Annotated in this window: 219 protein-coding genes, 5 tRNA genes, 1 other RNA gene and 1 pseudogene (2 of these 226 only partly in view); 119 read left to right on the top strand and 107 right to left on the bottom strand. The window is 58.3% G+C overall.

Annotation, left to right across the window (positions count from 1 at the left end; translation table 11 throughout):
* The 3 genes from surE to ACR0JF_RS01955 form a co-directional block, all read left to right on the top strand.
* Positions 1-572 carry the 3' portion of a 5'/3'-nucleotidase SurE gene (gene surE, locus ACR0JF_RS01965; protein ID WP_170659709.1) on the top strand. 211 nt of this gene lie to the left of the window's left edge, so 572 of the gene's 783 nt are visible here — the last part of the coding sequence; the start codon falls outside the window, past its left edge; the stop codon is at positions 570-572.
* Positions 569-1219, top strand: a complete 651-nt coding sequence (locus tag ACR0JF_RS01960; protein WP_170373891.1) for a protein-L-isoaspartate(D-aspartate) O-methyltransferase — start codon at positions 569-571, stop codon at positions 1217-1219. The genes surE and ACR0JF_RS01960 overlap by 4 nt, the downstream gene beginning before the upstream one ends.
* A gap of 65 nt (positions 1220-1284) precedes the next feature.
* The gene (locus tag ACR0JF_RS01955) at positions 1285-2466 is read left to right on the top strand and encodes a peptidoglycan DD-metalloendopeptidase family protein (protein ID WP_170659708.1); all 1182 of its coding nucleotides are present in this window, start codon (positions 1285-1287) and stop codon (positions 2464-2466) included.
* Between the two features lie 63 nt (positions 2467-2529).
* On the opposite strand, the gene ACR0JF_RS01950 is transcribed toward ACR0JF_RS01955, so the two are convergent.
* On the bottom strand, positions 2530-3201 hold the full coding sequence (locus ACR0JF_RS01950; protein WP_170458590.1) for a helix-turn-helix transcriptional regulator: 672 nt from the start codon (positions 3199-3201) through the stop codon (positions 2530-2532).
* A 21-nt stretch (positions 3202-3222) separates the two neighbouring features.
* A complete protein-coding gene (locus ACR0JF_RS01945) occupies positions 3223-3525 on the bottom strand; it encodes a hypothetical protein (protein WP_170659707.1) in 303 nt (100 codons plus the stop codon).
* Positions 3526-3743: 218 nt separating this feature from the next.
* On the opposite strand from ACR0JF_RS01945, the gene ACR0JF_RS01940 reads away from it, so the two are divergent.
* The 4 genes from ACR0JF_RS01940 to ACR0JF_RS01925 all read left to right on the top strand — a co-directional run bounded on the left by ACR0JF_RS01940 (position 3744) and on the right by ACR0JF_RS01925 (position 6361).
* Positions 3744-3959 (top strand): twin-arginine translocase TatA/TatE family subunit, encoded by a 216-nt coding sequence (locus tag ACR0JF_RS01940; RefSeq protein WP_170373887.1) that lies wholly within the window; start codon positions 3744-3746, stop codon positions 3957-3959.
* Positions 3960-3965: 6 nt separating this feature from the next.
* Positions 3966-4424 carry a Sec-independent protein translocase protein TatB gene (gene tatB / locus ACR0JF_RS01935; RefSeq protein ID WP_170659706.1) on the top strand — a complete coding sequence of 153 codons (459 nt, stop codon included), beginning with the start codon at positions 3966-3968 and terminating at the stop codon, positions 4422-4424.
* On the top strand, positions 4421-5296 hold the full coding sequence (gene tatC, locus ACR0JF_RS01930) for a twin-arginine translocase subunit TatC (RefSeq protein ID WP_170373885.1): 876 nt from the start codon (positions 4421-4423) through the stop codon (positions 5294-5296). Before tatB ends, tatC begins: the two co-directional genes overlap by 4 nt.
* Positions 5297-5518: 222 nt before the next feature.
* Entirely contained in the window at positions 5519-6361 is an 843-nt protein-coding gene (locus ACR0JF_RS01925; protein ID WP_170659704.1) for an ATP-binding protein, read from the top strand.
* A 59-nt stretch (positions 6362-6420) separates the two neighbouring features.
* On the opposite strand, the gene ACR0JF_RS01920 is transcribed toward ACR0JF_RS01925, so the two are convergent.
* The 3 genes from ACR0JF_RS01920 to purF all read right to left on the bottom strand — a co-directional run bounded on the left by ACR0JF_RS01920 (position 6421) and on the right by purF (position 9101).
* Complete coding sequence (locus ACR0JF_RS01920) at positions 6421-7065, bottom strand: SDR family NAD(P)-dependent oxidoreductase (protein WP_170659703.1); 645 nt, start codon at positions 7063-7065, stop codon at positions 6421-6423.
* Positions 7066-7107: 42 nt separating this feature from the next.
* Positions 7108-7356, bottom strand: a complete 249-nt coding sequence (locus tag ACR0JF_RS01915) for a hypothetical protein (protein ID WP_170373882.1) — start codon at positions 7354-7356, stop codon at positions 7108-7110.
* Positions 7357-7577: 221 nt separating this feature from the next.
* Positions 7578-9101, bottom strand: a complete 1524-nt coding sequence (purF, locus tag ACR0JF_RS01910) for an amidophosphoribosyltransferase (protein WP_170659702.1) — start codon at positions 9099-9101, stop codon at positions 7578-7580.
* Between the two features lie 358 nt (positions 9102-9459).
* Here purF and ACR0JF_RS01905 point away from each other — a divergent pair, with 358 nt between their 5' ends.
* A complete protein-coding gene (locus tag ACR0JF_RS01905; RefSeq protein ID WP_170659701.1) occupies positions 9460-9606 on the top strand; it encodes a hypothetical protein in 147 nt (48 codons plus the stop codon).
* Between the two features lie 94 nt (positions 9607-9700).
* Here the strand turns inward: ACR0JF_RS01905 and ACR0JF_RS01900 are convergent, their stop codons facing one another.
* The 4 genes from ACR0JF_RS01900 to ACR0JF_RS01885 form a co-directional block, all read right to left on the bottom strand.
* Positions 9701-10291, bottom strand: coding sequence for a CvpA family protein (locus tag ACR0JF_RS01900; RefSeq protein ID WP_170641868.1), 591 nt, complete (start codon positions 10289-10291; stop codon positions 9701-9703).
* Between the two features lie 40 nt (positions 10292-10331).
* A complete protein-coding gene (gene radA, locus ACR0JF_RS01895; protein WP_170659700.1) occupies positions 10332-11696 on the bottom strand; it encodes a DNA repair protein RadA in 1365 nt (454 codons plus the stop codon).
* A gap of 120 nt (positions 11697-11816) precedes the next feature.
* A complete protein-coding gene (locus tag ACR0JF_RS01890) occupies positions 11817-12611 on the bottom strand; it encodes a kinetochore Spc7 family protein (protein ID WP_170659699.1) in 795 nt (264 codons plus the stop codon).
* Positions 12612-12767: 156 nt separating this feature from the next.
* On the bottom strand, positions 12768-13214 hold the full coding sequence (locus ACR0JF_RS01885) for a paraquat-inducible protein A (RefSeq protein ID WP_170659698.1): 447 nt from the start codon (positions 13212-13214) through the stop codon (positions 12768-12770).
* A 103-nt stretch (positions 13215-13317) separates the two neighbouring features.
* Between ACR0JF_RS01885 and ACR0JF_RS01880 the strand changes: the two genes are divergently transcribed.
* Entirely contained in the window at positions 13318-13746 is a 429-nt protein-coding gene (locus ACR0JF_RS01880) for a thioesterase family protein (RefSeq protein ID WP_170659697.1), read from the top strand.
* Here the strand turns inward: ACR0JF_RS01880 and ACR0JF_RS01875 are convergent.
* The 10 genes from ACR0JF_RS01875 to ACR0JF_RS01830 all read right to left on the bottom strand — a co-directional run bounded on the left by ACR0JF_RS01875 (position 13743) and on the right by ACR0JF_RS01830 (position 23722).
* Positions 13743-14489, bottom strand: a complete 747-nt coding sequence (locus ACR0JF_RS01875) for an ATP-binding cassette domain-containing protein (RefSeq protein ID WP_170659696.1) — start codon at positions 14487-14489, stop codon at positions 13743-13745. The two genes, ACR0JF_RS01880 and ACR0JF_RS01875, sit on opposite strands and share 4 nt — an antisense overlap.
* The gene (locus ACR0JF_RS01870) at positions 14486-15268 is read right to left on the bottom strand and encodes an MlaE family ABC transporter permease (protein WP_170458563.1); all 783 of its coding nucleotides are present in this window, start codon (positions 15266-15268) and stop codon (positions 14486-14488) included. The genes ACR0JF_RS01875 and ACR0JF_RS01870 overlap by 4 nt, the downstream gene beginning before the upstream one ends.
* Positions 15265-16299 carry an alanine racemase gene (gene alr / locus ACR0JF_RS01865; RefSeq protein WP_170659695.1) on the bottom strand — a complete coding sequence of 345 codons (1035 nt, stop codon included), beginning with the start codon at positions 16297-16299 and terminating at the stop codon, positions 15265-15267. Before alr ends, ACR0JF_RS01870 begins: the two co-directional genes overlap by 4 nt.
* Before the next feature lie 226 nt (positions 16300-16525).
* The gene (locus ACR0JF_RS01860; RefSeq protein ID WP_480668865.1) at positions 16526-17569 is read right to left on the bottom strand and encodes a Hint domain-containing protein; all 1044 of its coding nucleotides are present in this window, start codon (positions 17567-17569) and stop codon (positions 16526-16528) included.
* Positions 17570-17675: 106 nt separating this feature from the next.
* Positions 17676-19166 (bottom strand): replicative DNA helicase, encoded by a 1491-nt coding sequence (locus tag ACR0JF_RS01855; RefSeq protein WP_170659694.1) that lies wholly within the window; start codon positions 19164-19166, stop codon positions 17676-17678.
* A 259-nt stretch (positions 19167-19425) separates the two neighbouring features.
* Complete coding sequence (locus ACR0JF_RS01850; protein ID WP_170659693.1) at positions 19426-20103, bottom strand: orotate phosphoribosyltransferase; 678 nt, start codon at positions 20101-20103, stop codon at positions 19426-19428.
* A 141-nt stretch (positions 20104-20244) separates the two neighbouring features.
* Positions 20245-21426 (bottom strand): ammonium transporter, encoded by a 1182-nt coding sequence (locus ACR0JF_RS01845; RefSeq protein ID WP_170659692.1) that lies wholly within the window; start codon positions 21424-21426, stop codon positions 20245-20247.
* A gap of 198 nt (positions 21427-21624) precedes the next feature.
* The gene (locus ACR0JF_RS01840; protein WP_170659691.1) at positions 21625-22101 is read right to left on the bottom strand and encodes a CinA family protein; all 477 of its coding nucleotides are present in this window, start codon (positions 22099-22101) and stop codon (positions 21625-21627) included.
* On the bottom strand, positions 22098-22595 hold the full coding sequence (locus tag ACR0JF_RS01835; RefSeq protein WP_170659690.1) for a phosphatidylglycerophosphatase A family protein: 498 nt from the start codon (positions 22593-22595) through the stop codon (positions 22098-22100). Before ACR0JF_RS01835 ends, ACR0JF_RS01840 begins: the two co-directional genes overlap by 4 nt.
* Positions 22592-23722 (bottom strand): bifunctional 2-C-methyl-D-erythritol 4-phosphate cytidylyltransferase/2-C-methyl-D-erythritol 2,4-cyclodiphosphate synthase, encoded by a 1131-nt coding sequence (locus tag ACR0JF_RS01830; protein ID WP_170659689.1) that lies wholly within the window; start codon positions 23720-23722, stop codon positions 22592-22594. The genes ACR0JF_RS01835 and ACR0JF_RS01830 overlap by 4 nt, the downstream gene beginning before the upstream one ends.
* 182 nt (positions 23723-23904) lie before the next feature.
* Here ACR0JF_RS01830 and dusB point away from each other — a divergent pair, with 182 nt between their 5' ends.
* From dusB to ACR0JF_RS01795, 7 genes are all read left to right on the top strand, one after another.
* Positions 23905-24888 carry a tRNA dihydrouridine synthase DusB gene (dusB, locus tag ACR0JF_RS01825; protein WP_480668864.1) on the top strand — a complete coding sequence of 328 codons (984 nt, stop codon included), beginning with the start codon at positions 23905-23907 and terminating at the stop codon, positions 24886-24888.
* Positions 24885-25973, top strand: coding sequence for a two-component system sensor histidine kinase NtrB (locus ACR0JF_RS01820; RefSeq protein ID WP_170659687.1), 1089 nt, complete (start codon positions 24885-24887; stop codon positions 25971-25973). The genes dusB and ACR0JF_RS01820 overlap by 4 nt, the downstream gene beginning before the upstream one ends.
* Positions 25973-27340, top strand: a complete 1368-nt coding sequence (locus tag ACR0JF_RS01815) for a response regulator (RefSeq protein WP_170373863.1) — start codon at positions 25973-25975, stop codon at positions 27338-27340. The genes ACR0JF_RS01820 and ACR0JF_RS01815 overlap by 1 nt, the downstream gene beginning before the upstream one ends.
* A gap of 99 nt (positions 27341-27439) precedes the next feature.
* A complete protein-coding gene (locus ACR0JF_RS01810; RefSeq protein ID WP_170659686.1) occupies positions 27440-29728 on the top strand; it encodes a sensor histidine kinase in 2289 nt (762 codons plus the stop codon).
* The gene (gene ntrX / locus ACR0JF_RS01805) at positions 29725-31134 is read left to right on the top strand and encodes a nitrogen assimilation response regulator NtrX (RefSeq protein WP_170458540.1); all 1410 of its coding nucleotides are present in this window, start codon (positions 29725-29727) and stop codon (positions 31132-31134) included. Before ACR0JF_RS01810 ends, ntrX begins: the two co-directional genes overlap by 4 nt.
* A gap of 18 nt (positions 31135-31152) precedes the next feature.
* Entirely contained in the window at positions 31153-31743 is a 591-nt protein-coding gene (locus tag ACR0JF_RS01800) for a helix-turn-helix domain-containing protein (protein WP_170659685.1), read from the top strand.
* Positions 31744-31786: 43 nt separating this feature from the next.
* Positions 31787-32947, top strand: a complete 1161-nt coding sequence (locus ACR0JF_RS01795; RefSeq protein WP_170659684.1) for an MFS transporter — start codon at positions 31787-31789, stop codon at positions 32945-32947.
* Here the strand turns inward: ACR0JF_RS01795 and ACR0JF_RS01790 are convergent.
* Entirely contained in the window at positions 32935-33414 is a 480-nt protein-coding gene (locus tag ACR0JF_RS01790; RefSeq protein ID WP_170659683.1) for a hypothetical protein, read from the bottom strand. The genes ACR0JF_RS01795 and ACR0JF_RS01790 overlap by 13 nt on opposite strands.
* Positions 33415-33510: 96 nt before the next feature.
* On the opposite strand from ACR0JF_RS01790, the gene trkA reads away from it, so the two are divergent.
* The 4 genes from trkA to hflX all read left to right on the top strand — a co-directional run bounded on the left by trkA (position 33511) and on the right by hflX (position 38066).
* On the top strand, positions 33511-34887 hold the full coding sequence (gene trkA, locus ACR0JF_RS01785; protein WP_170466662.1) for a Trk system potassium transporter TrkA: 1377 nt from the start codon (positions 33511-33513) through the stop codon (positions 34885-34887).
* Positions 34887-36425, top strand: a complete 1539-nt coding sequence (locus ACR0JF_RS01780) for a TrkH family potassium uptake protein (protein ID WP_170659682.1) — start codon at positions 34887-34889, stop codon at positions 36423-36425. Before trkA ends, ACR0JF_RS01780 begins: the two co-directional genes overlap by 1 nt.
* Positions 36426-36555: 130 nt before the next feature.
* Positions 36556-36795, top strand: a complete 240-nt coding sequence (gene hfq, locus ACR0JF_RS01775) for an RNA chaperone Hfq (RefSeq protein WP_005982826.1) — start codon at positions 36556-36558, stop codon at positions 36793-36795.
* Entirely contained in the window at positions 36795-38066 is a 1272-nt protein-coding gene (gene hflX / locus ACR0JF_RS01770) for a GTPase HflX (RefSeq protein ID WP_170659681.1), read from the top strand. The genes hfq and hflX overlap by 1 nt, the downstream gene beginning before the upstream one ends.
* Before the next feature lie 3 nt (positions 38067-38069).
* Here hflX and ACR0JF_RS01765 read toward each other — a convergent pair whose 3' ends face one another.
* The 4 genes from ACR0JF_RS01765 to hemB all read right to left on the bottom strand — a co-directional run bounded on the left by ACR0JF_RS01765 (position 38070) and on the right by hemB (position 42913).
* Positions 38070-38465 carry a nuclear transport factor 2 family protein gene (locus tag ACR0JF_RS01765; protein WP_170659680.1) on the bottom strand — a complete coding sequence of 132 codons (396 nt, stop codon included), beginning with the start codon at positions 38463-38465 and terminating at the stop codon, positions 38070-38072.
* Between the two features lie 109 nt (positions 38466-38574).
* A complete protein-coding gene (locus ACR0JF_RS01760; RefSeq protein ID WP_170659679.1) occupies positions 38575-41037 on the bottom strand; it encodes a penicillin acylase family protein in 2463 nt (820 codons plus the stop codon).
* Positions 41038-41199: 162 nt separating this feature from the next.
* Positions 41200-41772: a lipid-binding SYLF domain-containing protein gene (locus tag ACR0JF_RS01755; protein WP_170373852.1), complete on the bottom strand. Its 573-nt coding sequence runs from the start codon at positions 41770-41772 to the stop codon at positions 41200-41202.
* A 142-nt stretch (positions 41773-41914) separates the two neighbouring features.
* Entirely contained in the window at positions 41915-42913 is a 999-nt protein-coding gene (hemB, locus tag ACR0JF_RS01750; protein WP_170659678.1) for a porphobilinogen synthase, read from the bottom strand.
* Between the two features lie 119 nt (positions 42914-43032).
* Here hemB and ACR0JF_RS01745 point away from each other — a divergent pair, with 119 nt between their 5' ends.
* The 8 genes from ACR0JF_RS01745 (at position 43033) to ACR0JF_RS01710 (ending at position 54564) form a co-directional block, all read left to right on the top strand.
* On the top strand, positions 43033-43557 hold the full coding sequence (locus ACR0JF_RS01745) for a component of SufBCD complex (protein WP_170466675.1): 525 nt from the start codon (positions 43033-43035) through the stop codon (positions 43555-43557).
* A 21-nt stretch (positions 43558-43578) separates the two neighbouring features.
* The gene (gene mfd, locus ACR0JF_RS01740) at positions 43579-47040 is read left to right on the top strand and encodes a transcription-repair coupling factor (RefSeq protein WP_170659677.1); all 3462 of its coding nucleotides are present in this window, start codon (positions 43579-43581) and stop codon (positions 47038-47040) included.
* 336 nt (positions 47041-47376) lie between these two features.
* Entirely contained in the window at positions 47377-48669 is a 1293-nt protein-coding gene (locus ACR0JF_RS01735) for an amidohydrolase family protein (protein WP_170659676.1), read from the top strand.
* 48 nt (positions 48670-48717) lie between these two features.
* Positions 48718-49701, top strand: coding sequence for a BMP family protein (locus ACR0JF_RS01730; protein WP_170659675.1), 984 nt, complete (start codon positions 48718-48720; stop codon positions 49699-49701).
* Positions 49682-51076 carry an amidase gene (locus ACR0JF_RS01725; protein ID WP_170659674.1) on the top strand — a complete coding sequence of 465 codons (1395 nt, stop codon included), beginning with the start codon at positions 49682-49684 and terminating at the stop codon, positions 51074-51076. Before ACR0JF_RS01730 ends, ACR0JF_RS01725 begins: the two co-directional genes overlap by 20 nt.
* Positions 51073-52593 carry an ABC transporter ATP-binding protein gene (locus ACR0JF_RS01720; RefSeq protein ID WP_170659673.1) on the top strand — a complete coding sequence of 507 codons (1521 nt, stop codon included), beginning with the start codon at positions 51073-51075 and terminating at the stop codon, positions 52591-52593. Before ACR0JF_RS01725 ends, ACR0JF_RS01720 begins: the two co-directional genes overlap by 4 nt.
* A complete protein-coding gene (locus tag ACR0JF_RS01715) occupies positions 52583-53626 on the top strand; it encodes an ABC transporter permease (protein WP_170659672.1) in 1044 nt (347 codons plus the stop codon). The genes ACR0JF_RS01720 and ACR0JF_RS01715 overlap by 11 nt, the downstream gene beginning before the upstream one ends.
* Positions 53623-54564: an ABC transporter permease gene (locus ACR0JF_RS01710; RefSeq protein WP_170659671.1), complete on the top strand. Its 942-nt coding sequence runs from the start codon at positions 53623-53625 to the stop codon at positions 54562-54564. Before ACR0JF_RS01715 ends, ACR0JF_RS01710 begins: the two co-directional genes overlap by 4 nt.
* 562 nt (positions 54565-55126) lie before the next feature.
* Here the strand turns inward: ACR0JF_RS01710 and ACR0JF_RS01705 are convergent.
* From ACR0JF_RS01705 to ACR0JF_RS01690, 4 genes are all read right to left on the bottom strand, one after another.
* Positions 55127-56785, bottom strand: coding sequence for a tetratricopeptide repeat protein (locus ACR0JF_RS01705; protein WP_170659670.1), 1659 nt, complete (start codon positions 56783-56785; stop codon positions 55127-55129).
* 61 nt (positions 56786-56846) lie between these two features.
* On the bottom strand, positions 56847-58055 hold the full coding sequence (locus tag ACR0JF_RS01700; RefSeq protein WP_480668863.1) for a multidrug effflux MFS transporter: 1209 nt from the start codon (positions 58053-58055) through the stop codon (positions 56847-56849).
* An 87-nt stretch (positions 58056-58142) separates the two neighbouring features.
* Complete coding sequence (locus ACR0JF_RS01695) at positions 58143-58790, bottom strand: DsbA family oxidoreductase (protein ID WP_170659668.1); 648 nt, start codon at positions 58788-58790, stop codon at positions 58143-58145.
* A complete protein-coding gene (locus ACR0JF_RS01690; RefSeq protein ID WP_170659667.1) occupies positions 58787-60304 on the bottom strand; it encodes a class I adenylate-forming enzyme family protein in 1518 nt (505 codons plus the stop codon). Before ACR0JF_RS01690 ends, ACR0JF_RS01695 begins: the two co-directional genes overlap by 4 nt.
* A 65-nt stretch (positions 60305-60369) precedes the next feature.
* On the opposite strand from ACR0JF_RS01690, the gene ACR0JF_RS01685 reads away from it, so the two are divergent.
* Positions 60370-60993 carry an XRE family transcriptional regulator gene (locus ACR0JF_RS01685; RefSeq protein ID WP_170659666.1) on the top strand — a complete coding sequence of 208 codons (624 nt, stop codon included), beginning with the start codon at positions 60370-60372 and terminating at the stop codon, positions 60991-60993.
* A 2-nt stretch (positions 60994-60995) separates the two neighbouring features.
* Here the strand turns inward: ACR0JF_RS01685 and ACR0JF_RS01680 are convergent, their stop codons facing one another.
* Positions 60996-61217 (bottom strand): hypothetical protein, encoded by a 222-nt coding sequence (locus ACR0JF_RS01680; protein WP_170458509.1) that lies wholly within the window; start codon positions 61215-61217, stop codon positions 60996-60998.
* Between the two features lie 296 nt (positions 61218-61513).
* The gene (locus tag ACR0JF_RS01675; RefSeq protein ID WP_170659665.1) at positions 61514-63328 is read right to left on the bottom strand and encodes an extracellular solute-binding protein; all 1815 of its coding nucleotides are present in this window, start codon (positions 63326-63328) and stop codon (positions 61514-61516) included.
* Between the two features lie 286 nt (positions 63329-63614).
* Between ACR0JF_RS01675 and ACR0JF_RS01670 the strand changes: the two genes are divergently transcribed.
* Together ACR0JF_RS01670 and ACR0JF_RS01665 are read left to right on the top strand one after the other, a co-directional pair.
* The gene (locus tag ACR0JF_RS01670; RefSeq protein ID WP_170659664.1) at positions 63615-64388 is read left to right on the top strand and encodes a 3-hydroxybutyrate dehydrogenase; all 774 of its coding nucleotides are present in this window, start codon (positions 63615-63617) and stop codon (positions 64386-64388) included.
* A 65-nt stretch (positions 64389-64453) separates the two neighbouring features.
* A complete protein-coding gene (locus ACR0JF_RS01665) occupies positions 64454-65479 on the top strand; it encodes a patatin-like phospholipase family protein (RefSeq protein ID WP_170659663.1) in 1026 nt (341 codons plus the stop codon).
* Here the strand turns inward: ACR0JF_RS01665 and ACR0JF_RS01660 are convergent, their stop codons facing one another.
* From ACR0JF_RS01660 to ACR0JF_RS01650, 3 genes are all read right to left on the bottom strand, one after another.
* Positions 65480-66157 carry a DUF502 domain-containing protein gene (locus ACR0JF_RS01660; protein ID WP_170548419.1) on the bottom strand — a complete coding sequence of 226 codons (678 nt, stop codon included), beginning with the start codon at positions 66155-66157 and terminating at the stop codon, positions 65480-65482.
* Between the two features lie 64 nt (positions 66158-66221).
* Positions 66222-67133 (bottom strand): pseudouridine-5'-phosphate glycosidase, encoded by a 912-nt coding sequence (locus tag ACR0JF_RS01655; protein ID WP_170659662.1) that lies wholly within the window; start codon positions 67131-67133, stop codon positions 66222-66224.
* On the bottom strand, positions 67130-68023 hold the full coding sequence (locus ACR0JF_RS01650) for a PfkB family carbohydrate kinase (RefSeq protein WP_170659661.1): 894 nt from the start codon (positions 68021-68023) through the stop codon (positions 67130-67132). The genes ACR0JF_RS01655 and ACR0JF_RS01650 overlap by 4 nt, the downstream gene beginning before the upstream one ends.
* Before the next feature lie 165 nt (positions 68024-68188).
* Here ACR0JF_RS01650 and ACR0JF_RS01645 point away from each other — a divergent pair, with 165 nt between their 5' ends.
* Entirely contained in the window at positions 68189-69301 is a 1113-nt protein-coding gene (locus ACR0JF_RS01645) for a HupE/UreJ family protein (RefSeq protein ID WP_170659660.1), read from the top strand.
* Here the strand turns inward: ACR0JF_RS01645 and ACR0JF_RS01640 are convergent.
* On the bottom strand, positions 69294-69917 hold the full coding sequence (locus ACR0JF_RS01640) for a thiamine phosphate synthase (RefSeq protein WP_170659783.1): 624 nt from the start codon (positions 69915-69917) through the stop codon (positions 69294-69296). The genes ACR0JF_RS01645 and ACR0JF_RS01640 overlap by 8 nt on opposite strands.
* 161 nt (positions 69918-70078) lie before the next feature.
* Here ACR0JF_RS01640 and ACR0JF_RS01635 point away from each other — a divergent pair, with 161 nt between their 5' ends.
* From ACR0JF_RS01635 to ACR0JF_RS01620, 4 genes are all read left to right on the top strand, one after another.
* Positions 70079-70822: an RNA methyltransferase gene (locus tag ACR0JF_RS01635; RefSeq protein WP_170373836.1), complete on the top strand. Its 744-nt coding sequence runs from the start codon at positions 70079-70081 to the stop codon at positions 70820-70822.
* 81 nt (positions 70823-70903) lie between these two features.
* On the top strand, positions 70904-72049 hold the full coding sequence (gene ctaA / locus ACR0JF_RS01630; RefSeq protein ID WP_170659659.1) for a heme A synthase: 1146 nt from the start codon (positions 70904-70906) through the stop codon (positions 72047-72049).
* 4 nt (positions 72050-72053) lie between these two features.
* Positions 72054-73523, top strand: coding sequence for a carboxypeptidase M32 (locus ACR0JF_RS01625; RefSeq protein ID WP_170659658.1), 1470 nt, complete (start codon positions 72054-72056; stop codon positions 73521-73523).
* 87 nt (positions 73524-73610) lie between these two features.
* Entirely contained in the window at positions 73611-74876 is a 1266-nt protein-coding gene (locus ACR0JF_RS01620; RefSeq protein WP_480668862.1) for a DsbA family protein, read from the top strand.
* A gap of 29 nt (positions 74877-74905) precedes the next feature.
* On the opposite strand, the gene gyrA is transcribed toward ACR0JF_RS01620, so the two are convergent.
* Positions 74906-77644, bottom strand: coding sequence for a DNA gyrase subunit A (gene gyrA, locus ACR0JF_RS01615; RefSeq protein ID WP_170659657.1), 2739 nt, complete (start codon positions 77642-77644; stop codon positions 74906-74908).
* A 193-nt stretch (positions 77645-77837) separates the two neighbouring features.
* On the opposite strand from gyrA, the gene ACR0JF_RS01610 reads away from it, so the two are divergent.
* Complete coding sequence (locus ACR0JF_RS01610) at positions 77838-78107, top strand: usg protein (protein ID WP_170373832.1); 270 nt, start codon at positions 77838-77840, stop codon at positions 78105-78107.
* Positions 78108-78111: 4 nt separating this feature from the next.
* Here ACR0JF_RS01610 and ACR0JF_RS01605 read toward each other — a convergent pair whose 3' ends face one another.
* Positions 78112-79680 (bottom strand): caspase family protein, encoded by a 1569-nt coding sequence (locus ACR0JF_RS01605; RefSeq protein ID WP_170659656.1) that lies wholly within the window; start codon positions 79678-79680, stop codon positions 78112-78114.
* 199 nt (positions 79681-79879) lie between these two features.
* On the opposite strand from ACR0JF_RS01605, the gene zwf reads away from it, so the two are divergent.
* The 4 genes from zwf (at position 79880) to ACR0JF_RS01585 (ending at position 85418) form a co-directional block, all read left to right on the top strand.
* Entirely contained in the window at positions 79880-81334 is a 1455-nt protein-coding gene (gene zwf, locus ACR0JF_RS01600; protein ID WP_170659655.1) for a glucose-6-phosphate dehydrogenase, read from the top strand.
* The gene (gene pgl / locus ACR0JF_RS01595; RefSeq protein WP_170659654.1) at positions 81331-82002 is read left to right on the top strand and encodes a 6-phosphogluconolactonase; all 672 of its coding nucleotides are present in this window, start codon (positions 81331-81333) and stop codon (positions 82000-82002) included. The genes zwf and pgl overlap by 4 nt, the downstream gene beginning before the upstream one ends.
* 3 nt (positions 82003-82005) lie before the next feature.
* Positions 82006-83613 (top strand): glucose-6-phosphate isomerase, encoded by a 1608-nt coding sequence (pgi, locus tag ACR0JF_RS01590; protein ID WP_170659653.1) that lies wholly within the window; start codon positions 82006-82008, stop codon positions 83611-83613.
* Between the two features lie 185 nt (positions 83614-83798).
* Positions 83799-85418 carry a long-chain-fatty-acid--CoA ligase gene (locus tag ACR0JF_RS01585; protein WP_170659652.1) on the top strand — a complete coding sequence of 540 codons (1620 nt, stop codon included), beginning with the start codon at positions 83799-83801 and terminating at the stop codon, positions 85416-85418.
* Positions 85419-85429: 11 nt separating this feature from the next.
* Here the strand turns inward: ACR0JF_RS01585 and ACR0JF_RS01580 are convergent.
* Positions 85430-85504, bottom strand: a tRNA-Asn gene (locus ACR0JF_RS01580).
* Positions 85505-86027: 523 nt separating this feature from the next.
* On the opposite strand from ACR0JF_RS01580, the gene ACR0JF_RS01575 reads away from it, so the two are divergent.
* Positions 86028-86627, top strand: coding sequence for a hypothetical protein (locus tag ACR0JF_RS01575; protein ID WP_480668861.1), 600 nt, complete (start codon positions 86028-86030; stop codon positions 86625-86627).
* 208 nt (positions 86628-86835) lie between these two features.
* Here ACR0JF_RS01575 and ACR0JF_RS01570 read toward each other — a convergent pair.
* A tRNA-Asn gene (locus ACR0JF_RS01570) sits at positions 86836-86910 on the bottom strand.
* Positions 86911-86985: 75 nt separating this feature from the next.
* Complete coding sequence (locus ACR0JF_RS01565; protein ID WP_170659650.1) at positions 86986-87900, bottom strand: MBL fold metallo-hydrolase; 915 nt, start codon at positions 87898-87900, stop codon at positions 86986-86988.
* A 44-nt stretch (positions 87901-87944) separates the two neighbouring features.
* Here ACR0JF_RS01565 and ACR0JF_RS01560 point away from each other — a divergent pair, with 44 nt between their 5' ends.
* Positions 87945-89264 carry an ATP-binding protein gene (locus tag ACR0JF_RS01560; RefSeq protein WP_170747530.1) on the top strand — a complete coding sequence of 440 codons (1320 nt, stop codon included), beginning with the start codon at positions 87945-87947 and terminating at the stop codon, positions 89262-89264.
* Between the two features lie 33 nt (positions 89265-89297).
* On the opposite strand, the gene ACR0JF_RS01555 is transcribed toward ACR0JF_RS01560, so the two are convergent.
* A tRNA-Ile gene (locus tag ACR0JF_RS01555) sits at positions 89298-89374 on the bottom strand.
* Positions 89375-89481: 107 nt separating this feature from the next.
* On the opposite strand from ACR0JF_RS01555, the gene purM reads away from it, so the two are divergent.
* From purM to rnd, 3 genes are all read left to right on the top strand, one after another.
* Positions 89482-90528 (top strand): phosphoribosylformylglycinamidine cyclo-ligase, encoded by a 1047-nt coding sequence (gene purM, locus ACR0JF_RS01550; protein ID WP_170659648.1) that lies wholly within the window; start codon positions 89482-89484, stop codon positions 90526-90528.
* Positions 90525-91121, top strand: a complete 597-nt coding sequence (gene purN, locus ACR0JF_RS01545) for a phosphoribosylglycinamide formyltransferase (protein WP_170659647.1) — start codon at positions 90525-90527, stop codon at positions 91119-91121. The genes purM and purN overlap by 4 nt, the downstream gene beginning before the upstream one ends.
* 109 nt (positions 91122-91230) lie before the next feature.
* On the top strand, positions 91231-92388 hold the full coding sequence (rnd, locus tag ACR0JF_RS01540; RefSeq protein WP_170659646.1) for a ribonuclease D: 1158 nt from the start codon (positions 91231-91233) through the stop codon (positions 92386-92388).
* Between the two features lie 4 nt (positions 92389-92392).
* On the opposite strand, the gene ACR0JF_RS01535 is transcribed toward rnd, so the two are convergent.
* Complete coding sequence (locus ACR0JF_RS01535; protein ID WP_170466753.1) at positions 92393-92920, bottom strand: hypothetical protein; 528 nt, start codon at positions 92918-92920, stop codon at positions 92393-92395.
* 138 nt (positions 92921-93058) lie between these two features.
* Here ACR0JF_RS01535 and ACR0JF_RS01530 point away from each other — a divergent pair, with 138 nt between their 5' ends.
* Entirely contained in the window at positions 93059-93469 is a 411-nt protein-coding gene (locus ACR0JF_RS01530) for a SufE family protein (protein WP_170659781.1), read from the top strand.
* Positions 93470-93471: 2 nt separating this feature from the next.
* On the opposite strand, the gene ACR0JF_RS01525 is transcribed toward ACR0JF_RS01530, so the two are convergent.
* Positions 93472-94131, bottom strand: coding sequence for a DUF1638 domain-containing protein (locus ACR0JF_RS01525; RefSeq protein ID WP_170659645.1), 660 nt, complete (start codon positions 94129-94131; stop codon positions 93472-93474).
* Positions 94132-94239: 108 nt separating this feature from the next.
* Positions 94240-94938, bottom strand: a complete 699-nt coding sequence (locus ACR0JF_RS01520; protein ID WP_170659644.1) for a cobalamin B12-binding domain-containing protein — start codon at positions 94936-94938, stop codon at positions 94240-94242.
* A 255-nt stretch (positions 94939-95193) separates the two neighbouring features.
* Between ACR0JF_RS01520 and ACR0JF_RS01515 the strand changes: the two genes are divergently transcribed.
* On the top strand, positions 95194-96261 hold the full coding sequence (locus ACR0JF_RS01515; RefSeq protein ID WP_170659643.1) for a PA0069 family radical SAM protein: 1068 nt from the start codon (positions 95194-95196) through the stop codon (positions 96259-96261).
* A gap of 8 nt (positions 96262-96269) precedes the next feature.
* On the opposite strand, the gene ACR0JF_RS01510 is transcribed toward ACR0JF_RS01515, so the two are convergent.
* The 3 genes from ACR0JF_RS01510 to gltX all read right to left on the bottom strand — a co-directional run bounded on the left by ACR0JF_RS01510 (position 96270) and on the right by gltX (position 100213).
* Positions 96270-97202, bottom strand: a complete 933-nt coding sequence (locus ACR0JF_RS01510) for an autotransporter domain-containing protein (protein WP_170659642.1) — start codon at positions 97200-97202, stop codon at positions 96270-96272.
* A 190-nt stretch (positions 97203-97392) separates the two neighbouring features.
* Positions 97393-98688, bottom strand: coding sequence for a citrate synthase (gene gltA, locus ACR0JF_RS01505; protein WP_170373816.1), 1296 nt, complete (start codon positions 98686-98688; stop codon positions 97393-97395).
* Positions 98689-98812: 124 nt separating this feature from the next.
* Positions 98813-100213 (bottom strand): glutamate--tRNA ligase, encoded by a 1401-nt coding sequence (gene gltX, locus ACR0JF_RS01500; protein ID WP_170659641.1) that lies wholly within the window; start codon positions 100211-100213, stop codon positions 98813-98815.
* A gap of 78 nt (positions 100214-100291) precedes the next feature.
* Here gltX and ACR0JF_RS01495 point away from each other — a divergent pair, with 78 nt between their 5' ends.
* Positions 100292-102343 (top strand): ComEC/Rec2 family competence protein, encoded by a 2052-nt coding sequence (locus ACR0JF_RS01495; protein WP_170659640.1) that lies wholly within the window; start codon positions 100292-100294, stop codon positions 102341-102343.
* Here the strand turns inward: ACR0JF_RS01495 and lexA are convergent.
* The 6 genes from lexA to ACR0JF_RS01465 form a co-directional block, all read right to left on the bottom strand.
* The gene (gene lexA / locus ACR0JF_RS01490) at positions 102337-103035 is read right to left on the bottom strand and encodes a transcriptional repressor LexA (protein ID WP_170659639.1); all 699 of its coding nucleotides are present in this window, start codon (positions 103033-103035) and stop codon (positions 102337-102339) included. The genes ACR0JF_RS01495 and lexA overlap by 7 nt on opposite strands.
* A gap of 78 nt (positions 103036-103113) precedes the next feature.
* Entirely contained in the window at positions 103114-104286 is a 1173-nt protein-coding gene (locus ACR0JF_RS01485) for a molybdopterin molybdotransferase MoeA (RefSeq protein WP_170659638.1), read from the bottom strand.
* Positions 104283-104756 carry a cyclic pyranopterin monophosphate synthase MoaC gene (moaC, locus tag ACR0JF_RS01480; protein WP_170659637.1) on the bottom strand — a complete coding sequence of 158 codons (474 nt, stop codon included), beginning with the start codon at positions 104754-104756 and terminating at the stop codon, positions 104283-104285. The genes ACR0JF_RS01485 and moaC overlap by 4 nt, the downstream gene beginning before the upstream one ends.
* Positions 104756-105568: an indole-3-glycerol phosphate synthase TrpC gene (gene trpC / locus ACR0JF_RS01475; RefSeq protein WP_170659636.1), complete on the bottom strand. Its 813-nt coding sequence runs from the start codon at positions 105566-105568 to the stop codon at positions 104756-104758. The genes moaC and trpC overlap by 1 nt, the downstream gene beginning before the upstream one ends.
* A complete protein-coding gene (trpD, locus tag ACR0JF_RS01470) occupies positions 105565-106584 on the bottom strand; it encodes an anthranilate phosphoribosyltransferase (RefSeq protein ID WP_170659635.1) in 1020 nt (339 codons plus the stop codon). Before trpD ends, trpC begins: the two co-directional genes overlap by 4 nt.
* Complete coding sequence (locus tag ACR0JF_RS01465) at positions 106581-107162, bottom strand: aminodeoxychorismate/anthranilate synthase component II (protein ID WP_170659780.1); 582 nt, start codon at positions 107160-107162, stop codon at positions 106581-106583. Before ACR0JF_RS01465 ends, trpD begins: the two co-directional genes overlap by 4 nt.
* A 196-nt stretch (positions 107163-107358) precedes the next feature.
* On the opposite strand from ACR0JF_RS01465, the gene ACR0JF_RS01460 reads away from it, so the two are divergent.
* Positions 107359-108765, top strand: coding sequence for a divergent polysaccharide deacteylase family protein (locus ACR0JF_RS01460; RefSeq protein ID WP_170659634.1), 1407 nt, complete (start codon positions 107359-107361; stop codon positions 108763-108765).
* Positions 108766-108818: 53 nt separating this feature from the next.
* On the opposite strand, the gene trpE is transcribed toward ACR0JF_RS01460, so the two are convergent.
* The 5 genes from trpE to fabI form a co-directional block, all read right to left on the bottom strand.
* Positions 108819-110330 (bottom strand): anthranilate synthase component I, encoded by a 1512-nt coding sequence (gene trpE, locus ACR0JF_RS01455; RefSeq protein ID WP_170747531.1) that lies wholly within the window; start codon positions 110328-110330, stop codon positions 108819-108821.
* 11 nt (positions 110331-110341) lie between these two features.
* Positions 110342-112183 carry a SurA N-terminal domain-containing protein gene (locus tag ACR0JF_RS01450; protein WP_170659632.1) on the bottom strand — a complete coding sequence of 614 codons (1842 nt, stop codon included), beginning with the start codon at positions 112181-112183 and terminating at the stop codon, positions 110342-110344.
* 68 nt (positions 112184-112251) lie between these two features.
* On the bottom strand, positions 112252-113427 hold the full coding sequence (locus tag ACR0JF_RS01445; RefSeq protein ID WP_170659631.1) for an aminotransferase: 1176 nt from the start codon (positions 113425-113427) through the stop codon (positions 112252-112254).
* Between the two features lie 56 nt (positions 113428-113483).
* On the bottom strand, positions 113484-113993 hold the full coding sequence (gene gpt, locus ACR0JF_RS01440) for a xanthine phosphoribosyltransferase (RefSeq protein WP_170373804.1): 510 nt from the start codon (positions 113991-113993) through the stop codon (positions 113484-113486).
* Between the two features lie 6 nt (positions 113994-113999).
* Positions 114000-114806, bottom strand: a complete 807-nt coding sequence (fabI, locus tag ACR0JF_RS01435) for an enoyl-ACP reductase FabI (RefSeq protein ID WP_170659630.1) — start codon at positions 114804-114806, stop codon at positions 114000-114002.
* A gap of 136 nt (positions 114807-114942) precedes the next feature.
* Between fabI and pdxH the strand changes: the two genes are divergently transcribed.
* From pdxH to ACR0JF_RS01415, 4 genes are all read left to right on the top strand, one after another.
* The gene (gene pdxH / locus ACR0JF_RS01430; protein ID WP_170659629.1) at positions 114943-115548 is read left to right on the top strand and encodes a pyridoxamine 5'-phosphate oxidase; all 606 of its coding nucleotides are present in this window, start codon (positions 114943-114945) and stop codon (positions 115546-115548) included.
* A gap of 121 nt (positions 115549-115669) precedes the next feature.
* Entirely contained in the window at positions 115670-116197 is a 528-nt protein-coding gene (locus tag ACR0JF_RS01425; protein ID WP_170659628.1) for a cold shock domain-containing protein, read from the top strand.
* 4 nt (positions 116198-116201) lie between these two features.
* Positions 116202-116669: a DUF192 domain-containing protein gene (locus ACR0JF_RS01420; RefSeq protein ID WP_170659627.1), complete on the top strand. Its 468-nt coding sequence runs from the start codon at positions 116202-116204 to the stop codon at positions 116667-116669.
* Positions 116670-116713: 44 nt separating this feature from the next.
* A tRNA-Pro gene (locus tag ACR0JF_RS01415) sits at positions 116714-116790 on the top strand.
* A 551-nt stretch (positions 116791-117341) separates the two neighbouring features.
* Here ACR0JF_RS01415 and ACR0JF_RS01410 read toward each other — a convergent pair.
* Positions 117342-117923 (bottom strand): TetR/AcrR family transcriptional regulator, encoded by a 582-nt coding sequence (locus tag ACR0JF_RS01410; RefSeq protein ID WP_170659626.1) that lies wholly within the window; start codon positions 117921-117923, stop codon positions 117342-117344.
* A gap of 124 nt (positions 117924-118047) precedes the next feature.
* Here ACR0JF_RS01410 and ACR0JF_RS01405 point away from each other — a divergent pair, with 124 nt between their 5' ends.
* Both ACR0JF_RS01405 and ACR0JF_RS01400 read left to right on the top strand, forming a co-directional pair.
* Positions 118048-118638 (top strand): YceI family protein, encoded by a 591-nt coding sequence (locus ACR0JF_RS01405; RefSeq protein WP_170659625.1) that lies wholly within the window; start codon positions 118048-118050, stop codon positions 118636-118638.
* 53 nt (positions 118639-118691) lie between these two features.
* On the top strand, positions 118692-119243 hold the full coding sequence (locus ACR0JF_RS01400; protein WP_170659624.1) for a luciferase domain-containing protein: 552 nt from the start codon (positions 118692-118694) through the stop codon (positions 119241-119243).
* 312 nt (positions 119244-119555) lie between these two features.
* Here the strand turns inward: ACR0JF_RS01400 and ACR0JF_RS01395 are convergent, their stop codons facing one another.
* Positions 119556-121433, bottom strand: a complete 1878-nt coding sequence (locus ACR0JF_RS01395) for an adenylate/guanylate cyclase domain-containing protein (RefSeq protein WP_170659623.1) — start codon at positions 121431-121433, stop codon at positions 119556-119558.
* Positions 121434-121803: 370 nt separating this feature from the next.
* On the opposite strand from ACR0JF_RS01395, the gene ACR0JF_RS01390 reads away from it, so the two are divergent.
* Together ACR0JF_RS01390 and ACR0JF_RS01385 are read left to right on the top strand one after the other, a co-directional pair.
* Entirely contained in the window at positions 121804-123570 is a 1767-nt protein-coding gene (locus ACR0JF_RS01390; protein WP_480668860.1) for an adenylate/guanylate cyclase domain-containing protein, read from the top strand.
* A gap of 232 nt (positions 123571-123802) precedes the next feature.
* Entirely contained in the window at positions 123803-124222 is a 420-nt protein-coding gene (locus ACR0JF_RS01385; RefSeq protein WP_170659621.1) for an ester cyclase, read from the top strand.
* An 81-nt stretch (positions 124223-124303) separates the two neighbouring features.
* Here the strand turns inward: ACR0JF_RS01385 and ACR0JF_RS01380 are convergent, their stop codons facing one another.
* Together ACR0JF_RS01380 and ACR0JF_RS01375 are read right to left on the bottom strand one after the other, a co-directional pair.
* The gene (locus ACR0JF_RS01380; RefSeq protein ID WP_170659620.1) at positions 124304-124735 is read right to left on the bottom strand and encodes a hypothetical protein; all 432 of its coding nucleotides are present in this window, start codon (positions 124733-124735) and stop codon (positions 124304-124306) included.
* Positions 124736-124935: 200 nt separating this feature from the next.
* Positions 124936-125250 (bottom strand): hypothetical protein, encoded by a 315-nt coding sequence (locus ACR0JF_RS01375; RefSeq protein WP_480668859.1) that lies wholly within the window; start codon positions 125248-125250, stop codon positions 124936-124938.
* Between the two features lie 470 nt (positions 125251-125720).
* On the opposite strand from ACR0JF_RS01375, the gene ACR0JF_RS01370 reads away from it, so the two are divergent.
* The 4 genes from ACR0JF_RS01370 (at position 125721) to ACR0JF_RS01355 (ending at position 128478) form a co-directional block, all read left to right on the top strand.
* Positions 125721-126269 carry an amino acid synthesis family protein gene (locus ACR0JF_RS01370; protein ID WP_170659779.1) on the top strand — a complete coding sequence of 183 codons (549 nt, stop codon included), beginning with the start codon at positions 125721-125723 and terminating at the stop codon, positions 126267-126269.
* 97 nt (positions 126270-126366) lie between these two features.
* Entirely contained in the window at positions 126367-126816 is a 450-nt protein-coding gene (locus ACR0JF_RS01365; protein ID WP_480668858.1) for an ester cyclase, read from the top strand.
* Between the two features lie 189 nt (positions 126817-127005).
* Entirely contained in the window at positions 127006-127515 is a 510-nt protein-coding gene (locus ACR0JF_RS01360) for a GNAT family N-acetyltransferase (protein WP_170659617.1), read from the top strand.
* Between the two features lie 216 nt (positions 127516-127731).
* A complete protein-coding gene (locus ACR0JF_RS01355; protein ID WP_480668857.1) occupies positions 127732-128478 on the top strand; it encodes a hypothetical protein in 747 nt (248 codons plus the stop codon).
* Positions 128479-128516: 38 nt separating this feature from the next.
* On the opposite strand, the gene ACR0JF_RS01350 is transcribed toward ACR0JF_RS01355, so the two are convergent.
* The 3 genes from ACR0JF_RS01350 to ACR0JF_RS01340 all read right to left on the bottom strand — a co-directional run bounded on the left by ACR0JF_RS01350 (position 128517) and on the right by ACR0JF_RS01340 (position 130871).
* Positions 128517-128966, bottom strand: a complete 450-nt coding sequence (locus tag ACR0JF_RS01350; RefSeq protein WP_480668856.1) for a MarR family winged helix-turn-helix transcriptional regulator — start codon at positions 128964-128966, stop codon at positions 128517-128519.
* The gene (locus ACR0JF_RS01345; RefSeq protein ID WP_170659615.1) at positions 128956-130056 is read right to left on the bottom strand and encodes an Acg family FMN-binding oxidoreductase; all 1101 of its coding nucleotides are present in this window, start codon (positions 130054-130056) and stop codon (positions 128956-128958) included. The genes ACR0JF_RS01350 and ACR0JF_RS01345 overlap by 11 nt, the downstream gene beginning before the upstream one ends.
* 380 nt (positions 130057-130436) lie before the next feature.
* Positions 130437-130871 (bottom strand): hypothetical protein, encoded by a 435-nt coding sequence (locus ACR0JF_RS01340; RefSeq protein ID WP_170548518.1) that lies wholly within the window; start codon positions 130869-130871, stop codon positions 130437-130439.
* A 507-nt stretch (positions 130872-131378) separates the two neighbouring features.
* Between ACR0JF_RS01340 and ACR0JF_RS01335 the strand changes: the two genes are divergently transcribed.
* The gene (locus ACR0JF_RS01335; RefSeq protein WP_480668855.1) at positions 131379-134993 is read left to right on the top strand and encodes a vitamin B12-dependent ribonucleotide reductase; all 3615 of its coding nucleotides are present in this window, start codon (positions 131379-131381) and stop codon (positions 134991-134993) included.
* Between the two features lie 537 nt (positions 134994-135530).
* A complete protein-coding gene (locus ACR0JF_RS01330; RefSeq protein WP_170638644.1) occupies positions 135531-135776 on the top strand; it encodes an EF-hand domain-containing protein in 246 nt (81 codons plus the stop codon).
* Between the two features lie 51 nt (positions 135777-135827).
* On the opposite strand, the gene ACR0JF_RS01325 is transcribed toward ACR0JF_RS01330, so the two are convergent.
* Positions 135828-137372, bottom strand: a complete 1545-nt coding sequence (locus ACR0JF_RS01325; protein WP_170659613.1) for a trimethylamine methyltransferase family protein — start codon at positions 137370-137372, stop codon at positions 135828-135830.
* Positions 137373-138017: 645 nt separating this feature from the next.
* Here ACR0JF_RS01325 and ACR0JF_RS01320 point away from each other — a divergent pair.
* A complete protein-coding gene (locus ACR0JF_RS01320) occupies positions 138018-140849 on the top strand; it encodes a ribonuclease E/G (RefSeq protein ID WP_170659612.1) in 2832 nt (943 codons plus the stop codon).
* 49 nt (positions 140850-140898) lie between these two features.
* Here the strand turns inward: ACR0JF_RS01320 and ACR0JF_RS01315 are convergent, their stop codons facing one another.
* Positions 140899-141132, bottom strand: coding sequence for a sulfurtransferase TusA family protein (locus ACR0JF_RS01315; protein WP_170659611.1), 234 nt, complete (start codon positions 141130-141132; stop codon positions 140899-140901).
* A gap of 105 nt (positions 141133-141237) precedes the next feature.
* Between ACR0JF_RS01315 and ACR0JF_RS01310 the strand changes: the two genes are divergently transcribed.
* The 4 genes from ACR0JF_RS01310 (at position 141238) to ACR0JF_RS01295 (ending at position 145543) form a co-directional block, all read left to right on the top strand.
* A complete protein-coding gene (locus tag ACR0JF_RS01310; RefSeq protein WP_170458345.1) occupies positions 141238-141990 on the top strand; it encodes a cytochrome c biogenesis protein CcdA in 753 nt (250 codons plus the stop codon).
* A 55-nt stretch (positions 141991-142045) separates the two neighbouring features.
* Complete coding sequence (locus ACR0JF_RS01305) at positions 142046-143242, top strand: hypothetical protein (RefSeq protein ID WP_170659610.1); 1197 nt, start codon at positions 142046-142048, stop codon at positions 143240-143242.
* Positions 143239-144588, top strand: a complete 1350-nt coding sequence (locus ACR0JF_RS01300; protein ID WP_170659609.1) for a cytochrome P450 — start codon at positions 143239-143241, stop codon at positions 144586-144588. The genes ACR0JF_RS01305 and ACR0JF_RS01300 overlap by 4 nt, the downstream gene beginning before the upstream one ends.
* Positions 144589-144661: 73 nt before the next feature.
* Positions 144662-145543: a fructose bisphosphate aldolase gene (locus ACR0JF_RS01295; RefSeq protein ID WP_170659608.1), complete on the top strand. Its 882-nt coding sequence runs from the start codon at positions 144662-144664 to the stop codon at positions 145541-145543.
* A gap of 3 nt (positions 145544-145546) precedes the next feature.
* On the opposite strand, the gene ACR0JF_RS01290 is transcribed toward ACR0JF_RS01295, so the two are convergent.
* Genes ACR0JF_RS01290 through fumC form a run of 4 tightly spaced genes read right to left on the bottom strand, consistent with a single transcriptional unit; the run spans position 145547 to position 147996 of the window.
* The gene (locus ACR0JF_RS01290; protein WP_170747533.1) at positions 145547-146149 is read right to left on the bottom strand and encodes a DNA-3-methyladenine glycosylase I; all 603 of its coding nucleotides are present in this window, start codon (positions 146147-146149) and stop codon (positions 145547-145549) included.
* Between the two features lie 58 nt (positions 146150-146207).
* A complete protein-coding gene (locus tag ACR0JF_RS01285) occupies positions 146208-146429 on the bottom strand; it encodes a ribbon-helix-helix domain-containing protein (protein ID WP_170659606.1) in 222 nt (73 codons plus the stop codon).
* The gene (locus ACR0JF_RS01280) at positions 146426-146602 is read right to left on the bottom strand and encodes a DUF4169 family protein (protein ID WP_170659605.1); all 177 of its coding nucleotides are present in this window, start codon (positions 146600-146602) and stop codon (positions 146426-146428) included. Before ACR0JF_RS01280 ends, ACR0JF_RS01285 begins: the two co-directional genes overlap by 4 nt.
* Complete coding sequence (fumC, locus tag ACR0JF_RS01275) at positions 146602-147996, bottom strand: class II fumarate hydratase (RefSeq protein ID WP_170548552.1); 1395 nt, start codon at positions 147994-147996, stop codon at positions 146602-146604. Before fumC ends, ACR0JF_RS01280 begins: the two co-directional genes overlap by 1 nt.
* A gap of 205 nt (positions 147997-148201) precedes the next feature.
* On the opposite strand from fumC, the gene ACR0JF_RS01270 reads away from it, so the two are divergent.
* Positions 148202-148753: a hypothetical protein gene (locus tag ACR0JF_RS01270; protein ID WP_480668854.1), complete on the top strand. Its 552-nt coding sequence runs from the start codon at positions 148202-148204 to the stop codon at positions 148751-148753.
* Between the two features lie 29 nt (positions 148754-148782).
* Here the strand turns inward: ACR0JF_RS01270 and ACR0JF_RS01265 are convergent, their stop codons facing one another.
* The 9 genes from ACR0JF_RS01265 to ACR0JF_RS01225 form a co-directional block, all read right to left on the bottom strand.
* Positions 148783-149241, bottom strand: coding sequence for an SspB family protein (locus ACR0JF_RS01265; protein WP_170466831.1), 459 nt, complete (start codon positions 149239-149241; stop codon positions 148783-148785).
* 76 nt (positions 149242-149317) lie between these two features.
* A complete protein-coding gene (gene chrA, locus ACR0JF_RS01260; protein ID WP_170659604.1) occupies positions 149318-150571 on the bottom strand; it encodes a chromate efflux transporter in 1254 nt (417 codons plus the stop codon).
* Positions 150572-150732: 161 nt separating this feature from the next.
* Entirely contained in the window at positions 150733-151164 is a 432-nt protein-coding gene (locus ACR0JF_RS01255; RefSeq protein WP_170659603.1) for a nuclear transport factor 2 family protein, read from the bottom strand.
* Positions 151165-151258: 94 nt separating this feature from the next.
* Positions 151259-151606, bottom strand: a transfer-messenger RNA (tmRNA) gene (gene ssrA / locus ACR0JF_RS01250).
* 25 nt (positions 151607-151631) lie between these two features.
* On the bottom strand, positions 151632-151994 hold the full coding sequence (locus ACR0JF_RS01245; RefSeq protein WP_170458314.1) for a DUF4345 family protein: 363 nt from the start codon (positions 151992-151994) through the stop codon (positions 151632-151634).
* Positions 151995-152012: 18 nt separating this feature from the next.
* Entirely contained in the window at positions 152013-152663 is a 651-nt protein-coding gene (locus ACR0JF_RS01240) for a TenA family protein (protein WP_480668853.1), read from the bottom strand.
* Positions 152664-152738: 75 nt separating this feature from the next.
* Positions 152739-153389: a hypothetical protein gene (locus ACR0JF_RS01235; RefSeq protein ID WP_170373782.1), complete on the bottom strand. Its 651-nt coding sequence runs from the start codon at positions 153387-153389 to the stop codon at positions 152739-152741.
* 13 nt (positions 153390-153402) lie between these two features.
* A complete protein-coding gene (locus ACR0JF_RS01230; protein WP_170659602.1) occupies positions 153403-154803 on the bottom strand; it encodes a selenium-binding protein SBP56-related protein in 1401 nt (466 codons plus the stop codon).
* Positions 154804-154930: 127 nt separating this feature from the next.
* Positions 154931-155662: a GntR family transcriptional regulator gene (locus tag ACR0JF_RS01225; protein ID WP_170487018.1), complete on the bottom strand. Its 732-nt coding sequence runs from the start codon at positions 155660-155662 to the stop codon at positions 154931-154933.
* An 83-nt stretch (positions 155663-155745) separates the two neighbouring features.
* Between ACR0JF_RS01225 and ACR0JF_RS01220 the strand changes: the two genes are divergently transcribed.
* From ACR0JF_RS01220 to ACR0JF_RS01130, 19 genes are all read left to right on the top strand, one after another.
* Positions 155746-156537: a DUF2182 domain-containing protein gene (locus tag ACR0JF_RS01220; RefSeq protein WP_170659601.1), complete on the top strand. Its 792-nt coding sequence runs from the start codon at positions 155746-155748 to the stop codon at positions 156535-156537.
* A gap of 4 nt (positions 156538-156541) precedes the next feature.
* Positions 156542-157246: a DUF1326 domain-containing protein gene (locus ACR0JF_RS01215; RefSeq protein ID WP_170458301.1), complete on the top strand. Its 705-nt coding sequence runs from the start codon at positions 156542-156544 to the stop codon at positions 157244-157246.
* A complete protein-coding gene (locus tag ACR0JF_RS01210; RefSeq protein ID WP_170659600.1) occupies positions 157246-157773 on the top strand; it encodes a DinB family protein in 528 nt (175 codons plus the stop codon). The genes ACR0JF_RS01215 and ACR0JF_RS01210 overlap by 1 nt, the downstream gene beginning before the upstream one ends.
* Positions 157774-158877, top strand: coding sequence for a dimethylsulfoniopropionate demethylase (locus ACR0JF_RS01205; protein ID WP_170659599.1), 1104 nt, complete (start codon positions 157774-157776; stop codon positions 158875-158877).
* Positions 158878-158978: 101 nt separating this feature from the next.
* A complete protein-coding gene (acuI, locus tag ACR0JF_RS01200; RefSeq protein WP_170659598.1) occupies positions 158979-159974 on the top strand; it encodes an acryloyl-CoA reductase in 996 nt (331 codons plus the stop codon).
* 168 nt (positions 159975-160142) lie between these two features.
* A complete protein-coding gene (gene frr, locus ACR0JF_RS01195) occupies positions 160143-160706 on the top strand; it encodes a ribosome recycling factor (protein ID WP_170659597.1) in 564 nt (187 codons plus the stop codon).
* Positions 160707-160716: 10 nt separating this feature from the next.
* Complete coding sequence (locus tag ACR0JF_RS01190) at positions 160717-161448, top strand: isoprenyl transferase (protein ID WP_170659596.1); 732 nt, start codon at positions 160717-160719, stop codon at positions 161446-161448.
* Positions 161445-162227, top strand: a complete 783-nt coding sequence (locus ACR0JF_RS01185; RefSeq protein WP_170659595.1) for a phosphatidate cytidylyltransferase — start codon at positions 161445-161447, stop codon at positions 162225-162227. The genes ACR0JF_RS01190 and ACR0JF_RS01185 overlap by 4 nt, the downstream gene beginning before the upstream one ends.
* Entirely contained in the window at positions 162227-163399 is a 1173-nt protein-coding gene (gene dxr, locus ACR0JF_RS01180; RefSeq protein WP_170659594.1) for a 1-deoxy-D-xylulose-5-phosphate reductoisomerase, read from the top strand. The genes ACR0JF_RS01185 and dxr overlap by 1 nt, the downstream gene beginning before the upstream one ends.
* 4 nt (positions 163400-163403) lie before the next feature.
* Positions 163404-164756: an RIP metalloprotease RseP gene (gene rseP / locus ACR0JF_RS01175; protein ID WP_170659593.1), complete on the top strand. Its 1353-nt coding sequence runs from the start codon at positions 163404-163406 to the stop codon at positions 164754-164756.
* Positions 164753-164965: a hypothetical protein gene (locus ACR0JF_RS01170; protein ID WP_170659441.1), complete on the top strand. Its 213-nt coding sequence runs from the start codon at positions 164753-164755 to the stop codon at positions 164963-164965. The genes rseP and ACR0JF_RS01170 overlap by 4 nt, the downstream gene beginning before the upstream one ends.
* A gap of 168 nt (positions 164966-165133) precedes the next feature.
* Positions 165134-167452 (top strand): outer membrane protein assembly factor BamA, encoded by a 2319-nt coding sequence (gene bamA / locus ACR0JF_RS01165; protein WP_480668852.1) that lies wholly within the window; start codon positions 165134-165136, stop codon positions 167450-167452.
* A 108-nt stretch (positions 167453-167560) separates the two neighbouring features.
* Positions 167561-168043 carry an OmpH/Skp family outer membrane protein gene (locus tag ACR0JF_RS01160; RefSeq protein WP_480523598.1) on the top strand — a complete coding sequence of 161 codons (483 nt, stop codon included), beginning with the start codon at positions 167561-167563 and terminating at the stop codon, positions 168041-168043.
* 75 nt (positions 168044-168118) lie between these two features.
* Positions 168119-168592, top strand: a complete 474-nt coding sequence (fabZ, locus tag ACR0JF_RS01155) for a 3-hydroxyacyl-ACP dehydratase FabZ (protein WP_170373767.1) — start codon at positions 168119-168121, stop codon at positions 168590-168592.
* A complete protein-coding gene (gene lpxA / locus ACR0JF_RS01150; RefSeq protein WP_170659591.1) occupies positions 168589-169374 on the top strand; it encodes an acyl-ACP--UDP-N-acetylglucosamine O-acyltransferase in 786 nt (261 codons plus the stop codon). Before fabZ ends, lpxA begins: the two co-directional genes overlap by 4 nt.
* Before the next feature lie 4 nt (positions 169375-169378).
* Positions 169379-170173, top strand: coding sequence for a UDP-2,3-diacylglucosamine diphosphatase LpxI domain-containing protein (locus ACR0JF_RS01145; protein WP_170659590.1), 795 nt, complete (start codon positions 169379-169381; stop codon positions 170171-170173).
* Positions 170173-171339, top strand: coding sequence for a lipid-A-disaccharide synthase (gene lpxB / locus ACR0JF_RS01140; protein ID WP_170659589.1), 1167 nt, complete (start codon positions 170173-170175; stop codon positions 171337-171339). The genes ACR0JF_RS01145 and lpxB overlap by 1 nt, the downstream gene beginning before the upstream one ends.
* Positions 171332-171907 (top strand): hypothetical protein, encoded by a 576-nt coding sequence (locus ACR0JF_RS01135; protein WP_170659588.1) that lies wholly within the window; start codon positions 171332-171334, stop codon positions 171905-171907. The genes lpxB and ACR0JF_RS01135 overlap by 8 nt, the downstream gene beginning before the upstream one ends.
* 80 nt (positions 171908-171987) lie before the next feature.
* A complete protein-coding gene (locus ACR0JF_RS01130) occupies positions 171988-172533 on the top strand; it encodes a carboxymuconolactone decarboxylase family protein (RefSeq protein ID WP_170659587.1) in 546 nt (181 codons plus the stop codon).
* Here ACR0JF_RS01130 and mnmA read toward each other — a convergent pair.
* Positions 172530-173675, bottom strand: a complete 1146-nt coding sequence (gene mnmA / locus ACR0JF_RS01125) for a tRNA 2-thiouridine(34) synthase MnmA (RefSeq protein WP_170747534.1) — start codon at positions 173673-173675, stop codon at positions 172530-172532. The two genes, ACR0JF_RS01130 and mnmA, sit on opposite strands and share 4 nt — an antisense overlap.
* Before the next feature lie 128 nt (positions 173676-173803).
* On the opposite strand from mnmA, the gene sciP reads away from it, so the two are divergent.
* The 5 genes from sciP (at position 173804) to ACR0JF_RS01100 (ending at position 179599) form a co-directional block, all read left to right on the top strand.
* Positions 173804-174097 carry a CtrA inhibitor SciP gene (gene sciP / locus ACR0JF_RS01120; RefSeq protein ID WP_170659585.1) on the top strand — a complete coding sequence of 98 codons (294 nt, stop codon included), beginning with the start codon at positions 173804-173806 and terminating at the stop codon, positions 174095-174097.
* A gap of 84 nt (positions 174098-174181) precedes the next feature.
* On the top strand, positions 174182-174898 hold the full coding sequence (gene ctrA / locus ACR0JF_RS01115; protein ID WP_170373759.1) for a response regulator transcription factor CtrA: 717 nt from the start codon (positions 174182-174184) through the stop codon (positions 174896-174898).
* Positions 174899-175023: 125 nt separating this feature from the next.
* Entirely contained in the window at positions 175024-177276 is a 2253-nt protein-coding gene (gene ligA, locus ACR0JF_RS01110) for an NAD-dependent DNA ligase LigA (protein WP_170659584.1), read from the top strand.
* On the top strand, positions 177273-179363 hold the full coding sequence (recG, locus tag ACR0JF_RS01105; protein WP_170659583.1) for an ATP-dependent DNA helicase RecG: 2091 nt from the start codon (positions 177273-177275) through the stop codon (positions 179361-179363). The genes ligA and recG overlap by 4 nt, the downstream gene beginning before the upstream one ends.
* 113 nt (positions 179364-179476) lie before the next feature.
* The gene (locus ACR0JF_RS01100) at positions 179477-179599 is read left to right on the top strand and encodes a hypothetical protein (RefSeq protein ID WP_480668851.1); all 123 of its coding nucleotides are present in this window, start codon (positions 179477-179479) and stop codon (positions 179597-179599) included.
* 186 nt (positions 179600-179785) lie between these two features.
* Here ACR0JF_RS01100 and ACR0JF_RS01095 read toward each other — a convergent pair whose 3' ends face one another.
* On the bottom strand, positions 179786-180424 hold the full coding sequence (locus ACR0JF_RS01095) for a MarC family protein (protein WP_170659582.1): 639 nt from the start codon (positions 180422-180424) through the stop codon (positions 179786-179788).
* Between the two features lie 58 nt (positions 180425-180482).
* A complete protein-coding gene (locus ACR0JF_RS01090; RefSeq protein WP_170466876.1) occupies positions 180483-180935 on the bottom strand; it encodes an iron-sulfur cluster assembly scaffold protein in 453 nt (150 codons plus the stop codon).
* A 48-nt stretch (positions 180936-180983) separates the two neighbouring features.
* Between ACR0JF_RS01090 and hisI the strand changes: the two genes are divergently transcribed.
* Positions 180984-181373: a phosphoribosyl-AMP cyclohydrolase gene (gene hisI / locus ACR0JF_RS01085; protein ID WP_170659581.1), complete on the top strand. Its 390-nt coding sequence runs from the start codon at positions 180984-180986 to the stop codon at positions 181371-181373.
* Positions 181374-181428: 55 nt separating this feature from the next.
* Here hisI and gluQRS read toward each other — a convergent pair whose 3' ends face one another.
* The 4 genes and pseudogenes from gluQRS to ACR0JF_RS01065 all read right to left on the bottom strand — a co-directional run.
* Positions 181429-182301, bottom strand: a complete 873-nt coding sequence (gluQRS, locus tag ACR0JF_RS01080) for a tRNA glutamyl-Q(34) synthetase GluQRS (RefSeq protein ID WP_170659580.1) — start codon at positions 182299-182301, stop codon at positions 181429-181431.
* Positions 182298-182912 (bottom strand): class I SAM-dependent methyltransferase, encoded by a 615-nt coding sequence (locus tag ACR0JF_RS01075; RefSeq protein ID WP_170659579.1) that lies wholly within the window; start codon positions 182910-182912, stop codon positions 182298-182300. Before ACR0JF_RS01075 ends, gluQRS begins: the two co-directional genes overlap by 4 nt.
* Before the next feature lie 37 nt (positions 182913-182949).
* The gene (trmFO, locus tag ACR0JF_RS01070; protein WP_170659578.1) at positions 182950-184290 is read right to left on the bottom strand and encodes a methylenetetrahydrofolate--tRNA-(uracil(54)-C(5))-methyltransferase (FADH(2)-oxidizing) TrmFO; all 1341 of its coding nucleotides are present in this window, start codon (positions 184288-184290) and stop codon (positions 182950-182952) included.
* Positions 184291-184546: 256 nt separating this feature from the next.
* Positions 184547-185341, bottom strand: a pseudogene (locus ACR0JF_RS01065) (enoyl-CoA hydratase); the annotation flags it as partial.
* 49 nt (positions 185342-185390) lie between these two features.
* Between ACR0JF_RS01065 and ACR0JF_RS01060 the strand changes: the two are divergent.
* Positions 185391-185834 carry a PaaI family thioesterase gene (locus ACR0JF_RS01060; RefSeq protein ID WP_170458244.1) on the top strand — a complete coding sequence of 148 codons (444 nt, stop codon included), beginning with the start codon at positions 185391-185393 and terminating at the stop codon, positions 185832-185834.
* 63 nt (positions 185835-185897) lie between these two features.
* On the opposite strand, the gene ACR0JF_RS01055 is transcribed toward ACR0JF_RS01060, so the two are convergent.
* Positions 185898-186125, bottom strand: coding sequence for a DUF1127 domain-containing protein (locus ACR0JF_RS01055; protein ID WP_170659576.1), 228 nt, complete (start codon positions 186123-186125; stop codon positions 185898-185900).
* A 99-nt stretch (positions 186126-186224) separates the two neighbouring features.
* On the opposite strand from ACR0JF_RS01055, the gene ACR0JF_RS01050 reads away from it, so the two are divergent.
* From ACR0JF_RS01050 to rpsI, 3 genes are all read left to right on the top strand, one after another.
* Positions 186225-187628 carry an aminotransferase-like domain-containing protein gene (locus ACR0JF_RS01050; protein WP_170659575.1) on the top strand — a complete coding sequence of 468 codons (1404 nt, stop codon included), beginning with the start codon at positions 186225-186227 and terminating at the stop codon, positions 187626-187628.
* A gap of 162 nt (positions 187629-187790) precedes the next feature.
* Positions 187791-188249, top strand: coding sequence for a 50S ribosomal protein L13 (rplM, locus tag ACR0JF_RS01045; protein ID WP_170373746.1), 459 nt, complete (start codon positions 187791-187793; stop codon positions 188247-188249).
* 6 nt (positions 188250-188255) lie between these two features.
* On the top strand, positions 188256-188741 hold the full coding sequence (rpsI, locus tag ACR0JF_RS01040) for a 30S ribosomal protein S9 (protein WP_010440030.1): 486 nt from the start codon (positions 188256-188258) through the stop codon (positions 188739-188741).
* A gap of 68 nt (positions 188742-188809) precedes the next feature.
* Here rpsI and ACR0JF_RS01035 read toward each other — a convergent pair whose 3' ends face one another.
* The 3 genes from ACR0JF_RS01035 to ACR0JF_RS01025 form a co-directional block, all read right to left on the bottom strand.
* Entirely contained in the window at positions 188810-189838 is a 1029-nt protein-coding gene (locus tag ACR0JF_RS01035) for an alcohol dehydrogenase catalytic domain-containing protein (RefSeq protein ID WP_170659574.1), read from the bottom strand.
* A 173-nt stretch (positions 189839-190011) separates the two neighbouring features.
* Positions 190012-190566, bottom strand: coding sequence for a hypothetical protein (locus tag ACR0JF_RS01030; RefSeq protein ID WP_170659573.1), 555 nt, complete (start codon positions 190564-190566; stop codon positions 190012-190014).
* Positions 190567-191137: 571 nt separating this feature from the next.
* Positions 191138-191227: transfer RNA gene (locus ACR0JF_RS01025), tRNA-Ser, on the bottom strand.
* 123 nt (positions 191228-191350) lie between these two features.
* Here ACR0JF_RS01025 and ACR0JF_RS01020 point away from each other — a divergent pair.
* The 9 genes from ACR0JF_RS01020 to ACR0JF_RS00980 all read left to right on the top strand — a co-directional run bounded on the left by ACR0JF_RS01020 (position 191351) and on the right by ACR0JF_RS00980 (position 198783).
* Positions 191351-192193: a DUF2059 domain-containing protein gene (locus ACR0JF_RS01020; RefSeq protein ID WP_170659572.1), complete on the top strand. Its 843-nt coding sequence runs from the start codon at positions 191351-191353 to the stop codon at positions 192191-192193.
* Positions 192193-192993: a DUF2059 domain-containing protein gene (locus ACR0JF_RS01015; RefSeq protein ID WP_170659571.1), complete on the top strand. Its 801-nt coding sequence runs from the start codon at positions 192193-192195 to the stop codon at positions 192991-192993. The genes ACR0JF_RS01020 and ACR0JF_RS01015 overlap by 1 nt, the downstream gene beginning before the upstream one ends.
* Positions 192994-193202: 209 nt before the next feature.
* Positions 193203-193814 (top strand): 50S ribosomal protein L21, encoded by a 612-nt coding sequence (locus tag ACR0JF_RS01010; RefSeq protein WP_170659570.1) that lies wholly within the window; start codon positions 193203-193205, stop codon positions 193812-193814.
* An 11-nt stretch (positions 193815-193825) separates the two neighbouring features.
* Complete coding sequence (gene rpmA, locus ACR0JF_RS01005; RefSeq protein WP_010440093.1) at positions 193826-194095, top strand: 50S ribosomal protein L27; 270 nt, start codon at positions 193826-193828, stop codon at positions 194093-194095.
* 96 nt (positions 194096-194191) lie between these two features.
* Complete coding sequence (locus ACR0JF_RS01000; protein WP_170659569.1) at positions 194192-194800, top strand: LysE family translocator; 609 nt, start codon at positions 194192-194194, stop codon at positions 194798-194800.
* Positions 194797-195333 (top strand): GNAT family N-acetyltransferase, encoded by a 537-nt coding sequence (locus ACR0JF_RS00995; RefSeq protein WP_170659568.1) that lies wholly within the window; start codon positions 194797-194799, stop codon positions 195331-195333. Before ACR0JF_RS01000 ends, ACR0JF_RS00995 begins: the two co-directional genes overlap by 4 nt.
* A gap of 37 nt (positions 195334-195370) precedes the next feature.
* Complete coding sequence (obgE, locus tag ACR0JF_RS00990) at positions 195371-196405, top strand: GTPase ObgE (protein ID WP_170659567.1); 1035 nt, start codon at positions 195371-195373, stop codon at positions 196403-196405.
* Entirely contained in the window at positions 196393-197499 is a 1107-nt protein-coding gene (proB, locus tag ACR0JF_RS00985; protein ID WP_170466919.1) for a glutamate 5-kinase, read from the top strand. The genes obgE and proB overlap by 13 nt, the downstream gene beginning before the upstream one ends.
* Before the next feature lie 21 nt (positions 197500-197520).
* Complete coding sequence (locus ACR0JF_RS00980) at positions 197521-198783, top strand: glutamate-5-semialdehyde dehydrogenase (protein ID WP_170659566.1); 1263 nt, start codon at positions 197521-197523, stop codon at positions 198781-198783.
* Here ACR0JF_RS00980 and ACR0JF_RS00975 read toward each other — a convergent pair.
* Positions 198780-199376 (bottom strand): histidine phosphotransferase family protein, encoded by a 597-nt coding sequence (locus tag ACR0JF_RS00975; RefSeq protein ID WP_170659565.1) that lies wholly within the window; start codon positions 199374-199376, stop codon positions 198780-198782. The genes ACR0JF_RS00980 and ACR0JF_RS00975 overlap by 4 nt on opposite strands.
* A gap of 40 nt (positions 199377-199416) precedes the next feature.
* Between ACR0JF_RS00975 and ACR0JF_RS00970 the strand changes: the two genes are divergently transcribed.
* From ACR0JF_RS00970 to tsf, 5 genes are all read left to right on the top strand, one after another.
* Positions 199417-199599 carry a DUF3553 domain-containing protein gene (locus ACR0JF_RS00970; protein ID WP_170373734.1) on the top strand — a complete coding sequence of 61 codons (183 nt, stop codon included), beginning with the start codon at positions 199417-199419 and terminating at the stop codon, positions 199597-199599.
* Positions 199600-199699: 100 nt separating this feature from the next.
* A complete protein-coding gene (olsB, locus tag ACR0JF_RS00965; RefSeq protein ID WP_170659564.1) occupies positions 199700-200455 on the top strand; it encodes an L-ornithine N(alpha)-acyltransferase in 756 nt (251 codons plus the stop codon).
* Complete coding sequence (olsA, locus tag ACR0JF_RS00960) at positions 200442-201296, top strand: lyso-ornithine lipid O-acyltransferase (RefSeq protein ID WP_170659563.1); 855 nt, start codon at positions 200442-200444, stop codon at positions 201294-201296. Before olsB ends, olsA begins: the two co-directional genes overlap by 14 nt.
* Before the next feature lie 166 nt (positions 201297-201462).
* On the top strand, positions 201463-202245 hold the full coding sequence (rpsB, locus tag ACR0JF_RS00955; RefSeq protein WP_170466928.1) for a 30S ribosomal protein S2: 783 nt from the start codon (positions 201463-201465) through the stop codon (positions 202243-202245).
* Between the two features lie 77 nt (positions 202246-202322).
* Entirely contained in the window at positions 202323-203198 is an 876-nt protein-coding gene (gene tsf, locus ACR0JF_RS00950; RefSeq protein WP_170373730.1) for a translation elongation factor Ts, read from the top strand.
* A 362-nt stretch (positions 203199-203560) separates the two neighbouring features.
* Here the strand turns inward: tsf and ACR0JF_RS00945 are convergent, their stop codons facing one another.
* The 3 genes from ACR0JF_RS00945 to ACR0JF_RS00935 form a co-directional block, all read right to left on the bottom strand.
* On the bottom strand, positions 203561-204316 hold the full coding sequence (locus ACR0JF_RS00945; protein ID WP_170659562.1) for a LuxR family transcriptional regulator: 756 nt from the start codon (positions 204314-204316) through the stop codon (positions 203561-203563).
* Positions 204313-204762, bottom strand: a complete 450-nt coding sequence (gene aroQ, locus ACR0JF_RS00940) for a type II 3-dehydroquinate dehydratase (RefSeq protein ID WP_170659561.1) — start codon at positions 204760-204762, stop codon at positions 204313-204315. The genes ACR0JF_RS00945 and aroQ overlap by 4 nt, the downstream gene beginning before the upstream one ends.
* 115 nt (positions 204763-204877) lie before the next feature.
* On the bottom strand, positions 204878-205879 hold the full coding sequence (locus tag ACR0JF_RS00935; RefSeq protein ID WP_170659560.1) for an NADPH:quinone oxidoreductase family protein: 1002 nt from the start codon (positions 205877-205879) through the stop codon (positions 204878-204880).
* A 105-nt stretch (positions 205880-205984) separates the two neighbouring features.
* On the opposite strand from ACR0JF_RS00935, the gene ACR0JF_RS00930 reads away from it, so the two are divergent.
* The 4 genes from ACR0JF_RS00930 to ACR0JF_RS00915 are packed head-to-tail and all read left to right on the top strand — an operon-like array spanning position 205985 to position 209994.
* Positions 205985-206803, top strand: coding sequence for an SDR family NAD(P)-dependent oxidoreductase (locus tag ACR0JF_RS00930; protein WP_170659559.1), 819 nt, complete (start codon positions 205985-205987; stop codon positions 206801-206803).
* A 2-nt stretch (positions 206804-206805) separates the two neighbouring features.
* Positions 206806-207831: a phosphotransferase family protein gene (locus tag ACR0JF_RS00925; RefSeq protein WP_170659558.1), complete on the top strand. Its 1026-nt coding sequence runs from the start codon at positions 206806-206808 to the stop codon at positions 207829-207831.
* Between the two features lie 18 nt (positions 207832-207849).
* Complete coding sequence (locus tag ACR0JF_RS00920) at positions 207850-209073, top strand: serine hydrolase domain-containing protein (RefSeq protein WP_480668850.1); 1224 nt, start codon at positions 207850-207852, stop codon at positions 209071-209073.
* Between the two features lie 51 nt (positions 209074-209124).
* Positions 209125-209994, top strand: a complete 870-nt coding sequence (locus tag ACR0JF_RS00915) for an acyl-CoA thioesterase (RefSeq protein WP_170638831.1) — start codon at positions 209125-209127, stop codon at positions 209992-209994.
* Here ACR0JF_RS00915 and ACR0JF_RS00910 read toward each other — a convergent pair.
* The 12 genes from ACR0JF_RS00910 to ACR0JF_RS00855 all read right to left on the bottom strand — a co-directional run bounded on the left by ACR0JF_RS00910 (position 209991) and on the right by ACR0JF_RS00855 (position 221721).
* Positions 209991-210758, bottom strand: a complete 768-nt coding sequence (locus tag ACR0JF_RS00910) for an SDR family oxidoreductase (protein ID WP_170659557.1) — start codon at positions 210756-210758, stop codon at positions 209991-209993. The genes ACR0JF_RS00915 and ACR0JF_RS00910 overlap by 4 nt on opposite strands.
* A 120-nt stretch (positions 210759-210878) precedes the next feature.
* Positions 210879-212108: an acyl-CoA dehydrogenase gene (locus ACR0JF_RS00905; protein WP_170659556.1), complete on the bottom strand. Its 1230-nt coding sequence runs from the start codon at positions 212106-212108 to the stop codon at positions 210879-210881.
* 126 nt (positions 212109-212234) lie between these two features.
* Complete coding sequence (phoB, locus tag ACR0JF_RS00900; RefSeq protein WP_170458202.1) at positions 212235-212924, bottom strand: phosphate regulon transcriptional regulator PhoB; 690 nt, start codon at positions 212922-212924, stop codon at positions 212235-212237.
* A gap of 12 nt (positions 212925-212936) precedes the next feature.
* Entirely contained in the window at positions 212937-213644 is a 708-nt protein-coding gene (gene phoU / locus ACR0JF_RS00895; protein ID WP_170373720.1) for a phosphate signaling complex protein PhoU, read from the bottom strand.
* Between the two features lie 16 nt (positions 213645-213660).
* A complete protein-coding gene (gene pstB, locus ACR0JF_RS00890; RefSeq protein ID WP_170373719.1) occupies positions 213661-214458 on the bottom strand; it encodes a phosphate ABC transporter ATP-binding protein PstB in 798 nt (265 codons plus the stop codon).
* A 13-nt stretch (positions 214459-214471) separates the two neighbouring features.
* A complete protein-coding gene (pstA, locus tag ACR0JF_RS00885; protein WP_170638702.1) occupies positions 214472-215803 on the bottom strand; it encodes a phosphate ABC transporter permease PstA in 1332 nt (443 codons plus the stop codon).
* Complete coding sequence (pstC, locus tag ACR0JF_RS00880) at positions 215800-217272, bottom strand: phosphate ABC transporter permease subunit PstC (RefSeq protein ID WP_170659555.1); 1473 nt, start codon at positions 217270-217272, stop codon at positions 215800-215802. Before pstC ends, pstA begins: the two co-directional genes overlap by 4 nt.
* A gap of 85 nt (positions 217273-217357) precedes the next feature.
* Positions 217358-218398 carry a substrate-binding domain-containing protein gene (locus ACR0JF_RS00875; RefSeq protein ID WP_170548721.1) on the bottom strand — a complete coding sequence of 347 codons (1041 nt, stop codon included), beginning with the start codon at positions 218396-218398 and terminating at the stop codon, positions 217358-217360.
* A 184-nt stretch (positions 218399-218582) separates the two neighbouring features.
* Positions 218583-219629, bottom strand: a complete 1047-nt coding sequence (locus tag ACR0JF_RS00870) for an ATP-binding protein (protein ID WP_170641601.1) — start codon at positions 219627-219629, stop codon at positions 218583-218585.
* A gap of 21 nt (positions 219630-219650) precedes the next feature.
* The gene (locus ACR0JF_RS00865) at positions 219651-220175 is read right to left on the bottom strand and encodes a gamma carbonic anhydrase family protein (protein WP_170659554.1); all 525 of its coding nucleotides are present in this window, start codon (positions 220173-220175) and stop codon (positions 219651-219653) included.
* On the bottom strand, positions 220172-220813 hold the full coding sequence (gmk, locus tag ACR0JF_RS00860) for a guanylate kinase (RefSeq protein WP_170659553.1): 642 nt from the start codon (positions 220811-220813) through the stop codon (positions 220172-220174). The genes ACR0JF_RS00865 and gmk overlap by 4 nt, the downstream gene beginning before the upstream one ends.
* A 17-nt stretch (positions 220814-220830) precedes the next feature.
* Positions 220831-221721, bottom strand: coding sequence for a YicC/YloC family endoribonuclease (locus ACR0JF_RS00855; RefSeq protein WP_170659552.1), 891 nt, complete (start codon positions 221719-221721; stop codon positions 220831-220833).
* A 242-nt stretch (positions 221722-221963) separates the two neighbouring features.
* Between ACR0JF_RS00855 and ACR0JF_RS00850 the strand changes: the two genes are divergently transcribed.
* Positions 221964-222638: a PAS domain-containing protein gene (locus ACR0JF_RS00850; RefSeq protein ID WP_170659551.1), complete on the top strand. Its 675-nt coding sequence runs from the start codon at positions 221964-221966 to the stop codon at positions 222636-222638.
* A 54-nt stretch (positions 222639-222692) separates the two neighbouring features.
* On the opposite strand, the gene ACR0JF_RS00845 is transcribed toward ACR0JF_RS00850, so the two are convergent.
* The gene (locus ACR0JF_RS00845; protein WP_170659550.1) at positions 222693-224063 is read right to left on the bottom strand and encodes a class II 3-deoxy-7-phosphoheptulonate synthase; all 1371 of its coding nucleotides are present in this window, start codon (positions 224061-224063) and stop codon (positions 222693-222695) included.
* Positions 224064-224231: 168 nt separating this feature from the next.
* On the opposite strand from ACR0JF_RS00845, the gene ACR0JF_RS00840 reads away from it, so the two are divergent.
* Positions 224232-224287: the start of a GlxA family transcriptional regulator gene (locus tag ACR0JF_RS00840; protein WP_170548735.1), read on the top strand. 949 nt of this gene lie beyond the right edge of the window; only the first 56 of its 1005 coding nucleotides appear in the window; the start codon lies at positions 224232-224234; its stop codon lies off the right edge, out of view.

The following is a 224287-nucleotide window of genomic DNA, read 5'->3' as shown; positions in this document are numbered from 1 at the left end:
CGGCGGATTGTGTTTTGGCGGGCCTGCATGACGTGATGAAGGATTGCCCGCCCGATCTGGTGTTATCTGGCGTGAACCGGGGAAACAACTCGGCTGAAAATACGCTTTATTCCGGGACCATTGGTGGCGCGATGGAGGCTGCTTTGCAGGGCGTGCCGGCCATTGCCTTGTCGCAGTATTTCGGCCCACGCAATCTGGGGCTCGAGGATCCGTTTGAAGCCGCCAGTCGCTTTGGCGCCGATTTGGTGCGCCGTATTTTGGACGCGACGCCCACGGAACAGGGCGACTACCGCCTGTTCTACAATGTGAATTTCCCGCCCGTTCCCGCCGATGAGGTTCTGGGCACGCGCGTTGCCCCGCAAGGGTTCCGCCGCGATACGCATTTTTCGGTCGAGCCACACAGCTCGCCCTCGGGGCGGCGGTTTCTGTGGATCAAGGGCGGGTATCAGCACAACCCGACCGCGCCCGGCACGGATGCGGCGGTCAATCTGGAAGGGTATATCTCGGTCACGCCGATGCGCGCGGATCTGACCGCGCATGACACGCTAGAGGCATTGAAGTCGATCGAATGAGTGGACTGGACCCAGAAACCGTCATGCAGTTCCTGTTCGCCCTGCGAAAGCGAGGCGTGACCGATGCACGTGTTCTGGCCGCGATGGAGGCGGTCGACCGGGGGCGCTTTGTCACCGGCCTGTTCGCCGACCGCGCTTATGAGGATATGCCGCTGCCCATCGCCTGCGGTCAGACGATCAGCCAGCCGTCCGTTGTGGGGTTGATGACACAGGCACTGGATGTGCGTCCGCGTGACACTGTTCTCGAGATCGGGACCGGGTCGGGGTATCAGGCGGCGATTTTGGCGAAACTGGCGCGGCGCGTTTACACGGTTGAACGGCACAGGCGGCTGGTCAGCGAGACCGGCAAGCTGTTTGCCGAACTGGGGCTTACCAATGTCACGTCGATGCTGTCGGATGGTTCGTTCGGTTTGCCGGAGCAGGCCCCCTTTGATCGGATCATCGTGACCGCAGCAGCCGAGGACCCGCCAGGCCCGCTCTTGGCGCAGCTGAAAATCGGGGGTATCATGGTGTTACCCGTCGGGCAGTCGGATGCGGTGCAGCAGTTGATCAAGGTGACGCGCACCGAGACCGGTTTGGACTATGATGAATTGACGTCGGTTCGGTTCGTGCCGCTGCTCGAAGGGCTTGGCAAGGACGAGACGTAACAGGTTTTTTTGGAATGGATCGCCGGAACCCCGGATAACAGGGGCAGGTGTTGAGGACAAAAGTCATGAGAGCAGTTACCAAATCAACGATGCGCCGTTGTGCGACCGGAGTTGCGGCTCTGGCCATTCTGGCCGGGTGCGAAGGGCCGTTGGACTACGACCTGCGCGGACAACTCGGCGGGTTTTCCACCACGGATGCGGCGCAATCCGCAACCACCAGCCGCCCTGCGCCCGATGCGCGCGGGGTGATCACTTATCCGAATTATCAGGTAGCCGTGGCGCGCCGGGGCGATACAGTGCGCGATGTGGCGGCTCGGGTCGGCCTGCCGGAAGGTGAGCTGTCGCGGTTCAACGGCTTGCAGACAACCGACACGCTGCGCGAGGGTGAAGTTCTGGCCTTGCCGCGATCCGTAGGGGCATCAAGCGGTGTGGATATTGCCTCAATCGCTGGAAACGCGATTGATCAGGCCCCGGATACGGGCGGGGTGCAGACAACGGTGCTGAAGCCGGTCGAACCGGCGCTAACGCCTGCGCCGGTCGCTTCCGGTCCAGAGCCGGTGCGCCACAAGGTGAAGCGGGGCGAGACGGCCTTTACCATCTCGCGCCTCTATCAGGTGCCGGTTGAAGCTCTGGGAGAGTGGAACGGCTTGGGACCGGATTTCGCCATTCGTGAGGGGCAGTATCTGCTGATTCCGGTCAAGAACCAGGCCGCGCCGCGTCAGGCGGCGGCAGCGGCTCCGGTCGCTGCGACCGAGGTGACGCAGCCGGGGCAGGGTTCTCCGACACCGACACCGCCGAGTGCCACCCAGCCGCTACCGGATGAACAGGTCGCGCCACTGGCTGAGGCGCCCGAGGCGCCGGATGTCACAGCCGAAGCGCCCACCAGAAGTTCGGGCAATTCAGCGCTGTCCTTGCCAGTCGCGGGCAACATTATCCGGACCTATGACAAGGGTAAGAACGAAGGCATCGATATCGCGGCCGCTCCGGGCACGTCGGTCACTGCAGCCGAGGCAGGCACAGTGGCGGCGATTACCGCTGATGCCGATCAGGTGCCGATCATTGTTGTTAAGCATAACAATGACTTGCTGACAGTTTATGCCAATGTCGAGGATATCACCGTCAAGAAAGGTGATCGCGTGCGGCGGGGGCAGAAACTGGCGGAACTGCGCGGCGGAGACAATGCTTATGTGCATTTCGAGGTCCGCAAAGGGTTCGAGTCGGTTGATCCTGAGCCTTATCTCAGGTGACCAGAATGGCCCGTTCCGGGCCATGCCTCCGGCGGGGATATTTTTAGCCAGATGAAGGGCGGATCACCCGTGTGGATCGAAGTCGCTTAGGCGTTTTCCTGGCTCGTCTGTGAAAAGCTCGGGCAGGGGGGTGACGGTTTCGATCAGGTCAATGCGGAAAACGCGAAAGCCGTTGCGCAGCTCGCACCATGCGGTGAGGGTCCAGACGCGGCCCCAGTATTCCATATGGAGGGGGCGGATAGTGCGCTCGGTCAGGGTGCCGTCGATACGGCGATAGGACAGCTGTAGTTTCTGGCGAGTTTTGATGGCGGCGCGCAGCGGGGCCATATGCGCCAACCCACGCGCAGCGTCGGCGAAGGGGTAGACCGCAAATTTCCAAGTATCGGCCTCGGCCACGACCTGCGTGGGTAGGACGGCGTCGATCTTTTCTGCCAGAGACTCGGCTGCGGCTTTCAGGTCGGGATCGGCAGCTTCGGCGACGATGGCCATCCCGAGGTTCAGCGCCTCAAGCTCGGCCGTGGTCAGGTTGAGTGGGGGCAGGGTGATCTGCTCACGCACCATGTAACCCACGCCGCGTTCTCCTTCGACGGGAACGCCCGAGGCGACCAGCGTGTCCATGTCACGATAGATCGTGCGGACCGACACCTCGAGCCGGTCCGCGATGTCTTGCGCGCGGTGTAGTTTACCGTCGCGCAGGATTTGAATGATGTCGAACAGGCGATCAGTCCGGCGCATGATACGCCGTTCTGACCTGTGTCAGGTCATGTTCCATAGTATTGCCTCATGCCGCATCTGCAGGCTTTCGGGGTTGATGGCTGCCATCAGGGCCGGTGCAAACTCCTGTTGCGGGAATTCTGCAGCCGCCGTCTGAGCAGCGTTCATATCTTGCCAAACAACATAGTCCGTCCAGCGGCCGTCTTCCCCTTGGCTAAGGTGGCGATGGGCAAAGCCGGGTGCTGCGCGAACGAAACTTTCGGTCGATTGGCTGAGTTTGACGAAGGCCTCGGGTGAGGTGCCCTCGGCCAGGGTGAAGGTGACGATTTCGGCGACATGGGTCATGTGTTTCTCCGTTGACCAGGTTGCGATACCGCTGTCCTAGCCTATAGTAACTGACATAAACCTGTCAGTTGAGAAAAGCGAGAGCTATGAATCCGCAAGATCACATCAAATTTGCCGCCCGAATTGGAGCAGGTGTCTTTTGAGAACGCGGCTGGCCGCGTAAACACGGGGTCAGAAAAGGGTTCAGGCGCAGTGCGCCTTTGAAAAGGAGAATAAACATGCTCAACAATATCGGACTTCCCGGCCTGCTGCTGATCGCTGTTGTGGTGCTGGTGCTGTTTGGCCGCGGCAAGATCAGCTCTCTGATGGGTGAGGTCGGCAAAGGCATCACCTCGTTCAAGAAAGGCGTCAAGGAAGGCGCGGATGAGCTGGAGCAGGATGCAGCCGAAGTGGCCAAGGACGTCACGCCCGAAACCGAGAAAGACAAGGTCTAAACCCGGATGTTTGATCTGGGCTGGACCGAGCTTTTGGTCATCGGCATCGTTGCCCTGATTGTGGTGGGGCCGAAAGACCTGCCCGTGCTGTTTCGCAATGTCGGTCGGTTTGTCGGCAAGGCCCGCGGGATGGCGCGCGAATTCACCAGCGCCATGAACGAGGCTGCTGATCAGGCAGGTGTGAACGAGATCAAGAAGGGTCTGAACGCGGCCACGAATCCCGTGAACAGCGCGATGGACGGTGTGAAAAAGGCCGCTCAGGATCTGAGCAGCAGTATCGACCCCACTAAGTTCGATCCTGAAAGCGAAACGGGCAAGCTGGCGGCTGAGCGGGCTAAACAGGCCAAGAAGATTCAAGCCACAACCGCCCGCGCTGCTGCCGAGCGAAAGGCCAAAGAAGCCTCTGACGCGCTGGCCAAGGCCGAAGAGGCTGAAGCCGCGCTGAACACTGAGAACAAGACATGAGCAAGACCGACGAAATCGAAGACAGCTCGGCGCCGCTGATCGAGCATCTGGCCGAATTGCGGACACGACTGATTCACTGCGTCGTGGCGTTTCTGATCGGTATGATCATCTGTTTCACGGTTGCGACCCCTCTTTTCAACTTTCTTACGCATCCTTTGTGTGAGGTGTTGAATGAGCGTGGGCAGGATTGCGGGCTGATCTTCATCTCGCCGCAGGAAGGCTTCTTTGTTGCGATCAAGGTGTCGCTGTTGGGGGGCTTCATTCTGGCGTTCCCCTATATCGGGATGCAGATGTGGCGCTTTGTTGCTCCGGGGCTTTATAGATCCGAGAAGAACGCGTTCCTGCCGTTCATGTTGGCCTCGCCCTTCATGTTCCTGTTGGGGGCAAGCTTCGCCTTCTATGTCGTGACGCCGTTGGCCTATGACTTTTTCCTCGGGTTCCAGCAGTTTGGCGCTGAAGGTGAGGCCGTCGTGGATGGCGCCACGGCTGCACCGCTGAGCGTCGTGTTCCAAGGCTCCGCTCAAGAATACCTGAACCTGACAATCAAGTTTATCGTGGCCTTCGGGCTGTGTTTCCAACTGCCCGTGTTGCTTACGCTGATGGGCAAGGCGGGGCTGGTCACGGCTGAGGGGCTTGGTAGTGTACGCAAATACGCGGTGGTCGCCATTCTGGTGCTTGCTGCGCTCGTGACGCCTCCGGACGTGATCACACAGATCATTCTGTTCGTAGTGGTCTACGGCCTTTATGAGGTGTCGATTTTCCTTGTGGCGCGGGTTGAGAAGAAACGCGAAGAACAACTCCGCGCGGATGGCTACTATGATGACGAGGCCGAAGCGGATGAGGACCTGATGCAGGAAGAAGACGGGAAATAATCTCTTGCTGTTCCCAAGACAGGCGCGCCATGACAGGCGCGCCTTTTTCGTTGGAACCCCTTGTTGCCAAAAGCCGAACGTGGTTTGACACCGTTGGATTAAAGCATTTCGGGTTTTACCTGAATCGCCAAGTGACACGAATGTCCCGAGAACGCTGAAGGCGTGACAGGGTATTCGTGTCACAGGTTTAACCCGAAACACTATAAGACCCCGGAGGCCGCCATGGATACCCAAGCCCTGAACCGTATCGCCGAAGCGCTAGAGCGGATGGCTCCGGCCCCTCTGGCGACTCCGGACTTCAATGCCACGCCGGCCTTCGTCTGGCAAGTTGAGCCAGACCGGCTTGAGCCTGTCCCTCAGGTCAACCGCGTTGATCTGGACCTGCTGGTCGGCATTAACCGTTCACGCGATACCTTACTGGACAACACAAGGCGCTTTGCGGCGGGGTACAAGGCCAACAATGCGCTGCTTTGGGGCGCGCGGGGGATGGGCAAATCCAGTCTCGTAAAGGCCGTCCACGGCACGCTGCAAACCGAGTACCGCGGTCTGAAACTGGTCGAGCTCCAACGCGAAGACATGAGTTCGGTCGCGCGGCTGTTGAACCACCTGCGCGCAGCGCCGCACCGGTTCATCCTTTTCTGCGATGACCTGTCGTTCAGCCACGATGACCAGCACTATAAGTCGCTCAAGGCTGTGCTGGATGGCGGCATTGAAGGCCGGCCAGAAAACGTCGTCTTTTACGCGACCTCGAACCGTCGCCATCTTATGCCACGGGACATGATCGAGAACGAACGCTCCAGCGCTATCAACCCGTCGGAAGCGGTCGAAGAAAAGGTCTCACTGTCCGACCGTTTCGGGCTTTGGCTCGGCTTCCACCCCTGTGATCAGGATGAATATCTGGCCATGATCGACCGTTACTGCGCCGCCTACAAGGTGTCGGTCGACCCTGACACTCTCCGCGCGGAAGCCATCGAATGGCAGGCGACGCGCGGGTCACGCTCGGGTCGCGTTGCGTGGCAATTCTTCGTCGATCTCGCCGGACGCAACGGCGTCCATATCGCGTGATCCCAGCTTCATCTGGCTAAAAATACCTCCGCCGGAGGCATGGCCCAACGGGCCATTCCTTACAACAACGCCAGAATCCGAGCTGCCTCATCCGCTGTGCTGGTCAGCACATCGCGATCCTCACCGGGATGAAACCGCGCGCGCACGGCGGTCGGCATCGGGGCGGGCTCGACAATCGACACCTTAGGCCCAGTTCGTTCAGTCTCAACCTGCCAACTGCGCGCAAGTGCAATCTGGGCGGCCTTGGTGGCGCCATAGATGCCATAGAACTTCTCGCCCGCTTTGGGGTCATCAAAGAACACGGCATGCCCGGCCTCACCCAGCAAAGGTGTCACATAAGGGATCAGAACCGAAGTGGCATTAGCGTTGGTGTTCATTGCCTTTGCCCACTCTTTGGGATCAACGAAATGGGCCGGTGTGAGGGCCGAGGTATGAACGGCCGTATGCAGCCACAAATCCACTTTGCCCCATCGGTCATGAAGACCGCGGCATAGGGTGGCCATCGCGTTTGGATCGGTAACGTCCATGGGCGCAAGGGTGGCCGAGCCGCCCTTGGCCTTGATCCGGTCGTCCAGCTCTTCCAGCCCGCCAGTGGTGCGGGCGACGGCGACGATGTGATGTTCGGGGGCCAGCGCTTCGGCCAGGGCCGCGCCCAACCCGCGAGAGGCCCCAGTGACGAGGGCAATTTTGGTCTGATCGGTCATTGCAGCGGTTTGAACGCCCGCGCGCGGGTCGTCAAGAGGGCGCTAGCCCCCTGGAATTCCAATCCGGCGGGTCTGGCCGCTTTGTCGCAGCATGATCCCGTGTTCATCAATGGCGACAACGGTGCCTGAGGCCACGCGGCTGCCCGGCTTGACCTCTTTCACACGCCCCGAAGACAGGCGCATCAACGCGCGCAGGTCGGCTTTCGGGCCAAAGACACCCAGAACCGAGACCGAATTTCTTTTCAACGCGCCCCGCTGCGTGGCCGCGCTTTTGACATTGGCATTTGGCATTTTCTGCGGTTCGAACCCGGTTCGAACCCCTTGAGTGAGTGGTGGTGAATCGCTGCCTACCAAACCGCAAAGTAAATCAAAAGATCACCCCGCTCGCATCAGATCACGGCGAGGTGAGGGGGCCGGAAGCCTTTGCAATCAGGTCATTCCTATCGGCAAAATCCAGCCAAAGCCGTGGCGATGCCCACGGCCTGCGTTGTTTTCTGATTCGCGTTGTCTCTTTAGCCCGACGCCAGTTTCGCCGCGTTCCACGACCCACCAACAACTTGCATGTCTTCGCGCTTTTTGCTGACGCGGGTGCTGTTTTCGAGACTGTCGAGATAGTCACCGCTGACGCTGCCGGTGATGTAGTTGCCGTCAAAGCAGGAACAGTCGAACGCCTCGATCTCTGGGTTGCCTTCTTTGGCGGCCCAGATCAGATCGTCGAGGTTCTGATAGAACAGAGCATCCGCGCCCAGTTCTTCGCGAATCTCTTCGATCTCTTTGCCATTGGCGATCAACTCGTGCTTGGTGGGCATGTCGATACCATAGACATTGGGGTATTTCACCGGCGGTGAAGCGCTGGCGATGTAGACCTTCTTGGCCCCGGCCTCACGGCACATCTGCACGATCTTCTTGATCGTATTTCCGCGCACGATCGAGTCGTCGATCAGCAGGACATTGTGATCCTTGAACTCCAGCGGAATGGCGTTCAGCTTGCGGCGGACGGATTTCTGACGCTCTGCCTGACCGGGCATGATGAATGTTCGACCGACATAGCGGTTCTTTACCAGACCTTCGCGATAGGGGATGCCGGTGATCTTGGCGGCCTCAAGCGCCACGGGGCGGGCGCTGTCGGGAACCGGGATGATCCGGTCGATCTGAAGACCCGAGTCCTGAATCTGTTTGGCCAGCGTTTGCCCCATACGCATCTGGGTTTTGTAGACCGAGACGCCGTCCAGCAGGGAATCCGGACGGGCGAGGTAGACATATTCGAAGATACAGGGCGTTAACTTGCCTTCGACGGCCTGAAACTCGTGCATGTTGCCGTCCAGATCAATCAGGATGGCCTCGCCCGGGTTCAGGTCACGGATCTTGGTAAAGCCGTTGATGCCAAAGGCCACATCCTCAGAGGCGAAGGCGTAGTCATTGCCATCGCCCCCGGTCTCGCGGATTGCAACCGAAAGGGGACGAATGCCGTGCGGGTCGCGGAAGGCCAGCATGCCAACACCGGCGACAAGGCAGATGACCGAGTAAGCGCCTTGCACACGCTCCATCGTCATCTTAACTCCGGCAAAGATGTTGCGGATGGGCTCGGCGTTTCCGTTCACTTTGATCGCGTCGGCCACTTTGTCGGCCAGAACGTTCAGCAGGATCTCGGAATCTGACGTGGTGCGCAGGTGACGGCTGTACTTGCCGGTGACCTTTTCGCGTTGCTCGGCGGTGTTGGTGATGTTGCCGTTATGGACCAAATAGATCCCGTAGGGCGCGTTGACAAAAAATGGCTGCGCCTCGGACGCGCTGAGCGACCCTGCGGTGGGATAGCGCACATGGCCCATGCCGACCTTGCCCAGAAGCGTTTCGGCATCCGTCGCGTTGAACACGTCCTTGACCAGACCGTTTGCTTTTTTCTCGCGAAAGAACTCACCGTTGTATGTGACGATCCCCGAGGCGTCCTGCCCCCGGTGCTGCAGCATCAACAGCCCGTCATAGATTTCCGCAAACACATCATGTGTCCGGCTTGCGATCCCCAAAATCCCACACATTTACGGGCTCCAATTACTATGACGTTTTGACCAGAGGGTTGAGTGACGGCCGGATAGGGAGGGGTCGTACCGTTCGTATCTTGCAGGCCAGACGGTGCATTATCACCGCATTGCAGGCAGATGAACATTGAAAGGACAAACCCGACAGCTCCGATTCCGTGGCAGTTTGGCCTCCACATACTGCCTTAGAACGCGGCTGTCATCAAAGGATCACATTTCTATAGGCCGCAGTTCCGATTTCTTCAGTTGCGGCGTGGTGACATATGAATTCATTTGTGCTGACATATGCATAATTTCATCGCGGATCTTATCGGGGAGGGGGCCAGAATGTGGCAGGAACGCTCACCAAACAAGAAAGATGAGCCGCCAAAAAGGCGCTGCCATCGGTGCCGTGGTATGGGGCGTGCGCCGTGCCCGATCTGCAATGGGGCAGGTGAAGTGGTCAAAAGCCGAGATATTCTGGGCAAACCGATTTCCAGCCGGTGTGATGGCTGTTTCGGCTTGAAAACCACCCGCTGCACGGTCTGCGGGGGTGAGGGGTTTGTTCAATGAAAAAGCCCGGCGCGAGGCCGGGCTTTTCGAAGAACATTATGTACAAATTAGCTGTCGGTGGTTTCCGCAGCAGGGGCCGAGTCGCCTGCGGTGCAGCTGGCCACCAGTTCTTCGTATTGTGCAGTGACCCAACCCAGCGCGGCCTCGGGGTTTTGTTCTTCGATCTGGGTGCTGAACTGTTCGAACACCTTGGCCGAGCGGCTTTCGTCTACAAGCGTGTAGGACTGGCCGGTCATCACGGTGTCGTAGACAAAGAACGCGATAGCGACCAGCAGGATGCCCCGCGCGATGCCGAAGAAGAAGCCAAGCGCCTGATCCAGACCGCCCAGTGCCGACCGTTGCACCAGCGATGAAAATAGCGGCGTAAAGATGCTGACGATGATCAGGGCAATTGCAAACACGGCCGCAAAGCCGGTGATTACCGATAACTCGCAGCTGTCGCGCAGGAAGTCTCCGACCACCGGGATTTCTTTGACCAGCGGCACGGCCTGCGGTGCGAAGATGAATGCGAGGACAGCTGCTGCCACCCAACCCGCGATGGCAAGAACCTCGCGCATGAAACCGCGCGAATAGGCCAGAATGCCTGACAGCACGATGATCAGGGCCACAACCCCGTCAATAATTGTAAAACCTTCCATGGCCCTCGCCTGTTCTTTTTCTGCCCCTCAGGGCCGGACTTTAACCTGCTCCGAAGGTTTCGCCAACAAACCCAACCAAATCAGAGGGTCGGGTGAGTGTCAGACCTGCCACAGTGCCGGTTTTGCCACCCGCCGGAGCGATTGCCGATGTGAAACCAAGTTTTTGTGCTTCTTTCAACCTGTTTTCGGTCTGAGGGGCCGGTCTAAGTGCCCCGGACAGCGAGATTTCTCCGAAAACGACCGTATCAGCGGGCAGGGCGCTGTCTTCGCGTGCACTTAATAACGCTGCGGCAACAGCCAGATCGGCGGCGGGTTCACTGACCTTCAGCCCTCCAGCCACGTTCAGATAGACGTCGAGACCCGCGAAGGGGATGCCGCACCGGGCCTCGAGCACGGCGAGGATCATCGCTAAACGCCCGCTGTCCCAACCGACGACGGTACGGCGGGGTTGCGAATGCGGTGACGGGGCGACCAAGGCTTGCAATTCCACCAAGACGGGGCGGGTGCCCTCGATCCCGGCAAAAACGGCCGAGCCGGGGCTGGGCGTGCCGCGTTCGGACAGGAACAGGGCCGAGGGATTGGTGACCTGCGCCAGCCCTTTGCCCGTCATCTCGAACACGCCGATCTCATCTGCGGGGCCAAAACGGTTCTTGACCGCGCGAAGGATGCGGAACTGGTGGCCGCGTTCGCCCTCGAAATAGAGAACGGTGTCGACCATATGTTCGACGACGCGCGGGCCTGCGATCTGGCCTTCTTTGGTGACATGGCCGACCATGACGATCGACACGCCATGTCGTTTCGCAAACGTGGTCAATTCATGAGCTGCGGCGCGGACTTGTGACACCGAGCCGGGCGCGCTGTCCACATTGTCGGCCCACATGGTCTGAATCGAGTCGATGATGGCGAGGCCGGGTTTTTCAGCCTCAAGCGTCGTCAGGATATTGCGCAGATTGGTTTCTGCCGCCAGTTGGACCGGCGCGTCCTCGAGCCCCAGACGGCGAGCACGCATACGGACCTGCGCGCTGGCTTCTTCCCCCGAGAAATAAATTGTTTTGACGCCCGCGCGCGCAAACCGAGCAGCGGCTTGCAGCAGAAGAGTGGATTTGCCGATGCCGGGGTCTCCGCCCACCAGCAGGGCCGAGGCGGGGACGAGGCCGCCTCCCAGAACGCGGTCAAGCTCATCCACCCCGCTGAGTGTACGGGGTGGCGGGGTCTCCTCGGTCGACAAGTCCGTGAGTGCAATGGACTGGCCCCGCTTGCCGCCGAGGGATTTCTTGGCTGGACCCGCCGATAGGGGCACGTCCTGAGTGATCGTGTTCCATTCGCCGCAGGCGTCGCATCGCCCGGACCATCTTGTATGTGTCGCACCGCAGGCCGAACAGGAGAAAGAAGCCGTCTTTGCCATGAGGCCTTTGGTGCCCGAGGATGGGCGGCTCTTCAAGCCCTTGTGGGCTTTCATCTCCGCCGGTGGCGCGCCGCGTCCTCAGGCCCTGCGGGCCTTCGGGTGCGCGCGGCGCTGACGCGCCTATTCCGCAGCGCGAGGGGGCGACATGGCGACCACGCTGGAAGCGCTGGGGTCGCTGCCGTCAGGTGGTGTCTGCAGTGGTGTCTGCAATTGCGCTGAAAGCTCGGGGAGGAGGTCGAACAGTTCATCCCGCAGGCGTGACAGTTGGGATTTGGCGATGGATTCCTCGATCTCGATATCGCGGGTCCATTGGCTGAGTTCGTGTAGGATGGTCTGGGCGTCCTCGATCCGTTGCTGGAAAAGTTCGACCTCTTCCTGCCGTTGTTTCAGGAATGTGCGGGCGCGTTCCACCCTCTCGTTGCCATAGGTTTCGGCCAGTTCGTGGCTGATTTGGCTCATCTGAGCGGCCGTTTCCAGGATTTCAGGTTCCAAAGCCTGAAGGTCGGGATGGTCGCGCAGGAACGCCATACGCTCTTTGACCGCATCGAACTCCGAGGCCAGAGCGAAAACGCCGCAGCGGTCGGCAGCATGGGCGACTTGGTACGCTTCGACGATGTCTTGCATATTCAGCGAAAACTTCCTGTGCGCGTTCTCAAGCGCCATCATCCGGGCGCTGGAGGGCAGGTAAAAGCCGAGCATGAGAATCAGACAGGTCAGGCCGATCTGAACAAAAATCCCAGCGTCGATCACGCCGGTCTGGCCGAATCCGGCCTGAAGGGACAGCCAGGGCAAAACCCCCAGCGCCGAGAGTGAGGTTGCAAACACCGCGCCGAGGGCTGCGATGCAGATCATGAAAAAAGTCAGTCTTAAAAAGGCATTCTGAAATTGCAATGTAATGTTGTTGAGGGCGGGCATGGTCGTCCATCTCCTTCTCAAACCGATACAAATCGGGCCGAAGCTGAGGACATATCAAACACGCAAGGTGATCCTCTGCGGACCCGTACACGACTAGAACTTTGCTGCTCGAAATATAAAGATGATACTTAGAAATGTGTTTTCAATCAACACGGTCTAAGGTTTTCGTGATGTGGATGTCATCTCGGTAACATATCCCAGCGCGATCGAGGCCAGAATGCAGCCGGTAAACAAGTAGAGGCCCCAGGCCGTCTCGATGGTCGCGTAAGAGATCCCCTTGGCCAGCGTGATGTAGAGCGCGATGAGGAAGATATCCGCCATGGCGAGCTTGCCCAGGATGTTCAGCGCGGGTTGGACGCGGGCATCCAGCAGGTCCCATTGGATCAAGGCGGTGCCGATGGTTTTGATGTAGGGCGCAAAGAGGGCGAAGACGGTGACGACCAGCGCGAGGAAGATGTCGGATTTCCACAGGGATTGGAGGCCGGTGATGACGCTGATTTCGGAAAGTCCGAAGATCGGTAGCAGGCCCGCGCGCATCAGTGGGGCGAACCACGCGATGGGGTAGAGGATCAGGAGGGAGAGGGTGGCGAGGCGGAGGGTCATTGGCTGTGCGTCTCGGCGAGATTTCAGATTTTGCGGCGATGTTTTGTTATGGTTAACTTAAATCGGTACTCGCCACTGAGTTATTTTTAGACGGGGAGGAACGATGTCGGGTTTTGTGGCCTACAAGTCAATTGTCGATCCATCGGACTGTGATTTTCTGGGGCATATGAATGTGTCCAAGTATTTTGCTGCATGCTCGGATTCCGTTTTTGCGTTGCAGGCAGAGCTGGGGCTTACGGCCGAAGACATGCGATCGGGACGAAAGCTATCCTTTGCGGTGGTCCATGCAGACAGCAATTTTCTTGCAGAATTGAGTGCCGGCGAAGCGATACAGATGGAAATCGAAATCCTGGAGGTAGGAACGAAATCCATGACCTTCAGCAACAAACTAATTCGAGTTACGGACAGTGAAACGACATTTTCCACTGTTTCCAAATGTGTCTTGCTCAACCTGCAGACAAGGCGCGCAGAAGCTATTCCGCAGGACGTTATCGAACGTTCGACTAAGTGGATGGCAAAGAGCGAAAATTAACGCACCGCCTCAATCGGCCCCTCTGCGCTTCCGCTGATGAACTGCTCCAGATACGGATCGCCCGAGGCATCCATCTGACCCACAGGCCCAGTCCACTGGATCACCCCGTCATGCAGCATCGCCACGTTGTCGGCAATTGCGCGGACGGAGGTCATATCGTGGGTGATGGTCATAGCGGTCGCGCCCATCTCGGTCACAATCTCGCGGATCAGATCGTTGATTACGCCGGACATGATCGGGTCCAGCCCCGTCGTGGGCTCGTCGAAAAAGATGATCTCGGGCTCGGCGGCGATGGCGCGGGCAAGGCCAACGCGTTTTTGCATCCCGCCCGACAGCTCGGAGGGGTAAAGGTCGGCCACCTTGGCGCGCATGCCGACGCGGCGCAGTTTTTCGATGGCGATCTCGCGCGCCTCATCCGTGGGGCGTTTCAGCGAGCCTCGTAGCAGGCGGAAGGCAACGTTCTGCCAGACGGGCAGCGAGTCGAACAGCGCCGCACCCTGGAACAACATGCCAAAGCGCGCCAGAAACGCGTCGCGGTCGCCCTTGCTGGCGTCCTTGCCATCGACATAGATCATGCCGCTGTCGGGCTTGATCAGGCCGAGGATACATTTCAGCGCGACCGATTTGCCGGTGCCGGACCCACCGATAATCACCATCGAGGTGCCTTTGGGGATCTCAAGGTTCATGCCCTGCAGCACGTGATTGTCATCAAAGGACTTTTTGACGTTCTCCATCCAGATCATAGCGAGAAGAACACTCCTGTCAGAACGAAGTTGGCGGCGAGGATCAGCACGGCTGCTGCCTCGACCGAGCCTTTGGTGGCGCGGCCCACACCCTGTGCGCCCCGGCCCGAGTTCATGCCGTAGTAGCAGCCCATGATGGCCGCGATCAGGCCGAAAGCGGCCCCTTTGACCAGGGATGAGACGATGTCGCGGGCCTCAAGGAAGTTGACCGTGTTTTGCAGGTAGGCGGCCGGATTGAACCCGAGGTTCTGTGTCGCCACCGTATAGCCGCCCATGATGCCGATGATGTCCCCGATACCGACAAGGATCGGCACCGTGATCAGCGCCGCCAGCACGCGCGGAGCGGTCAGGTATTTCATCGGATGGGTCGACAGGGTGACCAGCGCGTCAATCTGCTCGGTCACTTTCATCGTGGCGATTTCGGCGGCGATAGAGGAGGTCACGCGGGCGGCGATCATCAGGCCGACCAGCACCGGGCCAAGCTCTCGCACCATGCCGATGGCAACGATCTGAGGGACCACGGCCTCGGCATTGAACCGCGCGCCGCCTGCGTAGATCTGCAGGGCCAGTGCGCCGCCGGTGAAGATAGCGGTCAGGCCGACCACGGGCAGCGACAGCCAGCCGATATTCAGCAGCGCCATTGCGATCTCGCGCGGATAGTAAGGCGGGCGCAGGATATGCGACAGCGAGTCCAGAGCGAACAGGGTCACGCGCCCGAACGCGGCCAGCAGGGTCAGAACTGTGCGGCCCAGCCCACCCAGCAGAGACAGCGGGTTCATTCCACGTACCCTCGTGAATAACGGCGGCCCATTGAGGTCAGGATTTCATAACCGATCGTGCCGGCGGCCTCGGCCAGATCATCGACGGTCTGATGTCCGTTAAGGATGCGCAGTTTCTCTGGCTCAAAGCCCAGATCGGTGACATCGATGGTGATCAGATCCATCGAGATGCGGCCGACGACCGGGCAGGGTTGGTTTCCTGCGAAGGCGTCAATGCCGCCGCCGATAGCGCGGTGTAGGCCGTCGGCGTATCCAGCTGTGACGGTTGCGATCTTCGACGGGCGGCGTGCCGTCCAGCTGTTGCCATAGCCCACGGTTTCTCCGACCGCGACGTCGCGCACTTGCACGACTGGCAGATCGACGGTGACGACGGGCTTGGCTTCGGCAAAAGGCATCCCGCCATATAGGCCGATGCCCGGGCGGCAGAAGTCAAAGTGGAATTCAGGCCCCAGTAAGGTGCCTCCGGTGGCTGCCAGAGACCGGGGGGCTGTCATACCGTCGGTCATCCCGCGAAACGCGGACAGCTGCTGCTGGTTCATTGGGTGGTCCGGCTCATCCGCGCAGGCCAGATGAGACATCACAACCGCCGGGTTCAACGCCTCGGCCTTGGGGCGCAACTCGGCCCAGTCGGCGGGCTCCAGCCCCAGACGGTTCATGCCGGTGTCAAGCTGGATGCCGAACCCATGTTCAGGCAGAGCCTGTTGGTGGCGTTGGAATTGCTCGCCCGAGTTGATCAGGGGTGTTAGGTCGTGATCGCGCAGCAGCTCGGTATCCCCGTCCATATGACCTGAGAATACAGCGATCATCGGGCCGGGCCCGACCGCCTCGCGAACGTCTGCGCCTTCTTCGGCGACGGCAACAAAGAACTTGCGGACACCTTCCTCGGCCAAGGACCAGGCGACAGGTTCGGCCCCAAGACCATAGGCGTCGGCCTTAACTACGGCGCCGGTTTCGACATCCGTTTTTGCATCGAGCGCCCGCCAGTTGCTGGCGAGCGCCTGAAGATTGATCGTCAAACGTGCGGTACTCATGGAGTTGTTCATGACACTGGAACGCGGCAGGTCAAGAGGGGATCGTACACAACCTGTCAGGAAAATCCGCAAGATAGGCGGCATACGGCCATCTGACGCAGGAATTTGGGCAGGATTGAGGGGCTTTTGACTGGCAGTGATGCGCGCGTTGGGATTGTGCAGCGATACAAGTCAAAGGTCTTTTGAACGGCGGATCGTTCAGAGTGACCCACGCGGGTGACCCGTCTTATCGCCGCTCGTCAAGCAGGGGCTTGTTGTTGTTAAGGTGCCGGGTCACCAATTTGCGTTGGCGTTTATTGCTTGGAATGTAGCGAGCAGGCTGTGGGGCGGCAAAGATGGCAAGCTGCGGGAACAGCAGCATCAACTCCTCGCGTGAAGCTTGGTCCATGGATTGCAGCGCCTGCAGCCCGGTAAACAGGCTTTCGCTGGGCGCGTCTTCGGCAAACAGCACCACGTGGCGGTCGAACACAAGGTGGTGATAGGTCACCTGCGAGACACTGGTGTCGACGAAAACGCCGGGCATAGGGATCAACTGAATGGCCGAGACTAAAACGGATTCGGTCCCGAACATGCGCTGCGCAATCGGAGATCGGATCAGCATCCGATGCTGGCGCGAGACCATAAGATCACGTTTCGGCAGCGACTGCCCAAGCGCGCCAGCGACGATGCGAACCGGAAACAGTTGCGGGGTCTTTATCAACTCGGCCCGGTTGAGGCTGCGGGACAGGGTCATACGCAGGGTCTCCGGCGGGCCATCTTCGAGTAGAACCTGATCTCCGGCGCGGAGTGCCTCAACAGGAACCTTGCCACGCGGCGTGCCGATCAGAGTGCCGGCTGTGAAGCATGGCGCGCCGGGGCTTGGGTTGGGGTTCTCGACGAAATTCAACCCGTCGGTCGAGGTCAGGGACGAGGTGTCATCTGTTCCGTTGCTGCCGATCTGGGTAGAGGTCTGCCCGCTGGCGGCGCCTTGTGTTGCGGTGACCTCATTGTCGAAGGACACAAAGCTCAGCACCGTGCCATTGTCGTCAAGCGACACAGCGCCCAGCCGGTTGATACGTGCCGAGACCACATAATAGTCGAAACCGTTGACCGTGTTCACCGGCGCTGTATCGACATCTGTGGAGCTACGTACTGTTCCGTTGGCATTGTAAACTTGAACCCTCAGGTCCGAGACATCCGTACCGGTCGGAACGCGGATTTCGATGAAATCGCCGTCTGGCGCAAAATTTGGCCCGTTTCTGTATCGTATTTCCGAAATGATCGCGGGCAATGACGTAGGCCTTGCTAAAATCCGGCAGTACGTGCCGTCATTCAGTACACACTAACACACCACGATTGGCATTCAAAATCGGCTGTTTGAATGTTTGAGGGGGCTTTTAGTACCCTTCGATCTCGCCGCCCTGTTGCCAGGGCTTGACCAGATTGCCAAAGCGGGTGAACTGCGCCTCGAACGACAACTCGACCGTGCCGATGGGGCCGTGGCGCTGCTTGCCGACAATCACCTCGGCCTTGCCATGCAGGCGCTCCATGGCCTGTTTCCACTCTTCCATCTTTTCCAGCTCATGATCGCCTGGCTTTTCGCGTTCCTTGTAATATTCCTCACGGAATACAAACATCACCACGTCCGCATCCTGTTCGATCGAGCCCGATTCCCGCAGATCGCTTAGCTGCGGGCGTTTGTCGTCGCGGCTTTCTACCTGACGGCTCAGCTGGGACAAGGCGATGACGGGGATGTTCAGTTCCTTGGCAATCGCTTTCATGCCCATCGAAATCTCGGCGATTTCGTTGACGCGGTTGTCGGACATGCCCCGGCACAGCTGCAGATAGTCGATGACCAGCAGGTCCAGTCCATGCGTCCGCTTCAACCGCCGCGCACGCGCTGCCAACTGCGAAATCGGCAGGGCAGGCGTGTCGTCAATGAACAGGGGGCAGGCTTCCAATTCCTTCGCCGCGTCGACGAACCGGCGGAACTCGGCCTCGGTCATGTCACCTTGACGGATCTTGTGGCTGGAGATTTCCGAGGCTTCGGCCAGAACACGACCTGCCAGCTGTTCGGCGCTCATCTCGAGCGAGAAGAAACCCACGACACCGCCATCAATCGCGCCTTCGCTGCCATCGGGTTTCTGCCCGCGCTTATAGGCCTTGGCCACGTTGAACGCCACGTTGGTCGCAAGAGAGGTTTTACCCATCGACGGACGACCGGCAAGGATGATCAGGTCGGACGGGTGCAATCCGCCCAATTGTTTGTCCAAGTCGGCCAGACCGGTGGAAATCCCCGCCATGCCGCCACCACGCTGGTAGGCTTCGTTGGTGACGTTGACGGCTTCTGTGACCGCCTTGAGGAAGGATTGGAAACCTTGTTCGGTCTGGCCCTGCTCAGAAAGCTGATAGAGCTGTTGCTCGGCCTCGACGATTTGTTCTTTGGGCTCGCTGGACACATCGACCCGCGCCGCCTTGTCCGAGATGTCCCGGCCCAGCCGGATCAATTCGCGCCGGATCGCCAGATCATAGATCATCTGGGCATAGTCATGCACCGCAAAGGCACTGATCGACGCCCCGGCGAGTTTGACCAGATAGGCGGGTCCGCCCAGTTCTTTCAGGCCCTCATCCTCGGCCATGAAGGATTTCAGCGTCACGGGCGAGGCCAGGGCGTTCTTGGCGATACGGGTCGAGGCGACCTCGTAGATGCGGGCATGGACCGGGTCGTAGAAATGCTCGGCCCCGATGATCGAAGCAACCCGGTCATAGAGGTCGTTGTTGGTCAGGATCGCGCCCAGAAGCTGCTGCTCGGCCTCAATGGAATGCGGCATGGTCTCGGCGTTTTGAATCTGCGCCGCTGCCTGCTCGATACTGCTGATCTCGTTCATCTTGTCCCCGCTGCCCGTTCCGAGGTTCTACACGCCAAGCCCCGGTTCAAGCTATCTGCAAATGAATGGGGGTAAGTTGGGATAACCGCCCCCGGCTTCGGGATAACTGCCCATCTGAATGGGGATAACTTCCGCCCAGTTTTGCACGGGACGAAAGCTATCGCAACATTTGGTGTGATGGGCGCGCAATTCGACTAGATAGGCGTGCTTTGGATCGATTCGAAAACCAAATATCCCCAGCTTACCCACAGGCCGAATTTTACGATTTATTCGCGTCCTGCCACCCGCGCGGGTCGTTCAGGAACGCTTCGACACCGCTAAGGGTCTCTTCGTCAAAGGCCTTTTGCGCTTTGGCTTCGGCCAGAACGTTCCACCAAGTGCACAGCGAATGCAGCTTCACGCCGTGATCGCCCAGCGTCTTTTCGGTCTCGGGGAAGATGCCGTAGTAGAAGATCACTGCGGTATGGTGGCAGGTTGCGCCCGTTTCACGGATCGCATCGACGAAGGACAGTTTCGAGCCGCCATCGGTGGTCAGATCCTCGACCAGCAGCACGCGTTCCCCTTCGCTCATCGCGCCTTCGATGCGGGCGTTGCGGCCGTAGCCTTTGGGCTTCTTGCGCACATAGGTCATGGGCAGGGCCATCCGCTCTGCGACCATGGCGGCAAAGGGGATGCCTGCGGTTTCACCGCCCGCGATATTGTCAAACGCCTCGAACCCGGCTTCGCGCATCACGGTGACGGTCAGGAAGTCCATCAGGGTCGAGCGAATGCGCGGGTATGAGATCAGCTTGCGGCAATCGATATAGGTGGGGCTGGGCAGGCCCGAGGCCAGCGTGAACGGCTCACGCGAGTTGAAGTGAACGGCCTTGATCTCCAGCAGCATCCGCGCGGTCAGGCGGGCGATTTCAGAGCTGTCGGGAAATGAACTGGGGATCATGGCGCAAACCTCGGGGCTGAAAGAGTGTTGCGGGCTGATAGCCTGTCCATCGGCCCGGAGTCGAGAGGGCCGAACAAAGAAAAAGCGGACCCGCGACAGGTCCGCTTTTGCCCTTACGGGCAATGGGCAACCAAGGTGGGCTTAGCTGCTCATGTCATAGGCACGCTCGCCGTGGACCGACAGGTCGAGGCCGTTTGTCTCGGTCTCGGCGTCTACGCGAAGCGGGGTGATGGCTGCAACCACCTTAATCAACACAAAGGTGACAACTGCCGTAAAGGCACCCACAATCACGAGGCCTCCAAGCTGCGCTGTCCATGTGCCCAGACCGAAGAGCGCAATCATCAGGGTTCCAAAGATGCCCCCGACACCGTGCACGGCAAAGACGTCCAGCGTGTCGTCGATGTTCAACTTGTTGCGGATGACAAAGACGGCCTCCTGACACAGAACACCTGCAACGGCGCCAATAATCAGAGCCTGTACCGGACCCACAAAGCCCGAGGCCGGAGTGATTGAGGCCAGACCCGCGATGGTGCCGGTGACAAGACCCACCATAGACGCTTTGCCAAAACGGATCTTCTCCCACAGTGCCCAGGTCAGGGATGCAGTTGCGGCGGACAGATGTGTGACGGTCATGGCCATCGCGGCGCCTCCGTCAGCGGCCAGTTGCGAACCGCCGTTGAAACCGAACCAGCCTACCCACAACATCGCGGCGCCGATCATGACAAAGCCCGGATTGTGCGGAGGCGTCGTGCGGTTGCGGCGTGGGCCGAGGATTACGGCGATGATCAGCGCGGCCAGACCCGCGGTCTCGTGAACAACGATGCCACCGGCAAAGTCGCGTACGCCGATCTCACCCAGAATGCCGCCATCGGACAGCATCCCACCGCCCCAGATCCAGTGGACCACAGGCGCGTAGCACAGCAGCATCCACAGGCCCGAGAAGGTGAGGACAAAGCCAAAGCCGACCCGCTCGACATAGGCGCCGACGATTAGGGCGGGGGTGATGATCGCGAAGGTCATCTGGAAGGCAAAGAATAGGATTTCGGGTAGGGTGCCCGCCAGGCTTTCGGCATCGACCCCGTTCAGGAACGCTTTGCCCAATCCACCCCAGAACCCGCTTTCACCGGGCCCGAAGGCGATGGAATAACCCGCGACCAGCCAAAGGATGCTCATTAAACAGGCAATCGAGAAGCAGTGCATAAACACGCTGAGGACATTTCGGGCACGCACAAGCCCGCCATAGAACAGGGCAAGGCCCGGCAATGTCATGAACAGGACCAGTGCGGTTGCCACAATGATCCAGGCTGTATCGGCTCCGTTCATGGGCCGGTCTCCTTTTTTGCCGTTTGGGCGTCGGCCGGGCAAACCGCCACGGCCGACACCTCGTGAGTGGTGTGCGGCGGGTTGAAGCTGAGCTGGAACGGGGAAAAAAGAGGCAGAGGTGCAAAAAGACGCCTATTTTGACGGCTTTTTGTCAACTGACGCATAATTTTGCGTCATGGTGACGACTTTGCTGTAAATTTAATCGGTTTGCGAAAGGCCGGAATAAAGCATTTTCAGTGCATGATCCCGCGCGGCCTGACGAACCCTTTCGCGCCCCAGAGCGCCGAACTCGACAGTTTCGGTGCGCGTGGGTTGCCCTGCGGCAGCAAGGCCAAAGCACACCCGACCTTCGGGTTTGAATTCTGACCCTCCGGGGCCTGCGATGCCAGTGATCGACACGGCCAGTTGCGCGCGCGACTGCCTCAGTGCGCCATCGGCCATTTCTTGTGCGACCTGCTCTGAGACCGCACCATAGGCGTTCAGTGTCTCTCCGCGCACACCAAGCATCTGCTGTTTGGCGTCGTTGGTGTAGGTGACGAACCCCCGGTCCACCACGGCCGAGCTGCCGGGGATGTCGGTCAAGGCAGTAGCCACCATGCCGCCCGTGCAGCTTTCTGCGGTCGCGATCATGATGCCTTGCTCTACGGCACGGTCCAACAGCTCAGATACGGTCATAGGCCCAACACTCCATGTGCGATCCCGGCCAGAACCATCACACCGATGGCGGCAAAAACACCGGCGATCACATCATCCAGCATCACGCCCATCGCGTCTCCTTTGCGATCGGCCCAGCCGACCGGGCCGGGCTTGGTGATGTCGAACAGCCGGAACAGCAGGAAACCCGCGACCCAACCGGGCCAGAGCGCGGTGATCTCGATCCCGTGTGCCCAGCTTGGGTAGGAAATGGCCCAGAGCGCGATGAATTGGCCCGCGACCTCATCGACGACGATCTCGGATGGATCGTGATCCTCTTGCCCGGCGGTCATCACCTTTGTGGCCCAAAGGCCCGCGATGAACACCACGAGCGTCGAGAGGACGAGTAGGGGGAAGCCGCCCAAAACGTGCAGGACCCAGACCAGGGGCACGGCCGCAAGTGATCCCCATGTGCCGGGGGCAGGGCGCAGATATCCGACGCCGCAAACGGTTCCGATCAGACGCGCGATGTTCATGCTTTCACCAGGCAGGCAGTGGCGAGCGACGCGATCCCTTCGCTACGGCCGGTAAAGCCCAGACGCTCGGACGTGGTTGCCTTGATCGAGACCTGATCGGCGCGCAATCCCATGATTTTAGACATTTCTTCTTTCATTTTTAGGGCATGAGGACCGATCTTGGGGTGTTCGCAGACCAGCGTACAATCGACATTCGAGATGCGGTAGCCCATCGCCTCGGCCAGCTCGACCGCATGGCGCAGGAAGATCTCGCTGGCTGCGCCTTTCCATTGCGGGTCCGAAGGCGGGAAGTGCTGGCCGATATCCCCTTGTGCTAGCGCGCCGTAAATCGCGTCGGTGACCGCGTGCATCCCGACATCCGCGTCGGAATGCCCTTGTAACCCGCGCTCATGCGGGACTTTCACACCGCAGAGGATCACGTGATCGCCATCGCCAAAACGATGCACGTCATAGCCGTTGCCCAGCCTCACATCCATTTTCGTTCCCATTATCCGTTCCGCCCGTGCGAAATCCTCAGGGCGGGTGATTTTCAGATTGTCCGCATCGCCCGGCACAATGCGAACTTCAAGACCTGCGTCCCGTGCGACCTCAACATCATCCGCGGCTCCGCCGGGACGCGCGGCATGCGCTTTGACGATGGAATCGTAGTCAAACCCCTGAGGGGTCTGCGCTGCAAACAGGTTGCTACGGTCCTGCGTGCCAGAAACCGAGCCATCATGCCCGATCCAAAGCGCATCCGTAACGGGTAAACCAGGGGCGGCGGCCTGATGGGTATCCAGCGCGCTCAGGACGTTCTGAATGAGATGTGCCGAGACACAGGGCCGCGCCACGTCATGGATCAGCACACGACTCACCTGGTGATTTTCCAATGCCTGCAATCCGTTACGAACTGAACCTGACCGATCTGCGCCACCAGCCGCAAGTATCAGGTCGGTTTCGCGAAACTCCTCCCAGGCCGTGGTGTCATCTTCCGACAGGACCAAAACAATGTGGTCAGCGAGGCCGCGAAACCGGTCGATCGTCCAATCCGCCACGCGTCGACCACCCAGCGCGCGCCATTGCTTGGGCGTGCCGCCTCCGGCGCGCAATCCGCGCCCTGCGGCAACGATTATGGCGGCTGTGGTCATGGTCGGGTTTCTCCGGAATGCTGCGCTTTGTTTAGGGGGCGGTGAATGCAGAGGCAATCACCCATGGTAATGTGATTAAAAAATAGGCAAGTGATGATTTAGCAGGCTTGATGGCCGTCGTTTTGTTGTTCATATGCTTCGAATTCGATATCAAACCCGCAATTGCCCAAGGATTAAGCACGTTGACGCTGCATCTCGCCGACAAAACCGTATCTCCGCCTGTCTTGCTGGCCCCGATGGCTGGAATCACAGATCGCCCGTTCCGCGATCTGGTGATGCGTTTTGGTGCGGGCATGGTGGTCAGTGAAATGGTCGCCAGTCAGGAAATGGTGCAGGCCAAACCGGGCGTGCGCGAACGAGCTGAGTTGTCGGCCGACGTGGAGAACACAGCCGTTCAGCTGGCCGGGCGCGAGGCGCATTGGATGGCCGAGGCTGCCCGTCAGGTGGCAGATCGCGGCGCGCGGGTGATCGACATCAACATGGGTTGCCCTGCCAAAAAGGTGACCAACGGATATTCCGGTTCGGCCTTGCTGAAGACACCAGATCACGCCCTGAGTTTGATCGAGGCCGTGGTTGAGGCTGTCGATGTCCCCGTGACGCTGAAAACGCGGCTTGGATGGGACGACACGCTGCTGAACGCGCCTGACGTGGCACGCCGGGCCGAGGGGGCAGGGATCCAGATGGTCACGATCCACGGACGGACACGGTGCCAATTCTACAAAGGCCGTGCCGATTGGCAGGCGATCCGAGCGGTTAAGGAGGCTGTCTCGATCCCCGTCATCGCCAATGGGGACATTGTGGATACACATGCGGCCCGCACTGCGCTGAAGCAATCGGGCGCGGATGGCGTCATGGTTGGCCGAGGGGCGCAGGGCAAGCCATGGCTACTGGCGCAGATTTGCCATGAGGTCTGTGGCACCGACGCGCCGGAGATCCCCGAAAGCGCGGATCTGATCGACATGGTGCGCGCGCATTATCAGGCGATGCTGAACTTTTATGGTACCGACCTTGGCCTCCGCGTCGCCCGCAAACATCTGGGCTGGTACATGGATGAGGCCGGAACGCCCGCACTTCTGCGTCGCGCGGTTCTGACCTCTCGCGATACGGATGAGGTGCTGCGCCTGTTGGGTGATGCGCTGGAGTGTCAGCAGGGAGTGGCAGCATGACTTCAGATCAGAGCATCTGGAACTCGCTACCCGTTCCAGCCTTCATTATCGACCAAGACGACCGGATTGCGGATGTGAATTCCTCGGGCGAGGGGTTCCTGAACGCCTCACGCAAGTCGGTAATTGGCCACCCCGTTTGGGATCAGATTGCCGTCGATGCTCCGCTTGAGGAAGCTTTCGACCGTGCGCGCGCTCAGGGAACGCCTTTGTTCGTCAACGATGTGGATGCGGGATCTGGCAATCGCGCACCGCTGCAATGCGCCTTGCAGATTGCACCACTTGTTGGGCATCCCGGGTCGATGATCATGATCATATCCCCGCGCGAATTGGCGGGGCGCATGACGCGGGGCAATACGGTCAAATCCGCCGCGCAATCCGCCATCGGAATGGCCGAAATGCTGGCGCATGAGATCAAGAACCCACTGGCGGGGATCACGGGCGCCGCACAATTGCTGAGCATGAATATCGCGCCGCAAGACCTTGAACTCACTGATCTTATCGTTGCGGAAAGTCGTCGGATCGTGAAGCTATTGGAGCAGGTCGAGCAGTTCGGAAACCTGCAGCAACCGGATTTCAAGCCGGTGAATATCCACGATGTTCTCGACCGCGCCCGCCGTTCTGCCTTGTTGGGCTTTGGCGCGGATATGGCCATTGTCGAGGATTATGACCCATCGCTGCCGCTGGCCTTTGGCGACCCGGATCAACTTCTGCAAGTTGTTCTGAACCTGTTGAAAAACGCCTCGGAGGCGGCGGGTCCGCAGGGTGGTACAATCCGCCTGCGCACCTATTTCGAACATTCCTTCCGCCTGCGCCGTAGCGATGGATCGGGGCACTCGCTGCCGCTGCAGATCGAGATCATCGACGACGGGCCGGGCCTGCCGGAGAAAATCCGCAGTGACATCTTTGACCCCTTTGTCTCGGGCAAGGAAAACGGGACAGGGCTGGGGCTGGCCTTGGTCAGCAAGATCATCTCGGACCATGACGGCTGGATTTCCGTTGATTCCGTTCCGGGGCGGACCGTTTTCAAATTGTCGCTGCGCCGTGCGCCTGCTGAAAATAAAAAACCGAAAGAGGAGAGTATCTGATGGATGGCACCGTTCTGGTCGCGGATGACGACCGCACGATCCGCACCGTTCTGACACAGGCTCTGACGCGCGCCGGATGTAAGGTGCATGCCACATCCTCGCTGACCACGCTGATGCGTTGGGTTGGCGAAGGCAAAGGGGACGTGGTGATCTCGGACGTGGTCATGCCGGACGGCAACGGTTTGGAAATGCTGCCAAAGATCGCCGAGGACCGTCCTGGCTTGCCGGTGATCGTGATCTCGGCTCAGAACACGATTATGACCGCGATCCAAGCGGCCGAGGCGGATGCTTACGATTACCTGCCCAAGCCGTTTGACCTGCCAGACCTGATGAAGCGGACCGCGCGCGCCTTGGAACAGAAGCAGCGTTTACAGTCCGACCCCGAACCCCAAGAGAATGAGCGCCCGGATGAGTTGCCTCTGGTCGGGCGCACGCCGGTGATGCAGTCGCTTTATCGTCTGGTGGCGCGGGTGATGAACACCGATCTCTCGGTCATGATTTCTGGTGAAAGTGGGACCGGTAAGTCTTTGATTGCGCGGGCTATTCACGACTTCTCGGATCGTCGGACCTTGCCGTTTGTGACGGCGACTGCGGCTGATCTGCGTGACCTCGAAGGCCCCGCACGCGTTATGGCGCGGGTGCGTGGCGGGACGCTGTTGATTGATGAGATCGCCGATATCGACGACGAGATTCAGGCGCGGATCGTGCGGATGATGGACACGCCGGGCGACCACGTGCCGCGCTTCATGGCCACCAGCCAATCGGATCTGACCGCCGGGATGGAGGGCGGGCGTATCCGTCAGGACCTCTACTACCGCCTCTGCGGCGCAACCATCCATGTCCCGGCCCTGCGCGAGCGGGTGGATGATATCACCTTGTTGGCCGAGCATTTTTTGGCCCGTGAGGAAAAGGACCTTGGGTCCAAACGCTGGCTCAGCGCTGATGCGGTAGAGTTGGTCCGGCGCTATTCCTGGCCGGGCAATGTGCGGCAGTTGGAGAACGCGATCCGCAGGCTCAGCCTGACCAGCCGGTCCGATGAGATTTCGAAAGCCGAGGTCGAGATGGTTCTGGGCAGCCAGCCCGAAGCCGAGCCCGTTCTGGGCGGAGGAGAACGCGAAAAACTGGCAACCTCGGTTGAGCGCCATCTGCGTCGCTATTTCGATCTGCACGGCAATATGCTGCCACCTCCGGGCCTGTATCAGCGCATTTTGCGCGAAGTTGAGGCGCCGTTGATCGAAATCGCATTGGAAGCCACCGGCGGAAACCAGGCAAAATGCGCCGATTTACTTGGGATTAACCGAAATACGTTGCGGAAAAAGATCACGGACCTCGATATTCAGGTGACACGCCGTCGCAAACTGATGTAATATCGCCACACAAAGCGTGGCATTCGGGTATCGCCCGGCAATAGACCACGAAATATGGCGGTTCGCTGCGAAAGCAGCACATCAGGATGAGGGCAGACGGTGGCAACCCGGGCACAGAGCGGGATTCTCCCATCGGTTAACCGGTGGCGCAGATCCCGGAAACTGCGCAATTACAGCACCTTCGGGCTGGTTCTTCTGGGGCCGGTCTTGGCGCTTGCGACTTACCTTGTCATTGGTCCGTTCGATCTGGGCGCAACTGCACCAACGTTGCGCCTGATTCTACTGGCTGACCTTGTTTACGTGCTGGTCGTTGCGGCTCTGGTGATGAGCCAGTTGGGCAGTCTGATCGCGGCGCGGCGGGCGAAATCGGCTGGCTCGCGCCTCCATTTGCGTTTGATCGGCGCGTTTACACTGCTGGCTTTGGTGCCGACGGTGACGGTCGCGATCTTTGCTGGTCTGACGGTGAATATCGGCCTTGAGGGCTGGTTCTCGGACCGGGTTCGGCAGGTTGTGGGGTCGTCCCTCACCGCAGCCGAGGCGTATGAGCTTGAGCACCGGCAGGGCCTGACACAAGACGCCGCCGTTCTGGCGCTTTTCCTCGACAATGCACGTGCGCGGGATTTCTACATCTCGGATGCGGAACTGCGTGAGGTTCTGGCGCAGGGGCAGGCTCAGATCCAACGTGGCTTGCGCGAGGCTTATGTGATTGACGGCGATGGTGAGATCCGGTCGCGCGGCGATCGCTCTTACCTGTTCAACTACGAAGCGCCGACCCCTGAGCAAATGGCCGCAGCCACCGAAAGCGGACTTCTGATCATCGCGGATTGGCAAAACAACGAATTCCGCGCGCTGGTGCCCTTGCAGGCTTATCTGGACCGTTACCTCTATGTCAGTCGTGAGGTCGACGGCCAGTTGTTGACGCTGCTGGATGACACCAAGGAAACCGCGCAATTCTATCAGCAGCTTGAAAGCGAACGTGGGCGGGTACTTTTCGAGTTCGGACTTCTTTATCTGGGTTTTGCGCTAATCCTGATCCTTGCGGCGATGTCGCTGGGGATGTGGTTCGCGGAACGCCTCTCGCGGCCCGTGGGGCGCCTGACCACAGCGGCGCAGAGGGTCGGGGCGGGCGACCTGAGCGTGCAGGTGATCGAAGAGGCCAGCGATGACGAAATTGCCATGCTGGGTCGCTACTTCAACCAGATGACACGGCAGCTGAAGGGCCAGCGGGACACGCTGCTCGAAAACACTCGCCAAATCGAAAGCCGCCGACGCCTGTTCGACTCGGTGCTGAGTTCGGTGACCTCGGGCGTGGTGGGGGTTGACCCGGAAGGGTGCGTGACCTTCGTCAACCGCTCAGCCGAGCGGCTGCTGGATTGGTCACGGGGCGAGGAGCATCTGGCCATCGGCATCGCGGTGCCCGAATTCCTGCCTTTGTTCGAAAGCCTGAAAGACAGCGGGCAAGAGGCCGTGCAAGGTGAGATCAAGGTCACCCGCAAAGGCCAGTTGGAGAACCTTCTGGTGCGAATGGCCACGCGGCGGGGAGAAGACGGCGGGCTAGAGGGCTATGTTGTGGCCTTTGATGACGTCACCGATCTGGTCAGCGCGCAGCGTATGGCGGCGTGGGGCGATGTGGCCCGGCGCATTGCACATGAGATCAAGAACCCTCTGACCCCGATTCAGCTGAGTGCGGAACGGATCAAGCGGAAGTTCTCGCGCAAGCTGGATGAAGAGGATTGCGATATCCTCGTCTCCATGACCGACGTGATCGTGCGTCAAACCAATGATTTGCGGCGGATCGTGGATGAGTTCTCGAAATTCGCGCGCATGCCCGAACCTGAACGGAGCGAAGAAGATGTTGTTGCGCTGGTGCGCGAGGCGGTGCTGCTGCAACAGGCTGGTCAACCCGAGGTGCAGATTGATGCGGATCTTCCGGACCAACCAATCCCGGTGGATGTGGACGCGACCATGCTGAACCAGGCCTTCACAAATCTGATCAAGAATGCTGGGGAAGCTATTGAAACCTTGAAGGAAAAGGGCGCTCCTGAAAACCTGAAGCCGCAGATCAAGGTGGCGGTCTCCAGCGACGATGCTGGGACGATCATCACCATTGCGGATAACGGGATCGGGCTGCCGGAAGACCGTGCGCGGTTGTTCGAGCCCTACGTAACCACACGCGACGAAGGGACCGGGCTGGGCCTGCCTATCGTCAAGAAAATAATCGAAGAACACGGCGGAGCGCTGACGCTAGAAGACGCGCCCACCTTTGACGGACAGGACCATTTCGGCGCAATGGCCGTGATCCGTTTACCGGGGGCGAACCTCCCATCCAATTCAGCGCCACAGAAGCAGGCGATTAAAACCAACATAATGAAAGCAGGCCAAAGATGAGCGACATTCTGATCGTAGATGACGAACGCGATATTCGCGAACTGGTGTCCGACATTCTGGAGGACGAAGGCTATTCAACCCGGCTGGCGGCGAACTCGGATGAGTGCATGTCGTCGATCAATGCTGAGCCGCCGGGCTTGTTAATCCTGGATATCTGGCTGAAAGACAGCCGTATGGACGGGATTGATATTCTGAAGGCGGTGAAGCGTGACAACCCGGATGTGCCGGTGGTGATCATTTCTGGCCACGGCAATATCGAAATCGCTGTCGCCGCCATCAAACAGGGCGCGTATGACTTCATCGAAAAGCCCTTCAATATCGACCAGTTGATGGTCGTGATCCGCCGCGCGATGGAGACTTCGCGTCTGCGTCGCGAAAATGCCTCGCTGAAACGCAAAGAGGTGAGCTGCTCGGACATGATCGGCAAATCGGCCTCGTTCCGGGCGATGCAGGGCCAGCTGGACAAGGTCACCAAGTCGAATGGCCGCGTCATGCTGAGCGGACCGGCCGGGTCGGGCAAGGAAATCGCGGCGCGCTATATCCACGCGCATTCCAACCGAGCCAACGCGCCCTTCGTGACGGTCAATTGCGCCGGGATCGAGCCGGAGCGGGTTGAAGAGGTTCTGTTCGGACGCGAAAGCAGCGAGCGCGGTGTGGAGCCGGGCCTGCTGGAAGAAGCGCATGGCGGCGTGATCTATTTTGACGAAGTTGCTGATATGCCCTTGGGTACTCAATCCAAGATCCTGCGGGTTCTGGTTGATCAGCAATTCCAACGTGTTGGCGGCTCGGATAAAGTGCGGGTCGATCTGCGCGTGATTTCCTCGACCAATAAGAACCTCGATGATGAGATCGTGGCCGAGCGGTTCCGGGAGGAACTCTATCACCGCCTGAACGTTGTCCCGATTGACGTACCGTCGTTGGAGGATCGTCGTGAGGATATTCCGGTTCTGGCGCAGCACTTCATCGAAATGTGCAATGAAACGCAGGGTTTGCCGGTTCGGGAGCTGTCCGAGGAAGCGGTTGCTCTGCTGCAGACCATGACCTGGCCCGGCAACGTCCGTCAGCTAAAGAACCTGATCGAGCGAGTCCTTATCCTCGGCGATGGTACAGGGCCGATAGAAGCGCGCGAACTGCCGAGCGATGAGGACAAGGCCGAGGATTCGGGTCGTGTGGTCCTGTCCGGTGCGCTGGCCACACTGCCCTTGCGTGAGGCGCGTGAGGCCTTTGAGCGGGAGTATCTGCTGACCCAGATCAACCGGTTCGGTGGCAATATCAGCCGCACGGCCAGCTTTGTCGGGATGGAGCGCAGCGCGCTGCACCGCAAGCTGAAATCGCTGGGCGTTGTGACCTCGAACAAATCGGGCGCGCGCGTTGCCCAAATTGATGAACCGGAACCGGCGGAGTAATCTGCCGGGAAGATCACGATGGGTATTGGCGCACCAACCTCGGGCAAGCAGTTAGAGACTCGGGGCTATCCGGGCTTCGGCAAACGCCTGAAACGGTTGCGCCGATCCGTCGGGTACAAACAGGCCTATCTGGCCGAGCTGCTTGAGGTGGATCAGGCCACTATCTCGCGTTGGGAGAGAGGCGGGCAGACGCCGCCGCCGGACACGCAACAAGCGGTCTTTGCCGCGCTTGGTCCAAAGCGATCCGATGACAGTGCGTTGCGGCGCTTGGTGATGAATTCCTCCGATTGCCTTCATTTGGTGGAAGAGGCGAGCCACAAATGCCTTGCCTATTCTGCCAGCCGGGCAAGGGACTGGAAAACCAGCCAGAACGCGCTTTTGGGCGTGTCGCTCTGGCAGTTTGCGACCGAAGAAATCCAGAAGGCCGAAGCCGAGTTGGAAGCCGAAGGGTGGTGGGATATGCACACGCCCGCGCCCAAGGCTTTCCAGACCTCCGAGGCGATTCACGACCGTATTCGGATAAGTGCCGGAGAAATCTTCTGGGAACGTCTCTACCTGTCTGACGGCACGCCGGTTCGTCTGGTCAGCGGGACGAGAGCGGGTGCATAATTTATGCGTTCCGTGGGCTGAGCAGGCGCTGTAGAAGCGCTCCATGATACAAGCATCTCAGGTTCTTCTTCTCTGGTTGGCCGGTCTGGGCGCGGCCACGCAATTTGCCAAGATTGCCGTGCCGTTTCCCGAGCTTGTGTTGCTTTATGCCAGCCATGCCGAGAGCATGGGGTGGCTGTTGTCGATCATCAGCCTGTTGGGCGCGGTTCTGGGTGCTGTGTCCGGTGCCGTCGTCGGGCGCGTCGGGGCGTTGAAACTGCTTATAGGCGGGTTGTGTCTGGGCGGCGCGCTGTCGATCTTTCAGGCGAGCCTTCCCGGGTTTTACACCATGCTGGCCACCCGGTTTGTTGAGGGGGTCTCACATCTCGCCATCGTTGTCGCAGCACCCACGTTGATCGCTCAGATCACCAGCGGCAAGGCGCGCAATATCTCGATGGTGTTGTGGAGCACATTCTTCGGTGTGGCCTTTGCGCTGAACGCCTGGATCGGCCTGCCGGTCGTTGAGCATTTCGGGCTGCCCTTTTTCTTCGCTCTGCACGGTGGTCTGATGATCACCATCGCGGGTCTGATCCTGCTTTGTGGACTAAACGTTCAACCATCTCAGGGTGCTGCCCCTTGGCGTTGGGTCGAACTCTTTGACGTGCATCTGCGCACCTACCAGTCGCCCTTTGTGTCGGCCCCGGCCATAGGCTGGTTCTTCTACACTTTAACCTTCGTCTCTTTGCTGGCCATCCTGCCGGGTCGGCTGCCCGAGGAGCATGCCGCGACGGTTGCGGGCCTCATGCCTTTGGCGGGCATTGTTCTGAGCTGGCTCGCGGTCCCGATCCTCTTATCCAGCATGTCCTGCGTCGCGGTCGTCAATCTGGGATTTGCGCTCGGAATGTTGGCTATCGTCGGCGTTTTTCTCGGCGTGCCGCTCGAACTTGTTTGTATATGTTTGTTTGCGGTGCTGGGCCTGGTGCAAGGGGGTAGCTTTGCCGCCGTGCCGATCCTGAACCAAACGCCCGAGACGCAGGCCCTCAGCTACGGCGCAATGGCGCAGATGGGCAATGCGGGGAACCTGTTGGGTACGCCCGTCCTATTGGCCGTCCTTGGGCGGACGGGTGAGGCTGGCATGTTGATCACAGTGATCGGGATCTACGCGGCTGCGATCCTTGCGCATGCCGCATTGGCGCGAAAACGAGCGCTCCGTCAGCCGGCCTGACCGGGCGTGATGATCTGAAACGATCCGTCATCGAATTTGACGAAGCAGGACTCAGTATTCAGCGGAGGGAGGGTCGTTGTGCGGGTTGCCGGAACACGGGTTTTCACGCCGGATTTGCAGGGTGGCAGGCTGACAGGGCGAAACCCTTTCTGCGCCATGCACTGTGCCTCAACCGTGTTGCGAAGGGGTTGGTTGACGTCGACCGTGTATATGCGACCCGGCTCCCACCAACCGCCCGACCGATAGCACCGTCCGCTTCCGTCGCAATAGGTGCGGCCCGGCCAATAGGTCGGCGGCCCCTGACGGACCTGGTTGGCAACCGGTGCTTGTTCAAGTGCCTGAACCTTACACTGAGTGGTTTGTTCCTGCATCTTCGACACGCTTTCCCCCTCGCGATAGTATATGGAAAGCGGGCCGCAGGCGGTCAGCAGCATCACTGGAACAAGCAGGGGAACGAGTGTTTTCATATGCTTATTCTGCCCGAAAAGGTCGGGTATGACAATTCAATTGACCCTCTCAGGACCATCTGTCATTCAAAGATTTCAGGCAGAAGGGCCAGAAACATGAAGGTCATCATTTGCGGTGCGGGTCAGGTTGGCTGGCAGATCGCACGGCATCTATCGGGCGAGCTGAACGACGTCACGGTGGTGGACAACAACCCTGATCTTGTGCGCCGGGCGACGGAAACGCTGGACGTGCAGGGGATCGCGGGCTTTGCCAGCTATCCGGATGTGTTGGAGCGGGCAGGGGCGCGCGACGCCGACATGATCATCGCCGCAACCCATTCGGACGAGGTGAATATGGTCACCTGCCAGATGGCCCATTCGGTTTTCGCCATCCAGCGCAAGATCGCGCGTTTGCGGTCGCAATCCTACCTTCAGGCGATCCACTCGGACCTCTATCGCCGCGATCACTTGCCAATTGATGTGGTGATCAGCCCCGAGCGAGAGGTCGCCGCCGCCGCTATGCGCCGCTTGTCGGCCCCGTCCGCTTTTGACACCGAGATGTTTATGAACGGCAAGGCTCAGCTGTTGGGTATTCGGATTGACGAGGATTGCCCGATCGTGAACACGCCTTTGCGGCAATTGACCGATTTGTTCTCGACCCTCAGCTCCATCGTGGTCGGGGTCCGGCGCGAGGGCAGCCTGTTTGCGCCTGAATCCGAAGATCAGCTGTTTGTGGGTGATGAATGTTATGTTTTCACCAGCGTGAAGGATGTCGACCGCACGATGGAGGTGTTCGGCAAAGCGCAAAAGCGGCAGGACCGTGTGGTTATCGTCGGCGGCGGCAATGTCGGGCTCGAAGTCGCGCGAACGCTGGAAGAACGCGAAAGCCGCGTGCGGGCCAAGATAATTGAACGAGACCGGGAATGCGCCGAAAAAGCCGCCGAAGCGCTTGAGCGGACCATCGTCCTGCATGGCGACGGGCTGGATTCGGCTTTGCTGAACGAGGCAGGTATCGACCGTGCCGACGCGATGCTGGCCGTCACAGATGATGACCGCACCAACATGCTGGCAGCCGTGCGCGCCAAGGCCGAAGGCTGTGCGCTGGCGATTGCGCTGATCAACGATCCCAGCATGGTGGCGTTGATGGGGCCTCTGGGGATCGATGCTTATATCAACCCCCGAGCGACCACCGTCAGCTCGATCCTGCGCCATATCCGGCATGGGCGGGTGCGGCAGGTTTACTCCATCGGCGACGCCGAAGCCGAAGTGATTGAGGCTGAGGTGCTTTCGACCTCGCCCATGGCCGGACAGAAACTGCGCGACATCGACTTCCCCGAGGGTGTTCTGGTTGGCGCGGTTCTCAAAGGCGATGAACTGTTGCGCCCAACAGGCAGTCTACGGATTGACGAAAAGGACGTGCTGTCGATCTTTGCTATGGCCAAGGACGTCCCTGAGGTCGAACGACTGCTGCAGGTTTCGATTGATTTCTTCTGATGGCGCGCGTGGTCACAGCTCGGATCGGGGTATTGCGGCGTTTGCCGCTGTTTCTGCTGATTTGGGGGATTTCGGCGCTATCGATGTGGGTGCCGGCGGGTTATGCGCTGGCGCTGGATGATCACGATACCTCGCGGTCTTTTCTCTATTCCGGTCTGTTGGGGCTGTTTCTTGTGTCCGCGATTGCGCTGGCGGCCTCGAACCGGGTGCCGCGGAGGGGGACGCTGGGGCAGTTGGCGGTGCTACTGGGCTGTTTCACCATTCTGCCGATCTTTCTGGCCATCCCGTTCCATGACGCGCTTGGCAATACCACCTTTCTGAACGCCTATTTCGACATGGTCAGTGCCCTCACCACGACCGGAGCAGATTTGTTTCCCGACCCTGGTCGCCTCACCGCGCCGTTGCATCTGTGGCGCGCGCTGGTGGGTTGGATGGGCGGTTTGCTGATGTGGATCGCCGCCGCCGCGATCTTGGCGCCGCTGTCCTTGGGCGGGTTCGAGGTCACGGCGCGGGGCCAGCCTGGTCGGCCGGTATCGGGCGTGGCACAAAGCGAGCAGGTCGATCCGCGTGGCCGCTTGCTGCGCGTGACCAGCACCCTGACGCCGATCTATGCGGGACTGACCGCTGTGGTCTGTATCCTGCTGCTTATCGCCGGAGAGCAGGGCCTGACTGCGATTTGCCATGCAATGTCGGTGATGGCGACCTCGGGTATCTCTCCTGTTGGCGGGCTGGAGGGCGCGCATGCGGGCATCACGGGGGAAATGATCCTGTTTCTGTTTTTGCTTTTCGCCCTGTCGCGCCTGACCTTTTCAACCGACACGGCCGCCAGCGGCTTTGCCCGGCTGGACAAAGACCCCGAGTTCCGGATCGGGCTGTTCATCGTGTTGGCGGTCGCTGTACTGCTGTTCTTCCGCGTTTGGGCAGGGGTCAATGAAATCGGAGGCCAGCTGAAGCCCTTGCAAGCCCTGCATGTCATTTGGGGCATGCTGTTCACGGGCCTTGCGTTCCTTACCACAGCTGGGTTCGAGAGTGCCAATTGGAACGATGCCCAGCAGCTTTCGGGTTTGGGGACTCCTGGGTTGGTTCTGATGGGGCTGGCGCTGGTTGGTGGCGGTGTCGCGACGACGGCAGGTGGGGTCAAATTGCTGCGGGTCTTTGCGCTTTACCTTAACGGCGCGCGCGAGATTGACCGGCTGATCCACCCATCCTCGGTCAGTGGTACCGGCGGCGGCAACCGCCGCATTCAAAGCGACGGAGCTTTCATCGCGTGGATATTCCTGATGATGTTCGCGCTGACCCTTGCCCTGTTTAACCTTCTACTGGCCCTGATGGGGTCGGGGTTTGAGCAGGCCATGGTGCTGAGTGTCGCTGCTCTCAGCACAACCGGACCGTTGATCGAGCTTGCGACGGATGTCCCGATCCGCCTGGTTGACCTGTCGGGCGGGGCCAAACTGACACTCTGTGCGGCGATGGTGATCGGTCGGCTTGAGACGCTGGCGATCATCGCGCTGATCACGCCGACCCTGTGGCGGGATTGAACCACTGCGCGTGCCCGGCGTTACTGCCTGATTTTTCGTCTGGAATATCTGTGCGCGTCACTCCATACTCTGCCAGAGGGAGCGCGTTGGTCCGCAGCGCGTAGCAAGAACAATGGCGAGTTAATAAAATATGGCTTCGGACAGACAGAATCTGCAGGACGCGTTCCTGAACAATGTACGGAAAGCAAAAGTCCCGGTCACGATTTTCCTGATCAATGGCGTGAAATTGCAGGGTGTGATCACTTGGTTCGACAATTTCTGCGTATTGTTGCGCCGCGACGGACAGTCGCAGTTGGTCTACAAACACGCGATTTCAACCATCATGCCATCGCAGCCGATCAACCTGTATGAGGGCGAAGACGCCTCTTGATGGAACATGAAAGGAAGCGCACCCGGGCCTGGGTGCTGCATCCTGAAATCAAATCAGATGAACAGCGCCGCGTCCCCGGACCCGCGCTGGAAGAGGCGGTGGCACTGGCTGCCGCATTGCCCGATCTGGATGTGATCGGGTCTGAGATTGTGCGCCTGCCGCGCGCCCAGCCGGGTCTTCTTTTCGGCAGCGGCAAGATCGACGAACTTGCCGAACGGCTGCATGATAGCGAGGTCGAACTGGTTCTGATCGACGGCCCCGTGACGCCGGTTCAGCAACGCAATCTTGAGAAAGCGTGGAAGGTCAAGATCCTCGACCGGACGGGTTTGATCCTTGAAATTTTCAGCGACCGCGCCCGCACCCGCGAAGGTGTTTTGCAGGTCGAGATGGCCGCGCTCAGCTATCAGCGCACGCGGCTTGTCCGGGCCTGGACCCACCTTGAGCGTCAACGGGGCGGGTTGGGCTTTGTTGGCGGCCCGGGTGAGACTCAGATCGAGGCTGACCGCCGCGCCATTGATGAGCAACTGGTGCGTTTGCGTCGGCAGCTGCAAAAGGTGGTCAAGACGCGAACGTTGCATCGGGCCGCGCGGGCCAAGGTGCCGTATCCGATCGTGGCGCTTGTGGGCTATACCAACGCAGGTAAATCCACCCTGTTCAACCGCCTGACCGGGGCCGAGGTCATGGCCAAGGACATGCTGTTCGCCACGCTAGACCCGACCATGCGCCGGGTTGTTCTACCAGACGGCCCCGAGGTGATCCTGTCGGACACGGTGGGTTTCATCTCGAACCTGCCGACCGAACTAGTCGCGGCTTTCCGGGCAACGCTTGAGGAAGTGCTGGGCGCGGACCTGATCGTGCATGTGCGCGACATCAGCCATGACGAGTCACAAGCGCAGGCCGATGACGTTCAGGCCATTCTCACCTCACTGGGTGTCGATGATGCGCGGCCGATGCTGGAGGTTTGGAACAAGACCGATCTGCTGGACACGGATGAGCGCGAGGCGGTTTTGGCGCGCGCTGACCGCGATCCGTTGATCTTTGCGATCTCGGCCGTGACCGGGGATGGGATCGCGCCTCTGCTGGCTGATATCGCGACAAAACTGCAGGGGGTCCGGCGTGAAACCACTCTCTCGCTGAGCTTCGCCGAAGGGAACAAGCGCGCGTGGCTGTTCCGTCAAGACGTCGTTCGATCCGAGGAGCAAACGGAAGACGGGTTTGAGATTACGGTACTTTGGACCGACAAACAGGCAGCGCAGTTTGCCGGGCTTTAAAGGCTAGCTACCGGCGATCTGCCCGTGAAAATCCTCCATATCGAACCAGCCCATTGAAGATTGAACCTTGTGCTCGGGCGTTAGGTCCCATTCTTCCCATCCACGAACCACCACCTGATTACCGGTTTCGTAATGATGCCCTTCCATCGTTTTCACGAAGATCGCGTGTGATCCGGCCCAGCGAAACATATCACATCGCACTTCGAGGTTGGAAAACTCTTCGTGGAAGCCACGCACCATTTCTACGATGGCGTCCCGGCCTATGTGCGGGTCGCCTCGGTTTATGATGATCTGCGCATCAGGCGCAAAAAAACGTGCGACGTCCTCTGCGTCACCGGAGCTCCAGGCAATGGCGTAATCGCGCGCCAGATTGTTCAGGATGTCCCGAATGCTTGCCATGATCGTCCCCCACGGATCCCACATCACCTGGTCGGTGATCCTAAGTCAAAATGGGAAGGCTTGCCACGACACCTCGGAAATCGGGGCGAGGAGTCGCCGAATGGGCGGATTATTGCGGGGTGAGGGTGGTGACACCCACCGCGGCGGCCCGCGCCAGATCAATGTCGAGGGACATCGGGATATACTCTCCGCGCCGCCACAGCTGCGCCTGATCGTCATAGTAGCGAGACAGGAAATGCCCGGACTGCCCGGTTGCGGTGATAAAGACCGAACTGTCGGGATCGGCGAAATCATAGACGCCACGATAACCTGCGCCATGCACGTTCAGGAAGGGATCGGGGCCTTCGCCCGAGGTCCGCCCGCGCAGCAACGTGTTGTCGCCTCCGCTGGTCGATTGGCGAATGTTGACGAAATAGCGCAGGACCGGAACGTTCCCGAGAACCGGATGATCATGGGTGGCCTGATGGGCATCGCCCCAGCGCAGGGATTCCAGCGTGGTGCCGTAGGTCTCGGCGATCCAGATCAGCGCGTCGTCCAACGCCAGCTCTGCCATGTCCGAGCAGGTCTCGACCGGGGCGCTTTGGCGCACGTCACACCAGACCGACGCGCCATCAATGTCGCGGTAAACCCGTTCGATGAAGAGAGGTTCTACATGTTTGAACTCACTGGCCAGCGGACCGAGTTCATCTCCGATCAGGCGGATCTGCAAGGCACGCAGCCACGCGGCATAGATCAATGGTTCTGGCAGATGCTCGTTCATCTCACCGTTCCAGTCGGCTAGCAGGGAAAGGGCGATCTGGCGCTGGCGCTCGGGCGTGCCTTCGGGGGCCGAGGCACCGGTGAACCACAAATCAGCTCCGATCAGCGGTAGTAGCGAGCGAGCGGTGAAACTGACAGTATCCAGTTGTGCTTCGATAAAGCTGTCGCGGGTATGGACTTCGCGTGATTGCATCAGCCGTTCCCAGCGGTGAACGCGCTGCGTGTCACCCCACTCGAACGAGACATGGTTGGGAAACGGACGGTCGATGATCTTGTTGTTGGTGTTGCCCAGCAGACCACCGGCGGGTGAGGTGAACTCGGGGTTGGTGGCGTAGGGCATCCGGCCTTGCCACCGGTTTTCCGCAATCCAGCCGGGCGTTGGAATGCGCCCTTTGCTTTGGTTGAGGCGGTCGCGCTTAGGGACTGCTCCGATCAGTTTCAGGCCAATCGTTTCGGTGTCGACCAGAGACAGGTTCTGTGACGGCGCAATGAATTTCTCTGCGACTTCAATGGCTTCGCGTACGGTGTCGGCGTTCATCAGCGCCATGGAGGCGCTTATCGACGTGTCATTCGGGCTGAGCGCGGTCCAGGACAGTGACGCGACATGTCCGGGTGGCGTGATCGTCTCCAGATCATAGTGGCTGCCGGGCAGAACCGGGCCGTTTTCCGTCCAGCGCAGGGTCAGGGTGATGGGGGCTTCGTCCTTGATCTCGATGATCGAAGGGCGGCTTTGGAATTCCTTGAACCCGTCGGGGGTCAGGTATTCCTCGGGATTGACAGGGTTGAGCTGCTCGATATGCAGGTCCTGATCGTCCAGATAGGAGGAGGTAAGGCCCCAGCCCAGACGGTCGCTGCGGCCGCTCATCACGGCGGGAATACCAGGGATCGTTGCACCGATCACGCCGCCCTTTGCAAGGTCCAGATGCGCGAGGTACCAAACTCCGGGCGCGGTGAAACCCAGATGCGGATCGTTGGCCAGCAGAGTTCCGCCACTGGCCGAGCGGGACGGCGCGGCAACCCATGCGTTTGACGCGCCAGCAAGACCGCGTTTTGGGAACGGCGACAGCGGCGTATCCGGCATCGGCGTCCCAGCGGCATAGCGCGGCAGGCCGGGAAACAGCTGGGCATATTCGGGCAGGGCGGCGATACCGGCACCGGGCACATCCGGCAGAATGTCGACCAGCCGCGCGGGATCGTCCAACATCAGCGAGGTGCGGGCGCGCAGGACCTCATCCTTCAGGTGGCCTGACAGCTGTAACCCCATAAGCTTGATCACGGCGAGGCTGTCACCGGGCTGCCAGGGTGAGACCGGGGCGTTGAACAGAAACATCTCAGGCGCGCCGCGGCCCAAAGCTTCTTCGTTAATCTGTGTGAGGCGGGCGTTGACACCTGCGGAATATGCGCGAAGCGCAGCCTTGGTGTAGTCGTCCTGCGCCTCGACCGAGCGATGCGCCAGGCCATAGAGGTCAAGCCGACGCAGCAGCTTGTCGATGGTAACGGTGCGCGCGCCAAAAACCTCGGATAGACGGCCCTGTGCGGTGCGGCGCATGACTGTCATCTGCCACAAACGATCCTGCGCATGTGCGTAGCCCAAGCCAAAAAACACATCTGGATCTGTTTCGCCAAGAATATGGGGCACGTTCGCCGTGTCACGAATAATCTCGACCGGGGCAGTGACGCCCTGTACCTCGAGGCTTTGATTGTATTCGGGCAGCGATTGGCTGGCCAGAAAATAGACCAGTCCGATGGCAGCAAGAACCAGCAGGACAAGACCCGTGGTGATGCGTATCAACCAGCGAAAGACAAGAGCCATGGACGTCCCACTTGTATTCGTTCTTCACGTGGCGAGAGGTTACTTCAAGGCCGCCCCGACCGAAAGAGGAACACTGCGGAAACCTGCTTTGACGTGGCAATGAAAAAGACCCCGCCCCAAGAGGGGACGAGGTCTTTCAGAGAGGGGCGTGGTAGTGCAAAATCAGGGGATGATGCGGGTGTATTTGATGCCTTCGACGGTCGCGCCGATCTGCAGGCCCGCCTGGCCGAAGATGGCCGCCAAGACCGGGCTGAGCAGGGTGGTCGTATCGGTCGACAACTGGTCACCCTGATCGCTGACCACATAGCCGATATCGGCACCAGCCGTCCAACCGCTGGAACGGCGGAAATCGTTCAGCGCGTCCTCGGTCATGAAGAACAGCACGTGGGCGTATTGCTGGGCGCCGATCTGCAGACCAGCTGTGCCTTTAACGGCCGAGTAATAGTCAACCGTGGCTCCATTGATGCGCAGCGCGCCTTGACCATAGCCGCCGCCGAATACGAACCCGGCCTCGGTGATAAGGGGCATGACGAGCATGCCGTTGGCTTTTTCTGCGATCTCGACCGTGTTGGGGTAGCGGGCAAACATCTCGGTCAGTGTTGCGTCGACGCGGGCATCAAGGGTGGCCGCGTTCGAGTTTCCGACGCCGTTGCCGCAGGCTGCGGTCAAGGTCAGACCTGCCATGCCCAAAGCAAAGCCGCGACGGTTCAGTCGGGGAAGAGTGGAACTGCTCATGGTTTTTATCTCTGTAACTGTGCCTGATATGTCGGGTGTTCCCGATCTTGTGTGCAAGAATACGCCGATTGGCCCTGCATGTCACGACAAAGCTGCCACGGCCCGCGAAACAATCGGCGAAAAATCGCGAGGTGTCGGGGTTTTAGCCTTGAAGAACCCGTGCGACCTGCGGCGCGAAATAGGTCAGGATTCCGTCGCAACCTGCGCGTTTGAACGCCAGTAGACTCTCCAACATCACCTTGTCGCCGTCGACCCACCCGTTCTGCGCGGCCGCTTGAATCATCGCGTATTCGCCCGAGACTTGATAGGCGTAGGTGGGCGCACCAAACGTGTCTTTCACGCGGCGGCAGATATCCAGATAGGGCATGCCCGGCTTGATCATCACCATATCGGCCCCTTCAGTCAGGTCGCGCTCGATCAGGCGCAGGGCCTCGTTCGAATTTCCAGGGTCCATCTGATAGGTTTTCTTGTCGCCGGTCAGGGCGCCAGAGGCACCAACCGCATCGCGGAACGGGCCGTAGAAGGCGCTGGCATATTTCGCAGCATAGCTGAGGATCATCACGTTGTGATGATCCGCCGCCTCAAGCGCCGAGCGCATCGCGCCGATCCGGCCATCCATCATGTCTGACGGACCAATGATATCGGCCCCGGCCTCGGCCTGAGCGAGTGTCATCTTGACCAGCGCCTCAACGGTCTGGTCATTCACGATCTCGCCATCCACCACATAGCCGTCATGGCCGTTGATATTGTACGGATCGAGCGCCACGTCGGTCATGATCGCGATATCCGGCGCCGCCGCCTTGATTGCGCGGATCGCGCGGTTCGAAAGGTTGTCGGGGTTCCAGGCCTCGGCGCAATCCCCGGTCTTGAGCGGCGCATCGGTATAGGGAAAGATGCAGATCGCGGGGATTCCAAGGGCTTGCGCCTCGACCGCTGCTTTGGCAATCAGGTCGACCGACCGCCGCATCACGCCGGGCATCGACGGCACCGGCTCTTCAATACCTTCGCCGTCGCGCACGAAAACCGGCCAGATTAGATCATCGGTGGTCAGCGTATGCTCGCGTACCAGCCCGCGGATCGCATCGGACTGACGCGCCCGGCGAAAACGGGTCTGAGGGTAAGGGGCGATGGTCGGTTTCATGGCGCGTCCTCCTTGAACATTGCTGCATTGGGTGGCATGAATCCGCCAAGGGCTCAAGGGCATCAATGGACGCGCCATCGCGACAGAACCCCCTGAGGATTGTGAATAAAGGGCTGCGTTTGGACTGGTACTCTAAGATTTTCGAACTCATCGACATGCGCAGCTTTTCGAATCTGTGGTTCTGGATTGTGCTGGCGGTGATCTGGTCTTCGGCCAGTCACTGGTCAATGGGGGTACCCTACGACATGGTAGTCCGCGCCCGCCGCGTCGGCGGCCAGCTTGAGGTCGACCTGCTGGACATCGTGCGCATCAACACAAACCGCATGCTCTACTATGTTGAGGTGTCGGGTATGGTGATGTTGGCAATGGCCTGTTTCGTCTTTACCGCACTGGCGACGCTCGGCTTTTATTATTGGGTCGAGTTTGCACAGGCCGTGTTCCTGCTGTTGTTTCCTCTGGTAATCGTGACCTTTATCAACATCTTCCACGCACGCCGTTTGCGGCGGCACGAGCTGACTTTGGAGCGCGTCTCAAAGACGTTGTCACGATGCCGCCTCTATACGCAGATCATCGGCATGATCTCGATACTGGTCACTTCGATGTGGGGCATGTATCAGAATCTTTCGATCGGCGTTCTGGGATAGCGAAATCTGAAAGGGTCAGGGATGAAGGCTCCGAACCACGTGACAGTCGGCGGCGCCCCCGAAGGGTATGACGCACAGCTTGTCCTGAACGAGATCGCGCGTTCGGGCGGGCCGGTTTGCCATGTGGCGCGCGATGACAAGCGGTTGGAGGGGATGCGGGCAGCACTTGCGTTCTTTGCCCCCGACATGTCGGTTTTCGTTTTCCCCGGTTGGGATTGTTTGCCCTATGACCGGGTCTCGCCCAACGCGGATATTGCCGCGGCGCGGGTGGCGACGCTTGCAGCGCTGGTCCACCAGATGCCCGAACGTTTCGTGCTGTTGACCACACTGAATGCCGCGACCCAACGCGTCCCCGCGCGCGAGGTTCTGCGCGAGGCCGCCTTTACCGCTCGCGTCAACCAACGCGTGGACGAAGACGCCCTACGCAAGTTCCTGGTACGGATGGGGTTCACCCAAAGCCCCACCGTAATGGAGCCCGGAGACTACGCGATCCGGGGCGGGATCATCGACATCTTCCCTCCGGGCGAATCCGGCCCCGTCCGGTTGGACCTGTTCGGAGACGTTCTGGACGGCGCGCGCCGCTTTGATCCGGTCTCGCAACGCACCACCGAAAAGCTTGACGTGGTCGAGCTTGCCCCCGTTTCCGAGGTCATTCTGGACGAGGCGGCCATCACCCGGTTCCGCCAGAACTATCGCATCGAATTCGGCGCGGCGGGCACGGATGATCCGCTCTATGAGGCCGTCAGTGCGGGCCGCAAACATCAGGGCATCGAACATTGGCTGCCCTTTTTCCACGAAAAGCTGGAAACCCTGTTCGACTATCTGCCGGAGGCGACGATTTCTCTGGACGATCAGGTCTCACCCGCGCGTCTGGCGCGGTGGGATACGATTGCCGACCAGTATGAGACACGGCGGTTGGCGCTGGAAAACCGCTCGCGCATGGATACGGTCTATAAACCTACGCCGCCCGGTTTGCTCTATCTCGATGACGCGGCGTGGGATCAGGCGGTTGGCGATCGGCGCGTGCTGCAATTCAGCCCTCTGCCGCAGGCCAGCGGACCCGGTGTGATCGACGCGGGTGGGCGGATCGGGCGAAATTTTGCGCCCGAACGCCAACAGGAAAGCATCAGCCTGTTCGGTGCTTTGGCGGACCACATCAAGGGCAAGCTGGACAAGGGTCCGGTGCTGATCGCGTCCTATTCCGAAGGCGCGCGCGAACGTCTGACCGGCTTGATCGAGGATGAAGGTCTGGCCGAGGCCATTCCCGTCACCGACGGCACGCGCATCGGCAAAAGGGGCCTCCATCTCGCTGTCTGGGCCTTGGAACATGGGTTTGAGACGGCTGACCTGACTGTGATTGCGGAGCAAGACGTCTTGGGCGATCGCCTGATCCGCCAGCCCAAGAAGCGCCGCAAGGCCGAGAACTTCCTGACCGAGACCCAATCCCTCAGCCCCGGCGATCTGGTGGTGCATGTGGACCACGGTATCGGCCGCTACATGGGCATGGAGGTCGTCACCGCCGCTGGTGCGGCCCACGAATGCCTGCTGCTGGAATATGCCGAAGCGGCCAAGCTGTACCTGCCGGTCGAAAATATCGAGCTGCTGTCGAAATACGGCCACGACGAAGGTCTGCTGGACCGACTGGGCGGCGGCGCATGGCAGGCGAAAAAGGCCAAGTTGAAAGAGCGCATCCGCGAGATGGCGGACAAGCTGATCCGCATCGCCGCTGAACGCGCCCTGCGCAAAGCGCCCGTTATGGACCCACCGCCCCACGCATGGGAGGAGTTCAGCGCGCGCTTCCCCTATCAGGAAACGGACGATCAGTTGCGGGCGATCTCGGAAGTCATGGAGGACATGCATTCCGGCGCGCCAATGGATCGTCTGATCTGTGGGGATGTCGGCTTTGGCAAGACCGAGGTCGCCATGCGCGCGGCCTTTGTCGCCGCCATGTCAGGCGTGCAGGTAGCCGTCGTTGCGCCGACCACTCTGCTGGCTCGTCAACACGCAGCCTCGTTCAAGGAACGCTTCCGAGGTTTCCCTCTGGAGGTCCGGCAGCTATCGCGTTTTGTTTCGGCGAAAGAGGCGCAACAGACTCGAGACGGGCTGGCGCGCGGTACGGTCGATATTGTGATCGGCACCCATGCTCTGCTGGCGAAAGGTGTCCGTTTCAACAATCTCGGCCTTCTGATCATCGACGAGGAACAGCATTTCGGCGTTGGCCACAAAGAGCGCCTGAAACAGCTGCGCTCGGACATCCACGTTCTGACCCTTACCGCAACGCCGATCCCTCGGACGCTGCAACTGTCACTCACCGGAGTGCGCGACCTGTCAATCATCGGTACGCCGCCCATCGACCGTCTGGCCATCCGCACCTATGTCAGCGAGTTCGACGCGGTGACGATCCGCGAGGCCCTGCTGCGCGAACACTATCGCGGCGGGCAGAGCTTCTACGTAGTGCCGCGCATCTCGGACCTGCCCGAGATCGAAGAGTTCCTGAAAGAACAACTGCCAGAGCTGACCCATGTGGTTGCCCACGGTCAGATGGCGGCGGGTGAACTCGACGACCGCATGAACGCGTTCTACGACGGCAAGTATGACGTGCTTCTGGCGACGACGATTGTCGAGAGCGGTCTGGATATCCCTACCGCGAACACAATGGTCGTGCATCGGGCCGATATGTTCGGCCTCGCGCAACTCTATCAGATCCGAGGCCGGGTCGGGCGCTCAAAAACCCGCGCCTATGCCTACCTCACAACCAAGCCGCGCCAGAAGCTGACCGCCACCGCCGAAAAGCGCCTGCGCGTTCTGGGCTCGCTCGACACGCTGGGGGCCGGGTTCACTCTGGCCAGTCAGGACCTCGACATTCGCGGGGCCGGAAATCTGTTGGGCGAAGAGCAATCAGGCCAGATGCGCGATGTGGGGTATGAACTTTATCAGTCGATGCTTGAAGAGGCGATTGCCAAGATCAAGTCCGGTGAGATGGAAGTGCTGTCGGACGCCGACGACCAATGGGCGCCTCAGATCAATCTGGGCGTACCGGTTTTGATCCCCGAGGATTATGTGCCCGACCTCGATGTCCGCCTAGGCCTCTACCGCCGCCTGTCGTCGCTCTCGACCAAGGTTGAACTTGAGGGCTTTGCCGTGGAACTGATAGACCGCTTCGGCACATTGCCGAAAGAGGTGAACACCCTGATGCTGGTCGTCCGTATCAAGGCCATGTGCAAGCGCGCGGGTATCGCGAAACTGGATGGCGGGCCGAAAGGGGCCACGATTCAATTTCACAATGACAAATTCGCCTCACCGCAAGGGTTGGTCGAGTTCATCCAGAACCAGCGCGGCATGGCGAAAGTCAAAGACAACAAAATCGTTGTGCGCCGCGACTGGAAGAAAGACAGCGACAAGATCAAAGGCGCTTTTGCGATTGCCCGTGACCTTGCTGAAAAAGTCTTGGCTGAAAGAAAGAAGGCCAAGTCAAACGTGTAGCAGGCAAGGGGGCGCTGCCAAGCCGTCGAATGCACTTCTAATTGGTACTCCCTCAAACTTGCCAATTGTGGCTAAACGCCTTAGCGCTCCTGCGCCTAGCTGAGTGCTAAGGCGAAAACCGCGCTATCAAGTTAATGTGTTCAGGACAATTGGATGGCGTGGATGGCTCCGTAGCCGCCATCCATAGATACGACGAATTGCTGCGTTCGCATTCCGCCTTGCAGGCATCCGAATTGCGTCAGACTATCCGAAGCGCTGGTTCCTGAAACACAGCAAAAAAAATGTAGCATTTTATCAGAATACTTTTACCTTGTGGTCAAATTTGGGGGAAGATGAATGCTCGACATCATCATTAGACAAGCCCAACTGCCGGATGGCCGAGGGCCGGTGGATATTGCGATCAAGGGCGACCGCGTCGCAAAGGTTGCCCCCAAGATCGAGGCTGAAGCAGGCGAAGACATTGACGCGGCTGGGCGCTTGGTTTCGCCCCCGTTTACCGACCCGCACTTCCATATGGACGCGACCCTGAGCCTTGGAACGCCTCGCATGAATGTCTCGGGTACACTATTGGAAGGCATCGCGCTTTGGGGCGAATTGAAGCCCCTGCTGACACCAGAAGCAGTAATTGAACGCGCCATGCGATATTGCGACCTTGCCGTATCGCAGGGATTGCTGGCCATCCGATCGCATGTGGATGTTTCATCCACACCTTTGGTTGGCGTTGAAGCGCTGTTGGAGGTCCGCAAGCGGGTCGCTCCCTATATTGATCTGCAACTGGTGGCATTCCCGCAAGATGGCCTTTACCGCGCAGAGAATGCAGAAAAAAACTTGATCCAAGCCCTTGATATGGGTGTCGACGTCGTGGGCGGCATCCCGCATTTTGAGCGTACGATGTCGGAAGGTGCCCGGTCGGTCAGAAGACTGGCCGAGATAGCGGCGGACCGAGGCCTGATGCTGGATTTGCATTGCGATGAAAGCGACGATCCAATGTCGCGCCACGTGGAAACCTTAGCCTATGAGACCACCCGCCTTGGGCTTGGTGGGCGGGTAACGGCAAGTCATGTCACCGCTATGCACTCGTATGACAACTACTATGCATCGAAGCTCATACCGCTAATCGCAGAAAGTGGCATGAACGTAGTGCCCAACCCGCTCATCAATATCACGCTGCAAGGCCGTTCGGATACCTATCCGCGTCGTCGGGGGCTGACCCGAGTGCCAGAGCTGCGCGCAGCAGGTGTGAATGTCGCCTTCGGACAGGATTGCACGATGGACCCATGGTACTCGCTTGGCTCCGCCGACATGTTGGAAGTGGCTCATATGGGCGTGCATGCCGTGCCGATGACATCCCGCGAGGCGATGGAGTGGGCGTTTACGTCCGTGACTCAGAATGGTGCCAAAGTAATGGGCTTGCCCGACCCGACGATCCGCGAAGGCGGCCCTGCCAATATGGTTGTGCTGCAAGCGCAGGACCCGATTGAAGCAGTTCGCATGAAAGCCACCCGGCTTGCCGTTATCAAAAACGGAAAGGTGCTGGCCCACACAGAACCACGAATGGCCGCGCTTTCTTTGCCTGGCCGTCCCACGACCCTGGATCCCGCAGATTACGCGCCCAGGCCAAATACTTAGGAAGCTCAATAACAAGAAGAATTGCCACCAACAGAAGAGGACTTACCAATGAAGCTCACCACAACCCGCCGTCAATTGATGGTCGGCGCTGCGGCCACGCTGGCCCTGCCGGCTTATATTCGACGCGTGAATGCGCAATCTGCGATCCGTGTCGCCGGCGTGCACATGTCTCCGGTTGAAAATGCGTGGAACAGTCGCATTCACCTGGCGATGCAGGAAGCTGCTGACGCTGGCCTGATAGAGTATGAGTTTTCAGAAGGTGTAGCGCCGACCGACTATCCTCGCGCGATGCGCGAATATGCCGAGGGAGGTGCGCAAATCATCTGGGGTGAATCTTACGCTGTGGAGCGTGAAGCGCGCGAAGTGGCGGGCGACTACCCCGACACTGCGTTTCTGATGGGGTCTTCCGGTGGGCCAGAAGGTGACAATTTCGGTGTCTTTGGCACACGCAACCACGAGGCAGCCTATCTGGCCGGTATGCTCGCGGGTCAAATGTCCGAAAGCAATGTCTATGGCTCGGTTGGTGGTTATCCGATCCCCGAGGTGAACCTGTTGATCAATGCTTTCCGCATGGGCGTAAGCGAAGTGAACCCAGACGCCACCTTCGTCAACGGCTTTATCGGTGCATGGTTCGATCCGGCCCGCGCGCAGGAAGCTGCAATCGCCCAAATCGATGCGGGCGCAGACATACTGTTTGGTGAGCGCATTGGCACTGCGGATGCGGCCCAAGCGCGAGGTGTAAAGGCCATCGGTTCGCTCATCGACTATACTCCACGCTACCCGGGCACCGTCTTTGCCAATGCGATCTGGAATTACGGTCCCACAATCGAGGCCATCGTGGCGGATGTTCAGGCCGGCAATCCAACAGGTCGTAACTACACGGAATATTCTTTTATGGCCCATGGCGGCAATGAACTGATCTATGTCGCCGATGAAGTGCCGGCCTACGCCATCCCGGGGATGGAGGCCAAACAGGCCGCGATTCAATCCGGTGAATGGGACGTTCCGATTGATGAAAGCGAGCCCTCCTGATCCAGAGGGTCTCGAGGTGACCGATGCCACGGCTCTTGCAGCTGCCATCACGGCAGGGCAGATTTCTGCCTGCGAACTGATTGAATCCAGCCTTGCCGCCTGCCACGCACGGGCGGATTTGGGGGCCGTGGTATATCTGGACGAAGAAATGGCCCGCGATGGGGCAAAGGTGGCAGACGCCTTGCCACCAGACCAGCGCGGGCCATTTCATGGGGTTCCGTTCTTGGTGAAAGACCTAGGGGGTTTCGCAAAAGGGCTTCCTGCGGCGGCAGGATCTGCAGCAATCGGTGCGCGATGTCGTAGACCCGAAAGCGACAGCCACCTGCTACACCGTCTTCGCCGAACCGGCCTGATCCCTTTTGGCTTGACCGCAACACCGCCGTTTGGCCTTTCACTGACATGCGAACCCGATGGCGCGGCTGTGACCCGTAATCCATGGAACCCTGCACTGTCACCCGGTGGTTCATCCGGCGGCGCCGCAGCTGCGGTTGCAGCTGGGATTGTTGCAATTGCTCATGCCACGGATGCAGCCGGGTCCATCAGGGTTCCGGCTGCGTGCTGCGGCTTGACCGGACTCAAGCCTTCTCGCGGCGCAGTGCCCGGAGGCCCTGATTTTGCCAATCACCTGATGGGCATAGCGTCTGAGTTGGTTCTTGCGCGGTCGGTCCGCGATGTGAAGACAGCCTTTGACGCGGTAGTCCAGCCCATGGCCCCGGTATATCTGCCAGAACGCCCCCGTGTCGCATTGGCCTTGCCGGAGCGGTGCGGTGTCGACCAGTGCAAGGCCGCGAAAAGTGCTGCCGACGCGCTACGCGATGCAGGTTGTGAGGTGCGCGATATTCGTGCCCCTGACCAATTGGGGGATGAGGCTCACTCAATCGCCCGAACCATACTAGGTGTTTCCTTGGCCGAGTGGCTGACTGCGCTCAAGATCACTGATGATGAGATTCCACCACTTGCCGCAGCCATGGCCGCCGAGGGCCGTGCGACGTCCGCCACGGCGCTTTTTGCGGCCTTGCGACAACTCGCACGTCTGACAAATCGATCTCGCAAGCTTTTTAAGTCTGCCGATGCTGTCCTGATGCCGATCCTCTCGTCTGCGCCGCCCGTTGTTGGCGCTTTGGATCTGTCCGGCTCCTCCCCAGACGATCACATGGCGCGGCTCGAGGCTTTTGCCCCGAACGCAGCACTTGCAAATGTAGCGGGCTTATCAGCTTTGGCGCTGCCTTTTGGCATGGCAAATGGTCTTCCAATCGGCGTTCAGCTGATTGGTCCCCACGGCTCGGATTTAGCGCTGCTGAAACTTGGCGCACTTATCGAAGCGCGCGCGCCCGCAATCCCTTTTCCACACGCAATCGCAGGCCTGACCACATGAACAAGGTTCTGGAACTAAACGGCATAACCAAGCATTTCGGAACACTCACCGCCAATGATGATGTGACCCTCACACTAGAAAAAGGTGAAATTCTTGCTCTTCTGGGCGAAAATGGTGCGGGTAAGACCACGCTAATGAATATCCTGTTCGGCCATTACGCAGCCGACGAAGGCTCGGTCAGGGTGTTTGGCAAAGAGCTGCCCCCGGGTCAACCACGCGCAGCGATCGAGGTGGGTGTGGGAATGGTACACCAACACTTCACGCTTGCGGGCAATCTCACGGTTCTTGAAAACGTAATGCTGGGTTCCGAACCGCTGACGCGCACGCGTTCCGCTCGTGGTGAGGCACGCAAGAAACTGTTGCAGATTTCAGAGCGGTTCGGCCTGCCTGTAAACCCAGAGGCCAAGGTTCGTTCGCTATCTGTTGGTGAACGACAAAGAGTCGAGATTCTGAAAGCACTCTATCGCGACGCGCGTATTTTGATTTTGGATGAACCTACTGCGGTGCTGGCCCGGCCCGAGGCGATGCGCCTGTTCGAGACGCTGCGCGATATGACGAAAGAAGGTCTCTCACTTATCTTCATCAGCCACAAGCTGCATGAGGTCATGGCAGCCTCTGACCGTGTGGCGGTGCTTCGTGGCGGCAGGATGGTCGCGGAACGGAATACACCCGAAACCACACCAGAAGAGTTGGCGGAACTGATGGTTGGCCGCAAGGTGGAGCGTCCCGTACGTCAAGACCATGTGATTGGAGCGCCAGTCCTGATCGCAAAGGATGTGAGCGTGGAAGAAGACGGTGAGTTGCGGCTGGATGATGTGTCGTTCGCTGTCTATGCCGGTGAAATCCTTGGTATCGTTGGCGTTTCAGGCAATGGTCAGTCCTCCCTCGGAGCGCTGCTGTCAGGATTGGCACACCCGAGTGCGGGTCAGTTAACACTTTTGGACGAAGATATCGGCCATCTGGGTCCGCGCGGCATGATCCGCGCGGGGGCAGGCAGGGTGCCTGAAGACCGGCATGCAGAAGGCGTTGTGGGCGAATTGAGTTTATGGGAAAACGCGGTGCTTGAGCGCTTGCGTACACCGGAATTTTCGCACCGCGGCTTTGTTCGACAACGCGCCGCCCGGGACTACACTGCGGGGCTGATCGAACGTTTTGATATCCGCGGTGCCAGCCCCGACACGCGAACAAGGCTGCTGTCCGGCGGCAATATACAAAAGCTGATCCTTGGCCGGGTTCTGACCAATGGGCCGCGCTTTGTGCTCGCAAACCAGCCGACGCGTGGTCTTGATGAAGGTGCAATTGCTTCAGTTCATGCCGAGCTTTTGGCAGCGCGGGCGGAAGGTGCCGCAATCCTGCTCATCTCAGAAGAATTGGAAGAAGCTGTGGCCCTGTCAGACCGAATACAGGCCATCGTAAAAGGTCGCTTGTCAGAACCGATATCGGCGAATGAAGCCGACCCACAACGCCTTGGCCTGATGATGGCAGGTGTCTGGAAGGAAAATGATGATGCGGCTTGAACGACGCTCACATGTGCCGCTGCACCTCGCGATCATTGCACCACTGGCCGCGAACCTTGCTGCATTGCTTTTGGCCGCAGGTCTCATCGCTGCTGCTGACGTAAATCCGCTAGCAGCGTATGGTGAAATGGTGAATGGCGCATTCGGCTCGCGCCTTTCCATCGCTGAGATGCTGACCCGCGCCACTCCTCTTATATTTACGGGGCTTGCCGCAGCTGTCGCCTTCCGAGCGCGGCTTTGGAACATCGGGGGCGAGGGACAGTTCTTTGTTGGGGCGCTAGTCACCGCTTGGATCGGTCATTCACTCGGCGTTCCAGGGTGGATAGGTATTCCGATCTTGATGTTGGCAGGCATGGCGGCGGGCGCTGCCCTGTTGGCAGGGCCTGCCTTTCTACGCTTGCGTTTCGGCGTAGATGAGGTGGTGACAACCCTGCTGCTCAATTTCATCGTGATCCTTTTCGTTGGCCTAATGATTGAGGGTCCTATGCGCGATCCGCTGGCCTTTGGGTGGCCCTCTTCGGTGCCCGTAGACGGTGAATACCGCCTTCCGGATCTGATCCCCCGCACACGTCTCCATATCGGGCTGCTTGTTGCTATCGCTGCGGCAGGTGCTGTTTGGCTGATCCTTGCGCGCACTGTATTTGGTACTGAAACACGCGCTGCAGGTTTGAATGCCAGCGCTACTGCTTTTGCCGGAATTTCCCTGCCCCGAACGATCATGGGTGTGGCCCTGCTTTCGGGCGCGCTGGCTGGGCTTGCCGGGTCTGTCGAAGTCATGGGGGTCACTGCGGGGGTTACCACCACCATGAGCCCCGGATTTGGTTATGCAGGCATTGTCGTCGCCATGCTCGCCGCTTTGCATCCGGCCGGAGTGGTCGCTGCCGCTGTTTTCGTCGCCACCGTCTTTGTCGGGGCCGACGCCATGAGCCGTGCGACGGGTGTTCCCAGTTTCATTGCCGATGTGATTGTGGCGCTTTGCCTGCTCACCATGATCGTGGCCCTTCTTTTCACAACCTACCGGGTGCGCCGATGAGTGATGCAATTGATCTTCTGCTGAATACCAGTCTTTGGGCTTCCGTGCTGCGTATTGCGACACCGCTCATATTTGGTGTTCTTGGAGCGTTGCTTTGCGAACGTTCGGGCGTGCTCAATCTGGGAATCGAGGGGATCATGACCATGGGGGCGATGAGCGGTTGGCTTGTCGTCTACATGGGCGCACCATTGCTTGCAGGCCTCATTTTTGCAGCGTTTTGCGGCGCGGTGATGGGATTGCTTCATGCCATGCTGACAGTTCCACTTGGGCTTTCGCAACACGTCTCAGGGCTGGGCATAACGCTTTTTGCATCCGCTTTAGCCTATTACCTTTACAGGTTGCTTGTTGAGGTGGGAGATTTGCCCCCTACGATCGAGGCTTTTAAGCCGCTCGATATTCCGATCCTGTCAGATCTTCCCGTTTTGGGACCGATCCTTTTTAATCAAGCTTTGCCGACCTATCTGGCGCTCGCTGCGGTGGCTGTGATGGCCTATGTTCTTGCCCGCACGCCCTTGGGGTTGGCTATTCGTATGACCGGAGAGAACCCTCATGCGGTTGAGGCGCAGGGGCTGAACCCGATCCGTATCCGTATCGGCGCAGTTGTTGTCGGGTCGGCTTTGATGGCGGTGGGCGGGGCCTTCCTGACCACAACGGCGTTCAACAGCTTTTTCCCGGGCATGGTGCAGGGGCGCGGTTGGATCTGCATTGCATTGGTAGTCTTCGCTGGCTGGCGACCCGGTAAGGCTTTGATTGGCGCGATGTTGTTCGCTTTCTTCGATGCCTATCAACTACGATTGCAGACAACGGTTGAAGGTGTGCCATATCAGTTGTTCCTTATGGCGCCGTATGTACTTTCGATCGTCGCGCTCGTCCTTGTTGCCCGCAGAGCCGAAGTCCCCGCGGCTTTGATGGCACCCTACCGACGCGGCGAACGTTAGTGGCATATGTTCGAACGTTTTGGCCAGGAAACGATAGACTCATCAAATAACCAGCTACTCGACCAGACAACGAAGTGCTAGGTACAAGACCTAGATCACAATCCGGAATTCTCTGCAGAATACCTGTTTTTTCACTCTCCGGCATCATTCAGTCGCGCAGATTGAATTCCGGTCCAAAGATCAATTGAATGCCTGCCTCCGACTGTTCTACCTGACAAGCTCGCGCACGCGGCGAATGGCCGCTTTCCACCCTTTTCGATGAATGCTGCGCTGATCGCATTGGTCGCTTTTGGACTCGAACCAGACCTTCGACACGGCTGACGCAAAGGGCCGCTTTTCGCCAATTTTGACGTTCGCGTTTGGGCCCTTACCCAGAGATCACAATCAGGGGTGATGACTTCTCGACCACAATTTAAAGTGCAACTATCGAACGGGCTAAGGTCTTTGCCCCAGATGCGGCATACCGAGATTCCCCAGGGATACTTCCAGACAGATGAAGCAGGCGATCCGGACTTCATGCGGCTAAAAACACCTCCGCCGGAGGCATCGCGCGCAGCGCGGTTCAGGTCTGCATGGCGGACTGGGCGCAGAAACAGGATGCAGCGACTGCGCGGTCGGCCCTGGCCAGCGCCAAATCCAGCCTCTGTTTGATCTGAGGTAGCTCAATCGTGTCGCCGCGTGCTTTCAGGCAATCGTGCAGGCCCTTCAAGCTCCAGATATTGTCCGGATGGATCGAAGCGCGGCTGAGGGTTCCGCCAAGGCCCAGATCTTCTCGGTATACGGCTTCCGCCTCGGTCAAATGGCCCTGTTCGAAGAGCAGCGCGCCCAACGCGTGGCGGGTGGGTTGCATCCATCCCCAAGGCTCGTCGTAAGGCAACGTGTCGTCCAATTCGACAGATCGGCGCAGGCGAGCGAATGCGAGATCGAAGTTTTCCTTTCGGTATTCGATCTCACCGCGCAGCATTTCGGTCGCGATTTCCAGCAGGTCGATGACGCGGTTGTTGTGCAACCGTCGAGCCTCGGGCACACGAGCCTTGGCTTTGAGGAACAGTTGTTCTTCGAGCTCGGCGTTGGGCACATCCCCAGTCGCGGCATGAGCCAGCGCGCGGGCGTAGTGGGTGGTTGCCGTCAGCGTGCGGTACAGGTCAGGGTCGTCGGGTAGCGCCAGCGCTTTTGCCTCCTCCCATCGGCCAAAGCGGATCAGGATGTGAGGCTCCATGGACATGTAGCTTTCAAAGAAATCCGCCATGGGTGGGCTCTCGATGCGCAACATCTCTTCGGGGGTCGTGTCCCAAATACCTTGGTTGGCCCGCAAGGCCGGTTCGATCTGACCCAGAAACATCGCGCCATAGATGGTGAAATGATAGTCGTGCTGGCGGTAGCCGGTGTAGATGTTGAACGCCCCTTCACGCTCATAATATTTCAGGTCTGCTTCCGAGGCGTTCTGGTTCCAATGCACCACGTTCTGATAGTGACCGCAGAGGATATCTATATGCGTTGGCATATGCACAAGGTGGCCTGCATCGGGGACCAGAGTGCGTAGGATATCGCCCGCTTTCAGGGCTTTCTCGGGGGTTGGAGACATCTCCATCAGGTGGACATAAAGGTGCAGAAGGCCGGGATGAGACATAGCGGCGGGGTCGTTCTGCATGGCCCGCTCTAGCGCCTCTTGCGCCTCAAGCGTGGCGGCCCCGTCGGCGGGTTGACCTGTTGACAGGTCCCACATTTGCCACGGCGTCAGGTTGAGCAGCGCCTCAACATAGATTGTACGCAGGTCCAGATGATCTGGCTGAGCCTTGAAGGCCGCGCGCATTGCGTCGGCAAAATCATAGTCCCAATCATGCATGCCCTCGGTCGTGTCGCGCCGCGGGTAGCGGGATGGCAGGGCGTGGATCAGAGCCTTTTCAACCTCGGTACAGCCATCGGTTAGGCTCAGCGCCTTTTGCGTGGCGTCAAAGGCTGTTGTCAGGGCTTTTTGCCGTCCTCGGTCGTCTTGCAAATCCCAGGGCAGGTTGTAGTTCGGGCCGGCTGCGTAGGCGACGCCCCAATGCGCCATGGCGCAGTTTGGGTCTTGTTCGACTGCTTTTTCAAAGCAGGCGACGGCCTCATCATGATTGTAGCCGTAGGTCCAGACGAGCCCTCGGTCGAACCAGAGTTGGGCTTCAGCGGATGCTGTCGAAACAGGGCAGGAATAGGTGCCCAGATCGTAGTACTTACTCATAACTGACCCTCCGCCATGTTGGTCGGGACAGCGTAGCGCGTTTGATCCGGGCTGAAAATCCTCAGGCGAGCAGTTTGTTTTCGATGCGGCCCATATGGATCATCAGGCTGAAGGCCAGGATACACATGGTCAGAATGCCGGTAGTCAAAGGCAAGATCGAGCCGTCAAATAGCAGCCCGACCGGAGCAGCAATGGCCGCGGCCAGCACTGTCGAGACCGAGCCGATGACAGAGGCCGCCATTCCGGCGATATGCCCCATCGGCTCCATCGCGATGGCGTTCAGGTTGCCCATGGTTACACCCGCCATGAAGAACACGGTGGTTTGCCAGGCAACAAACAGTCCAAACGAGGCGTCGGGCGACAGCGGGAAGGAATTGGTCACGATAACCAACGCGGTGATTCCGATCTGCGCCCCCAGCGCCCAAGTAACCATGCGGCGCATGCCAACGCGCACCACGAGGGCTGCATTTAACACACTGGCCGATCCCGACATCAGTGCGACGAACCCGAACCAGAACGGAAAGCTCTCAGCTCGGTCGTGGATCACGTCGTAGACGGGCTGAACCATGGTCAGCATGGTGAACAAAATCCCCATGCACAGGGTTTGCACCATGATCGAAAGGCGCACAGTCGGGTGGGCGAACATCTCTTTCGTTGCGGCGATCATCAGCGGCAGGCGGAAGGGGCGACGGTTCTCTACAGCCAGCGACTCGGGCAAGCGGGTTCCCATCCATACACAGACAATCACGGCGAATAGAATAAAGGACATAAAGATACCGCGCCAGCCGAACAGGGCGATCACTCCGGCCCCCAACATGGGCGCCGCGGCAGGTACAAGCGTGAACAGCAGCATCGCGATCGAAATGATGCGCGCCATGATGCGGCCCGAGTACAAATCGCGGATGACCGCCATAGCCACAACACGTGGACCCGCAGCACCCAGCCCCTGCACCACTCGGGCGGCCAGAACGAGTTCAAGCGAGGAACTGGCCCAAGCCACGGCCGAGGCCGCGATATAGAGCGCAACACCGCCATAGATGACCGGTTTGCGGCCAAACGCATCCGACAGAGGGCCGGTAAAGAACGTGCCAATCCCCATCCCAAGCACAAAAGAAGTCAGGATCAGCTGCGCGCGATTGACGTCATCCGGGCTGAGCTGTGCGCCGATCTCGGGCAGGGCGGGCAGCATCGAGTCGATCGAAAAGGCGATGGTCGAGAACATCATTGCGATCAGCGCAATGAACTCTCCACGAGACATGCGGTTGGTCATGGGGACTCCTTACCTGATCGCGCTATCACGACGGATCAGGTTGCGCCAGACCGGAATTTCGCACAGACCTCTGTGCTTCTATGCAGATTAGGCCTCAAGTTGAGACATGATTTCTCCGATCACTTTCTCCCACATTTCAGGAGGTTGCGCGCCCGGAACAGCATGTTGATTGGCAACAATGAAGGTCGGGACCGAGCTAACGCCCATCTCGCGTGAGTGGGTGTCGCGGTTGCGGATATCCTCGCGGTCGGCGTCAGATTTCAGCAGTTTCATCACCACCGCCGCGTCCATACCAGCGCTATCGGCGATGTCGGAGAGGACCTCTGGGTCGCCGATATCTCGTGCTTGAACGAAGTAAGCGTCGAACAGAGCATCGACAACGGCATTCTGCTTGCCTTCGATCCCGGCCCAGTGGATCAGGCGATGCGCGTCCAGGGTGTTTGGTGTGCGCTTCATCCCTTCAAAGTCGATCTTGAGGCCTGCATTCTCGGCATGTTCAACCACTGGCGCATAGGCGCGTACCGCACCGTCCTTGCCGCCGAATTTCCGTTCCAGATACTCGCGCCGATCCATACCTGCATCCGGCATGTCGGGGTTCAGTTGGAACGGGTGCCATTCGATCACAAACGGGTGGTCCGGCAGTTTTGCCAAGGCTTTGTCCAGATTGGTTTTGCCGATGTAGCACCACGGGCAGATCGGATCGGACAGGATATCAAGCTTGACGGTCTGGGTCATCGGATGGACGCCTTGAAATAGGCCGGCAACGCGCGGCGCAGGAGTTTGCCGTTGCCGCCGGTTGGCAACTCGGGAAGGTAAACGAAGGCGCGCGGCTGTTTGTAACGCGCCAGATTGGCTTGGACATAGGCGTGCAGAGCGTCTTCGTCCAGTCTGTCGGGGCCGGAGTAGAAGGCCGCTATCACGAATGTGTCCTGTTTGACCTCGACGGCTGCGGCCCCGACCTGGGTGATGCCGGGATAGCGGGACAAGACGGATTCAACCTCAACCGGCGAGACGCGGTAGCCGCCTGCGTTCATCATGTCATCGTCTCGCCCCAGATAGGTGATCTGCCCATCAACGGCCATGGCGCCCTGATCGCCGGTCAGGAACCAGTCGCCTTTCAGCCGGGCGGCCGCCTCATCGGGGGCGTTCAGGTAGGTCAGCATCAGGCCGGGGTCAGAGCGGTGAATGGCAATGGTCCCCTCGGTCCCTTGCGGCACGGGTCCCTCCGGCCCAAGGATCGCGACACGGCGGCCCGGTTGCGGCTGTCCGAGGGCATCTCCACGCGCCGGACGGGTCGGGCTGGATGAAATGAAGGTCGAACATTCGGACATGCCAAACGCTTCGTAAAGTTTTTTCCCGGTGGCCGTTTCCCACTGGGCATGCAGCGAGCGAGACAGCTTTTCTCCAGCGCATAGGCCGTGGCGCAGATCGGGAAGTTCGATCCGATCCGCACCGGACAGCATCTTGCGGAAAACACCCGGTGCCGCAGCAAAGATCGTCGCGCGGTTCTCGCGCAGCATTTGCGGTAATTGAGACATATCGGTGCCGGGTTCAGGGATCAGGGCCGAGGCTCCGATCGTCCAGGGATCCATAAGCCCGGTGCCCAGCGTATAGGTCCAGTTGAACGCACCCGCGTGGCACAGGCGGTCCTGTTCCGTCAGACCGTACCAGCCATCGACCATCATCTGACGTGCCCAAATCGCACGGTGAGCATGGGCGACTGCGCGGGGCTTGCCGGAGGTGCCCGACGTATAGACCACATAGGCCAGACGCTCGGGGTCGCCCATATCGAACGATGCGGGCGGTAGGTCATGCATGGCGATCAGGTTGTCCAGATGGATTTGATTGGGGTGTTCGGCACAAGCCACAGAGGGGTCGCGCAAGATGGCGGCGGGCGAAAGCTCCGCAATGATCCGCGCGGTTTCCGGCTCGGTCAGTTGCGATGAAGTCGGAACAGGAACGATACCGACAGCGATGGCCCCAAGATAGGCGATGGGAAACTCAACGGTGTTCCCAAGCCGCATCAGCACGATCTCTCCGGGGTGCAGTCCGGCCTGCAACAGGCCCTGACCCGTTCCCAGAACGGCGGCTTTCAATGCGCGATAGCTCCAGTCTTCGGATCCGTTTTGACGCAGTACTGACAGGGCGGTTTTATCGGCCAACGCATCCGCCTTGCCCAGCACATGAGCGGCCAGATTGAACGGGGTCGGGCAGGGCGTCGGTAGCCCCTGATCGAAGATTGACAGCATGGCAACTGGCTAACCCGGCCCATGGCGCGTTGCAAGCGTGGCTTGTGCGCCCTATAGACGAAGTCATGAGTACCCAAGATCCCAAATCCCTGATCCGCATTGCCCGCGATGCAGGCGAACACACGGAACCCGAGCCTTTGGACCTGGGCGCCCGTGTGCGCGAATTGCGAAAGGCGCGCAACTGGACGCTGGAGCAGGCGGCCTCGCAGGCCGGTCTGGCGCGTTCTACGCTCAGCAAGATCGAAAATGGCCAGATGTCGCCCACTTACGATGCGCTGAAAAAGCTGGCCATCGGGTTGGAGATCTCGGTGCCTCAGCTCTTTACCCCGCCGCAGCGTGAGCAGGTGATTGGCCGGATGGCCGTGACCCGGTCCGGCGAGGGGGCTGCACATGCCACCGCCACATATGAGCATGAGCTGCTGGCCGAAACCCTGACCAAAAAGCTGATGCTCCCCTATCGCGCCCGCGTCCGCGCCCGTTCGATGGATGAGTTCGAAGGTTGGGTGCGCCATGACGGGGAGGAGTTCATGTACGTCCTGACCGGCGTTGTGCGGTTGTACACCGAGTTCTACGAACCGGTGGAGATGCGCCGGGGCGACAGCGCCTATTACGACGGCAGCATGGGGCATAATGTGATTTCGGTCAGCGATGAGGATGCGACCATCCTCTGGGTGACGTCACTGGCCTAGGATCAGTTCAATTCGCGGTTCAGCGATTCAGTGAACAGAAAATCCTCGACCTCTTCGTGGGCTTCATTGACGGTCAGGTGATGGCGTTCGGCCAGATAGGCTTCGAACTGTTTGCGATCCTTGCCGACACGCGGCATATCCTGGTCTCTCAGGTTGGGAAAACGGCGTTTAGCGCGGGCGTAGCACGCGTTCCAGTCTTGTGTCAGATCGGTCCAGTTCAGCATCTGCGAGCTTTCCTTCTTCGGGTTTCAGGACGGCTCTCCCCTACGAACAGCGTACGGACGAGTTGACGCAGCGGAAGACATGACAAGATGTCGCACCCCTGAGCAGGTCGATATTATGTCGATTAGAGTCAAGTTTGCGCGGCGGGTCTGGTGCAAAATCCGGTGAAACGCCCATATATAGGGGCGCTTTGTGTTATGAACTCATGATTTTGTTCATCGCGGAATGTGCCAGTTTTTGCCGATCACCACGTGCATAAAGTGTCAGGTCCGGTGCGTCACACCCTATGCGCGTGGTTCTAATCAGCGTACCACCAGACCTCGGGCATGTACTGGGGGCCATCGCCGTAGATAGGCAGTGTTTGAGGGTATTTCAAAGCATTGACATGGGCGATGCGACCGACATCGAAGCTCCAGATCGGGATCACGTATCGGCCCGCTGTCAGGACCCGGTCAAGGGCGCGGGTGGCGGCCACGAAATCCTCGCGAGTTTCCGAAGCCAGCATAGCGTCGATCATCCCGTCCACAGCGGGTGAGGCGACGCCCATCAGGTTGCGCGTACCCGGCGCATCGGCGGATTCGCTGCCCCAATAGAGGCGCTGTTCATTGCCTGGTGACAGGGACAGGGCACGGCGGAACGGGGTCATATCGAAATCCAACTCAGACACCCGGCCGGTATATTGCGCATTGTCGACACGTTCGGTCGTGACTTGAATTCCCAGGCGCTCCAACGCACGGGTGTAAATCTCAACCGCTGTCTGCATCTCACCATCGCCCTGTTGCAACAGAACGGTGATCTGAAACGGCTCACCCGCTGCATTGCGCAGCACGCCGTCCTGAATGGTCCAACCGGCCTCGGCCAACAGTTTCGCCGCCTGACGCAGATTCGCGCGGTTTCGGGCCGAGCCATCGCCGTCGGGTGGGGCGTAGCCTTCCAGCGTTCCGGGGATCAGGTCTGCGCTATAGGGCGCCAACAGGTCCGCAACGCGCCCAGTCGCGGGTCCCGGTTGCATCGCCAGATCAGAGCCCGAGAAATAGGATGAGATCCGCGACTGCGCACCGCCGGTGATCGTGTCGTTGATGAATTCGAAGTTGAAGGCCAGCATCAGGGCTTCACGCACGCGCCAGTCGTCGAACGGAGCTTTGCGGGTGTTCATCACCAGCCCGGTCATGCCCGAGGGCTTACCATGCGGGATCTCGGTCTTGATCACATCGCCACGTTGAACGGCGGGGAAGCTGTACTGCGTGTCCCATTTGTCGGCGTTGAACTCACGCACGGCGGAAAGCTCTCCGGCTTTGAAGGCTTCGAACAGAACGGTGGCATCGCCGTAGAATTCAATCCGGATGTCATCGAAATTCATCGTGCCTTGGCGAAACGGAACATCAGCGCCCCAATAGTCCGGATTTCGACGCAGGTTCACGTAGCGACCGGCCTCGTAATCTTCGACCACATAGGGTCCGCTTCCGACAGGAACGTCGTGCAGCTGCGCGTCGGCAAAATCCTTCCCCTCCCATTGAGCTTTCTGAAGGATCGGACGTAGCCCCACGATCAATGCAAGTTCACGGTCAGCTTCGTTAAAGCTGATGCGGACCGAGCGCGGACCGGTTTGTTCGATACTGTCGATCTTGGACCAGAGACCGCGATAGCGCAGATGCCCTTCGGTCCCGAGGGTTTGAAAAGACCAGATCACGTCGTCAACTGTGACCGGGGTGCCGTCGGAGAATCGGGCCTTATCTCGGAGTGTAAATTCCACCCAAGACCGGTCTGGCGCAGTCTCAACCGATTCGGCTAACAGCCCGTAAAGAGTGAAAGGTTCGTCCCAGGAGCGGCCCATCAGGCTCTCGTGGGTCCAAAATCTTAGCTGCCACGGAGGGGTGCCTTTTTGCACAAACGGGTTCAAACTGTTAAAGCCGCCAGTGTTTCCGAAAACGACTTTGCCGCCTTTGGGCGCCTCTGGGTTCGCATAGGGTAGAGACACAAAATCCGGTGGTAAGGCCGGGTCGCCATACATAGCTATGGCATGAGTCGATTCTGCCTGTGCCAAAGAGGACGCAAAAAGCAGGGCGATTCCCGCTGCCAAACCACGAAGCGGGTGTGAAAAATACGGGCTCATTTTGGAAACAATCCTGCTCTGGCCTTATTTTGTTGGGATTCATCGTAGCGATGATTTTTCTTGTTTTCAAACTTTTAGCTTGGACGAAAGCGCAGAATTGCTTATAAAGGTCTCACTGCTCGATAGGTTTCTTGCCTGTATGAAACCTGCCTCAATAACTTAACGCCCGCTTCGTGCGGGCGTTTTTTTTGGCAGATTTGCAGCTACTCATTCTGCAGTTCCCCGTTTTCTTTGCAGGTGCAGCATGGCACTCTGCGTGTCAGGTGAACTCAGAGGAAATGCAGTCATGAGCCTTTCGGGAAAAACGGCAATCATCACGGGATCAAATTCGGGCATCGGTCTGGGCATCGCGCGCGAGCTGGCAAAGGCCGGGGCGGATGTGGTTCTGAACTCGTTCACGGATCGGGATGAAGATCACGCGTTGGCGGCGGAGATTTCCAAAGAGACGGGTACCAACGCGCGCTACATTCAGGCCGATATGTCCAAGGGCGACGATTGTCGCGCCCTGATCGAGAAGGCGGGCTCCTGCAATATTCTGGTGAACAATGCGGGTATTCAGCATGTGTCCCCGATTGACCAGTTCCCGGTCGACAAGTGGGACGCGATCATTGCGATCAATATGAACTCGGCCTTCCATACAACCGCAGCCGCCTTGCCGTTGATGCGCGCGAGCGGGTGGGGGCGCGTCGTGAACATCGCCTCGGCCCATGGTTTGACGGCCTCTCCGTTCAAAGCGGCCTATGTGGCGGCTAAGCATGGTGTTGTTGGCATGACCAAGGCCGTCGCATTGGAAACCGCGCAAGAGCCGATCACCTGCAATGCGGTTTGTCCGGGCTATGTGCTGACCCCTCTGGTCGAAGCGCAGATCCCCGACACTATGAAGGAATACAACATGAGCCGTGAGGACGTGATCAAGAACGTCATGCTGGAGCGGCAACCGTCCAAGGAGTTCGCCACGGTCGAGCAATTGGGCGGAACGGTTCAGTTCCTCTGTTCGGATGCGGCAGCGCAGATCACCGGTACGACGATCTCGGTCGATGGTGGCTGGACGGCTTTGTGAAGTTTTATGGGGGCTCTGCCCCCAAAACCCCCGAGGTATTTTTGGCCAGATGAAGAGGTGGAACCATGAAACGGATCAATCTGGCTTTGCAGGGTGGTGGAGCGCATGGAGCGTTCACTTGGGGCGTCCTCGACCGTCTTCTGGATGAAGAAGATATCGAGGTTGCGGCGATCACCGGAACCTCGGCCGGGGCTTTGAATGGCGCTGCGTTCAAGTCCGGAATGGTTGCAAACGGGCGCGAGGGCGCGCGGGCGCGGCTGGACGGCTTGTGGAAACGCATGGGGGCCCTTGGCGATATGCGTATTGCCAACTGGTTCAGGGGGCTTGAGCCTGCGAGTATTGCGCAGGCGATGGAGTATTCGCTGCCATACTCCATTGGAGATGCGTGGTCCCGGATGGTGTCGCCATATGCTTATGGTCCGTTCTATTCGAACCCTCTGGAATCCGTGGTGGACCGTTTCAACTTTGATGAGATCTGCGCCGATCAGGGACCACGTCTGTTTGTGTGCGCGACTTGCGTGCGCAGCGGCAAGATCCGTGTGTTCACGGGCGATGAGATCTCGACCAATGCGATTTTGGCCTCGGCCTGTTTGCCCACGCTGTTCAAAGCGGTTGAAATTTACGACCCCGAAACCGACAGAACCGAGGCCTACTGGGATGGCGGCTACACTGGCAACCCGGCGCTTTACCCCTTGTTCGAGGACGACCTTCCCGATGATGTGGTGATCGTGAATATCAACCCTCTGGAACGGGACGAGTTGCCGGTTACGCCGCAGCAAATTCAGAACCGGATCAATGAGATCAGTTTTAACTCATCCCTGTTCCGCGAGCTGCGAGCGATCAATTTCGTTCAGCGGCTGCTAGAAGAGGGCAAGTTAAAAGCCGGTGAGATGAGCCGTGTTTTGGTTCACATGATTGCGGATAATGAGCTGATGAACAGCTTGTCTGTGGCGACCAAAACGGTGCCCAATCCGGTGATCCTGCACAAGTTGAAGCACGCGGGCCGCGACGCGGCAGATGGGTTTCTGGCGCGCCACAAGGATGATCTTGGACAGCACAGTACCGTCGATCTGCCCGCGATGTTCGGCTGATTACTCGGGCGGCTGTGTCGGGTCTTTTTCGTTGGGATAGACCAGACCGGCCGAGATCACGAGCTTTGCGGCCTCTTCAATCGACATATCCAGCAGGATCACATCCTCTTCCGGGAAGAACAGCAAAAAGCCGGAGGTTGGGTTGGGCGTTGTCGGGATGAAGATGCTCAGTAGGTTGCCGCCGGTTTCGGCGCGATTGCTAACCTCACCCCTTGCTGTGGTCGAAACGAACCCGATGGCCCAGATGCCACGGCGCGGATATTGAACCAGGCAGGCTTTCTCGAAAGAGCGCTCGGTCTGTGCGAACACCGTCTCCGAGATCTGTTTGATCCCGGAATAGATTGAGCGGACGATAGGCATCCGATCGACGAGGCTCTCGGTGAACGAGATGAAAGATCGGCCCAGAATGCCTTTGGCAATCCAGCCGACCAGAATGGTGAACACCAGAAAGATGATGACGCCGACGCCGCGCAGGTTGATGCCCACATATTCCTCAGGGCGGAACTGTTGTGGCACCAGCGGCAGAACGGCGCTGTCGATCCAGCCAACGACGGACCAGATCAGCCAGATCGTCAGCCAAACGGGAGCAATGACAACGATACCCGTCAGAAAAGAACCGCGCAGGCGCGAGAACAGGCCGGGGCGGCGATGTGGTTCTTCGTCAAACGGTGTGTTCATTACAGGTCCGAGTGGTTTGCAAAACTACCTAAGCAGTCCGATGCGCCGGTGCAATAGGGCAGGCTTACGCGCCGTTTACCAGTGCCTTAGCAATATTCGCCGCCAATCGCGCGTTGTTGCGTACCAGGGCGATGTTCGCGGTGAGTGAACGGCCCTCGGTCTTTTCAAAGATCCGTTGCAGCAGATAGGGCGTGACGGCTTTGCCGTTGATCCGATGGGCATCAGCGTCCGCCTGGGCTGCGGCGATGATCGGGGCCAGCTCCTCAGCCGGAATTTGGTCTGCGTCTGGGATCGGGTTCGCAACCAGTTGACCGCCCGGCAGTCCCAGCGCGCGGCGCGTCGCATGAGCCTTGGCGATGGCGTCGGCGCTGTCCATGCGCAGCGGTGCGACATAGGGGGATTGCGCGGACCAGAAGGCGGGAAAAGCGTCCTGACCATAGGCGATGACCGGAACGCCCAGCGTTTCCAGTACTTCCAGCGTTTTGGCCAGATCGAGGATCGCTTTGGCACCCGCCGCCACAACCGTCACTGGGGTTTGACCCAGCTCATGCAGGTCGGCTGAGATATCAAACGTGGTCTCGGCCCCCTGATGGACGCCTCCGATCCCGCCGGTGGCAAAGACCTCAATCCCCGCATATTGCGCCGCGATCATGGTTGCGGCCACTGTTGTGGCTCCGGTCCCGCCGGTCGAGATACAGGCGGCCATGTCCGCGCGCGAGATTTTCGCGACGCCCTGAGCCTGGCCTAAGGCCTGCAGCTGGTCGGGTTCAAGGCCCACATGCAGCACGCCTTCGATCACAGCCATGGTCGCTGGCACAACTCCTGCATCGCGGATGTCCTGTTCCACCTTCGCGGCGACCTCAACGTTCTGAGGGTAGGGCATGCCGTGGGTGATGATGGTGCTTTCCAGCGCCACGATGGGGTGGCCTGCGTCTTTGGCGGCGCGGACCTCGGCAGAGTAGTGGATAGGGATCACAGCGGAGTTTCTCCTGAAACGTAGGTTGCAGCGGCGTGGAGTGCGCGGGTCAAGGCCGTTTGCGCATCGGCGCCGTCTGATTCTGAAGCGATGTGGGCGGCCATGAATGTGTCGCCCGCGCCGGTTACGCGAGTTACAAGCACAGACGGAGGTGTCTGGGTCAGAACGCCCGAGGCCGAGCCAACGGTGGCCGAATTGCCACCATCGGTGACGAGAACGCGCAGCGCGCCCCGGTCCAGCAGGCCTTTGGCGGCGGATTGTGAATCTGTGAACTCGCGCTGACACAGTAGGCCAGCCTCTTCGAGGTTCACATAAAGTGTCGCGCGGGCGTGTTTGAGGAAAGGCAACAGGCGCTCGGCCTTGCCGGGTGAGGCCGGTGCAACCCGCAGGTCCGCCTTGGCAAAGGCGGGGCTTTGGGCGATTTCTTCCAGAAGGTCCAGCGTCAGGTTGCCGTCCAGCGCAATTGGTCCTTCAAACGGCGTATTCTCATAGCCCAGCGGCCCATGCATCAACGGGCGCAGGATTTTCGCCCCCGAAGCCTCAAGCGAGTGGGCGTCAGCGATGGCCGCGATCAGGCCGTTGGCCCCTTCGACCGCCATGTAGCGATCGGTCGGCAGGTCTTGCGAGCGGTAGATATGGTCGGTGACCATGCCGAGCCGGGCGCAAGCGTGGACCAGCTCGTCACCCTCCGGGTCGCGGCCAATGGCGGTCAGCAGGGTTGGGGTCATGCCAAACCGCACCAGCGTCATGGCAATGTTCATGGCGACGCCGCCGGGCAGGCGGGTGATCCGCCCCGGCACGTCCGATCCTTGCCGCATGGCACTTGCCGAGCGTCCGATCACGTCCCAAAGGACTGAACCGATACACAGGATTTCGCTGTTCTGAGTCATGGTGCTGTCATGCCGCAGCGCTGAGGCCCGTGCAAGCCAGAACGTCAGCGGTAACAGAGATAAGGCCTCTGTGATCTGGCTCGCGGTCGTTTCGACTTGCGATCCGGCGCGTTCGGCGGGACACTCGACCCGTATGATTGATGATTTTATTAATGAGCGTCGCAGATGAGCGGTATTTTCCGTTTCCTCCTGATTTTGCCTGTCTTTCTGCTCCTTTCGGCATGGTCTGCGAAGGCTCAGACCGCTCCGACGATTGTCGAGTTCTGGACGAAGGAAGACACTCTGTTCCTAGAGGTCACGCTGAATGCCGAGATGTTCCTGTCCGGGATCGACCCCGAAACTCGTCCCGATTTTGCCGATGACGCGCGGTACAGAGAGTTGCGCCGGCGGGTCTCCTCAGAGCTGGAGCCTGAGGTTCGGTCGTTTGTCAAAGACTGGGCCGGGACGCTGAGGGTCGAACTCGCAGGCCCGCCCCGCCTGTCCTATGAGGGCGTGCGCATCCCCATTGTCGGTGATCCTGATACTCCGCGTTTGTCAAAGCTGCTGCTGGCCGCGCCGCTGCCTGACGGGGCGTCGAGTTTGCGCCTGACATGGCCGGAGGGGCACGGGCCTGCCGTCGTTAAACAACAGCGTGTCGACGCACCCTACACGGGCTATCTGGTCGCCGGAGAGGTCAGCCCTTTGATACCGTTGCAAGGCGGTGCCGCGCTCGGCCCGCAACAGGTGCTGCAGGTGTTTCTGCCTAAGGGGCTGACCCGCATCATTCCGCATGGCTACCACGAGATCGCCCTTGTGCTGTCGCTGGTCTTTTTGACTCTCAGCCTGCGTCCGCTGTTGGCGCAGATTTTGTTTGTGTCCCTCGGGCTGATCTTCGGTCTGGCGCTTTCGGTCTATGGCGCGGTTGCGTTGCCCTCTGCGGTGGCCTCTCAGGCGCTTGCGGCTGCAACTCTCGTTTTGGCGCTGTGGAATTTGGTTCTCAGGCGTCTGACCGTTTTCCGCTTACTCGCTGTATTCGGTGCCGGATTGTTGTGTGGGATCACGCTCAGAACCTCGCTGGCGACGATTGGCGTGCCACCGGATCATTTGCCGCCCGCGATATTCGGCTATGCGGGCGGGGTGCTGGTGGCGCTTTACGCCATAGCTGCCGCAGTTTTTGCGGTCTCCGCTCTGATTGCCGGGGCGTCTGAGAGGATGCGAGGCCGGATATCGGTTCTGGCTTCGATCCTGATTGCGGGAATTGCCGTTTATTGGTTGGCCGAGCCCCTGATACTCAGCTAGCCATATGGGACAACAGGTCGTTCAGAGCGGCCGCTGGGTCCTCGGCCGACCAGATTTCATCACCGATGCCGAAGAAATCCGTATGGGGGGACAGGGTGCGGATCAGGTCTGGGGTCAGGCCGCCCTCGGCCACAACTGGAACCTCTATCATTTCCGACCACCACTGGAATAGGTCCTTTTCGGCAAGAGTGCCGTCGCCGAGAGAAGACACTCCGACCGGACCGAAGGCGACATAGTCGACGCCCGCTTCGCCAGCCGTCATGCCGTCATGGCTGGAGGCCCCACAAAAACTGCCAACAATCGCATCTGCGCCAAGCTCTTTGCGGGCAGCCCGGACCGAGCGCGCTGCATCGTCCAGATGCACACCATCCAGCCCCAGCCGTTGCGCCAGCAGAACGTGGTTCGAGATCACGATAGCCACGTCACGCGCATGGGCCACCTCGCGGCAGGCATCTGCGGCGCGCGCGATCGTGTCCTCGTCATTCCCAGCCAAGGCCAGCCGGATGCAAGCAATCTCGGTCCCGTCCAGAACCCGGGCCAATTGGTCGGGGAAGGTGCTAAGCGTGATGGTCGGCGGTGTGATCAGATAGATCTGCGGCTGCTCGGGGGTGTCCATTAGCGCGTCCTTCGCTTTCATTCTTTGGCGCGGTTTAGCGGATTGAGCGGGGGAAGCAAACTTTTATGCCTGCCGAGCGGGTATTTGGAAACAGAACAAGAGGATCGGGTTGCCCTGATGGGGCTGGGTGATTAGAGCATGCGGAACTTTCGGAGACAGCCATGCCTAGTGACACCTCTCAGCCTTCCTTTGTGCTCGTGCGCCCGCAAATGGGCGAAAACATCGGTGCCGCCGCGCGGGCGATGTGGAATTTCGGGCTGGACCGGATGCGGATCGTGGCCCCTCGGGACGGGTGGCCGAACCCTAAGGCGGTGGCGATGTCCAGCGGTGCAGGTCGGCTTCTGGATGAGGCGCAATTGTTTGACGATCTGGCGGGGTCGCTGTCTGACACGACCTTTGTGTTTGCGACCACCGCACGGCAACGCGGGTTGACCAAGCCGGTCTACAGCCCGGAACGCGCCATGCAGATCGCGGCTGAAAAGGTTGCCGCGGGCGAAAAGGTGGCAGTTCTCTTTGGCCCCGAACGCGCTGGGCTTGAGAATGAGGACATCGCCAAGGCCAACGCAATCATCTCCGTTCCTGTGAACCCGGAATATGCCTCGCTCAACCTTGGACAATGCGTGCTGCTGACAGCCTATGAGTGGATGCGTCAGACCGGTGATGTGGTGCATGAGGCTACCGATCTGGGCAAGGGCGACTGGGCGACCGGCATCGAGGTCGAGAAGCTGGTCGAACACTATGAAGATCGGCTGGAAGAGGCGGGTTTCTTCTACCCGCCGGAAAAGGCCGAGGGCATGAAAACCAATCTGCGCAACCTGTGGTCGCGGATGCGGATGACGCGGGCGGATGTGCAGATGCTGCACGGAGTCATGCGTCAGATGGTCCGTTGGAAAGACAAAGGGTAAGGCTGGACCTTGCCCCTCACTGGCCCTAGCTTGCGACGAAATCCAGAGCTTGCGACCAAATCCAGGACATATGAGGACAGCATGAGCGCCAAGCGCAGCATCTTCGAAGAAGTCTCAGACACCGAAAAACAACAAGCCGTTCAACCCGGTATGATCGACAAGGGCCGGGGTGGGGCACGCAAGGCGATCCGGGCGTGGCTGATGATCCTGTTCGCTCTGGTCGTTGTTATGATCGCCGTGGGGGGGCTGACCCGGCTCACAGATAGCGGGCTTTCGATCACCGAATGGCGTCCGATCACTGGGGCCATTCCGCCGATGACCGAGGCAGACTGGCAATCCGAATTCGACAAATACAAGGAAATCGACCAGTGGCGCATCCAGAACCAGTGGATGGAGCTGAGTGATTTCAAATTCATCTACTGGTGGGAATGGGGCCACCGCCAACTGGGCCGCGTGATCGGTCTGGTCTGGGCAATTGGCTTCTTTGGTTTCCTGATCGCGCGCAAAATCCCCACGGGTTGGACCGGCAAACTGCTGATCCCCGGTGCCTTGGGCGCCGTTCAGGGTGCGGTCGGCTGGTGGATGGTCGCCTCGGGTGTCACGCAGGGTGAGGGGATGACGGCCGTTGCAAGCTATCGTTTGGCCACCCATCTCGGCTTAGCCTTCGTGATCCTTGGGTTCCTCGCGTGGTATATCTTTGAATTGGGCCGGGATGAGCGCGACCTGATGCAGGCCCGCCGCGCGAAAGAGGCGAAGCTGTTCTCGCTCTCGACCGGCCTCCTGCATTTCACCTTTTTACAAATACTCATCGGTGCGCTGGTCGCCGGGATTGACGCAGGGCGGTCCTACACCGACTGGCCTCTGATCGGTGGGCAGCTATTGCCGCCAGACGCGACCATGCTGGAACCGATGTGGCGCAACTTCTTCGAAAGCCCCGGTCTGGTGCAATTCATCCACCGTTGCGCAGGGTATTTGCTGTTCATCTTCGCCATCATCGTCTGGCGTCGGGGGCAGACCAGCGCCCACCCGCAGACCCGTTTCGCCTTCAACGCAGCCTTTGCAGCTCTGTCTCTGCAGGTGGTGGTCGGGATCGTCACGGTCGTTTACGCAGCCCCATGGCAGATCGCCATTTTCCACCAGTTCATGGCCGTTGTGGTCTGGACCCTGATCCTGCGCGCGCGCTTCCTGAGCGGCTACCCCATTGCAACCTCAATCCGTGGAGCGTGACCCGATGAGCGCCTTTGACGACCTGATGGCCTTTCAACGTGAAACCTCGGCCCTTGGTCAGATCGCCGGTCGGCTCGGCTGGGATCAGGAGACCATGATGCCGCGCGGAGCTGCCCCGCAACGGGCCGAGGAAATGGCCGCGATTGAGGCCGTTTTGCACGCGCGCAAGTCCGACCCGCGCGTGGCTGAATGGCTGGACCAGGCCGACGCGAGTGATGCATCGGGCAAGGCCCAGTTGCGTGAGATCCGCCGGTCCTACGAGCGCACCATCAAAGTCCCCGCCGATCTGGCCAAAGCTCTTGCTCGTGTCACATCTGCCGCGCAAGGCGAATGGGCGCAGGCGCGCGCGGATGAGGACGTCTCGGCCTTCCTGCCGGTGCTGGAAGAAGTCGTCTCGCTGAAACGCGAGGAAGGGGCCGCACTGGCACAAGGTGGTGACGTCTACGACGCCATGGTCGAGGATTATGAGCCCTATACGACAGGCGCCCAGATTGCCGAGATCTTCGATCAGATGCGTCCCCGCTTGGTTGCACTGCGAGCAGCGGTTCTGGATCGGCCCGCCCCAAAGGCGCTGGAGGGCTCTTTCGACGAAACCGAACAGATGCGCCTGTCGCAAAAACTGGCGCGGACCTTCGGTTATGACCTGAACCGGGGCCGCGTCGACAAGGCGGTGCATCCGTTCAGCTCGGGCAGCGGCTCGGACGTGCGGATCACGACCCGGACCAGCGCGACTGACCCGTTCAACTGCTTCTACTCAACCATTCATGAGGTCGGCCACGCCGCCTATGAACAGGGCATCAATCCCGATTACGCGCTGACGCCTCTGGGTCAGGGCGTGTCAATGGGCGTGCATGAAAGCCAAAGCCGGATCTATGAAAACCAGCTTGGCCGCTCGCGCGCCTTCACCGGATGGCTGTTCACCCAGATGCGTGATGCGTTCGGGGATTTCGGGATCGCGGAGGCCGATGCCTTCTACGCGACGGTGAACCACGTCCAGAACGGCTATATCCGAACCGAGGCGGATGAGGTGCAATATAACCTGCACATCATGCTGCGCTTTGATCTGGAGCGCGCATTGATGGCCGGAGACCTGCAGGTCTCGGACCTCGAAGCCGCGTGGAATGACCGCTTCAAGGCGGATTTCGGTTATGCGGTCGACACGCCCTCGAACGGGTGTTTGCAGGATGTGCATTGGTCCGTGGGTCTGTTCGGCTATTTCCCGACCTATTCCCTGGGCAACGTCTATGCCGGGTGTCTTTTCCAGGCGCTGCGCGGCGCCGTGCCGGGGCTGGATGGGCAATTGGCCGAAGGTGATACCTCGGGCGCGACCACATGGCTGCGTGAGAATGTCCAGCAATATGGTGGGCTCTACGCCCCGCGTGAGGTCATTGAGCGTGCAAGCGGTGTTGAACCGGGGCCGGACCCGCTGCTCAGCTATCTTGAGCAGAAATTCGGTGCGCTCTACGGGCTGTAACCCGGACCACTCACGTTGCCGTGTGCCCGCGTGGTATTCCGCGCGGGACTGGCTAGGGTAGGGCATCTGACCCCGGCGGAGACGACTGTGCCCTTCACATCTTTGGTAAAACCCCGGCTGGCCGAAATTATCACCAGCCGAGGTCTGCAAAACGCGCGTCGTGGCCTGCACGAACTTGGTCGTAGGGCGCGTGGTGCGCGACGCGAGGTTCACTATTTTCACGATGCGTCAGACCCGTATTGCTCACTGACAGCGCAGGTTTTGCCAGCATTCGAGGCGCGCTATGACATTGCGCTACGCCCGCATTTGATCTCAGGCCCGCCAGCAGAGGCGGTTCCTGATCCGAAAGCGCATCGTGAGAACGCCATCAAAGATGCGACGCGCTTGGCGCAAAAGCTGGGTTTGGACGCGCCGAAGGCGGATGGTGTGACGCCAGAGGTCAATGCTCGTCTGGCCGCCCATCTTGGAGAGCCGGATTTCGCGCAACACCTCAAAACCATCAGCGCCGCACAATGGGCTGGGCGGGATTTACCCACGGGGAAACAGAGTGATCCCGCCGCTGCTACAAGCGCCGGAGACCTGAAGTTGCGGGCCATGGGGCACTACCTCGGCGGCACGTTTTACTATGGCGGCGAATGGTACTGGGGTGTGGACCGGCTGCACTATCTTGAAGACAGGCTGCAGAATGCCGGGCTCGGCACAGGCCCCCTTCTGGTGCCACCCCCTGAGCTGGTGTTCGACCGCCAAGCCGCCTCGAAAACCGTCGAGTTCTTTTTCTCCTTCCGCAGCCCGTATTCTTATCTGGCTTTTGACCGGGTCCAGCACTTGGCAGAACACTACGGGACTGAACTGATCCTGCGTCCGGTGCTGCCGATGCTGATGCGCGGCTTGCCGGTGCCCAGGGCGAAATCCCGATACATCCTGCAGGATTGTACGCGTGAGGCGCGGCGGCTGGGTATCCCGTTTGGCCGCATCTGCGACCCTTTGGGGAGCGGGGTCGAGCGCGGTTATGCCTTGTTCGACTACACCGAATCCGAAGGTCGGATGGCAGCGTTTTCCTCTACCTTCATGCGCTCAGTCTGGTCGGAAGGCGTAGACGCGGCCAGCGACAGGGGCCTATCTCATGTCGTCAGGACCGCCGGTCTTGATTGGCCCACGGCGCGCGATGAACTGAAATCCCAGACTTGGCGACAGCGAGTCGAGCATAACCAGAACAGGCTACAAGACCTCGGCTTTTGGGGTGTTCCCAGCTTCCACGTCGACGGTCAAAGCATTTGGGGTCAGGATCGGCTCTGGGCTGTGGCTGATCTATTGGGCACTGAATCAAAACAGGCGCTGCCCGGGTCCGGTTAGCGCCTGTTTCATGTGCTCTAGCCGAAAGATTATTCTTCGGCCTCGTCCTCATCGCCCTGATCGGCGATCCAGGCAACGCTGACGACCTCTTCGCCCTTGCCGGTGTTGAATACCCGCACGCCACCGGCGCTGCGGGACCGGAAGGAAATGCCATCGACCGGCACGCGGATCGACTGACCTTTTGAAGTGGCCAGCATGATCTGGTCATCAATCTCGACCGGGAACGAGGCGACAAGTTCGCCGCCGCGCATCGCCTTGTCCATTGCGGCAACGCCCATACCGCCCCGTCCGCGGACGGGGTAGTCATGGCTGGAACTCAGCTTACCTGCACCGCCCGCGGTGATGGTGAGGATCAGGTTCTCGGCGGCCGACATCTCGGCATAGCGTTCCTGAGGCAGAACGCTGTCGGCATTGCCTTCTTCCTCATCCGCCTCGGCCTCATCAGTGACGCCAGCCATCAGACGGCGCATCTTGAGGTATGCGGCACGCTCATCCGAGGTCGCATCGAAGTGGCGGATGACGGACATCGAAACCACTTCGTCATCGCCGGAGAGTCGCACACCACGCACACCGACCGAGGATCGGCTGTTGAAAACCCGCACAGCCGTCGTTGGGAAGCGGATTGCACGACCGGATTTGGTGACTAGCATTACATCATCCTCTTGCGAGCAGATGCGCGCGTTGATCAGCTTCGTCTCGGCGTGCTCATCTTCGAACTTCATAGCGATCTTGCCGTTGCGCTTCACATTGGTGAAGTCGGACAGGCGGTTGCGCCGTACGGTGCCTGCGCTGGTGGCAAACACGACTTGTAGGTTCTCCCATTCCTCATCCGGCACATCGACTGGCATGATGGCCGCGATGGAAACACCAGTCGGGATCGGCAGGATGTTAACGATCGCCTTGCCCTTTCCGGTGCGCCCAGATTGCGGCAGGCGCCAAGTCTTGAGCTTGTAGACCATCCCGTCGGTCGTGAAGAACAGCAGCTGCGTATGGGTGTTGGCCACGAAGAGGGTGGTGACCACGTCCTCTTCCTTGGTCTGCATCCCCGACAGGCCCTTGCCACCACGCTTTTGCGCCCGGAAATCGGCCAGCGGAGTACGTTTGATATAGCCGCCCGAGGTGACGGTCACGACCATGTCTTCGCGCTCGATCAGGTCCTCGTCCTCCATGTCGCCGGACCAGTCGACGATCTCGGTGCGACGGGGGACGGCGAATTGCTCGCGAACCTCGCGCAGTTCATCGCCGATGATGCCCATGATGCGCTCGCGCGAGGACAGGATCTCAAGGTATTCCTTGATCTTGGCGGCCAGTTGCTCCAGCTCGTCCGTGACCTCTTTGACACCCAGTTGAGTCAGGCGCTGCAGGCGCAATTCGAGGATCGCACGGGCCTGAACCTCGGTCAGGTTATAGGTGCCATCGTCGTTCATCTTGGACAGCGGGTCGTCGATCAGGCGCAGATAGCCTTCGATCTCGGCCGCAGGCCAACGGCGCGTCATCAGCTTTTCGCGCGCCTCTGCAGCATCGGCTGACGACCGGATGGTGGCAACCACTTCGTCCACGTTAGAGACGGCCACGGCTAGGCCACACAATATGTGGCTACGCTCGCGCGCCTTGCGCAGATCATAGGCGGTGCGGCGGGCTACCACATCCTCGCGGAAGTCGATGAAGGATGTCAGGAATCGGCGCAGGGTCAGTTGCTCGGGTCGGCCACCATTCAGGGCCAACATGTTGCAGCCGAAGGAGGTCTGCATCGGCGAGAAGCGATAAAGCTGGTTCAGTACCACCTCGGGCGTTGCGTCGCGCTTCAGTTCAACGACCACGCGCACGCCGTTGCGGTCGGATTCGTCCTGAACATGCGCTACGCCTTCGATGCGCTTCTCACGTACTGCTTCGGCGATCTTTTCGATCATCGAGGCTTTGTTCACCTGATAGGGGATCTCATCCACGACAATGGCGTAGCGATCTTTGCGCAGTTCCTCGACACGGGTCTTGGCGCGGATAATGACGCTGCCACGGCCTTCCAGATAGGCTTTGCGCGCACCGGAGCGGCCAAGCATGACGCCGCCGGTCGGGAAATCGGGGCCGGGGACGTATTCGATCAGTTGTTCCGAAGTCAGATCCGGGTCGTCAATCAGCGCCAGCGTTGCGTCAACTACCTCTCCCAGATTGTGCGGAGGGATATTCGTGGCCATACCCACGGCGATACCGCCTGCGCCATTGACCAGCATGTTCGGGAAACGGGCGGGCAGGACGGTCGGCTCTTTGTCTTTGCCGTCGTAGTTGTCCTGAAAATCAACCGTCTCTTTTTCGATATCGGCCAGCAGGGCAGCGGCAGGTTTGTCCATCCGAACTTCGGTGTAACGCATGGCCGCCGGGTTATCGCCGTCCATCGAGCCAAAGTTGCCCTGACCGTCCAGCAGCGGCAGTGACATCGAGAAATCCTGCGCCATCCGCACCAGCGCGTCATAGATCGCGCTATCGCCGTGCGGGTGGTACTTACCCATCACATCGCCGACCGGGCGGGCCGATTTGCGATACGCCTTTTCATGCGTGTTACCGGTCTCGTGCATGGCGTACAAAATCCGCCGATGAACGGGTTTCAGGCCGTCGCGCAGATCGGGGATCGCGCGGGAAACGATGACCGACATGGCATAGTCCAGATAGGACGTGCGCATCTCGGATTCGATGGAGACCGTCGGGCCGTCATAGACAGGGCGCTCGGGCGGGGTTTCATCCATGTTTTCAGGTGTTTCTGGCGTATCGCTCACGTAAACTGCTCGTTTCTTGTGCAGACTCTATATTTTGTGGCTCTACTCTATCAGACCCAGCACATAAGGTGCAAGCAAGCAACGAATCCGCGCGTGAAAATCCAAAGTAACACTCGGGTAACATCTTGTTATACAACTGTTAGGTGGTTTTGCTGCTATCATGGAGAGACCCTGAATGAAATCGGAGGTCTGAATGCAGCAAAGCGAAACCGAATTAATGCTGAAGGGATACGGTCTGACGACAGCGGAATTCTTCTACCATATGCCCGACTATATCCATGTCCTGAACACGTTCATCTGGCAGGAATATGATCTGGCGCCGGATCATCCGAAACTGTTCGAATTCATCGACTTTTGGCAACGAGAGATTGAGGGGCCTTTGCACTCGGTCAAGTTCACCCATCGCAAGATGATCGCGCCGGGGGAGTGGCGCAATATGGTGGGTGAGTTCCGCGTGAACTGACGCCTTATCCCGCCCGCCACGCGTAGACCGAACACCCGGTTGAGCCCGAGCTGGTGAAGCTGTTGCCATCTTCAGCCAGACGACCGCGCCATTGAACCGTGATGCCGGGGAAAAAGTCGGTGCCGCTGATCTGTTGGTCATTCACATAGATCACCGTGTTGGCTTTTTGACCCAGCGAGTCGGTGAGGCTTCCGGTGTATTTGTTGCCACCGGCATGAGAGTAGCGCACTGTTCCGGTCACTTTGACAACCACCGCGCAGGTGGCCTTGAACTGCCAGGTGCCAGCCATCGTCACACTCGCCGACACAGACGGCGCAGGGGCCGGTGTGGGGGACGGTGCAGCGACGACCTTGCAGATCGTGCCGCTTTTACCCTGCAACTCCTCCAGCGCGTGCTGAGTTCCCAAATCATCTGCCCCCAATTGCGACGCGCTCGCGTCGCGGTAGCGTGCAAAGGCCTGTCTTGTGCGTGGTCCGGCGACACCATCTGCGCCTCCGGCACTGCAGCCCAGTGCGTTCAAGGCCGATTGCGTGGCGCGCATCACTTCGCGCGAATCTGAAATGACCGGGGTGTCTGGGGCTTCGGGGGCCGGAGTGCGCTCTGTCTCGATTGGCAGCTCAACCGAGGCAAGGCTGTCGCGCAATTGCAGAGCGACCTCGTAGGAGTAGTTCTCGGACCGATCCTCATACTTCTCAAGAAATGCGTCCAGTGCGGTCACCGTTCCGACCGAGCGCGCAAGCTCTAGATCGGCGCGCATATCATCTGTTTGGGGCGTTGGTGTGGTCCGGGGAACCGTTGCGACGGCTGGGGTGAAATAGAACTCTCCCAGCAGCTCATCATAGTAGGCGGGGATTTGCGTGTGCTGAACAGTGCGGGACAGGTCGCGCACCTCGCGTCGCAAGTCCGAGACCATGCTGCGCAGCTCAAGACCCGGTTCTGACAGGCGTGGCAGCAATGCGCGGGTGAAGACCGAGTTCTGCGCGGGTTCATCATCGCTCAGGCGGTCCAGCGCCATTTGGCCGGCCCCGGCTGAAAAGATCACGAACATACCCTCAGGTGCGTTGATGCGCCCCAGGCCGCGAGTACGCCCGACACTGCGCCCCGATACGGTCTCGAACGGATTATCGCGGCAGGCGTCTATGATGGCGATTGAGGTGCGCGCACCGGTGGCGCGGACGCGGTCCAGCAGGTTCGACAGGGCGATGGATTCGGACTTCACGAAATCGGTCTCACCGGACGAGGGTGCGACGATATCGGTGGGCAGCAGGTAATTCTCTCCGTCGATCTCAACCCCGTGACCGGCAAAGAACACAAAAGCGGTGTCGCCTGCCTCCAGCCGGGCCGTGAAGTCCGCGATTTTCTGGTTCATGCCGCGCCGGTCGAGGTTCAGGCCTTGGATGGTTTCAAAACCCAGATTTTCAAGCTTGTCGGAAACCGCCTCGGCGTCAGCAACAGCTTTCTTCAGATCAACGACCGAGTTGTACTGATCATTGCCAATCACCAGCGCCAAACGCTCTTGAGCCCAAAGTGGGGCGGCGAAACATGCAAACAGAAAAAACAGAAACTTGTTCATCTCAACAACCCAAACTGGAATGATCCTGTTACATCTATATCGGAAAACCGCCGCGTCCCTCAGTGATTTGGATTACTTTTGCTGGACCAGTCGAATAAGAGGCGGTTTTCAGGTCATGCGACGGAAAAAAGACGCATAGAGGAGCATTATGATTGCGCTAACATTGGACATGACCTTAGGGGCAGGTTAAGGACAACTCATGGTTTCACGCGTCATTCCCGTCGATCCGTTCGATCTGGTCATTTTCGGCGGCACCGGAGATCTTGCGCAGCGCAAGATCCTACCCGCTTTGTTCCGCAGATTCTGCGCGGGGCAATGGCCCGAAAGCGCGCGCATCATTGCGGCTGCGCGCAGTGAGCTTTCGGCGGATGCGTTCCGGACCCTCGTGGCCAAGTCGTTGCGGAGCTATGCGCCCAGACGGTCGGACGAGGTTGAGAACCTGCAGGGTTTCCTGCAGCGTCTCGACTATGTCCGGCTTGATGCGCTTTCAACCGGCGGGTGGGATGAGCTGGCAGGCAAACTGACCCCGGACCGCGTGCGGGGGTTCTATTTCTCGGTTGGTCCCAGCCTGTTTGCCCCTCTGGCCGAACGTATCCGCGCGCATGCGCTTGCGACCAAGGATACAAGGATCGTGGTAGAGAAACCCTTTGGCCACGATCTGGACAGTGCGCGGGATTTGAATGCGACGCTGGCGGCGCATTTCGACGAAGGGCAGATCTATCGGATCGACCATTATCTGGGGAAAGAAACCGTCCAGAACCTGATGGCCGTGCGGTTTGGCAACATGCTGTTTGAGCCGCTCTGGAACAGCCAATACGTGGATCACATCCAGATCACCGTGGCCGAAACGGTCGGTGTAAAAGGGCGCGAAGACTATTACGAGCGCGCCGGAGCCATGCGCGACATGGTGCAAAACCACCTGATGCAACTGCTCTGCCTCATCGCGATGGAGCCGCCCGCCAAGTTTGATCCGGACGCTGTACGCGACGAAAAGCTCAAGGTCATCCGCGCGCTTGATCCGGTTGAGCCGCACCACATTGTACGCGGGCAGTTCGCTTCCGAGGCTGAAGGGTCAGGCTATCGTGAGGTTGTCGGCAATCCCCGCTCGACCACGGAAAGCTACGTGGCCCTGAAGGCGCATATCAGCAACTGGCGATGGGCCGGGACGCCGTTCTACCTGCGCACCGGCAAGCAGCTTGTAGCGCGCTCCTCGGTTATCAATGTGCAGTTCAAGGATGCGCCGCATTCGATTTTTGGCGAGGCAGCAGGGCGACACGCCAATGCCTTGTCCATCCGATTGCAGCCGAATGAGGGGATCACCCTGAAGGTGACCATTAAGGAGCCGGGGCAGGGCGGAATGCGTCTGATCGACGTCCCGCTCGACATGAGCTTTGCCGAAGCGCTCGGTCCCGAAAATCAAGACCCGCCCGATGCCTATGAACGGCTGATCATGGACGTAATCCGGGGCAACCAGACCCTGTTCATGCGTGGTGATGAGGTTGAGGCCGCCTGGGCCTGGACCGATCCGATCATTGCCGGATGGCAGGCGCGGGGTGATGTCCCCAAACCCTATGACAGTGGCAGCACAGGGCCGGGCGACGCCGAGCTGCTGATGAAACGAGACGGTCGCCACTGGCAAGGAATCAAGCCATGAATATTCAGGAATATGCCGACCGCGACATGTTGGCGATCGACGTGGCCAACGCACTGGCCGGAGAATTGGAGGCCGCTTTGTTGCATGACGACACGGTGGCCCTTGCAGTGCCGGGCGGAACGACCCCGGGGCCGGTTTTCGATGTCCTCTGTGCCGCAGATCTGGACTGGGCGCGGATACGCGTGCTGCCGACCGACGAACGCTGTGTGCCTGCGGACAGTGACCGCTCGAACGAGCGTCTGATCCGCGAACGTCTTCTGACCAACCGTGCCTCGGTGGCGCAATATGTACCTCTCTATGTCCCTGGGGCCGCTCCTGAGGACGCACTGCCTGAGATCGAATCATTGATCGCACCAGTGCTGCCTTTGTCGGTGCTGGTGTTGGGGATGGGTGGTGATATGCACACCGCCTCGCTGTTTCCGGGAATGCAGGGGCTGGCCGAAGCGTTGGACAGCAACGCGCCGACACTTGCCGTCGCGCGGACGGATGTGCAACCGGAACCGCGTATCACCCTGACGGCTCCGGTCCTAGATGGGGCCTTGTCGAAACATCTGATCATCTTCGGCGCCGAGAAGCGGGAAGCGCTAGAGAAGGCCATGTCTCTGCCGCCCGAAGAGGCGCCGATCGCGGCCGTTCTGGGCGGCATGACCGTGCATTGGGCGGAGTGAGCCATGCAACTGGATAGATTGAAAGCACTGGCAGCATCGCAGCAGGCGCGTATTCTCGACCTGTTCGAGGCGGACGCGGATCGTGCACAGGATTTCTCCGCCTCAACCGGCGATATGCTGTTCGACTACTCAAAAACGCAGCTCGACGGCGAGATTCGGGACGCTCTGATCCAACTATGTGACCAAGCCGATCTGGAAGCACGCCGCGAGGCGATGTTTTCTGGCCAGAAAATCAACGAGACCGAAGATCGCGCGGTGTTGCACACGGCGTTGCGAAACCTGGACGGCGACGCGGTGCAGGTCGATGGTCAGGATGTGATGCCGGATGTTTTGGACACTTTGCAGCGGATGCGTGTCTTCGCCGAGGAGGTGCGCGGAGGCACGGCAGCCGGGGCAGGGGGCAGCTTTACCGATGTGGTGAATATCGGTATCGGAGGCTCGGATCTGGGGCCAGTGATGGCGACCCATGCGCTGTCGCCCTACCATGATGGGCCGCGTCTGCACTATGTATCGAACGTCGATGGTGCGCATATCGCGGATACGTTGCGCCAGTTGGACCCGACCCGGACATTGGTGATCGTGGCCTCGAAAACATTCACGACGATTGAAACCATGACCAACGCCCGCACCGCGCGGGCATGGATGAGCGAGGGCGGAGGCGACCCTTCCAAGCAGTTTGCCGCTGTCTCAAGCGCGTTGGACAAAACACAGGTCTTCGGCATCCCAGAGGACCGCGTGTTTGGCTTCGCCGATTGGGTCGGCGGGCGGTACTCTGTCTGGGGACCTGTCGGTTTGCCGGTGATGATCGCGATTGGCTCGAATGCGTTCGATGCTTTCCTGCGGGGCGGACAGGCGATGGACCTGCATTTCCGCTCGGCCGACTGGTCCGAGAACGTGCCGGTGATGCTGGCCTTGGTCGGGATCTGGCATCGTCAGGTGCTGGGCCATGCCAGCCGAGCGGTGTTGCCCTATGACCAAAGGCTGCTGCGCTTGCCAGCCTATTTTCAGCAGCTTGAGATGGAGTCGAACGGCAAATCGGTCGCAATGGATGGCAGCGAACTGACAGTGTCGTCCGGGCCTGTTGTCTGGGGTGAGCCGGGCACAAATGGCCAGCATGCCTTCTACCAGCTGATCCATCAGGGCACCGACGTGATCCCCTGCGAATTCATGGTCGCCGCCGAAGGACATGAGCCGGAGCTGGCCCATCATCACCGCCTGCTTCTGGCCAATTGCCTCGCGCAGTCTGAGGCTTTGATGCGCGGCAGGTCTTTTGACGAAGCCAGCGCCCGAATGGCCGCCAAAGGCCTGCAGGGCGATGAACTCGACCGTCAGGCACGGCATCGGGTGTTTCCGGGCAACCGGCCTTCGACCACCTTGATCTATCCCAAACTGACGCCCTTTGTGCTGGGGCAGATCATTGCGCTTTATGAACATCGGGTGTTCGTCGAAGGCGTTCTTCTGGGCATCAATTCCTTCGATCAATGGGGCGTTGAATTGGGCAAAGAACTTGCGACCTCACTCGGGCCGATCGTGGACGGAGAAGAAAGCGCGGATGACAAGGATGGCTCGACTGCGGCCTTAGTCGCCTATGCCCTGCGTCACCGCAATTGACGTGGTGAATTGCGGCCCGGGGCAACCTCGGGCTGCAATCTTTTTATTGTCAGACAAATAATTGCTTGGCAGGGTTCTTCCCAATGAACCGTCATGATTGATCGCCCGGCCACAGACCCGCGTATCACTCAAAGCACGGAATGGCCGCCGACAGCGTGGCCTGAACAAAAAAAGGGAGGATGTCCATGCTGGGACAGATGATGACGCAGCCCTTGCTGATCTCGTCACTGATTGATCATGCCGAGCGCTACCACGGTCAGACGGAAATCGTGTCGGTCGAAACAAACAGCACCGTAACGCAAACCAATTGGTCCGAAGTGGCGCGCAATGCTCGCCGGTTGGGATCAGCGCTGACCAAGCTTGGACTGGAACCACAGGACCGCATCGGCACCCTAGCGTGGAACAACCGCCGCCACCTTGAGATCTACTATGCGACCTCGGGTGCAGGTTTCGTGTGTCACACGATCAATCCGCGCCTCTTCCCCGAGCAGCTGACCTACATCATCAACCACGCCCAGGATCGCGTTCTGTTCTTCGACGCCACCTTCATCCCTCTGGTCGCCGCGTTGCAAGAGGGGCTGGGCGAGGTTCATCACTTTGTGCTGATGGGGCCTCGTGATGAGGAAGCGGCCGCGCAGATCGACAGGCTGCAATTCTATGATGAACTGATCGAGACGGGTGATGCCGAATTCGCATGGCCGGACTTGGATGAAAACACGGCCTCCGGCCTGTGCTACACCTCGGGCACAACGGGCCATCCCAAGGGGGTGCTGTACTCACATCGCTCGACCGTATTGCATGGCTTTGCCTCGAATGCGCGAGACGTCATTGGCTATTCGGCGATGGATGTCGTGATGCCGGTGGTGCCTATGTTCCATGTCAATGCCTGGGGGTCGCCCTATGCCTGTGCCATGTCCGGCTCGCGCATGGTTTTGCCTGGGCCAGGCCTGCATGGTGAGGCGCTGGTTAACCTGATTGACACCTATGGCGTGACGGTCGCAATGGGTGTTCCAACGATCTGGCAGGGCCTTCTGGCCCACGCCGCGCAATCCGACAGCAAACTCGCCAGTCTTGAGCGTACCGTGATCGGAGGCGCCGCTTGCCCACCCTCGATGATCGAAACCTTCCGTGAGGTCTACGACGTCGACACCGTCCACGCGTGGGGCATGAGTGAGATGAGCCCGCTGGGCACAACCAATGTCCCGATTGCCAAACATCGCGACCTGTCGATCGACGAGCAGCACCGCCTGCGCGAAAGCCAGGGGCGGCCTCCCTATGGGGTTGAGCTGAAGATCGTGGATGACGATGGCAGCGACTTGCCCCATGACGGCGAAACCCAGGGCGACCTGATGGTGCGCGGCCCATGGGTGCTGGACAGCTATTTCCAGATGCAGGACGAGGCGCTTTTGCAGGACGGCTGGTTCGCCACCGGGGACGTCGCAACACTGGATGCCGACGGCTACATGACGATCCGCGACCGCTCCAAGGACATCATCAAATCAGGCGGCGAATGGATCAGCTCGGTCGAGTTGGAAAACATCGCAGTTGCCCATCCAAAACTCGCTACAGCCGCCGTGGTCGGGGTCCCGCACCCCAAATGGGATGAGCGCCCGATTCTGGTCGCCGTGAAGGCCGAGGCAGAGGAGCCGTCAGAAGAAGAATTGCTAACCTTCTTCGATGGCAAGATCGCCAAATGGCAAGTGCCGGACAAGGTTGTGTTCATCGACGCTCTGCCGTTGAACGCCACGGGTAAAGTGCTGAAACGGACCTTGCGCACGCAGTTTGCCGACGCTTTGACGGGGTAATCTGGGGAAATTGGCTCCGGCGGTAGGGATCGAACCTACGACCAATTGATTAACAGTCAACTGCTCTACCGCTGAGCTACGCCGGAACGGTTCGCGCCGTATAGCAAGCTGTTTTCACGGCGTCCAGATCATGTTGTGGGTATTTGAGAAAAATTGTCTAGCAGGCCGCTCCCGTTCAGCGCTGATCTTTTCAGATTACAGTTCAAACTCTGGTTCGTTTGACGCGAGAACGAATTGCAATTGGCTGTCACTGTTCGAAAAACGCGCAAAAAGTCCGTCAAATTAAACACACGCCGGTAAAAAAACAGCCGTTTCGTGGTTATGTTTGTTAGACTTGAAGGTTGGCGTAGCGACGCAGCACGATACGACCAATGTCTCAAAACCTCCTTCTCGACCATAGCTCTGGCGTCAACAATCATCTAGCGACAATAGAACTCAATGAGTTCAGCCTCTAAAGGCTTCTGCACATCTTTTTGCACGCCTTGACCTTGGTTTAGTTTTATTTTGTTTGTCATCTGCGGAGCGCAATATCTGGTTCAAATCACTGTCGTCTATGATACTTTTCTTTGGAGGCCAGTCAGAACGCATTGCAACAACTTGGAGACCGAATTGAACACAGCTCAGCTTAAGAAACCAGTTCTGACTATGCCAAATGACGTGCAGGAAGTACTGCGCGAGTACTATCAAAAATCTTCTGTCATTCTGGAGTATGGATCTGGGGGATCCACTGTATTGGCAGGGAGAATGGAGAACAAAAAAGTCTATAGTGTGGAAAGCGATCAATACTGGGCTCAAATGATGCAGCGGTGGTTCCAGGAAAATCCACCCAAGGCGGGTACCGAAGTCAATATTTCATGGGTGAACATTGGGAAAACAAAGAAATGGGGTTTCCCGGTAAATAGCAAGGAATCAAACCGGTTCCCCAGATACCCATTGTCAATTTGGCAAAGCGATGGATTTCAGCATCCTGACGTTGTGCTGGTGGATGGAAGGTTTCGCGTCGGCTGCGCCCTGGCAACGGCTTTTAACATCAAGCGACCGGTTACACTTTTGTTTGATGATTACCTTCATCGTCCGCGTATGCGCGCCGCCGAAGAGTTTATTAAAGCTCCGAAATTTGTCGGTCGGATGGCGATTTTTGACGTAGAGCCTTTGGAGATTCCAGTAGATCGGCTGGTTCGCGTTATTCGCTTGTTGACAACAGCTTAGTTGAATCCTTCATCCCCATGTTGTGTGGCGCTTTGGGGGCTATTCTTAATTTAAAGGTGTGAGACTACTGTGGGTTCTACCAAACGGAGGCGGTGGACTCTTTTGTCTGATTAATACCCGACGTAGCTCTAACCCAATTTGCCGGTTTCCTCACCAAAACCTGCGAAGTTCCTACGCAGAGGAAAACTAACCAACTTGCTGAGAAGATTGGCTCCGGCGGTAGGGATCGAACCTACGACCAATTGATTAACAGTCAACTGCTCTACCGCTGAGCTACGCCGGAACTGAGGGGCGTATAACAACCCCGATTTTTGACGTCCAGAGGGGAAGCGCGAGAAATCTGAATTTTTTCTCACGCTCACGAAAGTCGCCGGAAAACCGCATCTGACGCAAGCGGGCCATTGTAGGTGACTTTGGATTTTCCCGCCAAATCAATCAAATGCGCCAGGACGTTACGCTCGGCTGCGGGCAGCAGGGCCTTTGGGGTTTCGGTGTAGATACGCTCGGCCAATTGTCGGGCCGAGCCTTGTCGATCTGCCAGAGCCGCCAGAATTTGCCCTTCTCGTCCTAGCCTATGCTGAATCAACCACTCCAGCCGCTTAGCAGGGTTTTCGATGGGTGCGCCGTGACCCGAGTGAAAGACGGACCACTCGCGCTGTTGCAGCCGATAACAAGCCGCCATGAAATCGGTGAGGTCTCCGTCGGGGGGAGAGACGAGCGAACTGGCCCAACCCATCACGTGATCTGCCGTAAAGCAGATATCGCCCCAGGCCAGCGCGATATGATTGCCCAGATGACCCGGGGTGTGGATGACCTCAAGCTGCCAGTCGTCACCTGTGACGAGTTCTCCGTCCGCCAATTCGATATCCGGCCGGAACGCGGTGTCGATGCCTTCTCCGCCTTGCACCATGCCACTCAGGGCGAGGTCGGACATGACCGCACTGCGCCCGGCCTCGGGGCCTCCAAAGGCCAGAATCGGGGCACCCGTGCGGGCCGCGAGAGGGGCGGCCAGAGGCGAATGATCCAGATGGGTGTGGGTCACAAGAATATGGCTGATTCTCTGATCGTGGGACAACGCGCCCAGAATCGCCTCCAGATGCACGTTGCTCAGCGGTCCGGGGTCGATCACTGCCAGATCCCGCGTGCCCAGAAGATAGGTGTTTGTGCCCCAATACGTCATCGGCGAAGGATTCGGAGCCAGAATGCGCCGTAAACCCGGATGCAACTCCTGCGCCACGCCAGCTGGCGGGTTGAATTCGTCAGGTGCCTGCATTCTGTCCTCTTTCTCTTGTCCGGGCAGCCCGCTAGGTTTAGCGCATGTCCACACAATGGCTCAAACCCTATATGCCGCGCGGCCTGTATGTCCGGGCTGCGCTGATTCTCGTCCTGCCGGTGGTGGCCTTGCTGCTGGTGGTGGGCATCGCGTTTCTGCAAAAGCATCTGGAGGACGTGACCGCGCAAATGACGCAAGCCGCCGCGCGTGAGGTCCGACTGATCACTCAGACCATGGCCGAATCTGAGACTCGGCAACAGGCGCTGGCCGCCGTGCGTCCCGATCTAAGCGCTTTGTCGATGAAGATGCAGTTCCTCGATGCGGATGAGATGCCGGAAATCGGCCGGCGCAGGTGGTACGACTTTATAGCGCCACAGGTTGAGGCGGATCTGATGGCGGAATTGCCCGACCTTGTGGCAGTTGCCCTGCCCAGCGGGCAAGAGGCACGCCTGTATATGCCCACTCATCTGGGCCTGTTGCAGCTGACCTTTGATCGACGGCGTCTGTCCCCTGCAGCGCCGCATCAGTTGATTGTGACGATGGTTTTCTTTGCCATCATCATGACCTCGATCTCGTTTCTATACATGCGCAATCAGCTGCGTCCCATTACGCGGCTTGCGGATGCGGCGCAGGCTTTTGGTCGCGGACGGGTGGTGCCGTATTCCCCCGGCGGCGCGGTCGAGGTTCGGGCCGCGGGCAACGCTTTTCTCGACATGCGGGCGAGGATCGAGCGGCAGATGGAGCAGCGAACGTTGATGTTGTCCGGGGTCAGCCATGACCTGCGTACTCCGCTGACACGGCTGAAACTGGGCTTGTCTATGCTGCCAGAAGAAGAGGCTGCGCCGTTGCAGCAGGACGTAACCGAGATGCAATCGCTTCTGGATGCGTTCCTCGACTTTTCACGCGGTGCCGCAGAAGGCGCGCCCGAAGAGGTCGATCCCGAAGCTTTGCTGACGCAGATAGTCAGCGACGCAAAACGGGCAGGCCATCAAGCGGAACTGGTAGCAGTCGAAGGGCAGGGGACCGTGATGTTGCGGCCATCGGCCATGCGCCGGGCGGTTGAGAACCTGATCGGCAACGCCGTGCGCTATGGCAGCAAGGCGGATGTCAGCCTGACGCTTACGCCCAAATCCCTGCGTATCCGGGTCGAGGATGATGGACCGGGCATCCCGCCGGAACAGCGGACCGAGGCCGTTAAGCCCTTTTCCCGCCTGGACCCTGCACGTAATCAGAACCAAGGCAGCGGTGTTGGTCTGGGCCTTGCCATCGTGGCCGACATCGCCCGCGCCCATGGGGGCGTCTTGCGCCTTGGCAAAAGCGAGCGATTGGGCGGGCTGTGTGCCGACATCATCGTAGGGCGCTAGAGGCGTGGTGTTCTTAGGGAAAACGGCGGAATTTGGTAGGCCCGGCAGGACTTGAACCCGCAACCAAAGCGTTATGAGCGCTCTGCTCTAACCAATTGAGCTACAGGCCCGCCTGAGCGCTTTGAGTACCACGGTGATCGCCCGCGTCAAGCCTGACCGTTGCATCAAAGCGCACAATCGACTAACTCGCCCGCAAACCATTCATGAGGGATAGGCCATGACAGCGGGCAAGAACGGAATCACCTACGCCGACGCGGGTGTGGATATTGATGCAGGCAACGCTCTGGTCGACCGCATCAAGCCTGCCGCCAAACGAACCAAACGCCCCGGAGTCATGAGTGGTTTGGGCGGGTTCGGCGCGCTGTTTGACCTCAAGGCCGCTGGCTATGAAGACCCGATTCTGGTGGGGGCCACCGACGGTGTTGGCACCAAGCTGCGGATTGCGATTGATACTGGTGTTGTGGATGGCGTAGGCATTGATCTGGTCGCCATGTGCGTCAACGACCTGATCTGCCAGGGCGCTGAGCCATTGTTCTTTCTCGATTATTTCGCCACTGGCAAGCTGGACACCGATACCGCTGCGCGGATCATCGAAGGGATTGCCGAAGGCTGCGCTCAGTCGGGATGCGCCTTGATCGGTGGCGAAACTGCCGAGATGCCGGGCATGTATCCCGATGGTGATTTCGATCTGGCCGGGTTTTCGGTCGGCGCGATGGAGCGTGGTGCTGATCTACCCGACGGCGTGCAGGCCGGTGACGTTCTGCTGGGACTGGCCTCGAACGGGGTGCATTCCAACGGCTATTCTCTGGTGCGCAAACTGGTCGAGATTTCGGGCCTGGGCTGGGAGGCCGACTCGCCCTTTAGCGACGGCACGCTGGGCGAGTCGCTGCTGACGCCGACGCGGCTCTATGTGAAGCCTGCTCTGGCGGCGATCCGGGCCGGGGGTGTGCATGCGCTGGCCCATATCACCGGCGGTGGTCTGACTGAGAACCTGCCGCGTGTTCTGCCCGAAGGGCTGGGCGCTCAGATCGATCTGGACGCATGGGACCTGCCGCCCGTCTTCGGTTGGATGGCTGAAACCGGCGGCATTGCCGAAGGTGAGATGTTGAAGACCTTCAATTGCGGCATCGGCATGATCGTGGTCTGCTCCGCAGATCAGGCAAATTCGCTGACGGCTTTGCTGGCTGAGGCGGGTGAGACCGTGTCGCGCATCGGCACCGTGGCTGACAAGGCTGGCGTGGCCTATTCGGGCAAACTGTTGTGAGCCACAAGCGCGTCGCGATCCTGATTTCCGGCGGCGGGTCAAACATGGTTTCTCTGGTCGACAGCATGACCGGAGACCACCCTGCGCGCCCATGTCTGGTTCTGTCCAATGACGCGCAGGCCGGTGGTCTGGCAAAGGCGCGGGATCGCGGCATTGAAACGGCTGTGGTTGATCACCGCCCCTTTAAAGGGGATCGAGTGGCGTTTGAGGCGGAGTTACTGAAGCTGCTTGAGGCCGCGCAACCCGATATTGTATGTCTGGCCGGGTTCATGCGGGTCCTGACCGGCGATTTCGTCTCGCGCTTTCAGGGGCGGATGCTGAACATTCACCCCTCGCTGCTGCCGAAATACAAAGGCCTGCACACCCATGCCCGCGCGATCGAAGCCGGTGACGCCGAACACGGCTGCACCGTGCATGAGGTCACCGCGGCGCTGGATGATGGCCCAATTCTGGGGCAGGCGCGGGTCGCCATTGCACCCGAGGACACCCCCGACAGCCTGGCCGCCAAAGTGCTGGTTTATGAGCATCAGCTCTACCCGTCAGTGCTGCGGCGGTATGCGGAAGGCAACAGGTCCGTTCTTATGCTGCCCTGATCGCCCTTGGGTGATTTACACCCGGCGGAAATTCGTCCTATGGTCGCCGATAACGCTCGGGACGGTAGAAAAACGGGCAGTCACACAAAGAACAAGAATAGTACGGCGCATGAGAACTCTGACAACGACGCAAGAGCTGGCTGATTTCTGCTCGGCTGCTGCTGCTTTTCCCTATGTCACTGTAGATACCGAATTTCTGCGCGAGCGGACCTACTATTCAAAACTGTGTCTGGTGCAGCTTGCCGTCCCTTCTGAGGATGAAGACAGCGCCGTTCTCGTCGACCCGTTGGCCGATGGTATCTCTCTTGAGCCGCTCTATGAACTGTTCCGGAATGAGGGCGTGGTCAAGGTGTTCCACGCCGCACGTCAGGACCTTGAGATCTTCTGGGTCGATGCGCATGTGTTCCCAACCCCGCTGTTTGACACGCAGGTTGCCGCGATGGTCTGCGGCTTTGGTGAACAGGTCGGCTACGAGACGCTGGTGCGCAAGATCTGCAAGCAAGGGGTGGATAAAACTTCGCGCTTTACCGACTGGTCGCGGCGTCCTCTGACAGATGCGCAAAAGACATATGCGCTGGCCGATGTGACCCATCTGCGCAAGATCTACGAACATCTCGCGGCCGAACTTGAGAAGACCAAGCGCAGCCATTGGGTGTCCGAGGAACTGCGGATCCTGACCCAACCCGGCACCTATGACATCCGGCCCGAGGATGCGTGGAAGCGTGTTAAAACGCGGACGAACTCGGCCAAGTTTCTGGCAGTTGTGCGGGAGTTGGCACAGTTCCGAGAATCTCACGCGCAGTACAACAACATCCCGCGCAACCGCGTGTTCAAGGATGACGCGCTGATCGAGCTGGCCTCGACCAAACCCAAAACGCCGTCGGACCTTGGCGGCTCGCGCCTGCTGCTGCGAGAAGCGCGCAAAGGGGCGATTGCGGAAGGCATTCTGGCGGCCGTTAAGAAGGGTGTGAACTGTCCACCTGAACAGCTGCCCAAGGTCGACACGAGCCGCGACAAACTAAAGGTTAACCCAGCGCTGGCCGATCTGTTGCGGGTGCTGCTGAAATCGAAAACCGAAAGCTCGGGCGTGGCGGCAAAGCTGATCGCCACCAGTGCAGAACTGGACCAGATCGCAGCGGGCGAGCGTGGCCTTCCCTCCATGACCGGCTGGAGGTTCGAGGTGTTCGGTGAGGATGCTTTGAAGCTGTGCGAAGGCAAGATCGCACTAGCCGCAAAGGGGCAAGACGTGAAGGTCGTACCCCTCTGACCGCTTAGCGGCGACGCGATTCCAAGGCGTTTTGCTGCCCAACGACGCGGACCAGACGGATGCCTTCTAGCTCTTGCCGGGAGACATTGATGGCGTCTGAGACCATGCGCGAACGCTCTGTACCCTGCGCAGTCTGCGCCTTGGGGTAATTCACGAGGAAGGTGAACTCCATCACGCCGTTCTTCTGATTTTCCTCCGAATTCACGGGCACCAGACGGGCGTTGAACGCGCCTTGGCGTTGCGCCGTGCCCGAAGAATAGACAATCGCTCCGGTCGGTGTTGCGTCGATCCGCAGTTCGTCAATTTTTGCAATTGGAACACTGGTGTCTTCTTCTATGGGACGGTCAAAAAGGCCGATGCCATCGCTTTGTCTTGGCACCAGCGCATAGGCCTCGTCTACCGGGGCTGTTTCGACTGGGGCGGGCTGGCTGGATCCGAACCAGTTCGACGGGTTCGCTCGAGAATTGCGCCAGCTGTTGCAGGCAGACAGGGTCAACGCGGCGATGATAAGAAGAGACAGTGATTTTTGCATGGACCCACGGCTTTAACAGTCATTCACGCAATGGGTTAGCGCAATTTCCTTGCCTTGAAAAGCCACGGCGAGGGCTGGACAGGTGGCTATCGTCGGCATAGGTCACAATTGTGAATGAAACAGAAGGACCGCCGCGCCATGGCAACGCCCGCCTTTGAAGAAATTGTCGAAGACTTCGAGTTCCTCGAAGATTGGGAGGACCGCTATCGCCATGTGATCGAGCAGGGCAAAGCGATGGAGCCGCTGGACGATGCGCTCAAAGTTCCAGCCACCAAAGTGGACGGTTGCGCCAGCCAGGTGTGGCTGCACCCTATGATCGATGGCGGCGTGTTTCGTTTCGATGGGGATAGCGATGCGCTGATCGTTCGTGGTCTGATTGCGGTTTTACGTCTTCTTTACAACGGCTTGCCGGTTGCTGAGGTGATCAAGGTCGACGCCGGCGGAGAGTTGGCGCGGCTGGGCCTGAATGACCACTTGTCCGCTCAGCGGTCGAACGGTCTGAGGGCGATGATCGAACGCATCCGCGAAGTCGCGCAGGAAAAAGCGTAGCGTCAGCGCGTTCTAGTCGCCCAATCGGTTAGCGTGGTTTCCAGATCGCCATAGCCGGTCAAGCGGCGCTCAAAATCCAGTCCCATACGCTCGGCACATTCCTGCGCGCGCGCCGTTAGCGCGGGATCATCCGTTTGGGCCTGATAGACCAGTTTGGTGTAGTTCCCGAAATACATGTCTCGCAGCTGGGGATGGCGATCCAAACCCAGCGGTTTCCAGACAAATGCGTCGAACTGCCGGGCCAGAAAATCGGTAAGGTAAAAGGCGGTTGTCTCGTCCTCGCCCTGTGCGGCAAAGGCTTCATTCCCTTCGAAGAACGAATAGCAATGCGGGCCCATGACCATCTCGACACCAAGCCGGTCGCAGGCCTGCTGTAGCAGGCCACCGGTGCCGCAATCCGCGTAGACGACGAAGACCTGATCATACTGCTCACGATGCTTGGCAATCGCATCTTCAACGGCCTGAGTGATCTTCTCAGGGTGGACATGAAGGATCGCGGGTAGGCAGGTCAGGTCCATATGGTCCCAGCCGTTGCGGTTCTTGAGGTCCAGAATCTCGCGCGCCAAGGCCCCGCAGGCCAGCAAAAGGATACGCCCCTTGCCGGTTTCGTCATATCCATCGGTCGTTAGACGGGCGTCATCGGGATGCTGGTTCTGTGACATTCCGGAGTCCTCTGGCTGGCTGGTCCGGGTGATTTTGCCCGAAAACGCGGCTTGAAACAAAAAGGCCGCCCGAAATCGAGCGGCCCTTTCAGAACAGAAACGGTGTTCTTATCCCGCCAGCTGGTTGTGCTTGCGCGAGACGAATTCCTTGGCCGTCTCAACAGCCACAGCCGCGTCACGGCAATATGCATCAGCGCCGATGGCTTTGCCGAACTCTTCGTTCAGTGGCGCGCCGCCGACCAGAACGATGTAGTCATCGCGAACGCCTTGCTCGACCAGCGTGTCGATCACAACCTTCATGTAAGGCATGGTCGTGGTCAGCAGGGCCGACATGCCCAGGATGTCGGGCTGTTCGTTTTCCAGCGCTTCCAGGTAGTTTTCGACCGGGTTGTTGATGCCGATGTCGACAACTTCGAAGCCAGCGCCTTCCATCATCATCGAAACAAGGTTCTTGCCGATGTCGTGGATGTCGCCCTTCACGGTGCCGATGACCATCTTGCCCACGCGCGGTGCGCCAGTTTCAGCCAGCAGAGGCTTCAGGATCGCCATACCGCCCTTCATGGCGTTGGCGGCCAGCAGAACTTCGGGGACGAACAGGATGCCGTCGCGGAAGTCGTGGCCAACCACGGTCATGCCGCCGACCAGAGCTTTGGTCAGGATGTCGTAGGGGGTCCAGCCGCGCTCGAGAAGGATGTTGGTGCCTTCTTCGATCTCTTCTTTCAGGCCGTCGTAGAGATCGTCGAACATCTGTTCAACAAGCTCTTCGTCGTTCAGTTCGGACAGGATGATGTCTTCTTCGTCGGACATGGGGTGTTTTCCTGAGCTGTGCGGACCCTTGGTCCGGGGTGGCATTTTTTTCGTTTTGGCCAAAACGTCGCAGATTTACTGTGACGATTGCGACCTCGGCGGTTTCGGGACCGACGTTTATGTCAAAAATCGGCATCGGGCGACAGAATAATATGCATGATCATCCTGTGTCTGGCTCAGGTTAGCTAAAACAGGGGGTGGTTGCCTCGCGTTCAGTATTCGCTTACCTATAGTATGAGAACGTATGGTGAACAAATGCAACCTCAAACCAATATCCGCGCTCGGGGGACCGCATCCAACGACGCGGGTCGCTTTGAAAAACTTGCCACGGTCCAAACGGATGACGGCTGGGACATCGAAGAAGACCAACCGCTTCTGAGGACCGAGGTCCGGGACGAGGTGGCGCGCAGTGTGATCACCTATAATCGCTCTCCCGACCTGCCGTTCGACCGCTCGATCAACCCGTATCGGGGGTGCGAACATGGCTGCGTTTATTGCTTTGCGCGGCCCAGTCATGCCTACCTTGGACTGTCGGCAGGGCTGGATTTTGAGACCCGTTTGACCGCGCGTGGCAATGCAGCCGAGGTACTGCGCAAGGAATTGTCCGCACGGTCCTACAAAGTCGCGCCGATTGCCTTGGGCACCAACACCGACCCTTATCAACCCGTTGAAAAAGAACGCGGGATCACGCGGGCCTGTCTTGAGGTTCTGAGGGATTTCAACCACCCCGTAGCGATCGTGACCAAAGGGACCCTGATCGAGAGGGATCTGGATATTCTTGCCCCCATGGCCGCGCAGGGTCTAGTTCGGGTCGGGATATCCCTAACAACCTTGGACGCGGGCCTCTCTCGCCGGATGGAGCCGCGCGCGCCGTCTCCCAAACGGCGGCTGGAGGTCATTCGACGTCTCACCGGGGCAGGGGTGCCGGTGCGGGTAATGACCTCGCCCGTTGTGCCCGGGCTAACCGATCATGAACTGGAGGCTCTGCTGGAGGCCGGGCATGAGGCCGGTGCCGACACCGCGAGCTGGATCATGTTGCGCCTACCCCGAGAGGTTTCGGTGCTGTGGCAGGACTGGCTGGCCGAACATGAACCCGCGCGGGCCGAAAAGGTCATGACGCGGCTGCGCGAGATGCATGGAGGTCGCGACTATGACCCGCGCTGGGGTCACCGGATGCGGGGAGAAGGCGAGTATGCCGAATTGATCTCAAAGCGCTTCAAGGTAGCCGTTAAACGTTTGGGCCTGAAGGTGAAGTCCGACGAACTGCGTCGCGATCTTTTCGCAAAACCTGCGCAGCCGGGCGATCAGATGAGCCTGTTTTAGGTCGCGCGTCAGAAACTGATACCGATCCCGGCTGTGAACCCGTTGACCGTGTCGCTGCCATAGTAGCGGACCATGATCCGTGTGGTACTCACCCATGGCACCCAGGTGTCGGACAGATCAACCTCGATCCCGCCGCCGACGCGGGCCAGCCAATCTGTGCCCAGAACAATCGACTGATCCCCGGCCAGGTAAGAGATAGACAGATCCCCGACCCAACGTACCGGTCGGCCAAACATCCGACCGCCTGTCGGAAACCGGTACCGTGACCAAAGCACTGCATTTGCAGCCGTCGATTGCACGAGGAGGTCTTCGTCGTCACCAATGGGCCAGTATTCGATATGCGTGTAGCGAAGGCTCATCTCGAACTCTCGGTCATTGGTCAGAGGGCGTGCGTAATCCAGCGTCAGCGAACCGCCCGCACCTCCGGCCCAGAGACCGCCGCTTTCGAGGAAATCAGCTTCTATGCCAAGCCGCTCGGCGATCACTTGAGCGGCGACTGACGTGTCAGATTGGGTGCGCCCGATCGAGATATGCGCCATGGGCGTCAGTTTCCAACGCTCTCCCAAGTCGAACTGGTAGCCGATACCGCCTGTTACAGCGGCGCTTGTCCATTTGAGTGGCAACGTGGTGGTTTCGCCGGAGCCAGAAAAGAAGAGAACCGGATCATAGCGTGCGTATCCGATATAGCCTTCAAGGTAGATGGGCACGCCTTCGCTCAGTCGAAAGCCACCGCCCAATTGCGCGGATTTGAAATCATACTCGCGGTTTCCCGTGTTCGATTGGAGTGAGATCGCACTGGCCGAGTCATCAGGGATGCCAGCAAGGCCCAAAATTGCCAGAGAACCCGCCGCGTTTTCGCGCTGGATCTGTTTGAAAATGTCCTCAAGAATACCTTGCGCCAATCCAGAGGCTGGAAACGCAAAGAACGCCAGAAAGGCCATTTGAAGGATCCGACATACCATCGCAACACAGGGTTTCTACAATTTCACGAGACCATATCCATGGTTTTAGGCTGAAAGAAGCAGGCGCAAAAACCGCCGGGGCAAGTGACGCAGCGCTACAACAACTCAGGATCAAAAAAGGCCCCGGAGAACGTCCGGAGCCCTGGTTCTGTTCGATCTGTTGAGCGTTTCAGCGCTTTTCGATATCCACGTAGTCGCGGAGTGTTTCGCCCAGATACAGCTGACGCGGGCGTCCAATCTTGTTCTGAGGATCGGCGATCATTTCTTTCCACTGGCTGACCCAGCCAACTGTGCGCGACAGGGCGAAGATCGGTGTGAACATCGAGGTTGGGAAGCCCATCGCTTCGAGGATGATGCCCGAATAGAAGTCCACGTTCGGGAACAGCTTCTTCTCGGCGAAGTACGGATCTTCCAGAGCCTGTTTTTCCAGCGCTTTGGCGACCTGAAGCTTGGGGTTGTTTTCGACACCCAGCAGATCCAGCACTTCGTCAGCCGATTGCTTCATCACCTTCGCACGCGGATCGAAGTTTTTGTAAACCCGGTGGCCGAATCCCATCAGACGGAACGGATCATTCTTGTCCTTCGCGCGGGCGATGTATTCGGGAATACGATCGACGGTGCCGATCTCTTCCAGCATCTCAAGACAGGCTTGGTTCGCACCACCATGCGCCGGACCCCAGAGGCAGGCGATACCGGCAGCGATACAGGCAAACGGGTTCGCGCCCGAAGACGATGCCAGACGCACGGTCGAGGTAGAGGCGTTCTGTTCGTGATCGGCGTGCAAGGTAAAGATACGGTCCATCGCACGGCTGAGGATCGGGTTGACCTCATATTCTTCGGCCGGAACGCTGAAGCACATGCGCAAGAAGTTCGACGCATAGTCCAGATCGTTGCGCGGATACACGAAGGGCTGGCCCGTGTGATACTTGTAGGCCCAGGCCGCAATTGTCGGCATCTTGGCGATCAGGCGGTGCGAGGCGACCTCGCGCTGATGCGGGTCCGAGATATCGGTCGAATCGTGATAGAAGGCCGACATCGCGCCGACGACACCAACCATGATGGCCATCGGATGCGCGTCGCGACGGAAGCCGCGGTAAAAATACTGCATCTGCTCGTGCAGCATCGTGTGACGCGTGATCGTGGATTCGAATGTTTCGAGATCTTTTGCGACCGGCAGCTCTCCGTAAAGGAGCAGGTAACAGACTTCGAGGAAGTGCGACTTCTCGGCCAGCTGATCAATCGGGTAGCCGCGGTGCAGCAGCTCACCTTTGTCGCCGTCGATATAGGTGATGGTGCTGTCGCAGCTGGCGGTCGAGGTAAAGCCGGGATCGTAGGTGAACACACCTGCCTGACCGTAAAGCTTGCGAATATCGACAACATCAGGCCCAGCAGTTGGAGAGTGAACGGGCAACTCATACTCTTTGCCATGGACGGTCAGAGTTGCTGTCTTATTGCTATCAGTCATGGTTGTCCCTTCTTCATTTGTGCGCAGGTCAGTTCATCGCCCTGACCTGCGGGCAATGACTGCGCGCGGGCGCGCAGCCCGGGTGTGTTAGCGGTGCAGCGTTACCCGAATATGAAGATTGGGTTTAATCCGCTGCTTCAGAAAGCCGCGCCAAGGTTTCATCGCGCCCCAGCACAAGCATCATGTCAAAAACCGAAGGAGTGACAGCCCGACCCGCCAATGCCGCCCGAAGTGGGCCTGCCAGCTTGCCGAACTTGACCTCCTTTGCTTCTGCAAAGGAATTCAGAGCCTCCTCCAGCTCGTTCCGGGACCAGCTAACATTTTGCAGCTGCGGCGTCAATTCACTCAGTATACCATCGGATACAGATGAGAGCGCCTTTTGGGCTTTCTCATCGCACTCAATGGGGCGCGAGGTCAGTACAAAATGCGCTTTTTCAAGCAGTTCCGGGAAAGTCCGCGCGCGGTCCTTGAGACAATACATCGCGCTTTCCAGATCACCGGATTGTGTCTCCGAGAGAGGTGTCAGGTCGGCCGCCGCCAAGTAGGCTTCGATTTCATGCCGCAGTGCAGCATCATCTGAGATCGCAATTTGCTGGCCGCACAGGTTCTCGAGCTTTTTCAGATCAAACCTTGCCGGGCTTTTGCCTATTCCCCCCAGATCGAACCACTCTTTGGCCTGTTCATCCGTAAAGAACTCGTCGTCGCCGTGGCTCCAGCCAAGGCGGGCAAGATAGTTGCGCATCCCTGCGGCGGGGTAGCCCATCGCCTGATATTCCTGCGCGCCCAAGGCACCGTGACGTTTCGACAGCTTCTTGCCATCCGGCCCATGAATCAGTGGGATATGGGCCCAGACCGGAACTTCCCAGCCCATCGCCTCATAGATCATCATCTGGCGCGCGGCGTTGTTCAGGTGATCGTCGCCCCGGATCACATGGGTTACACCCATGTCGTGGTCATCCACCACAACCGCGAGCATATAAACCGGCGTCCCGTCCGAGCGCAGCAGAATCATGTCGTCCAACTGGTCGTTGCGGATGGTCACGTCACCCTGCACTTGGTCACGGATCACCGTGGCGCCGTCCTGCGGGGCTTTGATGCGGATCACGAAGGGCATATCCGGATGCGTGGCCGGATCAGCATCGCGCCATGGGCTGCGGAACAGGGTCGATTTACCCTCGGCCCGCGCCTGCTCACGAAAGGCCGCGATTTCGTCCTGGGTCGAGAAACACTTGTAGGCTTTGCCCTCGGCCAAAAGCTGATGCACCACTTCGGCATGACGCGCAGCCCCTTCGAACTGGCTGATGACATCTCCGTCATGATCCAGACCCAGCCACGCCATCCCTTGCAGGATGGCCGCTGTAGCCTCAGGGGTCGAACGTTCCCGATCCGTGTCCTCAATCCGCAACAGGAACTTGCCGCCACGGCCACGTGCATAGAGCCAGTTGAACAGCGCAGTGCGCGCGCCGCCAATGTGAAGAAAACCGGTAGGCGAAGGGGCGAAACGGGTGACGACCTGATCGGACATTGTGTTGATTAACCTTTTGGTAACCGCGATGGGCTTAGCTTGGCGCCTGTCTAACGAGCCTCAAGGACGGGGGCAACCATGCGTGTTCTCGCAAAGGTCCGGTTGGCGCTGCTGAACCAGATCGGGTTTTTGTTTCCGTGGTCTCCGGTGTGTTTGGGCCTTGGGATCGGTCTCTATTTCGGATTGCGGTTCGAACCTGAGGGGCCTTTGTACCTGGGTCTGGCCGTCGCAGGTTTGGCTTTGATCGGCTTAGGTCGTGTGTTGCCCGCCGGATGGGGCGCGTTGGCAATCGGGGGGGCGCTGGTTGCAGCTGGCTTTCTGCTGGCAGGTGCCCGCGCCCACATGGTGGCGGAACCGGTTCTGTCATGGCGATACTATGGCCCTGTCGAGGGGAGGGTCGTCGCCCTGGACCGCTCCGCCTCGGATGCGCTGCGATTGACGCTGGATCAGGTGCGGGTAGGGGACGTGCCAGAGCACCGACGTCCGCAGCGCATCCGTCTTTCCGTGCATTCCGAGGTCGGGCCAATCGCGCCGGGACAACGGATTATGACCACGGCGCATCTGTCCCCGCCGCAAGGCCCTGTCGAGCCCGGAGGGTTTGATTTCCGCCGACACGCCTGGTTTCAGGGGCTGGGGGCCGTCGGGTACACGCGGGTTCCGGTGATGACCATCGCGCCGCCGCAGGACGCGTTGCAGGGCGTTCAGGTCACGGCCATTCGCATGGCAATCTCAGACCATGTACGCGCCCATCTTCCGGGCGAGGTCGGAGGGTTCGCAGCCGCTGTCACAACAGGAGACCGCAGCGGCATGGGGCATAAGACGCTCGATGCACTTCGCGCGTCAAACCTGGCGCATCTGTTGGCGATATCAGGCCTACATATGGGGATGCTGACCGGGTTTGTCTTCTTGGTTTGTCGCGTCGGGTTGTCTACGATCCCCGCGCTGGCCCTCCGTTTGCCTGTCCGTAAACTTGCTGCGGGATGTGCGTTGGTGGCCGCCGTGATCTACCTGATGCTGTCCGGCGGCAATGTCGCGACCGAGCGGGCCTTTGTGATGGTTAGCGTCATGTTCGGCGCGGTCCTGATCGACCGGCGCGCAGTTTCGCGAAGGGCAATCGCTGTGGCCGCATTGATAGTGTTAACCTTGCGCCCCGAAACGCTGCTTAGCCCCGGTTTCCAAATGTCATTCGCGGCGACCACCGCTCTGGTCGCTGTGTTCGGAGCGCTGCGTGATTTCGGCCCCATGCCGGGGCCGAAATGGTCCAAAGCCGCCATTGGCCTTCTGATGTCCTCGGCCATCGCGGGCCTCGCGACCGCACCTATCGGAGCGGCGCATTTCAATACGATGTCGCATTACGGCCTGTTGGCCAATCTGCTTTCGGTGCCTGTCATGGGGTCCATCGTCGTGCCCGCAGCCGTTGTCGCGGCGCTGTTGTCGCCTTTCGGGCTGGAGTGGATCGCGCTCGATGTTATGGGGCTAGGGCTTTGTTGGATATTGATGATCGCGGACTGGGTGTCCGGGTTGGACGGATCTCAGGGCTATGTGGTTGATCCGCCGTGGTTTACCCTGCCCATGATTGCGTTGGGGGCGCTTTGGCTTGCCTTGTGGCAGGGCCGAGCGCGATGGGTCGGGGTGGCTCCGGTGGTCCTGGCTGTCGCGCTTTGGACCTCGGGCAACCGGCCTGAGGTTCTGATCGCCGAATCCGGTGGGCTGGTCGGCGTCATGACCTCTGAGGGCCGCGCGCTCAGCAAAGAGAAGGGCAGCGGATTCGTGGCCACGGTCTGGCTTGAGAATGACGGAGACGGTCTGGCACAAGAGCAGGCGGCCAGTCGATGGCCGGGCCACGCGGGTGGAGTGCAAAGGATCGCTCTGACTGGGGTAGAGGTAATCCACCTCACGGGTAAACGCGTTGCGCTTGAGTTTGACGAATGTAAAACCGGTCAGATTATTGTGTCTTCGGTCGATCTGAGGCTCAGTGGAGATTGCACCATCTACGACCCGGATCGGCTGTATGAAACCGGAAGCCTGTCGATCTCTGGCGGCGAAATGACCTCAAGCGCAGAAATGATCGGCGATCGGCTGTGGTCCCCGAAATCAACGGGGACCCGCTCGAAAACTGATAATCAGTAGGTCCGGATCAATCCGACCAGACGGCCCTGAACCTTTACTTTTTCCTGCGGCAGAACGCGGGTTTCATAGGCGGGGTTTGCGGCCTCCAGAGCGATGGCCTTGCCGCGGCGGAAGAACCGTTTCAGCGTCGCTTCCTGATCCTCGACCAGAGCAACGACGATATCGCCATTGTCGGCGGTTGAGGTTTCGCGGATCACCACAACATCGCCGTCGTTGATCCCGGCGTCGATCATCGAATCTCCGCGGACCTCAAGTGCGTAATGCGACCCTTGGCCCGAGACCATCGGGCCGGGCACCGCCACGTGGTGCGAGACATGGCTGATCGCCTCGATCGGAACACCGGCTGCGATCCGGCCCATGACTGGCAACTCCATCGCGTCGACAGAGACCGGCTCGAAATTCGCAGGGCGCGGGCCTTCGGGCCTGTCGCCCTCGATCACGCGAGGAGTGAAGCCTGCAGTTGGCTCTCCACCAAGGCTTTGGGGCAGTTTGACGATCTCAATCGCGCGGGCGCGGTGGGCCAGGCGCCGGATAAAGCCGCGTTCTTCAAGCGCTGTAATCAGTCGGTGGATGCCGGATTTGGATCGAAGGTCCAACGCCGCCTTCATTTCGTCAAAGCTGGGCGGAACGCCGTCTGCTTGTACGCGTTTGTGGATGAATTCCAGCAAATCCAGCTGCTTCTTGGTCAGCATCGCTCATACCTCGTCGCTTATGCGTTTGCATTTGTTCTACGCATGTTCACGTTTTGTGTCAACGATTTTGAGGATGTTCTATAGCGGCAGGTATTGAACTTTGGCCCCTACGGGAAAGGCCGGATCCTGCGGCGGGCGCATCAGTAGAGCATTCGCATCGGCCAGAACGCTCAGCAAGGAACTGTCTTGATCCGCGCAGGCTCGAATGCCGTTTTCATCGATGATAGCTCGCATGTAGTGTTCACGCGGACCATTGGCTGTAAGAGGTTCGGCTAGTGCAGCTGTTTTGAATGGGTTGAGTAAGGCCTCCAACCCGAGCATTCGCTGGACCAACGGAACAAGGAACAGATAGCCGCAAACCATTGCACTCACAGGGTTTCCGGGCAATCCGACCATCGCTGCATCCCCCATGCGACCGGCCATCAGAGGTTTACCGGGCCGCATCCGAATCTTGTAGAAAGATCGATCCATGCCCAACGCCTCGGAGACGTCAGAGACAAGATCATAGTCGCCGACAGAGGCGCCTCCGATCGTGACCACCAGATCCGCGCCCTTGGCCAGACTAAAGGCGGTTTCCAGCGACGATGCGGTATCCCGCGCGATGGGGAGAATGCGAACATGGGCGCCTTCGCGCTCCAACAGCGCCTTCAAACCGAACGTATTCGACGCGATGATCTGATCCGGACCCGGAACTTCTCCGGGCATCGCCAATTCATCCCCGGTCGAGATCAACGCGATTTGAGGTTTCCGCCTCACGGGGACCTGAGGGATATTCATCGCGGCCATAAGCGCCATGTCTTCTGGGCGGATCACGCGCGGGGCGGCTATTGTGGTGCCCTTGGTGAAGTCGATGCCCGCGGGTCGGATGTTGGTCTTTTGCCCGGGATCGTCGCTGATGGTGATCAGGTCGCCCTTGCGGTCGACATCTTCCTGAATCACAACGAAATCAGCACCTTTCGGCACCGGCGCGCCGGTGAATATCCGCACGGCCTGACCCGGACTCACTTTGCCTTCAAAGCGGTTTCCAGCCGCCGATTCACCTACCAGTTTGAACATGGCGTGCAATTCGACCTCGGCCGCTTTGACTGCATAGCCATCCATGGATGAGGCCGCGAAAGGCGGTTGATCACGCGTAGCCCTCACGTCCTGAGCAAGCACACGACCTGCGGCCTCGGCCAGAGGGACGGTTTCTACGGGAAGCGTTTCAACCAGATCAAAAAGCAGGGCGCGGGCGTCTTCGACAGTGATCATGTCGCTTCGTAACGCCCTGATTTACCGCCGTCTTTCAGCAATACGCGAATGCCGCCGATCTCCATCGCTTTGTCGACCGCCTTGGTCATGTCATAAACGGTTAGCGCTGCGGTCGAGACGGCAGTCAGGGCCTCCATTTCAACGCCGGTTTGGCCCGACGTCTTGACGGTGGCCTCGATCTGAACACCAGGCAGGTCGGGGTCTAGCGTAAACTCGACTGCGACCTTGGTCACCGGCAGAGGGTGACAAAGCGGGATCAGGTCCGGGGTTTTCTTGGCCCCCATGATCCCCGCAAGCCGTGCGATACCCAAAACGTCACCTTTCTTGGCGCGACCTTCTGAAATCAAATCAAAGGTTTCCAAGGCCATCTTGATGTGACCAGCGGCTACGGCCACGCGGTCAGTCACCTCTTTATCCGAGACATCGACCATATGAGCCTGCCCCTGCGCATCAAAGTGAGTGAGCGGCATCACATCACCCCGGGGATCAGGGGGTTGGAGAGGATGTGGCGGGTGGCCGAAGTTACATCATCCTGCCGCATCAGGCTTTCGCCGATCAGGAAGCACCGCGCGCCGTAGCGGGCAATGTCCGCTAGATCCTCGGGTGTGCTCAAGCCGCTTTCACATACGATGGTGCGATCCCCGGGCACCAGCTTGGACAGGCGGCGCGTTGTATCCAGAGTTGTCTCGAAGGTCTTGAGATTACGGTTATTTATCCCGATCAGTGGGCTCTTGAGTTCTGTTGCGCGCTCCAACTCGTCCTGATCGTGAACCTCGATCAGGACGTCCATGCCCCAATCAAACGCTGTCTGTTCCAACTCGGCGGCCTGACTGTCCTCGACCGAGGCCATGATGATAAGGATGCAGTCGGCGCCTAAGGCACGAGCCTCGACGACCTGATAGGGGTCATACATGAAATCCTTGCGCAGCGCGGGCAGGTTGGTCGCGGCACGTGCGGCGGTCAGGTATTCTTTCGAACCCTGGAAACTGGGTGTATCGGTCAAAACCGACAAACAGGCCGCACCGCCTTCTTCATAGGCTTTCGCCAGAAGCGGCGGATCAAAGTCGGGACGGATCAAACCTTTGGACGGGCTCGCCTTTTTCACTTCGGCAATAAGGCCGTAACCGGATCTGGCGGCTTTGTGCAACGCCTCGGCAAAGCCGCGAACTTCGGGCGCGTTTCGGGCCTCGCTTTCAAGCTCATCCAGGGATTTCTGCGCCTTGTCCGCTTCGATTTCTTCCAGCTTGTAGGCTTTGATTTTGTCCAGAACGGTCTCGGTCATGCGGCTTCCTGTGTGATCCGCGCCAGCGCGGTTACTTTTTCTTTTGCTTTGCCACTGTCGATGCTTTCAGCAGCCATTTCAACACCTTCGCGCAGATCTGACGCGGCATCAGCAACGACCAGAGCAGCCGCTGCGTTCAACAGCGTTGCATCACGATAGGCCGAGGGCGCGCCGTCGAGCAAGGCACGGAACGCGACGGCGTTGTTTTCGGGTGTGCCGCCGACAATATCTTCGAACGGATGGACGGGCAGGCCAGCATCTTCGGGATGCAGTTCGACCTCCTTGATGCGGTCGTCTTCCAAAGCGGCGACCCAGCTGATGCCGGTGATTGTCAGTTCATCCGTGCCGTCTGAACCATGTACCAGCCACGCGCGCTCGGACCCCAGCAGACCCAGCGTTTCGGCCATAGGACGGATCAGCTCGCGCGTGAAGGCACCGGTTAGCTGACGCTTCACGCCTGCAGGGTTGGTCAATGGCCCGAGAATGTTGAAGATCGTGCGGGTTCCAAGCTCTTGTCGCGAGGGCATGACATGAGCGATCGCAGGGTGATGCATGGGGGCCATCATGAAGCAGATACCGGCTTCATTCAGCGCCTTTTCAACCACTTGAGGGCCGACCATCACGTTGATCCCCATCTGCGACTGCAGATCAGCGGTCCCCGATTTCGAGCTGAGATTGCGGTTGCCGTGTTTGGCGACCGTCACACCGGCCCCGGCAGTCACAAAGGCCGTTGCGGTCGAAATGTTGAGAGTGTGTTTGCCGTCACCGCCCGTTCCGACGATGTCCATCGCGCCCTCGGGCGCGTTCACCGCGTTGCATTTGGCGCGCATCACGGCGGCGGCGGCGGCGTATTCCTCGACCGTTTCGCCGCGCGTACGCATTGCCATCAACAGACCGCCGATCTGGCTGGGCGTGGCTTCACCGTCGAAGAGGATGGCAAAGGCCTGTTCGGCTTCGGCACGGGTCAGAGGGCGGTCGGCGGACGCTCCGATCAGCGGTTTCAGGGCGTCGCTCATGCGGGGACTTTCAACTCTTGCAGGAAGTTTTTGAGCAGGGCGTGGCCATGCTCGGAAGCGATGGATTCCGGGTGGAACTGGACGCCGTGGATGGGCAGCTCTTTGTGTTGCAGACCCATGATGGTGCCGTCTTCCAGCTCTGCCGTGATCTCGAGGCAGTTGGGTAGGCTCTCGCGTTCAACCACCAGCGAGTGATAGCGCGTGGCCTCAAAGGGTGAAGGAAGCCCGGCGAAAACACCTTTGCCGGTGTGGTTCATGGTGCCCATCTTGCCATGCACGATCTCATGGCAGCGCACGACCTTGCCGCCAAAGGATTGCCCGATGGTCTGATGCCCCAGGCAGACACCCAAAAGCGGAGTTTTGGTTTCGGCCGCAGCTTCGGTCAGGGCAAGACAGATGCCCGCCTGATCCGGGTCGCAGGGTCCGGGGCTCAGCAGGATACCGGCGGGATTCATCGCCATGGCCTCTTGCACGTCCAGCGCATCATTTCGGCGAATGACCATTTCGGCCCCAAGTTCGCCCAGATAATGCACCAGGTTGTAGGTAAACGAGTCGTAGTTGTCGATCAGCAGCAGCATTTGGCACTTGTCTTCGCTTGGGCATTTCAGGCTGGCGATGCAGCCCCGGGCCACGGTATAATGTCCGGACATACATGCTCAGGCTTGTGAGGCAGCGTCAAGAGGACATCCCGTTCTTGACACGCCATCAGGTCGAGCGCCACAGAAGATGGCGTAGGATGGGCGAGGCAAGATAAGAAGGCGAGAGGCACGAGCAATGCGTGGATTTTTCGGAGGAATGATCGTCGGGGCGGTCGTTGTTTTGATCGTAGGGGTGATGTTGTCGCTCAACACACCGCTGGCCGATAAGCCGGTGGTCAAGACCCAGGCTCCCGAACCGGTGGATGTGGAAACACCCGAAGCACCGGAACAAATCGCCGAGACCCCGTCGGATGCGGATCTTGTCGAATTGCCGCCTGCTGGGCCGAAACCCGCCGAAGAGCCGGATGAGGCGCTTGATCTGTCCGATCTGGAAACGGTGCCCGACGAACAGCCCGTCGTGGCTGAGGCCGAGGACGCGTTGCAGGAACCTGAGGCCGAAGATCAAACCAGCGTGACCGTCATGACCGACGCGCCGGCTGCTCCGCAGGCACCTATTACCGCCCCCACCTTGCCGGAAACAGACGCGGCACCTGTTGTTGTGGATGAAGCCCCGGAACCCTCTGACGAGCCAGAAGATGTGGCGACGCTTTTGCCTGAACTGCCGTCGCAGCTTGCACCGGAAGAGGCTGAGTTGGATGAAGAGAATCCCTTTGAAAACAGCCCAATCGCTGTGGAAGGGGATGAGGACACCTTACCCCGCAATCTGCCCAAACTGGCCGCACTCCCCCAAATCGGCGGAGAGGATACGACCTCGACCAACTCACTGGTTGGCACGCGCGTTGTCCCCCTGACCGAACGAGACGATGCCCCGGTCGAAGCCGATGAAGCAGTCGTAGAAGAGATGACCGGAAAGCCGATCGAGGACTACGCTGCCAGCTTTGAAAACCCCGAAGCCAAGCCGCTGATGTCGATTATCCTGATCGATGATGAGGGCTCTTTCGGAGCCGAGGCTTTGCAGGATTTCCCTTATCCCGTCAGCTTCGCGATCAGCCCATCCGACCCCGACGCCGCCGAGAAAATGGCCCGACATCGCGCCGCCGGGTTTGAGGTTCTGGCCATGGCCGATCTGCATGAATCCGCCAGTGCGCAGGATGCCGAGGTATCGATGGCCGTATGGCTGGACACGCTGCACGAGACAGTAGGTATTCTGGAAGGGGTCGAAAGCGGAATTCAGGGCAATCGGAAACTGGCCGATCAGGTTGCTTCGATTGCGGCGGCCACCGGTCGCGGGTTGATCACGCAGGATAACGGGCTGAACACGGTCCATAAACTGGCCGCGCGCAACGGCATTCCGTCGGGCGTCGTGTTCCGCGATATCGATGGTGCAAGGCAGGATCCGAAGATCATGCGCCGTTTCCTGGATCAGGCGGCGTTCCGCGCCGGGCAGGAGGGGACGGTTGTGATGCTGGGACGCGTGCGCCCCGAAACGATCTCGGCCCTGCTGCTGTGGGGTCTTGAGGATCGCGGCAACCGGGTCGCCATGGCGCCGATCTCGGCGGTTATGAAACGCGAAGTTCAGTAACGTTTCCGCAGAAAAGGGAAGGGCGGTTGATCATGTGATCAGCCGCCCTTTCTTTATGAGTTGCGGTTGCCCGTGAAGCGGGCCGCATCCGCTGCTGCCCGTCGTATGGCGTTGGATTTATGAACCGTTTCCATATATTCGGCCTCGGGGTCGCTGTCGTAGACAACGCCGCCACCGGCTTGAATATAAAGCTTGTGATCCTTCACGATGGCCGTGCGCAGAGCGATACACATATCCATGTCGCCGCCCGCACTAAAATACCCAACACCGCCGCCATAAACGCCGCGTTTTTCAGGCTCCAGCTCATCAATGATCTCCATCGCGCGCACTTTGGGCGCGCCCGAGACGGTGCCCGCAGGCATCCCGGCAAAGAACGCATCCAGCGCGTCTTTGTCTTCGGCCAGTTCTCCGACCACGTTCGAGACGATATGCATCACGTGGCTGTAGCGTTCGATGATGAACTCTTCGGTCGGCCGGACGGTGCCGATCTTGGCGACGCGGCCGGTGTCGTTGCGACCCAGATCCAGCAGCATCAGATGCTCGGCCAGTTCCTTTTTGTCGGCCAACAGGTCAAGCTCGTTTGCCTTATCCTCTTCCGGAGTCGCGCCACGCGGGCGCGTACCGGCGATCGGGCGGATCGTCACTTCGCTGCCGAAGACGCGCACCAGAATCTCGGGGCTCGCGCCCACGACCTGAAAGCCGCCGAAGTTGAAATAGAACATGAAAGGCGACGGGTTGGTGCGGCGGAGTGATCGGTAGAGCGCAAAAGGCGGCAGCGGGAAGTCCTGCGTCCAGCGTTGGGCCGGGACGACCTGAAAGATATCACCCGCGCGGATGTATTCCTTGGCCTTTTCGACCGCCTCCAAATAGCCGGATTTGGTGAAATTCGAGACGGGTGGAGCGACCTCATGCGCGTCCCCCAGATCGCGGGTTTCAGCAGGCATGGCGCGTTCCAGATCACGCACCGCGTCCATCACACGCTCGGCTGCCTGCGCATAGGCGGCCTTGGCCGATTGGCCCTCGGTCACCCAAGCAGGGGACACGACGGTCACTTCGCCCTTCACGCCGTCCAGCACCGCAATGACCGAGGGGCGCTGCATGATGGCGTCCGGCAAGCCCAGCGGGTCGGGGTTCACATCGGGCAGATGCTCGACCAGACGGACCATGTCATAGCCTAGATAGCCAAACAGCCCAGCCGCCGCCTGAGGCAGATCATCGGGCAGGTCGATGCGGCTTTCGGCCAGCAGCGCGCGCAGATTATCCATCGGATTGCCGTCTTGCGGCGTGAAGGCTTCGCCATCGAATCGGGCCGAGCGGTTCAGCTCGGACTCCTCGCCCCGGCAACGCCAGATCAGATCGGGCTTCATACCGATGATCGAGTAGCGCCCGCGCACTTCGCCACCGGTGACCGATTCAAGCACAAAGGCATCCTTCTGCGCCCCTGTCAGTTTCAGCATCAGCGAGACAGGTGTGTCGAGATCGGCCGCAAGGCGCGTATATACAACCTGGTTTTCGCCCGCTTCATAGGCGCGCGCGAAGCTTTCATATTCGGGTGTCAGGGCCATTTGGGTCTCGTTTAATAACTCGCCTGCACGGCGTTCAGGGCCTGCTGGTCGACAACCGGGCGCGCGCGGGTTTGGGCGTCGCGCACATAGGCGTCAAAGATGTTCTGCGCCAGCGCCTGATTCATCTGCGCGGTCAAAGCGTCGCTCAGTTGACGCAGCTCATCGCTTTCTGCCGGGGGCAGAACCTCATCCAGACGGACAATCAGGGCAGTTCCTTCGCCACCAATGACGCGTAAGTCGCCCGGCTCCATCTCGAAGACTTCGTTCATGAAGTTTGCGGGGACGTCATCCAGAAACGCAGTCCGCGTCAGTGCGTTTTCCACGCGGAACGGCAGGCCGGTGGCGGTGAAATCGCCATCCGTTGCCAGGGTGGTGACAACAGAATTGGCCTGCTCTTGCAGTGCCTTGGCAGTCTCAGCGGCAACCCATGCGGCGGCGACGCGGTCACGGGCGCTGTCCAGAGGCTCTGGGCGCGGGGCCAGTTCCTCGTTCAGGCGCAGAGCGAAGATTGAGCCGTCTTCGAGGAAGTCGATCTCGGGGAAGTCGCCGTCTCGCACGGCCTCAGCCGCGCTGCGGAAACCGTCATATGCGGCGACTTCATCCACACTGTCGCGGGTCCAGTCGATTTGGCCCAGCTCCATATCGGTTTCCTGTGCCAGCTCCTCCAGCGTGGCGCCACCTGCGAGCATGTCATTTATGTCTTCGGATTGTGCTTCGATCAGACGACGTGCACGGTCCGAGGCCAGTTCTTCGCGCAGGGCGGGCTCAGCATCCTCGAACGGGACGTTGTTGGCGGACAGCGAACCGTTGATGCGGAACAGCGCCGGGCCGAACACGGAGGGCAGAGGGCCAACGACCGAGTCCAGCTCAGCAGCAAAGACCTCATCTGCGGCTTCTCCCAGATCGTCGCGGGTCACATCGCCCAGATCAATGTCGCTCAGCTCAAGCTCGCGCTCGCGTACAAGTTGCTCGAAGGTTGTGCCGCCGACCTCAAGCTGGGCTTTGGCGTTGTTCGCAGAGTCTTCGTCCGGGAAGTTCAGGCGTTCGACCAAGCGGCGCTCGGGCTGTTGGTATTCATCGGCGCGCTCTTCATAGAGACGGCGCAGCGTGTCCTCATCTACCTCGACCGTATCCAGCAGCATTTCTGGCGACAGGATCGCATAGGTCAGACGCTTGGTGCGGGGCAGGGTAAATTGGTCGGTGTTCTCGTCATAGTAGGTTTGGATTTGCGCATCGGTCGGATCGCCCACCGGCGTTTCCAGCGCATCCGTGCCCAAAGTCGCCACGGTAAAGCTGCGGCGCGCGCCGATATAGTTTGTCAGAGTGTCGGTCAGCGTTGAGGGCATTTCAACACCGCCGATGATCGCGCCCTGTACGATGGTGCGCGAGGATTCCTTGCGCAGGTCCGATTCGAACTCGGTATCGGTCATCCCGATCTGTTCCAGTTGAAAGCGATAAGCTTCGCGGTCGAACGTGCCGTTCACGCCTTGAAAGGCCGGGATCGAGACGATCTCGTCCTGCAGGTTCTCGTCGCCGATGGACAGGCCCAATTGACCGACCTCATTGTCGAGAGCGGCTAAGGCGGTCAGACGGGACAGGGCGAGCTGTTCCAGACCCAGCTCACGTGCCTGAGACATCTGCAGGGCTTGGCCGGTCTGCGCCTCAACCGCGCGGATTTCGCGTTGAAGCTCACGGACATAGGCGTCGACCGAGATGCTCTCATCCCCGACCTGCGCAACCGTGCGGATGGTGCCGGTCAGGCTAGTGGCGCCAAACCCTGCGAGGCCTACGAACAGAAGGCCCATCAGAATCCAGACAAAGGTTTTCGAGATGCTGTTTTTGCCTGCGGCCATGATGCCCTCTTACTGCTTGCCCTGTTGGTTGCGGCCCTGAATACGACGGGCACCGCCGGGGGGCAAGCTTAGAAGGACAGAGCCTGCAACCGGTCGAACAATTGCGCGATCCCGGCGCGGTCGAGATTGGCGAACGCGATACGCACCTGACGCTTTCCAGCTGGGTCATGATCAGGCATGAACATGGTGCCGGGTAGCAGCAGGATACCGGCCTCAGGCACCAGTCTTTGCGCCAACTCGTCCGACGGGAGGTCGAAAGGATGTTCGAGATAGGCGAAATAGGCACCAAGACCCAGCAGGCGCCACCCTTTGGCCTCGAGCTGTGGCATGCCTTCAGTAATCGCTGCACGGCGGTCGAGGATTTCGTCCCGCTCTCCGGCAAGCCATTGCGAGAGGTTCTGCATGCCCCAAAGGGCGGCAAACTGGCCGATCTGACCGGGACAGATGGCGACGGTGTCGAGAAATTTCTCGGCCTCGGCCAGCAGGCTTGCGCTGGTTGCAACCGCGCCGACGCGATGTCCGGTCAGGCGGTAGGCTTTGGAGAAGGAATAGAGATGCACCAGAGTCTCATCCCAGCCGGGCTTTTGGAACAGGTCATGCGGAGGGCCACTGCGGCTATCAAAATCGCGGTAGGTTTCGTCGACCAGCAAGCGAATGCCTGCCTCGCGCGCGAGATCGTAGAAGGCGCTGACCAGTTCGGTGGGGTATTCGACGCCGCCCGGGTTGTTTGGGGTCACAAGAGAAATGGCGCGGGTTTTTTCGGTGATCAAAGCACGCGCCACCTCTGGGTCGGGGAGCAGATCGTCGCCCGTGGGCAGGTCAACGGCCCGCACGCCTGCCATGTCCAACCACATTTTATGGTTGAAATACCATGGGGTTGGGAGAATGACCTCATCTCCTTCATCGGTGAGCGATGAAATCACAGCTGAGAATGCCTGGTTGCAGCCCGACGTTATGGCGATCTGATCTGCTGAAACCTGCCCGGCATAGTGATCGCTGATTTGTGCAGCCAATTCGGTGCGCAGATCGTTATTACCGAGTACAGGTCCGTAGAGATGGGCGCTGTCTTCGTTTACAGCGAACTCTGCCATGGCCTGGCGCATGGACAACGGCGGAGGGTCAACCGGCGCGGCTTGACTGACGTTGATCAGGGGCTGGTCGTCATGAAACACGACTCCGTCCAACCAACGCCGCGCCTCCATCACTGGAGGGGGGAAGGTGGACCGGGTGCGTGTTTGGGACATGGCAGCATCTCTGCGAGGCTCTGCCTCGCGCTCCGAGGTATTTTGAACAGAAGAAGTTAGTCGGTGCCGCGATAAGGCTCGACATATTGCAGGGCCATATCCCAGGGGAAGAAGATCCACGTGTCCTGGCTGACTTCGGTGATGAACGTGTCCACCATGGGGCGGCCTTTGGGCTTGGCATAGACGGTGGCGAAATGCGCCTTAGGGTACATCGCGCGCACCAGTTCCAGCGTTTTGCCGCTATCGACCAGATCGTCGATGATCAGAACGCCTTCACCATCGCCCATCAGATTTGCATCTGGTGCCTTCAAAACTTCGGCTTCGCCTTGTTCCTGATGGTGATACGAGCGGACGCTGATTGTGTCGACGGTGCGGATGTCCAACTCGCGGCTGACGATCATGGCAGGGGCCATGCCGCCGCGGGTGATCGCAACAACGGCGCGCCATGCGCCATCATCCGGGCCTTGACCATCCAGCCGCCACGCCAGAGCGCGCGAGTCGCGGTGAATTTGATCCCAACTGATGTGGAAGCCTTTTTCGTGGGGCAGGCGGTCTTTGGCGCTCATGTTGTCTTAACCCTTTTCAACGTCCGGGGCATCGACGGCTTTCATGCCAACGATGTGATACCCCGAATCCACGTGCAGATTCTCTCCGGTGACGCCGCTGCTGAGGTCGGACAGCAGATACAGGGCCGAGTTGCCCACGTCGTCGATCGTCACGTTGCGGCGCAGGGGGGAGTTGTATTCGTTCCACTTCATGATGTAGCGGAAGTCTCCGATGCCGCTGGCGGCCAGTGTTTTGATCGGGCCGGCGGAAATCGAGTTAACGCGGATACCGTCCTTGCCCAGATCTTCGGCGAGATACTTGACCGACGCTTCGAGCGCGGCTTTAGCGACACCCATCACATTATAATGGGGCATTACCTGCTCGGCGCCGTAATACGTCAGAGTAATGGCGCTGCTGTTCGCGGACATCATCTTTTCGGCCCGCTGCATCACGGCGGTGAAGGAATAGACGGACACATCCATAGTTAGTTTGAAGTTTGCTCGGCTGGTGTCGACATAGCGGCCGCGCAGCTCGTTCTTGTCCGAGAAACCAATGGCGTGGACAACGAAATCCAGTTTGCCCCATTTCTCTTCCAGTGAAGTAAACAGAGCGTCGATCGACGCCTCGTCACTGACATCACATGGCAGCACGATTTCACTACCGAGTTGCGCTGCCAGAGGGTCGACACGTTTTTTCAGAGCATCGCCCTGATAAGAAAAGGCCAACTCGGCCCCGGCGTTGGACAAGGCGCGGGCGATTCCCCATGCGATTGATTTGTCATTGGCCAGTCCCATGATGAGGCCGCGTTTTCCGGCCATCAACTGATTTGACATGATTGGTTCTCCGCCTGTCGTCGCGTTATGTTGCGACGGGTTTATGCCATTGACTGCCCTGCTTCAAGGCCGTGTGGTCTTGCCCGCGGCGGGTAATCGCCCTAGGCTTCCGACAAATACTTTCCAGGGGATGGAAATGACCGAGCGTGATGGCATTTTTGCTGGCTCCGATCCGTTTGAAATAGCGGCGCGGTGGTTGGGTGAGGCCGAACAGAATGAACCGAATGACCCGAACGCGATTGCGCTGGCGACCGTTGACAAAGACGGCATGCCGAACGCGCGCATGGTTCTTTTGAAAAACATCGAGCCGGAGGCCTTTGTTTTTTATACCAACTACGAAAGTGCCAAGGCGACTGAGTTGGATCAGGCTGGAAAAGCCGCTTTTGTCATGCATTGGAAATCTTTGCGGCGTCAGATCCGTGTTCGTGGTATAGTCAGTCGGGAAAGCGGGGCCAAAGCGGACGAATATTATGCGTCACGGTCGCTGAAAAGTAGGCTGGGCGCCTGGGCTTCAAAGCAGTCGCAACCCCTGAGCAGCCGAGCGGCCCTGATGGCCGAGGTTGCCAAGGTGACGGCCAAACTGGGAGCCAATCCGCCGCGCCCTCCGTTTTGGGGAGGATACCGGTTGGTTCCGACGGAAATTGAATTCTGGGCCGATGGCGCGTTTCGCCTGCATGATCGGTTCAGATGGCGGAGGGCTGATCCGGGTTCCGCTTGGGAAGTGCAGAGGTTAAATCCATGACGTTCACGTATCGCGAAATGCAACAGACCGAAATCAAAGGTTTTTTTCAGCTTGAATTTGCCTGGCATTGCCATAAAAACCGAAACCTTAACGCACTGCTAAAACATTCGATGGGAACACCGTGCCTGAAGACCTGAACAACATGTACCGCGTTCGTGGACACGTAAAATGGTTCGATCCCGCAAAGGGATACGGGTTCGTTGTGTCTGATGAAGGCGGCCCGGATATTCTGTTGCACGTGAATGTGTTGCGGAATTTTGGGCAGAGCTCGGTTGCCGACGGGGCGGGCATCGAGATCATGACCAATCGTACGGATCGCGGTGTTCAGGCGGTCGAAGTTGTTGCTGTCGATCCTCCGGTGCGCGCCGACTCGATGATGTTGGCCGACTTTGCCGAGCTGGATCCGGCGGCGATTGCGGCGGCGCCTTTGGAAGCTGCGCGGGTAAAATGGTTCGACAAAGGCAAGGGATTCGGATTCGCCAATGTATTCGGTCGGGACGAGGATGTGTTTTTGCATATCGAAGTTCTCCGCCGTTCCGGCCTTGCTGATCTGCAGCCGGGCGAAGCGCTTGCCATGCGGGTGATTGATGGCAAACGGGGCCGCATGGCGGCTCAGGTCTTGGCTTGGGAAGCAGCGCTGGATCACTAACACCATGATGCGGTTTTGGGCTTCTCTGGCAGTATGTGTGACATTTCTGGCAGAAGGCGTGGCCGCCGAATGTCGCTCTGACCGGGTAGAGTTGCGCAACGATCAAACTCATGTCCGATTTGATGTCGAATTGGCCGTGACTGGCCCAGAGAAATCGCGCGGGCTTATGTTTCGCGAGCACTTGCCGAACCGGTCGGGCATGTTGTTCGTCTACGATCCACCGCAACAGGTCGCGTTCTGGATGAAGAACACGCTGATTCCTCTGGATATGATTTTCGTGGACCAGTCGGGCGTCGTGACTCGCGTGCATGAAGGTGCGATTCCCGGTGATCTGACCCCAATTGAAGGCGGCGGCGACATCTTTGCCGTGCTTGAAATCAACGCCGGATTGTCCGCGCGTTATGGCATTCAGCCCGGCACCCAAATGCGGCACGAAATTTTTTCACAAGCGAGTGCGATTTGGCCCTGTTAGGGCTTTTCAAATCCGATCAGCATCGTTAGGAACGGCGCACGGTCCGGGGCGTGGCGCAGTCTGGTAGCGCACCTGTTTTGGGTACAGGGGGTCGTAGGTTCGAATCCTGCCGCCCCGACCACCTCAAGCTCCTTAATAGTTCTAAATTTTCTTTTTTTAGCAATGGGTTGGATTAAGCCTATTGGAGCCGCTTCGACGTTTTCTTTAGGCGGTGACGTTCGCTGAAAACCGAGGGAACAGCGCATTTTGGTGGGCATAAAGTGAGGCAGTTTTTGCTGGAGCGCCGTGATTCCCTTTGCGCAAGCTTTGCCGTTTGCTATTTTAGCGTCGATATGAGCTTCAATACTGTCTATCAAAACAAAAACAGTTCGACAAAACTATTTTGAAACGTTCAGGGCAAGGTTTCAGTCGGCTGGAAAGCCTTGAGGAAAACAAGCGGCAGCCAAGAAAACCGATTTGTATGCATGCCTTTTTGGGATTTTCGCATAGGTCTACGATGCGCAGATAGCAGACTTTGCAATCCTCGACGAACGATCATCGCGAACCTTTGTCGGGACCATTTGAAGCAGCCACTATTAAGAACTGGCTGGACTTGCTATCGATCTTGAATTGCTGATCTGCCGAAGTCTCGCGCCCTTTGCTGGTCGCTTTGATTGCAAAGTAAGGCGATGGTCACTGCCCCGAATTGGTTTTCGCGACACTGCACAGCAGATCAACATGTTGATCCAACCAATCTTCGTCCAGTATCTCATGACGTATGAGCTTGCGGAAGTAAGGTGCAGCGACTGCTAGTTCTATGAGTTGATCAACCGGAACGTCGGCGGTGATCTCACCGCGGTCAATTGCAGCTGAAAACACGGCTTCAACACTTGCGAACCTGTCTTTCATGAATTCGGTTATGACCAATCGCGCTTCTTCGTCGGTGGACGCAGCAGCGACCACCTGAGGCGCGATTTGGCCCCATGGTGTGTCATTCAAGGCTCCCATCAGTACACTGAGTAACCAGCGCAGGTCTGATTGCAACGGGCCATCGGTTTTGGGAGGTATGTTCGGGGGTGTTGCGATGCGCCTGAACGCTGCATCACGCAGACTACGTGCATCTGGCCAGTGCCTGTATAGTGTGCTGCGCGAAATGCCCGTTGCCTTTGAAACCGCGCCATGAGTTACGTGCAGCACGCCCTCATCCATCAGTATCCTTTGCGCCGCATCAAGTGCGGCCTGTCGTGTGGCGATCAGCCTGGGATCTTCTTTCAATCGCCCCTCCTATAGAACACTTTGTTGCGCTATAGAACAATTTGTTCTATTAATATGATCAGCTAAAAACTAAAGCTCAATACTCAATTCCGCAAACAAGTCTTGTCAAAATGGGAGTGTATCAATGGTCAAAGTGGCAGCAACCCCGCTGGCGGTACTCTTATCGATGGGCGCGACAACCGCATTGTCCGAGAGTGATACGTACGAGCTGGACCCCGGGCACAGCCAAGTACTGTTCAGCTACGACCACATCGGCTTCTCAGAAACTTTTGGAATGTTCTCAGGTTTTAGCGGCGAGATAGAGTTCAACGAAGATGATCCGTCTGCGTCATCTGTCACAGTGTCTATGTCTGTAAAATCTATGATCACGGGCTGGGATGCCCGTCTGCAACACTTCATGTCAGATGACTTTTTTGACGCGAGCGATGGTGATGTGGTCACATTCGCCTCCACCAGCATCGAAGTCACCGGGGACAATACCGCGGATATTTCTGGCGACTTGACCATGAATGGCGTCACCAAGCCTGTTGTTCTGGAAACAACGCTTAACAAGTCAGCGCCATACCCGTTTGGCCCAAAAGAGGGCACGCCGACCTTGGGGCTGGCTGCCACGGCGACTATCGTGCGGTCTGAATTCGGACTTGGGGCCTTTGTACCTGCGGTGAGCGACGAGATAGAGCTCTTGATCAATATCGAAGCGTTAAAAGCTGAATGATGCGTGCAGGGGCACCGATACGGCGCTGAGCACTCAATCTTTGATTTTGGCGGATGGTCAACACGATGAATGTACACCTGAGAACATTGGCGGTTTCTGTGAAGGTAGTGACATTGATGTGCTCGATGGCGTCTGCGCAAGAGCGCTCCTTGCCGGAGCGCATCTCGCCCCGTCCCGAAACGACAAGCGGCGTGCCGCACACTCAGATTGGTGTCGAAATTAATGCCGATTTGGCCCAGCTATTGCTGGAGCGAGTTGCGCAATTCCCGGGGGTCACACTTGGCCCCACACGCATATCATTACCTGGCGCGATTGGCTTTCAGCTTGATCCCGATATGTTGTTGTCCGAACCGAACTCTATCGTCGGTGGGTTTGAGTTTGCGCACATGCATCCTGATGGCGGCTTGCACGCTTCGCTGCACCCCGCAATGGCGCGACGGGCAATTGAAGCTGGTTGGGCCGTTGCACACCCTTGGGCCAAGCAACGTCCTGGGTGGAGCGGCTTTGTCATGATATACACACCCACCACACCAGAAGAGCTGTATGTCGTCATCGATTTGGTCAAAAGCTCGTACACCTTCATTACCGGCAAAACCTTGGGCTAGCCCTATTTTGCACGAAAGTTTGCGGTTACACCTGCTTCCTGTCAGAGAGCTAGTTCAGCCGCTTTGCTATTGGCCGTCAATTTCTTTCTTGTATTGTCGCCGTGGCGAAGCGCTCGATAGGTTCAAGCCTTTCGCATCAATAATTACTCGCCTCCCGCGCAATTGAACTTACAAAGCTCAGCGTCGAAGTTCCGCTTCGGGCTGAAAACACTACAAAGCCACAGCCGCAAATCGCAGGATTAAAGTTTGTCGCGATAGTTGTGGGTGTCTGAGTCTGGTAGCGACATCCGCAAAGCAAACTCGAAAAATCGTTCATTCTTTGGTATCAGGCACACCCAATTTTTGCAGATCCTCTACCCACCGATTGAGATACGCCTCACTCTCGAATGGCGCATTCATCGCCTCTTGGATAGTGAATTCGGGATTGGCCGCTAGAAACTCATCGATAATAGTCTGCGCATCACTGGGAAGACCAAGGCGTAAAAGAATTGGCGCGTAGGTGCGTTTCAAGCCGTCGGGTATTTCGTTCATTTGTTCAACGGAAGCCTTTGCATCTTCATACTCCTCGGTGAAGTACTGAGCCCAACCCAGATTCCAAAGATACCAGTCTTGGTGATGTGGGTTCAGCCGGATCGCCAGTTTCATGCGCTCAACGGCTTCAGGCGCCTTGCCGCCATAGACGAGAGGGTCGATGGAATCTGCCAGAACGGATGCCGAATTTGGATTCAGAGCAATTGCTTTGTCGTAAAGCGAAGCAGCCCGCTCAAGGTTACCGCTTTGAGTGGTTGCATTGGCTAAGACCCAATGACCTTTGAAATTGAAGGGTTCCAGTTCAATGGCTTTCCGCGCCATCTCAAACGCGCGCTCCAGTGATTCCTCGCGCGTTAAAGAGTTCGTCCACCCCCAACGATACCCGTTAATATGTGCCCAAGCGTTTTCGACATACGCCCCGGCATAGTTCGGATCGAGAGCAATGGCTTTTGCGCTAAGCTCTTCCGCCCTTATGTTTCCTTCTTTTGTGAAGGTAAACCACTCCTCCTGCGCGCGTTTGCGCAATTCGTAAGCGCCAAGACTATCAGTAGGCTGATGCTTAAGACGGCTGTACTCTGCCAAATCGATATTCGTGGAGAGAAGCGAAGCTATGGTTCGCGTTATCTCATCCTGTACTGAAAATATGTCCTGTAGGTCTCGGTCATAGCTGTCTGCCCAGATATTCTGGCCCGTCGTCGCATCAATGAGTTGGGACGTCACGCGCAAACGCTCACCGGCAATTTGAACGCTCCCCTCAACAATATAGCGAACACCCAATTCTTCTGACACTTTCTGTATATCTGCCGGAGTGTCCTTATATGAAAATGTCGAATTTCGGGCGACTACGAAGAAGTCTGAAAAACGGGACAAGGCGGTCAAGATGTTCTCACTCAGTCCGTCGCTGAGGTAATCTTGGCTTGGGTCGTTGTTGAGATTGTCGAACGCCATGACCGCGATGGAGGGTTTGCCAGACAGGGCTGCGGCTTGTTCATCCGTGTCCGGGGATTGCACCACGGACCAAGGTTGAAGCCATGCCGCGACTACTAACGCCAGTACAATTGCGGTGCAACTAACCGTGGTTAGGCGATTTTTCCAAGGCTTGTTCGTAAGTGGCACGATAGGAGAAACGATGGCTTTCGCCTTTTTATCCATTGCAAGGCAGTAGATGTGAACGGGTTCGGAGATATTCTTGACCTCTCGCATCCCTAAATCTTCTATGGTGAGATCGAGTTTGGTATGGACCTGTTCGAAAACGCTAGCCGACATGTAGATGCCATCCGGGACAGCCAGGCTTTCAATGCGTGCGGCGACATTTACACCATCGCCGTAAATGTCATCCTGATCGACGACAATGTCGCCAACATTGAGACCGATTCGGTATCGCACCTGCGAATCTTGCGGCAGGTCCGCATTGACGACGCCTACATAGTGCTGCATGTCCAACGCACACAGAATGGCCTCAACTGCACTTGCGAACTCAAGAAGCAAGCCGTCGCCCATCAATTTGACGATGCGCCCATGTCGTGAAGCGACAATTGGTTCAAAAAATTGCTCGCGATGGGCTTTGACCCTTGCAAGTGTGCCGGCCTCGTCATTTTGAATAAGACGACTATAGCCAACCACATCGGCGGCAAGTATCGCTGCTAGACGTCTTTCCAACGACTGAACTCCCACAGTGGGCACCACGCTAAACGCAAAATTGCATCTAGGCCAGACGCGCTAGCCGAACACGCATTTTCAACAAAGCGATTGTTAAGTCTTTTTAAGGCATCGGCCGCGAAGCTGTGTCTGACAGCGAAGTGTAGTAGTTCATTGAATGCCCCCTTGAGGCTTCGACCGGTTATTGATGCAGAAGTAATGAAAGGCGGCAACGAGCCCAAAGCAAAGCTTCAATTCTTTGTCTCAGTACGTACTAAAACGTGCTCTCCTCACGCTCTGCGACAGGCTTTCAGGTACTTTCCTCTTTTGCGCGTTCGAAAAGACATTTGTAAACTGTTATAGTGCTTAGGTGACGAACCGGGAGAGTAGAATGGAACGACGTCTTGCCACTGTGCTTGCAACGGATGTTGTAGGATACTCAGCTCTGATGCAACGTTCTGAGGCGGATACAATTTCCCGCTTAAAACGGCTGCGAAAAATCGTAAAAGAGCTAGCGGATCACCATGGCGCTAGGGTAATAAGCTGGTTTGGCGATGGTGCGATAGCAGAGTTCAACAGTCCCGTTTCAGCTGTGCGCGGTGCCTTTGAGTTGCAGCGCGAACTCTCCGCCCCTCACAACGCTCAAGAAATCGGTCTTCAACTGCGTATTGGTATCCATCTCGCCGACGTGATTGTTGATGGGGAGGATTTACTAGGAGACGGCGTGAATATTGCTGCGAGGATTGAAGCGGAGGCCGAACCAGGAGGGGTTTGGGTTTCACAGGCCGTGTTCGAGCAGGCAAAACGCGGCGCGCAGGTAAGGTTCAAATCGCTTGGACCTCGAAAACTGAAGAATATCGAGGAGGTTGTTGAGCTTTACTCAATTGAGGGCGATTTGGGTCTGCACAGCTTCATGCGGACACAAGGTGTGCCCCAAACCCCGGATGCTGAACCTATGCAACGCGAAAACGGGGTGATCGTTCTGCCATTCCAAAATCGCAGTATGGATCAAGAACAGAGGTATTTTGCAGAGGGGTTGACTGAGGATTTAATCACTGAACTTTCTCGTTTCAAAGAGTTGTTCGTAATTTCGCGCAATACCAGCTTTTCGCTGGAAGAGCGTGAAGCTTCTCCGGAAATAGTCTGTAGCGAAACAGGTGTTCGTTACGCTGTCGAAGGTGGAGTGCGTGTCTTCGGTGGGCGCGTGAGGATTTCAGCACGTCTGTACGATGGTGTAAACGGTGCGCAGGTCTGGTCAGAGAACTACGATTGCAACTTAGAAGACCTGTTTGGTGTGCAGGATGATATGGTCGCCAAAATATCCGCGGCCGTCGCGGGCCGCGTTGAATTGGATGCCGAAAAATCCGCCAAAACAAAACCCACAAGTGACATGATCGCCTACGATTGCCTGAAGCGAGGACTTCACTATCACCGCATCGGTGGAGTTACCCGTGAGAATTCTGAAAAAGCTATTAAATGGCTGAAAAAAGCCTTGGAAAAAGACCCGAAACTGGGAAGGGCGCAAGCGTGGTTGGCTTGTGCCGTTGCGACGCGGGACGAATGGCTTGGAGTAAAAGACGACGATTTGTATTGGGAGATGGGGCGTCGCGCTTTGGAATTGGACGGCAACGATGCTGAGGTGCATCGGATCATGGGATCGTTGTCCCTTTACAAAGAAGACTTCGACAACGCGCTTTATCACTACACGCGCGCGCTCGAAATAACTCCAAACCACGCTTACATCGTTGCGCATGCGGGAAATGTCCATAACTATATTGGGGATGGCGAAACAGGGCTTGAATTTCAGCGACGTGCGGAGGCACTTGTTCCGTTTCTTCCGGAGTATTGCCGCGAAGTTGGTGTAATCGCGCATTATGTGCTGGGTAATTGGGAAGCTTGCTTTCAGGCAGCTACAGCGTTTCCTCGTATTACACGCCGGGCTGCGGCATACAGGGCCGCAGCTGCTTTACACTTGGATGATCCAACACGCTTGCATCGCGCTGTTCGACGTCTGGTCACTGTAGATTCAGATTTCGACGCAGAAGTTTTCGTTTCCGTTGAACGCTTTCAAGACAATCGGCGCAATGAGCAACTTCAAAAGGAGATGCGCCGGGTATCAGTGCTGATAAACAAAGTCTCATTGCTTGCTGTAGGCTGACGAGCAGATGGTAAATATCGGTATTAAATCTGTTTTGGAGCTACTCCCAAAAAAAATCGAGTATTCTGACATTTTTCTCCCCATGGAGGCTTTCTCCGCGAAAAAACATTCAACCTACTTGACCGTGCCGGGGAACCTTAAGCGACCGCTTCGGACCCATTTTGGATCTTGTAGTGGACAGGCCGACTCCGATTGATACTCTTCTCATACACACACGCAAAGGAACTTGGAAATGCATCCGACAGAAAAGATCGTTCGGCAATTCCACGAATCTTGGGATATGCGTGATCCCGAACGCGGTGTTACTGTTATTGCGAACGACTGCCAGTTCGAAGAGGTCCCACGAGGCGATAGCCAGATTGGGCCTGAGGGCTATCGAGTGGACTATGAACGCTGGCGACGCGGGTTCCCCGATGGAGAGGTCAAGGTCACAAATGTAGTAGTCGATGGCGACAGAGTTGTAGTCGAGTTTATCAATCGCGGAACCCATACTGGCCCTCTTGAATCTTCCCTTGGAGTGTTCGAGCCGACTGGTAGATGGCAAGAGATACGCTATTGCAGTGTGATGCGGGTAAAGGATGGCAAAGTTAAAGAAGGCAGAGATTATTTGGACGCTGCTTCTATCGCTCAGCAGCTAGGTCTCGTGTCATGATGACATATCTCAGGGCATATCGGCTATCTCGCTAGATTTCGTTGAACGTCGGCTTGGTCCGCAAAGCCAGAACTACAAAATCTAGGATTGAATGTCTGGTTTGGTCTGCCTCCAGTCACTTATTTGAACGGCCGCGAAAGGCGCCTCCGAGCCCAAAGCGGCGATATCCGCGCAATCTAAAGTCCAGACCCCGAAACCGGCGTACCGCTGATGAGCTCCCACAAAGTTGAGGCCAAGGTCTTCGCACAATTGAGTTCCAAGATCGTTCACTGAGATTGCCCCAATCTCACGAACAAAGATCTCCCTCTCCAGAAACTCTTCCAACTCTAAAACAAATTCTGAAAGGAGCAAGCGAGTTGCACCCTCATGACCACGCGCGACATAAATCGCTGGGCAATATGCAAAGTAGTCACCCGGTAGTAAAAGGCGTTTTAGAGGAGCCGGCGTAAGCTCCGCTGCATCAAACAGAAGGTCATAGAAACTCGTTTCGGGATCAGACTTTGGAAAAATCAATCCAATGTGTCCAACGATTTTCGACCCAAGTATTACATAGGGCCCTGACAAAAGGCGCGATTCTTGTTTATCATGCCTCACCTAGTCAGCGGTCGAAAAGCCACCGGGTAAGCCATCTTCGTCGTTCACCTCCATGCATGCAACGGCTTGTGTTACCGCCGATGAGGAGTCACCGAATTCGTTGATCACTTCCAGATTGTTTAATAAACGATAGGTAGACCTGAGTGTTGCGCTCGCCCGACCTCCCAATCCTCTCGGCAAGCGACCACATCCTCCAAGCTCCAACCGAGCTTTTCTTGCAGCTGGTACTCAAGGTCACCATGGATATACGACAGCGAGAGCTCATATTTGCCAATGGCGTCAACACTTACGTTGAGCTTCACCGCTAATTCTTCTTGAGTCACGCGGCCATGGCCAACGCTGTCTATTCGATGGTAGCGTAGTTTCTGAGCAAAAAGAGACGTCCAATTTTTTATTTTAGTCTTGGTAGCTGCTGGGTTCAACGATGCTAGCATGCCAAAAATCCACGCTCTTCCCAAGATTCTTACGGGTTTCTTACAGGTCTTTACGATTGTGGTCTGTGGGTTGCAGCCTCAGGCTCGGGCAGCTTGTGATTTGTCGAACTTTGTTTTGGAGAAAGACCATGCCCTACTGGAGGATACCATTTGCGTCGCTGCTCGGAATGCTATGCTTTCCGGGACCGCGTAGTCGAAAAGGTCGTGGACGACGAGCAAAAGTGGCAAGAAAATAGAGTATTATGAATGTCGATCATGAGATCGGGGCTCAACAAAATCGTTCAGCTTGCAATGCCCATTTGAAGCGCTTGGTCCACAGAATAGACATCCTTTGCGATTGAGCGAACGACCGCAATTACTCCGGAAGCAGACTCTGGGAACCCATCAATCGATTTATGAAGGGCAACCTTCGAAGTCGACGCACGGCGGATTTGATATCATTATGCCTCAACGAGGAAATGGGGGAATTCATGGTCGAGGCACGCAAAATTATCATAGTGCGGGAGCACATAAAGTTTGATGCATTCGGTGAGCCATGTGAGGAGGTGTGCCACGTTGCGACTGCCGCTGTTTTTCGAAACCCGATGGCTGGCCGTTTCGAAGCTGACCTCACGCCGCTTTTTGAGATCGGGGCTGAACTTGGGCAACAACTCGCTGAACAAGCCGTCTCGCAGCTTAAAGGAGCGCCAGTATCTCATGGGAAGGCCGCGATTGTTGGGGTTTCCGGAGATATGGAGCACGGTGGCGCAGTCATACATCCCATACTCGGCACTCCGATGCGAGCCGCCGCTAATGGGGGCGACGCTGTCATTCCATCCAACGTGAAAATTGGAGCGGCTGGAACTTCAATCGATTTGCTTCTTGGTCATAAGGGCGACCCCTTGTCCTTCGATCATTTCGACACAATGACGCTTTGTGTGCCGGATGGGCCGCGTCCCGAAGAAATAGTTATGTTTTTGGCATATGCTGATCGAGGTCGCCATATCCCTAGATGCGGAAGTGGGCCCATAAATACATAGAAGTTTTTTAGCCATTAACTTCCCATGAGTGGTCTTCGATTTGTCGGTGTAAGTGCGTGTACACAATGCTCACATTTAAATAAGAGGTATCAAAGCAATGCACCCCACGGAGAAAACAGTTCGGCAGTTTCACGAGTACTCGGATATGCGTGACCCCGACCTAGGTGCAGCTATAATTGCTGAGGATTGCGATTTTGAAGACATCTCGCGTGGCGAGAAGCTTCCCGGAAAGGAAGCATACAAAGCAGACTACCATCGCGGGCGCGAGGCTTTTCCTGATGGGCTGTGCAAGATTGAGAGTGTCGTGGTCAGCCAATGCAGCGAATGGGCTACTGTTGAGTTCCAAAACACGGGCACGCCCACTGGTGCGCTGCGCTCAAGCCTTGGAGATTTCACACCAACTGGAAGGCCGGCCGAAGTCCGCTATCGCTCGGTGATGCGTGTTAAGCACGGGGAGGTGGTTGAGGGAAATGACGACTATGACAGCGCCAACATTGCGCGACAACTTGGACTGGTCGAACAGGGCACTAAGTCGAGTGTCGGTTGAATCCACGTTCAAAGGTTTCTTGTTCGGATGACAGCTGTTTTCCGCAAATTAGACCTCTGCCAAAATTGAGCGAAATAACGGATCGAGTCCCTTAGCGGGCATTGGTTCTGATTCCGCTTAGCATGGTCAAATTTGCCTTTTTGAAACCAAGGTGCGACAGTTTTTGGGCAGCGGTTGGGGCTATCTACTATGATCTCGGATGTTTCTTTTGTCTCCGAAGTGTCTGACGTGACGGCATTCGAGGAGTTGTTGTTCGAATATTACCGCGTCGTCCTAAACTCGTTTGAAGCTGCCGGTGGACCAGTCCTGGCACCCGAAGATATTGTGCGCAGTTCTATCGACAATCTTGATGAAATGTTGCCACCAGATGGGCGTCTGGCGTTGGCTCGTGACCAAGATGGGCATCTGCTGGGATGCGGTGCAATGCGCCGGATTAGGCAGGACGCCGTCGAGATGAAACGCATGTTTGTCAGGCCCGAAGTACAGGGACAGGGACTTGGGAGACGTTTGTTCGAGATGCGATTAGCGGAAGCAAAGGCCATGGGGTGTCGAACGATTTACGTGGATACAGCAAGAGGCAATCGCTCGATGCTCTCAACGTACGAGAAACACGGCTTTCAATACACTCCGCGCTATACTGAAAACGCGAATCCCCCCGAGTTCGAACCCTATTTAGTCTATATGAAGTACGACTTGTAATCACCGGTTGACTTCCCTCGAACTCCGACCTTCTGGAGTGAAAGGTGCACTAACAGCGCTCTCATTTGCCGGCTTTCTAAGCCTTTCTGATCAGGTAAAGTGATGCTCTTTGGCTTAAGAAGTTTAGGCGCTTTTTGCATTGACCTGTTGCGATTCCGACCCACAATTTTGATGCAGATTTTTGGAGCATCCTGAGTGTTTGTGAGGACCACCGCCTTGTTGTTTTTTGCTGTGTCGACCCCGGCCACGGCATTGCAGCTTCGCGAAACAGGGCGTTATGAACTCAATCAACCCGCAAGTCTTGACTACGATCCGACGTTTTGTGGGTTGTGGATTGCGAACGAGGGGCCCGAGGCTATTCTCGTTACATTGCAAGGTGATGAGTTGCGCCGCATATCCAGCGATCTCTTCCGTATCAAAGCAATTGCTATCGAAGGGGATCACTTGTTGTTGGGCGACGGTCTCGGCAGCCTTCAACGTGTCACCAAAGATGGAGAGCCACTCGGAGCGCCTTTCAAACTGGACGGCGGATTCGCAGACACCGAGGGGATCGCGATCAATGCGGAGGGGCAGATCGTGACCGTAGAGGATGACCCCGAACGGTTGTCTTGGTTCACTTCAGAGGGTGCTTTGACGGCGAGGTTGGATACCATGAAGCTGTCTCCCCCCTTAAGTGAGGCACAGGGTATCGCCATTGACCCACGCACCGGCCACATGTTGATTGTTGATGACTGGGAAGGGTCAAACAGCTTGTATGAGTTCACGGCAGATGGCCAACTGCTCGCCCAGCAAAGCCTGTTGGAATTCGGAACTGACCCGGAAGGCATCGCCATTAGGCCGGGATCTAACCAACTGTTTGTAGCATTCGACGGCGGCGCGAAGATTGTGACATTTGACTACACGCCCACCTTGCCTGAAGGATCTCCGCCGCTTCCGCCGGGCGGAGATTGCATGATGTTTTGAAAATTTGGCTTCGTATTCTGGCCAATACTAGTTTTTGTCTAGTCCCGTTCGCTATCCAAAGCTTCGCGTATGAGCGTCAGATTCGGCAGCGAATTGTGAAATGGATCTGACCCGAGCTCGGACAAAGCTGGAGCCAGGGATTCCGACATCCGCTCGGTACAAGCTTTCAAAAACTCCGCGCCTTGTGGCGTGGAACGGGCTATTTTCGAACGCTTGTCATTAGGGTTGGTTTCAAGGGTAATCAGAGCATGGTTTTCAAGACTGGAGAGCATATGCGTCATCGACGTCTTGGGCACTTGAAAAGCGTTCGATAGCTGTAGTGGCGTTTCCCCCTCGGGGCGCCGGACCAGGTGACCCAATATGCCAAATTGGGTTGCGGTCATTCTGCCAGGTAAGAACGCCTCAAGCTTGGTCGAGATCAGCTGGTTGATGATCCCGACCTCGGTGAAGAACCGGTAGACTTCGTTGGTCTCATCTTCAGGCTTCATTCAGAATTCGTGTCTCCAGAGGCCAGCGGGGTGTGGCAATTGGTTCAGGTCCATACCCCAAACGCAGCAACATTTGCACCGTGTGGCCCGGTGACGCAAGAAGCTCATGCGCAAGAGCGTATTCATCGGCCATCTCGGGATATTCCTGAAGGGCCTGACTGACGGGATGCACACCCAGACCCATTTCAGTTGTCTTCAGGTAGAAACGCATCAATTGACGTCCGGCTTCGAGTTGATCGCTTCGCGTATTTGTAGCTGTCGTGAGGACTGCGTATTGCGGCGTCGCGTCTAGCATAGCGAAGTAGCCTCGCATGTGAGACTGAGTGCCTGGGTGATCAACATTCATAAGGGTTTCATTGTCCAATAGGCCGGTAAGTCGCAGCGTTTCCAGCATGGGATCGCGCAATTCAATCCCGTCCGGATTGGCGTTGATTTCTGCTTTCCCGATCCGCATGAGGTCTACGGATTCTTTCAGGGTCTGCGGTGTTCGCATTTCGATTTCGAAAGCGCGTTTCGTGAGGTCTCGAATACGCGCCACCAAATCTTCATCGGCAATCAAAGTTGCATAGTTGCCAAGCTTAGACACTTGATCGGCAGAAAGGCGCTGTTCAGTGTACGGTTCTTTGTTGGAATGCCGTTTGAGGATTTGATCTGAGAGTGGATCGGGCGCTCCGCCATGAACAAACACTGCTTCTGCGATAGGTCCGTCATCTCCATTTGGCAGAAGTTCGACCTCGGTATCAAATCCCTGTGCACCTGCCGCCAGAACCATCGTCTCAACAAATGCGCCGAGGCCAATAAAGAGCTGGCGGTGGTAAGGATCGGTTTCCGGAAGTTCGCGATCAGGATCACGGTGGATGCGCACTGTGTCTTGCCCAACCAACTCGACCAGCCAAGGTTGCAAGTTGTGTGGATTGGGGGCGAGAATTGCGTAGGACAAAGCAGCTTTGCGTGGGTCTTCATACGGTTTTGGCGTCCACGGAGCCAGCGCGTCATGCGGCGTGCGTGTAGCGAGGAACCCAACCGCGCCCGTTGCCGCCAGAATTGTGCCTCCGCCTAGAATCTTAAGAAAACGTCTTCGATTTGGCATCTTGAGTCTCCAATAGTGCGATATCGAACAAAATAATGCGAAATCGTACTAATTCAACCCCAATCGATGCATTGATTGGTTAAGTGATTTGAAAAAAGAAAAGCAGAACAGCCGGACGCAACTGCGGACTGCCGTGGCAAAGGCACGTGCTCGGCTTCAAGTTTAAAAAGACAACCGGTATTCTTGTGGTTTTGTCAGTCCTTTGATGATCGAGGGATCTCAAGTGTCCGCCGAGTAATTCAAAAATTTCAGCAAGAAGTGAGTCAAAATTGACAAGAAACTAGGTAAAAATTTGAAATAAAATCATTATTTTTTTTCCCGCTTGTTTAGGGTACAGGGGGTCGTAGGTTCGAATCCTGCCGCCCCGACCACTTCTTCACTTATGTTGGTGAACCACCCATCGCTTGGTAGAGCGCGCTCAGCGCTTTATCCAGCGTTTTGCTTTCAACAGGAACTTCGACAGTTGCGCCGCTTTTCTGCGGCACTTGAAAGAACAGCCGCGCATCCACGCGGTACCCGCCAGAGGTCTTGGTTGAGGTCATGCGCATGATGCTCTGCGGCAGATCCTCAGGCGAGCCATCATAGCTGAGAATCAAAAAGGCTGTGGTGTCCGGTGGTAGAAACTCGCGGCACTCATAAGAATTGGCGTCGATCTTCAGGAACGTCTCACCGGGGCCTTCGCAACTGGTCTGAAAGGTTTCGAACAACCTGTCGGGGTAGGCGCTGAATTGAGCGCTACGCGACGCCGTTGGCAATTCTTGCGCTGTGCAGGCCGCGATTAGGGCGCCTATCGGGGCGAGGTGAAGCAACTTCATCGTTTTGCCTGCTCTTTGTTCAATGGGTTGACGCAAGGATATGGCCGAAAGGCCACAACATGATTCCCTGCCAGCTTAGCCAGCACAGGTCTGGATGATCAAACCCGGATAACCATGCTGGTAAAAAAGGCAATTTCATCTGGCCGGTTTTGCGATCGGCGTCGTCTCGCCGTGGATCACTCTGTGGAGGAATCAGATCTCCGTGCACCCGACAAACAGGTCAACACAAAAGATTTCAAAAATGACTTAAAAAGGTCGTTGACCTGATATGCAAAGATACGCCAGATTGTATGGGCCGAATATGACGCCACTACATCTGGTATGAAAGCCGGAGAGGGCGCAGGGCAGGGACGGAACGCACACGAGTACATTTGTGCAACCGCAGCGGCGGTATCGCGCTCATACGGGCAGCGGTTGGTCCTTTGCGTCTGTCAAATTCGGCATTGCTGGTGGCTTTGCATTTCCCAAGCCGCAGCGAGGGTAGACGGACATTAAAAGGCGGCGGACATGAAGATTGAAAGAAAATTTACCAAATCAGGGCAGGATGCGTATGCGGACCTCGATTTCGTCTCGGCAACGTCCGAGATTCGAAACCCTGACGGCACAATTGTTTTTCGTCTGGACAATATCCAGGTCCCCTCAAGCTGGAGCCAGGTGGCCAGTGATGTCATCGCACAGAAATACTTCCGTAAGGCGGGCGTTCCCAGCAAGCTGAAGAAGGTCAAAGAAAAGGGCGTTCCTGAATTCCTGTGGCGCTCGGTCACGACTGACGATGCCGAGTTCGAAGGTGAGACATCTTCGAAACAGGTGTTTGACCGTTTGGCGGGCGCTTGGGCCTATTGGGGCTGGAAGGGCGGCTATTTCTCAACCGAGGAAGACGCGCGCGCTTACTTTGACGAGATGCGTTACATGCTGGCGACCCAGCGTGCCGCGCCGAACTCGCCTCAGTGGTTCAACACCGGTCTTCACTGGGCTTACGGGATCGACGGCCCGGCGCAGGGGCATCACTATGTCGACTACAAAACCGGCAAACTGACCAAATCGAAATCCGCTTACGAGCACCCGCAGCCGCATGCGTGCTTCATCCAGTCCGTCGATGATGATCTGGTGAACGAAGGCGGCATTATGGATCTGTGGGTGCGAGAGGCGCGCCTGTTCAAATATGGCTCGGGAACCGGCACCAATTTCAGCCATCTGCGTGCAGAAGGCGAAGCGTTGTCGGGTGGCGGCAAGTCCTCGGGCCTAATGGGCTTTCTCAAGATCGGCGACCGCGCCGCTGGCGCGATCAAATCAGGCGGGACAACCCGTCGAGCAGCAAAGATGGTGATCGTCGATGCGGATCACCCGGACATCGAGCAATTCATCGAATGGAAGGTGATCGAAGAGCAGAAGGTGGCCTCGATCGTTGCCGGATCGAAGATGCACGAGAAGATGCTGAACGGCATTTTCGAGGCCATCCGCAGCTGGGACGGTGCGCAGGACGATGCGTATGATCCCAACAAGAATGATAGTTTGAAGAATGCGGTTCGTGCGGCCAAAAAGGTCGCGATCCCCGAGACTTACATCAAGCGCGTGCTGGATTATGCGCGGCAGGGTCACGACAGCATCGAGTTCCCCACCTACGACACGGACTGGGATTCGGAGGCCTATAGCTCGGTCTCGGGTCAGAACTCGAACAACTCGATCCGCGTGACTAATGCGTTCCTGACCGCTGTTGAGAAAGACGCCGATTGGGAATTGATCAACCGGACCGACGGCAAGGTCGCCAAGACCGTAAAAGCACGCGATCTGTGGGAGAAAGTCGGTCACGCCGCTTGGGCCTGCGCCGATCCGGGCATCCAGTTCCATGACACGGTCAACGAGTGGCACACATGTCCCGAAGATGGTGAGATTCGCGGCTCAAACCCGTGTTCGGAATACATGTTCCTGGACGATACGGCCTGTAACCTCGCGTCGATGAACCTGCTGACATTCCTGAAGGATGGCGAGTTCCAAGCGGCTGATTACATGCATGCGGCGCGCCTGTGGACCCTGACGTTGGAAATCTCGGTGACCATGGCGCAGTTCCCATCGAAGGAAATCGCCAAACTCTCCTATGATTTCCGCACCTTGGGTCTGGGTTACGCCAATATCGGCGGGCTGCTGATGAACATGGGCTACAGCTACGACTCGGACGAGGGTCGGTCGATCTGTGGCGCGCTGACTGCAATAATGACCGGTGTGGCTTATGCGACCTCTGCCGAGATCGCCGGAGAGTTGGGGCCGTTCAAAGGTTATGAGCGCAACGCGGACCACATGCTGCGCGTAATCCGCAACCACCGCCGTGCTGCGCAGGGCGTGGCTAATGGATATGAGAAACTGGCTGTGAAGCCGGTGCCTCTGGATCACGGAAATTGCCCGGACAAGCGTCTGGTCGATTTGGCCATGTCGGCTTGGGACGAGGCGCTGAGCCTTGGTGAACAAAACGGCTATCGCAATGCGCAGGCCACCGTGATCGCGCCCACCGGCACCATCGGTCTGGTAATGGATTGTGACACCACAGGGATCGAGCCGGATTTTGCTCTGGTAAAGTTCAAGAAGCTCGCGGGTGGCGGTTACTTCAAGATCATCAACCGCTCGGTGCCGTCGGCGCTAGAGAAGCTGGGCTATTCCTCGTCTCAGATCGAAGAGATTGTGGGCTATGCGGTTGGCCACGGCACCATCGGCAACGCGCCGGGGATCAATCACACCTCGCTGACCGGCCACGGCTTCGGCCCGAATGAGCTGGCCAAGGTGGATGCCGCGCTGGAAAGCGCCTTCGACATCCGGTTCGTCTTCAACCAGTGGACACTAGGCGAGGATTTCTGCACCGGCGTGTTGGGCATTCCGGCGACCAAGCTGAACGACCCAACCTTCGACCTGCTGCGCCATTTGGGCTTTACCAAGTCCGATATCGACGCAGCGAACGACCACGTCTGCGGAACCATGACGCTGGAAGGCGCGCCGCATCTGAAGGAAGAGCACTATTCGATCTTCGACTGCGCCAACCCGTGCGGCAAGAAAGGCAAGCGTTTCCTAGGGGTTGACAGCCATATCACTATGATGGCGGCGGCGCAGAGCTTCATCTCGGGCGCGATCTCGAAGACGATCAACATGCCGAATGACGCGACCATTGAGGATTGCCAGAAGGCATACGAACTCAGCTGGTCGCTGGGTGTGAAGGCCAACGCGCTCTATCGTGACGGCTCGAAACTGTCGCAGCCTTTGGCGGCGGCGCTGGTCGAAGATGACGACGAAGCTGCGGAAGTGCTGGAAAGCGGCTCGACGCAGGAAAAAGCCGTCGTTCTGGCCGAAAAGGTGATCGAGAAGGTTGTGGTTAAGGAAATGATCCGCAGCCATCGCGAGAAACTGCCGCATCGCCGCAAGGGCTATACCCAGAAGGCGATCGTTGGTGGCCACAAGGTCTATCTGCGGACCGGTGAGTTCGAAGACGGCAAGCTGGGCGAGATCTTCATCGACATGCACAAGGAAGGCGCTGGCTTCCGGGCGATGATGAACAACTTTGCCATCGCGGTCTCGGTCGGCCTGCAATACGGTGTACCTCTCGAGGAATTCGTCGACGCCTTTACCTTCACCAAGTTCGAACCGGCTGGGATGGTGCAGGGCAACGACTCGATCAAGAACGCGACGTCGATCCTGGACTACATCTTCCGTGAACTGGCCGTGTCTTATCTGGACCGCACTGATCTGGCCCATGTGAAACCCGAAGGCGCGAGCTTCGATGATCTGGGTCGTGGCGAGGAAGAAGGTGTCTCGAATGTTTCCGAGATCAGTGACAGCGCGGCGTCCAAGTCTTTGGAAGTGCTGAAGCAAATCAGCTCGACCGGGTATCTGCGGAAACGCTTGCCGCAGGATCTGGCGATGTTCAATCCGCAAGCCGAGCTCAACGGAATGTCCGAACCGGCAGCCGCATTTGAAGCGTCGGCGGAAACGGCCGTGGCGATCGGCATGGACGCACGGACCAAAGCCAAGATGCAGGGCTATGAGGGAGACCCCTGCGGCGAATGCGGAAACTACACGCTGGTGCGCAACGGCACCTGCATGAAGTGCAACACCTGCGGCGCGACAAGCGGGTGTAGCTGAGTTTAGCGCCCCGGCAACCCGGGGTGCAGGGGTCGGTCGCTGCCTTATGTACCGGCCCCGACGAATACGGAGCGTGGCGCTGAGACTTACCATCAAAGCCATGTTCCACTCGGCCGACATGCCCGTGTTGGCCGGGAACAGGGTGGGGCGGAATATTGCTCCCTCCCACTCTTTCACGGGGCGGGTGCGCTCGCCCCATGCGCAGTCCAGGCCGCAGGCAAAAAAAATACCGGGCGGTCAACGAAATGAGCCTGGAAGGCGAAACTGACAGGGGGCTTCGGCCCCCTTTCTTTTTGTCCAACGACCGGCCGCTAAGCTGAGTTTTGCCAGATCACCTCAAAACCGTCGGGCAAGTTCTGCCGAGGCGCGATGGGGGATTTTTGCCCGGCAACAAGCCGCAGAGGCGACTCGGTCAAACACGCGGAGATTGGCGCGAAGTGGCATCGATCTCGCTATGCGGGTGACGTTGGCCCAATCCTGAGGTTTCTTGCGCTCGTCCGGACGCAAAATCCAAATATTCACTCAGGAGGCAAACTTATGACACCGAAATATCTGACCGCTCTCGCGGCTGTAGCACTCGCACTGCCCACTCTGGCCACTGCGCAATCGGCAGCCGACGCAAATGGAGACGGCGTGCTGACCATCGAAGAGGTTCAAGCGGTCGTGCCCGAGGTTAACGCCGACACGTTCTCGGCCATGGATGCAAATGGGGATGGCGCGCTTGATGCGGATGAAATCGCCATCGCGCAAGAAGCCGGTTTGCTGCCCCCAAGCAACGGCTAATCGTTGAGAAAATTTAACGGCCCGAGTAAAATCGGGCCGCTTTTCATCGCCTTACAACGGTAAGTGAATGTTGAACTTGGCGCGAATTTCAGCGTCCAGCAGAGGGTCGAAATTCGCTGCAGACGGGCTGGAGAGGATTTCGTTTTTCCGCGCGATTGCCTTTTCGATCAGGTCAGGCTTGTCCAATTCGGCCCATTCCTTGGGTGAGGTGCGGTCGCCGAACGTTGGATAAACATAATCCGCCTGCATCCGGCTGAGCGTCGCATCCGTACCGAGATAGTGGCCGGGGCCGCCCATGCACACCTCAGCAATCTGATCCAGCGCTAGAGTTTCGTCCGAAACTTCGATCCCACGCACACAGCGCTGCGCCTGTCCGATGAGGTCATCGCCCAGGATCAGGCTCTCTAGGCAGAACCCGAGAAGAGACGCGTGCATACCGGCAGCCTCGTAGATCATATTGGCGCCGGATAGGCCGGTCATGACGTTTGAACACATCTGCTCCCACCCAGCCTGCATGTCGGGCAGTTTCGAATCTGACGCTCCGGCGGCGGTTCCGCCCGGAAGGTTGTAAAAATTGTGCATCTGCGCGCATCCCGCGCTCAGTAGAGCCTGTTCGCCCGATCCCACGGACATCGCCCCGGTGCGCAGATCCAGACCGAATGGCCATGTGCCAAAGACGGCGGGTGCGCCAGGCACCACGGCGTTTACATAGACAAGACCGGCCAGGCATTCCGCGGTCGCTTGAGTGATGGCTCCTGCGATGGTCGACGGTGCGGTTGCGCCGGCCATGCCAGCAGACAGCAACAGGACCGGCATCCCGGCTTTGATGACCGCTTCCATGACTTCGCAGCTTTCGGTTGCGAATTTCATAGGTGGCACGACAAAGCAGTTCGAGTTCGAGATGAAAGGACGTTCACGCCATTTTTCCTCACCGCCGGCGATCATGTGGATCATCTCCATCGCCGGGGCGACGTGGCTGGGTTCGGTAAAGGAGGTGCCGATATGTTTAAAGGTACCTGCGCATGCCGCGTAGATCGTGTTCAAGTCCATCTCGAGGTTGTCGGCGATGTCGCGGCACACCATGGGGCGCTGAACGAAGTGGATATTGTCCAGCTGCTCGCAGATGCGAGAGGCATCGTGCAGGTCCTGTACGGTCGAGTCGCGGTAGTTTTGCCCATCCACGTCGACCATGCTGACCGCGGCACCTGCCGTGCCGTAATGAACCTTCGTCCCACTCAGCTCCAGATCGGTCTTGCCGTTTCGACTATACAAAGTGACCGAGCGGTTTGCTTTGGCGATGGTGTCTTCGACCAATGCCCGAGGGAAACGAATGCGCCCGTCTTCACCAAGACTGCACCCAGCGCCCACCAGATAGTCGATCCCGCTTTGCGGAGCGTCCGCCAGCCCGATGGTTTCCAGAGCCTGAAGCGCCGCTTCGTGAATACGCTCCATCTGTGCTTGGGTCAGAGGCTTGTAGGTGCCGCCCTCCATCCCCGGGCGGACCGGGCGCAGGTGGTCGGGTAGGGCTGCGGCGCGGGCAGCGCGACGCGCTGCGCGTCCGCCAGTTCTTGCAGAGCTGCGAGTTTGTTCGTTCATTGTGGTTATCCGGTTATTCAGGTGATTGAGATTGCGATCAAAATCAGACCTGTACTGGACGTCCCCGTGCCGCACGCCCACGATCCGCGCCAATCGTGCGGCTGATCAGACGTATTTTCCAAACTTCGTTGTGCATTCAGTTCCTCGGACTTGCTGCACCATCCTGAGCAGCGGTAGATTTAAGTCTGTTCTGTTTGCGACCTCACTGTCAATTATGTTGCTTTCCCGGTCGCATGACGTTTGCCCATTGTCTTTTCCACAGGACTGCTTTTATTGTGTCCGAACGGGCATGGCGATTTTGACGCCCCTAAGTCCCGCTTTTTTGAGTTTCGCTGCTGCGCCGCATGTGATGATCTATCTTTCACGGCACGGCAGACCGATTGTGCCCCTGTCGGGGCAATGGAGTGCCTGAGCCCGGAAAATTCCGGGCGAAAGGAATAAATGGGCAGGCAGCGACCAAGATCGCGCCTGTCGGAGAAGAACCGCGATGACGCGCGCGCAACGTTTGAGAGACCGGGCAGGGGGCCACAGCGCCAGACCCTGCCGCGCGCCGTCCTATATCGCCCGTACAAGACACCTCCCCAAAAGTGCCTGTCCGCCTGGATGGGTCAGGACAACGCGTTTGGCGCGGTGCATCAAGGACACATGGCTAAGAAAATGCTTATCGATGCCACCCACGCCGAGGAAACTCGGGTTGTGGTGGTTGACGGAAACAAGGTCGAGGAGTTCGATTTTGAATCCGAAAACAAACGCCAGCTTGCTGGCAATATCTATCTAGCAAAAGTTACCCGGGTCGAACCGTCTCTGCAGGCGGCATTCGTGGACTATGGCGGCAATCGCCATGGTTTCTTGGCGTTTTCGGAAATTCATCCCGACTATTATCAGATCCCCGTCGCCGACCGTGAGGCGCTGATGGAGGAAGAGCGCGCCTATGCCGAGGCGATGAAGGCGCGTGATGAGGCCGAGGAAGCCAAGCCCAAGAAACGCCGCTCGCGGTCGCGCAGCAAGGCAGTAGACGTCAAGTCGAACGATCCGGTCGAGACATTGGATGTCACGTCCGAGCCGACGGGTATGGAGACCATTGATCTCGACGACAGCGAAGAGAGTGATGGTCTGACAGTGCCCGAGGGGACCTCTCCGATGGAGACGGTTGCCGAGACGCCGGTGGAAGAACCTTCTGAGGATGAAGCGTCTGAGAGCACTGACGCGCCGACCGCAGAAGAAGAGACTGCTGAGGTCGAGACCGTTGAGGCGACCTCTGATGAGCAGGCTGAAACCGACGCGGAAGCGCAGCCCGAAGCTACTGCTGATGCGGAAGAAGCAGAGGCTGACTCCGAGGAAACCGCGCAGGCTGCGCCTGAGGCAGAAACCACTGAGACAGAGCCTGCCGAAGGTGACGACTCAGACGACGAAGAGAAAAAGCCTGATGCGACTGCCAAGGATGATTCGATTGAATCGGTTGCGGACGAAGACGACAGCGAGGATATTCGCCCTCCGCGCAAGCCGCGCCCGCGTCGTTACAAGATCCAGGAAGTGATCAAAGTGCGCCAGGTTCTGCTGGTGCAGGTCGTCAAGGAAGAGCGGGGCAACAAGGGTGCCGCGCTGACCACCTATCTCTCGCTGGCCGGTCGTTACTGCGTCCTGATGCCCAACACAGCGCGTGGCGGCGGCATCAGCCGCAAGATCACCAATGCGCCCGACCGCAAGAAGCTGAAGGAAATCGCAGCCGAGATCGACGTGCCAACTGGCGCGGGCCTGATCATTCGGACTGCTGGCGCCAAACGCACGAAATCCGAGATCAAGCGCGACTATGAATACCTGCAGCGCATGTGGGAGCAGATTCGCGAGCTGACGCTGAAGTCCATTGCGCCCGCAAAAATCTATGAGGAAGGCGACCTGATCAAACGGTCGATCCGTGACCTCTATAACCGCGACATCGACGAGGTTCTGGTCGAAGGCGAGGGCGGTTACCGCATCGCCAAGGACTTCATGAAGATGATCATGCCGTCGCACGCCAAGAACGTGAAACGGTATGAGGACGCGCTGCCGCTGTTCGCGCGCTATCAGGTGGAAAGCTATCTGGCGGGGATGTTCAACCCGACCGTGCAGCTGAAATCCGGTGGCTATATCGTGATTGGCGTGACCGAAGCGCTGGTGGCGATCGACGTGAACTCGGGCCGGGCGACCAAGGAGGGCTCGATCGAGGAAACCGCGCTCAAGACCAACCTTGAGGCCGCCGAGGAAGTGGCACGTCAGTTGCGTCTGCGTGACCTTGCCGGTCTGATCGTCATCGACTTCATCGATATGGACGAGCGCAAGAACAACACGGCGGTCGAAAAACGCCTGAAGGACAAGCTGAAAACCGACCGCGCGCGTATTCAGGTGGGCCGTATCTCGGGCTTTGGCCTGTTGGAGATGAGCCGCCAGCGCCTGCGCCCCGGTATGCTTGAGGCGACGACTCAGCCATGCCCGGCCTGTCATGGCACCGGTCTGATCCGCTCGGACGACAACATGGCGCTTTCGATCCTGCGCCAGATCGAAGAAGAAGGCACCCGCCGCCGCTCACGCGAGGTTCTGGTGCGCTGCCCGGTCAGCATTGCCAATTTCCTGATGAACCAGAAACGCGAACATATCGCCCAGATCGAGGCGCGTTATGGTCTGTCCGTGCGCGTCGAAGGCGACATGCATCTGGTCAGCCCCGATTTCTCGCTGGAGAAGTTCAAGACCGCCAGCCGGATCGTGCCCGAAGCGACCGCGCCGGTGGTTTCGGTCGATGCGTCGCTGATGGACCTGGTCGACGCAACCGAAGAGGAAGAGGTCGAAGAAGAGGCGGTTCAGTCCGAAGAAGAATCCAAGCCCAAGCGCAAGCGTCGTCGTCGTCGCCGCAAGAAGGGTGGCAACGATCAGCAAGAGGCTGAGGCATCGGAAGCGGCTGAAGACTCGGCTGCCGAGGTTCCCTCGGACGAAGCCAAGGCTGAAGGCGTTCCTGAGGCATCGGACGAGGACGAAAAGCCCGCCAAGCCCAAGCGCCGCCGTGCGCCGCGTCGCAAGAAGAAAGACGTTGAAGCCGAAGCGCAGGATGCCCTCGAACAGGAGGCAGAGGCCAAGGAAGACGCCCCAGTGGAAGCAGCCGATGTGGTTGCTGAGACTGAGACGGCTGCGGAACAGGTGGAAGAGGCTCCTGCGGACGTCGCTGAGGTTGCAGAAGCCGAACCAGAACCGGCGCAAGAAGCCGAAGAACCTGCTGAGGCTGTTGAAACGGCAGAGCCTACTGAGGCGGTGGAAGCAGACGCACCAGTCGAAGCTCAACCGGCTGAGGAGCCCGCTCCGGTCGAAGAGGTCGCCGAGGTTGAAGCCGCACCCGCAGTGGAGGAAACCCCAACCGAACCCGTTCTGGAAACGGTTTCGGAAGAGCCGGAACAACCGGCAGAGCCGCCCAAGCCAAAACGGCGCGGTTGGTGGTCGCTGGGAAGCTAAAATGAAAAGGCGGGCTTGAGGCCCGCCTTTTTCGTTTGATAGTTTGGGCTTAGCCCGCTTTCTGGATCAGATACACCTGATGGCCGTTCTCTTCCCCTTGCGACAGTAGCGTGTGGCCGCTCTCCGCGCAAAAATGCGGGACATCAACTATCGCCGCAGGATCATCTGCCAGCACGCGCAACACGGCACCATCGGGCAAAGACTTCAACCTTTTGCGCGCTTTCAACACGGGCAAAGGGCACAGCAGACCCACGGCATCGAGAGTTTCAGTAGGATTAGACATAAGGCTCAGATATTTCGCCCAAGGCGCAGTGTCCAGCGCGCAACCACGAGGATGTGACTTAATAGCCCCGTGACGAAGCCGCCTCCATACCATATGTGCTGAAACATGTTCGGAATAGATATCATCGACGCGGGTCTGCTGCCTGCTATGTTCATCGCCCTGATCGGCGGTTTGATCAGCTTTCTGTCGCCCTGTGTGCTGCCCATCGTGCCGCCGTATCTGGCGTACATGAGCGGCGTCAGCATCAACGAAATGCAGGATCAGGCCCGCGCCCGGCGCAAGGCGACTTTGACCGCCTTGTTCTTCGTTCTGGGGCTGTCGACCGTGTTCCTGCTGCTTGGCTTTACCGCCTCGGCCTTCGGGGCGTTTGTTCTGAAAAATCAGGTGCTTTTCGCCAAGCTCTCGGGTGCGGTGGTGATTGTCTTTGGTCTGCACTTCCTGAACGTGTTCCGCATCCCTTTACTTGACCGCGAAGCGCGGGTTGAAACCGGAGACTCCGGCGGTACGGTCTTTGGCGCCTATATTCTGGGTCTCGCTTTTGCCTTTGGCTGGACGCCGTGTATTGGCCCTCAGTTGGGTGCAATCCTGTCGCTGGCCGCGTCCGAGGCATCGGTCGCTCGCGGCACTTTGTTGCTGGGTGTCTATGCGGCGGGTCTGGGCATCCCGTTCCTGCTGGCCGCGATGTTCCTGAATCGCTCGATGGGCGTCATGAACCGGATAAAACCCTATATGGGCACGATCGAGAAGGTCATGGGCGGGCTTCTTCTGTTCGTGGGCATCATGCTGATTACCGGCCTCTTCACTGAATTCAGCTGGTGGCTGCTGGAAACCTTCCCAGCGCTGGCAGTTCTGGGCTGATCCACCTTACCTTGGCCGCAATGCTGCGTTAACCTGCGCAGCAAAAGGTAAGGCCATGAGCAGTCAGACAAATCAGCCACAGCTGCGCAGGCGGCATGTGTTCTACATTCCCGGCTACGACCCGATCCCTGCGCGGCGCTACCGCGAGCTGTATCGGACTGAGTCGCAAGCGCAGGCTGTGATCTCGGGTTATAAGGTCACGCTCGCGCCTAAGATGGGCGATGGCCCGTTTGGCTGGCATGTTTCATCTGTTCAGGATGGGGTTGAGGTTCAAACAGATGTCGAGGTTCTGGTCTGGTCCGATATCGTGCAGGACAGCATGTCGGGCTCGATTCTGGGGACCTACCGGCAGCTTGGTCGCACGGCATGGACCTATATCTCATCGGGTACGTTAAGAAGGTTGCGGCAGCTCAGAAAAGGCCCGGTGATTGCCGCGCTCTATCCGGTGGGGATGTTGCTGTTGCAACTTCTCGCCGCCGTTTTTGTTGTGATCCTTGCGGTTGGTCTTGCTGGATGGTGGGGGCTGCTGCCGGGTTTGGCTGTGGCCTACGGCCTTCTGCGATGGTTCCGCAAAATCGACAATCGGCTTTTCGCCTATTACCTGATGCATGATTACGCATACTCGGCGCAATTACAGGGGGAAACGCCGGGCAAACTCCGGCACCGCCTGGAGGAATTTGCGGATTTGATTGCGGCCGCGCTAGAGACGGATGTGGATGAGGTTCTGGTCGTCGGCCATAGCTCGGGCGCGCATCTTGGCGTTTCAGTTCTGGCGGATGTTTTGCGCAGACAGACCGCAGGTGGGCCAGCACTGTCGTTTCTGACACTCGGGCAAGTGGTGCCGATGGTCTCGTTCCTGCCCAAGGCACAGAAACTCAGGTCGGATCTTCAGTTCCTGTCTACGCAAGCGACTTTGACATGGGTGGATGTCTCAGCACCGGGGGATGGCTGTTCTTTCGCCCTATGTGATCCGGTCGCCGTTAGCGGTGTCGCGGGTCCCGCCAAGAAATGGCCTTTGGTCCTGTCCGCCGCCTTTACACAGACGCTCTCGCCCGAGCGATGGAAAGCCCTGCGGTGGAAGTTCTTCCGGCTGCATTTTCAATACCTCTGCGCCTTTGATCGACCGGGAACCTATGATTATTTTCGCATCACGGCGGGACCTCTGACACTGGCGGAACGGTTTAAGGACCGCGCGCCGTCGAACAGCCGGATCGAGACGCCTGTTTCCAAACACACGGATACGAGCCGATGAAGCCGCCCAAGCCGCAGTCTCGCCCGGATCGAGTCTCTCTCTGGCGCTATCTAAAATTGTTTCGGCAGGACCTGTTGTCGGCGCAGCCTCAACGCCTCTATCGCGCGTGGATGGCCGAGTTTCGCACGCCGTTCTTCCGGTCCTACATGATCAATCAACCGGATTTGGTGGATGAGGTCCTCAAGAAACGCCCGGATGATTTTCCGAAATCCCATCGTATCAGTGAAGGGCTGCGGCCATTGCTGGGGGAGTCCGTGTTTCTGACCAACGGCGCGGTATGGAAACGTCAGCGCCGTATTATTGACCCCGCATTTGAGGGCGGACGGCTCAAGGATACATTCCCTGCCATGCGCGCGGCCGCTGATGCTTGTGTGGATCGGCTGCGCCCTTTGACGGGATCGCAAGTCGAGTGCGAACAGATAACCAGCCATGCTGCCGCCGATGTGATTTTCCGAACTCTGTTTTCCGTGCCTATCGAACACGAAATCGCCGCACAGGTATTTGACAGGTTCCGAGCGTATCAGCGCGAGCAGCCTTTGTTGAACCTAGCCGCTTTTGTGCCGCTCCCGCGTTGGTTGCCCCGGTTTCATTCTCGAAAGACGCGTGGGACAGCGCTAGAGATCCGCGCCCTGATTGCCAAACTTACGAAAGATCGGGCTGCGGCGATTGCTGCGGATCGCGCGCCTGATGATCTGGCAACCAAGATCATGACGACACCTGACCCGGAAACCGGCAAGTGTTTTGAGCCGGAGGAGATGGTCGATCAGGTAGCGATCTTTTTTCTGGCCGGACATGAAACCAGCGCCTCGGCCCTGGCCTGGACGCTCTACCTGATGGCGCTCTATCCCGAGTGGCAGGAGAAACTGGCCTCGGAAGCGCAGGCGCTTGAGGATCGTTCTTTCGCGGCGATGTCCAAGCTGAAACTCAGCCGCGACGTGTTCCGCGAGGCCCTCAGGCTCTATCCGCCGGTGCCGATGATGGTCCGGCAGGCCAGTTGCCCCGATAGGTTTCGCAACAGAGACATTCCAAAAGGGTCGCAGATCGTGATTAGCCCTTGGCATCTGCATCGGCAGGAGCGGCTGTGGGACAACCCGGATGACTTCGATCCCAATCGCTGGGGCACGGAAAACGGCAAAACCTGTCAACGCGAAGCCTACATTCCCTTCTCGACAGGCCCTCGCGTTTGTCCTGGGGCCGGGTTTGCGATGGTCGAGGGGCCCTTGATCCTGTCCACACTGCTGCGACATTTCAGATTCGAAACAATCCCGGACAAAACGCCCGTTCCGGTGGCTCATCTGACGGTCAGATCGCAGGATGGTATATGGTTGCGCGTGGTTGAGCGCTAACAAACTACCATCACCCATAACTGTGCTGTATGCGGTGAAGGAAATCGGAATCAGTCTTGAACGGGAAAATACTATGTCCAAAGCAGAACAGCGCGCGCAGATGTCAGATGGAGCAGGCTTTATTGCAGCACTGGATCAAAGCGGCGGATCAACCCCGAAAGCTCTGGCGCTCTACGGTGTGGATGCTGCGCAATACGCCTCGGAAGAGGAGATGTTCGGCGAAATCCAGAACATGCGCGCGCGGATCATCCTGGCGGATGATTTCACCAAGGACAAAGTGATCGGCGCGATCCTGTTCGAACGCACCCTTGGCGAAGAGATCGAAGGTCGCAAGGTGGCCGATTACCTATGGTCCGTAAAAGGGATCGTTCCGTTCCTGAAAATCGACAAGGGTCTGGAAGACACTTCGAACGGTGTTCAGATGATGAAGCCCATCCCGGGGCTGGCCGAGACACTGGCCCAAACGGAAGGCGTGTTTGGCACCAAGGAACGCTCGGTCATTCATGAAGCCAACGCGGAAGGCATCGCCGCCGTTGTTGCCCAGCAATTCGACGTGGCCCGCGTTGTGACCGACGCTGGCATGGTGCCGATTGTCGAGCCCGAGGTGAACATCAACTCGGAAACCAAACCCGAGGCCGAGGACATCCTGAAAGCCGAAATCCTGAAAAACCTCGACCAACTGGCCGAAGGGCAGGAGGTCATGCTGAAGCTGACCATCCCAAGCTCTGCGAACCTCTATGACGAAGTGGCCGATCACCCGCGTGTTCTGCGCGTAGTGGCCCTGTCAGGTGGTTACTCGACCGAGCAGGCCTGTGATCTGCTGGGGCAAAACGGCAAAATGATCGCGTCCTTCTCGCGCGCGCTGACCGAGGGGCTTTCGAAACAGCAATCGGATGCAGAATTCAACGCCGCCCTCGGCAGCAATATCGACAAGATCTTCAAAGCGTCCGCGTGACGCCTAGACCGGTTTGACGAAATCGCGGCGCATCTGTTCCGCTTTTTCTCGGCTGATGCAGCCTATCGCGTGATCATTGATCAGCCCCATCGCCTGCATGAAGGAAAAAACGGTGGTGGGGCCGACAAACTTCCATCCCCGCTTTTTTAGGTCTTTAGACATCGCCACTGACTCGGCTGAGGTGCTGGCAGTCTGTGGCTCTGGCGGTGAAGTCGGTTCAAATCGCCAGACATACGCCGCGAGGGAACCTTCCCGCGCCACCAACTCCTGCGCGCGGCGGGCGTTGTTGATCACGGCTTCGATCTTGCCGCGATGGCGGATGATACCTGCATCTTGCAAAAGACGCTCGATATCTGCGTCAGCAAACTCTGCCATCTTGTCGAAATCAAAGTCGCAAAAGGCCCTGCGGAAGTTCTCGCGCTTGTTCAGGATCGTGCGCCAGCTGAGGCCGGACTGAAAGCTCTCAAGACACAGTTTTTCGAACAATCGTCGATCATCGGACACCGGGTAACCCCATTCCGTGTCGTGGTAGTCGAAGAACTCAGGCGCCGCTCGACACCATGCGCATCGGGCACGGCCATCAGGGCCCAAAACGGTTTTGCTCATGAATGTACCTATTTTGTTCTCATTCAGACTACACACAAAGCTGAGGCTCTGACAAGCGTCAAAGCTTGTCGCGGTACCAGTTCAGAACGAAAACTCGAATGGCGGATGCCAACCCTGTATCGGGGTCGCGTGCAACATCAATATCGGCAGCCAAAGCATTGATGGGCTGCTGTTTTTCTTCGGCAATATCGCGGAACGCACGCCAGAATTCATCCTCAAGCGAGACCGAAGTCCGGTGCCCCTTAAGCGTCAGAGAGCGTTTGACCGGAGGGCCGCTCATTCATCCATCTCGTGATTGTCCAGATCGCGGGTCTGCTTGTCCTTTTGCAGCTTAACGACCTCTTTTTCGGCCTTGCTGCGCCCGAAGGCGACTGCATTTTGATCCGCGCGGGCCTTTTTTTCGGCCCGCGCTTTCTCTTTCCGATACCGGTTCAAGTTGACCGGCTTACCCATCAGTCTTTTGGACCGATCATCTGTTCGGGGCGCACAACGGCGTCAAAGGTTTCTTCATCGACAAAGCCCAGCGCGATGGCCTCTTCCTTGAGGGTCGTGCCGTTCTTATGCGCCGTTTTGGCAACCGTAGTGGCGTTGTCATAGCCGATGGTTGGGGCCAGAGCAGTTACCAGCATCAGAGATTCCTTCATCAGCTTGTCGATGCGCGGCTCGTTGGCCTGAATGCCCGACAGCATCCGTTCAGTGAAACTGTCGGTGGCATCGCCAAGCAGTTGGATCGACTGCAGAAGGTTGTAGGACATCATAGGGTTATAGACATTCAGCTGGAAATGACCCTGGGAGCCCGCGAACTTTATCGCAGCATCATTGCCCATGACATGGGCGGCCACCTGTGTGAGGGCTTCGGCCTGTGTCGGGTTCACTTTACCAGGCATAATGGAAGACCCCGGCTCGTTTTCCGGTAGAATCAGCTCTCCTAGACCCGAGCGAGGACCTGAGCCTAGCAGGCGAATATCGTTGGCGATCTTGTAGCAAGACCCGGCGATGGTCGCCAATGCACCCGACAAGAAGACCATGGCGTCATGCGCGGCTAGGGCTTCAAATTTGTTCGGAGCGGTTACAAAGGGCAGGCCAGTAATTTCAGCCATGTTGGCGGCGACGGCTTCGTCCCATCCACCATGGGTGTTCAACCCGGTTCCAACGGCGGTGCCACCCTGCGCCAGCTCGTAGATCCCGGGCATTGCAGCCTCAACGCGGGTAATGCCCTGACGGATCTGATGGGCGTAGGCTCCGAATTCCTGTTCCAGCGTCAGCGGAGTCGCATCCTGCGTATGAGTGCGACCGATCTTGATGATACCCGCGAATTCAGCCGCCTTTTTCTCAAGCGTTTCGGCAAATTTGGTAAGACCGGGCAGCAGCACGTCGCGCACGCTGACCGCAGTTGCGATATGCATGGCGGTCGGGAATGTGTCGTTCGACGATTGGCCCATGTTGCAGTGATCATTGGGGTGAACCGGGTCTTTCGAGCCGATGACGCCGCCCAAAATCTCGATCGCGCGGTTCGCGATCACCTCGTTCGAGTTCATGTTGGACTGTGTGCCCGAGCCGGTCTGCCATACGACCAGAGGGAAGTTGTCGTCGAACTTGCCCTCAATCACCTCACCAGCGGCCTGAATGATCGCGTCCGCGATTTTGGCGTCCAGCTTGCCGGTCGCTTTGTTCTCCATCGCGCAGGCTTTTTTGATCACGCCCAGCGCACGCACGATGGCCACGGGCTGCTTCTCCCAACCGATGGGGAAGTTCATGATTGAGCGCTGCGTCTGCGCCCCCCAGTACTTGTCAGCGGGAACCTCGAGCGGGCCAAAGCTGTCGGATTCGGTGCGGGTCTGAGACATCGGGTACTCCGTCTGGTATGCAGTTGTATGCCGTTTTGCCAAGGCAGCGCCGCAACGCAATTGGCCAGTTGCGCGCAGCTTAAACTCAACAAAACCCAAGGTATAGGCGCAAGGCCGGTGAAATTGTTCCAATCGCGCGCGCAAGCCCCATTGTGCGCGCCTGCCGCTAAGCTACAATAACTGAGTGGCCATGGTGGAGGATGAAATGCCAATGTCAGCTCGGATGATCCCGTTGAAAACCATACTGTTGGCCATGGGGCTGATCCTGCTTGGTACGCTGGCGAACGCCTCTAGCGTCGCGCCGTTCGTTGGGGACTATACCGGGTCAGCCAATGTGGTTGATGAGGATGGCACTGCGACGCCTCGGGATATGAGCGTGTCGATCCATGAGACCCGCAACGGGTTCAATGTCAGTTGGACCACAACGACCTACAAGCTGGACGGGCGGGTCAAGCAGCAGAAATTCTCGGTGGATTTTGTGCCCTCGGACCGGCCCGATGTGTTTTCGGCTGCCATGCAACGGAACGTGTTCGGCCACGAGGTACCTCTGGACCCGATGAAAGGTGAACCTTTTGTCTGGGGCCGGATTGAGGGGGACACAATGACCGTGTTTTCCCTGTTTATTGATGCGCAGGGCGGCTACGAGTTGCAGCAATATGATCGCACGATAGCCGAGGGCGGTTTGAACCTGTCTTTCTCGCGCTTCATCAACGGAGACAAATCCCGCGCGGTCGAGACCTTTTTGCAAAAACAATAAACCCCGCGAGGGGCGCGGGGCTTGATGGACTACTTGCGGAAGCTGTCCAATGAGACGACGTCGGCGTCGTGATGAACCTCGGGTTCTTCAACCTCGATTGTCTCTTCTACGAACTCCTCTTCCGCGTCGTCATCCTCGGGTCCTTCAAAGCGCAGGCCGAATTCGACGGACGGGTCTACGAACGTTTTGATGGCCGTGTAGGGGATGTAGAGCGGTTCCGGCGCATCTCCGAAGTTCAACGTAATCGCAAAGCCGTTTTCACCGACCTCGAGGTTTTCGAACCAGTGCTGCATCACGATCGTCATCTCTTCGGGATAGCGGTCACGCAGCCAGTCCGCGATGTCGACGCCGTCTTCTCTTGTATCAAACGTGATGAAGAAATGGTGCGCGCCGGGCAGGCCGGTTTCAGAGACGCCGGTCAGAACGGTTTTAATCAGCCCGCGCATGGCGGTGTGCATCAGGTTTCCATAGTCGATGTCTTGCGACATGTGTCATCCTCGAAAGTGGTTGCATCCAGCATAGGCGTTTTAGCTGGAAACGAAAGGGCGGGTATCGCCGGATTGATCATAATAGCTGGATAGCGATGCCCGCGATGGCCATCAGTGCCAGAACCGTTGCCATCCCTAATTCTGCCCGAAAAATCAATACCCCAGCGGCGATTGTGAGCGCTGCCGCACTGAGGTTTAGCGAGTCCCACTCAGGCAGAGGTATCGAGACAGGCCCCCAACTGTATTGGGTGACCACATCGAATAGAACGTTCAAGGCGAACCACACGGAGAGGTTGAGAATCACACCTACGACGGCTGCCGTGATGCCATGCAAAGCGGCAGAGAGCCGAGGGCGCGTCGCCAGTTTGTCCAAATACGGAGCGGCGAGAAAGATCCAGAGGAAACACGGCACGAACGTCGCCCATAGCGCAACCGCACCTGCGGCGAAGGCCAGAGAGAGCCCGCCGTTCATTTGTCCGGTCAGCATCGCGACGAATTGCGTGACCAGAATCAACGGGCCAGGGGTGGTTTCCGCAAGACCCAGCGCGTCGATCATCTGACCTGTGCTGATCCATTGATATTGATCGACCACTGTCTGTGTCATGTAGGCCAGGACCGCATAGGCTCCGCCAAAGGTCACCACGGCCAGACGGGCGAAGAACCATCCTAGATCACTCAGCAATTGATGACCGGAAAGGGACAGGAGGACCAACGGGCCGAGCCAGAGCGGCACCCAAATGGCAACCGTGCGCAGTGTGCTGGTACCGCTGGCACGCGAGTTGGTGTCTTGCTGCACAACGGGTCCTTTGAAACACACATAACCCCACAGTGCGGCGGCCAGAATGATCAGTGGAAAGGGCAGGTTGAACAGGAAGATACCCAGGAACCCGATCCCCGCGATGAGGCGGTGTTCCGTGTCGGTTAATGCCTTTCGTGACAACTTCAGAAGCGCTTGAAGGACGATCACGATGACCGTGGCCTTGATCCCCAGAAAACCGGCTTGCACAAGGGGCAGGGTGCCGAAGCTCGCATAGAGCAGAACCAGCGCAGAGATGACTATTGCCCCCGGCAGAACAAACAGGGTGCCAGCAATCAACCCTCCGGTCACGCCCCGAAGACGCCAGCCCGCATAGGTGGCCAGCTGCATCGCCTCTGGCCCCGGCAGTAACATGCATAGGGAAAGGGCGCGCAAATAGGTTTCCTCGGACAACCAGGCGCGACGGTCTACCAACTCCTGATGCATCAAGGATATCTGCGCCGCAGGGCCGCCGAAGGACAAAAGACCAATTCTGCCGAAGACCAGAACAAGGTCGCTCACCGAAGGCGTCATGTCACGTCTGCCCGACGGTCAAAATGCGCTCGGATGACTGGATTTTTTGATCACGAAGCATGACCCATTTCCCCGCAATGGCGGCCGTGCGCCGAATGCGCGCGGCACGTATGGCCTTAGCTATCGCGTCAGAAACTTGGGGGTCAAGGCGGCTTGGGTGTTCAGCTCCAATCCAGTCGCTGACCGGTCATGCAGACGGGCAGGGTATCCTGCGGAAACTGACCAAGTTGTTCAAAAAACGATATGAAATCGAATTGGTTGTAGGCCTCGACCATCTTTTCGCCTTTGAAGCGGGCCATGACCTGGCCCGTCACCTCCAGCGGGGCACCGTTGTCGGCGCGGAACGTTCTGACGTGCAGAATGGCGGACACCCAATCCCCGTTTTGGATGATCTTTGGCAGCTCGACCGAGATTTCACCCAGAATATGCCGGAAGGCCATCACAAGATCGCGAAAATCATCGGCGCCAACCTGCATTTCGGGGATCAGCCCCTCGGCCATGGTGTCCGGCGCAAAGTACTGATCAATTGCATCGGTATTTCCTTGTTCCCAAACTTCCGAATACCACGCTTTCAAGATATCTGAGTGGGTCATCCCGGCCCTCCTGTCTGTCTGGGATGACTTTGGACAAAAGAGATGAATAAACTCTGAATCTGAGCCGAAATAAACGCAGACATAAGGTGGAGGAAATGCAGGTTTCTGTTGCCAGGTACCTGCGAACCCCGCCTTACGCGGCTAGGCGCAAGGGCTTAAGTTTCGGTCTTGTTACTGCTTACGCAGCAACTGCAACCGGAGCACGATTGTCGTTTGCAATTGTACTAGTTTCGCCGATAACGGTGGCAGACAGCCGAGACAAAGCTAACCCCTTTAGACGTTCGTCGATCCTATTTCGGCCCCAAAATCCTCAAACGAAGGACGGTTGGTGGAGCCGCCGGGTACCGCCCCCGGGTCCGATCCGCTTATTACGAGCGCGTTTATGTCCATAGTCCCGAAGGACAGAACTTATATAGGTGAGGAGATTTCGGGATGCAAACCCGGAAATGCCCTCAGGGCACTGTAAATCACGGGGTGCGGTTCAGATTTGCAGCGATCAGCCAGACGGCCAGGATCAGTTCAATTCCCCCGAAAATCATGGCCTTAGCAAGTGGTGGATTGTCCAGCAGCACCGACACGAACCGCCCCAAAGCCGCCCCGGCATAAGCTACGCCCAGCATGGCGTATGCCATGGGGTGGTTGAGCCAGATCACGGCAATGCCGGTGACCACAAACAGCCCTCCGACCGAGGCACGCATCTCGCTCAGGCCCATGGTGCTGTTGGTCGGGGCCAGATCCAGCGCCGTCGCGGTGTGCAAAGGCGCGAGAAAGCCGAACAGGCCAAAGCCGATGGTCAGCAGGGCCGCGATGACGTTGAGGATATGTACCATGATCGTGCCTTTGTCCGGTTACACCGCGTAGGCGGCGTCAAAGAAGTCTTTTTCGAGCTCGACCGCCCTGTGGAACAGCCTTGCGACCTCGGCTTGCGCCTCTGGCGTCAAGGTGGGCCAGGTTTTGTCAAGTTGCCCGCGCAGATACTCGACCACACTTTCAAAGCCTTCCCCAGCATGTAGCGTGATCCATTCCGCGAACCAGAAAGGTAGATCGGGTTTCGGCGGATTTTCCGGGCTGGCCCAGCTGAGATAGACCCATTCGGCGACAACCAGCACCGCCAGCATGTTCTCATACCGGCCCGTAGCCGCAGCCTCGGCCATCAGGTCCTGAAACGCCTTGGTTGCGGGGGCAGCGTCGGTGCTGGGTTGTGTGCCCAGAGCCTCGAGCGAGCGCAGGAAGTAGGTGTTTTCAGGACCGGTAATCAACGCTAGAAATTGCGCGGCCGGAACGCTGTCGGCCAAGGTGGGCGCGTGTGCAATGGCGCTGGCCAGCAAGCGGACGAAGCCGTCGACGAACTGATAGTCCTGTTGCAGATACCAGCGCATCTTGTCCTCGGGCAGGGTGCCGTCTGACAGCTCGCGCGTGAAGGCATGGGTTGTTGCCGCCTGCCAGTCGGCAGCCTTGCCCTGACGCAGCATTTCCGTGGGGCGCGTGTTCTGGGACACTTCGAAAACTCCTAACTTCTTTCAAAGCAGGACAAAGCGGTTTTTCAAAACATGTGCAAGGTGATCGTGCGGCGACTAGATTGCGGACCAAAGCCCCAACACGCCGACCAAAATCAAGCTGAGTGCCCAGATGAGTTCAAGGTTGAACCAGGTGCGTGAGAGGAATTGAAGCCCAAGCCAGCGATAGACGCCATAGGCCAGAAGACCGCCTCCTAGGATCATTGCGGCGGTGTGCAGCGCGGCCACGGCCAGAACCAGCAGGGTGTTTGTTGTCATGATCTGAGAGATGGCTTGATGCCCGGCGTCCAGCTCATCCAAATTGCACAGACCCAGATAGATCGGAACAAGCATCAACGCCGCGCCATGGGCGAGCGCGACCAGAAAGGACCACAGCGCGAGTTTACTGGGCGGCACGCGCGATAAAAACCGGGGGTGGTTGCGGGTGACAGCAATATACAACCCCATCGCAATCACGATCAGCGCGGCCCCGATGCGGATTTCGCGTTGGTAGTCGATCAACACGGCCATCATCGCAAACGGCAACAAGACACCCAGCATCGCCAGGAAATGACCGCCCGCAAGGGCCGCCAACGCGCGCCAGAGGGCGGATTGGCGTTGCTCCATTAAGGCGGAAGAGACAGCAAGCGGCCAGCCCATACCGGGATTCAGCCCGTGATAGGCACCGCTGAGAACAACGGCCAGCCAGAGGCCAGCCGTTGATGTCATCAGAAATTCCAACTCAGACCGAAGGGTAGCAGAAACTGTCGGTCGAACAGTCTCCGCCCTCCAACCGGATCTGGTGGCTGCGATAGCCTTCGGGGAATTCGACCCAGAATTTGGGATCCAAGGTCAGGCCGCCGTTCTCGCCGACATCGGCTTTGACCATCGCCGCACCGCGCTCGCCGGGATAGAACTGGTCGTCCCAAGTGGAATAGAGCGAGTTGGTCCAGTAGACCCGTTTCCCGTCGCGGCTGATTTCAACCATCTGCGGGCCATAGCCAAAGTCCTGACCGTTCGGATGTTTGGTCTTTTTGACGATACCACCGATTTCAACCTTGCCAGCCAGCGTCGGGTTCATCGGGTCTGAGACATCATATTGGTGCATCTCTCCGGTGCCCCAGCAGGCGACATAGAGGTATTTGTCGTCGAGGCTCAGGTCGATATCCGTCACCAGCGGTGGAACGGCCGAGAACCCTTTCAGCAGGTCCGGCAAGTCATCAGGGTCAGCCGGTTGCGGGTCGATAGTGATGGTTTTCTTGGCCTCAAACGAGCCGTCGTCGTTTCGCCACCATGTGAAAATCGCGCCTTGCAGGTTGGTTGTGTCCACAACAACGCCGCAGAACCCATATTGTTTGACCGGATCGTGAGCCGGGCGGATCTCCAACGCCATCTGGTGGTTTTCGCCCAGATCAATGGTCTGGATATTGGTGCGGCTGCGCAGGTTCCAGAAATGGATGCTGTGACCATATTTGTTCGACAGCAGGTCCTCGGCCACGATTCCGTTCTCAAACTGTGGCGGCAGGCCCCATTCAGAACTGACCATGTAGTCACGCGGCAGGTTCCACCAGAAATCATAGTGCTTGTCCTGCACGCCGCGCTCGATCTCATACCGTCCGATGATCTCGAAGCTTTCGCAATCCATGATGAAGATACCCGGAGGGCCGTCGGTCCCGTCCTCTCCGCCGCCGCCCAAGGTGCTGACATAGATGCCTTCAGGCCCGCAATGAATGGTGTGAGGGCGAGAATATCCTGTCTTTGCAAAGACTTCCTCGGGTTCAATGATCTTGTGGATTTTGGCCTCTAGCGGGTTCTTCACGTCGATCACGTAGATCCGGCTGGAGCGGATGCCCGGGATGATCAGATAGCGTCGTTCCAGAAACGCGTGGCCCGTCAGCGGCGACAATGCCGACGAGCAGGCGTTCCACCCAAAGTGGTGAAATTCATCGCCTTTTTCCGGCATGATGACCTGATGGACGATCTTTCCATAGTCGTCAGAAGTTGGATCGACATTCACAACCGCCAGTCCGTCAGGTTGCGAAAAATCCGGGCTGAGCATCAGCGTAAAAGCAAGCGTCTCAGTGGGGCCCTCCATCGCCAGCTTGGCAGATGGGTAAAAGGTTGGGTCCGGTCTTGTATTCATAACATCCTCCCGTAAGTCATTGATCTTCAATTCGTTCTGAGAGTTCCGGTCTTGGCGCCGGGTGACATCCTGCCTGCTCGTGCTTCCTTTCTGCCTGTTGGTCTGCGTCAGATTTCGGGCCTGAGTGTCAGGCGGTTTTACGTTTGCGCTCGGCCACATCTCGGGCCAGTTGGCGTGTATAGGTTTCAAGTTCGATCAGTGTCGCGTCTACCGATGGGGCATCGCGCGCCTCAAGCGCGTCGGCGATCTTGGTGTGCAGCGCAATGATCTCTTCGCGCGAGCGCGCGGTGAAGGTGATCATGTTCATCAGAGGCTGCATGGCCTCGACCGCACCCGCCAGTTGATAAGACAACACTGGATTATCCGCGCCATCGACCAGCGCGCGGTGAAAGGCGACGTCCGAGGCGCAGAAAGCCTCATCGGTCAGACCTGGCTGAGCCTGACGAAAGATCTCGGCCCGCATCGTTGCCAGTTGATCCGCAGTGCGACGTTGGGCCGACAAGGGCGCGCAGGCGCGCTCCAGCGCATACCTCGCCTCGCACGCTGTGTCGAAACTAACGGCGTTCATCGACAGCAGCAGGGTCGAGGTGGTAATTTGCTGCGAATAGGCGTCCTCAAAGCTGATCCGGTTCACAAAGGCCCCGCCGGTTGCACCGCGTTGGGTTCGGATCAGGGACTGCGCTGCCAAGCGCTTCAGCGCCTCGCGCACCGTAGGTCGCGACACCTGGAACTGATCCGCAAGCTCTGATTCGGAGGGCAGGCGCTCATCCACGATCAATTCGCCGGACACAATCGCGTTCCGAATGGCCTGTGCGATCTGGGCAGAGAGGTCTGCGGGATTGGCGGGGTCTATCTTCATTTGTGGCCAGTCTGAAAATTTTATTTGTCTGACATTTAAAAGTCTGACATTTGAAAAGCAAGAGAGTTGAGTCGGAGGATCACATGAGTCGCGCATTATTCCGCAGCGGAATGTGGCTGGCGTTCTATGCTGTGATCCTGTGGGCGTGGTGGGTCATGTTCTCGATGAGCCGAGACATGGATCTGGACTTCATTGGCCGGCCAGGGCCGATGGGACAGGCCATGGCGGCGATGGATCCGCGCATGGATATGTATATGCCCATGGCCGAGTTCGGACCTTTGTTCTGGATGTGGGCGATCATGATGGCTGCAATGATGCTGCCAACGCTGGTGCCGACGCTCCGCAGCTATGACGACCTGATCCGCAGCGCCAATGGCACGCGCGCCGGATGGCTGGGGGTTCTGGCCGGGTATTTCATCGTCTGGGTCGGGTTTGCAGCGCTGATCGCAGGTGTACAGCTAGCCCTGCTGTTCGGTGGGTTTGTCGATATGCTGGGCATCGCCAAGTCCAATTGGGTGGCCGGAGGGTTGCTTATCGTGGTCGGCGCCTTCCAGTTCACTCGCGCGAAGGAGGTTTGCCACGGCGTTTGTCACGCCCCAATGACGTATTTTCTAAGCCATTGGAAAACCGGCTTTACGGGTGGCGTTAAAATGGGGTTGGGGCTCGGCGCATTCTGCGTCGGTTGCTGCTGGGGCTTTATGGCGCTCGGCTTTGTTGGTGGCGTCATGAGCCTTTTGTGGATGGGTCTGGCGACCTTGTTCATGGTTTTGGAAAAACTCCCTCAGATCGGGCATGCTGTGACCCGACCCATGGGGTTCATACTGATCGCAGGCGGTGTTGTGCTGCTGATCTATCCCTTTGCTTACGGAGGATAAGCTGATGGCGAAAAACAGAAAACCCGAGGCCGACCGGCTTCCGATTAGTCAGCGGATCGACAGCCGTATGCCCAACCCCAAGCGGCGTGAGATGAGCCCGACGGATTGGTCCATCAAGGGCGAACTGATCCTGAACTGCTCATGCGATGTGTTCTGCCCCTGCGTGGTCTCGTTGGGCGCGCACCCTCCGACCGAGGGTCATTGTCACGCCTGGATGGGTGTGATCATCGACGAAGGACACTATGAAGGTGAAGATCTGTCGGGCCTGAATGTTGGTCTTCTGGTCGATATTCCGGGCCGCATGGGCGAGGGGCAGTGGAAAGTCGCCGCCTATGTCGATGAACGCGCAAGCGGCAAGGCCTATAACGGGCTGCTGCAGATCTTCAGCGGTCAGGCCGGCGGCACCACGGGCCTGTTCACCATGCTGGTGAGTGAGATCATCGGGGCCGAGCGTGCTCCGGTCCAGATCGAACGGGACGGCAACAAGCGCAGGATTGCGATCGGTCGTAAAATCCAAGGCGAGATTGAGATGCTCGGTGGTAAAGACCCTGAGCATCCGGTGATGGTGTCGAACTCCAAATACTGGATGGGGCCGGACATCATCGTGGCGCGCGGAAACAAATCGAAAGTGCGCGACTATGGTCGCGTCTGGGATTTCGGTGGTAAATCGGCCGAGATTTGCCCGATCGACTGGCATGGGCCGAAGTGATGATCACCAGAGCCTTTGCCCGAGAAATGGCGCGCTACAACCACTGGCAAAACAGCCAGTTGGCGGAATTTCTTCAAGCGCTTTCGCCCGAAGAACTGATGCAGGAACGTGGTGCTTTTTTCGGCTCGATTATAGGCACGGCGAACCATTTGCTGTGGGGCGACTGGATCTGGATGTCACGCTTTGACAAAGGGCCGGGGCCAGAGAGCAATATCCACCGACCCGGAGGCGGCATCCACGAAAGCGTGCATCTCTGCCCCGATCTCGACAGCTGGCTGGCTATGCGCGTGGCTATGGATGATCGGATCTCGGATTGGGCGGATACGCTTGGCGATGAGGTTCTGTCGGGGCCTTTCACTTGGTACTCAGCCGCAAAAGAGGCTGATGTTACTTTGCCTTACGCGCAATGCGTGATGCATTTCTTCAACCATCAAACCCATCATCGTGGACAATTACACAAAATGCTGACCGAAGCCGGTTCCGAGGCCCCGGTCAGCGATCTTTGCTTCATGCCAAAGGAGGGCTGAATGCCGCAAATATCCCTGTCTCGTCGCCTGCGCCGCACGCCGTTCTCCGAAGGCGTCGAAGCCGCTGGTGTCAAAGGCTACACGGTGTACAACCGGATGTTGTTGCCGACGGTTTTTGAAAGTGTCGAGGCCGACTACCATCACCTGAAAAAGAATGTTCAGGTCTGGGACGTCTCATGCGAACGTCAGGTTGAACTGCGCGGGCCCGATGCTGCGCGTCTGATGCAAATGCTGACACCGCGTGACCTGCGCGGCATGCTGCCCGGACAGTGCTTCTATGTGCCGATTGTGGACGAAACCGGCGGTATGTTGAACGATCCCGTGGCGGTGAAACTGTCGGAGGATCGTTGGTGGATCTCTATCGCCGACAGCGATTTGTTACTTTGGGTCAAGGGGTTGGCCAACGGATATCGTCTGGATGTGCTGGTTGATGAACCGGACGTGTCGCCCTTGGGCGTTCAGGGGCCAAAGGCAGATGAGCTGATGGCCCGCGTTTTCGGAGACCGTGTGCGCGATATACGTTTCTTCAAGTTCGACATGTTCGAATTCGAAGGGCGCGACCTTGCAGTTGCCCGCTCGGGCTACTCGAAACAGGGCGGGTTCGAGATTTATGTCGAGGGCAGCGACATCGGTATGCCTCTGTGGAACGCTCTGTTCGCGGCGGGCGAAGACTTGGACGTGCGGGCCGGGTGTCCCAACCTGATCGAGCGGATCGAAGGTGGGTTACTGTCCTACGGCAATGACATGACCGACGACAACACGCCACATGAATGTGGACTGGGCAAGTTCTGCAATACGCATACCGCCATTGGCTGTGTGGGTCGGGATGCGTTGTTGCGTGTGGCCAAAGAAGGCCCGGTACAGCAGATACGTCCGATCGCGATTGACGGAGATGCAGTGCCGCCTTGTGTCCAGCCGTGGCCTGTCTTTGCGGACGGAAAGCAGGTGGGTCAGGTGACATCTTCTGCCTGGTCTCCGGATTTCTCGACCAATGTTTCGATAGGTATGGTCAAATTGAGCCATTGGGACGCCGGAACCAAGGTCGAAGTTGAAACGCCTGACGGTATGCGAGGCGCGACAGTACAGAGGCAGTTTTGGATCTAGTGGAGGCAGGGGGCTCTGCCCCCGTCGCTGCGCGACTCCCCCGAGATGTTTTGGGCCAGGTGAAGGATTGGGCTGGCCACCAAAAATGAAAGGATAGCAATATGTTCAATGCTTTGGTTATGGAAAAGGATGAAGAAAGCGGTCTGGCAAGCCCCTCGGTCAAGCAGCTCTCGCTGGAGGATCTGCCTGACGGAGAGGTGACGGTTGCTGTTGAGTATTCGACGGTGAACTACAAGGACGGTTTGTGCCTGTCGGCCAAAGGCGGCGGCCTGGTGCGGAACTACCCGCACATTCCCGGTATCGACTATGCCGGGACAGTCGAGGCGTCCTCGGACGACCGCTACAAGCCCGGTGACAAGGTGGTTCTGACCGGCTGGCGTGTGGGTGAGGCCCATTGGGGTGGATTTTCGCAGAAGGCCAACGCTCGGGCCGATTGGTTGGTGCCGTTGCCGGATGGGCTGGATGCTCGGCAGGCGATGGCCGTTGGAACGGCTGGGTTCACGGCCATGTTGGCAGTCATGGCTCTGGAGGATCACGGGTTGACGCCGGACCGTGGGCCTGTGCTGGTGACTGGTGCTGCAGGCGGCGTTGGTTCGGTGGCGACGGCCATTCTGGGCAAGCTGGGCTATGAGGTCGCGGCTGTGACCGGACGCCCCGAGACCGGCGACTATCTGAAGTCGCTTGGTGCCACGACCATCGTGCCGCGTGAAGAGCTGAACGAGACCACAAAGCGCCCGCTGGAAAGCGAAACCTGGGCCGGGTGTGTTGACGCCGTTGGCGGTGACATGTTGGCTCGCGTTCTAGGTCAGATGAAGTACGGTTGCTCGGTCGCTGCGGTTGGACTTGCTGGCGGTGCGGGGTTGCCTGCGACAGTGATTCCCTTCCTGCTGCGCGGAGTGAACCTTCTGGGGATCGACAGCGTGATGCAGCCCTATGACAACCGCCTGCGGGCTTGGCAGCGCATCGCGACCGACCTACCGATGGACAAGCTGGAGGCCATGGTGCATCCGGCCGCTCTGTCCGATTTACCGCAACTGGGTGCGGATATTTTGAAAGGTCAGGTCAAGGGCCGCGTTGTCGTCGACGTAAACGCTTGATCCAAGAAAATAGCCGGGGCAGAACTGCCCTGGCTTATCCATTTGGGCGGCAAAAGGACCGAAACAGTTCTGGTCATTGCCACAATTCATGCTCATGATTGCTATACATCCCAAATGCGATGGCTTAAGACCCATCCAAACAGCACTTGAAGACGGGGAGTGAGCAGCATGTCTGACGACTTCGAACTGGACACCGACGATCTGAAACGCCGCATGTATGGCGCGATGTCCAATCTCAAAACTGAATTTGCCTCTCTGCGCACCGGGCGGGCTTCGGCCTCGATGTTGGAGCCAGTGATGGTGGACGCTTATGGCTCGATGACACCGATCAACCAGGTTGGAACGGTCAATGTGCCTGAACCTCGGATGGTGACAGTAAACGTCTGGGACAAGGGCCTTGTGGGCAAGGTCGAAAAGGCGATCCGTGAAAGCGGGCTGGGCATCAACCCGCAGCTGAACGGCACCATCATCATGCTGCCGATCCCGGAACTGAACGAAGAGCGCCGCCGCGAGTTGGGCAAAGTTGCCGGGCAATACGCCGAAAGTGCGCGGGTTTCGATCCGCAATGTGCGGCGCGACGGTATGGATCAGATCAAGAAAGCGAAATCGGACGGAATGTCCGAAGATGACCAGAAGTTCTGGGAGAGCGAAGTTCAGGATCTGACCGACACGATGATCAAAGCTGTTGATGCCGCGCTTGAGACCAAGCAGTCGGAAATCATGCAGGTCTGAGCCGGTACTGATGCCAAAGGATCCCCATACGGACATGCAGGCTGGCCCAAAGCATGTCGCAATTATAATGGATGGCAATGGTCGGTGGGCGCAGGCGCGTGGCCGGCCTCGGCTTTTTGGTCACCACGCAGGTGCGCGGCGCGTACGTGAGGTGGTCGAGGCCTGTCCAGGGTTGGGCATCAAATACCTAACCGTTTTTGCGTTTTCGACGGAAAACTGGAAGCGGACTCAGGTCGAAGTCGCTGGCCTCATGAGCCTGTTTCGGCGCTATATTATCAAGGAAACCCGCACGCTTGCCGAGGACGGCATTCGCGTGCGCTTTATTGGCGATCGGCTGAGGCTCGACGCCAAGCTAATCGACTTGATGGATTCGCTAGAGCAGGAAACGAAGGACAACGATTTGGTCCATTTGACCGTTGCGCTGAACTATGGCGGTCGGGATGAGGTGGCGCGGGCCACAAAACGTCTTGCTCGAGATGTAGCCGAAGGGCGGCTGAAGCCCGAGGATATTGATGAAGAGACCCTCCCCAAATATCTGGATACACGCGTTCTTCCTGATCCCGATCTGGTCATTCGCACCAGCGGAGAGGCGCGGATTTCGAACTTTCTCCTTTGGCAGTCGGCCTATTCCGAATACGAATTTATTGACACGCTCTGGCCGGATTTCACTGCGGCCGAGTTGGAGCGTCTGTGCCGCAACTACGGCTCGCGCGAGCGGCGTTTCGGAGCGGTTCTGGCATGAGCGAAGGCCGATGGTCTGATCTGACCGCACGGATTCTGTCCGCAGTCGTTTTGGTCGCAATTGGCGCGGTTGAGGTCTGGCTGGGCGGGTTGTGGTTTGAAAGCTTCATCGCGGTTGCCTGCGGTTTGATGACCTGGGAACTGGTACGCATGATCGAACCGCAGCGCGGAGGCATGGCCGTGCAACTCGGTATTCTGACCGGGGTTGCGGTGATCCTCAGCTATCACGTGCCGCCGCTCTACAAGCTACCGTTTTTGGTGGCTCCGGCGCTGGTCGGGGCGGGGCAGGTCACCCGTTCGCGCGGCTTGTACTTTCTGTTTGCCTTGTGGATCGCGGGCGCTGGTCTGGGGTTCATTTCCATTCGTGAAAACATGGGCTTCGGTTGGATGGTCTGGCTGATCGCGGTCGTCGTGGCCACGGATGTTGCCGGATATTTCGTAGGCAAGGCCATTGGTGGCCCGAAATTCTGGCCCAAGGTCAGCCCCAAGAAGACATGGTCGGGCACGGCAGGTGGCTGGGTCGCGGCGGGCCTGATTAGCGTGGGTTTCGCAATGCACGGCGGGTTTGGAGTGCTGTTCGTTCTGGTCTCGGTTCTGGCGTCCATGGCCAGCCAGGCGGGCGATATCGTTGAAAGCGCGGTCAAACGGAAATTCGGCGTCAAGGACAGCTCGAACCTCATACCGGGGCATGGCGGGTTTCTCGACCGGTTTGACGGCATGATGGGTGCGGCGTTGTTTGTGCTGATCGCAGGGCTGGTTTACGCACCCGGAGCGATGTGATGCGCAAAGTCTCGATCCTTGGGGCGACCGGATCCATTGGTCAGAATGCGATTGACCTCATTGCGCGCGATATCGAAGCCTATGACGTGGTCGCGCTGACAGGCGGCGCGAATATCCAGCGACTGGCCGAGGACGCCCAACGGCTTGGCGCGCAACTCGCCGTCACCGCGTTTGAGGACCGATTGCAGGACCTACGCGAGGCTTTGCAGGGCAGCGGGATCGAGGTGGCAGCGGGTCAGAGCGCGATCGTCGAGGCCGCCTCGCGACCCGCGGATTGGGTGCTGTCCGCGATCGTTGGTGCCGCCGGTCTGGCCCCCGGAATTGAGGCGTTGAAGCACGGCTCAACGCTGGCGCTTGCCAATAAAGAGACTCTGGTCTGTGCCGGCGCGCTTGTGTTGCAGACGGCTCGTGAGAATGATACGCGCGTGCTGCCCGTCGACAGTGAGCATTCGGCGGTGTTTCAGGCATTGGTCGGTGAGGATATGGATGCGGTCGAACGCGTTATCATCACCGCAAGCGGCGGAGCGTTCCGGGATTGGCCGCTCGAGGATCTGGCCTCCGCGACCGTGACGCAGGCCTCAAGCCATCCGAACTGGGACATGGGGCAGCGGATCACGATTGATAGCGCATCCATGTTCAACAAGGCGCTTGAAGTCATTGAAACTCGGGAATTCTTTGGCGTCGACCCGGACCAGATCGAGGTCTTGGTACATCCCGAATCCATTGTCCATGCGATGGTCGGGTTTCGGGACGGGGCGCTGATGGCACATCTGGGTCCGCCTGATATGCGGCATGCAATTGGTTATGCTCTGCACTGGCCCGAACGGCGCGATCTGCCGGTTGAGAGACTGGATTTGGCGCAGCTCAGCCGGTTGCGCTTTTCCCATCCCGACCTGAACCGCTATCCCGCGCTGAAGCTGGCCCGAGATGTGATGGCGCGCGGAGGGCTGTCCGGGGCGGTCTTCAACGCCGCGAAAGAACGCGCGCTGGATCACTTCATCGCAGGCCAAATCGGTTTCACGACCATGGCGGAGGTCGTCTCACGCGTTCTGGACCGTTTTGATGCCGAGGATGGCCTTATTAACGCCCCTTTGACCCTTGATAACGTACAGCAAACGGACCATCTCGCACGGCAGTGGGCGGATGAAGCCGTGATCAAACGAGCAGGATAGAGTTTTGGACGTACTTTCGCTGATCCCTCAGTTCGGAAATTTGCTCTGGACGATTGTGGCCTTTGTGATTGCCCTGTCCGTGATCGTCGCGGTTCACGAATACGGGCACTACATCGTTGGTCGCTGGTCCGGCATTCATGCCGAGGTGTTCTCGATTGGGTTCGGCCCAGTTCTGTGGAGCCGCGTGGATAAACGCGGCACGTGCTGGCAGATCGCGCTGTTGCCCTTCGGCGGCTATGTGAAATTCCTTGGTGATGCCAATGCAGCCTCGGGCAAGGATGAAGACGCGATGGATGACATCGCGCAGCAGCAGCCGGAATATCTGCGCCATACTATGCACGGCGCACCCCTGTGGGCGCGAACCGCCACTGTGGCGGCGGGACCGGTGTTTAACTTTGTCATGTCCATTCTGGTCTTTGGCCTGATCTTCTGGTCTCAGGGCGTCACGCGTGAGCCGCTGACGGTTGGCGAATTGAAACCGCTGCCGGGAACAGAGCAGGGGCTGCGGGAGGGCGATGAGATTCTGGCGATTGCCGGGATTGAAGTCCCTGATTTCGATGAAGAAGGCGCGTGGAGCGACTTCACCGACGCGCTGCCGGTCGAGCCGGTGCTGGACTATACCGTCTTGCGCGACGGCCAAACGCTAGATGTCTCAGCCCCTTGGCTGTTCCCGCCGCTGATTCAGCAGGTCACGCCGCGCAGTGCGGCGTTTGATATTCAGTTGGAAGGGGGCGACGTCATCACCTCGGTCGATGGAGATCCGATCTTTGCCTTCGAGCAGTTAAAAGAACATGTCGAAGGCTCGGACGGTCGGGTGTTGTTGTTGAACGTCTGGCGTGACGGGGCGGAGCTTGAATTCGCGCTTGCTCCGCGTCGGACCGATGAACCGAAGCCAGATGGCGGGTTCGTCACCCATTGGCGGATCGGGATCGTCGGAGGCATGATGCTGCAACCCGCGACCGAGCCTGCGGGGCTTTGGGATTCGCTGGTTGGTGGTGTGGGACAGACCGGGCGCATCATCGAAGGTTCTTTGTCCGGCATGTGGCATATGATTACTGGCGCGATTAGCACCTGCAATATCTCGGGTCCGATCGGAATTGCCGAGACCTCGGGCGCTATGGCAAGCCAGGGTGCGCAGAACTTCATCTTCTTCATCGCGGTGCTGTCAACGGCTGTGGGTCTGCTGAACCTTTTCCCGATCCCGGCCTTGGACGGAGGGCACCTCGTGTTCTACGCCTATGAGGCGGTCTCGGGCAAACCGCCCAGCGACAAAGCCCTGCGGATTTTGATGACCCTCGGGATTGCGGTGGTTCTCAGCCTAATGGTTTTCTCGGTCAGTAACGATCTGTTCTGTTGATTGTGGCGCAAGCGGCGCAATCGCGCCGCATTGATGCCTCATTTCAGGTGTACAAAATATCCGCTGAAAGTGAGGCGGCCATGACCAAAGCTATTCAAAAATCCTATCAGAGTGTCAGCGTCCTGTTTGTTCTGAACTGGGATGTGCTTTTGTGCTTTGGTCTGACGGCGCTGGCGCTTGCCGGCGGCGCGTATCTCGCCGGTCTCTGATTCCCCAAAACTCTATAAGAATGCGTGTCAGGTGGCCTATCGTCGCCCCGATGGTTTTGGAGTTTTGACAAGCGCATTCAATCTCGTTACTCAGCATTAAGTCCTAAATTTTTGGGTAGAGAAAAAATGGCTGACGGGCGAGGCGCGGGTATATCCTGCGGAGGGCAGATGACAACAAACAAGATTTTGTGGCGCACACGATCATTTCTTTTTCTTACTGCGGCAATGGGTTTGCTGGTTTTGCCGCATGCAGCACAGGCGCAAAACTTTACCATCAACTCCTTCGAGGTTGAGGGCAACCGGCGGATTGAGACAGGTACAATCATCCAACGGACAGGAATCGAACCGGGGCAGACAGTCTCGGCCGGTCAGTTGAATGACGCGTATCAGCGTGTGCTTGACAGTGGTGTTTTTGAAACAGTCGAATTGACACCTCGTGGCACGACTCTGGTGATCGAGGTGCAGGAATACCCGACGATCAACCAGATCAGCATCGAAGGGAATCGTCGCGTCAAAGATGACCTTTTGCTGGATGTGATCTCGTCCGAGCCGCGCCGTGTTTTCACTCCGCAGGCGGCCGAGGCTGACGCCGACCTGATTGCCGAAGTCTATTCCGCCCAAGGCCGGGTGTCGGCAACCGTAATTCCGCGCGTGATCCGCCGAAACGACAACCGCGTCGATTTGGTGTTCGAAGTTGCAGAAGGCACCACGATTGAGGTTGAACGCGTCAGCTTCGTTGGCAACCGTGCCTTCTCGGACCGCCGTTTGCGTCGCGTGCTTGAGACCAAACAGGCGACCTTCCTGCGGACTTTTTTCCGCAACGATACGTTCATCGGGGACCGGATCGAATTCGACAAGCAGGTCATTCGAGATTTCTATCTGTCACGCGGTTATGTCGACTTCCGTGTGAACAGTGCCAATGTTGAATTCACCCGCGAGCGGGACGCCTTTTTTCTGGTTATGAACATCACCGAAGGGCAGAAGTTCTCGTTCGGCAAAATCACGACCGTAAGCGAGATCCCGGGTGTGGATCCGTCGATCTATCAGGATGCTCTGAAGATCAAGCCGGGCGTGACCTATTCGCCGACCCTTATCGAGAACTCGATTGCGCGTCAGGAACGGCTAGGTGTGAAGCAGGGCGTGGATTTCCTGCGAGTCGAGCCACGCGTCACGCGCAACCCGCGTGATCTGACGCTGGACGTGGAATTCGTCCTCAGCCGTGGTCCTCGGATTTTCGTGGAACGCATTGATATCGAGGGCAACACAACTACGCTGGACCGGGTAATCCGTCGTCAGTTCGACACCGTGGAAGGCGATCCGTTCAACCCACGTGAAATTCGTCAGGCGGCTGAGCGGATCAACGCCCTGGGCTTCTTTGCCAACGCCGAAGTCGAGCCGCGCGAAGGGTCCTCGCCCAGCCAGGTGATCCTGGATGTGGATGTCGAGGAACAGCCCACAGGCTCGCTGAGCCTTGGTGGTAGCTACTCGGTTTCGGATGGTTTCGGTGTCGCCATCGGACTGAATGAATCGAACTTCCTGGGCCGGGGCCAGAACCTTGGTCTGACCATCTCGACCGCTCAAGACTCCGAGCAGTACTCTCTGAGCTTCACCGAGCCGTATCTGTTGGGCCGCAAACTGCGCTTTGACTTGGGTCTGGGTATCGCGACGACGAACTCCAGCTTTGCCAGCTATGATACGGACCGGGTGTTCTTTAACCCACAGCTGACCTATTCGATCGGCGAGCTGTCGGCCCTGCGCGTGCGCTATGGTTGGGAACGCTCGGAAATGACCCAGCAGGACAACGAGACGAACGGTGCGGTCATCACATCGGAAATCGCGCAGGGTGAGCGGGTCAACAGCAGCTTTGGCCTGACCTATGTCTATGACAGCCGTATCGGCGGCCTGAACCCCAATGCGGGCGTCCTGTTCGAACTTGGCTTCGATGCGGCTGGTTTGGGCGGTGATAACGAGTTCTTCAAGACCACCGCCCGCACGATCGCGCAGACTCGTGTGTGGAATGAAGAGGTCGTTCTACGCGCAACTTTTGAGGCTGGCGCACTGCACTGGTCGGGGAATGACTTCAGCCGTACCATCGACCGTTTCGTTCTGGGTCCAAACACCTTCCGCGGGTTTGAACCGGCCGGTCTTGGCCCGCGTGATCTGTCCAACGGGCAGGACGATGCCATCGGCGGCAACTACTATTGGGTGGCGCGGTTCGAAAGCGACTTCCCATTGGGGCTACCGGAAGAACTGGGCCTGCGGGGCGGTTTGTTCTACGACGTTGGCAACCTTTACAACATCAATGACGTAAATACCGCAGGTGCAAATATTGTGGGTGCGGATGGCTCCATTCGTCACGTCATCGGTGTGTCGGTTCTGTGGGAAACTCCGTTCGGCCCGCTGCGCTTCAACTTCTCGAAAGCGTTGAAGAAGGAAGACTTCGACAAGGAACAGAATTTCGACCTGACCGTTCAGGCTCGGTTCTGATCCGGCATGCGGTTGCGAATATCTAGACGCGCGTGGGGCCCGGTTCGGGCCCTTTGCCTTTTGCTGGGCCTTGTACTTGCGTCGCAAACAGCGGCGCAGCAATTAGGCGTGCGTGATCCGCTGGTCCTGACCATCTCAAGCGACCGGTTGTTTGCGGATTCGGCGTTCGGCCAGCGCGTGCTGCGCGAAATCGAATCCGAGGGTGCTCAGCTCGCGGAAGAAAACGAACGGATCGTCGCGGAACTCAGCAGCGAAGAGAAAGACCTGACGCAGAAACGCGCCGAGCTGGCCCCTGAGGATTTCCGGCCTCTGGCACAGGCCTTCGACGAAAAGGTGCAATCGCATCGCGAAGGCCAGCGCGCCAAACTGGACGCTTTGGCCCGACGTAGCGAAGAAAGCCGCCAAACGTTTTATGCCTTGGCGCAGCCCGTGCTGATCGAACTTATGCGCGAGACGGGGGCCGCTGTGGTGCTGGAACGCGCAAATGTATTCCTCAGCGCCGACACATCCGACATCACGGATGATGCGATTGCCCGTATCAATGCCGCAATCGGCGATGGAACCGGCCTGCAGGACGGCACAGGCGAATAGGTTCGCTTGCCCTCGGGGGCCGGTATTGCTAACCACGCGGAAACTGACACATCCAAATAACGGGACGAGTGAATGATGACGACGGAAACCAAAAGCGCCGACATTCAGCTGATTCAGCGGATATTGCCGCATCGCTATCCGTTTCTGCTGGTCGATAAGGTGGTCGACATCGATGGCTATCAATCGGCCCGTGGCATCAAGAATGTCACCATGAACGAGCCTCATTTCCAGGGCCATTTCCCTGGAACGCCGATCATGCCCGGTGTGACCATTGTTGAGGCAATGGCACAGACTTCGGGCGTAATGCTGGGCGTAGGTATGGATGTCATTGATACGGAGCTGCTGATCTATTTCATGAGCATCGACAAATGCAAATTCCGCCGCAAAGTGGTGCCGGGTGACGTGCTGGAGATGCATGTCGAAACCCTGCGCGGCAAGAAGGGCGGCAAGCTGTTCAAGTTCAATGGTCGCGCCACCGTTGACGGTGAGGTCGCAGCCGAAGCCGAATTCTCGGCCTATGTCGATTGGGACATGGAAAAAACGACATGAGCGGAATTCACCCAAGCGCAATCATCGAAGACGGTGCGCAGATCGGTCAGGACTGTGTGATTGGTCCGTTCTGCTACGTGGGCGCTCAGGTCAAACTGGGCGATCGGGTCGAGCTGAAGACGCATGTGGTCGTCACAGGTGATACTACGGTTGGCGACGATACTGTGATCTTCAATTTCTCGGTGATCGGTGAGATTCCGCAGGATCTGAAATTCGGGGGCGAGAATACGCGGCTTGAGATCGGCCAACGCAACCGCATCCGCGAGCATGTGACGATCAACACCGGCACCGAAGGCGGTGGCGGGGTGACCCGGATCGGCGACGATTGCCTGTTCATGGCCGGAGTTCACGTGGCCCATGACGTTCAGATCGGCAACCGTGTGATCATGGTGAACCATGCGGGCGCGGCGGGACATTGTATCGTCGAAGATGACGTAATCGTTGGCGGTATCTCGGGTCTGCACCAGTGGGTGCGTGTCGGTCGTGGTGCCATCATCGGCGCGCTGACCATGGTGCCGAATGACGTCATTCCCTACGGTCTGGTGCAAGCGCCGCGTGGCGAGTTGGACGGGTTGAACCTTGTCGGTCTTAAACGGCGCGGTGTATCGCGTGAGGATATCTCGGCACTGCGGGCGGCGTTCAAGGAACTGTCCGGCGGCGAGGGGACCTTTCAGGAACGCGCCCATCGCGCAGGCAAGGACACCGACAGCGAATATGTTCAACGCATTGTCGAGTTCGTCACCGGTCAATCAGATCGCTCGTTCCTGACGCCGAGGAAATAACCAAATGCTGGCTTTGATCGCAGGGACGGGTGTTCTGCCAGACGCTGTCGTGGACGCTCTGCCAGACCGTCCGTTGGTCTGCGCGATGGAGGGGTTCGAACCTGAGAGCCTGACTGCGGACGTCGTTTTCCGTCTGGAGCAGCTCGGCAGCTTTCTCGCAAATCTCAAGGCGCGTGGCGTGACACAGATCTGCATGGCGGGTGCGGTGCAGCGACCCAAGGTCGATCCTGCGCGGATTGATGCTGCAACGATGCCTATGGTGCCGATCATTCAAAAGGCGATGATGTCGGGCGATGATGGCGCTTTGCGCGCTGTGATCGGTATCTTTGAAGATGCGGGCCTGGTCGTCAAAGCCGCGCATGAGATCGCACCTGATCTGCTGCCTCCGCTGGGATGCCTTACCGAGGCGCATCCGTCCGAGGCCGATCTGGCCGATGCCAACCGCGCCGCCGGGATCCTGCGCGCCATGGGGGCTGCGGATATCGGTCAGGCCTGTGCCGTCTCCAAAGGGCAGGCTCTGGCGGTTGAGAGCATTTTTGGCACTGCGTGGATGTTGCAATCGTTGACCCAGCGGCCTGATGCGGGCGGCGGGGTTCTGTTCAAAGGCCCAAAACCCGATCAGGATCGCCGTGTTGATCTGCCTGCTATCGGTCCGGAGACCATCACCGATGCGGTGGCTGCGGGTCTGACGGGCATCGTCATCGAAAAAGGCGGCGTGATGGTCCTGCGGCGGGATCATGTCATCGCTGAGTGCAACCGCCTTGGCCTGTTCCTCTATGTGCGCGAGCGGGCCGTCTGATGCGCGTTTTTCTGGTCGCCGGAGAACCTTCGGGCGACCGGCTGGGCGGCGCTTTGATGGAGGGTCTAAAGGCGCTGGTCCCTGACGTCGCGTTTGACGGGGTAGGCGGGCCGTTGATGCAGGCGCAGGGTCTGAACAGCCGCTTTCCCATGTCAGAGCTTAGCGTCATGGGGTTGGTCGAAGTTCTGCCCAAGTTCTTCCACCTCAAACGCCGGATATCTGAGACGGCACAGGCGGTATTGGACACCCAACCAGATGTTCTGATCACCATCGACAGTCCGGATTTCTCATTGCGTGTGGCCAAACTGGTCAAGGCGAGCAGCGACATTCGCACCGTCCACTATGTCGCCCCCAGCGTCTGGGCCTGGCGTCCAGGGCGGGCCGACAAGATGGCCAAGGTGATCGACCATGTTCTGGCGCTGCTTCCTTTCGAGCCGCCCTACATGGAACGCGCGGGGATGGAGTGCGATTTTGTCGGCCATCCGGTCGCCAGCGAACCGCAGGCGACGGAGGCGGATATCAAGGCCTTCCGTGATGCCTATGATCTGGGGGATGCGCCGTTGTTGCTGGCTCTGCCGGGGTCACGTCGGGGCGAGGTCGACCGGCTTGCTCCTGTTTTTGGTGAGGCGCTCTCGCTCTACCTTAAGAACCGCCCAGAAACGCGGGTTGTTGTGCCAACGGTGGCCCATATGGTCGACACCGTGACCGAGCATTTGCGCAGCTGGCCCAGATCGCCCGTGGTGGTTGACCCACGTGATCTGCCCTCGGATCAGGCGGTGGCGCAAAAGCGGGCGGCCTTTGCGGCGGCGGATCTGGCATTGGCCGCGTCAGGGACTGTGTCACTGGAACTGGCGGCGCAGGCTACGCCGATGGTGATTGCCTATAACCTCAACTGGCTGACAACTCTGATCGCAAAGCGGATGGTGCATCTGGACACGGTGACTCTGGTCAATCTGGTCTCGGATACGCGGACAGTGCCCGAGTGTCTGCTGGACGATTGCCAGCCCGACCAGATCGCCGAAGCCCTGGCACAGGTCGCCGCGAACCCGGAGGCCCAGCGGGAGGCCATGGCACTCACGATGGATCGTCTGGGCCGCGGTGGTGAGGCGCCGGGCCTACGCGCCGCCAAGGCCGTTTTGGCCGGGATGGCCAAAGCTGATGCTTGAGTATCTTCTCTTTTCTATCTCGGCCGGGGTTGTGATGGTGTCGACCAATCTCGACAATCTGGCCGTGTTGTTGGGGCTGATGCTGGTGATGGATCACCGCCGCTCGCTTATGGGGTTTGCCGTCGCGCATGGGCTTGTCCTGTGCCTGTCCTTGGCCGTCGCAACAGGCCTGAACCAGAGCGGATTGCCGGAATGGATCGGGTATCTTGGGATCGTTCCGCTAGCGCTTGGCCTGCGCGGTATCTGGCACCAGATTTCAGGCGTTGAGCAGACAGACGACACCCCAAAGGGCGCTGTGACCTCAGTCGTGACACTGTTTCTCAGCCTGTCGGTCGATACATTCGCCGTGATGACCCCCTTGCTGGCCGATTCTAGTCCCTCATACCGGCTGGCGGCTCTGATTGGCGCGGGTTGTGCCTCCGCAAGTTTGGCAGCCGTTGCCGCCTGGGGCGCGCCTCATGCGCAGAAACTGGGTCCACGCGTCACTCGGTTAGAGAAGATCGCACCCTATATCATGGTCTGCGTCGGTCTCTACATTCTGCTGAACTCGCCGACCGATATACTCTGATCTGTGTCGGTGTTGTGAACGAAGCGGCGTTGCAGTTGGACCTGCAGCTTGCGATACCCTGCGGCAGAAGGAGAGCCTTGATGACCCGTGTTCCCGCTTTGACCGACGATGACATGACACCGGCCGCGCGCGCGACGCATGCGGAATTGGGCGCATATGGGCCATTCGACAATTGGGCGCGGGTGGCGGCGCATTGCCCTCCGGTTCTGGAACATGTCAGCGGGATGCTCACCACTTTGCGCGCGCAGGCGACCCTTCCGCGCCGCGCGTTGGAGCTGGCGATGGTCACGGTTTCCAAACTGAATACCTGTGACTATTGCGTGTCGCATCACACGCCCTTGCTGACTGTGGCGGGTCTCAGCGCGGAAGGCGTAGCGCGGTTACCGGAGGTCGAAGATCACCCCGAGCTGGACGCCTGTGACAAGGCAGTGGTCCGCTATGCCGAAGCAGTGACCACCCGTTCAGGCCGGATGCGCGATGCTGAGGTCTCGGACCTGAAAGAGTGGTTTACCGACGCGCAGGTCGTTGAGCTGACATGGCGCATTGCCCTGTGCGGGGCGTTCAATCGGTTCAACGATGCGCTTCAGATCCAGATCGAACCCGAGGTCACGCCGGTCTCAGCCTAGTAACCGCGCCAAATCCAGCCGCCACCAAAAATGCGACTGCTGTTTGGGTCGTAGAACACGCAGGCCTGACCGGGCGAAATGCCTTCCTCGGGTGTCAGCAATTCGACCTCGGCCGTGGTTTCAGACAATGGTCGAATGATCGCCTCGCGCGGGGGACGGGTTGATCGCACTTTGACCGACACATGCCATTCGCCGCGTGACGTGAAGGGTTCATCGCCCAGCCAGTTGATCTCGCGCACGGGAACGGTTCGCGTGGCCAGCATCTCTTTCGGGCCGACAACGACCTGTTTTTTGTCGACATCGAGTTTGACCACATAGAGCGGCTCACTCAAGCCTCCGATGCCCAGACCGCGGCGCTGCCCGATCGTATAGTGAATCACGCCGTTGTGCTGTGCCAGAACACGGCCATCGGCATGGACAATCTCACCGGGTTCAGCCGCGCCGGGGCGTAGTTTTTCGATGACGCTGGCATAGTTGCCATTGGGCACGAAACAGATGTCCTGACTGTCGGGCTTGTCCGCAACCGCCAACCCGTATTGCGCCGCCATTTCGCGGGTTGCGTCCTTCGAGGGCAGGTGGCCCAGAGGGAAGCGCAGGAAATCCAGCTGCTCGGGCGTGGTCGAGAATAGGAAGTAGGACTGATCTCGGTTCGCATCCTCGGCGCTGTGCAGCTCTGGACCCTTGGGTCCCATCTTCCGCTGGATATAGTGGCCGGTCGCCATGCAATCGGCTTCTAAGTCTTTGGCCGTTTCCAGCAGGTCTTTGAACTTCACCCGCTCATTGCAGCGAATGCAGGGCACCGGGGTCGCGCCCGCCAGATAGCTATCGGCGAATTCGTCAATCACCGCGTCCTTGAAGATGTTCTCATAATCCAGAACGTAGTGCGGGAACCCACGCTCTTCGGCCACACGGCGCGCGTCATGGATGTCGATTCCGGCACAGCACGCGCCTTTTTTGGCCAGCGCAGCACCGTGGTCGTAAAGCTGCAACGTAACACCCACGACATCATAGCCCTGATCCGCCAGATAGGCGGCCACGACTGAGCTGTCGACGCCGCCCGACATGGCAACAACCACCCGCGTTTCCGAGGGCGGTTTGGCAAAGCCAAGCGAATTGAGTTGGGTCTCGGCGGCGAGGGCCATGGCGATTCCAGTCCGGGTTAAGAAAGACCGGCAGAATATAAGAAAATTCTAGACACTCTCAAGGGGCGGTTTCACGCAGCATTAAGTAGGCTGGTGTCAACTTTGTCGCAGCAGAAAAGGGTTGAGAGATGTATTTGCACAAAGTTGAAGGTCAGCGGTCTGTAACCCTGCCGGATGGCACGATTTTGTCGCAGGCCGATCTGCCGCCGCCAGATACGCGGCGTTGGGTGGCGTCGCGCAAGATCCTGGTCGTGCGTGGGGTGTTGTACGGCCTGATAACCTTCTCCGAGGCCAAGAAACGCTACGCCATCAGCGATGAGGAATTCAACATCTGGGTCTCTGCCGTGGCAGAGCATGGCGTTGATGCTCTGAAGGTCACCACGCTAAAAAAATATCGACAACCTAAAGGCGAAAGTGAATAAATGATTCAACGCTAACGCAAGATTAACCATTCTTGGTCAGGTGTATTTTTAATTGGAAGTTTTGACCCGAATTGGAGCAGTGAAATGAGAATACTTCTTGTCGAGGATGATCCTACCACGTCCAAAAGCATTGAATTGATGCTGACGCATGCCAATCTGAATGTGTATGCGACGGACCTTGGGGAAGAAGGGATCGACCTAGCGAAACTCTATGATTACGATCTCATTCTCTTGGACCTGAACCTGCCGGATATGAACGGCCATGAGGTTTTGCGCCAACTGCGTATCGCTCGGGTGGAAACGCCGATTTTGATCCTGTCCGGTGCCGATGACACCGAAAGCAAAATCAAGGGATTCGGGTTTGGGGCAGACGATTATCTGACCAAACCGTTCCACCGCGAAGAACTTGTGGCCCGTATTCACGCCATCATTCGCCGCTCAAAGGGCCATTCGCAATCAGTGATTCATACCGGTCGGGTGGCGGTCAATCTGGATGCGAAAACCGTCGAGGTTGATGGTCAGACGGTGCATCTGACCGGCAAGGAATACCAGATGCTCGAACTGTTGAGCCTGCGAAAAGGCACAACCCTCACGAAAGAGATGTTCCTCAACCACCTTTATGGCGGCATGGACGAACCCGAGTTGAAGATCATCGACGTGTTTATCTGCAAGCTGCGCAAGAAGCTCAGCAACGCGACGGGCGGTGACAACTACATCGAAACCGTGTGGGGGCGCGGCTATGTGTTGCGGGACCCGCAAAGCAACTCGCTTAATGAGACGCGGATGGCAGTCAACGCCTGACGTCCGAAGACACTTGCCACCCATGGTCCAGAGGGTGGCATTTCCACTCACGGCTCAGCACGTCTGGACCTAGCCATGACCTCGCCCTATCACTGAGGTCCAGAATAAAGTGACAGGGCGAGGCCATGAGCAATTCCATCTCGATAGCAGACCTGACAGAGGATGAGGCACGCGCCGAACTCGCGCGCCTTGCAGACCTGCTGTTGCGGGCCAACAGGCTGTATCACGGGGAGGACGCGCCCGAGATTTCGGATGCCGAATACGATGCGTTGAAACGGCGAAATGTCGAAATAGAGAAGAAATTTCCGCATCTAAAACGCTCTGATAGTCCAAGTGATCAAGTTGGCGCGCGGCCAGCGGACGGGTTCTCCAAAGTCACGCATGCACAGCGCATGATGTCTTTGGGCAATGCCTTTGACGATGAGGATGTCGCGGATTTTGACCGCTCGATTCGGAAGTATTTGGGCCTGTCTGCAGATGCGCCTTTGGCCTATACGGCTGAGCCCAAGATCGATGGGCTTTCATTGTCCCTGCGGTATGAGCAGGGAAAACTGGTCCAAGCCGCCACGCGGGGCGATGGAGAAGTGGGAGAGAATGTGACGGCGAATGCCCGAACGATCTCGGATATCCCACACACAATCGAAGGCGCCCCGGATATTCTGGAAGTGCGCGGTGAGGTCTACATGTCTCACGTGGATTTCGAAGCGCTTAATGAACGTCAGGCCGAGGCTGGCGGCAAACCCTTTGCCAACCCCAGAAATGCTGCGGCCGGTTCGTTGCGACAGTTGGATTCCGAAATCACCCGCGCGCGTCCGCTGAAGTTTTTTGCCTACGCGTGGGGAGAGCTGTCGGCCCCTCTGGCGGAGACGCAAGATGGGGCGATTGAGCGTCTGAAAAGCTTTGGGTTCTCGACCAATCCGCTGACACGGTTGTGCAAAACAACTCAGGACATGTTGGCGCACTACCGGTCGATCGAAGAACAGCGAGCGACGCTGGGTTATGATATTGACGGTGTGGTCTACAAAGTGGATGATCTTGGGCTGCAAGCCCGTCTGGGGTTTCGATCAACGACACCCAGATGGGCCATCGCGCATAAATTCCCTGCCGAGCTGGCTTGGACCCGGCTTGAAGCGATTGACATTCAGGTCGGTCGCACCGGCGCGCTCAGCCCTGTTGCGCGTTTGCATCCGGTCACAGTTGGCGGAGTTGTCGTGTCGAATGCAACGCTGCACAACGAAGACTATATCGCCGGGCGCGACGCCAAGGGTGGCACCATCCGGGACGGCAAGGATATCCGCGAGGGGGACTGGGTACAGGTCTACCGCGCCGGGGATGTGATCCCCAAAATCGCCGATGTCGACCTTTCGAAACGACCCGAAGATGCGGTTCCTTATGAGTTCCCGCGCACGTGTGGGAAGTGTGGAAGTGCGGCGGTGCGCGAAGAAGGTGACGCGGTGCGACGCTGTACGGGTGGCATGATCTGCCCGGCGCAAGCTGTTGAGAAATTGAAGCATTTCGTGTCTCGCAAGGCCTTCGATATAGAAGGCTTGGGCGCAAAACAGATCGAGATGTTCTATGAAGATCCCGTTCTGCCGATCAAAACGCCTGCTGATATCTTCGATTTGGAAGACCGGGACTCGAGCGCTCTGTCCCGTTTGAAAAATCGCGAAGGATGGGGGGACACCTCAGCCAGTAATCTGTTTGCGGCCATTGATGAGAAACGGACCATCCCCTTTGCCCGCTTGCTGTTCGGCCTTGGCATCCGGCATGTAGGTGAGGTCGTCGCGCGTGATCTTGCGCTGCATTATCGCGACTGGGAGACAATGTCCCAAGCGGTCGATACCGCGAGACCGGCGGCGCTTGCGTATCGCGCCGCGGATCAAGCGGAGGAGGCTGAACGGGTGGCCGCAGCCTCTCAAGGGCGTCGGGCGCGGATCAAGGAAAGCCGCACCGCCACCATCGCGGAATTGTCCGTGCCCGAGGAGGCCTCGGCCGCGTGGTCGGATTTGATTGCGGTTGACGGGATCGGCGCGACGGTTGGTTTGGCCCTGTCCGACGCCTTCGCCAACGTCGAAGAGCGACAGGCTTTTGATGCGCTCAAGGCGCATTTGACTGTCGTGCCTCCTGATGCGCCAGCCTCAGAAAGCCCGGTGGCGGGCAAGACCGTGGTTTTCACCGGCACGCTGGAAAAGATGACACGCGCCGAAGCCAAGGCGCGGGCCGAGGCGTTGGGGGCCAAAGTCTCAGGGTCGGTCAGTAAGAAGACCGATATTCTGGTTGCGGGGCCGGGCGCTGGTTCGAAGGCCAAAAAGGCGGCAGAGTTGGGGATCGAAACCCTGGATGAGGATGGCTGGTTGCAGCTGATCGACGGCGCATGAGCGGACGGCCAGAATCCTTGTTTCCCCTGTTTGCAGGGGTTGAAACCTTGGAGGGGGTCGGCCCGAAGACCGCTCAGGCGATGGCGCAGGCCGGGATGGAAAGCCCGCGAGACGTTCTGTTTGGCTTGCCCTATGCCGTGATTGATCGACGCAGGCGCGACACGATCCAAGGGGTTGATCTGCCGTCGACGTTGACGGTTGAGGTGACGGTCGGACCGCATCGCCCATCTCGGAACAGGGGCGGCGCGTATCGGGTCCATGTCGAGGACAGTCAGGCCGATTTCCAACTGGTGTTCTTTCACGCGCGTGGCGACTATCTGAAGAAAGTCCTGCCGGAGGGATCGCGCCGTGTGATCTCAGGCAAGTTGGAGCTGTTCGACGGCATGGCGCAGATGGTGCATCCCGATCATATGCTGCCGGTGGATCAGGCCTCGGACATTCCTGAGTTCGAGCCGGTCTATCATCTGACGCAGGGGATCACGCAGAAGACCATGTTCAAGGCCGTCCGCAGCGCTTTGACGCGCGCACCGGACCTGGCTGAATGGGCTGATCCGGCGCAGATCAGCAGTCAAAACTGGCCTTCATGGCACGCGGCAATTCAGGCCGCTCACAACCCTCAAGGCGCGGATGACGTGGCCTCATTCGCCCCGGCGCGAGAGCGTTTGGCTTATGATGAGCTGCTGGCGCATCAGTTGACGCTGGCTCTGGCGCGGCAACGGGAACGCAAAGCACGCGGGATCGTCAGCGTTGGCACGGGCGCGTTGCAATCGAAGGTTCTGGCGAGCCTACCTTATCGGCTAACTGGTGCACAGTCGCGCGCCGTTGCTGAAATTGCCGGCGATATGGCCTCGGAGTCGCGCATGAACCGGTTGCTTCAGGGTGACGTGGGCGCTGGCAAAACTCTGGTGGCGTTTATGGCTCTGCTGGTCGCGGTCGAGGCCGGAGGGCAGGGGGTCATGATGGCTCCGACTGAGATTCTGGCGCGCCAGCATCTCGAAGGGTTACGCCCTTTGGCGGAAGAGGCTGGCGTTGTGTTGGAAATCCTGACCGGACGCGACAAGGGGGCAGAGCGGCGGGCCAAGCTGGCTGCTTTGGAGGCTGGCGATATTCAGATTCTCGTAGGCACCCATGCGGTGTTCCAGAGTGATGTGGCGTTCAAGGCCTTGCGTCTGGCGATTGTCGACGAACAGCATCGTTTTGGCGTGCGCCAGCGGATGGAGCTGTCGGAAAAAGGGCAGGGTGCCGATGTTCTGGTCATGACGGCCACGCCGATCCCGCGCAGCCTTGCTCTGGCGCAATACGGCGATATGGACGTCTCGGTTCTGGACGAAAAGCCGCCGGGACGAAAACCGATCAAGACAGCGATTGTCAGCACAGGGCGGATGGAAGAAGTCGTCGCCCATCTGCGCCGCGCCATTGAGGAAGGGCGGCAGTGTTACTGGGTCTGTCCGCTGGTCGACGAATCCGAGGTCTCCGACCTGACAGCGGCGGAAGAGCGGTTCAAACGGCTGCGCGCTATCTTGGGAGAGGGCACCGTTGGTCTGGTCCACGGGCAAATGCCGCCTGCCGAAAAAGATGCTGCCATGACCGCGTTCCAGACAGGGGAAACCAAGGTCTTGGTGGCGACGACAGTGATCGAGGTGGGCGTGAACGTCCCCAATGCCTCGATCATGGTGATCGAACGGGCCGAGATTTTCGGTCTGGCTCAACTGCACCAGTTGCGCGGACGCGTTGGCCGAGGGGATGCGGATTCGACCTGTCTTCTGATGTATCAGGCACCTCTCAGTGAGGGCGGCCGCAAACGGTTGGAGGTCCTGCGTGAGACCGAGGATGGCTTTCGCATTTCTGAGACCGATCTACAGATGCGCGGTGCGGGAGATCTGATTGGAACCGCCCAGTCGGGCCTGCCCAAGTTTCGTATTGCGGATCTGGAACGGCAGGCAGGATTGATGGCCGTGGCCCAGACCGATGCGCGGGCCTTGCTGAATACCGATCCCAAACTGACCTCGGACCGAGGAAAGGCCGCGCGTGTTCTGCTTTGGCTGATGAAACAGGATCAGGCGATCCGTTTGATTTCAGTAGGTTAGTAACGAAGTATCCATAAAGTTCGCAAATGTTCTCAAAAAGTTCTTTACCGACTCGGAGAAATATGAGAACAAAAGGTCAACAAAGGATTAAATCCCTGACCCGGAGGTGACCCATGCTGAACCAGATCAAGACCGTATTTACGCGCTCGCACTCGACCATCCTGCAAGATGCAGCGGGTGTTGCGTCTCTGGTCGTTATGCTGATGGTGGCTCTTCACCTGCCGGTTGGTTTCTAACCCTTTTTTGCCTGCGATCTCGTGCCGAATAGCCCGCGCCTGTCATCCCCAGTGAAATCAAGGGTGACCTGCCTGTCCCAAACCCCTTGAGGGGCCATGCCTCGGCCCCGCGCGGTGTCCCGGACCCCACACGAGAAACGCATTGCCTGCCGCCGCCCTTCCCGCCCGGAAGGAGCGGCGGTTTTTTTATAGCTGACCGGTTTTGATGATTTCCAACATGGCCGACAGAACGGAATTCACCGCGACCGAGGCCAGGATCATCCCCATCACACGGCTGATGATTGCCGCGCCAGAATGACCGATTAGGCGTATGATCGGCTCGGCCAGAAGCATCAGAACAAAGGCGATGAGCACGACCGAAAGCATGACCAGTGCAGTAATCCCCTGGTCGGCGGCGCTGTAGCGGTGGTTGTCGGTCAGGATCACGATCGCTAGCATCGCACCGGGTGACGCCAGGGATGGTACAGCCAGAGGGAAGATCGCTGGGTTGTGCTTATGGACCTTATCTTCCTTGTCGTCTTCGGCGGCGCGTTGTTCGATCTCCTGTTTACTTTCGCCAAAGATCATTGTCAGCGCGAACAGGAACAGGATGATCCCTCCGGCAACCTGGAACGAGTTTAGCCCGATATCCAGCGCCTCGATCAGCAATTGTCCGAAAACGAGGAAGAACAGCAGCACACCGGCACTGATCAGCGCCGCGAGCAACGCCGTTTTACGCCGTGCAGCGGCTTCGAGGCCCGCAGTGACGGCGATGAAAACGGGGATTGTGCCGATCGGGTCAATGACAACCCACAACGTCACGAAGTGTTCGAGCAGGTTGTTCAAGCCCATTCCTCCACCGAAGTTTGGGTGAAATTAAACAGGTTCAGGCAAAACACCAAGCTTAGGCGCAGTTCGACTGTTCGGCTTGTTCCATCGCTTCGGCTGTTGCCTCAAGCGCCAGCATGATTGAGGCATGGCGGTTTTTGTATTCGCGGGCGGGGATCAGAACCTCAAGCCCGTCAAACGGGGCATCAGGGGCAGGGCCGTCCTTTTTCAGCATGGTCTTCAGCTGATCCCGGGCGGTTTCCACTTGCGCCCGCGTGGCACCAACCACCGCATCGCCAACTACCGAAGCAGCCGCTTGACCGAGGGCGCAGGCTTTGACGTCCTGCCCAAATTCGACAACGCGACCGTCTTTCATCGTCACGTCGACGGTTACGGTCGACCCGCAAAGGGGCGAGCGTTTCTTGACCGTCGCATCGGGTTGATCCAGCCGATCCAGATGCGGGATATCAGCCGCCAGCGCCAGAATGCGCCCGGAGTACAGCTTAATCAGGTCGTTCTCGCCGCTCATGGCTTTCCCTCGTTCCGTGTTCCCCATACATAGTGGTCAGCCCTCGGGATGCAAAAGGTTTTTGTCATGTCTGACACTGTCACGTTCGATCCATCCAATCTCAAATATAACGAAGCCGGGCTGATCCCCGCCATCGCGCAGGATCACGCCTCGGGTGAGGTCCTGATGATGGCTTGGATGAATCAGCAAGCGGTTGAGCGCACGTTGGAGACGCGGCGCGTCACCTATTGGTCGCGCTCGCGCCAGGCGTTCTGGATCAAGGGCGAGACGTCCGGGCATATTCAGGAGCTGGTCGATTTCCGCTTTGATTGTGACCGGGATTGCATCTTGGTCGTGATCCGTCAGACTGGCGCGGCGTGTCACACAAATCGCCGGTCGTGCTTCTACACGGCCGCGCGCGACGGTGAAGAAGTCGAGTTGATGAAACCGATGGAGTGAGTGGCGCAGATGTCGCTACCTTCGGTTTGAGTATTTTTGAAACGACAAAGCGGTGTCAAAGGCCGACCATGGCGCGGATGTCCTGAGGGGTTGCGCCTTCGACCCTGTATTTTGCGATGGCGCGAGCGTCGTCTCGTTTGGCGAGGCGTTTGCCGTTCGGGTCGCGGATCAAGCGGTGGTGCAGGTATTCGGGCGTGGGTAAGCCCAGCAGAGCCTGCAACAGGACGTGGATACGCGTTGCCTCAAATAGATCCTGACCGCGAATGACATGGGTCACACCCTGCGCCGCATCGTCGAGGACGACGGACAGGTGGTAGGAGGTGCCCATACCTCGGCGGGAAAGGACGACATCACCGATCGTTGTTTCCAGTTCGGCCTTGTCGAAGGAAATCCGTCCAGTTTCCCCATTTGGTCCAGTGCCTAGCTCGAGAAAACTGCCGCTCCCATGTGACAGAACGGATTGTGCCGCCATAGCCATATCAAGCCTGAGGGGCGTGTCTTTAGGTCGTTCTACGCTGTTTCGGCTCGCTTTGTGCCGACAGGTGCCGGGATAGATGATCCCATCCGGCCCGTGCAGAGGTGCCCCTTCCTGAGGGGCGCTGGCCGCTGCGGCGATATCCTTGCGATTGCAGGTGCAAGGGTACAAAAGACCTTTCAACCACAGGGTATCGAGGGCCTGTTCATAGATTTGGATGCGCTCAGATTGCCTCAGAACCGGTGTCGGCCAGCTGAGGCCCAGCCATTCGAGATCTACGTAGATCTGTTCTTCCCACTGTGGTCGTGCGCGGGATTGGTCGATATCCTCGATCCGCAGCAGGAATGTGCCTCCTTCAGAGGCAGCCATGTCACTGGCCAACATTGCCGAATAGGCGTGGCCTAGATGCAAGGGACCTGTTGGAGAAGGCGCAAAGCGGGTCTTAAAAGTCACGTCTTTTCGAGTACATACACGTCAGATTTCATGTCCATTCCAGGCAGATGTGGCCCGTATTCCTTAAACAGCAGGCGCGCGGCCCCCATGTCCAGCCAGTCGTTCAGGCGTGAGGTATAAGAGTAGTCCGCAAGTGCATGATCATTATAAGAGAATGCCAATAGACCATCCTTGGGCAGCGCGTGCATGAGGAGGTCTAGAGTTTCAGGCGGTGCTGCTCCGGCACCGATCACTCCGATAGCTGAAATGGTTGAGTAAGCGCCGTGTTCAATGGGTTCGGGATCAGAGATGTCAAAGCCGATCAGCGCACGATAAACGTTTTTGGCTTTGGCCTCCTCAAGCATATTGGGCGTGGGGTCCATTCCGTCGATCACTTCAAACCCGACAGAGCGCAGCGCAACACCGGACAACCCCGTTCCACAGCCGTAGTCGAGGATGGGTGTTTGTGCCTCAGGCCTCTTGGACCACAGCGCTTTGGCAACCCGGCCCGGCGTGGCATATCCCTGTTCCGCGACAGAATCCTCATAGGTTGCAGCCCATTTCTGGTAGTGCGCTTGGGTGTCCTGCGGAGATTTCGATCCGTATGTGTCCTTGAAAAACTTGTCGCTCATAACTGCATGATAAGCCGCTGGATCTTCTATCGTCCAGTCAGCTTTGCGCGAGCCACTCCGTCCATTCAGCCTTGGCGCGGTCGGTGTAGGCTTTGTAGCGGTCTTTGCGTCCCCGGCGGCCACCTTTCAGGCCATCCACAGGGCGGAACAGGCCGAAATTGACGTTCATGGGCTGAAACGTCTTGGCCTCGGCGCCGCCGGTAATGTGATGGATCAAGGCACCCATGGCACTGTCTTGCGGTACCTCGGGCAGGGCGCGGCCGAGAATTTCAGCTGCCGCCAGTCGACCTGCCAAAAGCCCCATAGCCGCGCTTTCGACATAGCCTTCGACACCGGTGATTTGACCGGCGAAACGAATGTTCGGCTTTGATTTCAACCGCATCTGGGCGTCCAGAAGCGTCGGAGAGTTGATGAACGTGTTGCGATGTATCCCGCCAAGGCGCGCGAAGCTGGCGTTCTCCAGACCGGGGATCATGCGGAATACCTCGGTCTGGGCACCGTATTTCATCTTGGTTTGGAAACCCACGATGTTGAACAGCGTACCAAGAGCGTTGTCGCGGCGCAGCTGCACAACGGCATGAGGTTTCACGTCAGGCTGATGGGGGTTGGTCAGGCCGACGGGCTTCATCGGCCCGTGGCGCAGGGTCTCACGACCCCGTTCAGACATCACCTCAATCGGCAAGCAGCCATCAAAGTAGCCTGCGGTTTCACCCTCGTGGAACTCGGTTTTATCGGCGGCCAGAAGGGCGTCGATGAAGGCCTCGTACTGATCGCGGTCCATGGGGCAGTTCAGATAGGCTGTCCGCTCTTCCTCAGTCTCGCCTTTATCATAGCGTGACTGCATCCAGGCTTTGCTCATGTCGATGCTCTCGGCATAGACAATCGGCGCGATGGCATCAAAAAACGCCAGCGCGTCCGAACCGGTTTCGGCTTGGATGGCTTCACCCAGCTTGGCCGAGGTTAAAGGTCCGGTGGCAAAGATCCACTGACCGTCTTCGGGCAGAGTGGTAACCTCTTCATCCGTCACCGTGATCCGCGGGTGCGCGCGCAGTTTGGCCGTAACCGCCTCAGCAAATGGGTCGCGGTCGACGGCCAGCGCCCCACCTGCGGGCAGACGGTGGACATCGGCAGTTGTCATGATCAAACCATTGGCAGCGCGCATCTCCCAATGCAGCAGACCCACGGCGTTTTGTTCATCGTCGTCCGAGCGGAACGAGTTGGAACAAACCATCTCGGCCAGATTGCTGGTCTGGTGCGCAAAGGTGCCCACGGTGGGGCGCATTTCGTGGATCACAACATCCACGCCCATTTCCGCCGCCTGCCATGCGGCCTCGGACCCGGCCATGCCGCCGCCCACGATATGCAATGCTTGTGTCATGCGCAGCCACATAGGGCAGAGCCCAAGCAGGCGCAACTGAGCAACAGCCAAATGGTCCAGATTTTAGGGTGGTCTTGGGGTCGCCGCTGCGGGAATGTCAACGCCAGTGAGAGAAACCAGCTTGGAGGGACCTTCCGCCCACGGCGACCCAAAAGTGTAGCTGAGGCCTTAGCCTCGTCCCAGCATTGCCACAGTGTTGCCCTTTTGAAAAGTGCAAAAATGATGACAGTAGTGAAAAATGTTCGGAATAATTGTCTTATTGAGACCAATTCGGGGGGCGTTTTTCGATAAACGCAGAAATGCCTTCTTCGGTATCGCGATGCAGCATATTCTGCACCATTACCTCTCCGGTATAGGCATAGGCTTGATCCAGCGGCATCTGAAGCTGTTGATAAAACGCCTCTTTCCCGATTTTGACGGCGACGCCCAGTTTGTCTGCGATTTGTTCGGCCAAGGCGAGGGCTTGGTCGTTGAGTTGCGTTTCAGGGACAACCCGATTGACCAACCCTAGTTCCTGTGCGCGTTCGGCTGAGATGAAACCTCCGGTGGTCAGCATCTCAAATGCCTGCTTTCTGGGGATGTTGCGGCTGAGCGCGACCATGGGGGTTGAGCAGAACAGGCCGATATTCACACCGTTCACTCCAAATCGTGTGCCTTCGGCGGCGACGGCCAGATCGCAGGTGGCGACCAATTGACAACCCGCAGCTGTCGCAATGCCGTGGACCTGCGCGATAACGGGTTGGGGCAGGGACTGTATCGACATCATTATCCGCGCGCACCGGTTAAAGAGGTCCTGGAAATAGGCCTTGCCGCCATCCTCAGACTGGCGACCGGCTGTCATCTGTTTCAGATCATGCCCAGCGCAGAAGGCCTTGCCCTCGCCCGACAGGACAACGGCCCGGATCGAGCGGTCCTCGCGCAGCGCGTCGAACTCGGCCTGCAGCGCGGCCAGCATCTCGTCGCTCAGCGCGTTCAGCCTTTCGGGTGCATTCATATGCAGCCGCGCGATGGCACCTGTGTCGTTACGTTCCAAAATTGCCATCTTGCTCTCCCGCTGGCTGTTGGGCCAACTCTAGGGTGAGAAGTCAAGGAGGGGAAGCATGGGATTGGCGTTAAGCAAAGACGAGCTGTCGCAGTACCTTAAAGAGGTATTCCCACAGGTTCATCGCGATTTCGTGGTTGAGGACCTGACCGAGGAGACGATCACCATGCGCCTCGTGGTCGAGGACCGTCATTTACGCCCGGGTGGTACGGTTTCAGGGCCGTCGATGTTCGGTCTGGCAGATGTTTGCGTCTATGCCATGGTGTTGGCGCGCAAGGGGCGTCAGTCCTTGGCGGTGACGACCAATAGCTCTTTGGACTTTTTGCGAAAACCTGAAGGGGGCAAAGATCTGATCGCGGAATGTCGCCTGCTGAAACTCGGGCGCACTCTGGCGGTTGGCGATGTGTTGATTTACTCGGTCGGTTCAGATCAGCCGGTTGCACGGGCCAGTATGACCTATTCTATCCCACCTGCTGGGTCTTCGGCTGCAAAATTCGGATAAAAAGGGCCGGGGCGAACCCCGGCCAGGGAAGAGGTCCCAAATGAATTTGGGACTGGGGATCGGTTAGAACTGCCAGAAATAGCGCTTGATTTCGCGGTCGGCCTGCAGTCGGGTCAGGCCCACGTCCTTGAGTAACCTGTCATCCAGCTTTCCCAGATTGACGCGACTGCGACGACGGCGTTCCCATTGAGTGACCGCCGCCGCAAACTGCACGGCCAGCACAGCGATCAGCGGCAGCCGGGGGCTGGCGTTAAGCAGTGTAAGGGCGGGAGTGTGCATTGTGCGTGTCATCTCAGTATTCCTTTCAAATTGTATTGACACAAAGTAGCAATGTTCGGTACATGTGTTTGATACATTCGCAATTGTGTCAAATGCAAAGGAAGAATTGTAATGGATACAATTTGGCCGGAGACGCTGCCAAAATCCAAAGGGCCCAAGTATACCTTAGTGGCTGATACAATACGAAAAGCGATTGAAAGTAAGTCGTTAGATATCGGGGCCAAACTACCCCCTGTGCGCGAACTTGCGTATCGGCTCCAGATCACTCCGGGAACCGTCGCGCGGGCCTATACGATTCTGACCGAAGAGGGCTTGCTACAAGCTGAGGTCGGACGTGGTACATTTGTAGCCCCTCCGAAATCCCCGATTCTGGACGATGTCTGGTCCAGGCAGCTTCATCTAGCTGAGGCTCAGAATGCCAATCACGTCAGCCTGTTCAGCCCGAGGCTTGCAGATATGGGGCAGGTGTCTCTGATCCGCGAGTGTCTACAGAAAGTCGCGCAGTCGGATCCGGCCTTGTTCATGAACTATCCGACACGCGATGCGTATAAACCCATGCGCCAGGCAGTGGTTGAATGGTTGTCGAACCTGCCGCTTGGCAAGTTGAGCGACGACGACATTGTACTGACACACGGAGGTCAGAACGGCCTGTGCCTGGTATTCCAGACCATTCTGCAAGGTCCCAAACCAATCGTGATGGTCGAAGACCTTTCTTATGCTGGGTTCCGTCGCGCGGCAGAGTTGATGCGGGCCGATGTGGTTGGCATCCGAATGGACAAATGGGGCATCGACCCGGCAGCGATGGAGCATGTTCTGCGTCAGACACCAGCGCAGGCAGTCTGTGTTTCACCTGAGGTTCAGAACCCGACCGGGCTGCACACCCCTTTGGAGCGGCGCAAGGAAATCGTGGAAATCGCGCGGAAATTCGATGTGCAGATTGTCGAGGATGACTGTTACCGGATGGGAGACGCAAAAGAACCCAGTTTCCGCGCGTTGGCCCCTGAGCGGGGATGGCACGTGTCTTCGATCTCGAAAGTGCTGACACCGTCCTTGCGCGTCGGCTTCGCTATTGCGCCCAGAGACCGGAGCGTGGATCTGCGCCGATCAGCCGAATACGGATACTTTGGTCTGGCACAGCCGCTGGCTGAACTGACCAGACTGCTGCTCTCTGACCCTCGCACGCGCCAAATCGCGCGGGATGTGCGCTCGCGGATGGGAGAGTATGTGCGGGTGACAGTGAATGCTCTGGGCGGGTTCGATCTAAACTGGGCGCCTGATGTGCCGTTTGTCTGGCTGCATTTGCCGTCGGGTTGGCGGGCTGCTGCGTTCAGCCGCGCGGCAGAGCGAGAAGGAATTCAACTGAGATCCGCGGATGAGTTCGCGCTACGGGACGGGCGCGCCCCGAACGCTGTGCGCATTGCGATGAACGGGCATGTCTCGCTGCAAAGGTTCGAGGACGCGATGCTCCGCCTTCGGGCTTTGCTGGACAATCCGCCTGAGCAAATCAGCGTGTAGGATGGGGTAAAATAATACCTATTTTATAAACTATTAAAAACGCACAATAAAAACTTGATTGCGTGTGTTGACGTGCATTCTAAGCAGGTCTAAACCCCCTCCATCGAATTCGGACCGCTCTGTCTTGGGGCGGTCTTTCACATCAAACAGGACTATCCTGCCATGAAAACCTTTTCTGCAACACCTGCAGACATCGACAAGAAATGGATCCTGATCGACGCCGAGGGCGTTGTTCTGGGCCGTCTTGCTTCGATCGTCGCCATGCGCCTGCGTGGCAAGCACAAAGCGTCGTTCACCCCGAACATGGACATGGGCGACAACGTCATCGTGATCAACGCTGACAAAATCCAGATGACCGGCAAGAAGCGCGAAGAGAACTTCTACTGGCACACTGGCCACCCGGGCGGCATCAAGTCGCGCACCAAACAGCAGATCCTGGAAGGTGCCCACCCCGAGCGCGTTGTCGTTCAGGCCGTCAAGCGCATGCTGCCGGGCAACCGTCTGGCGCGTCAGCAAATGACCAACCTGCGCGTATATGCCGGTGCCGAGCACCCGCATGAAGCCCAGGCCCCCGAAGTTCTGGACGTTAAGTCCATGAACAAGAAAAACACCCGGAGCTAATGACCGATGGCTGATCAGATCAATACTCTCGAAGAGCTGAGCGCCGTCGCAGGCGTTGAAACCGTGGCCGAAGAAGTCATCGTGCGCGAACCCGTACGTGATGAGCTGGGCCGCTCCTACGCCACCGGCAAGCGTAAAGACGCTGTTGCCCGCGTTTGGATCAAGCCGGGTTCCGGCAAGGTCACCGTGAACGGCAAAGACCAGGACAAGTACTTCGCTCGTCCGGTTCTGCAGCTGATCCTGCGCCAGCCGTTCCAGGTTGCTGGTGTTGAAGGTGAGTTCGACGTTGTCGCAACCGTCAAAGGCGGTGGCCTGACCGGTCAGGCCGGTGCGGTCAAGCACGGCATCTCGAAAGCGCTGCAACTGTACGATCCGAACCTGCGTGGTGCGCTGAAAGCCGCTGGCTTCCTGACCCGCGACAGCCGCGTTGTGGAACGTAAGAAATACGGTAAGCGCAAAGCGCGTCGTTCGTTCCAGTTCTCGAAGCGTTAATCGCTACGGAACACCGAATTGGAAAGGGCTCGCAATTGCGAGCCCTTTTTCTTTGCGTTTTAAGTTGTTTAGGGCGTGATCATCACCTTCCCGTCGCTCTTTTTCAGAGCCTTCGCCAGGTTTGGGATCAGAGTTCGAAGGGTCAGCCGCTCGGACACGTCCGTTTTCCAGCGCCCGTCCGCAAATCGCGCCTGAACCTCGGTCACGACGCGCATCTGGTCGGCCGGAGGGGTGGTCATCATCCAGTTGGTCAGCCAGAACCCCTCGATCCGTTTACCCATGAAGATCAATTGCCCGGTTTGGTTCAGGGTTGGGGCATCGCTGCCGAGTTTGCCATAGCAAACCCAACGTGCGCGATTGGGCATCGCGCAGAAAATCCGCTCGGACAAGGAGTCCATGACAGCGTCGAGAAAAACGCGGGGCTTCAGCTTGGCGCTCAGCTCGGCAAACTGGCGGGTGACGTCTGGGTCCGTTGTGATCAAAACTTCCGAAGCCCCAAGCTCTTTCAGCATCGGAGCAGCCTCAGCGCGCCTCACCATGGCGACGGGCTTCAAGCCCAGATCCCGCCCAAGGCTGCACATCAGCTTACCCAACTGGCTGGTGGCGGCTGAAACAACAAACGCATCTCCGTTTTCCTTGGCTATATCAACCATAGCCATCGCGGTCAGCGGATTGACGATCTGCGCAGCCCCGTCATCGTCCGAGATGTCGGGGCGCAAAGGGATGCACATTTGCATCTGGGTAACGACATATTCCACCCAAGCTCCCGATCCGGCGGCGACAAAGGCGACGCGCAGGCCTTGTAGACCTTCCGCTCCTTCGCCCGTTGCCACGACATCTCCGCACCCTTCAAAGCCCGCAGCGGCACCTTTGACACGGGGTTGGCCGTATTCGCCTTTGATGAAGTGAATGTCTGACGGATTGACCGAGGCAGTGCGCAGCCGGATCAGAACCTGCCCGGAGCCGGGGGTAGGGACGGGCAATTCGGCATCGGCCAACCACTCAGACGCGTCTTTGATCGTGGGGCCTGTCATGGTGCCGGAATAGCCATCGTGTTTCAGGACAACGGCGCGCATGGTGGAGGGCAAGTCGGTCATTGGTCAGTCCTTGAATTGCGCGTTTCTCCGGATCAGGAGTAAGCCTGATGGCAAAGAAAAACGGCGCGGGGTTCTTGTTGGGTCAAGCCAAACAAAAGCCCCGCGCCGCGTCAATTCTGCCGCTGTCTAACGTCACGGCATGTGTAGAAGGCCGCCGGTGGACGGCCTGACCCTTATTGGCTCATCGCATTTTGCAGGTCCTGAAGCTTGGTCAGAACCGCCTCGGGCGAGGCTTTGATCTCATCCAGGATCTTGATCACCTGATCTTTGACACCCTGTGCAATCTCGCTGTCCTGGACCGAGGCGACCATGGCGTCATAATCGAAGTTCTGAGCTGTCAGCATGCCCTCTTCAACCCAATAGTTGAACAACTCCTGACCTTGGTTCGCTAGAGAGGCAATCTGATCACCGGCTTGATCTGCAGCCTCGGAGGCCTGATCTGCGATCGAATTGGCGGCGTCAGTGGCCTGATCCGCCACAGATGACGCGGCCTCAGAGGCCTGTTCGGTCAGAGATGACGCCGCTTCGCTGGCTTGTTCTGTGGCCGATTCCAGTGCTTCGCTTGCGGCGTCCTGCACGGCTGAGGCAGCTTCGCTGACCGCATCGCTCGCATCCTCGGCAGCGGCTTCAAGTCTTTCGGCCGGCGTCGGTTCGGGTTGGTTGAGATAGAAATATCCGCCCGCGCCAAGACCGACGAGGACGATGATGATAAGAAGAGTACGCGACATTAGGTGTCTCCTTTGGAAATTTGTGCCGCTGGGATGATCTAAATCTAGGGCGACTCAAAGGGGAATTCTTGTGATTTCTCAGCAGAATACGGGTTTGGGCCAAGCTACGCTGATTGGGCGACTTAATCCGGCGGCAAAGCGCCCACGGTTTTGGGCTTTGAGGTGAACTTCGATGATAACACATTGAGGGCCGGTCCCTGCGGGCCGTGCACAAGGACGTTGTGCCTAGCGAAACCCGCGCCGATGCCCGCATTTTGCTGCCTGGTCGCATTTTGGGTCTTATGTGAAGGACTTCACTGCCTTTGATCTCAAAATGAACGACACTCCAGTCAGACAGGGTAAAAAAGAAATTTTGTGGATCACGATCGGGTTTGGTTCCCAAATTAACGAGTAACGTCTTTTGTTTGAAATAGGCCTATTGGGCCAAAAGGGGCACTGATCTCTCACTTTGTGGTTGAATGTGAGGGGCGGTGTGAGGGGGGCTGGATGAGGGGGTCTTGGCCAGCCCCTCTCTTTGCGCATCAGGACAGACCTGTCGGTCTGTGAAAGCAAAGAAACCATTTGGAAATTATGGCGGAGAGACAGGGATTCGAACCCTGGGTGGGCTTGCACCCACAACGGTTTTCGAGACCGCCCCGTTCGACCACTCCGGCACCTCTCCGCGGGGGTCTGTGAGGGGGGGATTTAGTGAGGAACGCGCAGGGGTGCAAGCAGAAAATTCGCAGAATTCACATTCCTTGGATTTTCCATTGCCTGCCGCAACAAAACACCTAGGCTGATAGGCATGAAAAATCGAGTTGAGCGTTCTGTTGTCCCATTGCTCGCGCTGCTTGTCGCGCTTGTTTTGGTCCCCGTTTCTTCGGCTGCTGCCAATCGCGACCGGATCGAAGCCTTCCTCAATACCACCGGGTTTGATGTGGCGCTGGAGAGTATCGCGCTGGCGTCCGGCTCTGCCCCTGAAATGCTGGGCATTGATCCTGATGGGTTCGGATCAGACTGGACCCGCCTTACCGAAGAGGTTTTCGATACCCAGCTTATGCATGAAACGGCGGTCTCGATTCTCGAAGAGACGTTGAGCGATGAGGCGTTGGCTCATGCGGTTGAGTTTTATGCCTCGGATCTCGGTCAAAGGCTGGTCGAGGTCGAAAACGCTGCGCATCTGAATGACGACGAAGAAGCCAAACAGCAGGAGGGGCAGGAAATCGTGGCCGGTCTTGTGCAGGATGGCTCGCCCCGGGTGGAGCAGCTCAAGCGGATGAACAATGCGATTGATGCCAGCGGGACTTCGTTGCGCGCTTTGCAGGAGATCCAATTGCGGTTTCTTCTGGCGGCCAGCGCGTCTGGCGTGATCGACCTGCAGTTGGACGCGGATGAGCTGCGGTTGATGCTGCGGCAGAATGAGGCCGGGATGCGCCAGGCACTGCAACTTTCGGCGCTGGCAGGGGCGGCTTACACGTATCAGGATTTCTCGGACGCGGAGGTCGAGGCCTATGCCGAGGCGCTTGAACAGCCATTGATGCAAGAGGTCTATGAGCTTCTGAACGCGATCCAATATGAAATCATGGCCATGCGGTTTGAGGTTCTGGCTGTCCGCATGGCAGACCTTCATCCGGCTCAGGATATCTGATGCGTCTGGCACTTGCCTTAGTAGTGACGATTCTCTGCGCACTGCCAGCTGTCGCGAATGAACGGGCCAATCGGCTGGCGCATGCCATGAAGCTGGATCAGGTTGTGGGCATTCTGATCGACGAAGGTATGGTTCATCAGCAGGAGCTCGAAGAGAGCCTGTTGGACGGTGACGGAGGCCCTCTGTTTCACGATCAGGTTCAAGATATCTATAACCATTCTTGGATGAAGTCTCGTCTGACCGAAGCCTTCGCCGAGGGCATGTCGAAGGAGCAGATGGACCAGGCAATCGTTTTCTTCGAAAGCGATCTGGGGCAGACGATCGTGACGCTGGAGAACTCGGCCCGCAAAGCCTTTGCAGATGAGGCAATCGAAGAGATGGCGAACGAGGCCTATGAGGGCACGGAACCCGACTCGCCCCGGTTCGAACTGGTCGAGGAATATATCCGCGCGAACGACCTGATTGACCAGAATGTCCAAGGCTCGCTGAGTGCGGATTACAACTTTTTCCTGGGGCTCTACGGCGACAGTTTGGCCGAATACGAAGAGGTTCTGGACGGATTACTGGCGCAGAAAGACACTGTGACGGCGGAGACGACCACATGGTTGTATTCCTTTCTGCTTCTGGCCTATCAACCGCTGGATGAGGTCGAGATGCGCGAGAATATCGCGTTTTCTCGAACCGAGACCGGGCAGGCCCTGAACGCGGCCCTGTTCAAAGGGTTTGACGAGATGTTTGATGGGATCTCGTACCGTCTGGGTGCGGCGGTGGCGCAGGTTTGGCAATCCTCTGATCTCTGACCAGTCTTGGGTGTTGACTTTGCCTTTCATTATGTGGATAAGCGCGCATCCCGGCCGGTTCTCCGCGCCGGGTGTCGTTATTATATGACCCTTTGAAACTTCACGGGGTCTTCCACACAGCCCAAACAGGGCGCGCTGTTCGAGGTGGCTTTCAAGCCAAAAACGCCCGGTAGGGGACCACAGAACGCGGGTTAGAAAAGGAAAGACGCATGTTTGCGGTCCTCAAGACTGGCGGCAAGCAGTACAAGGTTCAGGCGGGCGACGTGCTCCGCGTTGAAAAACTGGCTGCCGACGCAGGTGAAAAAGTTCAATTCAACGATGTTCTGATGCTGGGCGGCGACGCTCCGGTTGTTGGCGCACCTTTCGTTGAAGGCGCAGGCGTACAGGCCGAAGTGATCGAACAGATCAAAGGTGACAAGGTCATCAAATTCGTCAAGCGCCGTCGTAAGCACAGCTCGAAGCGTACCGTTGGCCACCGTCAGAAGCTGACTCTGGTCAAAATCACCGACATCCTGTCGTCGGGCGCTGACAAGTCGGGCATCAAAGCTGCAACCGGGTCTGCTCCGGCTGGCGAAGCGGCATCTGCTGCAAAGCCTGCCAAGAAAGCAGAAGCCAAATCAGAGGCACCCGCCGCTGCTGCCGCTGACGATCTGACCAAGCTGAACGGTGTTGGCCCTGCCGCTGCCAAAAAGCTGGTTGAAGCCGGTATCGAGAGCTTTGCCGCTCTGGCCGCCTTGTCGGACGAGCAGATTGCTGCTATCGACACCATCAAAGTGAAGCCCGAATGGGTTGAGCAAGCCAAAGAGCTGGCTCAAGGCTAAGGAGAGAGAGAATGGCACATAAAAAAGCTGGCGGTTCCTCCCGTAACGGTCGCGACTCAGCTGGTCGCCGCCTTGGCGTGAAACTGTATGGTGGCCAGGCGGCCATCGCAGGCAACATCATCGTACGTCAGCGCGGCACCAAGTTCTGGCCGGGCGAAGGCGTAGGCATGGGCAAAGATCACACCATCTTTGCAACCGTTGATGGCGCTGTGAAGTTCCACAAGGGACTCAAAAACCGCACCTTCATTTCGGTCCTGCCAGTGGCGGAGGCCGCAGAGTAAGCCGAAACCCAGAAGGTTTAATAAAAAATTCATGGGGGACCGGCAGAAAATGCCGGTCCCTTTTTCGTTTTAACGCAGTCGTGATCCAGAACAGCAATGCCCGTCGCAACCACTAGCTTTCTCATCTTTGCCGCCTCACAGGTCGGCACGCCGGGACCGGCCAACATGGTCCTGATGGGAACAGGTGCGCGCTATGGCTTTCGCGCCGCATTGCCCTTTGTGGCCGGGGTCGTTTTGGGCAAGCAGTTGATCATCTGGCCTGTGGGCTTCGGTCTCATGCAAGTGGCTGATCAGGCCCCAATGGCGTTTGAGGTGCTGAAATACGCTTCTGCCGCCTATATTTGCTGGCTGGCCTGGAAGATCGCCAATCTAAGGTTGTCTCGGGCAACGGCAGATGGGAAAGCGCCGGGCTTTTTGTCTGGGCTCATTGTGCATCCGCTGAACCCCAAAGCTTGGGCGATGATTATTGCAGGGTTCACGGGGTTCGTTACGGCGGGGACGTCCAGTTTTGAGGCGACGCTCACAATCGCTCTTTGTTTGTTGTTCTGCCAGATCGTTTTGCACCCGATCTGGACATTTGCAGGGGACCGGATCGCCCATGTGGTTGAAGGTCGGCCTGCGGAAAAATATCTGATGTGGACGCTCGCCAGTCTGACTGTTGCGTCCGTACTTTTTGTGTTGTTCGGAGGAGGAACGCACTCATGAAACTTGAAGCAATCATAAATCAGCCGGTCATCGAAACCGAGCGGTTCGACCTGCGCCCTCTGCGCCGGTCGGACATGGGGCTTATCGAACATTACGCAGGTGATGAGCGCGTGGCGCGGATGACCACGTCGATCCCACACCCGTTGCCGCCGGGCTCGATCGAGGCCTTCGTGACCCGCTCGATGGCGGAAGACCGGGATGAGGACGTCTGGACAATGGATGCCACAAAGGACGGCGGGCCCGAGCTGATCGGCCTGATCTCACTACAGCGGCTTGATCGCAACCAGTCCGAGGTTGGCTATTGGGTTGCGCCTGTCTATTGGAACACGGGCATTGCCTCGATGGCGGTTGAGGCTCTGGTCGGTGCCAACCCGCTTGAGAACGCCAATATGTTCGCCAGCGTTTTTCAGGACAATCCGGCCTCGGCGAGGGTGTTGACCCATTGCGGGTTCCAGTATCTGGGCGATGCAGAAAGCTATTCGGTGGCGCGCGACGCGAATGTGCCCACCTGGACCTATACAAAGAAACTCTGACTTGTGGCCGATGGGGCCTTTGCAGTAGGGGACACTCATGAAATTTCTCGATCTAGCAAAGGTCTACATCCGGTCCGGGGCCGGAGGTGGCGGCTGCGTCAGCTTCCGACGCGAAAAGTACATTGAATACGGCGGACCTGATGGCGGGGACGGCGGCAAAGGCGGGGCTGTCTGGGCCGAGGTCGTGGACGGGCTCAACACCTTGATCGACTTCCGCTATCAGCAGCACTTCTTTGCCAAGAACGGCCAACCGGGCCGCGGTCAGCAACGCACCGGCAAAGATGGTGACGACATCATTCTGCGGGTGCCCGTGGGCACCGAAATTCTGGACGAAGACGAAGAGACCGTCATCTGCGACCTGACCGAAGTGGGGCAGCGCATGTTGCTGGCCAAAGGTGGCAACGGTGGTTTTGGCAACCTTCACTTCAAATCCGCAACCAACCAGGCGCCGCGCCGGGCCAATCCGGGGCAGGCGGGTATTGACCGCACCATCTGGTTGCGGCTGAAACTGATCGCGGATGTTGGCCTTTTAGGCATGCCCAATGCCGGCAAATCGACCTTTCTGGCCGCGACTTCTAACGCGCGGCCTAAAATCGCCGACTATCCGTTTACCACGCTGCACCCCAATCTGGGCGTGGTCGGCGTAGACAATGTGGAATTTGTGGTGGCTGACATCCCCGGCCTGATCGAAGGGGCTCATGAAGGGCGCGGGATCGGAGACCGGTTCCTCGGCCACGTTGAGCGCTGTGCGGTGTTGCTGCATCTGGTCGATGGCACCTCGGAAACCGTAGCCGATGACTACCGTACCATCATCCATGAGCTTGAGGCCTATGGCGGAGAACTGGCCGAGAAACCTCGGATCACCGTGCTGAACAAGGTCGACGCGCTGGATGACGAAGAGCGTGACTTGGCCAAGGCCGAACTGGAAGAGGCCGTTGGTGGCCCGGTCATGACGATGTCTGGCGTCGCACATCTGGGCGTGACCGAGGTGCTGCGCGCCCTGCGTGCTCAAATCGACGAAAACCGCCTGCGCCAGAAACCCGCCGAGGAGGTCGCGCCGTGGCAACCCTGACCGCAGCCCGTCGGCTGGTGGTCAAGATCGGATCCGCTTTGCTGGTGGACCGGAATACGGGACAGCTACGCTCGGATTGGCTGAAATCACTGGCTCAGGACGTGGCCTGGCTGAAAGGGCAGGGCACGGATGTGATTTTGGTGTCTTCTGGCTCGATCGCTTTGGGGCGCGGTGTTTTGGGCCTGCCCGCAGCGGCGTTGGCTCTGGAGCAGTCACAGGCCGCAGCTGCTGTTGGTCAGATCCGTCTGGCGCGTGCTTACGAAGAAGCGCTGACCCCGCATCAGATCACCACGGCTCAAGTGCTGGTGACGCTCGAGGACAGCGAGGATCGTCGTCGCTATCTGAACTCACGCGCGACACTTGAGACGCTTTTGGGCCTTGGCGTTGTTCCCATTGTCAACGAAAACGATACAGTCGCTACGGATGAAATCCGCTATGGCGACAATGACCGGCTGGCCGCGCAGATCGCAGTGACCGTGGGTGCGGACCAGTTGATCCTTCTGTCGGATGTGGACGGGTTCTATACCGGCAATCCGAACGAGGATGCTTCGGCCACGCGCTACGACACGATCGACCAGATCACGCCCGAGATTGAGGCGATGGCCGGAGACGCCGGTTCAGGCCTCTCCAAGGGCGGCATGAAGACCAAGCTAATGGCTGCCAAAATGGCCACGGCTGCAGGTTGCGATATGGCGATCACAGAAGGTTCGACGCTCAATCCTTTGCAATCGCTTGAGAATGGCGCAAACAGCACGTGGTTCACGGCAACGCTTGATCCGCATGCAGCGCGCAAGCGCTGGATATCGGCTATGAAACCGCGCGGAGAGATTACGATCGACGATGGCGCCGCAAAGGCGCTTTCGAATGGCAAAAGCCTGTTGCCTGCAGGTATCGTCGAAGTGACCGGTGATTTCGGACGCGGCGATCCGGTTGCCATTCTTGATCTGCAAGAGCGTCGACTGGCGCAGGGCATCAGCCGCTATACCGCGCAAGAGGCGGACGCAATCAAAGGGCGAAAATCCTCAGAGATTGAGGCAACGCTGGGCTATCCTGGTCGCGCAGCGCTGATTCACAGGGACGATTTGGCGCTATAAAGGCGCAGAAAGGCTAAGGTTATGAAGGATCTCGACAATATTCCCGCTCTGATGGCCGATCTGGGTAAACGCGCCAAAGCTTCCGCGCGCGAGCTGGCCTTTGCCTCGGCCGAGCGTAAACATGCAGCCCTGATCGCCGCGGCTGAAGCTGTCTGGGCCAATCGCGCTCAGATTATCGACGCCAACAAGAAGGATCTGGAGTTCGGGCGTGAAAAGGGCCTGAGCCCTGCCATGATGGACCGTCTGATGCTAAATGAGGACCGCATTCAGGGCATGGTTGATGGCCTGCGCACAGTGGCTGATCAGACCGATCCGGTGGGCGAGGTGATGACCGAGTGGGACATGCCCTCGGGCCTGAATATCCAGCGCGTGCGCACGCCGTTGGGTGTCATTGGGGTGATTTACGAAAGCCGTCCCAATGTGACAGCGGATGCAGGGGCGTTATGCCTGAAGTCCGGTAACGCCGTCATCTTGCGCGGCGGCTCCGAGAGCTTTCACTCCTCCACCGCGATCCACGCCTGTCTGGTCGAAGGTCTGAAAGCTGCGAACTTGCCCGAGGATTCAATTCAACTCGTGCCGACTCGCGACCGCGCGGCGGTGCAGGAATTGCTGACCATGACCGACTATGTCGACGTCATCGTTCCTCGTGGCGGCAAAGGACTGGTCGGACTGGTTCAGCGCGAGGCGCGCGTGCCGGTCTTCGCCCATCTTGAGGGTATCGTGCATATCTACATCGACAAGGCCGCCGACCCGCAAAAGACGTTGGACGTGGTGCTGAATGCCAAGACCCGGCGCACCGGCATCTGCGGCGCGGCAGAGTGTCTGCTGATTCATAAGGACGTGGCCGAAACCCTTGGGCGCGACGTGATTGCTGCGCTCATGGCCGCCGGGGTTGAGGTTCATGCCGAAGGTGTTCTGGCCGTCGATGGAACTACCCAAGCCACGTCAGAGGATTGGGGCAAAGAGTTTCTGGATAGCATCATTGCCGCCAAACCTGTCGCCGATATCGATGCCGCCATTGCGCATATCCAGCACTATGGCTCGAACCACACCGATTGCATCATGACCGAAGATTTCGCGGCTGCTACCCGCTTTTTCGAACGGCTGGACAGCGCCATCCTGATGCACAACGCGTCAACGCAGTTTGCGGATGGCGGTGAGTTCGGAATGGGCGCTGAGATCGGCATTGCCACGGGCAAAATGCATGCACGTGGTCCGGTCGGCGCGGCGCAGTTGACCAGCTTCCAATATCTGGTGCGCGGGAATGGTACGACCCGTTCCTAAAACCTCAGGGTGACGCGGGTTGTGCCGGTCTCGACCGAAACCCGCCGCCCCATGGCTGCGGCCGTTTCCGGGAGCAAGGCAAACTGAACCTGCGCCGGGGTGACTTTGTTGGCGAAGTTGCCGGTTGCAGCATTCTTCCACAAGTCATTGTCAATGTTCAGTTTGTCGGCTGTGCCAGTCACCTGCCAACCGGTTTCAGAGGTCGAGATATCGACCTGCCCACCAAGCGGCATTGCGCTCTTGCAGCACATCAGGGCCAGAAAGGCCAGTTTGACCTGATTGCGTGGCACAGCCTCGGTCAGGTTCCAGTTGACCCGCACACGACCTGCTCGTTCCACGTCTTTTAGCAACTCGGCGACCTCGCTGCGCCCCAATGGCTGGTCGCTGGCCGAGCCAAAGGCCACGCGAAAAAACCGAATGCGCGCGCCAGCACTGCCGACACTGCCCGAGATAAGCTCCATCTCGGGGCCTTGTACCGCGCCAACCATATCCAACAGCTCCAGCCCGTTGGTGATGGCCCCGATCGGGCTGATCAGATCGTGACAGATGCGCGAGCCAATGAGCTCGGCCAGGTTGACGTCTGTGGCGCCCATGCGTACCTCCTGCTGTATCTGCCACCAGACCGGAGCCCCCATGACAGACCTCAATGCCATTCTTGCACCGGGCATGTTCGTCCGCCACCCCGATTTCCCCGATTGGGGCGTTGGACAGGTGCAGTCCAATATCGGGGGCAAGATTACCGTGAACTTCCGCGAGCAGGGGAAAGTGGTAATCGACGGATCGCGTATCGCCTTGATGCCGGTCTTTGATCCGTGAAACTGGTTTAGGAAAGGTTAACGCCAGTCATCAGATGGGACCCGTATTGCCTTTGGGGGAAAAGCTGCGGTATCAGCCGGAGGCAACTTCAAGGAACGATATGCCGGATTCAGGCCCTTCTTTCACCATCCGACTCGCTGAAACCGAACAGGACCTGCGCGCCGCGCAACGCTTGCGCTACGACGTGTTTGTACGCGAATTAGGTGGTGGCGGAGAGATGGTCGATCACGATGCCGGTCTAGAGCAAGACAAGTTCGATCCGTATTTCGATCACATGTTGGCGATCGACGATCAAACCGGGGAAACTGTCGGCGTTTACAGGCTGTTACCGGGCGAACGTGCGGCAGAGTTAGGCCAGTTTTACTCCGAGGACGAGTATGATCTGACAGTTCTGAAGCAAAGCAGTCGCAAGCTGCTAGAGCTTGGCCGGTCTTGCCTGCATCCGGACTATCGCGGCGGCACGGCCATGTATCACCTGTGGAACGGTTTGGCGGCCTATGTCAACGAGCGTGAGATCGAGGTTTTGTTCGGTGTTGCCAGCTTTCACGGCACCGATGTCACAGCGCTCGCCCAGCCCTTGTCGATGCTGCATCACAACCACCTGGCGCCTGCCGATCTGAGGGTCCGTGCGCAGCCTGATGTGTTTCAATCCATGAACCTCGTGGCACCCGAAGACCTCGATCGCAGGGCGGCAATGGTGCAGGTGCCCGCGCTGATCAAAGCTTATCTGCGTTTGGGCGGTTTCGTGGGCGAGGGGGCCTTTATCGACCACAGCTTTAACACCACAGATGTCTGCTTGATCCTAGATACCGCTCGGATGAACGAGCGGCAAAAGCGCATCTATGGCGGAGCCTAATCCCGTGAGTGATCCGCTTTGGAACAGTGAAGACGCGCCGGATGCGATTCACCTTGGCGTTCTGGGGTGGGTATTGGTTTTCTTGCGCGGTGTGCCGTTGGCGCTGCTGGTCTTTGGTGGCTTGATCATCTTGCTGGCGATACGCCTGATCGAACTCCCCTTATTCGGTATTCGCCGACCAATAACTCCGTTCATCACCCAATTTGTTTGCCGCAACGCCTTTCGCATTCTTGGCATAGGTTTTCGCACTTCCGGAGATCTGATGGCTGAGCGTGGTGCAGTGGTGGCCAACCACACCTCCTGGCTGGATATTTTTGCGCTGAACGCGCGCAAAAGGGTGTATTTCGTTTCCAAGGCCGAAGTGGCGAATTGGCCCGGTATCGGCTGGTTGGCGCGCGCGACCGGAACGGTTTTTATCGAACGGGACCGGAAGAAGGCAAAAGAACAAACGCAGGTGTTCGAAACCCGCCTGAAAGCGGGGCATAAGCTGCTGTTTTTCCCGGAGGGAACCTCGACCGATGGCCTCAGGGTTTTGCCATTTAAAACAACGCTCTTTGCCGCGTTCTTCGCAGATGAGTTGCGAGATTTCATGTATGTTCAGCCGGTCTCGGTGGTGTTTCATGCACCTGTGGGTGAACCGGAACGGTTTTACGGTTGGTGGGGCGACATGGATTTCGGCCCGCATTTGCTGAAGACGCTCGGCGCGCGCAGGCAGGGGGCGGTTGAGCTGATTTATCATGCGCCAGCCAAGGTCAGCGACTTTGAAAACCGCAAAGCGCTGGCTGCGCATTGCGAAGAGGCCGTCCGTCATGCGCACAGCTTGGCGCGGCTTGAAAAATAAGGGCGATTGGCCCTTGCGCTGCATCCAAACCTGCCGTATACGCGCGCCATTCAAACCCGCAGGCGGGGTTTGGGCTTTTTGAGGGAGACATCCTCATCAAGACCGCCGGTTGGAGCATCCGCTTCTTTCACCCCCGCCAAGGCGTAAACCGGAAAAGGAAAATAGCATGGCTCTTCCCGAGTTCTCCATGCGTCAGCTGCTGGAAGCTGGCGTTCACTTTGGTCACCAGACACAGCGTTGGAATCCCCGCATGGGCCCGTTCATCTACGGCTCGCGCAATGGCATCCACATCATGGACCTGACCCAGACCGTTCCGATGCTGGACCAGGCTCTGCAGGCTGTTCGTGACACCGTCGCAAAAGGTGGCCGCGTTCTGTTCGTTGGTACAAAGCGTCAGGCTGCTGGCCCGATCGCTGAAGCGGCTGAAAAGTCGGCTCAGTACTACATGAACCACCGCTGGCTGGGCGGCACTCTGACCAACTGGAAAACGGTTTCCCAGTCGATCAACCGTCTGAACCAGATCGACGAAGCCATGGAAGCGGGCGCAGAAGGCCTGACCAAGAAAGAGCGTCTGGGTATGGAGCGTGACCAGCAGAAGCTGCAGGCTTCGCTGGGCGGTATCCGCGAGATGGGCGGCGTTCCTGACCTGCTGTTCGTCATCGACGTCAAAAAAGAAGCACTGGCCATCGCAGAAGCCAACAAACTGGGTATCCCGGTTGTGGCTGTTGTCGACACCAACTGCTCGCCCGACGGCGTTGACTACATCATCCCCGGCAACGACGACGCAGCCCGCGCGATCTCGCTTTACTGTGACCTGGCCGCACGTGCCGCTCTGGACGGTATGACCGCACAGATGGGTGCTGCAGGCGTTGACCTGGGTGCATTCGAAGAAGCACCGGTTGAAGAAGTCGTTGCAGAAGAAGCCGCTGAAGCTCCGGCCGAAGCGTAAGCTGCCCGTCACGTAATTGACACATGGGGCAGGGTATGACCTGCCCCAATTCCGTTTGAATTGAGGAGAGCCAAAAGATGGCAATCACAGCAGCAATGGTTAAAGAACTGCGCGACGCAACCGGCGCAGGCATGATGGACGCGAAAAAAGCCCTGACCGAAACCGGCGGCAACATGGACGAGGCCGTTGACTGGCTGCGCACCAAAGGTCTGGCCAAAGCGGCCAAGAAATCGGGCCGTACCGCAGCAGAAGGTCTGGTTGCTGTTCACGTCAACGGTGGCAACGGTGTTGCTGTCGAAGTGAACTCGGAAACCGACTTCGTTGCGAAGAACGCTGAGTTCCAGGAAATGGTCGGCAAGATCACCTACGCTGCTGAAGGCGTCGACAATGTCGAAGCTCTGCTGGCTGCTGATCTGGGCGGAAAGTCCGTTGCGGACACGATCACTGACAAGATCGCCACCATCGGTGAAAACATGTCGGTGCGCCGCATGTCGAAACTGTCGGGCGACACCGTTGTGTCCTACGTTCACAACGCAGCCACCAACGGCATGGGCAAAATCGGCGTTCTGGTTGCTCTGACCGGTGGCGACGAAGCAATCGGCAAGCAGGTTGCGATGCACATCGCTGCTGTGAACCCGGCAGCTCTGTCCGAGGCCGACATGGATCCGGCTGTTGTCGAGAAAGAAAAGCAGGTTCAGATGGACATCGCCCGCGAATCCGGCAAGCCGGAGCAGGTGATCGAGAAGATGATCGAAGGCCGCATGAAGAAATTCGTGGCTGAATCGACTCTGTTGAACCAGTCCTTCGTTGTTAACCCTGACCTGACCGTTGAAGCAGCGGCAAAAGAAGCAGGCGCAACCATCACCGGCTTCATCCGTCTGGAAGTTGGCGAAGGCATCGTGGTCGAAAAAGAAGACTTCGCTGCAGAAGTTGCCAAAGCGGCACAAGGCTAAGTCTTTGCTCTAGGCCCCGGTTGCGGGGCCTAACGACCTTCAGAACCGGTCACGTCGAACGTGGCCGGTTTTTTCGTGCCAGAGATAGATTTGTCTGTTCAAGCAGAAGGTGAATGGAGGGCCCCGCATGATGGGGATGGTCGGGACCCTCCAAAATTCCGACGTCGGTACGCGGACGAATAGGCGCTCCAAAAGTCAGAGTGATTGGAGAGCTCTGGTATTGCAAAGATCCAATCGAATGTTCCTTGGCTAAAGCCACCACTCACGGAACGGTATCAATCTGCAATTTTCCCGTGAAGATGGGAAGTCATGATTTCCTTACCTAAGGTAAATTGACGCGGTTTGGCGTCAATCTCTTGTGGTCAGGCTTCCATCACATACATCTGGTTGTGTAGGGCGGCTTTCAGAACGGCCTGGGCTGTCGTTTCGACTGAAAGCGATTCGCGTGCCAGCCTCAGGTGTTTTTCCACTGTCGCTGCCGTCAGCCCCATCAGCAGGGCTATATCCTGAGTCGTTTTGCCGTCACCGACCCATTGCAGCGCCTCTCGCTGGCGTTTGGTGAGCGACCGATTCGGAGGTGTATAGGGCAGCGTCAGGATCTTGAGATGAGCGATGTTGTTCATCAGAAGGATATCCTCGCCATGCTCTTCCCACATGTCGTCAATCTCGTCCTGGTTGCGGTGTTCTTCTGCCGATAGCGAGATCGCGCCCTTGGACCGCACCGAGACCGAGTTGAAGCTGACAGTATATCCAGCAAGCACGTTGTGCGACTTGTTGAAATCCACAACTTTCTGCTGCTCGGGCGTGAGTTCCCCGTTCAAGGCCAAATCCTGAATCAACCCCCAGCTTGCCGCGCCATCGTTGTTCAAAGCCCATTGCAGCATCGGAGCGTTGGAATACCTGCTGTCACCAAGAAAACCATCAACATATTCCCGCCGATGATTACTGAGGATGACAAAATCCTCAGGGTCGCCCAAGGATGTGGCAGTAAGATATTGAGTGTAGCCATAAATTAGACGGTCAAACCCGTATATGGCCATCTGTCGGCAATGGGCATCCCAAAGCTCTTCCAAGGTTCTGGAATAGCTGACAAAGCGAAGATATTCCTTCAGCTTCATGCAACGTCCCCTGATTTCAGATGAGCCGCCAAGGCATCCAGCGCCAAAACATAGCTCTGCGCACCAAAACCGCAGATCTGCCCAAGGGCAACCGACGAGATGTAGGACTTGTGGCGGAAGCTTTCCCGCGCGTGGATGTTGGACAGGTGAACCTCGACCAGAGGCAGCTCCACCGAGGCAATCGCATCCATCAGGGCAATCGACGTATGGGTATAAGCGCCTGCGTTCAGAACCAAACCGTTCTGCGTGCCGCGGGCCTGATGGATGGCGTCAATCAGCGCGCCTTCGTGGTTGGACTGAAATGTCGAAACCTCAAGCCCGATAGACGTGCCATGAGCAACGCATTGCTCCTCCACCATTTTCAAGGTGGTGCTGCCGTAAACCTCAGGCTGTCGGGTGCCCAAAAGATTGAGGTTCGGGCCATTCAACACAAGAATTTTATTCATAAATCTCCGTCCCCATATTCGTTTCTTAAACGGCATTTGGTGGGGATGTCTACCGGACAATGCTCCAATGAGGCGAGTGGGCTGACAAAGATGCCTTTGATGCAACCCGTTCCAGTTAGGTTTCGTCCATTGTGACCACAACCTTTCCAAGAACGGAGCGCTGAGAAAGCAGCTCGATTGCCGCCGCGCCCTCGGAAAGGGGGAAGCGCGCCGTGATACGGGGTGTGACTTTACCTGCGGCGTATAAGTCAAACAATTCGCTTAGGTTTTCGGCGTGAGCGTCAGGCTCCCGAAAGACGGAGGCCCCCCAGAAGACGCCAACGATCTGGCACCCTTTCAGCAGCGCGAGATTGAGCGGTACGCTGGGGATGCCAGCCGGAAACCCGACAACCAGATATCGCCCCTTCCATGCAATGCTTCGCAACGCGGGTTCCGCATAGGCTCCGCCCACTGCATCATAGATGACATCGACACCCTCGGCGCCCGCCAGTGCCTTGATATCTTTCGAGAACGCCTTTTGCGCGTCTTTGTCCGGGTCTTTGGGGTACAGGATTGTCTCATCCGCTCCGATTGAGCGACAGAATTCAGCTTTGTCTGGCGTGGAAACCGCAGCGATGACTCGCGCGCCCATGGCTTTGCCCAACTCGATCGCCGCCGATCCGACACCACCTGCTGCCCCCAGAACCAACAGCGTCTCACCCGGTTGGAGGGCCGCTCGGTCCTTTAGGGCATGGTAGGACGTGCCGTAAGTGAAGATAAAACACGCCGCCTCATCAAAGGGCATGGTGTCGGGAAACTTGATTGCATCCTTGGCTTTTGTTGCAAGATGCGTGGCAAAGCCGCCATGACCGGTCAGCGCCAGAACGCGATCTCCGATCTCGAACCCTTTGACACCGTCGCCAAGCGCAAGTACCTCACCTGCGATTTCACCACCAGGGGCGAAGGGCCGCGGTGGCTTCATCTGATAGAGGTCTCGGATCATCAGCGTATCGGGAAAGTTCACCCCGGTGGCTTTTATTCCAACCAGAATCTCTCCGCGGCCCGGGGTCGGATCGGGCAGGGTGGTCAGTTCCAGAGTCTCCGGTCCACCCGCTGCGACGCTGAGTAATGCTTGCATGTTGCCCTCATTGTTCCTGTTATTCTTGCAGATGGAATTTTGGGGCGGGATCGCGCGCTGTCAACGGCGCACCCTCTTTCCCCTACGACAAGCGAGGAGTGCGGCATGACCCCGGAAACCCTGTTTTCTTTGGATGGAAAGGTGGCTCTGGTCACTGGCGGTGCCACCGGAATTGGCCGCATGGCCGCCGAGGCGCTTGTTCGGGCTGGCGCGCATGTGCTGATCGCCTCCCGTAAAGGTGACGCCTGCGAGGCCGTCGCGGCGGAGCTGAACGCGCTGGATGCCCCCGGCAGTGCGGAGGGGTTTGCTGGGGATCTGGGCAGCAAAGACGGAATCGAAGAAGTCGTTGCCGAGATCAATAAACGGACGGAACGACTTGATATTTTGATGAATAATTCGGGCGTGTCCTGGGGTGCGCCTTTAGGTCAATTCCCTCATGATGCGTGGGACAAAGTGATGTCCGTCAACGTCGCGGGCGTGTTTGAGCTGACGCAGAAACTGTTGCCGTTGCTCATGAAATCCGGCACCGCCGAAGACCCGGCGCGGGTGGTCAATGTCGGCTCAGTCATGGGTGAGGTTCCCATGGGCGACGGGGCATACAGCTATTCGGCCTCCAAGGCGGCCGTCCTGCATCTAACCAAAATCCTGGCCAAGGAACTGTCGCCTTACCACGTGACCGTCAACGCTCTGGCGCCCGGCCCGTTCGTCTCGCGCATGACTGCCTTTGCAACCGCGGATGAGACGACGCGCGAGAAGGTGGGCAAATCGGTTCCTCTGGGCCGTGTGGGGCGTGATGATGACATCGCTGGCTGCATGCTGTTTCTCTGCGGGCGAGGGGGAAGCTATGTGACCGGAGCCGTCATCCCCGTGTCCGGAGGCATCAACGTGGTCACAGCAGGCAACATCTTTGCCGAAGCGTTTTGACGATGAGTACCAACAACCCATTGGATCTGTACGCCGTTGATACCTACCTTTCTGCAAACCTGTCGGGGTATCGAGGCCCTCTGAAGGCCCACAAGTTCGATATCGGGCAATCCAACCCGACTTTCGCGTTGGAGACGCCGGGGCGCACCTACGTTCTGCGCCGTAAGCCTATGGGAAAGCTTCTGAAGTCCGCGCACGCAGTGGAGCGTGAGTTTCGTGTGCAACAGGCGCTTGCCGGCAGTGACGTCCCGGTGCCCGAGATGTTTCTTCTATGCGAAGATACGTCAGTCATAGGGTCCGCTTTCTACGTGATGGAACACCTGAAAGGCCGTGTATTCTTGGAACCAACTCTGACCGGTGAAAGCAACGAGACGCGCACCGCCGTCATGGATGAAATGAACCGGGTGCTGGCCGCGCTGCATTCTGTTGATATCAACGCAGTGGGCCTCGCCGACTATGGCCCGAGCGGCAATTACTTCGAACGTCAGATCGCGCGCTGGACGAAACAGTACCGAGCCTCCGAGACAAACAAGATTGCTCAAATGGATGCGCTGATCACAGGGTTGGAGGATGCTTTGCCGGAAGACGATGGTCAGCGCAGTCTTGTGCATGGCGACTATCGGATCGACAACTTGATGTTTGAACGCAACGGCACCCGGTGTATCGGCGTGCTGGATTGGGAGTTGTCGACGATCGGCCACCCTTACGCCGACCTTGCTGCGGTGATTATGCAATGGCAGCTGCCTCCGGGGCCAGAAGGGCGGGGGCTGGCCGGGATTGACCGCAAAACCATCGGATTGCCCAGTGATAGAGACTATATCGAGCAATATTGCGCGCGACGTGGGCTGCGGGAAATCAAGGATTTTGGGTTCTATCTTGCCTTTAACTTCTTCCGTATGGCCGCCATTCTGCAGGGCGTCTACAAACGCGCGCTGGACGGCAACGCATCGGACCCGGGCCGGGCGAAACTGTTCGGTGACTACGTGCCGCTCTTTGCGCAGCATGGTTTTTCGGCTTTGGATGCCTAGGGCAGAGGGAACTTTGGAATGCCGATTACGTTGGATCAAGACAGGTTGGATCGCGTTCGCCCGTGGATGCAACGCTATGTAGATCAACGAAAATATCCCGGCAGCTCAGTTCTTCTAAAACACAAAGGGCAGGAGGTCTTCTTCCACGCCTGCGGCCGGCGCAATATCGAATCCGAACTGCCTTTTGAGCGTGACACGCTGGTCCGTATCTACTCGATGACCAAACCGATCACCTCAGTTGCGGTGATGATGCTGGTCGAGCGTGGGTTGATTCACCTTGGCGCACCCTTGTCCGAATATCTGCCCGAATTTGCCGCGCCTCAAGCGTTGGTTCCCAATGCCGAGCGGTTGGATCAGACCGAAGCCGCGCCGCCGCCGACTCTTCATCAGCTTCTGACCCATACGAGCGGGTTCAGCTACCCATTCAATCACGGCCTCCTGCCATCGGCGATGGACGAGCGGGATATGATCTTCAAGCCCAATCAAGGGCTTCTGAAGGATAGAGTAAGTGATCTCGCCGAGCTGCCTCTGGCGTTTCAACCGGGCAGTCGGTGGGAGTATTCGGTCAGCACCGACGTCCTAGGTCGCGTTGTCGAAGTCGTCTCGGGAAAGACGTTGGACCGGTTCTTCCAGCAGGAGATCTTTGAGCCGCTCGGTATGCAAGAGACCGGTTTTGTGGTCCCGAAAGATGCGGGTGATAGATTTGCGTCGCTCTATACGCCTCTGGCCGGTGACGCGATGGATCTTAACTCGGCCGAACAGTCCGAGGATACGCTCAGGCTGGTGGATCAAGCGGGATCTTCGCCATTCGAAGCCACCACCACGTTCTCGGGCGGCGGCGGCTTGGTCGGAACGATCGATGACTATAGCCGGTTTGCTGAAATGCTGCGGAACCGAGGTCAGGCCGGTGGCGAACGGCTATTGGGTCCTAAAACGGTAGATTTCATGATGATCAATCACTTACCCGGCGATATTGCCTCAATGGGCCCCAATAGTTTTGCGGAACAACCGATGGTGGGTATGGGGTTCGGATTGGGCGGCTCTGTCGTGCTAAATCCGGGTCAAACTGGAGTACCTGGGTCTGTCGGGGATTTCAGTTGGGGTGGTATGGCCTCGACCTATTTCTGGATCGACCGGTCCTTGGATTTGACGGCTGTGTTCTTCACTCAATTGTCGCCGTCCAGCTCTTACCCGTCACGCGCCGAACTCAAGGCTCTGGTTTTGGGTGCGGTGATTGATTGATGTTGCGGGTGTTGGTACCTCATCCCCCAAATGAACAAGATCGAGCAACCCATGACCGAAGCTGAGCGCATTCTCCTGGACCTTCTGAATATCGAGCGGCTTGAGGTTGACCTGTTCCGCGGCACTGGGTCTGGCGGCGAGACACCGACACGTATTTTCGGTGGCCAGGTCATCGCGCAGGCACTGGCAGCGGCTTACAGAACGGTTGATGACAGGCTCTGCCATTCCTTGCATGCTTATTTCATCCGTCCGGGTGATCCCAGTATTCCCGTTGTTTATCAAGTGGATCGTGCCAGGGACGGCGGGTCTTTCACCACGCGGCGCGTTGTTGCGATTCAGCATGGTAAGCAAATCCTGAATATGTCTGCATCCTTTCATGTTGAGGACGAGGGGTGGTCTCATCAGCATCCGATGCCGTCTTCTGAGAGCCCAGAAACCCATCCATCGCGCAGCGAACTACGCCACAAGTATGTGGACCAAGTTCCTGAAAAGATGAAGAAAGAGCTGTTGCGTGAGCGGCCAATCGAAGTGCGCGAAGTGGATCATCTGGACCCATTTCGACCTGAAATTTCCGACGATCAGAACAAGATCTGGTTCAGAATGCCCGGAGCGGCGTCAACCGACCCGCGTACGCAACACCTGATACTGGCCTATGCCTCAGACATGAGCCTGATGAGCTCCGGCATGCGGCCCCATGGACTGAGCTGGTTCACAGGTCAGGTAAACGCAGCGAGCTTGGATCACGCGCTGTGGTTTCATGCGCCGGTGCGTTTTGAAAACTGGCATCTCTATGTGATGGAATCACCGTGGACGGGGCAGGGGCGGTCTTTCAATCGCGGCTCCATCTATTCCGAGGATGGAGTTCTGGTGGCGTCAGTTGCGCAAGAAGGATTGATGCGGCGACCAAATGGGCGCTCTTAAGTGTCGCCTATAAACTGTTGATTTAACTTGTTCATGCCGATCAGCCATCGGTCATAGTCGGCCGTTTTGTGACGCATGTATTGAAGGACTTCGGGATGCGGCAGGATCAGGAATTGCTCGGCTAGAATACCGTCCACACAGGCCTGTGCGACATCCTCCGGCTCGAGCATGCCGTCAATTGCCGCGACCGAGGTTTCATGACCGCGTGTCATCTCGGATCTGACGGCTTGTGGGCATAGTGCCGAAACCTTCAAACCTTTATGGCCGTAGGTCAACGCCAACCATTCTGCAAAACCGATGGCCGCGTGTTTGGTGACGCCATACGGCGCCGCGCCGGGTTGGTTCAAAAGCCCGGCAGCCGACGCCGTGATGATGATGTAGCCACTGCCGCGCTCGACGAACCGTGGAACAAGGTGACGCGCCAACCAGACATGAGACATCACGTTGATGTCCCAAATGCGGTTCCAGTCTTCGTCTGGTACATCTAAGCCGCCGAGCGTCAGAATTCCAGCATTGGCGCAAAACAGGTCGATCGGAACGATCTCGTCCTCTACATACTCGATCAGGGCTTTGATCTGCGCTTCGCTGGAGACGTCACACGGAAATGCGTGCCCGCCGATTTCGTCCGCCAAGGCTTGCGCAGTTGCTCCGTCGATGTCGGAACAGACAACGGTTGCGCCATCTGCAGAGAACCTTTTAGCTAGACCTTTGCCTATACCGCCAGCTGCGCCGGTTATGACAACTGTCTTTCCGCTGAGTTCCAAATCGTTTTCCTCTGTGGTTGGGTTTGATTAGCGGTCATAATATTTACCATAATACCAATTACACGTATTACAGATTAGTGTCGCCCTAGATCAAACCCTATACCTAACCGCCTTTAAAACCTAGAAAAATGCCTGCAGCCCAGTTTGCGCACGCCCAAGGATAAGAGCGTGAACGTCATGAGTGCCCTCATAGGTGTTCACAGTCTCCAGATTGACCATGTGGCGGATAACCTGGAACTCCAGCGAGATACCGTTGCCGCCGTGCATGTCACGGGCCATGCGCGCGATGTCCAGCGCTTTGCCGCAGTTGTTGCGTTTGACGATTGAGACCATCTCGGGCGCCGCTTCGGCCTGATCCATCAGGCGACCGACGCGCAGGCTTGCTTGCAGAGCCAAAGCGATTTCGGTCTGCATGTCGGCCAGTTTGCGTTGGTATAGCTGCGTTTGCGCCAGCGGTTTGTTGAACTGCTTACGGTCTAGGCCATATTGCAGCGCTGCATGCCAGCAATGTTCGGCTGCACCCATCACGCCCCAGCTGATCCCATACCGCGCGCGGTTCAGACAGCCGAACGGGCCTTTCAGACCTTGCACGTGAGGTAGCAAAGCGCCCTCGCCTACCTCAACGCCATCCAGCACGATTTCTCCGGTGATCGAGGCCCGCAGGCTGAGTTTGTTTTCGATCTTCGGCGCAGACAGCCCGGGCTGACCCTTGTCCAGAACGAAGCCTCGGATCTTTCCGTCGTGCGCGTCTGACTTGGCCCAGACCACGAAGACATCCGCAATTGGCGCGTTCGAGATCCACATCTTGGTGCCAGTCAGGCGGTATCCGCCGTCGATCTTTTCGGCCCGTGTTTTCATGCCAGCCGGGTCCGACCCGGCATCCGCTTCGGTCAGGCCGAAACAGCCGATCCATTCGCCCGAAGCCAATTTCGGCAGGTATTTGCGGCGCTGTTCCTCGGACCCGTAGGCATAGATCGGGTACATCACCAGCGAGCTTTGCACCGACATCATCGAGCGATAGCCCGAGTCCACGCGCTCAACCTCTCGCGCCACCAACCCGTAGGATACGTAGCCGCTGCCAAGACCACCATATTCCTCGGGGATCGTGGTGCCCAGAAGGCCCATCTCGCCCATTTCGCGAAAGATCTCAGGGTCGGTTTCTTCATTCTGGAACGCGGCGGTGACGCGCGGCTGCAGCTTTTCCTGCGCGTATGCGCGCGCGCTGTCAGCAATCATGCGCTCGTCTTCTGACAACTGGTCGGACAGGCGGAACGGATCGTCCCAGGCAAACTTACCCAGATCCGGTACATCTTTTGCGCGCAAAGTCGGTTTGGTGGCAGGGGCGTTCATCGGGTGTCTCCGGTCTGTCTGAAGTTGCTGCACAGTAACGTGTCACTTCAAGGAAAAACAGCAAGAGTTTGACACCCGATTATGAGTAAATGTCATAGGTCAGGGGATACGCACCCCCTTCCCTTTCTATCCCAAGGCGTACCCTGCCCCGCGCACAGTCCGCACAGGATCATTGCCGCCATGCTGGGTCAGCGCTTTGCGCAAACGGCCGATATGCACATCGACCGTACGGGTGTCGACATAGATGTCGCGGCCCCAGACCCGGTCCAACAATTGCTCACGGCTCCAGACCCGGCCTGGTTTTTCCATGAAGGTGCTGAGAAGGCGGAATTCGGTCGGTCCCAGTTTCAGCGAATGACTGCCACGGCTGACTTTATGGGTTTCGGAATCCAGCACGATATCGTCGAATTCCAGGCGAATACCCACGGTAGCCGGCCGCACGCGACGCAGTTGGGTGCGCACGCGAGCCATGAGTTCCACGACTGAGTATGGCTTGACCACATAATCGTCTGCACCGGTCTCAAGGCCACGCACCTTGTCGACCTCTTCCGACCTCGCCGAGAGCATGATGATCGGAATAGAACGGGTGTCTGGCCGTGTTTTCAGGCGTCGGCAGACCTCGATCCCGCTGAGATTGGGCATCATCCAGTCCAGAACGATGATATCCGGGCTGTCCTCGTCCACCAGCAACAGCGCCTCGTCACCGCTGGCGGCTTTCGAGACGCGAAAGCCTTCGGCCTCGAGGTTGTAGGCCAGCACTTCACGCTGGGCGAGCTCATCTTCGACCACCAGAACTGTTGGTTGATCTGCAGACATGGGAGGCGTCTCCTAGACGGTTTGCGACGTTGTGTCGGCCTTTGGGCGCGACTCGGTCGGGCGTTCGCCGGTGACAAGATACACCACCTGCTCGGCAATGGCGGTCACGTGATCGCCCATGCGCTCGATGTTCTTGGCGATGAAATGCAGGTGCATGCAGGACGAAATGCTGCGCGGATCTTCGGCCATGAAGGTTAGGAATTCGCGGAACAATCCGTTATACATCTGGTCCACCTCTTCATCGCGGTCGATGACATCGGCGGCCAGTTCAGCGTCGCGCTGGATATAGGCGTCCAGCGCGTCACGCAGCATGACCTCAACCTCTCGCGCCATACGGCGCAGCGCGGAGGCACTGCCGTTGATCTCGCCGGAATTCACAAGCACGGTGGTCCGTTTGGCGATGTTTTTGGAATAGTCGCCAATCCGTTCCAGGTTGGCCGAGACCTTCAGCACCGATAGCACCAACCGCAAGTCACTTGCCGTGGGTGCGCGTAAGGCGATCAGGCGGGCGGTTTCCTCGTTGATGATATCCTCGAGCGCGTCGATGGCTTTGTCGCCCTGACGCACCTGCTGGGCGAGTTCCTCGTCCCGCGTTTCCAACGAGCGGGCGGCGCCCATGATCGCGGCTTCGACCAGACCGCCCATCTTCATGATATGTGCCTGGATCGCTTCGAGATCGCGGTCGAAGACAGAGGCAATATGTTGTTCTGAATCGTTCATGTCGGAATACCTGTGCTCAGCCGATCCGGCCTGTGATGTAGCTTTCGGTGCGCGGGTCCACCGGGTTGGTGAAAATCTGTCCTGTTTCGCCGAACTCGACGAGGTTCCCTAAGTGGAAAAAGGCCGTTTTCTGGCTGACACGCGCAGCCTGCTGCATTGAGTGAGTCACGATGACCACCGAATACTGGGCGCGAAGTTCGTCAATCAACTCTTCGACCTGGGCTGTCGCAATCGGGTCCAGTGCCGAGCAAGGCTCGTCCATCAGCAGAACTTCGGGTTCTGTCGCCACGGCGCGCGCAATGCACAAGCGCTGCTGCTGACCGCCGGACAGGCCAGTGCCCGGAGCGTCCAGACGATCCTTGACTTCTTCCCAGATCGCACCGCGACGCAGGGATTTCTCGACGATTTCATCCAGTTCCGCTTTGTTCTTGGCAAGACCGTGGATGCGCGGGCCATAGGCCACATTGTCATAGATCGACTTCGGGAAGGGGTTGGGTTTCTGGAACACCATCCCGACCTTTGCGCGCAGCTGAACCGGATCAACGCGTTTGTCGTAGATGTCTTCGCCGTCCAGTTTGAAGCTGCCCTCAACACGTGCGACATCAATTGTGTCGTTCATCCGGTTCAGACAGCGCAGGAACGTGGATTTACCGCAGCCTGAAGGACCGATGAAGGCTGTGACAGTTTTGTCTTCGATATCGACATTCACATCTTTGATGGCGTGAGTGTCACCGTAAAAGACTTGGCAGTCCCGGCACTCCAGCTTGATTTCATTGGTATCCACTTGTCTCTCCACTCGTGACATGTCGTTCATGGGTCTGCCCTTCTTACCAGCGGCGTTCAAAGCGGCGGCGCAGGATGATTGCGATGATGTTCATTGTCAGCAGGAAAATCAAAAGGATGATGATCCCGCCCCAAGCTTTTTCGTAGAACCCAACATCTGCGCGCGCAGCCCAAGTGTAGATTTGGGCGGGCATGGCTGAGTTTGGTTCGGTGAACCCGGCAAGGAATCCGTCTGGGTAGCCACGGGCAACAAAACCCACCATCCCGATCAGCAACAGCGGAGCGGTTTCCCCCAGTGCCTGCGCCAGTCCGATAATGGTACCGGTCAGGATACCGGGCGCGGCCAGCGGCAGAACGTGATGGAACACCGCCTGCATTTTGGAAGCCCCTACACCAAGCGCGGCATCACGGATCGACGGCGGAACTGCTTTCAGCGACGCCCGGGTCGAGATGATGATCGTCGGCAAGGTCATCAAGGTCAGCACCAGACCACCGACCAGCGGGGCCGATTGCGGCAAGTGCATGAACTGAATGAAGACAGCCAGACCAAGGATACCAAACACGATCGAAGGAACCGCAGCCAGGTTCGAGATATTCACCTCAATGAGATCGGTGAACCTGTTTTGCGGCGCGAATTCTTCCAGATAGATCGACGCGGCCACGCCAATTGGCAGCGAAAGCGCCAGAACCACCAGCATCATGAAGAACGATCCGACAACTGAAGCACCAATGCCGGCGCCGCCAGGGTTGTCCACGCCCGAGTCTGCCCCTGTGATAAACGGCCAGTTGAAGACCTGTTTGATGATACCCGCTTCCTTAAGTGCATCGACCAGATCCAGATCGCTTTTCTGGAGGAAGCGACTATCCTGTATGGTGTCACGCGACACCCGGCCCTTAAAGTATCCATCGACGCGGCTTGAGGCTGCTAGATCAAACTCGATAGGTTCGCCTAGTTTGTCCGGGTTGTCTGCATAGAAGGTCCGGATGGTTCCGCCAACTTTACCCAGCAGACGCTCAATTGCCGCTTCGTCGAAATCGACTTGGAGACCGCTTTCATCAAGCTCCTTGTTCAGAGCAGCTATAAACAGGTCCGAATAGGCTTTGGTCTTGAACAGTGTGCTTTCGGCCTCTTCCTGTTCTTGTTGGGTCAGAGTGAACTCTACGCTGACAACGGTCCGGGTAAAGGCCGGAATACCCTCGGACAGGATCGAGGCGAAAAGGACGATCAGGAAGAACAGACCGGTCGCGATGGCAACGATACCATAGGCACGGAAGCGTTTTTCCGCCTTGGCGCGTTTGCGGGTCCGCGCATCATACGCAGTCAGGGAAACAGCGTGGCGACCCGTTTCTGGGTTTTGCATGCTTGCGTCGGTCATTCGTACTGCTCCCGGTACTTGCGCACGATGTAAAGGGCAAAGACATTCAGGCCCAGCGTGACAACGAACAGTGTCATGCCAAGCGCGAAGGCAACCAGCGCTTCTGGCGAGGCAAAGTCTGCGTCGCCGGTCAGTTGGCTTACGATTTTTGCGGTGACGGTTGTCATCGCCTCAAACGGGTTCAGGCTAAGCCGAGCGGCTGCCCCTGCCCCGAGAACCACGATCATGGTCTCACCAATGGCGCGCGAGGCTGCCAGCAGGATCGCACCCACGATGCCCGGTAGCGCGGCAGGCAGAACCACCTGACGAATGGTTTCGGACTGCGTCGCACCCAGGCCATAGGACCCGTCACGCATCGCTTGTGGCACGGCGTTGATGATATCGTCGGATAGCGAAGACACAAAGGGGATCAGCATGATGCCCATCACCAGACCGGCTGTCATCACGGCCGTACCAGCCTTCATCCAGCCCAATCCGTTATCACCAAAAACGTCCAACAAAAGAGGACCGACGGTCAGCAGGGCGAACAAGCCGTATACGATGGTTGGAATGCCCGCCAGAACCTCCAGCAACGGCTTGGCAACAGACCGCACGGCGGGCGATGCATATTCGCTAAGGTAAATCGCGGCAAACAGCCCAATCGGCACAGCCACCAGCAGAGCAACGATAGAGATATAGAGCGTTCCCCAAAGCAGCGGGATGATCCCAAGTTCCGACAACCCGCCCCGGCCCGAAAAGCTGGGCGACCAGGTCAGGCCAAAAAAGAACTCTGGCGCGGGGTAAAGCTTGAAAAACTCCCACGTATTGAAAACCAGTGACAGAACAATGCCAACGGTGGTCAGAATAGCAATCGAGGCCGCCGCAAGGAGCAAAAAGCGCACACCCTGCTCAACAACGTTGCGGGCGCGATAGTCCGCCTTGGTTTGCATCCAGCCTGCCCCGGCGCCAATCAGCGCCACCACCAGAACCACGACGGTCATGATTCCATATCCGGTTGCATTTAATGCGCGATGGCTCTGTGCCGCGTTTAGCACCAGTTGGGTGATATCGGATGTAACCACCTGACCCGCGTCTTTCAGATTCTGAGTCACTTCGATCAGATCGGCTTGGGGGTCACTCGCGGCTGCTTCGGTCATATTCCCCTGCGACACAGCGGCTTGAAGTCCGCTAGCCGTGCGACGCACCTCGGCCATGACCAAACTTAGAGAGGAACCCTCTTTGACTGATGTATCGGGGATCATGCCCGAGACCTTGGAATTCACATACAACGGCTGAACCAGCAGCCAGATAATGAGAAGGCCAAAAGCCGGGACAATTGTCTTCAAAAGAACATTTGCGCCGTAATAGGCTGGCAGCGAATGCAAGTCTCGCGGTTCGCCTCCTGCGCTTTGAATTGCGCGGGCCCGTCCCAGAACATAGCCGAGCACAGCGATCGCCAACACGATCAGAACAAGCCAAAATATCGGCATCATATCCCCACTATTCTTGACTGGGCTATAGTCGCAGAAAGGGACGGCGAGATCCGCCGCCCCAAACATTCATCCATAGATCGGCTTAGCTGCCCGAACCCATGGTCACTTCGTTGTTGATCGCTTCCTGAGTTTTTGCCAGCTCAGGGTCGGCAACCAGACCATAGTTGGCCAACGGGCTCGAGGGGCCAGCGATTTCGTCAGCGACGAAGAACTGAGCGTATTCTTTCAGACCAGGGATCACGCCGATGTGGGCTTTCTTCACGTAGAAGAACAGCGGACGCGATACAGGGTATTCACCGGTCGAGATGGTCTCGGTCGATGGTGCGATACCCGACATGGTCGCAACTTTCAGCTTGTCGGTGTTGTTCTCGTAGAACGCCAGACCGAAGACGCCGATGCCGTTCGGGTTGGTGTCGATACGGGCCAGGGTCTCGGTGTAGTCACCGTCGATGTCGACCGATTTGCCATCGGTACGAACAGCCAAGCATGCGTCTTCTGCGTCATCTTCGCTCATGCCGCCAGCGATCATCGCTTCCATGGCGCCAGTTGCTTCACAGCCGATCAGCAAAACTTTCTCTTCGAACACTTCGCGGGTGCCGTGCTTGGTACCGGGGATGAAGCCCGCGATTTCAACGTCAGGCAGGTCGCCGTTGAACTCGGCCCAAGTGTTGTATGGGTTGTCGACGATCTCGCCGTCCTTCAGAACCTTCGCGCCCAGAGCGTTGAAGATGTCCGAAGGCTCAAACGCGTTGAAGGCCGGGCCAGACTGCTGGCTTGCAAAGACGATGCCGTCGTAGCCGATGCGGACTTCCATGATGTCGGTCACGCCGTTTTCGGCACAGGCTTTGATTTCTTTCTCACGGATAGCGCGCGACGCGTTTGCTACGTCGATGGTGTTCTCGCCAACGCCTTCGCAGAAACGTTTCAGGCCAGCCGACGAACCACCCGATTCAACAACCGGTGTCGGGAAGTCGGTGTTCTCGCCAAACAGTTCTGCGACGATCGATGCGTAAGGTAGAACGGTTGACGAACCAGCAACCTGAACGTTGTCACGAGCTGCAGCAGTGGTTGCCGAAACGGCAGCAATTGCCAGCGCAGAAGCCGACAGTTTTACAAAGGACATTTCAGTCTCCTTGAGAATTGGGTTTTTGATCACCCCCATGATGATCTTGCGCGAACCACTAGGCCCCGTGCGTAAGGCTTTTGTGACAGGTACGTAACAGTTTTATGACAAGCCGGGTTTTTCTTGCGTCCTGCCGTCATAAAACTTTTAGCACGGCCATGATGGATTTACGGAAACCCGCCCATCAGCGCGGCAAAATCACTGTAAAAACAGTGCCTTTTCCTAAATCGCTTTCCACCCGAAGGCGCCCTCGGTGACGGTTAACGATATGCTTCACAATCGCGAGTCCAAGCCCGGTTCCGCCCAATTGGCGCGATCTATGACTGTCGGCGCGATAGAACCGCTCCGTGAGTCGCGGAAGATGAACGGAATCAATGCCAGGCCCTCGATCGATGATCTGCACCCGAACCGCCGGACCTCGCATGGCCGTATCCCTTTCTGAGGTGGTCACGCGCAACTCGACACTGCCGCCGCTGCCGCCATATTTGATGCCGTTCTCGACCAGGTTGGTAAACACCTGACGCAACTGATCGCTGTCACCGGTCATGGTCACCGGATCCTCAGGCGCATCAAGCGTCAGCACCACCTCGGCATCATCGGCCAGAGGGCGCATAGAGTTCAGTGTGGATTGCAGTAGACCTGTCAGCTCCACTTCCTCTTTCGGGCGCACGCGTTCCTCGCTTTCCACCCGGTTGAGCGACAGAAGATCACCCACAAGGCGGTTCATGCGGTTTGCTTCATCCGTCATGATCTGCAGAAATCGCTCACGCGCGGCGTCGTCATCTCGGGCTGGACCCCGCAGGGTTTCGATGAAGCCCATCAAGGCGGTTAGAGGAGTGCGCAGTTCATGACTGACATTGGCGACGAAATCGCGACGCATCTGGCTGGCTTGTTCCAGATGAGTGATGTCCTGAAAGATCGTCAGCACCGCCCCGCCCGACACCGCGCCGATCCCGTTCATATAGCGGCAAATCACCTCGAAGGTCGTATCCTGCGCGCCATCATTTGAAAGGTGCCGCGTTTTGGCCGGACCCTTACTGCGGAGGCTTTGTTCAATCGCTTCAATGACCTGAGGCTGCCTGAGGATCGTCGCAAAGTGACGGCCCGTGATGTTCTGGCTCAGCAGGGTTTTGGCGTCGGTATTGGCGGCGATGATCCGCTCGGTCTGGTCGACCAGAAGCGCGGGCATCGGAATGGCCGATACATATTCTTCCAGAAGGTTTTCAGCCATGTCCGATTGATTTCCTGCCGCTTAAGCCAACGGTTTCAGGGTTTCCCTGAATTTGCGCATGTTCTGTTGATAGTGCAGCGCGCTGAGCGTGTTCCGTTGGGCTGCGGCCTCATCCAGCTGACGAACCACCTTACCTGGAGACCCCATGACCAGCGAGTTGTCGGGTATCTCTTTGTTTTCCGTGATCAGCGCCCCTGCCCCGATCAGGCAGTTCTTGCCGATCTTCGCGCCGTTCAGAATGATCGCCCCCATCCCGATCAGAGAGTTCTCACCAATCGTGCAGCCATGCAGCATGACCTTGTGGCCGATTGTGCAATTCGCCCCGATGGTCAGCGGAAAGCCCGCGTCGATATGCATGACGCAGTTCTCTTGCACATTGCTGCCCGCGCCGACGCGGATTTCTTCGTGATCCGCTCGTATCGTGCAACCAAACCAGACCGAAGCACCCTCTTCCAGCACCACCTTGCCGATCAGATTGGCGTCCGGCGCAACCCAGGTGTCTTCGTGGATTTGGGGCGTGTGATCTCCCAGCGCGTAGATGGTCATGACTGCTCCTCGAATTCCATCTGCAAAGTGCGGACGTGGTTTTGCAGTTTCGGTTGCTGAATACGACGCATCCGTTCGGCGCTGACGATGGTCTTCAGCTTTTCCTCTGTCGTATCCAGATCGTCATTCACCAGTACATAGTCGTAGTAGCCCCAGTGGCTGATCTCATCCCAGCTTTTCAACATGCGCTTGCCGATCACATCGGCGCTGTCCTGGGCCCGGCTTTCCAACCGGCGACGCAACTCGGGGATCGAAGGCGGCAGGATGAAGATCGACAGCGCGTGTTTGCCGAGGTCCGAGTTGCGGATCTGCACCTCGCCCTGCCAGTCCACGTCGAACAAGACATCCTTGCCAGATTCGATGGACTCGCGCACAGGGCCGGCGGGAGAGCCATAGAAGTTGCCGAACACGTGTGCGTGTTCCAGCATTTGCCCATCGGCCACCTGCTGTTTGAACTCGTCTTCCGACAAGAAGTAGTATTCGCGGCCATGTTCCTCACCCGGACGTGGTTCGCGGGTCGTGGCCGAGATCGAGAATTCGAGGTCGGTATCCCAGGCCATCAGCCTGCGGGCCAAGGTGGATTTGCCCGCGCCCGAGGGGGATGACAGGATGATAAGGAGGCCGCGGCGATCTGCCATGTCAGTTCTTCCTACTGTTATTCAACGTTTTGTACCTGCTCGCGCATCTGATCGATCACCGCTTTCAACTCCAACCCGACCGAGGTCAGATCGGCGCTTTGTGCCTTGGAGCAAAGGGTATTGGCCTCGCGGTTGAACTCCTGCATCAGGAAATCCAACTTGCGACCAACCGCGCCATCCTGCGCCAGAAGGTCTCGCGCGGCGGTGACATGGGCGCCGAGACGGTCGATCTCTTCGGTGATGTCGGCCTTGACGGCGATCAGGGCGAGTTCTTGTGCAACTCTCTCAGGTTCGACCCCTTGGGCGTTGTCCAGCACGCGGGCGAGGTTTTCGCGCAGCACTTCGGCCATCTTGTCCTTGCGTTGCTCGGCCAGTTCGGCGGCCTGTGCGGTCAGTGCCGCGACCTGATCTAGCTGAGACGCCAGAATCGCCACCAGAGCTTCGCCCTCGGTCTGACGCATGTCGAGAAACGCGGCCAGAAGCGGAGTGAATTCGGTGATCATCTGCGCCACCAGAGGAGCCGGATCGTCGGCCTCGGCACCTGCATCCAGCATGCCTTTGAGGGTCAGTAGATCACTCGCCTTGGAGGGGGCCAGTGCAATCCCCCTTGCCTCGGCCATGAGCTGTGTCTGTTGCAAGGCATCCAAGGCCGCCGACATGGCAATCGAATTTAACGCCAAATCCGGCTGAGATTCATCCCGGCTAATCCGCAATGATAAGGTCACATTGCCCCGGCTCAGCGATTTGGACAGAACGCCCCGCAACGCGGCCTCAAGGCCGGTCAACCAGTCGGGCACGCGGATGCGCATGTCCAGCCCTTTGCCGTTCACGCTGCGCAGCTCCCATGTCCAGCTATGGGGGCCGAACTCTCCCTTGCCCGAGGCGAACCCGGTCATGGATTTGATCATCACTGCCCTTTCCATCGCTGTCAGTCTTCGTGTCTGCCGCACCTAATGCCATTGCCCGGTGCAGAGCAAGAGTTTGCTGAGACCGCCTCTGTCCGACAGAAGTTAACCATTCGTTAAAGAATTACTCCAAAATTGACTTAACCCGTGTCAATCATGTCTCTAGCTCGGTCGTTTGGCCGAAAATGCCTCCGATATGTTGCATTTTATGAAAATGACGGTGATTAGGCGCTAGGGTAATGAAAATGGGAACCTTTTTCGGGACTGGCTCGAAGTCCAAACTTGGAAAGATTGTCGCAATGGATCGCTTTGACAGCGGGCGCAGCCTCTCACCGATCCGTCAGGCCGAGGCCTACTGGACCGCGTTGCTTGACGGGAATGGCGTGCCCATGCGGTCGCAGATTGATCCGCGCGGGCTTGAGAATATTCTGGAATACACCTTCATTCTCGAGCGGATTGCCTCCGGTCTGGCCCGGTTTCGCCTTGCGGGCAGCCACCTGAACAAGCTGGCCGGGATGGAAGTGCGGGGCATGCCTCTGACCGCGTTTTTCGATCCCGAGGCGGGCAAGACAGCCACGAATGCGTTGGAGCAGGTCTTTGCCAACCCCGCCATTGCCGAATTGGATATGGTGTCGAGCGGTGCATTCGGACGCGCCCGGATGCAGGCGCGGATGCTGCTTTTGCCGCTGAAAAGCGATTTGGGGGATGTCAGCCGCGTCATGGGCGTCATGGTCAGTGACGGAGCGATCGGAGCGACCCCGCGCCGCTTCTCGATCCAAGACACCCGGATCAAACCGGTGAGCGAGGTTCAGGGCCCGGCCAAGCCTAAACTGGAAGTCACCGAAGGATTTGCCGAAGAAAAAACTGAGTTCCAACGTCCCAAAGGGCACCTCAGGCTGGTTGCATCGCGCGACGACTGACCCAAAGAAAAACGGCGGGCCAAGGACCCGCCGTTTTCTTTGATTGTTCGAACCTTAGCTTGCTTCGCGCTTGGTGCGGTCGCGGCGCAGGTTGGTCAGTTCTTCGGCGACCAGGAAAGCCAGTTCCAGCGATTGCGACGCGTTCAGACGCGGGTCGCACGCCGTGTGGTACCGGTCCGAGAGGTCCTCTTCGGTCACGGCACGTACGCCACCGGTGCACTCAGTGACGTCCAGACCAGTCATCTCGAAATGCACACCGCCGGGGATGGTACCTTCGGCCTGATGAACGCCAAAGAAGTCGCGCACCTCGCGTAGGACCGAATCGAACGGGCGGGTTTTGTACCCGGTGGCCGATTTGATCGTGTTGCCGTGCATCGGGTCGCAGACCCAGGTGACCTTGGCACCCTCTTCTTTGACTGCTTTCACCAGACGCGGCAGATGCTCGCCCGCCTTGCCTGCACCGAAGCGAGCGATCAGGTTAAGACGACCCTCTTCGTTTTCGGGATTCAGCTTGGACATCAGAACCTTGAGGTCCTCGGCCGTTGTGGTCGGGCCACATTTCAGACCGATCGGGTTCTGCACGCCACGGCAGAATTCCACATGCGCGCCGTCAGGCTGACGGGTGCGGTCACCGATCCAGATCATATGACCCGAACCAGCCAGCCAGTTGCCAGAGGTCGAATCCAGACGGGTCAGCGCCTCTTCATATTCCAGCAACAGCCCTTCGTGGCTGGTGTAGAACTCAACGGTCGAGAACTCATGCGTTGTCTCAGCCGTGATGCCCGCCGCGCCCATGAAATCGATCGAGTCCTGAATGCGGTCGGCGATCTCGGAGTATTTCTGAACGTCCTGTTCATCCGTGAAGCCCAGCGTCCAGGAATGCACGCGGCTCATGTCGGCGAAACCACCGGTCGAGAACGCGCGCAGCAGGTTCAGCGTGGCGGCGGCCTGCGTGTAGGCCTGCAACATCTTGGACGGATTCGGAATCCGCGCCTCGGGTGTAAAGTCCAGCTCGTTGATGATGTCACCGCGGTAGCTGGGCAGCTCAACGCCATCCACAACCTCGGTCGGTGCGCTACGCGGTTTGGCAAACTGCCCGGCCATGCGGCCCACTTTAACCACCGGCACCTTGGCGCCATAGGTCAGAACCATCGCCATTTGCAGCATCACTTTGAACGTGTCACGGATCGCATCCGCGCTGAATTGTTCAAAGCTTTCAGCACAATCCCCGCCCTGCAACAGGAAAGCCTCGCCGCGACCGGCGGCACCCAAATGTTGCTTGAGACGCCGCGCCTCACCGGCAAAGACCAGCGGGGGATACTGCGAAAGCTGCGCCTCGACTTTGGCCAGCGCGGCCGCGTCGGTATAGTCTGGCATCTGAACCCGGGGCTTGTTGCGCCAGTTCGATTTTTGCCATTCGGTCATAGCCTTGATCTCCGCTGATAGTATTCAGGTGGTCTCTATACAAAAAGCCGGGAAGAGAGACCATATCCGATTTGCGGCTCTTGACGTCGTAAACAAGCTTTGATCATGGTATCTGTCAAATCATGCGCGCCCAGGGCGCATCGGCCACCGAATCAAGGACAAAAACCCATGCAAGAACAACGCCAAGTTGTCAAAGTCGACGGTAACGTCGACAAGCCGATTAA

This window comes from Ruegeria sp. BG11 (assembly GCF_056538565.1).
Note: the sequence above shows the minus strand (reverse complement) of the source record. Positions and strands in the feature narration are given on the sequence as shown.

Excerpts from the sequence above, each read along its gene's own strand:
- ACR0JF_RS01360 (WP_170659617.1), top strand. The coding sequence starts at position 127,006 with ATGATCTCGGATGTTTCTTTTGTCTCCGAAGTGTCTGACGTGACGGCA.
- phoU (WP_170373720.1), bottom strand. The coding sequence starts at position 213,644 with ATGAACGATTCAGAACAACATATTGCCTCTGTCTTCGACCGCGATCTC.
- ACR0JF_RS00875 (WP_170548721.1), bottom strand. The coding sequence starts at position 218,398 with ATGTCCTTTGTAAAACTGTCGGCTTCTGCGCTGGCAATTGCTGCCGTT.
- rpmA (WP_010440093.1), top strand. The coding sequence starts at position 193,826 with ATGGCACATAAAAAAGCTGGCGGTTCCTCCCGTAACGGTCGCGACTCA.
- hflX (WP_170659681.1), top strand. The coding sequence starts at position 36,795 with ATGGAACATGAAAGGAAGCGCACCCGGGCCTGGGTGCTGCATCCTGAA.
- ACR0JF_RS01325 (WP_170659613.1), bottom strand. The coding sequence starts at position 137,372 with ATGAACGAACAAACTCGCAGCTCTGCAAGAACTGGCGGACGCGCAGCG.
- ACR0JF_RS01450 (WP_170659632.1), bottom strand. The coding sequence starts at position 112,183 with ATGGCCGCAGGCAAAAACAGCATCTCGAAAACCTTTGTCTGGATTCTG.
- ACR0JF_RS01460 (WP_170659634.1), top strand. The coding sequence starts at position 107,359 with ATGCGTGGATTTTTCGGAGGAATGATCGTCGGGGCGGTCGTTGTTTTG.
- pgl (WP_170659654.1), top strand. The coding sequence starts at position 81,331 with ATGAATATTCAGGAATATGCCGACCGCGACATGTTGGCGATCGACGTG.
- bamA (WP_480668852.1), top strand. The coding sequence starts at position 165,134 with ATGACAACAAACAAGATTTTGTGGCGCACACGATCATTTCTTTTTCTT.
- ACR0JF_RS01030 (WP_170659573.1), bottom strand. The coding sequence starts at position 190,566 with ATGTCGCGTACTCTTCTTATCATCATCGTCCTCGTCGGTCTTGGCGCG.
- ACR0JF_RS01280 (WP_170659605.1), bottom strand. The coding sequence starts at position 146,602 with ATGGGTAAGCCGGTCAACTTGAACCGGTATCGGAAAGAGAAAGCGCGG.
- ACR0JF_RS01205 (WP_170659599.1), top strand. The coding sequence starts at position 157,774 with ATGCCGCAAATATCCCTGTCTCGTCGCCTGCGCCGCACGCCGTTCTCC.
- ACR0JF_RS01015 (WP_170659571.1), top strand. The coding sequence starts at position 192,193 with ATGCGTCTGGCACTTGCCTTAGTAGTGACGATTCTCTGCGCACTGCCA.
- ACR0JF_RS01385 (WP_170659621.1), top strand. The coding sequence starts at position 123,803 with ATGCATCCGACAGAAAAGATCGTTCGGCAATTCCACGAATCTTGGGAT.
- ACR0JF_RS01960 (WP_170373891.1), top strand. The coding sequence starts at position 569 with ATGAGTGGACTGGACCCAGAAACCGTCATGCAGTTCCTGTTCGCCCTG.
- ACR0JF_RS01900 (WP_170641868.1), bottom strand. The coding sequence starts at position 10,291 with ATGGAAGGTTTTACAATTATTGACGGGGTTGTGGCCCTGATCATCGTG.
- ACR0JF_RS00870 (WP_170641601.1), bottom strand. The coding sequence starts at position 219,629 with ATGGCTGAAAACCTTCTGGAAGAATATGTATCGGCCATTCCGATGCCC.
- ACR0JF_RS01245 (WP_170458314.1), bottom strand. The coding sequence starts at position 151,994 with ATGGTACATATCCTCAACGTCATCGCGGCCCTGCTGACCATCGGCTTT.
- dxr (WP_170659594.1), top strand. The coding sequence starts at position 162,227 with ATGCGCAAAGTCTCGATCCTTGGGGCGACCGGATCCATTGGTCAGAAT.
- hemB (WP_170659678.1), bottom strand. The coding sequence starts at position 42,913 with ATGAAACCGACCATCGCCCCTTACCCTCAGACCCGTTTTCGCCGGGCG.
- ACR0JF_RS01270 (WP_480668854.1), top strand. The coding sequence starts at position 148,202 with ATGCCAATGTCAGCTCGGATGATCCCGTTGAAAACCATACTGTTGGCC.
- ACR0JF_RS01535 (WP_170466753.1), bottom strand. The coding sequence starts at position 92,920 with ATGCAAAAATCACTGTCTCTTCTTATCATCGCCGCGTTGACCCTGTCT.
- frr (WP_170659597.1), top strand. The coding sequence starts at position 160,143 with ATGTCTGACGACTTCGAACTGGACACCGACGATCTGAAACGCCGCATG.
- ACR0JF_RS01955 (WP_170659708.1), top strand. The coding sequence starts at position 1,285 with ATGAGAGCAGTTACCAAATCAACGATGCGCCGTTGTGCGACCGGAGTT.
- ACR0JF_RS01780 (WP_170659682.1), top strand. The coding sequence starts at position 34,887 with ATGGCGCGCGTGGTCACAGCTCGGATCGGGGTATTGCGGCGTTTGCCG.
- ACR0JF_RS01310 (WP_170458345.1), top strand. The coding sequence starts at position 141,238 with ATGTTCGGAATAGATATCATCGACGCGGGTCTGCTGCCTGCTATGTTC.
- olsA (WP_170659563.1), top strand. The coding sequence starts at position 200,442 with ATGGCGGAGCCTAATCCCGTGAGTGATCCGCTTTGGAACAGTGAAGAC.
- ACR0JF_RS01010 (WP_170659570.1), top strand. The coding sequence starts at position 193,203 with ATGTTTGCGGTCCTCAAGACTGGCGGCAAGCAGTACAAGGTTCAGGCG.
- ACR0JF_RS01255 (WP_170659603.1), bottom strand. The coding sequence starts at position 151,164 with ATGACCCACTCAGATATCTTGAAAGCGTGGTATTCGGAAGTTTGGGAA.
- ACR0JF_RS01235 (WP_170373782.1), bottom strand. The coding sequence starts at position 153,389 with ATGACATCAACGGCTGGCCTCTGGCTGGCCGTTGTTCTCAGCGGTGCC.
- ACR0JF_RS01605 (WP_170659656.1), bottom strand. The coding sequence starts at position 79,680 with ATGAACAAGTTTCTGTTTTTTCTGTTTGCATGTTTCGCCGCCCCACTT.
- ACR0JF_RS01635 (WP_170373836.1), top strand. The coding sequence starts at position 70,079 with ATGCCTAGTGACACCTCTCAGCCTTCCTTTGTGCTCGTGCGCCCGCAA.
- lexA (WP_170659639.1), bottom strand. The coding sequence starts at position 103,035 with ATGCTGACCAAGAAGCAGCTGGATTTGCTGGAATTCATCCACAAACGC.
- aroQ (WP_170659561.1), bottom strand. The coding sequence starts at position 204,762 with ATGAATAAAATTCTTGTGTTGAATGGCCCGAACCTCAATCTTTTGGGC.
- pstA (WP_170638702.1), bottom strand. The coding sequence starts at position 215,803 with ATGACCGACGCAAGCATGCAAAACCCAGAAACGGGTCGCCACGCTGTT.
- ACR0JF_RS01610 (WP_170373832.1), top strand. The coding sequence starts at position 77,838 with ATGCAGCAAAGCGAAACCGAATTAATGCTGAAGGGATACGGTCTGACG.
- ACR0JF_RS01225 (WP_170487018.1), bottom strand. The coding sequence starts at position 155,662 with ATGAAGATAGACCCCGCCAATCCCGCAGACCTCTCTGCCCAGATCGCA.
- ACR0JF_RS01700 (WP_480668863.1), bottom strand. The coding sequence starts at position 58,055 with ATGACCAACCGCATGTCTCGTGGAGAGTTCATTGCGCTGATCGCAATG.
- rpsB (WP_170466928.1), top strand. The coding sequence starts at position 201,463 with ATGGCTCTTCCCGAGTTCTCCATGCGTCAGCTGCTGGAAGCTGGCGTT.
- ACR0JF_RS01290 (WP_170747533.1), bottom strand. The coding sequence starts at position 146,149 with ATGAGCAAAACCGTTTTGGGCCCTGATGGCCGTGCCCGATGCGCATGG.
- ACR0JF_RS01680 (WP_170458509.1), bottom strand. The coding sequence starts at position 61,217 with ATGCTGAACTGGACCGATCTGACACAAGACTGGAACGCGTGCTACGCC.
- ACR0JF_RS01315 (WP_170659611.1), bottom strand. The coding sequence starts at position 141,132 with ATGTCTAATCCTACTGAAACTCTCGATGCCGTGGGTCTGCTGTGCCCT.
- ACR0JF_RS01465 (WP_170659780.1), bottom strand. The coding sequence starts at position 107,162 with ATGCTGCTGCTGATCGACAACTACGACTCGTTTACCTACAACCTGGTG.
- ACR0JF_RS01370 (WP_170659779.1), top strand. The coding sequence starts at position 125,721 with ATGGTCGAGGCACGCAAAATTATCATAGTGCGGGAGCACATAAAGTTT.
- ACR0JF_RS01685 (WP_170659666.1), top strand. The coding sequence starts at position 60,370 with ATGAGTACCCAAGATCCCAAATCCCTGATCCGCATTGCCCGCGATGCA.
- ACR0JF_RS01560 (WP_170747530.1), top strand. The coding sequence starts at position 87,945 with ATGTCCACACAATGGCTCAAACCCTATATGCCGCGCGGCCTGTATGTC.
- ACR0JF_RS00995 (WP_170659568.1), top strand. The coding sequence starts at position 194,797 with ATGAAACTTGAAGCAATCATAAATCAGCCGGTCATCGAAACCGAGCGG.
- ACR0JF_RS01850 (WP_170659693.1), bottom strand. The coding sequence starts at position 20,103 with ATGATCCCCAGTTCATTTCCCGACAGCTCTGAAATCGCCCGCCTGACC.
- ACR0JF_RS01185 (WP_170659595.1), top strand. The coding sequence starts at position 161,445 with ATGAGCGAAGGCCGATGGTCTGATCTGACCGCACGGATTCTGTCCGCA.
- sciP (WP_170659585.1), top strand. The coding sequence starts at position 173,804 with ATGTATTTGCACAAAGTTGAAGGTCAGCGGTCTGTAACCCTGCCGGAT.
- moaC (WP_170659637.1), bottom strand. The coding sequence starts at position 104,756 with ATGCCGCTCACTCACTTTGATGCGCAGGGGCAGGCTCATATGGTCGAT.
- rpsI (WP_010440030.1), top strand. The coding sequence starts at position 188,256 with ATGGCTGATCAGATCAATACTCTCGAAGAGCTGAGCGCCGTCGCAGGC.
- ACR0JF_RS01820 (WP_170659687.1), top strand. The coding sequence starts at position 24,885 with ATGACTTCAGATCAGAGCATCTGGAACTCGCTACCCGTTCCAGCCTTC.
- lpxB (WP_170659589.1), top strand. The coding sequence starts at position 170,173 with ATGCGCGTTTTTCTGGTCGCCGGAGAACCTTCGGGCGACCGGCTGGGC.
- ACR0JF_RS01420 (WP_170659627.1), top strand. The coding sequence starts at position 116,202 with ATGATGCGGTTTTGGGCTTCTCTGGCAGTATGTGTGACATTTCTGGCA.
- ACR0JF_RS01725 (WP_170659674.1), top strand. The coding sequence starts at position 49,682 with ATGAAAGCGAGCCCTCCTGATCCAGAGGGTCTCGAGGTGACCGATGCC.
- recG (WP_170659583.1), top strand. The coding sequence starts at position 177,273 with ATGAGCGGACGGCCAGAATCCTTGTTTCCCCTGTTTGCAGGGGTTGAA.
- ACR0JF_RS01330 (WP_170638644.1), top strand. The coding sequence starts at position 135,531 with ATGACACCGAAATATCTGACCGCTCTCGCGGCTGTAGCACTCGCACTG.
- gltX (WP_170659641.1), bottom strand. The coding sequence starts at position 100,213 with ATGTCCGATCAGGTCGTCACCCGTTTCGCCCCTTCGCCTACCGGTTTT.
- ACR0JF_RS01060 (WP_170458244.1), top strand. The coding sequence starts at position 185,391 with ATGGGATTGGCGTTAAGCAAAGACGAGCTGTCGCAGTACCTTAAAGAG.
- obgE (WP_170659567.1), top strand. The coding sequence starts at position 195,371 with ATGAAATTTCTCGATCTAGCAAAGGTCTACATCCGGTCCGGGGCCGGA.
- ACR0JF_RS01795 (WP_170659684.1), top strand. The coding sequence starts at position 31,787 with ATGATACAAGCATCTCAGGTTCTTCTTCTCTGGTTGGCCGGTCTGGGC.
- pgi (WP_170659653.1), top strand. The coding sequence starts at position 82,006 with ATGCAACTGGATAGATTGAAAGCACTGGCAGCATCGCAGCAGGCGCGT.
- ACR0JF_RS01660 (WP_170548419.1), bottom strand. The coding sequence starts at position 66,157 with ATGAACACACCGTTTGACGAAGAACCACATCGCCGCCCCGGCCTGTTC.
- purM (WP_170659648.1), top strand. The coding sequence starts at position 89,482 with ATGACAGCGGGCAAGAACGGAATCACCTACGCCGACGCGGGTGTGGAT.
- phoB (WP_170458202.1), bottom strand. The coding sequence starts at position 212,924 with ATGTCTGCAGATCAACCAACAGTTCTGGTGGTCGAAGATGAGCTCGCC.
- chrA (WP_170659604.1), bottom strand. The coding sequence starts at position 150,571 with ATGACGCCTTCGGTGAGCGACCTTGTTCTGGTCTTCGGCAGAATTGGT.
- ACR0JF_RS00980 (WP_170659566.1), top strand. The coding sequence starts at position 197,521 with ATGAAGGATCTCGACAATATTCCCGCTCTGATGGCCGATCTGGGTAAA.
- ACR0JF_RS01075 (WP_170659579.1), bottom strand. The coding sequence starts at position 182,912 with ATGAGCGACAAGTTTTTCAAGGACACATACGGATCGAAATCTCCGCAG.
- ACR0JF_RS01840 (WP_170659691.1), bottom strand. The coding sequence starts at position 22,101 with ATGACCGTATCTGAGCTGTTGGACCGTGCCGTAGAGCAAGGCATCATG.
- ACR0JF_RS00945 (WP_170659562.1), bottom strand. The coding sequence starts at position 204,316 with ATGAAGCTGAAGGAATATCTTCGCTTTGTCAGCTATTCCAGAACCTTG.
- tsf (WP_170373730.1), top strand. The coding sequence starts at position 202,323 with ATGGCAATCACAGCAGCAATGGTTAAAGAACTGCGCGACGCAACCGGC.
- ACR0JF_RS01525 (WP_170659645.1), bottom strand. The coding sequence starts at position 94,131 with ATGTCACAGAACCAGCATCCCGATGACGCCCGTCTAACGACCGATGGA.
- ACR0JF_RS01945 (WP_170659707.1), bottom strand. The coding sequence starts at position 3,525 with ATGACCCATGTCGCCGAAATCGTCACCTTCACCCTGGCCGAGGGCACC.
- purF (WP_170659702.1), bottom strand. The coding sequence starts at position 9,101 with ATGTGTGGGATTTTGGGGATCGCAAGCCGGACACATGATGTGTTTGCG.
- ACR0JF_RS01720 (WP_170659673.1), top strand. The coding sequence starts at position 51,073 with ATGAACAAGGTTCTGGAACTAAACGGCATAACCAAGCATTTCGGAACA.
- ACR0JF_RS01445 (WP_170659631.1), bottom strand. The coding sequence starts at position 113,427 with ATGTCCCAAACACGCACCCGGTCCACCTTCCCCCCTCCAGTGATGGAG.
- ACR0JF_RS01130 (WP_170659587.1), top strand. The coding sequence starts at position 171,988 with ATGACCCGTGTTCCCGCTTTGACCGACGATGACATGACACCGGCCGCG.
- ACR0JF_RS01625 (WP_170659658.1), top strand. The coding sequence starts at position 72,054 with ATGAGCGCCTTTGACGACCTGATGGCCTTTCAACGTGAAACCTCGGCC.
- ACR0JF_RS01230 (WP_170659602.1), bottom strand. The coding sequence starts at position 154,803 with ATGAATACAAGACCGGACCCAACCTTTTACCCATCTGCCAAGCTGGCG.
- ACR0JF_RS01940 (WP_170373887.1), top strand. The coding sequence starts at position 3,744 with ATGCTCAACAATATCGGACTTCCCGGCCTGCTGCTGATCGCTGTTGTG.
- pdxH (WP_170659629.1), top strand. The coding sequence starts at position 114,943 with ATGACCGAGCGTGATGGCATTTTTGCTGGCTCCGATCCGTTTGAAATA.
- ACR0JF_RS01790 (WP_170659683.1), bottom strand. The coding sequence starts at position 33,414 with ATGAAAACACTCGTTCCCCTGCTTGTTCCAGTGATGCTGCTGACCGCC.
- fabI (WP_170659630.1), bottom strand. The coding sequence starts at position 114,806 with ATGTCAAATCAGTTGATGGCCGGAAAACGCGGCCTCATCATGGGACTG.
- ACR0JF_RS01835 (WP_170659690.1), bottom strand. The coding sequence starts at position 22,595 with ATGAACATCGCGCGTCTGATCGGAACCGTTTGCGGCGTCGGATATCTG.
- pstB (WP_170373719.1), bottom strand. The coding sequence starts at position 214,458 with ATGAACGACATGTCACGAGTGGAGAGACAAGTGGATACCAATGAAATC.
- fabZ (WP_170373767.1), top strand. The coding sequence starts at position 168,119 with ATGACGACGGAAACCAAAAGCGCCGACATTCAGCTGATTCAGCGGATA.
- ctrA (WP_170373759.1), top strand. The coding sequence starts at position 174,182 with ATGAGAATACTTCTTGTCGAGGATGATCCTACCACGTCCAAAAGCATT.
- ACR0JF_RS01320 (WP_170659612.1), top strand. The coding sequence starts at position 138,018 with ATGGCTAAGAAAATGCTTATCGATGCCACCCACGCCGAGGAAACTCGG.
- ACR0JF_RS01915 (WP_170373882.1), bottom strand. The coding sequence starts at position 7,356 with ATGCCAAATGCCAATGTCAAAAGCGCGGCCACGCAGCGGGGCGCGTTG.
- ACR0JF_RS01215 (WP_170458301.1), top strand. The coding sequence starts at position 156,542 with ATGGCGAAAAACAGAAAACCCGAGGCCGACCGGCTTCCGATTAGTCAG.
- trkA (WP_170466662.1), top strand. The coding sequence starts at position 33,511 with ATGAAGGTCATCATTTGCGGTGCGGGTCAGGTTGGCTGGCAGATCGCA.
- ACR0JF_RS01675 (WP_170659665.1), bottom strand. The coding sequence starts at position 63,328 with ATGAGCCCGTATTTTTCACACCCGCTTCGTGGTTTGGCAGCGGGAATC.
- ACR0JF_RS00920 (WP_480668850.1), top strand. The coding sequence starts at position 207,850 with ATGCCGATTACGTTGGATCAAGACAGGTTGGATCGCGTTCGCCCGTGG.
- ACR0JF_RS01090 (WP_170466876.1), bottom strand. The coding sequence starts at position 180,935 with ATGAGCGGCGAGAACGACCTGATTAAGCTGTACTCCGGGCGCATTCTG.
- ACR0JF_RS01295 (WP_170659608.1), top strand. The coding sequence starts at position 144,662 with ATGTCCAAAGCAGAACAGCGCGCGCAGATGTCAGATGGAGCAGGCTTT.
- ACR0JF_RS01705 (WP_170659670.1), bottom strand. The coding sequence starts at position 56,785 with ATGAGTAAGTACTACGATCTGGGCACCTATTCCTGCCCTGTTTCGACA.
- ACR0JF_RS01735 (WP_170659676.1), top strand. The coding sequence starts at position 47,377 with ATGCTCGACATCATCATTAGACAAGCCCAACTGCCGGATGGCCGAGGG.
- ACR0JF_RS00845 (WP_170659550.1), bottom strand. The coding sequence starts at position 224,063 with ATGACCGAATGGCAAAAATCGAACTGGCGCAACAAGCCCCGGGTTCAG.
- ACR0JF_RS01565 (WP_170659650.1), bottom strand. The coding sequence starts at position 87,900 with ATGCAGGCACCTGACGAATTCAACCCGCCAGCTGGCGTGGCGCAGGAG.
- ACR0JF_RS01905 (WP_170659701.1), top strand. The coding sequence starts at position 9,460 with ATGAGCCGCCAAAAAGGCGCTGCCATCGGTGCCGTGGTATGGGGCGTG.
- pstC (WP_170659555.1), bottom strand. The coding sequence starts at position 217,272 with ATGCCGATATTTTGGCTTGTTCTGATCGTGTTGGCGATCGCTGTGCTC.
- gltA (WP_170373816.1), bottom strand. The coding sequence starts at position 98,688 with ATGACTGATAGCAATAAGACAGCAACTCTGACCGTCCATGGCAAAGAG.
- ACR0JF_RS01920 (WP_170659703.1), bottom strand. The coding sequence starts at position 7,065 with ATGACCGATCAGACCAAAATTGCCCTCGTCACTGGGGCCTCTCGCGGG.
- ACR0JF_RS01135 (WP_170659588.1), top strand. The coding sequence starts at position 171,332 with ATGCTTGAGTATCTTCTCTTTTCTATCTCGGCCGGGGTTGTGATGGTG.
- ACR0JF_RS01755 (WP_170373852.1), bottom strand. The coding sequence starts at position 41,772 with ATGAGCAGTTCCACTCTTCCCCGACTGAACCGTCGCGGCTTTGCTTTG.
- ACR0JF_RS01350 (WP_480668856.1), bottom strand. The coding sequence starts at position 128,966 with ATGAAGCCTGAAGATGAGACCAACGAAGTCTACCGGTTCTTCACCGAG.
- fumC (WP_170548552.1), bottom strand. The coding sequence starts at position 147,996 with ATGTCTCAGACCCGCACCGAATCCGACAGCTTTGGCCCGCTCGAGGTT.
- tatC (WP_170373885.1), top strand. The coding sequence starts at position 4,421 with ATGAGCAAGACCGACGAAATCGAAGACAGCTCGGCGCCGCTGATCGAG.
- ACR0JF_RS01885 (WP_170659698.1), bottom strand. The coding sequence starts at position 13,214 with ATGACCCTCCGCCTCGCCACCCTCTCCCTCCTGATCCTCTACCCCATC.
- ACR0JF_RS01020 (WP_170659572.1), top strand. The coding sequence starts at position 191,351 with ATGAAAAATCGAGTTGAGCGTTCTGTTGTCCCATTGCTCGCGCTGCTT.
- ACR0JF_RS01285 (WP_170659606.1), bottom strand. The coding sequence starts at position 146,429 with ATGAGCGGCCCTCCGGTCAAACGCTCTCTGACGCTTAAGGGGCACCGG.
- ACR0JF_RS01870 (WP_170458563.1), bottom strand. The coding sequence starts at position 15,268 with ATGAACCCGCTGTCTCTGCTGGGTGGGCTGGGCCGCACAGTTCTGACC.
- ACR0JF_RS01950 (WP_170458590.1), bottom strand. The coding sequence starts at position 3,201 with ATGCGCCGGACTGATCGCCTGTTCGACATCATTCAAATCCTGCGCGAC.
- ACR0JF_RS01925 (WP_170659704.1), top strand. The coding sequence starts at position 5,519 with ATGGATACCCAAGCCCTGAACCGTATCGCCGAAGCGCTAGAGCGGATG.
- trpD (WP_170659635.1), bottom strand. The coding sequence starts at position 106,584 with ATGAGCGACGCCCTGAAACCGCTGATCGGAGCGTCCGCCGACCGCCCT.
- ACR0JF_RS01265 (WP_170466831.1), bottom strand. The coding sequence starts at position 149,241 with ATGTCGCAAGACATCGACTATGGAAACCTGATGCACACCGCCATGCGC.
- trmFO (WP_170659578.1), bottom strand. The coding sequence starts at position 184,290 with ATGACACAAGCATTGCATATCGTGGGCGGCGGCATGGCCGGGTCCGAG.
- zwf (WP_170659655.1), top strand. The coding sequence starts at position 79,880 with ATGGTTTCACGCGTCATTCCCGTCGATCCGTTCGATCTGGTCATTTTC.
- tatB (WP_170659706.1), top strand. The coding sequence starts at position 3,966 with ATGTTTGATCTGGGCTGGACCGAGCTTTTGGTCATCGGCATCGTTGCC.
- gpt (WP_170373804.1), bottom strand. The coding sequence starts at position 113,993 with ATGAGCGCCAAAGACCGCCTGCCCCACGAAAAAGGCTTCCACATCAGT.
- ACR0JF_RS01815 (WP_170373863.1), top strand. The coding sequence starts at position 25,973 with ATGGATGGCACCGTTCTGGTCGCGGATGACGACCGCACGATCCGCACC.
- ACR0JF_RS01855 (WP_170659694.1), bottom strand. The coding sequence starts at position 19,166 with ATGAACGAGATCAGCAGTATCGAGCAGGCAGCGGCGCAGATTCAAAAC.
- ACR0JF_RS01145 (WP_170659590.1), top strand. The coding sequence starts at position 169,379 with ATGCTGGCTTTGATCGCAGGGACGGGTGTTCTGCCAGACGCTGTCGTG.
- hfq (WP_005982826.1), top strand. The coding sequence starts at position 36,556 with ATGGCTTCGGACAGACAGAATCTGCAGGACGCGTTCCTGAACAATGTA.
- ACR0JF_RS01890 (WP_170659699.1), bottom strand. The coding sequence starts at position 12,611 with ATGCCCGCCCTCAACAACATTACATTGCAATTTCAGAATGCCTTTTTA.
- ACR0JF_RS01830 (WP_170659689.1), bottom strand. The coding sequence starts at position 23,722 with ATGACCACAGCCGCCATAATCGTTGCCGCAGGGCGCGGATTGCGCGCC.
- ACR0JF_RS01690 (WP_170659667.1), bottom strand. The coding sequence starts at position 60,304 with ATGCTGTCAATCTTCGATCAGGGGCTACCGACGCCCTGCCCGACCCCG.
- ACR0JF_RS01055 (WP_170659576.1), bottom strand. The coding sequence starts at position 186,125 with ATGACACGCACAATGCACACTCCCGCCCTTACACTGCTTAACGCCAGC.
- trpE (WP_170747531.1), bottom strand. The coding sequence starts at position 110,330 with ATGGCCCTGACACCCGAATATGAAAGCTTCGCGCGCGCCTATGAAGCG.
- ACR0JF_RS00855 (WP_170659552.1), bottom strand. The coding sequence starts at position 221,721 with ATGATCAAATCCATGACCGGGTTCGCCTCGGGCAAGGGAGAGTTCGGC.
- ACR0JF_RS01665 (WP_170659663.1), top strand. The coding sequence starts at position 64,454 with ATGAAACGGATCAATCTGGCTTTGCAGGGTGGTGGAGCGCATGGAGCG.
- ACR0JF_RS01390 (WP_480668860.1), top strand. The coding sequence starts at position 121,804 with ATGGAACGACGTCTTGCCACTGTGCTTGCAACGGATGTTGTAGGATAC.
- ctaA (WP_170659659.1), top strand. The coding sequence starts at position 70,904 with ATGAGCGCCAAGCGCAGCATCTTCGAAGAAGTCTCAGACACCGAAAAA.
- acuI (WP_170659598.1), top strand. The coding sequence starts at position 158,979 with ATGTTCAATGCTTTGGTTATGGAAAAGGATGAAGAAAGCGGTCTGGCA.
- gmk (WP_170659553.1), bottom strand. The coding sequence starts at position 220,813 with ATGGCAGATCGCCGCGGCCTCCTTATCATCCTGTCATCCCCCTCGGGC.
- ACR0JF_RS01375 (WP_480668859.1), bottom strand. The coding sequence starts at position 125,250 with ATGCTAGCATCGTTGAACCCAGCAGCTACCAAGACTAAAATAAAAAAT.
- hisI (WP_170659581.1), top strand. The coding sequence starts at position 180,984 with ATGCAAAAGGTTTTTGTCATGTCTGACACTGTCACGTTCGATCCATCC.
- ACR0JF_RS01845 (WP_170659692.1), bottom strand. The coding sequence starts at position 21,426 with ATGAACGGAGCCGATACAGCCTGGATCATTGTGGCAACCGCACTGGTC.
- ACR0JF_RS01050 (WP_170659575.1), top strand. The coding sequence starts at position 186,225 with ATGGATACAATTTGGCCGGAGACGCTGCCAAAATCCAAAGGGCCCAAG.
- ACR0JF_RS00930 (WP_170659559.1), top strand. The coding sequence starts at position 205,985 with ATGACCCCGGAAACCCTGTTTTCTTTGGATGGAAAGGTGGCTCTGGTC.
- ACR0JF_RS01640 (WP_170659783.1), bottom strand. The coding sequence starts at position 69,917 with ATGGACACCCCCGAGCAGCCGCAGATCTATCTGATCACACCGCCGACC.
- ACR0JF_RS01800 (WP_170659685.1), top strand. The coding sequence starts at position 31,153 with ATGGGTATTGGCGCACCAACCTCGGGCAAGCAGTTAGAGACTCGGGGC.
- ACR0JF_RS01760 (WP_170659679.1), bottom strand. The coding sequence starts at position 41,037 with ATGGCTCTTGTCTTTCGCTGGTTGATACGCATCACCACGGGTCTTGTC.
- ACR0JF_RS01650 (WP_170659661.1), bottom strand. The coding sequence starts at position 68,023 with ATGACTCAGAACAGCGAAATCCTGTGTATCGGTTCAGTCCTTTGGGAC.
- ACR0JF_RS01000 (WP_170659569.1), top strand. The coding sequence starts at position 194,192 with ATGCCCGTCGCAACCACTAGCTTTCTCATCTTTGCCGCCTCACAGGTC.
- ACR0JF_RS01645 (WP_170659660.1), top strand. The coding sequence starts at position 68,189 with ATGAGCGGTATTTTCCGTTTCCTCCTGATTTTGCCTGTCTTTCTGCTC.
- ACR0JF_RS01220 (WP_170659601.1), top strand. The coding sequence starts at position 155,746 with ATGAGTCGCGCATTATTCCGCAGCGGAATGTGGCTGGCGTTCTATGCT.
- mfd (WP_170659677.1), top strand. The coding sequence starts at position 43,579 with ATGAAGGCTCCGAACCACGTGACAGTCGGCGGCGCCCCCGAAGGGTAT.
- ACR0JF_RS01530 (WP_170659781.1), top strand. The coding sequence starts at position 93,059 with ATGGCAACGCCCGCCTTTGAAGAAATTGTCGAAGACTTCGAGTTCCTC.
- ACR0JF_RS00850 (WP_170659551.1), top strand. The coding sequence starts at position 221,964 with ATGGGAACCTTTTTCGGGACTGGCTCGAAGTCCAAACTTGGAAAGATT.
- ACR0JF_RS01365 (WP_480668858.1), top strand. The coding sequence starts at position 126,367 with ATGCACCCCACGGAGAAAACAGTTCGGCAGTTTCACGAGTACTCGGAT.
- ACR0JF_RS01710 (WP_170659671.1), top strand. The coding sequence starts at position 53,623 with ATGAGTGATGCAATTGATCTTCTGCTGAATACCAGTCTTTGGGCTTCC.
- ACR0JF_RS01405 (WP_170659625.1), top strand. The coding sequence starts at position 118,048 with ATGGTCAAAGTGGCAGCAACCCCGCTGGCGGTACTCTTATCGATGGGC.
- ACR0JF_RS01730 (WP_170659675.1), top strand. The coding sequence starts at position 48,718 with ATGAAGCTCACCACAACCCGCCGTCAATTGATGGTCGGCGCTGCGGCC.
- ACR0JF_RS01520 (WP_170659644.1), bottom strand. The coding sequence starts at position 94,938 with ATGTCCGACGAAGAAGACATCATCCTGTCCGAACTGAACGACGAAGAG.
- ACR0JF_RS00905 (WP_170659556.1), bottom strand. The coding sequence starts at position 212,108 with ATGAACGCCCCTGCCACCAAACCGACTTTGCGCGCAAAAGATGTACCG.
- ACR0JF_RS01485 (WP_170659638.1), bottom strand. The coding sequence starts at position 104,286 with ATGATCACTGTCGAAGACGCCCGCGCCCTGCTTTTTGATCTGGTTGAA.
- ACR0JF_RS01400 (WP_170659624.1), top strand. The coding sequence starts at position 118,692 with ATGGTCAACACGATGAATGTACACCTGAGAACATTGGCGGTTTCTGTG.
- ACR0JF_RS01875 (WP_170659696.1), bottom strand. The coding sequence starts at position 14,489 with ATGATCTGGATGGAGAACGTCAAAAAGTCCTTTGATGACAATCACGTG.
- ACR0JF_RS01340 (WP_170548518.1), bottom strand. The coding sequence starts at position 130,871 with ATGAAGTTGCTTCACCTCGCCCCGATAGGCGCCCTAATCGCGGCCTGC.
- mnmA (WP_170747534.1), bottom strand. The coding sequence starts at position 173,675 with ATGGCCCTCGCCGCCGAGACCCAACTCAATTCGCTTGGCTTTGCCAAA.
- ACR0JF_RS01210 (WP_170659600.1), top strand. The coding sequence starts at position 157,246 with ATGATCACCAGAGCCTTTGCCCGAGAAATGGCGCGCTACAACCACTGG.
- ACR0JF_RS01100 (WP_480668851.1), top strand. The coding sequence starts at position 179,477 with ATGCTGAACCAGATCAAGACCGTATTTACGCGCTCGCACTCGACCATC.
- ACR0JF_RS01585 (WP_170659652.1), top strand. The coding sequence starts at position 83,799 with ATGCTGGGACAGATGATGACGCAGCCCTTGCTGATCTCGTCACTGATT.
- ACR0JF_RS00865 (WP_170659554.1), bottom strand. The coding sequence starts at position 220,175 with ATGACCATCTACGCGCTGGGAGATCACACGCCCCAAATCCACGAAGAC.
- ACR0JF_RS00915 (WP_170638831.1), top strand. The coding sequence starts at position 209,125 with ATGACCGAAGCTGAGCGCATTCTCCTGGACCTTCTGAATATCGAGCGG.
- ACR0JF_RS01305 (WP_170659610.1), top strand. The coding sequence starts at position 142,046 with ATGAGCAGTCAGACAAATCAGCCACAGCTGCGCAGGCGGCATGTGTTC.
- alr (WP_170659695.1), bottom strand. The coding sequence starts at position 16,299 with ATGAGTACCGCACGTTTGACGATCAATCTTCAGGCGCTCGCCAGCAAC.
- rplM (WP_170373746.1), top strand. The coding sequence starts at position 187,791 with ATGAAAACCTTTTCTGCAACACCTGCAGACATCGACAAGAAATGGATC.
- ACR0JF_RS01670 (WP_170659664.1), top strand. The coding sequence starts at position 63,615 with ATGAGCCTTTCGGGAAAAACGGCAATCATCACGGGATCAAATTCGGGC.
- ACR0JF_RS01345 (WP_170659615.1), bottom strand. The coding sequence starts at position 130,056 with ATGCCAAATCGAAGACGTTTTCTTAAGATTCTAGGCGGAGGCACAATT.
- ACR0JF_RS00970 (WP_170373734.1), top strand. The coding sequence starts at position 199,417 with ATGACAGACCTCAATGCCATTCTTGCACCGGGCATGTTCGTCCGCCAC.
- ACR0JF_RS01300 (WP_170659609.1), top strand. The coding sequence starts at position 143,239 with ATGAAGCCGCCCAAGCCGCAGTCTCGCCCGGATCGAGTCTCTCTCTGG.
- ACR0JF_RS01695 (WP_170659668.1), bottom strand. The coding sequence starts at position 58,790 with ATGACCCAGACCGTCAAGCTTGATATCCTGTCCGATCCGATCTGCCCG.
- trpC (WP_170659636.1), bottom strand. The coding sequence starts at position 105,568 with ATGACCGAGACCGTTCTGGACAAAATCAAAGCCTACAAGCTGGAAGAA.
- ACR0JF_RS01510 (WP_170659642.1), bottom strand. The coding sequence starts at position 97,202 with ATGGCCTTTCTGGCGTTCTTTGCGTTTCCAGCCTCTGGATTGGCGCAA.
- ACR0JF_RS01880 (WP_170659697.1), top strand. The coding sequence starts at position 13,318 with ATGTCGGGTTTTGTGGCCTACAAGTCAATTGTCGATCCATCGGACTGT.
- rnd (WP_170659646.1), top strand. The coding sequence starts at position 91,231 with ATGAGAACTCTGACAACGACGCAAGAGCTGGCTGATTTCTGCTCGGCT.
- olsB (WP_170659564.1), top strand. The coding sequence starts at position 199,700 with ATGCCGGATTCAGGCCCTTCTTTCACCATCCGACTCGCTGAAACCGAA.
- lpxA (WP_170659591.1), top strand. The coding sequence starts at position 168,589 with ATGAGCGGAATTCACCCAAGCGCAATCATCGAAGACGGTGCGCAGATC.
- ACR0JF_RS01190 (WP_170659596.1), top strand. The coding sequence starts at position 160,717 with ATGCCAAAGGATCCCCATACGGACATGCAGGCTGGCCCAAAGCATGTC.
- ACR0JF_RS01035 (WP_170659574.1), bottom strand. The coding sequence starts at position 189,838 with ATGACCGACTTGCCCTCCACCATGCGCGCCGTTGTCCTGAAACACGAT.
- ACR0JF_RS01515 (WP_170659643.1), top strand. The coding sequence starts at position 95,194 with ATGCAACCTCAAACCAATATCCGCGCTCGGGGGACCGCATCCAACGAC.
- ACR0JF_RS01715 (WP_170659672.1), top strand. The coding sequence starts at position 52,583 with ATGCGGCTTGAACGACGCTCACATGTGCCGCTGCACCTCGCGATCATT.
- ACR0JF_RS00925 (WP_170659558.1), top strand. The coding sequence starts at position 206,806 with ATGAGTACCAACAACCCATTGGATCTGTACGCCGTTGATACCTACCTT.
- radA (WP_170659700.1), bottom strand. The coding sequence starts at position 11,696 with ATGGCAAAGACGGCTTCTTTCTCCTGTTCGGCCTGCGGTGCGACACAT.
- ACR0JF_RS00975 (WP_170659565.1), bottom strand. The coding sequence starts at position 199,376 with ATGGGCGCCACAGACGTCAACCTGGCCGAGCTCATTGGCTCGCGCATC.
- ACR0JF_RS01335 (WP_480668855.1), top strand. The coding sequence starts at position 131,379 with ATGAAGATTGAAAGAAAATTTACCAAATCAGGGCAGGATGCGTATGCG.
- ACR0JF_RS01495 (WP_170659640.1), top strand. The coding sequence starts at position 100,292 with ATGCGTGTTCTCGCAAAGGTCCGGTTGGCGCTGCTGAACCAGATCGGG.
- ACR0JF_RS01765 (WP_170659680.1), bottom strand. The coding sequence starts at position 38,465 with ATGGCAAGCATTCGGGACATCCTGAACAATCTGGCGCGCGATTACGCC.
- ligA (WP_170659584.1), top strand. The coding sequence starts at position 175,024 with ATGAGCAATTCCATCTCGATAGCAGACCTGACAGAGGATGAGGCACGC.
- ACR0JF_RS00935 (WP_170659560.1), bottom strand. The coding sequence starts at position 205,879 with ATGCAAGCATTACTCAGCGTCGCAGCGGGTGGACCGGAGACTCTGGAA.
- ntrX (WP_170458540.1), top strand. The coding sequence starts at position 29,725 with ATGAGCGACATTCTGATCGTAGATGACGAACGCGATATTCGCGAACTG.